At 69.6% G+C, this 213,829-nt stretch carries 193 protein-coding genes, 6 tRNA genes and 1 pseudogene; 127 read left to right on the forward strand and 73 right to left on the reverse strand.

All coding sequences use genetic code 11. The features are described from left to right. Positions 1 to 77: 77 nt before the first annotated feature. Positions 78 to 377 (forward strand): annotated as a pseudogene (locus ABD357_RS26275) (zinc ribbon domain-containing protein); the annotation flags it as partial. A 45-nt stretch (positions 378 to 422) separates the two neighbouring features. On the opposite strand, the gene ABD357_RS26280 reads toward ABD357_RS26275, so the two are convergent. Together ABD357_RS26280 and ABD357_RS26285 are read right to left on the reverse strand one after the other, a co-directional pair. Continuing rightward, the gene (locus ABD357_RS26280; RefSeq protein WP_344393413.1) at positions 423 to 1,223 is read right to left on the reverse strand and encodes an ArsR/SmtB family transcription factor; all 801 of its coding nucleotides are present in this window, start codon (positions 1,221 to 1,223) and stop codon (positions 423 to 425) included. A gap of 59 nt (positions 1,224 to 1,282) precedes the next feature. After that, positions 1,283 to 1,924, reverse strand: coding sequence for a TetR/AcrR family transcriptional regulator (locus ABD357_RS26285; protein WP_344393415.1), 642 nt, complete (start codon positions 1,922 to 1,924; stop codon positions 1,283 to 1,285). Positions 1,925 to 1,978: 54 nt separating this feature from the next. On the opposite strand from ABD357_RS26285, the gene ABD357_RS26290 reads away from it, so the two are divergent. Next, a complete protein-coding gene (locus tag ABD357_RS26290; RefSeq protein WP_344393416.1) occupies positions 1,979 to 2,497 on the forward strand; it encodes a hypothetical protein in 519 nt (172 codons plus the stop codon). An 89-nt stretch (positions 2,498 to 2,586) separates the two neighbouring features. Here the strand turns inward: ABD357_RS26290 and ABD357_RS26295 are convergent, their stop codons facing one another. Beyond that, positions 2,587 to 3,189 (reverse strand): hypothetical protein, encoded by a 603-nt coding sequence (locus ABD357_RS26295; RefSeq protein ID WP_344393418.1) that lies wholly within the window; start codon positions 3,187 to 3,189, stop codon positions 2,587 to 2,589. A 284-nt stretch (positions 3,190 to 3,473) separates the two neighbouring features. Here ABD357_RS26295 and ABD357_RS26300 point away from each other — a divergent pair, with 284 nt between their 5' ends. The 3 genes from ABD357_RS26300 to ABD357_RS26310 all read left to right on the forward strand — a co-directional run bounded on the left by ABD357_RS26300 (position 3,474) and on the right by ABD357_RS26310 (position 8,107). After that, on the forward strand, positions 3,474 to 6,335 hold the full coding sequence (locus ABD357_RS26300; protein ID WP_344393419.1) for a penicillin acylase family protein: 2,862 nt from the start codon (positions 3,474 to 3,476) through the stop codon (positions 6,333 to 6,335). Between the two features lie 196 nt (positions 6,336 to 6,531). After that, positions 6,532 to 7,296, forward strand: coding sequence for an SDR family oxidoreductase (locus ABD357_RS26305; RefSeq protein WP_344393420.1), 765 nt, complete (start codon positions 6,532 to 6,534; stop codon positions 7,294 to 7,296). A 217-nt stretch (positions 7,297 to 7,513) separates the two neighbouring features. Beyond that, the gene (locus ABD357_RS26310; protein WP_344393422.1) at positions 7,514 to 8,107 is read left to right on the forward strand and encodes a TetR/AcrR family transcriptional regulator; all 594 of its coding nucleotides are present in this window, start codon (positions 7,514 to 7,516) and stop codon (positions 8,105 to 8,107) included. A gap of 5 nt (positions 8,108 to 8,112) precedes the next feature. Here the strand turns inward: ABD357_RS26310 and ABD357_RS26315 are convergent, their stop codons facing one another. The 4 genes from ABD357_RS26315 to ABD357_RS26330 all read right to left on the reverse strand — a co-directional run bounded on the left by ABD357_RS26315 (position 8,113) and on the right by ABD357_RS26330 (position 11,275). Then, on the reverse strand, positions 8,113 to 9,327 hold the full coding sequence (locus ABD357_RS26315; RefSeq protein WP_344393423.1) for an acyl-CoA dehydrogenase family protein: 1,215 nt from the start codon (positions 9,325 to 9,327) through the stop codon (positions 8,113 to 8,115). A 6-nt stretch (positions 9,328 to 9,333) separates the two neighbouring features. Beyond that, positions 9,334 to 10,356: a phosphotransferase family protein gene (locus ABD357_RS26320; RefSeq protein ID WP_344393425.1), complete on the reverse strand. Its 1,023-nt coding sequence runs from the start codon at positions 10,354 to 10,356 to the stop codon at positions 9,334 to 9,336. Positions 10,357 to 10,527: 171 nt separating this feature from the next. Next, a complete protein-coding gene (locus ABD357_RS26325) occupies positions 10,528 to 10,875 on the reverse strand; it encodes a DUF202 domain-containing protein (RefSeq protein WP_344393426.1) in 348 nt (115 codons plus the stop codon). A gap of 7 nt (positions 10,876 to 10,882) precedes the next feature. Beyond that, a complete protein-coding gene (locus tag ABD357_RS26330; RefSeq protein ID WP_344393427.1) occupies positions 10,883 to 11,275 on the reverse strand; it encodes a YidH family protein in 393 nt (130 codons plus the stop codon). 351 nt (positions 11,276 to 11,626) lie between these two features. Between ABD357_RS26330 and ABD357_RS26335 the strand changes: the two genes are divergently transcribed. The 5 genes from ABD357_RS26335 (at position 11,627) to ABD357_RS26355 (ending at position 17,596) form a co-directional block, all read left to right on the forward strand. Further along, the gene (locus ABD357_RS26335) at positions 11,627 to 13,282 is read left to right on the forward strand and encodes an FAD-binding dehydrogenase (protein WP_344393429.1); all 1,656 of its coding nucleotides are present in this window, start codon (positions 11,627 to 11,629) and stop codon (positions 13,280 to 13,282) included. A 175-nt stretch (positions 13,283 to 13,457) separates the two neighbouring features. Continuing rightward, positions 13,458 to 14,411, forward strand: coding sequence for a hypothetical protein (locus ABD357_RS26340; protein ID WP_344393430.1), 954 nt, complete (start codon positions 13,458 to 13,460; stop codon positions 14,409 to 14,411). A 116-nt stretch (positions 14,412 to 14,527) separates the two neighbouring features. Continuing rightward, positions 14,528 to 16,093 (forward strand): APC family permease, encoded by a 1,566-nt coding sequence (locus ABD357_RS26345; RefSeq protein WP_344393431.1) that lies wholly within the window; start codon positions 14,528 to 14,530, stop codon positions 16,091 to 16,093. Positions 16,094 to 16,188: 95 nt separating this feature from the next. Beyond that, positions 16,189 to 16,908: a molybdopterin-dependent oxidoreductase gene (locus ABD357_RS26350; RefSeq protein ID WP_344393432.1), complete on the forward strand. Its 720-nt coding sequence runs from the start codon at positions 16,189 to 16,191 to the stop codon at positions 16,906 to 16,908. Beyond that, on the forward strand, positions 16,895 to 17,596 hold the full coding sequence (locus tag ABD357_RS26355) for a cytochrome b/b6 domain-containing protein (protein ID WP_425585013.1): 702 nt from the start codon (positions 16,895 to 16,897) through the stop codon (positions 17,594 to 17,596). The genes ABD357_RS26350 and ABD357_RS26355 overlap by 14 nt, the downstream gene beginning before the upstream one ends. Before the next feature lie 563 nt (positions 17,597 to 18,159). On the opposite strand, the gene ABD357_RS26360 is transcribed toward ABD357_RS26355, so the two are convergent. Together ABD357_RS26360 and ABD357_RS26365 are read right to left on the reverse strand one after the other, a co-directional pair. Next, positions 18,160 to 19,557, reverse strand: coding sequence for a GntT/GntP/DsdX family permease (locus ABD357_RS26360; protein ID WP_344393433.1), 1,398 nt, complete (start codon positions 19,555 to 19,557; stop codon positions 18,160 to 18,162). A gap of 79 nt (positions 19,558 to 19,636) precedes the next feature. Beyond that, positions 19,637 to 20,155, reverse strand: coding sequence for a gluconokinase (locus ABD357_RS26365; RefSeq protein WP_344393434.1), 519 nt, complete (start codon positions 20,153 to 20,155; stop codon positions 19,637 to 19,639). 198 nt (positions 20,156 to 20,353) lie between these two features. Between ABD357_RS26365 and ABD357_RS26370 the strand changes: the two genes are divergently transcribed. Next, positions 20,354 to 21,055 carry a FadR/GntR family transcriptional regulator gene (locus ABD357_RS26370; protein WP_344393436.1) on the forward strand — a complete coding sequence of 234 codons (702 nt, stop codon included), beginning with the start codon at positions 20,354 to 20,356 and terminating at the stop codon, positions 21,053 to 21,055. A gap of 6 nt (positions 21,056 to 21,061) precedes the next feature. Here ABD357_RS26370 and ABD357_RS26375 read toward each other — a convergent pair whose 3' ends face one another. From ABD357_RS26375 to ABD357_RS26385, 3 genes are all read right to left on the reverse strand, one after another. Further along, positions 21,062 to 21,478 (reverse strand): YchJ family protein, encoded by a 417-nt coding sequence (locus ABD357_RS26375; protein WP_344393437.1) that lies wholly within the window; start codon positions 21,476 to 21,478, stop codon positions 21,062 to 21,064. Positions 21,479 to 21,951: 473 nt separating this feature from the next. Next, entirely contained in the window at positions 21,952 to 23,313 is a 1,362-nt protein-coding gene (locus tag ABD357_RS26380) for a M1 family metallopeptidase (RefSeq protein ID WP_344393649.1), read from the reverse strand. Positions 23,314 to 23,402: 89 nt separating this feature from the next. Continuing rightward, a complete protein-coding gene (locus tag ABD357_RS26385) occupies positions 23,403 to 27,278 on the reverse strand; it encodes a Pls/PosA family non-ribosomal peptide synthetase (RefSeq protein WP_344393439.1) in 3,876 nt (1,291 codons plus the stop codon). Positions 27,279 to 27,642: 364 nt separating this feature from the next. Here ABD357_RS26385 and ABD357_RS26390 point away from each other — a divergent pair, with 364 nt between their 5' ends. Beyond that, the gene (locus ABD357_RS26390) at positions 27,643 to 28,338 is read left to right on the forward strand and encodes a DUF2637 domain-containing protein (RefSeq protein ID WP_344393441.1); all 696 of its coding nucleotides are present in this window, start codon (positions 27,643 to 27,645) and stop codon (positions 28,336 to 28,338) included. A 210-nt stretch (positions 28,339 to 28,548) separates the two neighbouring features. Here ABD357_RS26390 and ABD357_RS26395 read toward each other — a convergent pair whose 3' ends face one another. After that, complete coding sequence (locus tag ABD357_RS26395) at positions 28,549 to 28,671, reverse strand: hypothetical protein (RefSeq protein WP_344393442.1); 123 nt, start codon at positions 28,669 to 28,671, stop codon at positions 28,549 to 28,551. 50 nt (positions 28,672 to 28,721) lie between these two features. On the opposite strand from ABD357_RS26395, the gene ABD357_RS26400 reads away from it, so the two are divergent. The 4 genes from ABD357_RS26400 to ABD357_RS26415 all read left to right on the forward strand — a co-directional run bounded on the left by ABD357_RS26400 (position 28,722) and on the right by ABD357_RS26415 (position 35,003). Then, positions 28,722 to 29,684, forward strand: coding sequence for a DUF3500 domain-containing protein (locus ABD357_RS26400; RefSeq protein ID WP_344393650.1), 963 nt, complete (start codon positions 28,722 to 28,724; stop codon positions 29,682 to 29,684). 447 nt (positions 29,685 to 30,131) lie between these two features. Then, the gene (icmF, locus tag ABD357_RS26405) at positions 30,132 to 33,362 is read left to right on the forward strand and encodes a fused isobutyryl-CoA mutase/GTPase IcmF (protein WP_344393443.1); all 3,231 of its coding nucleotides are present in this window, start codon (positions 30,132 to 30,134) and stop codon (positions 33,360 to 33,362) included. A gap of 19 nt (positions 33,363 to 33,381) precedes the next feature. Further along, entirely contained in the window at positions 33,382 to 34,242 is an 861-nt protein-coding gene (locus ABD357_RS26410) for a 3-hydroxybutyryl-CoA dehydrogenase (protein ID WP_344393444.1), read from the forward strand. 101 nt (positions 34,243 to 34,343) lie between these two features. Further along, positions 34,344 to 35,003 carry a TetR/AcrR family transcriptional regulator C-terminal ligand-binding domain-containing protein gene (locus ABD357_RS26415; RefSeq protein WP_344393445.1) on the forward strand — a complete coding sequence of 220 codons (660 nt, stop codon included), beginning with the start codon at positions 34,344 to 34,346 and terminating at the stop codon, positions 35,001 to 35,003. Positions 35,004 to 35,162: 159 nt separating this feature from the next. On the opposite strand, the gene ABD357_RS26420 is transcribed toward ABD357_RS26415, so the two are convergent. Continuing rightward, positions 35,163 to 35,247: transfer RNA gene (locus ABD357_RS26420), tRNA-Leu, on the reverse strand. Positions 35,248 to 35,434: 187 nt separating this feature from the next. On the opposite strand from ABD357_RS26420, the gene ABD357_RS26425 reads away from it, so the two are divergent. The 3 genes from ABD357_RS26425 (at position 35,435) to ABD357_RS26435 (ending at position 38,080) form a co-directional block, all read left to right on the forward strand. Beyond that, entirely contained in the window at positions 35,435 to 36,760 is a 1,326-nt protein-coding gene (locus ABD357_RS26425) for a M20/M25/M40 family metallo-hydrolase (RefSeq protein ID WP_344393447.1), read from the forward strand. 197 nt (positions 36,761 to 36,957) lie between these two features. Then, entirely contained in the window at positions 36,958 to 37,191 is a 234-nt protein-coding gene (gene chpH, locus ABD357_RS26430) for a chaplin ChpH (RefSeq protein WP_344393448.1), read from the forward strand. A gap of 157 nt (positions 37,192 to 37,348) precedes the next feature. Then, positions 37,349 to 38,080, forward strand: coding sequence for a chaplin (locus ABD357_RS26435; protein WP_344393450.1), 732 nt, complete (start codon positions 37,349 to 37,351; stop codon positions 38,078 to 38,080). Positions 38,081 to 38,164: 84 nt separating this feature from the next. On the opposite strand, the gene ABD357_RS26440 is transcribed toward ABD357_RS26435, so the two are convergent. Continuing rightward, positions 38,165 to 38,353, reverse strand: a complete 189-nt coding sequence (locus ABD357_RS26440) for a DUF5703 family protein (protein ID WP_033323315.1) — start codon at positions 38,351 to 38,353, stop codon at positions 38,165 to 38,167. A gap of 47 nt (positions 38,354 to 38,400) precedes the next feature. On the opposite strand from ABD357_RS26440, the gene ABD357_RS26445 reads away from it, so the two are divergent. Next, positions 38,401 to 39,126, forward strand: coding sequence for a hypothetical protein (locus ABD357_RS26445; protein WP_344393452.1), 726 nt, complete (start codon positions 38,401 to 38,403; stop codon positions 39,124 to 39,126). A gap of 406 nt (positions 39,127 to 39,532) precedes the next feature. Here the strand turns inward: ABD357_RS26445 and ABD357_RS26450 are convergent, their stop codons facing one another. Further along, positions 39,533 to 41,545: a helix-hairpin-helix domain-containing protein gene (locus ABD357_RS26450; RefSeq protein ID WP_344393454.1), complete on the reverse strand. Its 2,013-nt coding sequence runs from the start codon at positions 41,543 to 41,545 to the stop codon at positions 39,533 to 39,535. A gap of 96 nt (positions 41,546 to 41,641) precedes the next feature. Here ABD357_RS26450 and ABD357_RS26455 point away from each other — a divergent pair, with 96 nt between their 5' ends. Next, on the forward strand, positions 41,642 to 42,187 hold the full coding sequence (locus ABD357_RS26455; RefSeq protein ID WP_344393455.1) for a hypothetical protein: 546 nt from the start codon (positions 41,642 to 41,644) through the stop codon (positions 42,185 to 42,187). Here the strand turns inward: ABD357_RS26455 and ABD357_RS26460 are convergent. After that, positions 42,166 to 43,149 carry an aldo/keto reductase gene (locus tag ABD357_RS26460; protein WP_344393456.1) on the reverse strand — a complete coding sequence of 328 codons (984 nt, stop codon included), beginning with the start codon at positions 43,147 to 43,149 and terminating at the stop codon, positions 42,166 to 42,168. The two genes, ABD357_RS26455 and ABD357_RS26460, sit on opposite strands and share 22 nt — an antisense overlap. A 186-nt stretch (positions 43,150 to 43,335) precedes the next feature. Between ABD357_RS26460 and ABD357_RS26465 the strand changes: the two genes are divergently transcribed. The 6 genes from ABD357_RS26465 to mshC all read left to right on the forward strand — a co-directional run bounded on the left by ABD357_RS26465 (position 43,336) and on the right by mshC (position 49,027). Next, positions 43,336 to 44,388: an LLM class F420-dependent oxidoreductase gene (locus tag ABD357_RS26465; protein WP_344393458.1), complete on the forward strand. Its 1,053-nt coding sequence runs from the start codon at positions 43,336 to 43,338 to the stop codon at positions 44,386 to 44,388. 223 nt (positions 44,389 to 44,611) lie between these two features. Then, positions 44,612 to 45,400 carry a ferritin-like domain-containing protein gene (locus ABD357_RS26470; protein ID WP_344393459.1) on the forward strand — a complete coding sequence of 263 codons (789 nt, stop codon included), beginning with the start codon at positions 44,612 to 44,614 and terminating at the stop codon, positions 45,398 to 45,400. Positions 45,401 to 45,534: 134 nt separating this feature from the next. Beyond that, positions 45,535 to 46,221 (forward strand): histidine phosphatase family protein, encoded by a 687-nt coding sequence (locus ABD357_RS26475; RefSeq protein WP_344393460.1) that lies wholly within the window; start codon positions 45,535 to 45,537, stop codon positions 46,219 to 46,221. Positions 46,222 to 46,320: 99 nt separating this feature from the next. Beyond that, a complete protein-coding gene (locus ABD357_RS26480; protein ID WP_344393462.1) occupies positions 46,321 to 46,911 on the forward strand; it encodes a DUF3090 domain-containing protein in 591 nt (196 codons plus the stop codon). After that, on the forward strand, positions 46,875 to 47,687 hold the full coding sequence (locus ABD357_RS26485) for an SCO1664 family protein (RefSeq protein WP_344393463.1): 813 nt from the start codon (positions 46,875 to 46,877) through the stop codon (positions 47,685 to 47,687). Before ABD357_RS26480 ends, ABD357_RS26485 begins: the two co-directional genes overlap by 37 nt. Before the next feature lie 110 nt (positions 47,688 to 47,797). Continuing rightward, positions 47,798 to 49,027 carry a cysteine--1-D-myo-inosityl 2-amino-2-deoxy-alpha-D-glucopyranoside ligase gene (gene mshC / locus ABD357_RS26490; protein WP_344393464.1) on the forward strand — a complete coding sequence of 410 codons (1,230 nt, stop codon included), beginning with the start codon at positions 47,798 to 47,800 and terminating at the stop codon, positions 49,025 to 49,027. 77 nt (positions 49,028 to 49,104) lie between these two features. On the opposite strand, the gene ABD357_RS26495 is transcribed toward mshC, so the two are convergent. The 6 genes from ABD357_RS26495 to ABD357_RS26520 all read right to left on the reverse strand — a co-directional run bounded on the left by ABD357_RS26495 (position 49,105) and on the right by ABD357_RS26520 (position 56,315). Next, a complete protein-coding gene (locus tag ABD357_RS26495) occupies positions 49,105 to 50,103 on the reverse strand; it encodes a PAC2 family protein (protein WP_344393465.1) in 999 nt (332 codons plus the stop codon). Between the two features lie 157 nt (positions 50,104 to 50,260). Next, positions 50,261 to 50,932: a FadR/GntR family transcriptional regulator gene (locus tag ABD357_RS26500; RefSeq protein WP_344393466.1), complete on the reverse strand. Its 672-nt coding sequence runs from the start codon at positions 50,930 to 50,932 to the stop codon at positions 50,261 to 50,263. Positions 50,933 to 51,103: 171 nt separating this feature from the next. After that, a complete protein-coding gene (locus ABD357_RS26505) occupies positions 51,104 to 52,738 on the reverse strand; it encodes a glycerol-3-phosphate dehydrogenase/oxidase (RefSeq protein ID WP_344393467.1) in 1,635 nt (544 codons plus the stop codon). A 60-nt stretch (positions 52,739 to 52,798) separates the two neighbouring features. Beyond that, positions 52,799 to 54,337 carry a glycerol kinase GlpK gene (glpK, locus tag ABD357_RS26510; RefSeq protein WP_344393469.1) on the reverse strand — a complete coding sequence of 513 codons (1,539 nt, stop codon included), beginning with the start codon at positions 54,335 to 54,337 and terminating at the stop codon, positions 52,799 to 52,801. A 116-nt stretch (positions 54,338 to 54,453) separates the two neighbouring features. Next, on the reverse strand, positions 54,454 to 55,242 hold the full coding sequence (locus ABD357_RS26515; RefSeq protein ID WP_344393471.1) for an MIP/aquaporin family protein: 789 nt from the start codon (positions 55,240 to 55,242) through the stop codon (positions 54,454 to 54,456). A gap of 308 nt (positions 55,243 to 55,550) precedes the next feature. Then, positions 55,551 to 56,315 carry an IclR family transcriptional regulator gene (locus tag ABD357_RS26520; RefSeq protein ID WP_344393472.1) on the reverse strand — a complete coding sequence of 255 codons (765 nt, stop codon included), beginning with the start codon at positions 56,313 to 56,315 and terminating at the stop codon, positions 55,551 to 55,553. A 282-nt stretch (positions 56,316 to 56,597) separates the two neighbouring features. Here ABD357_RS26520 and metH point away from each other — a divergent pair, with 282 nt between their 5' ends. The 4 genes from metH (at position 56,598) to ABD357_RS26540 (ending at position 64,784) form a co-directional block, all read left to right on the forward strand. Then, positions 56,598 to 60,116, forward strand: a complete 3,519-nt coding sequence (gene metH, locus ABD357_RS26525) for a methionine synthase (protein WP_344393474.1) — start codon at positions 56,598 to 56,600, stop codon at positions 60,114 to 60,116. Positions 60,117 to 60,321: 205 nt separating this feature from the next. After that, positions 60,322 to 61,017, forward strand: a complete 696-nt coding sequence (locus ABD357_RS26530) for an HAD family hydrolase (RefSeq protein ID WP_344393475.1) — start codon at positions 60,322 to 60,324, stop codon at positions 61,015 to 61,017. A 471-nt stretch (positions 61,018 to 61,488) separates the two neighbouring features. Beyond that, entirely contained in the window at positions 61,489 to 63,093 is a 1,605-nt protein-coding gene (locus tag ABD357_RS26535; protein ID WP_344393476.1) for an ABC transporter substrate-binding protein, read from the forward strand. A gap of 107 nt (positions 63,094 to 63,200) precedes the next feature. Further along, a complete protein-coding gene (locus ABD357_RS26540; RefSeq protein ID WP_344393477.1) occupies positions 63,201 to 64,784 on the forward strand; it encodes an ABC transporter substrate-binding protein in 1,584 nt (527 codons plus the stop codon). A gap of 88 nt (positions 64,785 to 64,872) precedes the next feature. Here ABD357_RS26540 and ABD357_RS26545 read toward each other — a convergent pair whose 3' ends face one another. After that, entirely contained in the window at positions 64,873 to 65,544 is a 672-nt protein-coding gene (locus ABD357_RS26545) for a response regulator (RefSeq protein ID WP_016639462.1), read from the reverse strand. Between the two features lie 14 nt (positions 65,545 to 65,558). Next, positions 65,559 to 66,635 (reverse strand): RecB family exonuclease, encoded by a 1,077-nt coding sequence (locus ABD357_RS26550; protein WP_344393478.1) that lies wholly within the window; start codon positions 66,633 to 66,635, stop codon positions 65,559 to 65,561. 184 nt (positions 66,636 to 66,819) lie between these two features. Between ABD357_RS26550 and ABD357_RS26555 the strand changes: the two genes are divergently transcribed. The 3 genes from ABD357_RS26555 to ABD357_RS26565 all read left to right on the forward strand — a co-directional run bounded on the left by ABD357_RS26555 (position 66,820) and on the right by ABD357_RS26565 (position 70,127). Beyond that, positions 66,820 to 68,379 carry a site-2 protease family protein gene (locus ABD357_RS26555; RefSeq protein WP_344393651.1) on the forward strand — a complete coding sequence of 520 codons (1,560 nt, stop codon included), beginning with the start codon at positions 66,820 to 66,822 and terminating at the stop codon, positions 68,377 to 68,379. A 57-nt stretch (positions 68,380 to 68,436) separates the two neighbouring features. Beyond that, positions 68,437 to 69,339, forward strand: a complete 903-nt coding sequence (locus ABD357_RS26560; protein ID WP_344393480.1) for a tRNA (adenine-N1)-methyltransferase — start codon at positions 68,437 to 68,439, stop codon at positions 69,337 to 69,339. A 212-nt stretch (positions 69,340 to 69,551) separates the two neighbouring features. Next, positions 69,552 to 70,127, forward strand: coding sequence for a hypothetical protein (locus ABD357_RS26565; protein WP_344393482.1), 576 nt, complete (start codon positions 69,552 to 69,554; stop codon positions 70,125 to 70,127). Between the two features lie 57 nt (positions 70,128 to 70,184). Here ABD357_RS26565 and ABD357_RS26570 read toward each other — a convergent pair whose 3' ends face one another. Further along, positions 70,185 to 70,490: a ferredoxin gene (locus ABD357_RS26570; protein WP_344393484.1), complete on the reverse strand. Its 306-nt coding sequence runs from the start codon at positions 70,488 to 70,490 to the stop codon at positions 70,185 to 70,187. A gap of 254 nt (positions 70,491 to 70,744) precedes the next feature. Here ABD357_RS26570 and arc point away from each other — a divergent pair, with 254 nt between their 5' ends. The 5 genes from arc to prcA all read left to right on the forward strand — a co-directional run bounded on the left by arc (position 70,745) and on the right by prcA (position 76,783). Beyond that, positions 70,745 to 72,511, forward strand: a complete 1,767-nt coding sequence (arc, locus tag ABD357_RS26575) for a proteasome ATPase (protein ID WP_344393485.1) — start codon at positions 70,745 to 70,747, stop codon at positions 72,509 to 72,511. A gap of 234 nt (positions 72,512 to 72,745) precedes the next feature. Beyond that, on the forward strand, positions 72,746 to 74,257 hold the full coding sequence (gene dop / locus ABD357_RS26580) for a depupylase/deamidase Dop (protein WP_344393486.1): 1,512 nt from the start codon (positions 72,746 to 72,748) through the stop codon (positions 74,255 to 74,257). Between the two features lie 166 nt (positions 74,258 to 74,423). Next, positions 74,424 to 74,642 carry a ubiquitin-like protein Pup gene (locus tag ABD357_RS26585; protein WP_033323361.1) on the forward strand — a complete coding sequence of 73 codons (219 nt, stop codon included), beginning with the start codon at positions 74,424 to 74,426 and terminating at the stop codon, positions 74,640 to 74,642. Between the two features lie 306 nt (positions 74,643 to 74,948). Continuing rightward, positions 74,949 to 75,923, forward strand: a complete 975-nt coding sequence (prcB, locus tag ABD357_RS26590; protein ID WP_344393488.1) for a proteasome subunit beta — start codon at positions 74,949 to 74,951, stop codon at positions 75,921 to 75,923. Positions 75,924 to 76,003: 80 nt separating this feature from the next. Then, entirely contained in the window at positions 76,004 to 76,783 is a 780-nt protein-coding gene (prcA, locus tag ABD357_RS26595; RefSeq protein ID WP_344393490.1) for a proteasome subunit alpha, read from the forward strand. Between the two features lie 65 nt (positions 76,784 to 76,848). Here the strand turns inward: prcA and ABD357_RS26600 are convergent, their stop codons facing one another. After that, positions 76,849 to 77,865 carry a LacI family DNA-binding transcriptional regulator gene (locus ABD357_RS26600; protein WP_344393491.1) on the reverse strand — a complete coding sequence of 339 codons (1,017 nt, stop codon included), beginning with the start codon at positions 77,863 to 77,865 and terminating at the stop codon, positions 76,849 to 76,851. A 108-nt stretch (positions 77,866 to 77,973) separates the two neighbouring features. On the opposite strand from ABD357_RS26600, the gene ABD357_RS26605 reads away from it, so the two are divergent. The 11 genes from ABD357_RS26605 (at position 77,974) to ABD357_RS26655 (ending at position 89,499) form a co-directional block, all read left to right on the forward strand. Then, positions 77,974 to 79,233 (forward strand): MFS transporter, encoded by a 1,260-nt coding sequence (locus ABD357_RS26605; protein WP_344393493.1) that lies wholly within the window; start codon positions 77,974 to 77,976, stop codon positions 79,231 to 79,233. Positions 79,234 to 79,242: 9 nt separating this feature from the next. Further along, the gene (pafA, locus tag ABD357_RS26610) at positions 79,243 to 80,604 is read left to right on the forward strand and encodes a Pup--protein ligase (RefSeq protein WP_030955459.1); all 1,362 of its coding nucleotides are present in this window, start codon (positions 79,243 to 79,245) and stop codon (positions 80,602 to 80,604) included. Between the two features lie 128 nt (positions 80,605 to 80,732). After that, on the forward strand, positions 80,733 to 81,740 hold the full coding sequence (locus tag ABD357_RS26615) for an FKBP-type peptidyl-prolyl cis-trans isomerase (RefSeq protein ID WP_344393494.1): 1,008 nt from the start codon (positions 80,733 to 80,735) through the stop codon (positions 81,738 to 81,740). Between the two features lie 67 nt (positions 81,741 to 81,807). Beyond that, complete coding sequence (locus ABD357_RS26620; protein ID WP_165344548.1) at positions 81,808 to 82,182, forward strand: FKBP-type peptidyl-prolyl cis-trans isomerase; 375 nt, start codon at positions 81,808 to 81,810, stop codon at positions 82,180 to 82,182. A 178-nt stretch (positions 82,183 to 82,360) separates the two neighbouring features. Further along, complete coding sequence (locus tag ABD357_RS26625; protein ID WP_344393496.1) at positions 82,361 to 83,338, forward strand: helix-turn-helix transcriptional regulator; 978 nt, start codon at positions 82,361 to 82,363, stop codon at positions 83,336 to 83,338. Between the two features lie 15 nt (positions 83,339 to 83,353). Further along, a complete protein-coding gene (locus tag ABD357_RS26630; RefSeq protein WP_344393498.1) occupies positions 83,354 to 84,412 on the forward strand; it encodes a helix-turn-helix transcriptional regulator in 1,059 nt (352 codons plus the stop codon). 29 nt (positions 84,413 to 84,441) lie between these two features. Beyond that, positions 84,442 to 84,702 (forward strand): hypothetical protein, encoded by a 261-nt coding sequence (locus ABD357_RS26635; protein WP_344393500.1) that lies wholly within the window; start codon positions 84,442 to 84,444, stop codon positions 84,700 to 84,702. Positions 84,703 to 84,711: 9 nt separating this feature from the next. Further along, positions 84,712 to 84,906, forward strand: coding sequence for a hypothetical protein (locus ABD357_RS26640; RefSeq protein WP_344393502.1), 195 nt, complete (start codon positions 84,712 to 84,714; stop codon positions 84,904 to 84,906). 293 nt (positions 84,907 to 85,199) lie between these two features. Further along, positions 85,200 to 85,478, forward strand: coding sequence for a Sec-independent protein translocase subunit TatA (tatA, locus tag ABD357_RS26645; protein WP_344393503.1), 279 nt, complete (start codon positions 85,200 to 85,202; stop codon positions 85,476 to 85,478). Between the two features lie 71 nt (positions 85,479 to 85,549). Next, the gene (gene tatC, locus ABD357_RS26650; RefSeq protein ID WP_344393504.1) at positions 85,550 to 86,482 is read left to right on the forward strand and encodes a twin-arginine translocase subunit TatC; all 933 of its coding nucleotides are present in this window, start codon (positions 85,550 to 85,552) and stop codon (positions 86,480 to 86,482) included. A 155-nt stretch (positions 86,483 to 86,637) separates the two neighbouring features. Further along, the gene (locus ABD357_RS26655; RefSeq protein ID WP_344393505.1) at positions 86,638 to 89,499 is read left to right on the forward strand and encodes a DEAD/DEAH box helicase; all 2,862 of its coding nucleotides are present in this window, start codon (positions 86,638 to 86,640) and stop codon (positions 89,497 to 89,499) included. Positions 89,500 to 89,535: 36 nt separating this feature from the next. Here ABD357_RS26655 and atzF read toward each other — a convergent pair whose 3' ends face one another. The 4 genes from atzF to ABD357_RS26675 form a co-directional block, all read right to left on the reverse strand. Beyond that, a complete protein-coding gene (gene atzF, locus ABD357_RS26660) occupies positions 89,536 to 91,215 on the reverse strand; it encodes an allophanate hydrolase (RefSeq protein ID WP_344393506.1) in 1,680 nt (559 codons plus the stop codon). Positions 91,216 to 91,331: 116 nt separating this feature from the next. Continuing rightward, entirely contained in the window at positions 91,332 to 94,931 is a 3,600-nt protein-coding gene (gene uca, locus ABD357_RS26665) for an urea carboxylase (RefSeq protein WP_344393507.1), read from the reverse strand. Continuing rightward, positions 94,928 to 95,539, reverse strand: a complete 612-nt coding sequence (locus tag ABD357_RS26670) for an urea amidolyase associated protein UAAP2 (RefSeq protein WP_344393509.1) — start codon at positions 95,537 to 95,539, stop codon at positions 94,928 to 94,930. Before ABD357_RS26670 ends, uca begins: the two co-directional genes overlap by 4 nt. Beyond that, complete coding sequence (locus tag ABD357_RS26675) at positions 95,536 to 96,360, reverse strand: urea amidolyase associated protein UAAP1 (RefSeq protein WP_344393510.1); 825 nt, start codon at positions 96,358 to 96,360, stop codon at positions 95,536 to 95,538. The genes ABD357_RS26670 and ABD357_RS26675 overlap by 4 nt, the downstream gene beginning before the upstream one ends. 191 nt (positions 96,361 to 96,551) lie before the next feature. Here ABD357_RS26675 and ABD357_RS26680 point away from each other — a divergent pair, with 191 nt between their 5' ends. The 6 genes from ABD357_RS26680 to ABD357_RS26705 all read left to right on the forward strand — a co-directional run bounded on the left by ABD357_RS26680 (position 96,552) and on the right by ABD357_RS26705 (position 102,143). Further along, a complete protein-coding gene (locus ABD357_RS26680; RefSeq protein WP_344393512.1) occupies positions 96,552 to 97,175 on the forward strand; it encodes a TetR/AcrR family transcriptional regulator in 624 nt (207 codons plus the stop codon). A 297-nt stretch (positions 97,176 to 97,472) separates the two neighbouring features. Then, complete coding sequence (locus ABD357_RS26685) at positions 97,473 to 99,113, forward strand: sensor histidine kinase (protein WP_344393514.1); 1,641 nt, start codon at positions 97,473 to 97,475, stop codon at positions 99,111 to 99,113. Further along, on the forward strand, positions 99,110 to 99,517 hold the full coding sequence (locus tag ABD357_RS26690; RefSeq protein WP_344393515.1) for a roadblock/LC7 domain-containing protein: 408 nt from the start codon (positions 99,110 to 99,112) through the stop codon (positions 99,515 to 99,517). The genes ABD357_RS26685 and ABD357_RS26690 overlap by 4 nt, the downstream gene beginning before the upstream one ends. Then, positions 99,514 to 99,942 (forward strand): DUF742 domain-containing protein, encoded by a 429-nt coding sequence (locus tag ABD357_RS26695; RefSeq protein WP_344393516.1) that lies wholly within the window; start codon positions 99,514 to 99,516, stop codon positions 99,940 to 99,942. Before ABD357_RS26690 ends, ABD357_RS26695 begins: the two co-directional genes overlap by 4 nt. Next, entirely contained in the window at positions 99,923 to 100,543 is a 621-nt protein-coding gene (locus ABD357_RS26700) for a GTP-binding protein (protein WP_344393517.1), read from the forward strand. Before ABD357_RS26695 ends, ABD357_RS26700 begins: the two co-directional genes overlap by 20 nt. 100 nt (positions 100,544 to 100,643) lie before the next feature. Then, positions 100,644 to 102,143: a cytochrome P450 gene (locus ABD357_RS26705; protein ID WP_425585019.1), complete on the forward strand. Its 1,500-nt coding sequence runs from the start codon at positions 100,644 to 100,646 to the stop codon at positions 102,141 to 102,143. Between the two features lie 21 nt (positions 102,144 to 102,164). Here ABD357_RS26705 and ABD357_RS26710 read toward each other — a convergent pair whose 3' ends face one another. Next, on the reverse strand, positions 102,165 to 103,109 hold the full coding sequence (locus ABD357_RS26710) for an RluA family pseudouridine synthase (RefSeq protein ID WP_344393519.1): 945 nt from the start codon (positions 103,107 to 103,109) through the stop codon (positions 102,165 to 102,167). A 4-nt stretch (positions 103,110 to 103,113) separates the two neighbouring features. Beyond that, on the reverse strand, positions 103,114 to 104,661 hold the full coding sequence (locus ABD357_RS26715; RefSeq protein WP_344393520.1) for an amino acid permease: 1,548 nt from the start codon (positions 104,659 to 104,661) through the stop codon (positions 103,114 to 103,116). A 265-nt stretch (positions 104,662 to 104,926) separates the two neighbouring features. Between ABD357_RS26715 and ABD357_RS26720 the strand changes: the two genes are divergently transcribed. The 3 genes from ABD357_RS26720 (at position 104,927) to ABD357_RS26730 (ending at position 107,616) form a co-directional block, all read left to right on the forward strand. Beyond that, positions 104,927 to 105,622 (forward strand): PadR family transcriptional regulator, encoded by a 696-nt coding sequence (locus ABD357_RS26720; RefSeq protein WP_344393653.1) that lies wholly within the window; start codon positions 104,927 to 104,929, stop codon positions 105,620 to 105,622. 198 nt (positions 105,623 to 105,820) lie between these two features. Then, on the forward strand, positions 105,821 to 106,840 hold the full coding sequence (locus ABD357_RS26725) for an ABC transporter ATP-binding protein (RefSeq protein WP_344393522.1): 1,020 nt from the start codon (positions 105,821 to 105,823) through the stop codon (positions 106,838 to 106,840). Then, on the forward strand, positions 106,837 to 107,616 hold the full coding sequence (locus tag ABD357_RS26730; RefSeq protein ID WP_344393523.1) for an ABC transporter permease: 780 nt from the start codon (positions 106,837 to 106,839) through the stop codon (positions 107,614 to 107,616). The genes ABD357_RS26725 and ABD357_RS26730 overlap by 4 nt, the downstream gene beginning before the upstream one ends. Before the next feature lie 246 nt (positions 107,617 to 107,862). Here the strand turns inward: ABD357_RS26730 and ABD357_RS26735 are convergent, their stop codons facing one another. From ABD357_RS26735 to ABD357_RS26780, 10 genes are all read right to left on the reverse strand, one after another. Next, a complete protein-coding gene (locus ABD357_RS26735) occupies positions 107,863 to 108,711 on the reverse strand; it encodes a siderophore-interacting protein (protein WP_344393524.1) in 849 nt (282 codons plus the stop codon). Positions 108,712 to 108,872: 161 nt separating this feature from the next. Then, a complete protein-coding gene (locus tag ABD357_RS26740) occupies positions 108,873 to 109,802 on the reverse strand; it encodes a 5'-3' exonuclease (RefSeq protein WP_344393526.1) in 930 nt (309 codons plus the stop codon). Between the two features lie 103 nt (positions 109,803 to 109,905). Beyond that, complete coding sequence (locus ABD357_RS26745; RefSeq protein WP_344393528.1) at positions 109,906 to 110,841, reverse strand: LysR family transcriptional regulator; 936 nt, start codon at positions 110,839 to 110,841, stop codon at positions 109,906 to 109,908. Between the two features lie 243 nt (positions 110,842 to 111,084). Further along, positions 111,085 to 111,795 carry a helical backbone metal receptor gene (locus ABD357_RS26750; RefSeq protein WP_344393530.1) on the reverse strand — a complete coding sequence of 237 codons (711 nt, stop codon included), beginning with the start codon at positions 111,793 to 111,795 and terminating at the stop codon, positions 111,085 to 111,087. Then, positions 111,792 to 112,355 (reverse strand): helix-turn-helix domain-containing protein, encoded by a 564-nt coding sequence (locus ABD357_RS26755; protein WP_344393531.1) that lies wholly within the window; start codon positions 112,353 to 112,355, stop codon positions 111,792 to 111,794. The genes ABD357_RS26750 and ABD357_RS26755 overlap by 4 nt, the downstream gene beginning before the upstream one ends. Positions 112,356 to 112,627: 272 nt before the next feature. Then, a complete protein-coding gene (locus ABD357_RS26760) occupies positions 112,628 to 115,240 on the reverse strand; it encodes an ABC transporter permease/substrate binding protein (RefSeq protein ID WP_344393533.1) in 2,613 nt (870 codons plus the stop codon). Next, positions 115,233 to 116,321 carry a quaternary amine ABC transporter ATP-binding protein gene (locus tag ABD357_RS26765; protein ID WP_344393534.1) on the reverse strand — a complete coding sequence of 363 codons (1,089 nt, stop codon included), beginning with the start codon at positions 116,319 to 116,321 and terminating at the stop codon, positions 115,233 to 115,235. Before ABD357_RS26765 ends, ABD357_RS26760 begins: the two co-directional genes overlap by 8 nt. 336 nt (positions 116,322 to 116,657) lie before the next feature. Next, a complete protein-coding gene (locus tag ABD357_RS26770; protein ID WP_344393535.1) occupies positions 116,658 to 117,341 on the reverse strand; it encodes a gamma-glutamyl-gamma-aminobutyrate hydrolase family protein in 684 nt (227 codons plus the stop codon). A 25-nt stretch (positions 117,342 to 117,366) separates the two neighbouring features. Next, positions 117,367 to 118,812: an ethanolamine permease gene (gene eat, locus ABD357_RS26775; protein ID WP_344393536.1), complete on the reverse strand. Its 1,446-nt coding sequence runs from the start codon at positions 118,810 to 118,812 to the stop codon at positions 117,367 to 117,369. A 184-nt stretch (positions 118,813 to 118,996) separates the two neighbouring features. Beyond that, positions 118,997 to 119,743: a FadR/GntR family transcriptional regulator gene (locus ABD357_RS26780; protein ID WP_344393537.1), complete on the reverse strand. Its 747-nt coding sequence runs from the start codon at positions 119,741 to 119,743 to the stop codon at positions 118,997 to 118,999. Positions 119,744 to 119,820: 77 nt separating this feature from the next. Here ABD357_RS26780 and ABD357_RS26785 point away from each other — a divergent pair, with 77 nt between their 5' ends. The 4 genes from ABD357_RS26785 to ABD357_RS26800 are packed head-to-tail and all read left to right on the forward strand — an operon-like array spanning position 119,821 to position 124,399. After that, a complete protein-coding gene (locus tag ABD357_RS26785) occupies positions 119,821 to 121,185 on the forward strand; it encodes a glutamine synthetase family protein (RefSeq protein WP_344393538.1) in 1,365 nt (454 codons plus the stop codon). 11 nt (positions 121,186 to 121,196) lie between these two features. Beyond that, positions 121,197 to 122,576: an aldehyde dehydrogenase family protein gene (locus tag ABD357_RS26790; protein ID WP_344393539.1), complete on the forward strand. Its 1,380-nt coding sequence runs from the start codon at positions 121,197 to 121,199 to the stop codon at positions 122,574 to 122,576. Next, positions 122,573 to 123,355: a 3-oxoacyl-ACP reductase gene (locus ABD357_RS26795; protein ID WP_344393540.1), complete on the forward strand. Its 783-nt coding sequence runs from the start codon at positions 122,573 to 122,575 to the stop codon at positions 123,353 to 123,355. Before ABD357_RS26790 ends, ABD357_RS26795 begins: the two co-directional genes overlap by 4 nt. Positions 123,356 to 123,403: 48 nt before the next feature. Continuing rightward, the gene (locus ABD357_RS26800; RefSeq protein ID WP_344393654.1) at positions 123,404 to 124,399 is read left to right on the forward strand and encodes a DUF2510 domain-containing protein; all 996 of its coding nucleotides are present in this window, start codon (positions 123,404 to 123,406) and stop codon (positions 124,397 to 124,399) included. 41 nt (positions 124,400 to 124,440) lie between these two features. On the opposite strand, the gene ABD357_RS26805 is transcribed toward ABD357_RS26800, so the two are convergent. Further along, positions 124,441 to 125,643 carry an amino acid deaminase/aldolase gene (locus tag ABD357_RS26805; protein ID WP_344393541.1) on the reverse strand — a complete coding sequence of 401 codons (1,203 nt, stop codon included), beginning with the start codon at positions 125,641 to 125,643 and terminating at the stop codon, positions 124,441 to 124,443. Positions 125,644 to 126,581: 938 nt separating this feature from the next. Here ABD357_RS26805 and ABD357_RS26810 point away from each other — a divergent pair. After that, the gene (locus tag ABD357_RS26810; protein ID WP_344393542.1) at positions 126,582 to 128,090 is read left to right on the forward strand and encodes a hypothetical protein; all 1,509 of its coding nucleotides are present in this window, start codon (positions 126,582 to 126,584) and stop codon (positions 128,088 to 128,090) included. Continuing rightward, the gene (gene mycP / locus ABD357_RS26815; RefSeq protein ID WP_344393544.1) at positions 128,087 to 129,295 is read left to right on the forward strand and encodes a type VII secretion-associated serine protease mycosin; all 1,209 of its coding nucleotides are present in this window, start codon (positions 128,087 to 128,089) and stop codon (positions 129,293 to 129,295) included. Before ABD357_RS26810 ends, mycP begins: the two co-directional genes overlap by 4 nt. Here the strand turns inward: mycP and ABD357_RS26820 are convergent. Continuing rightward, positions 129,292 to 130,326, reverse strand: coding sequence for a serine hydrolase (locus ABD357_RS26820; RefSeq protein WP_344393545.1), 1,035 nt, complete (start codon positions 130,324 to 130,326; stop codon positions 129,292 to 129,294). The two genes, mycP and ABD357_RS26820, sit on opposite strands and share 4 nt — an antisense overlap. Before the next feature lie 150 nt (positions 130,327 to 130,476). On the opposite strand from ABD357_RS26820, the gene ABD357_RS26825 reads away from it, so the two are divergent. Then, a complete protein-coding gene (locus tag ABD357_RS26825) occupies positions 130,477 to 131,256 on the forward strand; it encodes an SseB family protein (protein ID WP_344393546.1) in 780 nt (259 codons plus the stop codon). Between the two features lie 49 nt (positions 131,257 to 131,305). On the opposite strand, the gene ABD357_RS26830 is transcribed toward ABD357_RS26825, so the two are convergent. Continuing rightward, entirely contained in the window at positions 131,306 to 131,662 is a 357-nt protein-coding gene (locus ABD357_RS26830) for a DUF1844 domain-containing protein (RefSeq protein ID WP_165345819.1), read from the reverse strand. A 405-nt stretch (positions 131,663 to 132,067) separates the two neighbouring features. Between ABD357_RS26830 and infC the strand changes: the two genes are divergently transcribed. The 10 genes from infC to ABD357_RS26880 all read left to right on the forward strand — a co-directional run bounded on the left by infC (position 132,068) and on the right by ABD357_RS26880 (position 143,811). Beyond that, positions 132,068 to 132,703, forward strand: a complete 636-nt coding sequence (gene infC, locus ABD357_RS26835) for a translation initiation factor IF-3 (RefSeq protein ID WP_344393655.1) — start codon at positions 132,068 to 132,070, stop codon at positions 132,701 to 132,703. A 134-nt stretch (positions 132,704 to 132,837) separates the two neighbouring features. Continuing rightward, positions 132,838 to 133,032 carry a 50S ribosomal protein L35 gene (rpmI, locus tag ABD357_RS26840; protein ID WP_165257477.1) on the forward strand — a complete coding sequence of 65 codons (195 nt, stop codon included), beginning with the start codon at positions 132,838 to 132,840 and terminating at the stop codon, positions 133,030 to 133,032. A gap of 97 nt (positions 133,033 to 133,129) precedes the next feature. After that, positions 133,130 to 133,513 carry a 50S ribosomal protein L20 gene (gene rplT, locus ABD357_RS26845; protein ID WP_033323444.1) on the forward strand — a complete coding sequence of 128 codons (384 nt, stop codon included), beginning with the start codon at positions 133,130 to 133,132 and terminating at the stop codon, positions 133,511 to 133,513. 646 nt (positions 133,514 to 134,159) lie between these two features. Continuing rightward, positions 134,160 to 135,005: a TrmH family RNA methyltransferase gene (locus ABD357_RS26850; RefSeq protein ID WP_344393550.1), complete on the forward strand. Its 846-nt coding sequence runs from the start codon at positions 134,160 to 134,162 to the stop codon at positions 135,003 to 135,005. An 82-nt stretch (positions 135,006 to 135,087) separates the two neighbouring features. Next, positions 135,088 to 136,233 carry a sensor histidine kinase gene (locus ABD357_RS26855; protein WP_344393552.1) on the forward strand — a complete coding sequence of 382 codons (1,146 nt, stop codon included), beginning with the start codon at positions 135,088 to 135,090 and terminating at the stop codon, positions 136,231 to 136,233. Between the two features lie 187 nt (positions 136,234 to 136,420). Beyond that, positions 136,421 to 137,551, forward strand: a complete 1,131-nt coding sequence (gene pheS / locus ABD357_RS26860) for a phenylalanine--tRNA ligase subunit alpha (RefSeq protein WP_344393554.1) — start codon at positions 136,421 to 136,423, stop codon at positions 137,549 to 137,551. Then, on the forward strand, positions 137,551 to 140,064 hold the full coding sequence (gene pheT / locus ABD357_RS26865; RefSeq protein ID WP_344393556.1) for a phenylalanine--tRNA ligase subunit beta: 2,514 nt from the start codon (positions 137,551 to 137,553) through the stop codon (positions 140,062 to 140,064). Before pheS ends, pheT begins: the two co-directional genes overlap by 1 nt. Positions 140,065 to 140,267: 203 nt before the next feature. Continuing rightward, entirely contained in the window at positions 140,268 to 141,521 is a 1,254-nt protein-coding gene (locus ABD357_RS26870; RefSeq protein WP_344393557.1) for a PP2C family protein-serine/threonine phosphatase, read from the forward strand. Positions 141,522 to 141,804: 283 nt separating this feature from the next. Further along, positions 141,805 to 143,145 (forward strand): NsdA family TPR-like regulatory protein, encoded by a 1,341-nt coding sequence (locus tag ABD357_RS26875; protein ID WP_344393559.1) that lies wholly within the window; start codon positions 141,805 to 141,807, stop codon positions 143,143 to 143,145. 120 nt (positions 143,146 to 143,265) lie between these two features. Next, the gene (locus ABD357_RS26880; protein ID WP_344393560.1) at positions 143,266 to 143,811 is read left to right on the forward strand and encodes an NUDIX hydrolase; all 546 of its coding nucleotides are present in this window, start codon (positions 143,266 to 143,268) and stop codon (positions 143,809 to 143,811) included. Positions 143,812 to 143,837: 26 nt separating this feature from the next. Here the strand turns inward: ABD357_RS26880 and ABD357_RS26885 are convergent, their stop codons facing one another. Both ABD357_RS26885 and ABD357_RS26890 read right to left on the reverse strand, forming a co-directional pair. Continuing rightward, positions 143,838 to 144,095: a hypothetical protein gene (locus tag ABD357_RS26885; RefSeq protein ID WP_344393562.1), complete on the reverse strand. Its 258-nt coding sequence runs from the start codon at positions 144,093 to 144,095 to the stop codon at positions 143,838 to 143,840. Positions 144,096 to 144,299: 204 nt separating this feature from the next. Continuing rightward, entirely contained in the window at positions 144,300 to 145,175 is an 876-nt protein-coding gene (locus ABD357_RS26890; protein WP_344393564.1) for a 3-hydroxybutyryl-CoA dehydrogenase, read from the reverse strand. Between the two features lie 165 nt (positions 145,176 to 145,340). On the opposite strand from ABD357_RS26890, the gene ABD357_RS26895 reads away from it, so the two are divergent. Next, complete coding sequence (locus ABD357_RS26895) at positions 145,341 to 146,609, forward strand: glycoside hydrolase family 10-like protein (protein WP_344393565.1); 1,269 nt, start codon at positions 145,341 to 145,343, stop codon at positions 146,607 to 146,609. Between the two features lie 44 nt (positions 146,610 to 146,653). Here ABD357_RS26895 and ABD357_RS26900 read toward each other — a convergent pair whose 3' ends face one another. Together ABD357_RS26900 and ABD357_RS26905 are read right to left on the reverse strand one after the other, a co-directional pair. Then, positions 146,654 to 146,857, reverse strand: coding sequence for a DUF1918 domain-containing protein (locus tag ABD357_RS26900; protein ID WP_328772824.1), 204 nt, complete (start codon positions 146,855 to 146,857; stop codon positions 146,654 to 146,656). A 94-nt stretch (positions 146,858 to 146,951) separates the two neighbouring features. Next, on the reverse strand, positions 146,952 to 147,893 hold the full coding sequence (locus ABD357_RS26905; protein ID WP_344393567.1) for a DMT family transporter: 942 nt from the start codon (positions 147,891 to 147,893) through the stop codon (positions 146,952 to 146,954). On the opposite strand from ABD357_RS26905, the gene ABD357_RS26910 reads away from it, so the two are divergent. Both ABD357_RS26910 and ABD357_RS26915 read left to right on the forward strand, forming a co-directional pair. Next, positions 147,892 to 149,343 (forward strand): aminotransferase-like domain-containing protein, encoded by a 1,452-nt coding sequence (locus ABD357_RS26910; RefSeq protein ID WP_344393569.1) that lies wholly within the window; start codon positions 147,892 to 147,894, stop codon positions 149,341 to 149,343. The genes ABD357_RS26905 and ABD357_RS26910 overlap by 2 nt on opposite strands. Positions 149,344 to 149,388: 45 nt before the next feature. After that, positions 149,389 to 149,973 (forward strand): histidine phosphatase family protein, encoded by a 585-nt coding sequence (locus ABD357_RS26915; protein WP_344393570.1) that lies wholly within the window; start codon positions 149,389 to 149,391, stop codon positions 149,971 to 149,973. Here the strand turns inward: ABD357_RS26915 and ABD357_RS26920 are convergent. After that, complete coding sequence (locus ABD357_RS26920) at positions 149,955 to 150,398, reverse strand: DUF6314 family protein (protein WP_344393572.1); 444 nt, start codon at positions 150,396 to 150,398, stop codon at positions 149,955 to 149,957. The genes ABD357_RS26915 and ABD357_RS26920 overlap by 19 nt on opposite strands. A gap of 158 nt (positions 150,399 to 150,556) precedes the next feature. Between ABD357_RS26920 and ABD357_RS26925 the strand changes: the two genes are divergently transcribed. The 3 genes from ABD357_RS26925 (at position 150,557) to ABD357_RS26935 (ending at position 155,141) form a co-directional block, all read left to right on the forward strand. After that, positions 150,557 to 153,040, forward strand: a complete 2,484-nt coding sequence (locus ABD357_RS26925; protein ID WP_344393573.1) for an alpha-L-arabinofuranosidase C-terminal domain-containing protein — start codon at positions 150,557 to 150,559, stop codon at positions 153,038 to 153,040. 336 nt (positions 153,041 to 153,376) lie between these two features. Then, on the forward strand, positions 153,377 to 154,558 hold the full coding sequence (locus tag ABD357_RS26930; RefSeq protein ID WP_344393574.1) for a DUF6745 domain-containing protein: 1,182 nt from the start codon (positions 153,377 to 153,379) through the stop codon (positions 154,556 to 154,558). A gap of 130 nt (positions 154,559 to 154,688) precedes the next feature. Next, the gene (locus ABD357_RS26935; RefSeq protein WP_344393575.1) at positions 154,689 to 155,141 is read left to right on the forward strand and encodes a hypothetical protein; all 453 of its coding nucleotides are present in this window, start codon (positions 154,689 to 154,691) and stop codon (positions 155,139 to 155,141) included. Positions 155,142 to 155,154: 13 nt separating this feature from the next. Here the strand turns inward: ABD357_RS26935 and ABD357_RS26940 are convergent, their stop codons facing one another. Together ABD357_RS26940 and ABD357_RS26945 are read right to left on the reverse strand one after the other, a co-directional pair. After that, complete coding sequence (locus ABD357_RS26940) at positions 155,155 to 157,923, reverse strand: hypothetical protein (RefSeq protein ID WP_344393576.1); 2,769 nt, start codon at positions 157,921 to 157,923, stop codon at positions 155,155 to 155,157. A gap of 28 nt (positions 157,924 to 157,951) precedes the next feature. Next, positions 157,952 to 158,866: a hypothetical protein gene (locus ABD357_RS26945; protein WP_344393578.1), complete on the reverse strand. Its 915-nt coding sequence runs from the start codon at positions 158,864 to 158,866 to the stop codon at positions 157,952 to 157,954. A 144-nt stretch (positions 158,867 to 159,010) separates the two neighbouring features. On the opposite strand from ABD357_RS26945, the gene argC reads away from it, so the two are divergent. Genes argC through ABD357_RS26970 form a run of 5 tightly spaced genes read left to right on the forward strand, consistent with a single transcriptional unit; the run spans position 159,011 to position 163,874 of the window. Next, positions 159,011 to 160,039, forward strand: coding sequence for an N-acetyl-gamma-glutamyl-phosphate reductase (argC, locus tag ABD357_RS26950; protein ID WP_344393579.1), 1,029 nt, complete (start codon positions 159,011 to 159,013; stop codon positions 160,037 to 160,039). Next, positions 160,036 to 161,187, forward strand: a complete 1,152-nt coding sequence (argJ, locus tag ABD357_RS26955; protein WP_344393580.1) for a bifunctional glutamate N-acetyltransferase/amino-acid acetyltransferase ArgJ — start codon at positions 160,036 to 160,038, stop codon at positions 161,185 to 161,187. The genes argC and argJ overlap by 4 nt, the downstream gene beginning before the upstream one ends. Continuing rightward, entirely contained in the window at positions 161,184 to 162,113 is a 930-nt protein-coding gene (argB, locus tag ABD357_RS26960) for an acetylglutamate kinase (RefSeq protein WP_344393581.1), read from the forward strand. The genes argJ and argB overlap by 4 nt, the downstream gene beginning before the upstream one ends. Further along, the gene (locus ABD357_RS26965) at positions 162,110 to 163,330 is read left to right on the forward strand and encodes an acetylornithine transaminase (RefSeq protein ID WP_344393582.1); all 1,221 of its coding nucleotides are present in this window, start codon (positions 162,110 to 162,112) and stop codon (positions 163,328 to 163,330) included. Before argB ends, ABD357_RS26965 begins: the two co-directional genes overlap by 4 nt. Before the next feature lie 7 nt (positions 163,331 to 163,337). Further along, on the forward strand, positions 163,338 to 163,874 hold the full coding sequence (locus ABD357_RS26970) for an arginine repressor (RefSeq protein ID WP_344393583.1): 537 nt from the start codon (positions 163,338 to 163,340) through the stop codon (positions 163,872 to 163,874). A gap of 51 nt (positions 163,875 to 163,925) precedes the next feature. On the opposite strand, the gene ABD357_RS26975 is transcribed toward ABD357_RS26970, so the two are convergent. The 6 genes from ABD357_RS26975 to ABD357_RS27000 form a co-directional block, all read right to left on the reverse strand. After that, positions 163,926 to 164,663 (reverse strand): FAD:protein FMN transferase, encoded by a 738-nt coding sequence (locus ABD357_RS26975; protein WP_425585023.1) that lies wholly within the window; start codon positions 164,661 to 164,663, stop codon positions 163,926 to 163,928. A 52-nt stretch (positions 164,664 to 164,715) separates the two neighbouring features. Beyond that, positions 164,716 to 165,852 carry an FMN-binding protein gene (locus tag ABD357_RS26980; protein ID WP_344393584.1) on the reverse strand — a complete coding sequence of 379 codons (1,137 nt, stop codon included), beginning with the start codon at positions 165,850 to 165,852 and terminating at the stop codon, positions 164,716 to 164,718. A 19-nt stretch (positions 165,853 to 165,871) separates the two neighbouring features. Continuing rightward, entirely contained in the window at positions 165,872 to 167,251 is a 1,380-nt protein-coding gene (locus tag ABD357_RS26985; RefSeq protein WP_344393585.1) for a ferredoxin reductase family protein, read from the reverse strand. Between the two features lie 174 nt (positions 167,252 to 167,425). After that, positions 167,426 to 168,118 carry a L,D-transpeptidase family protein gene (locus ABD357_RS26990; RefSeq protein ID WP_344393586.1) on the reverse strand — a complete coding sequence of 231 codons (693 nt, stop codon included), beginning with the start codon at positions 168,116 to 168,118 and terminating at the stop codon, positions 167,426 to 167,428. Positions 168,119 to 168,121: 3 nt separating this feature from the next. Next, positions 168,122 to 168,709: a pyridoxamine 5'-phosphate oxidase family protein gene (locus tag ABD357_RS26995; RefSeq protein ID WP_344393587.1), complete on the reverse strand. Its 588-nt coding sequence runs from the start codon at positions 168,707 to 168,709 to the stop codon at positions 168,122 to 168,124. 127 nt (positions 168,710 to 168,836) lie between these two features. Next, positions 168,837 to 169,736 (reverse strand): hypothetical protein, encoded by a 900-nt coding sequence (locus ABD357_RS27000; protein ID WP_344393589.1) that lies wholly within the window; start codon positions 169,734 to 169,736, stop codon positions 168,837 to 168,839. A gap of 239 nt (positions 169,737 to 169,975) precedes the next feature. Between ABD357_RS27000 and ABD357_RS27005 the strand changes: the two genes are divergently transcribed. The 5 genes from ABD357_RS27005 to ABD357_RS27025 all read left to right on the forward strand — a co-directional run bounded on the left by ABD357_RS27005 (position 169,976) and on the right by ABD357_RS27025 (position 176,136). After that, positions 169,976 to 171,169, forward strand: coding sequence for an argininosuccinate synthase (locus ABD357_RS27005; RefSeq protein WP_344393591.1), 1,194 nt, complete (start codon positions 169,976 to 169,978; stop codon positions 171,167 to 171,169). Positions 171,170 to 171,259: 90 nt separating this feature from the next. Continuing rightward, positions 171,260 to 172,693, forward strand: coding sequence for an argininosuccinate lyase (argH, locus tag ABD357_RS27010; RefSeq protein WP_344393593.1), 1,434 nt, complete (start codon positions 171,260 to 171,262; stop codon positions 172,691 to 172,693). A 246-nt stretch (positions 172,694 to 172,939) separates the two neighbouring features. Further along, positions 172,940 to 173,911, forward strand: coding sequence for an aldo/keto reductase (locus ABD357_RS27015; protein WP_344393595.1), 972 nt, complete (start codon positions 172,940 to 172,942; stop codon positions 173,909 to 173,911). A gap of 141 nt (positions 173,912 to 174,052) precedes the next feature. Next, positions 174,053 to 174,601, forward strand: a complete 549-nt coding sequence (locus ABD357_RS27020) for a TetR/AcrR family transcriptional regulator (protein WP_344393597.1) — start codon at positions 174,053 to 174,055, stop codon at positions 174,599 to 174,601. Further along, positions 174,598 to 176,136: an MFS transporter gene (locus ABD357_RS27025; RefSeq protein WP_344393599.1), complete on the forward strand. Its 1,539-nt coding sequence runs from the start codon at positions 174,598 to 174,600 to the stop codon at positions 176,134 to 176,136. The genes ABD357_RS27020 and ABD357_RS27025 overlap by 4 nt, the downstream gene beginning before the upstream one ends. A 216-nt stretch (positions 176,137 to 176,352) precedes the next feature. On the opposite strand, the gene ABD357_RS27030 is transcribed toward ABD357_RS27025, so the two are convergent. Further along, positions 176,353 to 177,024: a lysophospholipid acyltransferase family protein gene (locus ABD357_RS27030; RefSeq protein WP_344393602.1), complete on the reverse strand. Its 672-nt coding sequence runs from the start codon at positions 177,022 to 177,024 to the stop codon at positions 176,353 to 176,355. Positions 177,025 to 177,353: 329 nt separating this feature from the next. On the opposite strand from ABD357_RS27030, the gene ABD357_RS27035 reads away from it, so the two are divergent. The 3 genes from ABD357_RS27035 (at position 177,354) to ABD357_RS27045 (ending at position 179,698) form a co-directional block, all read left to right on the forward strand. Beyond that, positions 177,354 to 178,508: a glycerophosphodiester phosphodiesterase gene (locus ABD357_RS27035; RefSeq protein ID WP_344393604.1), complete on the forward strand. Its 1,155-nt coding sequence runs from the start codon at positions 177,354 to 177,356 to the stop codon at positions 178,506 to 178,508. Positions 178,509 to 178,608: 100 nt separating this feature from the next. Beyond that, the gene (locus ABD357_RS27040; protein WP_344393606.1) at positions 178,609 to 179,136 is read left to right on the forward strand and encodes a sigma-70 family RNA polymerase sigma factor; all 528 of its coding nucleotides are present in this window, start codon (positions 178,609 to 178,611) and stop codon (positions 179,134 to 179,136) included. Between the two features lie 58 nt (positions 179,137 to 179,194). Continuing rightward, positions 179,195 to 179,698 (forward strand): GNAT family N-acetyltransferase, encoded by a 504-nt coding sequence (locus tag ABD357_RS27045; protein WP_344393607.1) that lies wholly within the window; start codon positions 179,195 to 179,197, stop codon positions 179,696 to 179,698. Here the strand turns inward: ABD357_RS27045 and ABD357_RS27050 are convergent. Together ABD357_RS27050 and ABD357_RS27055 are read right to left on the reverse strand one after the other, a co-directional pair. Next, on the reverse strand, positions 179,695 to 180,153 hold the full coding sequence (locus tag ABD357_RS27050; protein ID WP_344393608.1) for a hypothetical protein: 459 nt from the start codon (positions 180,151 to 180,153) through the stop codon (positions 179,695 to 179,697). The two genes, ABD357_RS27045 and ABD357_RS27050, sit on opposite strands and share 4 nt — an antisense overlap. Further along, positions 180,134 to 180,493 carry a hypothetical protein gene (locus ABD357_RS27055; protein ID WP_344393609.1) on the reverse strand — a complete coding sequence of 120 codons (360 nt, stop codon included), beginning with the start codon at positions 180,491 to 180,493 and terminating at the stop codon, positions 180,134 to 180,136. Before ABD357_RS27055 ends, ABD357_RS27050 begins: the two co-directional genes overlap by 20 nt. Before the next feature lie 146 nt (positions 180,494 to 180,639). On the opposite strand from ABD357_RS27055, the gene ABD357_RS27060 reads away from it, so the two are divergent. The 5 genes from ABD357_RS27060 (at position 180,640) to ABD357_RS27080 (ending at position 188,812) form a co-directional block, all read left to right on the forward strand. Next, positions 180,640 to 181,275, forward strand: a complete 636-nt coding sequence (locus ABD357_RS27060) for a GNAT family N-acetyltransferase (RefSeq protein ID WP_344393610.1) — start codon at positions 180,640 to 180,642, stop codon at positions 181,273 to 181,275. A gap of 160 nt (positions 181,276 to 181,435) precedes the next feature. Beyond that, the gene (gene cbiE / locus ABD357_RS27065) at positions 181,436 to 182,647 is read left to right on the forward strand and encodes a precorrin-6y C5,15-methyltransferase (decarboxylating) subunit CbiE (protein ID WP_344393611.1); all 1,212 of its coding nucleotides are present in this window, start codon (positions 181,436 to 181,438) and stop codon (positions 182,645 to 182,647) included. A gap of 333 nt (positions 182,648 to 182,980) precedes the next feature. Then, positions 182,981 to 186,442: a nicotinate-nucleotide--dimethylbenzimidazole phosphoribosyltransferase gene (gene cobT / locus ABD357_RS27070; RefSeq protein ID WP_344393613.1), complete on the forward strand. Its 3,462-nt coding sequence runs from the start codon at positions 182,981 to 182,983 to the stop codon at positions 186,440 to 186,442. A 254-nt stretch (positions 186,443 to 186,696) separates the two neighbouring features. Then, entirely contained in the window at positions 186,697 to 187,929 is a 1,233-nt protein-coding gene (gene cobA, locus ABD357_RS27075; protein WP_344393614.1) for a uroporphyrinogen-III C-methyltransferase, read from the forward strand. Between the two features lie 64 nt (positions 187,930 to 187,993). Next, positions 187,994 to 188,812 carry a TrmH family RNA methyltransferase gene (locus ABD357_RS27080; protein WP_344393615.1) on the forward strand — a complete coding sequence of 273 codons (819 nt, stop codon included), beginning with the start codon at positions 187,994 to 187,996 and terminating at the stop codon, positions 188,810 to 188,812. Here ABD357_RS27080 and ABD357_RS27085 read toward each other — a convergent pair. Then, positions 188,803 to 190,122, reverse strand: a complete 1,320-nt coding sequence (locus ABD357_RS27085) for a serine/threonine-protein kinase (RefSeq protein ID WP_344393657.1) — start codon at positions 190,120 to 190,122, stop codon at positions 188,803 to 188,805. The two genes, ABD357_RS27080 and ABD357_RS27085, sit on opposite strands and share 10 nt — an antisense overlap. A 196-nt stretch (positions 190,123 to 190,318) precedes the next feature. Here ABD357_RS27085 and ABD357_RS27090 point away from each other — a divergent pair, with 196 nt between their 5' ends. The 4 genes from ABD357_RS27090 to ABD357_RS27105 all read left to right on the forward strand — a co-directional run bounded on the left by ABD357_RS27090 (position 190,319) and on the right by ABD357_RS27105 (position 192,651). Continuing rightward, entirely contained in the window at positions 190,319 to 190,594 is a 276-nt protein-coding gene (locus ABD357_RS27090; RefSeq protein WP_033324869.1) for a hypothetical protein, read from the forward strand. 244 nt (positions 190,595 to 190,838) lie between these two features. Then, the gene (locus ABD357_RS27095; RefSeq protein WP_344393616.1) at positions 190,839 to 191,048 is read left to right on the forward strand and encodes a hypothetical protein; all 210 of its coding nucleotides are present in this window, start codon (positions 190,839 to 190,841) and stop codon (positions 191,046 to 191,048) included. 294 nt (positions 191,049 to 191,342) lie between these two features. Beyond that, entirely contained in the window at positions 191,343 to 192,293 is a 951-nt protein-coding gene (locus ABD357_RS27100; RefSeq protein ID WP_344393617.1) for a phosphotransferase family protein, read from the forward strand. A gap of 73 nt (positions 192,294 to 192,366) precedes the next feature. After that, entirely contained in the window at positions 192,367 to 192,651 is a 285-nt protein-coding gene (locus ABD357_RS27105) for a TFIIB-type zinc ribbon-containing protein (protein WP_344393618.1), read from the forward strand. A 63-nt stretch (positions 192,652 to 192,714) separates the two neighbouring features. On the opposite strand, the gene ABD357_RS27110 is transcribed toward ABD357_RS27105, so the two are convergent. The 3 genes from ABD357_RS27110 to ABD357_RS27120 form a co-directional block, all read right to left on the reverse strand. Continuing rightward, positions 192,715 to 192,789 (reverse strand) — tRNA-Val (locus ABD357_RS27110). A 585-nt stretch (positions 192,790 to 193,374) separates the two neighbouring features. Continuing rightward, positions 193,375 to 193,830 (reverse strand): DUF4760 domain-containing protein, encoded by a 456-nt coding sequence (locus ABD357_RS27115; RefSeq protein WP_344393619.1) that lies wholly within the window; start codon positions 193,828 to 193,830, stop codon positions 193,375 to 193,377. Between the two features lie 330 nt (positions 193,831 to 194,160). Then, the gene (locus ABD357_RS27120; RefSeq protein ID WP_344393620.1) at positions 194,161 to 194,754 is read right to left on the reverse strand and encodes a hypothetical protein; all 594 of its coding nucleotides are present in this window, start codon (positions 194,752 to 194,754) and stop codon (positions 194,161 to 194,163) included. A gap of 160 nt (positions 194,755 to 194,914) precedes the next feature. Between ABD357_RS27120 and ABD357_RS27125 the strand changes: the two genes are divergently transcribed. The 3 genes from ABD357_RS27125 (at position 194,915) to ABD357_RS27135 (ending at position 197,668) form a co-directional block, all read left to right on the forward strand. Continuing rightward, complete coding sequence (locus ABD357_RS27125; RefSeq protein ID WP_344393621.1) at positions 194,915 to 195,109, forward strand: hypothetical protein; 195 nt, start codon at positions 194,915 to 194,917, stop codon at positions 195,107 to 195,109. Positions 195,110 to 195,853: 744 nt separating this feature from the next. Then, the gene (locus ABD357_RS27130; RefSeq protein WP_344393623.1) at positions 195,854 to 196,774 is read left to right on the forward strand and encodes a nuclease-related domain-containing protein; all 921 of its coding nucleotides are present in this window, start codon (positions 195,854 to 195,856) and stop codon (positions 196,772 to 196,774) included. A gap of 99 nt (positions 196,775 to 196,873) precedes the next feature. Then, positions 196,874 to 197,668 carry an NUDIX domain-containing protein gene (locus tag ABD357_RS27135; RefSeq protein WP_344393624.1) on the forward strand — a complete coding sequence of 265 codons (795 nt, stop codon included), beginning with the start codon at positions 196,874 to 196,876 and terminating at the stop codon, positions 197,666 to 197,668. Here ABD357_RS27135 and ABD357_RS27140 read toward each other — a convergent pair. Continuing rightward, complete coding sequence (locus ABD357_RS27140; protein WP_486389232.1) at positions 197,652 to 198,782, reverse strand: helix-turn-helix domain-containing protein; 1,131 nt, start codon at positions 198,780 to 198,782, stop codon at positions 197,652 to 197,654. The genes ABD357_RS27135 and ABD357_RS27140 overlap by 17 nt on opposite strands. A gap of 341 nt (positions 198,783 to 199,123) precedes the next feature. Here ABD357_RS27140 and ABD357_RS27145 point away from each other — a divergent pair, with 341 nt between their 5' ends. The 13 genes from ABD357_RS27145 (at position 199,124) to ABD357_RS27205 (ending at position 206,059) form a co-directional block, all read left to right on the forward strand. Beyond that, on the forward strand, positions 199,124 to 199,480 hold the full coding sequence (locus ABD357_RS27145) for an SCO3933 family regulatory protein (protein WP_344393625.1): 357 nt from the start codon (positions 199,124 to 199,126) through the stop codon (positions 199,478 to 199,480). A 2-nt stretch (positions 199,481 to 199,482) separates the two neighbouring features. Beyond that, positions 199,483 to 200,820, forward strand: a complete 1,338-nt coding sequence (locus ABD357_RS27150; protein ID WP_344393626.1) for an FtsK/SpoIIIE domain-containing protein — start codon at positions 199,483 to 199,485, stop codon at positions 200,818 to 200,820. An 84-nt stretch (positions 200,821 to 200,904) separates the two neighbouring features. Then, the gene (locus ABD357_RS27155) at positions 200,905 to 201,105 is read left to right on the forward strand and encodes a hypothetical protein (protein WP_344393627.1); all 201 of its coding nucleotides are present in this window, start codon (positions 200,905 to 200,907) and stop codon (positions 201,103 to 201,105) included. A gap of 2 nt (positions 201,106 to 201,107) precedes the next feature. Further along, entirely contained in the window at positions 201,108 to 201,281 is a 174-nt protein-coding gene (locus tag ABD357_RS27160) for a hypothetical protein (protein ID WP_344393628.1), read from the forward strand. Positions 201,282 to 201,357: 76 nt separating this feature from the next. After that, positions 201,358 to 202,020, forward strand: coding sequence for a DUF2637 domain-containing protein (locus ABD357_RS27165; protein ID WP_344393629.1), 663 nt, complete (start codon positions 201,358 to 201,360; stop codon positions 202,018 to 202,020). Between the two features lie 20 nt (positions 202,021 to 202,040). Beyond that, positions 202,041 to 202,232 (forward strand): mobile element transfer protein, encoded by a 192-nt coding sequence (locus ABD357_RS27170; RefSeq protein WP_344393630.1) that lies wholly within the window; start codon positions 202,041 to 202,043, stop codon positions 202,230 to 202,232. Between the two features lie 14 nt (positions 202,233 to 202,246). Then, positions 202,247 to 202,402 carry a hypothetical protein gene (locus ABD357_RS27175; protein ID WP_344393631.1) on the forward strand — a complete coding sequence of 52 codons (156 nt, stop codon included), beginning with the start codon at positions 202,247 to 202,249 and terminating at the stop codon, positions 202,400 to 202,402. 25 nt (positions 202,403 to 202,427) lie between these two features. After that, positions 202,428 to 202,763 (forward strand): SpdD-like protein, encoded by a 336-nt coding sequence (locus tag ABD357_RS27180; protein ID WP_344393632.1) that lies wholly within the window; start codon positions 202,428 to 202,430, stop codon positions 202,761 to 202,763. Between the two features lie 93 nt (positions 202,764 to 202,856). Continuing rightward, positions 202,857 to 203,054, forward strand: coding sequence for a hypothetical protein (locus ABD357_RS27185; protein WP_344393633.1), 198 nt, complete (start codon positions 202,857 to 202,859; stop codon positions 203,052 to 203,054). Then, positions 203,051 to 203,299 carry a hypothetical protein gene (locus tag ABD357_RS27190; protein ID WP_344393634.1) on the forward strand — a complete coding sequence of 83 codons (249 nt, stop codon included), beginning with the start codon at positions 203,051 to 203,053 and terminating at the stop codon, positions 203,297 to 203,299. Before ABD357_RS27185 ends, ABD357_RS27190 begins: the two co-directional genes overlap by 4 nt. Next, positions 203,296 to 204,675 (forward strand): replication initiator protein RepSA, encoded by a 1,380-nt coding sequence (gene repSA / locus ABD357_RS27195; RefSeq protein ID WP_344393635.1) that lies wholly within the window; start codon positions 203,296 to 203,298, stop codon positions 204,673 to 204,675. The genes ABD357_RS27190 and repSA overlap by 4 nt, the downstream gene beginning before the upstream one ends. 2 nt (positions 204,676 to 204,677) lie before the next feature. Then, positions 204,678 to 204,896, forward strand: a complete 219-nt coding sequence (locus tag ABD357_RS27200; RefSeq protein WP_344393636.1) for a helix-turn-helix domain-containing protein — start codon at positions 204,678 to 204,680, stop codon at positions 204,894 to 204,896. Further along, a complete protein-coding gene (locus ABD357_RS27205; protein ID WP_344393637.1) occupies positions 204,893 to 206,059 on the forward strand; it encodes a site-specific integrase in 1,167 nt (388 codons plus the stop codon). Before ABD357_RS27200 ends, ABD357_RS27205 begins: the two co-directional genes overlap by 4 nt. A gap of 69 nt (positions 206,060 to 206,128) precedes the next feature. On the opposite strand, the gene ABD357_RS27210 is transcribed toward ABD357_RS27205, so the two are convergent. The 3 genes from ABD357_RS27210 to ABD357_RS27220 form a co-directional block, all read right to left on the reverse strand. Further along, a tRNA-Val gene (locus tag ABD357_RS27210) sits at positions 206,129 to 206,200 on the reverse strand. A gap of 1 nt (position 206,201) precedes the next feature. Then, positions 206,202 to 206,275: transfer RNA gene (locus ABD357_RS27215), tRNA-Cys, on the reverse strand. A gap of 38 nt (positions 206,276 to 206,313) precedes the next feature. After that, positions 206,314 to 206,386 (reverse strand) — tRNA-Gly (locus ABD357_RS27220). A 156-nt stretch (positions 206,387 to 206,542) separates the two neighbouring features. On the opposite strand from ABD357_RS27220, the gene ABD357_RS27225 reads away from it, so the two are divergent. The 3 genes from ABD357_RS27225 (at position 206,543) to ABD357_RS27235 (ending at position 209,236) form a co-directional block, all read left to right on the forward strand. Next, positions 206,543 to 207,604 carry a chorismate-binding protein gene (locus ABD357_RS27225; protein WP_344393638.1) on the forward strand — a complete coding sequence of 354 codons (1,062 nt, stop codon included), beginning with the start codon at positions 206,543 to 206,545 and terminating at the stop codon, positions 207,602 to 207,604. After that, the gene (locus ABD357_RS27230; protein WP_344393639.1) at positions 207,601 to 208,422 is read left to right on the forward strand and encodes an aminotransferase class IV; all 822 of its coding nucleotides are present in this window, start codon (positions 207,601 to 207,603) and stop codon (positions 208,420 to 208,422) included. Before ABD357_RS27225 ends, ABD357_RS27230 begins: the two co-directional genes overlap by 4 nt. 64 nt (positions 208,423 to 208,486) lie before the next feature. Beyond that, positions 208,487 to 209,236, forward strand: coding sequence for a GNAT family N-acetyltransferase (locus ABD357_RS27235; protein ID WP_344393640.1), 750 nt, complete (start codon positions 208,487 to 208,489; stop codon positions 209,234 to 209,236). Positions 209,237 to 209,265: 29 nt separating this feature from the next. Here the strand turns inward: ABD357_RS27235 and ABD357_RS27240 are convergent, their stop codons facing one another. Continuing rightward, positions 209,266 to 209,790 (reverse strand): DsbA family protein, encoded by a 525-nt coding sequence (locus ABD357_RS27240; protein WP_344393641.1) that lies wholly within the window; start codon positions 209,788 to 209,790, stop codon positions 209,266 to 209,268. 242 nt (positions 209,791 to 210,032) lie between these two features. Here ABD357_RS27240 and ABD357_RS27245 point away from each other — a divergent pair, with 242 nt between their 5' ends. Together ABD357_RS27245 and ABD357_RS27250 are read left to right on the forward strand one after the other, a co-directional pair. After that, on the forward strand, positions 210,033 to 210,488 hold the full coding sequence (locus ABD357_RS27245) for a hypothetical protein (RefSeq protein WP_344393642.1): 456 nt from the start codon (positions 210,033 to 210,035) through the stop codon (positions 210,486 to 210,488). Between the two features lie 221 nt (positions 210,489 to 210,709). Next, positions 210,710 to 210,862 carry a hypothetical protein gene (locus ABD357_RS27250; protein ID WP_344393644.1) on the forward strand — a complete coding sequence of 51 codons (153 nt, stop codon included), beginning with the start codon at positions 210,710 to 210,712 and terminating at the stop codon, positions 210,860 to 210,862. A 41-nt stretch (positions 210,863 to 210,903) separates the two neighbouring features. Here the strand turns inward: ABD357_RS27250 and ABD357_RS27255 are convergent, their stop codons facing one another. Continuing rightward, a complete protein-coding gene (locus ABD357_RS27255) occupies positions 210,904 to 211,461 on the reverse strand; it encodes a CGNR zinc finger domain-containing protein (protein WP_344393645.1) in 558 nt (185 codons plus the stop codon). A gap of 338 nt (positions 211,462 to 211,799) precedes the next feature. Next, positions 211,800 to 212,213 (reverse strand): SsgA family sporulation/cell division regulator, encoded by a 414-nt coding sequence (locus ABD357_RS27260; protein ID WP_003959770.1) that lies wholly within the window; start codon positions 212,211 to 212,213, stop codon positions 211,800 to 211,802. A gap of 191 nt (positions 212,214 to 212,404) precedes the next feature. Between ABD357_RS27260 and ABD357_RS27265 the strand changes: the two genes are divergently transcribed. Continuing rightward, positions 212,405 to 212,839 carry a TIGR02611 family protein gene (locus ABD357_RS27265; protein WP_344393646.1) on the forward strand — a complete coding sequence of 145 codons (435 nt, stop codon included), beginning with the start codon at positions 212,405 to 212,407 and terminating at the stop codon, positions 212,837 to 212,839. Positions 212,840 to 212,907: 68 nt separating this feature from the next. Beyond that, positions 212,908 to 212,979 (forward strand) — tRNA-Val (locus ABD357_RS27270). The last annotated feature ends 850 nt before the right edge of the window (positions 212,980 to 213,829 follow it).

A 213,829-nucleotide genomic window follows, 5' to 3' on the forward strand; every position in this document is an offset into this window, starting at 1 on the left:
TCTTGGTCGCAGCTCTTAATTAGCAGCGAGGACGAGGTGCAGCGGCGAAGCGCTGCCCACTCCCGATCGGGCTCTCCAGAACGGTACGGGAGTACAAGGCTGCCTGGTACGGGCGGGAAGTGATCGTGGTGGACCGCTTCTTCCCCTCGTCCAAACTGTGCTCCACCTGCGGCACCCTGCAAGGGCAGATGCCGCTCAACGTCCGGAGCTGGACGTGTGACTGCGGGACGACCCATGACCGGGACGCGAACGCGGCGAAGAACCTTCTGGCCGCCGGGCTGGCGGTGTCTGTCTGTGGAGCCGGTGTAAGACCTCAACGGAGAACTCCGGGCGGGCAGTCGGCGACGAAGCAGAAACCCTCACAGCGCGAGCCGTGAGTATCCCCTCGTTAGCGAGGGGGAGAAGTCAACACGCTCCAGAGGCTAGGGGCGGCGGGAGGTAGGAAAGGCTCGCGAATTTCGGACGGGGTACTGGGCGAACAAGGGGGCATGTCGGTGGAGCGTCGTCGGCTCGATTCCCAGCAGCTCCGCGAAGGCCCGCTCGCCCTTCTCCGTGATCTTCACGGCCCGTTCCGAGCCGATGCGTAGACACCAGCCCGCGCCCAGGGCGTGCCGGCACAGGGCGGCGCCGGCGACGCCTGCGAGGTGCGGCCGGCGTTCGGTCCAGTCGAGGCAGGCGCGGGCGAGCGGCCGACGGCCGGTGCGTACGAGAGGGATGCCCTGGTCGTCGAACCAGGCGAGTCCTTCGTCGGTGAGCGCGAAGCCCGTGTCCTGGCGTAGCAGTTGGAGCCCGGTCATGGCATCCGTGACGGCGATGCCGAGGCGTCCGGCAAGGTGGTCGTAGCAGGTGCGGCCACGGGCCATCGCGGACCCGGCGCTCGACTCCCGCAAGCTGCGGGGCCGATCGGCGCCCGGCGTGACCTGCGCGGCGAGGTCCTCGACGAGCTGCGCGACCCGTGCGTCGGCCAGGCGTACGTACCGATGCCGCCCTTGCCGCTCCTCGGCGAGCAGTTCGCCTGCGACGAGCTTGCCCAGATGTTCGCTGGCAGTCGACGCGGCGACGCCCGCGTGGCGCGCGAGCTCGCCGGCGGTCCAGGCCCGGCCGTCGAGCAGAGCCAGCAGAAAGGCGGCTCGCGTCTCGTCGGCGATCAGTCCGGCCAGCGCCGCGAGCCCTGGAGCCCGGGTGGTCCTGGGGCGCGTGCGGTGCGCGTTCCTGATGCTCATGGCATCAGCATGCGACACGGACGGTTCGGTAGCCGCCGAACGATGCGGTCGCCGCCGCGCTACACCGTGCGCCCCAGTTGTTCGTACTGCCGCGTCAGTCCGTCCAGCAGCGCCGAGAGCCCCGTTTCGAAGGCCCGCTCGTCGATCTTCTTCTGCCGCTCGGCGAGGAGATGGGCCTGCCCGAGATGGGGATAGTCGGCGGGGTCGTACGCGGTCTCGTCGTCCACGAAGCCCCCTGCGAAGGAGCCGAGCGCGGAGCCCATGATGAAGTACCGCATCAGCGCTCCGATGGACGTGGCCTGCGCGGGCGGCCAGCCCGCTTCGACCATTGCGCCGAACACCACGTCCGCCAGGCGGAGCCCGGCCGGGCGGCGGCCGGGGCCTCGCGCGAGCACCGGGACGATGTTCGGGTGGTCGCGCAGGGCCTCCCGATAGGAGACAGCCCAGTCATGCAGCGCGGTACGCCAGTCCCGGCCGTCCTCGAACATCGACAGATCGACCTGTGCGCTCACCGAGTCGGCAACCGCCTCCAGAATCTGGTCCTTCGTACGAAAGTGGTTGTAGAGCGAGGGCCCACTCACCCCCAGTTCGGCGGCGAGCCGACGCGTGGAGACGGCGCCCAGCCCCTCGGCGTCCACGAGCGCCCGAGCCGCCGCAACGATGCGGTCGGTACTGAGCAAGGGCTTCCGGGGGCGGGCCATGGCGGACATGGTAGGGCCGGGGCCCCAGGCCCACTCAACAAAAAGGAGAGGCCCATGAGCGTCGCCATCTGTTCCCTGATGTGGCAAGCCGCGCACTCGGGGCCACAGAGGATCACATACGACCAGGACGGCTATCACTTAGTGCGCTTCCCGTACGTGACGGGCGAGGAGCAGCACGACCCGTGGAACATGCACGACTCGGCGCACGGCGGAGATACCGCATCGAAGTTCCCCGACCCGCGCTCCGCGCTGATCTGGCCGAGCCACGACGGCTGGGGCGTGCTCTCCGCGATGGTGTTCTGGGAGGCGGACGCGCGCGCCCATGAGTACCGGGCCCGCTTCGTACGCGACCCGCTGAACGCGACGACGGGCTACAACTCGACTGCCACCACCGACATTCAAGCGACCCGCGGCGGCCAGTACCGCACCTACGTCTGGCAGATGTTCGTCCACCCGGGAACGCCACTCGGCCTGAAGATATCGGCGCGCGGCACCGGCGATAGGAAGATCGCTGTGCCGATGTTCCTCGCCGAGTTCAAGCTGGCCATCCACACGGACGTCGTACGGCCGTAGTGCATGGGCGCCATGCAGCCGCGGCCATGACGCGCCCGAGGGCTCACATGCACGGGGGTGCGGCTCCGACAGGCGCACCCCCGTCGTGCTCACACCGACACCAACAACCGCCCCCGCCTGGACTCCGCCAGGGCCTCAGGCGTCAGAACGGGACGCGGGACCACGATCCCGCAGTCCGTGCAGACCGGGCCCGAGGACGGTTCATGGGCCAGGTCGTACTTCCAGGTGAGGCGGTCGCCCGAGCAAACCGGGCAGACCGCGCCGGGCTCGCGCTCCAGGGCCGCTATGAGCCGGCGCAGTACTTCCGCCAGGGGCTCATGGGGATGGACCCGGTGGTCGTCGCACCATGCGACGCCGCAACCGCCCCAGGTCAGCCGGTGCCAGTCGTCGACACTGCCCGGCCTGCGGAGCCCGTCGTGCTTCTCCTTCCTGCGGCGCTCGGCGAACGCGTCCTCGTAGGCGAGCCACACCGAGCGCGCCTCTTCGAGTTCGTCGAGCGCGGCCACCAGCCGGGCCGGGTCGGGGGAGCGGTCCTCGGGACCGAACCCGGCCCGGGAGCACAAATGGTCCCAGGTGGCCCGATGTCCGTAAGGGGCAAACCTTTCAAGGCACTTGCGCAGTGAATAGCGCCGCAGTGCCAGATCGCACCTCGGATCGCGCACCTGTCTCGCCAGACTCCGGAAACCGGCCATCGCCCTGCACCTCCGTCACACCTGCACCTGAACTTCGGTCACTTCGGCGTCGTCGTACGAACGTTGCCGAATAGACGTATCGACAGCCGATTCGGCTCCATCCGATTTCCGAGGACCGCCATCAACCCTCTGAGGAACGGCATTTCAGCCGCACATCGGACTCCTTTCAGCCAATGCCCCTCAGCCGCCCGGCCGTTGCGATGTCAAAAGGTGACTCCTGCTCATCTTCAACTTCTGGGCTACCGGCGGTAACCTCCAGCGCATCAATGTCGGGAGGAGCACTAATGCGACGGCGCACCCCACGCACCACCCCCCACGGCCTGAGAACTCCCCGCAGATTCGCGGGGTTCCTGAAGGCCGCATCAGTGTTCGTTCTCACTGTCGGCCTGCTGTCACCGCTGCAGCAGTCGGCCGCCGCCGATCCGGAGCCGAAGGCGACCGACCACTGCGAGGGGCAGTGCGCGGACATCCTGCCGCCGGGTGCCAACGGCAGTGCCACGCTCGCCGAGATCCTCGGCAATCAGCTGTTCGGTTCGCAGCCGGCGCACGCGGACGATCAACTCGGCCCGTACGACGCGCTGTCGTCCGGGTACCCGTCCCTGACCAACGACACCCTCAAGAATTTCTACGCCGACGCCTCCTTCGGAGTCGCCTCCGACCAGGTCGCCTCCGTCACCAAACCCCGTGACGACGTGACGATCACACGCGACAAGAAGTACGGCATCCCCCACATCAAGGGCAGTACGCGCTACGGCACCGAATTCGGCGCGGGCTACGCGGCCGGCCAGGACCGGATGTGGCTCATCGACCTCTTCCGGCACATCGGACGTGGCGAGTTGACCCCGTTCGCTGGCGGCGCGGAGTCCAACCAGGGCCTGGAGCAGCAGTTCTGGCCGCAGGCCCCGTACACGGAGGCCGACTTCCAGAAGCAGGTCGACTGGCTGCTCAACAACTCCGGAGAGCGCGGCAAGCAGGCCATGGAGGACGCGCAGGCCTATGTCGACGGCCTCAACGCCTACCGGGTGGCCGCCAAGAACGGCCGCTACTTCCCCGGCGAGTACGTCCTCACCGGCAAGATCGACTCGGTCACCAACGTGGGCGAGATCGAGCCCTTCAAGGTGACCGACATGATCGCGCTCGCCTCCGTCGTGGGCGCCCTCTTCGGCACCGGCGGCGGCGGAGAGGTCGAGTCCGCGATCGCCCTCCTCGAGGCCCAGCAGAAGTACGGCGTCGAGGAAGGCAGCAAGGTCTGGGAGTCGTTCCGCGGACGCAACGACCCCGAGGCCGTACTGACCCTCCACGACGGCAGCAGCTTCCCGTACGGGACGAAGCCCGAGAACCCGAAGGGCACCGCCCTGCCGGATCCGGGCTCCGTCGAGAAGGAGCAGCTGATCTACGACCGCACGGGCGCCGCCCGGTCGGGCGCGCAGGCGACCACCACCTCGGTGAAGACGCCGAGCAAACTGAAGCCCCTGAAGGGAGCCTTCAACGAAGGAGTCCTCCCGGAGGACCTCTTCAGCGGCGGCGCGACCAAGAAGGGCATGTCCAACGCCCTGATGGTCTCCGGGAAGCACACCGCCAGCGGCCATCCGATCGCCGTCTTCGGCCCGCAGACCGGCTATTTCGCCCCGCAGTTGCTGATGATGCAGGAGCTCCAGGGCCCGGGCATCAGCGCACGCGGCGTCTCCTTCGCGGGCGTCGGCATGTATGTACAGCTCGGCCGCGGCCAGGACTACTCCTGGTCGGCCACCTCCTCACACCAGGACATCACCGACTCGTACGCCCTTCAGCTGTGCGAGCCGGGCGGCGGCACGCCCACCAAGCAGTCCACGTCGTACCTCTACCGCGGCGTCTGCACCCCCATGGAGAAGATGGAGAAGACCAACGCCTGGAAGCCGTCGGTCGCCGACTCCACAGCCGCCGGCTCCTACCGGATGCAGGTCTTCAGAACGAACTACGGCGTCGTCACGCACCGCGCGACCATCGACGGCAAGCCCTACGCGTACACCTCGCTGCGCTCCACCTACCGCCACGAGGCCGACTCCGTCATCGGCTTCCAGATGATGAACGACCCCTCGTACGTGAAGGACGCGAAGTCCTTCCAGAAGGCGGCACAGAACATCTCGTACGCCTTCAACTGGTTCTACGCTGACTCCCGTGACACCGCCTACTACATGAGCGGCAGTCACCCGGTGCGCGCGAAGGACGTCGACGGGTCCTTCCCGGTGAAGGCCGAGAAGGCGTACGAGTGGCGGGACTTCGCCCCGGAGCACAACACGGCCGCGCTGGCGCCACCCGCCGAGCATCCGCAGTCGCTCAACCAGGACTACTACATCTCCTGGAACAACAAGCAGGTCAAGGACTTCAGTTCCGCCAACTTCAGCATGGGCGCGGTCCATCGTGGTGATCTCCTCGACGACCGGGTGAAGAAGCTCGTCGACAAGGGGGGTGTCACCAGGGCGTCCCTGACCAAGGCGATGGCCGAGGCCGCGGTCGTCGACCTGCGCGGCGAGCAGGTGCTGCCGGAACTCCTCAAGGTTCTGCGCAGCAAGCCGATCAGTGATCCGGCGCAGGTCAAGGCGGTCGACCAGCTGGAGGCCTGGCTGAAGGCGGGTGCTCAGCGCAAGCAGACGTCCGCGAACTCGAAGAAGTATGCGCACACGGACGCGATCCGGGTCATGGACGCGTGGTGGCCACTGCTCGTCGAGGCCGAGTTCAAGCCGGGGCTCGGACAGGAGCTGTGGGACGCGCTGACCGCGCAGCTCACGGTCGACGAGTCACCGTCCGCCGGCCACGGCGCGACCGGCGCGCACGCGGGCTCGGCCTTCCAGTACGGCTGGTGGGGCTACGTCGACAAGGACCTCCGTACGGTCCTGGGTGACCCGGTGGAGGGCAAACTGGGCCGCACCTACTGCGGCGACGGCGACCTCGACGCCTGCCGGACGGCTCTGCTGACGAGCCTGAGCCAGGCCGCGGCCAAGCCCGCCAACGTCGTCTACCCGGGCGACGACGTCTGCTCGGCCGGCGACCAGTGGTGCTCGGACGCCATCGTCCAGCGAGCGGTGGGTGGCATCAAGCACCGGCCGATCCAGTGGCAGAACCGGCCCACGTACCAGCAGGTCGTGGAGTTCCCCGGGCATCGGTAGGCATCGGTAACGGGTCCCTCCGGGGGCGTGACGGTTCCCTCCGGCGGCGGGGGCGGGGTTTCCTCGCCCCCGCCGCCGCTGTCCGACGCGTCGTCCTGTGCCATCCCTTCCCTCGCTACATACCGACCGGTTAGTCTGTTCGCGTCAGTGTTGATGCTCAGCCGATTCTCGTCGTGTCGTGGTGAGGAGACCGAGGGTGGAAGCCTTGCAGGATGCCGGAGTGGTCGTCACCGGAGCGGGGGGCGGGATCGGGGCGGCGCTGGCCCGGCGGTTCGCTGCTGAGGGGGCTCGGGTTGTCGTCAATGATCTGGACGGGGTGAAGGCCCAGGCCGTTGCCGAGGAGATCGGTGGTATCGCGGTGGCGGGGGATGCCTCCGCGATCGTGGGCGAGGCTCGGGACGCGCTCGGTGGCACGGTCGATGTCTACTGCGCCAACGCGGGGCTCGCTTCCGCGGGTACGGAAGCGGCTGATGAGAAGGTCTGGGCCATGGCCTGGGATGTGAATGTCATGGCGCACGTGCGTGCGGCGCATGAGTTGATCCCCGGGTGGCTGGAGCGCGGCAGTGGTCGGTTCATCTCGACGGTCTCGGCGGCCGGGCTGCTCACCATGGTCGGTGCCGCGCCCTACAGCGTCACCAAGCACGGTGCGTACGCCTTCGCCGAGTGGCTGTCGCTCACGTACCGCCATCGTGGTCTCAAGGTGCACGCGATCTGCCCTCAGGGCGTACGGACGGACATGCTCGCCAACACGGGCAGCGCGGGCGATCTTGTGCTCCAGCCGACCGCTATCGAGCCCGACGAGGTCGCGGACGCGCTCTTCGCGGGCATGGAGGACGACCGTTTCCTGATCCTGCCGCACCCCGAGGTCGCCGGGTACTACCAGGCGCGGGCCGGCGACCCGGATCGCTGGCTGACGAATATGAACCACATTCAGCAGAAATGGGAGGCTGACGGAGTGTGACGACTCGCCTGTACGCGGTCAAGTCGGACCCCGGCGCACTCCCTGCGAAGCGGAGGGAGAGACTTGGCCCCGTACAACGCCCTCGTCAGGTCGTGAACCTGCCCTGCTTGCCGAAATAGGGCAGTGGGAAGATCCTCCGGCGGGAGCTGCTGCCCGTAAGGTCATCGCGGGCAGCACGGACAACGGTTGGTGACCTTCGGAAAGGCAGGTGGCGGCGGTGCCCAAGACGATGGACGGGGACGGTACGCCCGTCCCGAGGCGGCTGTTGGCGGCCGCCACCAGACTCTTCGCCGAGCAGGGATACGACCGCACCTCGGTGCAGGAGATCGTTGAGGCGGCGGGCGTCACCAAAGGCGCGCTGTACCACTACTTCGGCTCCAAGGACGATCTGCTGCACGAGGTGTACGCGCGCGTGCTGCGCCTGCAGCAGGAGCGACTGGACTCCTTCGCGGAGGCCGACGCACCCGTGGAGGAGCGGCTGCGGGGTGCCGCGGCCGACGTGGTCGTCACGACGATCGACAACCTCGACGACGCGTCGATCTTCTGGCGCTCCATGCACCACCTCAGCCCCGAGAAGAACAAACAGGTACGCGCCGAGCGCCGCCGCTACCACGAACGTTTCCGCGCCCTGATCGAGGAGGGCCAGGAATCGGGCGTCTTCTCCAAGGCGACGCCCGCCGACCTGGTGGTGGATTACCACTTCGGCTCCGTCCACCACCTGTCGACGTGGTACCGCCCCGACGGGCCGCTGAGCCCGCAGCAGGTGGCCGACCACCTCGCCGACCTGCTGCTGCGGGCTCTGCGCCCCTGAGGGACTTAGAGGTACTGCTTGATCTCCCGGCGCGCCAGCGACCGCTGGTGCACCTCGTCCGGACCGTCGGCGAGCTTCAGCGTGCGGGCGCTCGCCCACAGTTCGGCCAGCGGGAAGTCCTGGCTGACGCCACCCGCGCCGTGCAGCTGAACGGCCTTGTCGAGGATGTCGACGACCGTCCGCGGAGTCGCGATCTTGATCGCCTGGATCTCGGTGTGCGCACCGCGATTGCCGACGGTGTCCATCATCCAGGCCGTCTTCAGGACCAGCAGCCGCAGCTGCTCGACGGCCACACGCGCGTCCGCGATCCAGTTCTGCACGACGCCCTGCTGGGCGAGCGGCTTGCCGAAGGCGGTCCGTGAGACGGCTCGTCGGCACATCAGCTCGATGGCCCGTTCGGCCATGCCGATCAGCCGCATGCAGTGGTGGATACGGCCCGGACCGAGCCTCGCCTGGGCGATGGCGAAGCCGCCGCCCTCCTCGCCGATCAGATTGCCCACGGGGACCCGTACCTGGTGGAAGACGACCTCCGCGTGCCCGCCGTGTGAGTGGTCCTCGTAGCCGTAGACCTGCATGGCGCGGCGGATCTCGACGCCCGGGGTGTCGCGGGGCACCAGCACCATGGACTGCTGTCGGCGGATGTCGGTCCCGTCCGGGTCCGTCTTGCCCATCACGATGAAGATCCTGCAGTCCGGGTTCATCGCCCCGGAGATGTACCACTTGCGGCCGGTGACGACGTACTCGTCGCCGTCGCGCTCGATATGCGTGGTGATGTTGGTGGCGTCCGAGGAGGCCACCTCCGGCTCGGTCATCGCGAACGCCGAGCGGATCTCGCCGGCCAGCAGCGGCTGAAGCCACTGCTTCTTCTGCTGCTCGTCGCCGAACTGGGCGAGCACCTCCATGTTCCCCGTGTCGGGCGCCGCGCAGTTCGTCGCCGTCGGCGCCAACTGCGGGGAACGGCCGGTGATTTCGGCGAGCGGCGCGTACTGGAGGTTCGTCAGCCCGGCACCGTACTCGGTGTCCGGCAGGAAGAGATTCCACAGCCCCTGCCGTCGCGCCTCGGCCTTCAGCTCCTCTACGACAGCGGGGGTGTCCCACGGTGAGGCGAGCTCCGCCCGCTGTTCATGGGCGACTGTCTCGGCCGGATAGACGTACTCGTCCATGAAGGCGAGCAGCTTGGCGCGCAGCTCCTCGGTGCGCGCGTCGAAAGCGAAGTCCATTGCTGGTCAGCCTTCCTGAAGAGTGGTCAGACCGTGCTCGATGAACACGGGCACCAGCTCGCCGATGCGGTCGAAGCCCGCGCCGACCGTCTGGCCGAGCGTGTAGCGGTAGTGGATGCCTTCAAGGATCACGGCCAGCTTGAACCAGGCGAACGCCGTGTACCAGGCGACGGCGGACACGTCGCGCCCCGAGCGCGCGGCGTACCGTTCGATCAGTTCGGCGGGCTCCGGATGCCCGGCGGCCTCGGCGGTCGTGGACACGGGAGAGTCGGGCGCGCCGAGCGGTTTGCTGTACATCACCAGCAGTCCGAGGTCCGTGAGCGGATCGCCGAGCGTCGACATCTCCCAGTCGAGGATGGCCGTGATCCGGTCGCCTTCCCCGATCAGTACGTTGTCCAGGCGGTAGTCGCCGTGCACGACCGTGGCCGTGAGGGAGTGCGGCAGCTCGCGCCCGAGTGCGGCGTGCAGTTCGTCGATCCCGGCCAGCTCTCGATTGCGGGAGGCGTCCAACTGCTTGCCCCAGCGCCGCAGTTGCCGGTCCAGGAAGCCTTCAGGGCGCCCGAAGTCCGCCAGTCCCGCCTCGGCGGGGTCCACCGCGTGCAGCTCGACCAGCGTGTCGACGAGGCTCAGCACCGCGTCGCGGGTGCGCTCCGGGCCGAGCGGGGCGAGCTGCTCGGCCGTCCGGTACGGCGTGCCCTCCACGAAGTCCATGACGTAGAACGGTGCGCCCAGCACCTCCTCGTCCTCGCACAGCAGCACCGGACGCGGTACCGGGACGTCCGTCGGGTGCAGCGCGCTGATCACCCGGTGCTCGCGCTTCATATCGTGTGCGGTGGCCAGGACATGGCCCAGCGGAGGCCGTCGGACGACCCACTTCGCGCTGCCGTCCGTCACGGCGTACGTGAGGTTCGACCGTCCGCCCTCGATCAGCCGGCCCGTCAGCGGGCCGTGGACCAGACCGGGCCGCTCGGCATCGAGCAGGCCGCGCAATCGGTCAAGATCAAGACCTGGCGGGTGGTCCGGGCTCATCGTGTTCCTCCGTACGCCGGTGTAGGGGTTCTCATCATGATGCCGACCGGTCGGTATGTCGTCCAGTGGGGCGGCGAAACGTGATCGGTCTCTCGTGGGTCTCGATCGCACGGGGTTTGTTGGCTACCCGGCCTGGGCGAATGTACGCGAACGGGTCTGCTCCCCGGCTGTTCACAGGACGAGCGCCACCGCACAGGCGGCCAGGGCCACGGTGTACAGGGCGGCGGCGGTCGCGTGCCTCCGGGTGAGCGCCGCGGGGCCGCTCCGCTCGGTCGTCGTCAGGGTGCGGATGCGGTGATGGGCGACGGTGAGGAAGCCCAGCCAGAGTGCTGCGCACAGGGCGCAGGTGAGGACCCTCGCGGCTGTCGGGCCGCTTTGGAGGGCGGTTCTGGCGGCGAGTACGGCGACGACGGTGCCGGCGAGGGTCGTACGGCGCCATGCCAGCCGCGTGCGTTCCGGTTGCAGGCCGGGGTCCCGGGTGTCCCCGGTCTCCTGGGGGTCCCGGTCGGGTGCGGTCACGTCGCTGTCAGCCTTCCCAGCCGAAGAGCACGACCGCGACCATCGCGACGGCGACGATCGCGATCACGATGCTCAGCAGGGCCGGGAAGCGGGATACCGGCAGGTCCTCGCCCCTGCGCATCGCGCGCTCGCAGCGCACCCAGTGGTTCACCGCGCGCAGCGAGCACAGGACGCCTGCGGCGAGCAGTCCGAGGGCCAGGCCTACGCGCCAGCCCCATCGCAGATCCGGCAGGAACTGATCCACTGCGAAGCCTCCGCCGATCAGGGCGAGGGCGGTGCGTAGCCATGCCAGGAACGTGCGCTCGTTGGCGAGCGAGAACCGGTAGTCCGGCGTGCCGCCGTCCTCCCTGATCCGCTCGGGTGCGAACCACACCCGGACGTTCCGCACGAATTCGATCACGTTGGTGACCCTATATGTGCGGGTGCCTCCGGTGGTTGGGCGGGTTGGGTTCGTTGTCTGCTGCGGGTGGGTGGGCGGTTGCTCGCGCAGTTCCCCGCGCCTCTGAAAAGCCTGCGGCTCCACTCAGCCAAAACCACCACGCGCCCGCAGTCTCCCACCGGTGGGAGGGGGCGTGGCCCAGGGGCGCGGGGCTGTGACATCAGCGGCTCCGCCGCGGGGCGCGACAAGCCACACTCAACCCGCACCCGACAACGAACCCACCCGCCCAACCGCCGGAGGCAACAGGTTGACGCGGTCACGTCCGTGCCCAAAGATCTGACCGACCAGTAACAAGCCGAGGAGGACCTGCTCATGGCGTACGACGCAGATGTGATCGTGATCGGGGCGGGCCTCGCCGGTCTGGCGGCGACCGCGGAGCTCGTCGACGCGGGCCGCAAGGTGATCCTCCTCGACCAGGAGCCGGAGCAGTCGATCGGCGGTCAGGCGCACTGGTCGTTCGGCGGACTGTTCTTCGTGAACTCGCCTGAACAGCGTCGTATGCGGATCAAGGACAGCCATGCGCTGGCGCTCCAGGACTGGATGGGCACCGCCGCATTCGACCGTTCCGAGGACCACTGGCCGCGGAAGTGGGCCGAGGCGTACGTCGACTTCGCGGCTGGTGAGAAGCGGTCCTGGCTGCATGGCCAGGGCGTGCGGTTCTTCCCGGTCGTGGGCTGGGCCGAGCGCGGTGGCTACGACGCGAACGGGCACGGCAACTCCGTGCCGCGCTTCCACATCACGTGGGGAACCGGCCCGGGGCTCGTCGAGCCTTTCGAGCGGCGGGTGCGGGCCGGGGTGGCCCGCGGGCTCGTCCAGCTGAAGTTCCGGCACCGGGTGACGGGACTGTCGCGAAGCGCGGGAACGGTGGACACGGTCACCGGGGAGATTCTCGAGCCCTCGGACATGGAGAGGGGCCAGGAGAGCAGCCGCACGGTCGCCGGTGCCTTCGAGTTGCGGGCCCAGGCGGTGATCGTCACCTCGGGGGGTATCGGCGGCAATCACGATCTCGTACGCGAAAACTGGCCGGAACGGCTGGGCAGTCCGCCGGAGCGGATGATCTCCGGCGTGCCCGCGCACGTCGACGGCAAGATGCTCGCCATCGCCGAGGACGCGGGCGCGCACCTCATCAACCGCGACCGCATGTGGCACTACACCGAGGGCATCCAGAACTGGAACCCCATCTGGGACAACCACGGCATCCGCATCCTGCCCGGCCCGTCGTCGTTGTGGCTGGACGCGCGGGGCAAGCGACTGCCCGTGCCGCTCTTCCCGGGCTTCGACACGCTCGGCACGCTGGAGCACATCATGAAGAGCGGGCACGACTACACGTGGTTCGTGCTCAACCAGCGGATCATCGGCAAGGAGTTCGCGCTCTCGGGTTCCGAGCAGAATCCTGATCTGACCGGGAAGTCCGTCAGAGACGTCTTCGTGCGGGCGCGGGCCGACGTACCCGGTCCGGTGAAGGCCTTCATGGACAACGGAGTCGACTTCGTCGTCGAGAAGGACCTGAGCGCGCTGGTCCGCGGCATGAACGCGCTCACGAAGGAGCCGCTCGTCGACGAGGCCGTCCTGCGCCGCGAGATCACCGCGCGCGACCGGGAGATCGCGAATCCGTTCACCAAGGACCTCCAGGTGACGGCGATCCGAGGGGCCCGGAAGTTCCTCGGGGACAAGCTGATCCGTACGGCCTCCCCGCACCGCATCCTCGATCCCAAGGCCGGACCGCTGATCGCCGTACGCCTCAACATCCTCACCCGCAAGACCCTCGGCGGCCTGGAGACGGACCTCTCCTCACGTGTGCTGACGGAGGGCGGGGATCCGCTGTCCGGCGTGTACGCGGCGGGGGAGGCGGCCGGGTTCGGCGGCGGAGGAGTGCACGGATACCGGTCCCTGGAGGGCACGTTCCTCGGCGGCTGCCTGTTCTCGGGCCGGACGGCGGGCCGCGCGGCGGCGAAGGCGGTGAGCTGAGGCGGGAGTTGAGGGATGAGGTGAGGCCCGGGCTCCCAACTCCGGGCCTCTGATGCCCTGTTCCGGAGGCGATCGACACAAATAAGCAACCTGTCAGGCTTGACGTAAGCGTTGGGTGGAGGTTGGCTGTGCGTGATCAGTCGCGCATGTGACCGCCGTGTGAGGAAGTCGAGCGGTGTCCCCACCCCCACCCCCACCCCTCGGCCGCGGCCGCAAGCGCGCGGCCCATGCCTTCGACGGTGCTCTCGGTGACACCGAACTCATCACAGCCCGGGCCGCGTTGGCGCAGGGCCGATGGACCGCCGTACGCGCGCTGCTCGTGGCGACCGGCGACGACTGGGACCGCCGCGCGCACCGCGTCACCGTGCTCGCGCAGGAGTCCAGTACGCAGGCCTGGGCCCGCGACTGGCTGCTCGCCGAACCGGAGTCCGCCGACGCCGCCGTGCTGCTCGCCGTCGCCTCCGTGCAACGCGCCCTGAACGGCAAGGAGAAGCCGGACCGGGCACGCAAGGCCTGCCACAGCGCGGTGGCGCTCGCGCCCGCCGACCCCACGCCCTGGCTCGGTCTGCTGATGCTGGAGCGCACCCTGGGCAGCGACGAGGACGTGGTCCGGCTCTTCGACGAGGTACGCCACCGCCACCCCGACCACCACCACGCCCACCACCTGATGACCGCCCGGCTCGCCGAGCGCCGGCCCGGAGCGGGCCAGGATCCGCTGCACGAGGTGTACGACTTCGCCAGCTGGTCTGCCGAACAGGCGCCCGCCGACTCTCCGTTGGCGATCCTGCCGGTCGTCGCGCACGCCGAGCGCTATCGCGTGCTGGCCGCCGCCGGCTGGGAACCCGCCGACCCCGTGGCCTCCGGGCACTGGGTCGGCCGCCGGGCCCGCCAGGTGATGAAGGCCGCCTTCGACTGGTGGCTCGAATGGGAGCGCGACGACCATCCGCGCAGCAACGTCGATCTCAACTTCCTTGCCCACGCCAAGTTCTGCGAGGGCCGGGGCGCCGAGGCCGCCGCCCTGTTCCACCGCATCGGACCGCACGCGACCCCGGCCCCCTGGGCGTACCCCGACCGAGATCCGTACACCGCCTTCCGTGCCGCACGCGACAGTGTGCTCGGCACGGCGTGAACACCAGCAGTAAGTGACCAATGACCAGTGACCAGTGATCAGCGGCAGGCGAGCAGTAGCCAGTGAGCAGTAAGCGACCGCACTTGGTCCGAAATATCCGAAAGGACAATCCCGCGATGACGACGGGCAGTTCGAACCCCTCGAGCACTTCGAGCGCGAGCAGAACGGCAGCCGACGGCAGTGGTATCAGCACCTTCAAGGGGCACGAGCGCGCACTGCGCGCCGACCGGCTCGGCACGGCGGGCCTGCTTCTGTCCGTGCTCGCGGCCACCGCTCCGCTCATGGTGGTCGCGGGTGTCATGCCCACGGCATTCGCGGTGATGGGCATCGTCGGCCAGCCGCTGCTCTTCGTCATCCTCGGAGTGGTGCTCGTCCTCTTCAGCGTCGGATACGCGGAGATGAGCCGCCACGTCCACAACGCCGGCGCCTTCTACGCGTACGTCGCCCGCGGCCTCGGCGGCACCGCGGGCTCCGCTGCGGCGGCGGTCGCACTCGTCGCGTACAACGCCCTCCAGGTGGGCATCTACGGCATCTTCGGTTTCGAGGTGTCCGGGCTGTTCGCCACCTACCTCGACCTCGAAATCGCCTGGTGGATACCGGCGTTGGTGGCCGCGCTCGTCGTCGGCGCGCTCGGCTGGCTGAAGATCGACGTCAACGCGCGCGTACTCGGCGTCCTGCTGCTCATCGAGGTGGCGCTCGTCGTCATCTTCGACATCGCGGCCGTCGCCGACCCCGCCGCGGAGGGCCTGTCGCTGCACGCCTTCAACCCGGACACTCTCAGCGGGGCGGGCCTCGGCACCGCCCTGTGCTTCTGCGTCGCCGCCTTCCTCGGCTTCGAACAGGCCCCCGTGTACGCCGAGGAGACCAGCCGTCCGCACATCCTGGTTCCGCGCGTGATGTTCCTCGCGGTCGGCTTCGTCGCCGTCTTCTTCGCCTTCAGTTCCTGGGCGCTGACCGTCGCCGCCGGACCCAAAGCGATTGTGGGCACCGCGCAGGAGCAGAGTGCCGGGCTGCTGTTCTTCCTCACCCAGTCGCGGCTCGGCGAGACGTTCACGGATGTCCTCCATGTCCTGTTCGTGACCGGCATGTTCGCGGCATTGCTCAGCTTCCACAACGTCGTCGCGCGGTACGCCTTCGCCATGGGCCGGGAGGGGCTGTTGCCCTCCTCGTTCGGCCGCACGGCGGGCACGAGCGGTGCCCCCGGCACGGGCTCGCTCTTGCAGACCGTCGTTGCCGTGCTGGTCGTAGCGGGCTTCGCGGTGGCCGACGACAAGCCGACCGGTGACCCGACCGCGCCCGTGCTGCAGCTGTTCACCTGGTTCGGCAACATCGGAGCGCTCGGCGTCATCCTGCTCATGGCGACCGCCTCGCTCTCGGTCATCGTCTTCTTCGTCCGCCGTGGCGCGGCCGGTGCGCAGGCCTGGCGGCTGGCCGCGTCCGCGGTCGCGGGCGTCGCGCTCCTGGTCATCGCGTTCTACAGCGTCACGGACTTCGACGTACTCGTGGGCGCGGGCCCCGGCTCCGCGCTGACCTGGGTGCTGCCGGGCATCATCGTGCTGGCCGCCCTCCTCGGCCTCCTCCAGGGCCTGCTGCTGCGCACACGCAACCCCGCGGCGCACGCCCGTATCGGGCTCGGGAACGAGGCCTTCCAGCTGGACAAGGTGGCGGAGTCCGGCTCCTGAGGCCAGTGGTTACGGATTACTGACGGGCACCCCCTGATCCCTGGCTTTCCGGGGGCCAGGGGTGCTCGAATCAATGCGTGAACTCGGAACAACCGATGGCATCGGAACCAGAGCCGGGCGGCACCCCCATAGGGCGGCGGCTCCTGCTCGGCACCCTCGGACTCGGCGCTCTGGGCGTGGCCGCCGCGCCCACGCTCCAGCGCGGCCTCGAGTCCTTCCTCGGCGGGGCCGCGGACAAGGACCCCACCGGACTGACCGGCCTCCTGCCCAACGGCGGCGGCTTCCGCTACTACTCGGTCACCTCGTCCGTCCCGAAGAAGGGCGAGGACGACTACCGCCTCACCATCGACGGGCTGGTGGACCGTCCCACCACGTACACGCTCGACGAGCTGCGCGCCCTGCCGCAGACCCGGATGGTCCGCGACGTCCAGTGCGTCACGGGCTGGCGAGTGCCGGACACGCCCTTCGAAGGCGTACGGCTGTCGCGGTTGCTGGACGCGGCCGGGGTGCGGTCCTCGGCCGGAGCGGTGCGCTTCACATGCTTCGACGGTGCGTACTCGGAGAGCCTGACACTGTCCCAGGCCCGCCGCGACGACGTCCTCGTCGCCCTCCGTATGCAGGACAAGGGCCTGTCCCACTCCCATGGCGGCCCCGTCCGCCTCTATGTCGCCCCCATGTACTTCTACAAGTCCGCGAAGTGGCTCTCCGGCATCACCCTCACGTCGGACGTCCGTCCTGGCTACTGGGAGAAGCGCGGTTACGACGTGGACGCGTGGGTGGGACGCTCGAACGGACGTGACGATGAAGTCACCTGAGACTCCGTCGGCGGCTGGGTCGGCGGCTGGTTCGGCGCGACCGGCCGATCCGGTTCACCCCGACGAGCCCGCCGTCTCTGCCGTCTCCGGCGGCTCCGCGCGGGTGCGGCGGTTCAGTCGGGGTGAGCGTTGGGTGCACCGAGCGACGGCTGTGTTGATGGGGCTGTGCGTGGTGACTGCCGCCTGCCTGTACGTGCCCCAGCTGGCGGAACTGGTCGGGCGCCGTGCACTGGTGGTCGTGGTGCATGAGTGGTCTGGACTGTTGCTGCCGGTTCCGGTGCTGGTGGGGCTCGCCTCCCGCGCGTTCCGCGCGGACCTGCGGTTGCTGAACCGGTTCGGGGCGCATGACCGCGTGTGGCTGCGGTCGGCTCTGCGGCGTGACGCCCACGGCGCCTCGCGTCCGGCCGGCAAGTTCAACGCGGGTCAGAAGACGTACGCGGCGTGGATCGCCGGGGCGACGCTGGTGATGCTCGGTACGGGGCTGATGATGTGGTTCACGCACCTCACACCACTCGTCTGGCGCACGAGCGCCACGTTCGTCCACGACTGGCTGGCCCTGACGATCGGCATCGTCCTGGCCGGACACATCGGCATGGCACTGGCGGATCCGGAGGCGCGGCGGGGGATGCGGACGGGGTCGGTGAGCAGGGAGTGGGCAAAGCGGGAGCATTCGCTTTGGCGCCCGTAGTGGGGTGCGGTTTGTCGGGTGCGGGTGCGGGTGCGGGTGCGGGTGCGGGTCGGGGCCGTGGGCCGGTGCGTCAGTCCGTCGCAGGCCGGGCATACGGCCCGGTGTCGGTACACGTGCGGGGTGACCTGAGACAGAACCTGAGCGACGGGCATACGACGCACCGCCCCACGTCCCCTCCCGCCGGTTGGAGACTGCGGGCAGTCGCGGGTACCGGCTTTCCCGGGGCACGTGCCCTTCCGGGGCGCGTGCTTTCTCCGGGCGCGGGGGGTCGCAGGCTTTGGTTTTTCAGTAGTCCGGTCGCCTGACGGCGACACCCAGTGATCTTGTAAATCGATGGCGACAGAGCCTTGTTGACCTTGGACGCCATCTATTTACGATTCAGGGGCGCGGGGCTGTGACATCAGCGGCTCCGCCGCGGGGCGCGACCAGCCACAACGCAACCGCAGCCGCGACACGCAGTGTCACCCCACCCCCTGGCGGGGGCTGGGGGCGCAGCCCCCAGTTTCGGGAAGGGGCGGGGCTGGGGAAAGAAAACCCGCCCCCACCCGAGGTGTCGAACCCCGCTAAATAACGAGCGACAACAGCAACACCACACCCCCGGCGACCACCGAGATGATGGTCTCCATCACCGACCACGTTTTGATCGTCTGGCCGACATCGAGGCCGAAGTACTCCTTCACCAGCCAGAACCCGGCATCGTTCACATGGCTGAAGAACAGCGAACCCGCCCCGATCGCCAGCACCAGCAAAGACGCGTGCGCAGTCGACATATCGGCCGCAAGCGGCGCGACAAGCCCGGCGGCCGAGATCGTGGCGACGGTGGCGGACCCGGTCGCCAGCCGGATCGCCACCGCGATCAGCCAGGCGAGGAGCAGCGCGGGTATCGACCAGTCCTCGGATATGTCCAGGATCATCTGACCCACACCGGAGTCGATCAGCGTCTGCTTGAAACCGCCACCCGCGCCGACGATGAGCAGGATGCCCGCGATCGGACCGAGGGACTTCTCGACCGTCGTAGAGATCCGGTCCTTGGTGAAGCCGGCCGCCCGGCCGAGGGTGAAGATGCCGACGACCACGGCCGCGAGCAACGCGATCAGCGGGGAGCCGATCACGTCGAAGACGCGCTGCACCGTGTTCTCGGGATCGTCGATGACGATGTCCACCAGGGCCTTGGCCAGCATCAGCACGACCGGCAGCAGCACGGTGGCGATGGTGACGCCGAAGCCGGGACGCTTCTCCAGATCGTCGGAGGTGCGCTGGGGGATCATCTTCTCGGGGGCGGGGACGTCCACCCAGCGGGCCGCGTACTTCGAGAACATCGGGCCTGCGATGACCACGGTCGGTATGGCGACGAGCAGGCCGAGGGCGAGGGTGACACCGAGGTCCGCCTTCACGGTGTCGATCGCGACCAACGGGCCGGGGTGCGGCGGGATCAGACCGTGCATCACGGACAGCCCCGCGAGGGCAGGGATACCGATCCGCATCAGCGAGTAGTTGCCGCGCTTGGCCACCATCAGGACGACCGGGATCAGCAGCACGATGCCGACCTCGAAGAACAGCGGCAGCCCGATCACCGAGGCGATCAGCACCATCGCCCACGGCATCGAACGTCCGCCCGCCTTCGCGAGGATCGTGTCGACGATCTGGTCCGCGCCGCCGGAGTCCGCGAGCAGCTTGCCGAGGATGGCACCGAGGGCGATGAGGACACCGACGCCGGCGACCGTCGAGCCGAGGCCTGCGCTGAAACTGGTGATGGCCTTGTCGAGCGGCGCCCCGGCGATGGCGCCCAGCGCCAGCGTCCCGATGGTCAGCGCGAGAAAGGCGTGCAGCTTGAACTTGGTGATGAGCAGGACGATGACGGCGATGCCCGCCAGAACGGCGATGCCCAGCTGCGCGTGACCCGCCGAGGTGATCGGCTCGACGGGGTCCGCTGCCAGCATCTCGACACTGAGACTGGTCACGGTGCTCTTCCTTGAATGGCTTGGGGGGAGGGGGAGTTACTGCTCGGGGGAGTTCCCGGAGCGTTACTGGGCGAGGGAGTTACCGGTCGAGGTCCTGAAGAGCGGTCACAGCCCGCTCGGCGATCTCCTCCGGACTGCCGGAGACGTCCACGGCGACACCCGCCTCGTCCGCCTCGAGCGGCTGGAGGGTGGCGAACTGGGAGTCCAGCAGCGCCGTCGGCATGAAGTGCCCCTTACGGTGCGCCATCCGGTCCTCGATGAGTTTGCGGTCACCCGTGAGATGGACGAAGACGACGCCGGGCGCGGAGGCCCGCAAGCGGTCGCGGTAACTCCGTTTCAGCGCCGAGCAGCTGACCACCCCGCCGAGACCGGCCCGCTCGTGCGCCCACCGGCCGATGGCGTCCAGCCAGGGCCTGCGGTCCTCGTCGGTGAGCGGCGTACCGGCCGACATCTTGGCGATGTTGGCCTCGGGGTGGAAGTCGTCGCCCTCGGCGTACGGCACGCCGAGCCGGTCGGCGATGGGGGGCCCGACGGTGGTCTTGCCGGTGCCTGCGACGCCCATGACCACGACGACATGGGGGAACCGCGGTTGATTCATCGTGTTCTCGCTGTCTTCTTCTTTGTCATCGGATGGCTGACATCGAGCAGTCGGCATCGACGGGTGGACATCGAGCGTTCGATGTCGGGTGCCGCATCCGTGCACGACACTGAAACTCATTGGTCATACGAATTCAAGAGTCTGTGGCATAAAAGTCTGACTTTTTCTCCGCGTGGGCCGCCTCGTAGGCTGAACCCCATGAGCACACCGGGCCGGGGGCTGCACGGCCATGTACTGGAGAGCCTCGGTCCTGCCATCACCGCGGGTGAGTACCCGCCGGGCAGCGTGCTGCGCACCGACGAGCTGGCGCAGCGCTTCGAGGTGTCGCGGTCGGTGATGCGGGAGGCCGTACGGGTCCTGGAGTCGATGCACCTGGTCGAGTCCCGTCGCCGGGTCGGCGTGACGGTGCTCCCCACCTCCGAGTGGAACGTCTACGATCCGCAGGTCATCCGGTGGCGTCTCGCGGGCGCCGACCGCCCGCGCCAGCTGCGCTCGCTCACCGTGCTGCGCTCCGCCGTCGAACCGGTCGCCGCGGGCCTGGCCGCCCAGCACGCCACGGCCGAAGAGTGCGCCGAACTCACCGAGTGCGCCCTGGGCATGGTCGCCACCTCACGCGGCCACCAGCTCGAGAAGTACCTCTTCCACGACATCGCCTTCCACCGGGTCATCCTCAACGCGTCCCGCAACGAGATGTTCGCCCGTCTCGGCGACGTCGTCGCAGAGGTCTTGACGGGCCGCACCCACCACCAGGTCATGTTCTGGGACCCCGACCCGGCCGCCGTCACCCTGCACGTCAAGCTCGCCGAGGCGGTACGGGAGCGCGACGCGGCCCGCGCCGAGGAGCTGACCCGCGAGATCGCGGTGGGCGCCCTCCAGGAGCTGGACATACTGGCGCCCTGAGCCCGCCTACTCGAGGAACTCCCCGTCGACGTACACCCACGCCCCGTCGACCCGCTCGAACCGGCTCCGCTCCTGCAGCGAGCCACCAGCGTACGAGGCCCGGAAGGTCACGGTCCCGGCGCTGTGGAACGCCGACCCCTCACCCGTACCGAGAATCTCCAGCCCGGTCCACCGCATCCCAGGGTCGAACTCCACGCGCGCCGGCCGGGTCCGCGGATGCCAGGTCCGCAGCAGGTACGCCTCGTCGCGCCGCACGAACGCGCAGTACCGCGACCGCATCAGCGCCTCGGCAGTCGCCGCCCCTTGAGCACCCGAGTGCAGGCGACCACAACACCTCTCGTACGCCGCGCCGAGGCCGCAGGGGCACGCACCGGCATCCGCCGCAAGACCACGCGACCGCTGCCGAGAACCACGTCGGGACATGGCCCCATTGTGCCCGGGCCCCGCCTGGGGCTGCGCCCCAGGCCCCGCCAAGGGGTGGGTGGTGACACTTCGTGTCGCGGCTGCGGGTGCGTCGTGGCTGGTCGCGCAGTTCCCCGCGCCCCTAAAAGCAAAAGCCTGCGGCTCCCCCGCGACCGGAAGGGGCCAGCGCCCAGAGCAAGCCCGCGTCCCGGAAGGCAGCCGCGGCCCGGAAAAGCCAGTCCCCGGAGGGAGCCCGCACCCCCAACTACCCGCAGCTTCCCTCCGGCGGGAGGGGACGTGGGCCGGTGCGTCGTATGTCCGTCGCTTAGGTTCTGTCTCGGAGAACCAGGGCCTTGTACCAGGCCAGGGTCGTATGCCCCGCCTGCGACGGACTGACGCACCGGCCCGCGGCCCCGCACCCCAACGATCCCAGGGGCGCGGGGAACTGCGCGACCAGCCACAACGGAGCCGCACCCGACAACGAACCCAACTGCTCAACCGCCGGAGGCACCCGGCGGGTACGGCGGACGAGCCGGAATAACCACGCCGGAGGCGGACGGCAGCGGCGGAAGCGCCGTCTCGTGCAGCCACGCCGCGAACAGGTCGTCCAGCGAATCGGACGCATACCGCGCGACGTGCCGCTTGAACGACTCCGTCGTCACCGCCCCACCCCGATGCAGCGCCGCCCAAGCGCGCAGCATCCGGAAGAACGCCTCGTCACCCAATGCACAGCGCACAGCGTGCAGCACCAGCCCGCCACGCTCGTAAAGCCGGTCGTCGAACATCAACTTGCGCCCCGGGTCCGCCAGTTGAAGGTCCTGCGGCATCCCGGCCAGCTTCCGGTGCGCCAAAGCGGCGAGTGCCTGCGCACTGCGCCCGCCCGACCGCTCCGACCAGAGCCACTCCGCGTACTTCGCGAACCCTTCGTTCAGCCAGATGTGCCGCCAGTCGGCGATGCTCACGCTGTTGCCGAACCACTGGTGTGCCAGCTCGTGCGCGACAAGGCGCTCCGAACCCCGCCCCCCGTCCACGTGGTTGGCGCCGAACAGGGACAACCCCTGCGCCTCCACGGGGACGTCCAGCTCCTCCTCGGTGACGACGACCGCGTACTCACCGAACGGATACGGGCCGAAGACCTCCTCGAACAGCTCCATCATCGCGGGCTGCCGCGCGAAGTCCCGGGAGAACGGGGTGAGCAGATGCGCCGGGATGTGCCCGGCCTGCGGCACACCGCCGAGGCCCGGGTCGCCGAGCAGCACCGTCTGGTACTTGCCGATGGACAGCCCGACCAGGTAGCTGGAGGTGGGCGCCGACTGCTCGTAGACCCAGGTGGTCGTCGAGGCCTTCGTCGTCCGGGTCAGCAGCCGGCCGCCCGCCACGACCGAGTACGCGGACGGCGTGGTGATCGACAGCTGGTACGAGGCCTTGTCGGCGGGCCGGTCGTTGCACGGGTACCAGGACGGCGCCCCGACCGGCTGGCTGGCGACCAGCGCCCCGTCCTCCAGCTCCTCCCAGCCGAGCCCGCCCCAGGGGCTGCGTACCGGCTTGGGATTGCCCGACCAGTGCACCTCCACCGTGAAGGCGGCCCCGGCCCGGATCGGCTTCGCCGGGCGGATACGGAGCCGGCCGCCGCGGTGTGTGTAGTGCGACGCCCGGCCGTCGACCCGGACCCGGCCCACCTTGAAGTCGGCGAGGTTCAACAGGAACTCGGCGAGCGGTGCCCGGCCGGCTATGGCGTTGAGCCGGGCGGTGCCGGACAGCCGGTTGGGGCCGGGACGGTAGTCCAGGGCGAGTTCGTACCGGTGCACCCGGTAGCGGGCATCCCCGTTCGCCGGGAAGTACGGGTCCGCTCCCACTGTCCGCTGAACCACTGCTGTGTCCGCTCCCTGCCCTGTGCTCGTACGACATGCCGGTGCCCCCGCCCCGGGCGCCGTACGGGCGGCGCCTAGGAACGCCATGCTTCGATCGGGTTGCCCAGCCAACGGGTGTCGTCGGGAACGGATTCCGCCGCCATGACGAGGGATGCGGGTCCCAGTGTGCTGCGCGCCCCGACGGTGCTGCCGGGCAGAACGATTCCGCCCGGGCCCAGGGTGGCGCCCTCACGGAGGACCACAGTATCCGTCCGCAAGATCCGGTCGTGGAAGAGGTGGGTCTGCAGGACGCAGCCGCGGTTCACGGTGGCGGCGTCCTCAAGGGTCACCAGGTCCGTCTCGGGCAGCCAGTAGCTCTCCACCCACACGCCCTTGCCGATCCGGGCGCCGAGCCCGCGCAGCCACAGCGACATCAGCGGCGTACCGGGCACGGAACCGGCCAGCCACGGCACGGCCACCACCTCGACGAAGGTGTCGGCGAGCTCGTTGCGCCACACGAAGCCGCTCCACAGCGGGTGTTCACCGGTCCGGTGCCGGCCCACGAGCAGCCACTTCGCGACGATCGACAGCACGGCGGCAGCCGCACCGGCAGCCAGCAGCACCACACCGGCGAGAGCCCAGGCCCAAGCCCCCAGCACGCTCAGCGCGGCCACCGTCACCACGGCCAGCGCAGCCGAGCAGAACACCGGGACGATCCGGCACAGCTCGACCAGAGCGCGCGCCCACAGCAGCCGGGCGGGCGGGTCGTACGTACGGCTCTGATCGCCGTCACTCGTCGCCCGCGGCAGCTTCACCGGCGGCAGCCCCAGATACGAGCTGCCCTTCTTCGCCTTCTTCGGCGTCGCGGACAGTACGCCCACCAGACCACCGTCCGGCACGGAGCGGCCCGGCGCGGTCATCCCGGAGTTGCCGAGGAAGGCACGGCGGCCGATCTCCGCCCGCCCGATCTGCATCCAGCCGCCCCCGAGCTCGTACGGAGCGGTCAGTGTGTCGTCCGCGAGGAACGCGCCCTCGCCGACCGTCGTGAGGCTGGGCAGCGCGAGGACGGTGGACACCTCGGCGCCCCGCCCGATCTTCATCCCGAGCAGCCGCAACCACACCGGCGTGACCAGCCCGGCGTACAGCGGGAACAGAGTCTCGCGGGAGCGGTCCATCAGCTGCGTGACCGTCCAGGCCTGCCAGCCGATCCGGCTGTGCGTGGGATGCGTCCCCGGACGCAGGCCCAGACTGAGCAGCCGTACGGAGATCAGCAGGAGCAGCGCATACGTGAAACCGAAGGTCAGCGTCGCCGGCACCAGCGCGAGCGCGGCGCCCCGCAGGGCCCCGCCGAGCCCGGCGTCCGGCGAGACGAAGAGGCTCGCCACGAGGAGGGCGGCAAGGCCCGCGACCAGCGGCAGCGCGTTCAGGGCGAACCCGGTCGCGCCGTACATCACACGCCAGTACGTCCCCTTCCGCGGGCGCTCCTTGGGCCAGTCCCGCTTCGCCTTGCCTAGCTTGACGGCGGGCGCGCCCGCCCAGCGCTGACCGGTGGGGATGTGCCCCGAGACGGCGGAACCGGGGGCCACTTCGGCCCGCTTGCCGACGCGGGCGCCCGGGAAGAGCATGCCGCGGGTGCCGACCACCGCGCCGGCGCCCACCTTGACGGGGCCGATCTCCAGGCGGTCGCCGTCCAGCCAGTGCCCGGACAGGTCCACCTCGGACTCGACGGCGGCACCGCGGCCGAGCTTGAGCATGCCGGTCACCGGCGGCAGCGAGTGCAGATCCACATCGGGGCCGATCTTGCCGCCGAGCGCCCGCGCGTACCGCTCCAGCCAGGACCCGGTCAGCGAGGTCGCACCGCTGAACTCGGCGAGCCGCTCCGCCGTCCACAGCCGCAGATGCACGCTCCCGCCGCGGGGATACCGGCCGGGCTTCACTCCGCGCAGGAGCAGCCGGGCACCGCCCGCGGCGATCGCGAGCCGCCCCGGAGGACTGAAGAGCACGACGGCTCCCGCCGCCACGAGCCACCAGTTGGCGGTCGGCGCCCACGGGTAGGGGCCGAACCAGTGCAGCACGTTGCCGAGCGCGGTCAGCGCCACCGTCCAGCGCAGCCCGAGGATCATGAACAGCGGGACCAGCAGAAGCAGTTGAACGACTTTGGCCCGCAGCGGCACCGGCGCGATCTCGCGGGCGGCGCCGTCGCCCTGCGCGGACTTCTCCAGATGCCGGGCCAGCTTGCGCAGCACGGGGTGCTGATAGAGGTCGACCACGGCGGCGCTGGGGTAGCGGGTGCGCAGCCTGGTGGTGAGCTGGGCGGCGGCCAGGCTGCTGCCACCGATCGCGAAGAAGTCGTCCCGCGCGCCGCCCACCGGGATGCCGAGCACCTCGCTCCACTGCTCGGCGAGCCAGGCCTCGGTGCCGTACAGCTGCTCGGCGGGGCCACCGGTCTCCATGCCTTCGAGCGGCCACGGCAGCGCGTTCCGGTCGACCTTGCCGGACGTACGCGTCGGCAGCTCGTCGACGGGCGCGAGCAACGGCACCAGGGCCGCGGGCAGTTCGGCACGCAGCTTCTCGACGGCCGCCGCGTGGTCCCAGCCGTCCTGCGTCACCACATAGCCGACGAGCAGCTGGTTGCCGCTGCGCGCGCTGCGCACGGCGGCAGCCGCGCCCTGGACACCCGGGAGGGCCTGCAACGCGGCGTCCACCTCGCCCAGCTCGATCCGCCGCCCGCCGAGCTTGATCTGTTCGTCGGCCCGCCCGAGGAAGACCAGCCCCTCCGGCTCGGCCTTGACCAGGTCACCGCTGCGGTACGCACGCTTCCAGCCCAACGACTCCAGCGGGGCGTACTTCTCCGCGTCCTTCTCCGGGTCGAGATAGCGGGCAAGGCCAACCCCGCCGATCACCAGCTCACCGCTGCCGCCCATCGGCACGGGCTCCCCGGCCTCGTCGACGACGGCCAGTTCCCAGCCGTTCAGCGGCAGCCCGATCCGGATCGGCTCCTCGCCGCTCATCAGCGAGGCACAGGCGACGACGGTGGCCTCGGTCGGCCCGTACGTGTTCCAGACCTCGCGTCCCTCGGTCACGAGCCGCTGGACCAGCTCGGGCGGGCAGGCCTCGCCGCCGAAGATCAGCAGCCGGACGTCGTTGAGGGCCTCCGGCTCCCACAGGGCGGCCAGCGTCGGCACCGTGGACACCACGGTGATCTCCTGCTCCACCAGCCAGGGCCCGAGATCGGCACCGCTGCGCACCTGGGAACGCGGCACGGGCACCAGACAGGCCCCGCACCGCCAGGCCAGCCACATCTCCTCGCAGGACGCGTCGAAGGCGACGGACAGCCCGGCCATGACCCGGTCGCCGGGCCCGATCGGCTCCTCGGTGAGGAACAGCCCGGCCTCGGCGTCCACAAAGGCGGCGGCGCTGCGGTGACTGACGGCGACGCCCTTGGGCTTCCCGGTCGAGCCGGAGGTGAAGATGATCCAGGCGTCGTGCTCGGTACCGGGCCGCGCGGCGGGCGTCTCGCTCTTCTCACCGACGGTCAGCTGGTGCCCGGCCCCGACGACCGCCCGCACTCCGGCCTCGCCGAACACCAACTCGGCGCGCTCGTCGGGGTCTTCGGCGTCCACGGGCACATAGGCGGCGCCTGCGGCCAGTACGGCGAGGATGGCGACGTACAGGTCATTGGTCCCGGAGGGGACGCGTACGCCGACCCGGTCGCCGAGGCCGACCCCGGCGGTGCTCAGGCGCCGCCGCAGGTTCTCGACCTCGACGGCCAGCGCCCGGTACGTCAGGGGGCGGGTCCCGTCGTCCAGAGCGAGCTCGTCCGGGTACGAGCGGACGGAGGCCTCGAAGACGTCGACAAGAGTGCGGGGCGAGGTCGCGGGGCCCGCGGAGAAACGTGCCGTATCGCCGAACTGTTCGCGGATCTCTGCGTCGAGCACACCGAGAGCACTGCTCTCGTGTATGGCTGCCATCGCGTCCTCGCCTCTCGTTCCCGGAAACCTCCGGGGCGCTGGCGGGCCCGCAGGTCTGCCTGGGGTTGTCCGGCTCCAGCTCCGTAACAAGCCGGAAATCTTAGTACGACTCTGGACTCACCCCTTACGGGCGGCCATACGGGAGGTCCGTTCGGGGCTGCCCATCGAAGGTCCCCACACGCCGTGACCTCGCGATCTGCCCCTCGGACGAGAGATCGACCACACATCGACCGAGGCCGGAGATCCGATGAGTAACTAAGCACATCAATATGGGTACATTGCTTTTAAATTGGGCGTATCCAGCTAATTTTCCCCTCGTTGGGGAGTGCATGGCGACGATGAGCCCGCAGGGCACGGTGACGGCATGAGCGGTTACTGGCCCCAGCCCGAGGACGGGTTGGACAGCACTGGATATCAGTCGGGCTCCTTCGGAGCGGACGTGCTCGACCCCACGGTCCCCGAAGGCCTGCACACCGAGTGGGACTTCGACCAGGACCTGACCCGGCTGCTCCAGACCGGTGCACCCGTCGCACCCGTCCCCACGGCGCCCCCGATCCCGCGCAAACGCGGTGCCCGTCGGCGGCCCAGCAGGCTGGTGCGGTGCGCCCGTTGGTTCCAGAGGCCGTGGCTGAAGGTGCTGAGCCTGTCCATCGCGGCACTGACCGCGGTGATCGTGGCCATGGTGAGCGTGCTCGGCGCGCTGGTCGCCTACGACCCGCTCCGTCGTGTGGCCTCCCCGGGGGCCCATGGGCTGGCGGCATGGTGGCCGCTGCTGGTCTACGGGCCGTGGCTGGTGGCCTCGTTGTCCATCCTGCGAGCCGCGCTGCACCGCCGCCGCGCCGCGCACTCCTGGGCCGTGGTGCTGCTCTTCTCCGCCGTCGCGATGTGCCTGTGCGTCGCCCACGCCCCCAAGACGCCGATCGCGATGGCGGTGGCGGCCCTACCGCCGGTCACCGCCCTGCTCTCCTTCCAGCAGCTCGTCCGCCAGCTCACGCTCACCACTCCCGCCAAGCCGGTCCTGCCCCGCCAGCGGCGCGCCGGACGGCACGCCACCGACTGAAAGCGGACCAGCGAGATCGAACTGGGCGCTGCTCGAGGGGGTAGAAGGGAGGCAGTACCCGAGGTGAGGATGGACGCGATGTACAGGATTCCTCGCTGGGTCGTCCAGGCGATCGGCCTGCTCGCCGCGCTGGCGATGCTGCTGTGGCTGGCGACCTTGCTGGTGGAGAACTTCTGAGGCGGCGGCCTCGCGCTGGCTCGGCCGTGGCGGTCACGAGAGCTGTGCCCAGTTCAGGTCGGCCAGGGTGAGGCGCGACCCGCCGGGCCGAAACGTGAAGAGAATGTCGAGCAGCCGCGAACTCACGCTGCGGCCGGGCTGACTCGTGCGCGGCATCACTCCCCCGCTCCAGGGTGAGGCCGCCGAAGAGTGATGTCCATTGAACGCTGAATGACGAGGGCCGTGCCAAGCTGCTCCACCCGGTGGACGCGGTGGAGTGGCAGACCTGGGCCAACCCGGAGTTCCTGCAGTTCGACACCGGCCTCCGCCTGGAGTTCCAGCCACCCGATGTCCGAAAGAAGGCCCTCGCACTGGTCGAGGCATCGCTGAGCCCCGACGGCTTCCGTCTGGTGCACGACATGATGCTGATCAACGGCTTCCTCGGCGAGGTCGTGGGGCTGGAGACCATCCTCAACGAGTTCAGCTACAACTTCGCCCTCTACGGCAGCCCCGACGCCGAAGCGCCGTGGGGCTGGCAGCTGTTCGGCCACCACTGCGCCGTCCACTGTCTGGTCGTGGAGGGGCGCATGGTCGTCAGTCCCGTCTTCCTCGGCGCCGAACCCAACGAGATCGACGAGGGCCCTCATGCGGGCAGGCCGGTGTTCACCGATCGGATCCGGCTCGGCACGGACCTGATGGCCGCGCTGCCGTCGGACCTTCGCGCCGCCGCGACCGTGTACCGGCGGATGGTCGACCCCGGGATGCCGCCCGGCCGTATTCACCCCGGCGACGAACGGCATCTCGCCGGCGCCTTCCAGGACAACCGGGTGATCCCCCTCGAGGGCATCCGTGCGGCGGACATGCCCGAGCAGGCCCGGCAGATCCTCCTGCAGATCGCAGAGTCGTTCGTGTCCCTGCTGACCGACGGCCCGCGCGCGGCCCGGATGCGCGAGATCCGCGACCACCTCGACGCGACCTGGTTCAGCTGGATCGGCGGACACGAGGTCGGCGACGTCTTCTACCACCGCCTCCAGTCGCCGGTGCTCATCGCCGAACTCGACCACCACTGCGGCGTCTTCCTCGACTACGACACCCTGCAGCCGTTCCACATCCACACCGTGCTGCGCACTCCGCACGGCAACGACTACGGCCGCGCCCACGTGCGAGCCTGGCAGGCGCGGAACGGCTGAGCAGAGACAGGCGGTGCATCCGCCACAGCGGTTCCTCATCCCTTGCCGTCGCCGATGTCAGTGACCGCCCTGCCGTTCGTGGCGAAGGTGTACGCCTCGGTCACCTCGGCGGCACCCGTCAACGTTCCGTACTCGGCCTGGTACACCTTGCCTTCCTGGCCCTCCTACCTCGGGCACATCGAGCTTCTCGCCGTTGAGGGACAGGCCCGCCCGGCCGCCGCCCAGGTGGTCGCCCGGCGCCGCCCTGCCCCACTACCAGCGTGGGACGTCTGGAATCAACCCGCTGCTCGTCGCGACGTGATGGGCCGGCCGCGCTGACGTCCCCGGGTGAGTCAACTCGCCCACTCCCTGTGCTGCGAGTCATACCTCTATCACCTCCAGCAATTTACTAGGACGTCCTAGTATCTCAATCGTCAGCGTTCACCTGACCTGTTCAGGAAGGCCCTCATGAGCGATCTGCACCGCCCCGTGCATCCCGTCCGCCTGGTCACCGCCTCGGCTCTGTTCGACGGGCACGACGCGTCGATCAACATCATGCGGCGCATTTTCCAGTCCCAGGGCGCCGAAGTGATCCACCTGGGACACAACCGGTCGGTACGCGAGGTCGTGGACGCGGCGTTGGAGGAAGACGCCCACGGCGTGGCGGTCTCGTCGTATCAGGGCGGGCACGTGGAGTACTTCGAGTACCTGGTGGAGTCGCTGCGTCGGCAGGGGGCGGAGCACGTCCGCGTGGTGGGCGGCGGTGGCGGCGTGATCGTCCCCGAGGAGATCGCCCGGCTGCGCAACAGCGGAGTGACCATCTTCTCGCCCGAGGACGGCCAGCGAATGGGCCTCGCCGGAATGGTCAACACGGTCGTGAAGGACTGCGACTTCGACCTCTGGGACGACAAGCCGGCCGCCACGGCCGCGGTCCTGGCCGGCGACCGGTTCGCGATCGCCCGGGCCATCACGGGTGCGGAACTCGGCAAGCTGCCCACGGATCTCCTGGGCCAGTTGCGGGAAGCCGCGGCGGCCCGGGCGACGCCGGTGCTTGGCATCACCGGCACCGGCGGCTCCGGAAAGTCGTCGCTGACCGACGAACTGGTGCGCCGCTTCCGCATGGACCAGCAGGACAAGCTGCGCATCGCGGTGATCGCGGTCGACCCGACCCGCCGCCGCGGTGGCGGTGCCCTGCTCGGTGACCGGATCCGCATGAACTCCCTCGACGGCAACCGGGTGTTCTTCCGAAGCCTGGCCACCCGCGGCAGTCGTGAGCTGCCCGAGCACCTGTCCGACGTGATCGACGTGGTCAAGGCCGCCGGATTCGACCTGGTGATCGTGGAGACGCCGGGCATCGGCCAGGGCGACGCGGCGATCGTGCCGTTCGTCGACACGTCCCTGTACGTGATGACGCCGGAGTTCGGCGCCGCATCGCAGCTGGAGAAGATCGACATGCTCGACTTCGCCGACGTCGTGGCCATCAACAAGTTCGAGCGGCGCGGTGCCAAGGACGCGCTGCGCGACGTGGGCCGCCAACTGGTCCGCAACCGCGAGGCGTTCGGCATGAAGCCCGAGGACATGCCGGTGTACGGCACCTCGGCGGCGACGTTCAACGACGACGGGGTCACCGCGCTCCACCAGCACCTCAAGATCGCTCTGGCCGAGAACGGACTCCCGCTGTCGGACGGCATACTGGCGCCGGTCGACGTACGCCACTCCTCCGGCATCCGGCAGGTGGTCCCCGCCGACCGGGTGCGCTACCTCGCCGAGATCACCGACACGATCCGCACGTACCACACGGAGACCGGGCGGCTGGCCGAGGCGGCCCGCCGGGTACAGCGCCTTGAGCTGGTCAGGGGCGAGCTCGTGCAGGCCGGCTCCGAATCCGGGAACGTGGAGTCGCTGCTCGAGGACGCCCGCAACAAGCTCCCGCACGAGGTCACGGAGCAGATAGAGACCTGGCCCGCCGTCATCGACTCCTACTCCGGCGACGAGCAGGTCGTGAAGGTCCGGGACAAGGAGATCCGCACCAAGCTGACCCGCGAGTCCCTCTCCGGCAACAAGATCCCCCGCGTCGCCCTGCCCCGCTTCACCGACCACGGGGAACTCGTGAGCTTCTGGCGCCGGGAGAACCTGCCCGGCCACTTCCCTTTCACCGCAGGGGTGTTCCCCTTCAAGCGCGACGGTGAGGACCCGGCCCGCATGTTCGCCGGGGAGGGCGACCCGTTCCGTACCAACCGGCGCTTCAAGCTGCTCTCCGAGGGCCAGCCGGCCACCCGGCTGTCCACCGCCTTCGACTCCGTCACCCTCTACGGCCGCGACCCCGACGAACGCCCCGACATCTACGGCAAGGTCGGCACCTCCGGAGTCTCGGTCGCCACCCTGGAGGACATGAAGGCGCTCTACGACGGCTTCGACCTCGTCGCGCCCACGACCTCGGTCTCCATGACGATCAACGGACCCGCGCCGGCCATCCTGGCCTTCTTCCTCAACACCGCCGTCGATCAGCAGATCGACAAGTTCCGGGCCTCCGAGTGCCGCGCCCCCTCGCCCGAGGAGACGGCCGACCTGCGTGCCCACGCCCTCGCCAACGTGCGCGGCACCGTGCAGGCCGACATCCTCAAGGAGGACCAGGGCCAGAACACCTGCCTGTTCTCCACCGAGTTCAGCCTGCGGATGATGGCCGACATCCAGGAGTGGTTCATCGAGAACCAGGTCCGCAACTTCTACTCGGTCTCGATCTCCGGCTACCACATCGCCGAAGCCGGCGCCAACCCCATCAGCCAGCTCGCCTTCACCCTGGCCAACGGCTTCACCTACGTCGAGGCCTACCTCGCCCGAGGCATGCACATCGACGACTTCGCCCCCAACCTGTCGTTCTTCTTCTCCAACGGCATGGACCCCGAGTACTCCGTCCTCGGCCGGGTGGCCCGCCGCATCTGGGCGGTCGCGATGAAGGAGAAGTACGGCGCAGGCGAACGCAGCCAGAAGCTGAAGTACCACGTCCAGACCTCCGGCCGCTCCCTGCACGCCCAGGAGATGGACTTCAACGACATCCGTACGACGCTGCAGGCACTCATCGCCATCTACGACAACTGCAACAGCCTGCACACCAACGCCTACGACGAAGCGGTCACCACCCCCACCGAGGACTCCGTACGCCGGGCCCTGGCCATCCAGCTGATCATCAACCGGGAATGGGGCCTGGCCATGAACGAGAACCCCCTGCAGGGATCGTTCGTCATCGACGAACTCACCGACCTGGTCGAAGAAGCGGTCCTGCTGGAGTTCGAGCGGATCAGCGAGCGCGGCGGCGTCCTCGGCGCCATGGAGACCGGCTACCAACGAGGCCGTATCCAGGACGAGTCGATGCTCTACGAACAGCGCAAGCACGACGGCACCCAGCCCATCATCGGCGTCAACACCTTCCGCAGCCCTCAGGCGGACACCGCCGAACCGGGCGTCGTCGAGCTGGCACGCGCCACCGAGGAGGAGAAGGTGTCCCAGCTGGAGCGCGTGCGTGCGTATCAGGCCCAGCACCGCGACGAGGCCCACGCCCTCCTGGCCGCCCTCAAAGACGTGGCGGTCAGCGAGGACAACGTCTTCGCCATCCTCATGGACGCCGCCCGGGTCTGCTCACTGCAGCAGATCACCGACGCCTTCTTCGAGGTCGGCGGCCAGTACCGCCGCAACGTATGACCCAAGGATTGGACAACTAATGGACCCCGTTACCCGTCTTGGCGTCGTCGGCTGCGGCCTCATGGGCTCCGGAATCGCCGAAGTCGCCGCCCGCGGCGGCCTCGACGTCCGCGTCGCAGAGGCCACCCCCGACGCGCTCGAGGCCGGCCGCCGGCGGCTCACCGCCTCCCTCGACCGAGGCGTACGGCGCGGCAAGCTCAGCGAGGAGCAGCGCGACGAGTGCCTCGCGCGGCTGTCCTTCACCTACGACCTCGGCGACCTGGCCGACCGTCAGTTCGTCATCGAGGCCGTCGCCGAGAACCGCGACATCAAGACCGGCGTCCTCCAGAGCCTCGACAAGGTCCTCGAAGACCCGGCGGCGATACTGGCCACCAACACCTCATCCTTTCCCGTCATCGACCTGGCCGTTGCCACCGAGCGGCCCGCCCAGGTCATCGGCATGCACTTCTTCAACCCCGTGCCCGTGCAGCAACTGGTCGAGGTCATCCCCGCCCTGACCACCAGCCAGGACACCGTGCAACGCACCCGCGACCTCGCCGCCCAGCTCGGCAAGCAGGCCATCCAGGCACCCGACCGTTCCGGCTTCGTCGTCAACGCCCTGCTCGTGCCCTACCTGCTCAGCGCGGTACGCATGGTGGAGTCCGGCGCCGCCCGCCCCGACGACATCGACCAGGGTATGGAACTCGGCTGCGCCCACCCCATGGGCCCCCTGCACCTGCTCGACCTCATCGGCCTCGACACCGCCCAGGCCGTCGCCGAGTCCATGTACGAGGAATTCAAGGAACCGCTGTACGCGCCGCCTGCGCTGCTGCGCCGCATGGTCGCCGCGGGCCACCTCGGCCGCAAGAGCGGCCGAGGCTTCTTCACCTATACCGGATGAAGGAGTTGGACCCATGGGCCGGCCGTACAGGCCCCGCCCAAACGCGTAGGCGTTGACCGGGCAGCGACAGTGACAGCGACAGCGGCGGGGGCGGGCCCGGCTTGGCCCGCCCCCACCATGCGGGGCTGGGGGGTGTTGCCCCGCGTTGGTGGCGCCGGCCAGGCGGCGATCTTCTGCTTCAGCTGCGCGACCCCGTCGTTGATCTTCCGCTCGGTCTCGGTGCGCTTGCGGTCGCGCTTCCTCGTCGAAGGCGGGCCCGCACACGCCACCCACGCGGCGGTCGCCGAGCGGGCCGGGGTGGGGCGAGCCACCGCTACCGGCACTGGCATGACCTGCCGAGCCTCCTCCTCGACACCCTGGCCACCACGGCCCACCACCCGCTGCTCGACGTCGACGACGGCCCGCTCCGCGACCAACTGCTGACCCATCTGGAACGGCAGGCGGCCTGGCTCAACCAGCCGGTCTCCGCGTCCGTCATCGCCACGGTCATCGAACGGGCGGAACGGGACGAGGCCGTGCGGCGTCTGCGGGAAGAGATGTTCGGGCAGGCGGACGAACGCCTGGCCGCGGTGCTGGCCGACGCCGTCGCGCGCGATGAACTGCGCGCCGGTGTCGAGGAGCGCGCCCGGGACCTCATGGCCCGCATCCTCGGACCGCTGCTGTTCCAGCGGTTCATGCTCGGCACGGGCTCGACAAGGACACGGCGGCCGCGGCGGTCGATGCCGCGCTCGCGCCCTGGCAGCCCGAGGGGTGACAGGTGATCAACGTCGGAGGGCCGCGGCAGATGCACAGGGTCTGGCCATTGCGCGGACGAGTGCCCTCGTGTGAGCAGCGTGCGAGCCGCGCTGGTCTTCAGGCCCGAAAACAGCTTGTGCGGGCCGAGGCTCAGCTCGACCCGCACAAGTTGGGGATACGGTCAGTGTCCGAGGGGGGACTTGAACCCCCACGCCCGATAAAGGGCACTAGCACCTCAAGCTAGCGCGTCTGCCATTCCGCCACCCGGACAAGGTGTAGGTCGTGCGGGGATGGCCCCGCGGCGACAGAGGAAACATTACCAGGCTTCCGAAGGCTCCCGATCACAGGCCCGCGGGGTGTGAACCCCGTGTGACAGGCCGGTCCCGGCCTTGGGGCGGGGCGGGTCGGGGAGGGAGGATGAGGGGGAGAGGCAGCAGTGACCGTGGGAGGCAGCAGCGTGAGTGAGTCGGATACGGCCAGGAGCATCACCGGTGAGGACGAGGTCGTCGACCTCTGCCGCGAGCTGATCCAGATCGACACCAGCAATTACGGCGACCACTCGGGCCCGGGTGAGCGCAGGGCCGCCGAGTACGTCGCCGAGAAGCTCGCCGAGGTGGGGCTCGAACCGCAGATCTTCGAGTCGCACAAGGGCCGCGCCTCCACGGTCGTCCGGATCGAGGGAGAGGACCGATCGCGGCCCGGGCTGCTCATCCACGGCCACACCGACGTCGTACCCGCCAACGCCTCGGACTGGACCCACCACCCATTCTCCGGCGAGATCGCGGACGGCTGTGTGTGGGGCCGGGGCGCCGTCGACATGAAGGACATGGACGCGATGACCCTCGCGGTCGTACGCGACCGGCTGCGCAGCGGACGCAAGCCGCCCCGTGACCTCGTGCTGGCCTTCCTGGCGGACGAGGAGGCCGGCGGCAAGTTCGGCGCGAAGCACCTCGTCGCCAAGCACCCGGACCTCTTCGAGGGCGTGACCGAGGGGATCGGCGAGGTCGGCGGATTCTCCTTCACCGTCAACGAGAAGCTGCGGCTGTATCTCGTCGAGACCGCTCAGAAGGGCATGCACTGGATGAAGCTGACCGTGGACGGCACCGCCGGACACGGTTCGATGATCCACCGGGACAACGCCATCACCGAACTCTCCGAAGCCGTCGGGCGGCTCGGCCGGCACAAGTTCCCGGTGCGCGTGACGAAGACACTGCGGCACTTCCTCGACGAGCTGGGCGACGCCCTCGGCACCGAGCTCGACCCGGAGAACATGGACGAGACGCTCGCCAAGCTCGGCGGCATCGCCAAGCTCATCGGCGCCTCGCTGCAGAACACCGCCAACCCGACCCAGCTGGGCGCCGGTTACAAGGTCAACGTGATCCCGGGCCAGGCGACCGCGCACGTCGACGGCCGCTATCTGCCGGGCTACGAGGAGGAGTTCCTCGCCGACCTGGACCGGATCCTCGGCCCGCGGGTGAAGCGGGAGGACGTGCACGCCGACAAGGCGCTGGAGACCACCTTCGACGGGGCCATCGTCGACGCCATGCAGACCGCGCTGTCCGCCGAGGACCCGATCGCGCGCGCGGTGCCGTACATGCTCTCGGCGGGCACGGACGCCAAGTCCTTCGACGACCTCGGCATCCGCTGCTTCGGTTTCGCCCCGCTGAAGCTGCCGCCGGAATTGGACTTCGCGGGCATGTTCCACGGTGTCGACGAGCGGGTGCCGGTCGATGCGCTGAAGTTCGGCGTGCGGGTACTGGACCGCTTCATCGAGGCGTCCTGATCGAGGCGTCCTGAACGAGGCGTGTCCTTCGGTACGTCCCGAATTAACACGCTGAAACGAAGCTCCAATAATCGCCAGCGCGTGCGGAGTTGACTGAGAAGGGTGAATGCGCTCATAGGCTCGTAGCCCTATTACTCCCTCCTCGTTACAGGTGATGCGATCCGTGACCAGGGTCGCATTGCCAACTAGGAGGAATAATGATCAAGAAGGTCGTCGCTGCTGCGGCTGCCACTGGTGGCCTCGTTCTCGCTGGTGCGGGAGTTGCGGCTGCCGACTCGGGTGCCCAGGGTGCTGCCGTGCACTCGCCCGGCGTGCTTTCGGGGAACGTCGTTCAGGCGCCGGTCCACGTGCAGTCGAACGTGTGCGGCAACACGGTCTCCGTGATCGGGCTGCTGAACCCGGCCTTCGGCAACACCTGCATCAACGCGTGACGTTGCGCTTCACCCCATAGGGGTCTGAACCCCATAAGGGTCTGAGTCCGCGGCCCCGGAGTGCGCGCCACGCACTCCGGGGCCGTCGACTTTCCGCATTCCGCGTACGTGCACTGGGCGCGTGCGCATTCCTGAAGCAACAAGGCAGGGGAAAGCTATGCGACAGGTCACCCGCAAGGGCCTGATGACCGTGGCGGCAGCCACCGGCGTCCTGGCCGTCACCGGCGGCTACGCACACGCCGACTCGGCGGCGGACGGCTCCGCCTCCGACTCCTCGGGCGTGCTCTCGGGGAACTCGGTGCAGGCCCCGATCGACGTGCAGGCGAACGTCTGCGGCAACACCGTGAACGTGGTCGGGCTGCTCAACCCGGCGGTCGGCAACAGCTGCGCCAACGAGGGCGGCGGTTCCGGCAACTTCTCCGGCGGAAACTCCTCCGGCGGCGGCTCGCAGGCCGACGGACACACCAGCGACTCATCCGGCATCGGGTCCGGCAACCATGTGCAGGTCCCGGTGGACGTACCGGTCAACGTCTGCGGCAACGGTGTCAACGTCGGCGGTATCGGCAACGAAGCCGCGGGCAACGACTGCGCCAACACCGGGGGCGATCACGAGACGTCGCCTCCCGGCCACGGGGAGCAGACGCCTCCGGGCAACCCCGGCGACCAGGAGCAGCCGGGCACGCCGCAGCAGCCGCCGTCCGCGGACGAGGAGCAGGCGGGCGCCTCGAAGCCGAACAACCCGGACACCCAGGCCGTCGCGCAGCCCAAGGGCTCCGCGCAGCTCGCGGCGACCGGCAGCGACCTGCCGATCGGCCTCGCGCTGCCGGTGGGCGCGGGCGCGCTGCTGATGGGCGCCGTGCTCTACCGCAAGGCTCGGGCCGCGGCGTAATCACGGCACGGAAGGTACCGACCACCTGCTGAAACGGAGCGGGCCCCGCGACCGCGGGGCCCGCTCCGTTTCAGCCACTCAGTGTCACCACGTGGCACGCACCTGGCGGATGATCCGCCGGCGCAACCGCACCCTGCGGCTGCCGTCGGGGTGCAGGCTGAGGCGGTCCAACTCCCAGTGTCCGTACTCCGCATGGTCCGTCAGTAGACGCGTCGTTTCCTTGCGGGAGACCCCGCGCGGCACGTACACGTCGACAAATTCGTATTCCGGCATCGCATCTATTGTGCGTGCAGAGGCCCGGTACGGATAGCGTCTGCACTATGTCTGATGCTGCGCAGCCCACCGCTGCCGAGGTACGCGCCGCCGCCGAGGCGATCAAGGCTGCGCTCGACCGCCACCTTGCGGCGGTCGAGCGCAGGTCGGGGGAGGACGACCCGGCCGTCTACGAGGCGTTCAACGAGCTGGCTTCGGCCGCCGAGGAGTACGACGAGCTCCTCTACGACCTCTATGACGAGGTCACGCCCTTCGAGATCCCCGGTACGGAAGACACCCTGCCGCCGTACACCGGGCCCGAGGAGCCGAACGCGCTGAGCGTGCTGATCCGTCGCGACTACGCCGTCGTGGAGCCGCAGCGGCTGCTGGCGCAGGCCCAGCGGGTGGAGGCCGTGGAGGAGTCGGGGGCGGCGGCCGCGGGCTTCGACGCGGCGGCCGGCACCGTGCACGGTGCGCTGGGCGTGCTGTTCGGCGAGTTCGAGCCGGACGAAATCGCCTCCCGGCACAAGGAGTTCGGCCTGGAGGAGGGTGACTCCACGCTGTGGGTCACCGCCGCGGACGAACCGGCCGAGCCCGGCGAATGGCTGGACGCCCCGTTCGAGGGCGCCGATCCCCAGCGGATCGTCTGCCGCTTCGACGTCAGCGCGGTCTTCGACGAGGAGCCCGAAGACGATCTGGACGACCTCGACGACAGCAGCGCGAACGGCCGCGGTCCGGCTCACGGTGCAGGGCTGGACGACGACGACCTGGAGCCGCTGGACGCGGATCGCTGAGCAGGTTCGCGGGGGGTGCGCACGGATGGCGGCCACAGGCTGTTGGGCCTGTGACCGCCACAGGTGTTTGGTGGCTGAGGTGCGGGTCGGGACGGCATACCCCCGGCACGGCTCGGCCGCTCGGGCTGAGTTCCGGCGTGGTGGTCGGCCGGCTCCCTGACTTTCTCGTCCATCACCGGCACGGACGGCCAGCGGCCGTTGCGCTGCAGGTGAACTCTGTCGGCACCCGTCGACCCCGCACCTTCGGCGCGCCGAGCGCGACGCGACCCACGCCGGTCCCGGCGCCCGTGGGCGCCCGGCCGTCGGCCATTTCGTCGCCCGGCCGGCCCGGGGCGGTGGGCCCCGGCCGGTATCGCGTGCGGTGTCGGCGGGCACTGCGAGCGCCGCGGCCACCAGCCGTGAGGGATCAGCCTGCCATCGGGACCTGCGCCTTGAGCAGGGTGGGCAGCCGGGTCGTGCGGGGCTTGGCCGGGATGTCCGCCACCGCGTGGGGCAGGGCCTGTTCGACGCCGTGGACCACGGAGAGGTGGCGTTCGGCGCGACCGAAGGCCGTGTAGATCCAGGGTCTGGTCAGGGTCTGGGCCGCGTCGCCGGGCAGGACCACGATCACGGCGGGCCAGCGCCGGCCGACCGCTTGGTGGCCGGTGAGCGCCCAGCCGTGGCGTACGGCCTGCTCGACCCGCTCCTTCGGTACGACCACGGGGGCGCCCGCGCACTCCAGGTGCAGGCCCTCGGCGTCGGCCTTCACCACGTGACCCGACACCGTACGACCCGGAACGGGCGTGTAGGCGATCCGGTCGCCGGGGTCGAAGCCGCCGAAGCGGCCCGGGCCCGGGTTGAGCCGCTCCTTCAGCGCGGTGTTCAGCACCCGGCTGCCTGCCGCGCCGCCATGGCCCGGCGTGATCACCTGAGTCTGCTCCGCCGGGATCCCGATCGCCCGTGGCACCGAGTCCGCGACCAACTGCACGGTGCGGTGCACCGCCTCGCCGGCGTCGCGCACCGGGACGATCACCACCTCCTTGCCGGGGGCCTCCACCTGGTTCAGCTCGCCCACGCCGATGCCCGAGACCAGCTCACCGATCGGGCCGGGGTCCGGCGTCCGCGAGGCGACCTGCGGGCACACCCGCGCCGCGAGCAGATCGGCGAAGACCCGCCCGGGCCCCACCGACCACAGGACGCCGGGGTCACCGCTCAGCACAAGCCGTGCCCCGTCGGGCAGCGACTCGGCCAGCATCGCCGCGCTCTCCACGTCCAGCTGGGGCGCGTCGAGTACGACCAGCAGATCGGTCCGCAGCAGGCCGTCCGAGTCCCGGCCCGGTCCCTCGGCCCCGGACAGCAGACCCGCGACCGTGGCCACGGTTTCCTGGGGCTCGGCTGCCGGCTCCCGCTGCTCGGCTCGCGCGAGCAGTGCCGCGAACCGCTGCCGTCCGTCCACGCTGTGCGTGGCCGCGCACACCCGCAGACCCATCGCCCTGGCAGCGGCGACCAGGGCCGCGGGTTCCGCACGCGACGCCTCGCCGCCGGTGTGGAGCACGAGGCCGTGGCCCGCGACGGCACGGATCAGTTCGGCGGCGGAGCCGGTGGCGGCCGACTCCCAGTCGCCGGCCGAACCGTCCTCCTTGGGCGGCGAGTTGACCACGCGCGCGAGTCCGTCGGCGAGGCTCTCCTCGGCGAGCGCGTACCGCTCCAGGCCGATGAGGACGCGTACCGGCCGCCCCTGCTCACCTTCCTCGGCGTCGTCACCGGACTGCCCGGACGCCGCCGGCGCGCCGGGTTCGTCCAGCGCATCCTGGAACACCAGCGCGTCACCCTCGGCGACGGCGCTCTGCACGGCTGCGTCCGGATCCGGCACGGCGCGCTGCGCGAGGGCAGTGCTGAGGGTCGGGGATTCCAGGGCGGTGTGCCCGACGAGGGCGGCCTGTTCCAGGAGCCATACGGTGACCGCTCGGCCCCGTCGCTCGTCTCCGGGCCCGCACTCCGCGCCCAGCAGCGCCCGGGCGAACCCGTCCGCCTGCTCCGGCCGCACCCCCGCCACACGCAGCAACTGCCAGGGATCCTCGCGCAGTTGTCCGTCCGCTCCCTCCCCGAGGGCCGCGGCGACCTGCTGCGCGAGCGCTTCGGGTGCGCCGCCTTCGAGGAGTACGGCCCGTACGGCGTCGACGGCCTCGGTCGGCACCGGTGCGGCGGCGGACGAGGTCATGGGCTGCGGCCGTCGAACCGGCTCGGGCGCGACCCTGCGCGGCGCCGGCTCGGCCTCGCTGAAGACGCTGCCCCCGGGCTTCTCGCCGCTCTCCACCGCACGCACGGCCGCGAGCAGATCGGCTGCCGCCCCGCTCAGCTTCGTCCCGCTCTCGACGGCCCCCTTCTTCTCGGCCTTCCGCCGCTCGATCCGCTCCCGCAACTCCCGCTGAGCGGCCAACTCGGCCTCGGCTTCGGACAGATCACCGTCCGCGGCGCCTCCCCCCGCGGCGCCTGAGGCCCTCTCCTCCGAGCCCTCACTGAGGGCCGCGGCAGCATGGCTGCCGGCCGCCGCGCCGCTTTCAGCAACCCGGCCGTCGGCCCCGGCACCGCCCTCACCGGCCGCACGTTCGGCGGCTGCACTGCCATCGGCGTCCCCGCGCTCGGCCGTGGCGTCGCCCTCACCGGCGGCGCTGTCCGGGACAGCGCTGCCGCGAACGACCCCACGATCCGCCGTCGCGCCGCCCCCGTCGGCCGGGCTTTCAGCGGCAGCGCGGCCCTCAGCGTCTCCGCGCTCGGCCGCGGCTCCGCCTTCACCGGCCGAGCTTTCCAGGGCAGCACTGCCCTCGACGTCGCCTCGATCGTCCCCGGCACTGGCCGGATCGACGGCGCCCGCCGCCCCCTTGCCCGAGGCACCCTTCTCCGCCCCAGGCCCCACAACCTCGGGTCCGGGTCCCTCAACCTCGGGCGCCCCCGCCCCCGCCCCCGCCCCAGCGCCGGACCCGGCCCCCAGGCCGACGTCCGGCGCCCCCGGCTCGGCTTCCTCCGCGGGAGCGGATTGCGCGGCAGCGGGATCCGTGGTCACAGCGTGCTCCAGTCGTGATCGGGATAACGGTGCACGGGCGCCGACACATCGTCGAGCGCTCGGCAGATCTCGTCAGGAAGACTAAGGGCCTCCACTGACAACGCGGCCGTGAGCTGCAGTGCGTTGCGCGCGCCGATGATGGGGGCGGCGACGCCGGGCCGGTCGCGGACCCACGCGAGGGCCACCTGGAGCGGTGTCACCGCGAGCCCGTCCGCGGCGGTCGTCACCGCATCGACGATGCTGCTGGCCGCTTCGTCCAGATACGGCGCGACGAACGGTGCCAGATGCTCCGACGCCCCCCGGGAGTCCGCGGGCGTGCCGCTGCGGTACTTGCCCGTCAGCACGCCCCGGCCCAGGGGTGAAGATGGGAGCAGCCCGATGCCCAGGTCCATGGCCGCGGGCAGCACCTCGCGTTCGACGCCGCGCTGCAGCAGGGAGTACTCCATCTGCGTACTGGACAGCCGGGTCCGTATCCCGGGCGCCGCGAGCTGCCAGGTCGCCGCCTTGGCGAGCTGCCAGCCACAGAAGTTGGATACCCCGGCATACCGTGCGCGACCGCTGCTGACCGCGAGGTCGAGGGCCTGGAGGGTCTCCTCCAGCGGCGTCTCCGGGTCGAAGGCGTGGACCTGCCAAAGATCCACATAGTCCGTGCCGAGCCGTGCCAGCGAGGCGTCGAGCGCGGAGAGCAGATGCCCGCGTGAACCGTCGAAGCGCCGGTCCGGGTCCGGCACGCTCCCCGCCTTCGTCGAGATCACCAGGTCCCGGCGCGGCACCAGCCCCTCCATGAGCTGCCCGAGCAGATACTCGGCCTCCCCGTCGCCGTACACATCCGCCGTGTCGACGAGGGTGCCGCCCGCCTCCCAGAACGCCTTCAACAGGTCCGCGGCGTCGTGCTCGTCGGTGTCCCGGCCCCAGGTGAGGGTGCCGAGTCCGATCCTGGACACACGCAGGCCGGTACGGCCGAGATGCCTCTGCTCCATGTCGGCTGAGATTACTGGCCCGAAGTCAGTGCGGGGGGACCCTGTGGACAACCAGGATCACCCGAGCCCGAAGCCGTCCCTGAACCCGTCCCCGAACCCGTCCTCATCCGTCCTCCCTGCCGTCGGGCCCGAGGGCGCGCTAGGGTGCCGCCCAAGGGACGTTACTGATCAGTAAGGGGATCGGCCATGCAGCTCGGGATCAACCTCGGCTACTGGGGCGCCGGAATGGACGCAGACAATCTCGCCGTGGCCAAGGAGGCCGACCGCCTGGGCTACGCGGTCTGCTGGGCCGCCGAGGCATACGGCTCGGACGCGGCCACCGTGCTCACCTGGGTCGCCGCCAAGACCGAGCGCATCGACGTCGGCTCGGCCATCTTCCAGATCCCGGCCCGTCAGCCCGCGATGACCGCGATGACCGCCGCCACCCTCGACTCGCTCTCCGGCGGCCGCTTCCGCCTCGGCCTCGGCGTCTCCGGACCGCAGGTCTCCGAGGGCTGGTACGGCGTCAAGTTCGACAAGCCGCTCGCCCGCACCCGCGAGTACGTCGAGATCATCCGCAAGGCGATGACCCGCGAGCGTCTGTCGTACGAGGGCGAGCACTGGACGCTGCCGCTGCCGGACGGCCCCGGCAAGCCCATCAAGCTGACCGTGCACCCGCAGCGCGAGCACATCCCGCTCTACATCGCGGCGATCGGCCCCAAGAACCTGGAGCAGACCGGCGAGATCGCCGACGGCGCCCTGCTGATCTTTCCCTCCGCCGAGCACCTGGAGGAGACCGCGCTGCGGCATCTGCGCGCGGGCCGCGAGAAGGCCGGCCTGACGATGGACGGCTTCGACGTCTGCCCGACGCTGCCGATCGCCCTCGGTGACGACAAGGACGTGGCCACGCTCGCCGACACCTTCCGCCCGTACACCGCGCTGTACGTCGGCGGCATGGGCAGCCGCAAGCAGAACTTCTACAACCAGCTCGCCCAGCGCATGGGCTACGAGAAGGAAGCCGCCGAGATCCAGGACAAGTACCTGTCCGGCGACAAGCAGGGCGCCGCCTCCGCCGTTCCGCACGACCTGATCGACAAGACGACCCTGCTGGGCTCGGTCGACAGGATCGCGGACCGGATGAAGTCCTACGCCGAAGCCGGAGTCACCACCCTGACCCTCGCTCCCGCGGGCTTCACGCTCGACGAGCGCCTCGCCTCGCTCCGCGCCGGCACGGAGGCCCTCGAACGCGCCGGACTGTGACACCGGATCGATCGCGGTAGGTTCCCGCGGCCGTGGTGGGGGCTCGGGGGTCGACCCCGCCACGGCCGTCACGGGGAACAACGCGCCGACGGTGCCCGTGGTTACGCGTCGCTAAGGCCCTGGGCGTCCATCGTTCGGCGGATTTGTCCGACACAGGTGTTGCCGCGCCCCTGACAGCGCATTTGACTCGTTCTTTGCGGAGTTCTGCATGGAAGGGGCAGTGATGCTTTCGGCCAAGAGTCTGTTCCAGGAGATCGTCGACAACGACGAGTCGTTCCAGCTCTTCTGTTCCATCGCCGCCAGCGGGGAGTCACAGGGCGGCTGGGAGAACGCGCGCATCGCGGCACTCGTACCGGAGAGCGAGCGCGCGCTCGCACCCAAGATCACCCGCCACGGCGCCGACGAGGACAAGCACGGGCGCATCTTCAACGCCCTCATGAAGAAGCGCGGACTCGAACCCGTCGAGGTCCCGCCCGCCACCGACTACACCATGCTCCTGGAGAACAACGGCATCGGCCTCGCCCACGAGAAGCTCAAAGGCGACCAGGCGCTCACCGTCCAGGACATCGTCACCTACCTCGCGCACAGCAGGGTCACCGAACAGCGCGCCTCCGAGGAGATGGAGCTCCTGCGCAAACACTTCGCCGACCACCCCGGCATCGGTCGGGCGGTCAAGATGATCTCCATCGACGAGGACAACCACCTGGCGTACTGCCACGAGGAACTGCTTCGCCTCGCGGCGGCGGGCCACGGCCGGATGATCCAGCGCACCCTGCGCGAGTGCGCGCTCGTCGAGATCCGCATCTACCGGGACGTCAGCCTCGCCGTGATGGCCAACATGGGGCGCATCCTCGGCTGGTCGAAGGCCAAGTCCGGCGTACTCGCCGCGGGTATCCACGCCGTCTACCTGTACGAGCGGCTCGGCGGCTGGCGCCGCATGGTCTCCCTGAAGATGCCCGAGCGCCGCGACGCCCTGGGCGGGCCGGCATCGGCGGCACCCGAGTTCGCGTAACGGCGTGAGACACGCGCTCGTGCACAACGCGAGTACAGGGCACGCGCGCGTGGAGCCCGACAAGTGAACCCGCGGTACTCCGGGACCGCCTCCCGAACCGGGGCACATCCCGGAGGCGGCTTACGCTGGGCCGCATGCCCACGTTGATCCTTGTCCGGCACGGACGTTCCACCGCCAACACCGAGGGACTGCTCGCCGGGTGGACGCCCGGCGTCTCCCTCGACGAGCGCGGCGCCGAACAGGCCGCCGAGCTGCCCGGGCGGCTCGCCGGGCTGCCGATATCCGAGGTCGTCACCAGCCCCTTGGAGCGCTGCCAGCAGACCCTGCGCCCCCTGCTCGACGCCCGGCCCGAACTGCGCGCGCACACCGACGAACGCATCGGGGAGTGCCACTACGGCGACTGGTCGGGGCGCAAGCTCGCCGAGCTGATGGACGAGCCGCTGATGGAGGTCGTACAGACGCATCCGTCCGCCGCGGCGTTCCCCGGCGGCGAGTCCATGCGGGCGATGCAGACCCGGGCCGCCGAAGCCGTACGCGAGTGGAACGCGCGCGTGGAGCGCGATCACGGCTCCGACGCCGTCTATCTCATGTGCTCCCACGGCGACATCATCAAGTCCCTCGTCGCGGACGCACTGGGGCTTCATCTGGATCTCTTCCAGCGGATTTCCGTAGAACCGTGTTCCATCACCGCGATCCGCTACACACGGCTGCGGCCGTTTCTCGTACGCCTCGGGGACACCGGCGATTTCGCCTCCCTCGCACCGCATGAGGAGCCCCCGGGCGGTGACGCCACGGTCGGTGGCAGTGCGGGCGCACCGTGATCGTCGGCCGCAGTAGGGTGAAGCGGTCGAAGCAGCGCAGCAGTTGCAGGCAGCACACGCAGTCGATGGCAGAAGCACTCGATCCAATGGAGACAGGACGTGTCCCGTCAGGTGTTCCTCTACGACCCACCGGACCGTTTCGTAACCGGTACGGTCGGGCTGCCCGGGCGCCGTACCTTCTTCCTGCAGGCCGTCGCCGGGCCCCGGGTGACCAGCGTGGCTCTGGAGAAGACGCAGGTGGCGGCGCTCGCCGAGCGGATGGACGAGCTTCTCGACGAGGTCGTACGACGTACGGGAGGCAGTGCGGCCGTCCCGGCGGTGGCCCCGACGGAGGTCTCCGACACCGCCCCTCTGGAGACTCCCGTGGAGGAGGAGTTCCGGGTCGGCACCATGGCGCTGGCCTGGGACGGTGACGAACAGCGCATGATCGTCGAGGCGCAGGCCCTCGTCGAGCTGGACGCCGATTCCGAGGAGGACCTCGCCGCCGCCGAGGAGAGGCTCCTGCAGGATGAGGAGAACGGCCCGCCGATGCTCCGGGTCCGCCTCACCGGCGCACAGGCCAGGGCCTTCGCCAAGCGCGCCCTCGACGTCGTCAACGCGGGACGGCCGCCCTGCCCGCTGTGCAGTCTCCCGCTCGATCCGGAAGGACACGTATGTCCGCGCCAGAACGGATACCGCCGCGAGGCGTGAGCACGGCCGAGTTGCTCGCCGAGGGCGAGCTGACGGTGCGCGGCCAGGTGCGTGAAGCCTCCAACGCGGTCCTCCTGTGCGATGTGACGTACGAGGACCGCACCGAGTCCTGCGTCTTCAAGCCGGTCGCCGGTGAGCGTCCGCTGTGGGACTTCCCCGACGGGACCCTCGCCCAGCGGGAGGTCGCCGCGTACGAGGTGTCCGAGGCGACCGGCTGGGGGCTCGTCCCCGCCACCGTGCTGCGCGACGGGCCGTACGGCGAGGGCATGTGCCAGCAGTGGATCGAGCCGGTGCCCGGTGCCGAGCTGCTCGCGCTGGTCGACGGCGAGGAGCCCGGCGAGGGCTGGAAGGCCATCGGGTTCGCCGAGGTCGGTCAGGGGCGTACGGCGCTACTCGTGCACGCCGACGACGAGCGGCTGCGCAGACTCGCCGTGCTCGACGCCGTGATCAACAACGCCGACCGCAAGGGCGGGCATCTGCTGCCCACCGCCGAGGGGCGGCTGTACGGCATCGACCACGGGGTGACCTTCAACACCGAGAACAAGCTGCGCACGCTGCTGTGGGGCTGGGCGGGGGAGAAGCTCACCCCTGAGGCCGTCGACGTTCTCGGGGGACTCAAGGACGCCCTCGAGGGGACGCTGGGCCTGCGGCTGGCCGAGCTCATCACTCCGGCCGAACTGGACGCCACGCGCGCGCGTGTCACCGATCTGCTCACCACGGGACGGCACCCGGAGCCCTCGGGGGAGTGGCCCGCGATCCCGTGGCCGCCCGTGTAGTACGGCCGGCACGGCGACGCACACGGCAGCCGCGTGCGCAAGAGGGCCTTCACGGCCACCGGGCCCGATGCGGTTCGTATACGGATGATGCGTCCGGTTAGGCTCAAGACATGTATGCCTGGCCCGCTTCTGAGGTCCCCGCCCTGCCTGGACAGGGCCGCGACCTCCGGATCCACGACACCCCGACCGGGGGCCTGATCGCCCTCGATCCCGGACCCGTCGCCCGTATCTACGTCTGCGGCATCACTCCGTACGACGCGACCCACCTCGGTCACGCGGCGACCTACAACGCGTTCGACCTCGTTCAGCGCGTGTGGCTCGACACCAAGCGGCAGGTTCACTACGTCCAGAACGTGACGGACATCGACGATCCGCTTCTCGAACGCGCCGCCCGGGACGACGTCGACTGGGCGGCGCTCGCCGAGAAGGAGACCGCCCTCTTCCGCGAGGACATGACCGCCCTGCGGATGCTGCCCCCGAAGCAGTACATCGGCGCCGTCGAGGCGATACCCGGGATCGTCCCGCTCGTCGAGCGGCTGCGCGACGCCGGAGCCGCGTACGAACTCGAGGGCGACGTCTACTTCTCCGTGGAGGCGGACCCGCACTTCGGGAAGGTGTCCGGGCTGGACGCCGCCGCGATGCGGCTGCTGTCCGCCGAGCGCGGCGGTGACCCGGAGCGGGCGGGCAAGAAGAACCCGCTCGACCCGATGCTGTGGATGGCCGCCCGGGAGGGCGAGCCCAGCTGGGACGGCGCCTCGCTCGGCCGGGGCCGGCCCGGCTGGCACATCGAGTGCGTCGCGATCGCCCTCGACCACCTGGGCATGGGCTTCGACGTTCAGGGCGGCGGCTCCGATCTCGCCTTCCCGCACCACGAGATGGGCGCCTCGCACGCACAGGCGCTTACCGGTGAGTTCCCGTTCGCGCAGGCGTATGTGCACGCCGGCATGGTCGCGCTCGACGGCGAGAAGATGTCGAAGTCCAAGGGCAACCTGGTCTTCGTGTCGAAGCTGCGGCGCGACGGAGTCGACCCGGCGGCCATCCGGCTCGCCCTGCTCTCGCACCACTACCGGGCCGACTGGGAGTGGACCGACCAGGTACTCCAGGACGCCCTCGCGCGTCTGGAGCGCTGGCGGGCCGCCGTGTCCCGGCCCGACGGACCGCCCGCCGACGCGCTCGTCGAGGAGATCCGCGAGGCCCTCGCGAACGACCTGGACGCGCCCGCCGCGCTCGCCGCCGTCGACCGCTGGGCGGCCCTCCAGCAGGAACAGGGCGGCAGCGACGAGGGCGCCCCCGGTGTCGTATCGCGTGCCGTGGACGCGCTCCTCGGGGTGGCCTTGTAAGGCTGCCGAGCAGGTTCAGAAGCAACCGAGGGCGGTGCGTCGCGTACGCACCGCCCCCGTGGTTCCGCTCTTTCGGTTCAGTCCTCCGACGAGTCGTCAGCCGAGCCCTCGTCATCGGCCCCCGGTCGCTGCGGCTTCGGCGGCCGGGGACGGCCGCCCGGGTTGTCCCTCAGGAACGGAGCGGGGTCGCCGCTCTCCGTGGCATGACCGCCGGCCTGGCCCGTCGCCGGGCCGTTGCCGTCCCGCCGCCGCAGATAGCGCTCGAACTCGCGGGCGATCGCGTCGCCCGAGGCCTCGGGAAGCTCGGCGGTGTCCCGGGCCTCCTCCAGCGACTGCACGTACTCGGCGACCTCGCTGTCCTCCGCGGCCAGCTGGTCCACGCCCAACTGCCAGGCCCGCGCGTCCTCGGGCAGCTCGCCCAGCGGGATACGCAGGTCGATGAGGTCCTCCAGGCGGTTGAGGAGGGCCAGCGTCGCTTTCGGGTTCGGCGGCTGCGAGACGTAGTGCGGCACGGCCGCCCACAAGGAGACCGCCGGTACGCCCGCGTGCGTGCACGCTTCCTGGAGGATGCCGACGATGCCCGTCGGCCCCTCGTACTTGGTCTCCTCCAGGTCCATGGTGCGGGCCAGGTCCGCGTCGGACGTGACGCCGCTGACCGGGACCGGACGCGTGTGCGGGGTGTCGCCGAGCAGGGCGCCCATGATCACCACCAGCTCCACGCCGAGCTCATGGGCGAAGCCCAGGATCTCGTTGCAGAACGAGCGCCAGCGCATGGACGGTTCGATGCCGCGGACCAGGACCAGGTCTCGCGGCTTCTCGCCGCCGACCCGGACCACGGAGAGCCGGGTCGTCGGCCAGGTGACCTTGCGTACGCCGCCGTCCAGCCACACGGTGGGCCGGTTGACCTGGAAATCGTAGTAGTCCTCGGCGTCGAGCGCCGCGAAGACCTCGCCCTTCCACTCCCTGTCGAGATGCGCGACCGCGGTGGAAGCGGCGTCGCCGGCGTCGTTCCAGCCCTCGAACGCGGCCACCATGACCGGGTCGACCAGCTCGGGAACCCCCTCGAGCTCGATCACCCAGCGCCTCCTTCCGACGTGCCCTCACGTACGCCCCAACCTTACGGCGTGCGCGCGGGGCGCCCGCAGCCCCCTTGCATGGGGGAGTGAACGCATCACTGCCCCGTTCGCCACCCCGGAACACCCCCCAGTCATCCGAGCTGTGATCGCCCGTTCCTCACAGGGTGCTGCGCAGCCACTGCTCCACGCTCGCGATGTGCACCGTCGCCCAGGAGCGGGCCGCCTCCGCGTCGCGGTCGCGCAGGGCCGCGAGGATCGCGCGGTGCTCGTGCAGGGTGCGGCTGACCGCGTCCTCCTGGGTCAGCCCACGCCAGATCCGGGCCCGGGTGGTGGGCCCGGAGAGACCGTCGAGGAGCGAGCAGAGCACGGAGTTGCCGGAGCTCTGCACGATGCCGCGGTGGAACTCCAGGTCGCAGGCGACGAGTTCCTCCACCGAGGGCGCGGCGCCCAGTGCGTCCAGCTGGGCCGTGAGCGCGTCGACTTGCTGCTCGCTGATACGCAGGGCGGCCATCGAGGTCGCGGCCGGCTCCAGGATGCGGCGTACGGCCAGGAACTCCAGGACCGTGTCGTCGCGGTGGAAGTCGACGACGAAGCTCAGCGCCTCCAGCAGAAGTTGCGGGTCCAGGCTGGTGACGTACGTGCCGTCGCCCTGCCGTACGTCCAGGATGCGGATCAGGGAGAGCGCCCGTACGGCCTCCCGCAGGGAGTTGCGGGACAGGCCCAGATCGGCGGCGAGTTCGCTCTCCTTGGGGAGCCGGTCGCCGGGGCGCAGCGCGCCGGAGACGATCATTTCCTTGATCTTTTCGATCGCCTCATCGGTGACTGCCATGGCGGGCCTCCCTGTCGATCAGATATGTCGCTCAGACATCCGATGTCTCATTATGGGGCCTCGACGGCCCTGGTGAGGCCCGTGCGGGACGAGCATCCACGCCATGTACGACACGGGGGAGGGGCGGCTCCATTGAATGGACGCCGCCCCTCGGAAGGAAGTGAGTCTCCCCTACTTCTTGTCGAGAAGCTCCTGCACCTTGCCGCGGACCTCGTCCGTCGCGAGCCCGCGAATCGTCAGCGTCGTACGGCGGCGCAGCACGTCGTCCGCCGTCTCGGCCCACTCGTTGTCCCGGGCGTAGACGACCTGCGCCCAGATCTCCGGGGCGTCCGGGTGGACACGCTCGGCGAGCTCCGGAGCGTCGTTCGCGAGGCGGGCGATGTCGAAGGCCAGCGAGCCGTAGTGCGTGGCCAGGTGCCTGGCGGTGTCCGGTGCCATGCGCGGACCCGGTGCCGGGTGGTCGACGAGCAGGCGGTGCGCGACCGCGCGCGGGTTGGCGACGCCCGGCAGCGGCAGCTTCTTCGGCAGCTCGGAGACCGGCTCGAAGTCCTCGCCGAGCGGACGGCCCGGCAGCGACTCCAGCTTCTTCATGACCGTACGGCCGATGTGGCGGAAGGTCGTCCACTTGCCGCCCGCGACGGACAGCATGCCGCCCGCGCCCTCGGTGACGACCGTCTCCCGCTTGGCCTTCGAGGTGTCGCCGGGCCCGCCGGGCAGGACGCGCAGACCCGCGAAGGAGTACGTGATCAGGTCACGGGACAGCTGCTGGTCACGGATCGAGAAGGCGGCCTCGTCCAGGATCTGCGCGATGTCCTTCTCGGTGACCGCGACGTCCGCGGGGTCGCCCTCATAGGCCTCGTCGGTCGTACCGAGCAGCAGCATGTCCTCCCAGGGGAGGGCGAAGGTGATGCGGTACTTGTCGATCGGGGTGGCCAGCGCCGCCTTCCACGGCGACGTCCTCTTGAGGACGAGGTGTGCGCCCTTCGACAGACGTATGGAAGGCGCCGCGTTCGCGTTCTCCATCCGGCGCAGGTGGTCGACCCACGGCCCTGTCGCGTTGAGCACAAGGCGGGCCGACACCCCGAACTCGCTGCCGTCGAGACGGTCGCGCAGCTCGGCGCCGCTCACCCGGCCCTTGGTGAAGCGCAGCCCGGTGACCTCGGCGTGGTTCAGTACGACGGCGCCCGACTCGACGGCCGCGCGGACCGTCATCAGCGCCATCCGGGAGTCGTTCATCTGGTCGTCGCCGTACACGGCCACGGCCTTGAGGTGGTCCGTACGCAGCTCGGGCACGTCCTGCGCGGCCTTCGACGGCGAGAGCAGGTGCCCGACACCATCACCGAACGCCGACAGCGCGGAGTAGGCGAAGACGCCCGCTCCGAGCTTCGCCGCGCCGTGCGGCCCGCCCTTGTACACGGGGAGGTAGAACGTGAGCGGGTTCGCCAGGTGGGGGGCCACCTGGCGGGAGACCGCACGGCGCTCGAAGTGGTTCTCCGCGACCAGCTTCACCGCGCCGGTCTGCAGATAGCGCAGACCGCCGTGGAGCAGCTTGGAGGACGCGGAGGAGGTGGCACCGGCGAAGTCGCCGGCGTCGACCAGCGCCACCCGCAGCCCGGACTGCGCGGCATGCCAGGCGGTGGAGATGCCCAGGATGCCGCCGCCGATGACGAGAAGGTCGTACGTCGCCTTGGAGAGCCGCTCCCGGGTCTCGGCGCGGCTCACTGCTTTTGAATGCAAGACAGCAGAGCCGGAGGCCGGGCGCGTACCGAGGGCAGGTACGGACTGCAGGGTGGACTGACTGGTCATGCGGATTCTTACTCCTTGTCAGAGCTTCTCGGAGCGCTCGTCAGCTCTCGCAGGCGCTCGTCAGCTCTCGTCCTCGAGCCAGCCCATGGTCCGCTCCACGGCCTTGAGCCAGCTCTTGTACTCGCGGTCGCGGATCTCCGCGGCCATGTTGGGGGTCCACTCGGCGGCCCGGCGCCAGTTGGCGCGCAGGTCGTCGGTGCTGTTCCAGAAGCCGACGGCGAGACCGGCGGCGTAGGCGGCGCCGAGGCAGGTGGTCTCGGCAACCATCGGGCGCACCACGGGGGCGTCCAGGAAGTCCGAGAGGGTCTGCATCAGCAGGTTGTTGGAGGTCATGCCGCCGTCGACCTTGAGGGCGGCGAGTTCGACGCCGGAGTCCTTGGTCATGGCGTCGCTGATCTCACGGGTCTGCCAGGCGGTGGCCTCCAGCACGGCACGGGCGATGTGCGCCTTGGTGACGTACCGGGTCAGGCCGGCGATCACACCGCGGGCGTCGGGGCGCCAGTACGGGGCGAAGAGGCCGGAGAACGCGGGGACGAAGTAGGCGCCGCCGTTGTCCTCCACCGACGAGGCCAGGGTCTCGATCTCTGCGGCCGTGCTGATCAGGCCCATCTGATCGCGCATCCACTGCACCAGCGCGCCGGTGACGGCGATGGAGCCCTCCAGGGCGTAGACCGGCGCCTGGTCGCCGATCCGGTAGCCGACCGTGGTGAGCAGGCCCGAGTAGGAGTTGATGATCTTGTCACCGGTGTTCATCAGCATGAAGGTGCCGGTGCCGTACGTGGACTTGGCCTCGCCCTCGGAGAAGCAGGTCTGGCCGAACAGGGCCGCCTGCTGGTCGCCGAGCGCGGAGGCGACCGGGATGCCGCCGAGCAGGTCGCCCAGCTTGCCGCCGGTGATCTCGCCGTACACCTCGGCGGAGGAGCGGATCTCGGGCAGCATCTGCATCGGAACGCCGATGGATTCGCAGATCTTGTCGTCCCACTGCATCGTGTGCAGGTTCATGAGGAGGGTGCGGGAGGCGTTGGTGACGTCGGTGACGTGGTGTCCGCCGTCGACACCGCCGGTGAGGTTCCAGATGACCCAGGAGTCCATCGTGCCGAAGAGGATGTCGCCGGCCTCGGCGCGCTCCCGCAGGCCCTCGACGTTGTCGAGCAGCCAGCGGGCCTTCGGACCTGCGAAGTACGAGGCGAGCGGCAGGCCCGTCTCGCGGCGGAAACGGTCCTGGCCGACATTGCGGCCGAGCTCCCTGCAGAGGGCGTCGGTACGGGTGTCCTGCCAGACGATGGCGTTGTGGACGGGCTCACCGGTGTTCTTGTCCCACAGCAGCGTGGTCTCGCGCTGGTTGGTGATGCCGATGGCCTTGATGTCGTCGCGGGTGATGCCGGCCTTCTCGATGGCACTGGCCACGACCTCCTGGACGTTGGTCCAGATCTCGGCGGCGTTGTGCTCGACCCAGCCCGGCTTGGGGAAGATCTGCTCGTGCTCCTTCTGGTCGACGGAGACGATCCGGCCGTCCCGGTCGAAGACGATGCAGCGGCTGGAGGTGGTGCCCTGGTCGATGGCGGCGATGAAGGGACCTGCGGTGTGAGCGTCGGTCACGGTGTGCTCCTGAAATTCCGTGGTCAAAGAGGCGGTCTGAGGGGCTGGCTTACTGCGCTGGTTTACGGCTCGCTCGCGGCTACAAGTGAACGTACGGCCCCCGAGGCCGCACGGCTCTAAGCAAAAGCGACGTTGTAGATACCTGCGGCGACAGCTCCGCCGATCAGCGGACCGGCGACCGGGATCCAGGCGTAGCCCCAGTCGGAACCGCCCTTGTTGGGCAGCGGCAGCAGGGCGTGCACGATACGCGGGCCGAGGTCGCGGGCCGGGTTGATGGCATACCCGGTCGGACCGCCCAGCGACAGGCCGATGCCGACGACCACGAGCGCGGTGATCAGCGCGCCGAGGGTGCCGAGGCCCTTGCCGCTGTCGTTAAGGCCCTGGGTGAGGACCGCGAGCACCAGCACGACCGTGCCGATGATCTCCGTGGCGAGGTTCTGCGCGGCGATCCGGATCTCGGGACCGGTGGAGAAGATGCCGAGCACGGGGCCGGCCGCCGCCTCCCGCGCCTCGACGGACTTGGTGTCCTGCGCGCCCGGGCCGCCCACGATCTCGCGGTCGGTGAGGTGGGCGTGGAACTGTCCGTAGTACGCGACCCAGACCAGCGCCGCGCCGATCATGGCGCCTAGGAGCTGTCCCGCCCAGTAGGTGGGGACGTCGCCCCATTCGCCATCCTTGATGGCGATGCCGAGCGTGACGGCGGGGTTCAGGTGGGCACCGGAGAGGGGTGCCGAGGTGTAGACGGCGGTGAGTACCGCGAAGCCCCACCCGAAGGCGATGGCGAGCCATCCGGCGTTACGCGCCTTGGAGGCCTTCAGTGTGACGGCGGCGCAGACCCCGCCGCCGAGGAGGATGAGTATGGCGGTACCGATGGTCTCGCCGATGAAGATGTCGGAGCTGGACACCCGCGACTCCTTTGTCCTTCGTCCAGGGGGAAAGCCGAACCCCGGGTCCCTCCGGTGGTCCGTGCCCTCAAGGATGAGAGCGATGCCGGCCCTTGGCGTTGCCACACTCTAGCGCGTATTGCCGGTAGGTGTTCGACAATGCCGACCGATGGACGCGAGTCTTGCCCCAGGCTCGGCGGCACGTCAAGAGCCCTGTTGCCGAATCTCTCGCAGACCCCGTGATCGTTACTGATCGACAGAGGGCCGGGGCATCGACGAATCCACCGTCGATGCCCCGGCCCTCTGCCCTGCTGGTCTTCTGCGGACGCTCAGAACCGCCCGGCGCCCAGGTCCCGCGACACGGCGCGGGCGCAGTCCCGTACCGCCGCGATCAGCTCGGGACGCAGCTCCCCGTTCGAGCAGAACCGCTCCACGGCCCCGGTGACGCCCACCGCACCGACCGGCATCCGCCGCCGGTCGTGGATGGGTGCGGCGACGGACGCTATGCCTTCCCAGGTCTCCTCCACGTCGGCCGCGAAGCCACGCGCGCGCGTGAGGTCCAGGACCTCCTCCAGGGCGTCCAACTCGCATACGGTCCGCGCCGTGAACTCCTTGCGCTCGGCCTCCAGGACCTCGGTGTGCGCCACCGGGTCGTACGCCGACAGCACCTTGCCCAGGGCCGTGGAGTGCAGCGGCTGCATGGCACCGACCTCCAGGACCTGACGGCTGTCGTCGGGCCTGAAGACGTGGTGCACGATCAGCACTCCGTGCTGGTGCAGGACCCCCAGGTAGACGCTCTCGCCGCTGGAGCGGGCCAGATCGTCGGTCCAGACGAGGGCACGCGCCCGCAGCTCGTGGACGTCCAGATACGTGGTGCCGAGCCGCAGCAGTTCCGCGCCCAGCTGATAGCGCCCGGAGGCGGCGTCCTGCTCGACGAAGCCCTCCTGCTGGAGCGTGCGGAGTATGCCGTGGGCGGTGCCCTTGGCGAGACCGAGCGAGGAGGCGATGTCCGACAGGCCGAGCCGTCGCTCACCGCCCGCGAGGAGCCGCAGCATCGCGGCCGCCCGTTCGAGCGACTGGATGTTCCGTGCCATCGCAGTCCTGCCTCCGTCCCCTTCGACCGTCGACATGCGGGCTCCGGTGCCGCCGTTCGACAATGCTGAACACTATCGGTCGTTGCCGACCTCCCGCTAATGGGTGGCCGTCAGTTGTGGTCATAGGTCCCGGACGGAACCTCACCGGGACCGCGCCCGCAACGCCCGTCCGTCCCGTGGACTCCCCTGACCCTCCGAACCCGCTCCCGGCTACCCTGGCTGGGTGCGTCCTCCGCCGGGAGCCGCATAGCCGACAGCCGTCGCACAACAGGGAGCCCTTTCATGGCCTCGTCGCCAACCCCTTCCTCCGACAGCCGGACCCGCATCGCCGCCCTACGTGAGGCGCTCGCCACCCGTGTGGTGGTGGCCGACGGCGCCATGGGCACGATGCTGCAGGCCCAGGACCCGACGCTCGAGGATTTCGAGAACCTCGAGGGCTGTAACGAGATTCTGAACGTCACGCGCCCCGACATCGTCCGCTCCGTCCACGAGGAGTACTTCTCCGTCGGCGTCGACTGCGTCGAGACGAACACCTTCGGTTCGAACCACTCAGCTGCCGGCGAGTACGAGATCGCCGACCGGATCTTCGAGCTGTCCGAGGCGGGCGCCCGGATCGCCCGCGAGGTCGCCGACGAGTTCGGCGCCAAGGACGGTCGCCAGCGCTGGGTCCTCGGCTCGATCGGCCCGGGCACCAAGCTGCCGTCGCTCGGCCACATCGCGTACGACGTACTGCGTGACGGCTACCAGCAGAACGCCGAGGGCCTGCTCGCCGGTGGCGCGGACGCCCTGATCGTGGAGACCACGCAGGATCTGCTGCAGACCAAGTCAAGTCTGATCGGTGCGCGCCGCGCGATGGATGCCGTGGGCGTGAACGTGCCGCTGATCTGCTCGCTCGCCTTCGAGACCACCGGCGTCATGCTGCTCGGTTCGGAGATCGGTGCGGCGCTGACCGCCCTGGAGCCGCTCGGCATCGACCTGATCGGCCTGAACTGCTCGACCGGCCCGGCCGAGATGAGTGAGCACCTGCGCTATCTGGCCCGCCACTCGCGTACGCCGCTGATGTGCATGCCGAACGCCGGGCTGCCCATCCTCACGAAGGACGGCGCGTACTTCCCGCTGACGGCGCCCGAGATGGCCGACGCCCAGGAGAACTTCGTACGCGATTACGGCCTCTCACTGGTCGGCGGCTGCTGCGGCTCGACGCCCGAGCACCTGCGCCAAGTCGTCGAGCGTGTACGGGATCTGGCCTCGGCCGAGCGCGACCCGCAGCCCGAGCCCGGTGCCGCCTCCCTCTACCAGACCGTGCCGTTCCGTCAGGACACCGCATACATGGCGATCGGTGAGCGCACCAACGCCAACGGCTCGAAGAAGTTCCGCGAGGCCATGCTGGAGGGCCGCTGGGACGACTGCGTGGAGATGGCCCGCGAGCAGATCCGCGAGGGCGCCCACATGCTGGACCTGTGCGTGGACTACGTGGGCCGCGACGGCGTCGCCGACATGGAGGAACTGGCCGGCCGCTTCGCCACCGCCTCCACGCTGCCGATCGTGCTGGACTCCACCGAGGTCGACGTCATCAAGGCCGGCCTGGAGAAGCTGGGCGGCCGGGCGGTCATCAACTCGGTCAACTACGAGGACGGCGACGGCCCCGAGTCCCGGTTCGCGAAGGTCACCAAGCTCGCGCAGGAGCACGGTGCCGCGCTGATCGCGCTGACCATCGACGAGGAGGGGCAGGCCCGTACGCCGGAGCACAAGGTCGCGATCGCCGAGCGGCTGATCGCCGACCTGACCGGCAACTGGGGCATCCACGAGTCGGACATCCTCATCGACACCCTGACCTTCACCATCTGCACCGGCCAGGAGGAGTCCCGCAAGGACGGCATCGCCACCATCGAGGCGATCCGCGAACTCAAGCGCCGCCACCCGGATGTGCAGACCACGCTGGGCCTGTCGAACATCTCCTTCGGCCTGAACCCGGCCGCCCGCGTCCTGCTCAACTCGGTCTTCCTGGACGAGTGCGTCAAGGCGGGCCTGGACTCGGCGATCGTCCATGCGTCGAAGATCCTCCCGATCGCCCGCTTCACCGAGGAAGAGGTCCAGACGGCCCTCGACCTGATCTACGACCGCCGCGCCGAGGGATACGACCCGCTCCAGAAGCTCATGGCCCTGTTCGAGGGCGCCACCACCAAGTCCCTGAAGGCGGGCCGTGCCGAGGAACTGGCCGCACTGCCGCTGGACGAGCGCCTCAAGCGCCGCATCATCGACGGCGAGAAGAACGGCCTCGAACAGGACCTGGATGATGCACTCCAGGAGCGCCCGGCCCTCGACATCGTCAACGAGACGCTCCTTGACGGCATGAAGGTGGTCGGCGAGCTGTTCGGCTCCGGCCAGATGCAGCTGCCGTTCGTGCTCCAGTCCGCCGAGGCGATGAAGACCGCGGTCGCCTACCTCGAACCGCACATGGAGAAGGTCGAGGGCGACGAGGCCGGCAAGGGCACCATCGTGCTCGCCACCGTGCGCGGCGACGTGCACGACATCGGCAAGAACCTGGTCGACATCATCCTGTCCAACAACGGCTACAACGTGGTCAACCTGGGCATCAAGCAGCCCGTCTCCGCGATCCTGGAGGCCGCCGAGGAGCACAAGGCCGATGTCATCGGCATGTCCGGCCTCCTGGTCAAGTCCACGGTGATCATGAAGGAGAACCTGCAGGAGCTCAACCAGCGCAAGATGGCCGCCGACTACCCGGTGATCCTCGGCGGGGCGGCCCTGACCCGGGCGTACGTCGAACAGGACCTGCACGAGATCTACGAGGGCGAAGTCCGCTACGCCCGCGACGCGTTCGAGGGCCTGCGGCTGATGGACGCGCTGATCGGCGTCAAGCGGGGTGTGCCGGGAGCGTCCCTGCCCGAGCTGAAGCAGCGTCGGGTCAGGGCCACCGCCCAGACCGTCGTCGAGGAACGCCCCGAGGAGGGCGCGGTCCGCTCCGACGTGGCCATCGACAACCCCATCCCGGAGCCGCCGTTCTGGGGAACCCGCGTCATCAAGGGCATCCAGCTCAAGGAGTACGCGTCCTGGCTGGACGAGGGCGCGCTGTTCAAGGGCCAGTGGGGCCTCAAGCAGGCGCGTACGGGCGACGGGCCGACGTACGAGGAGCTGGTGGAGACCGAGGGCCGGCCGCGGCTGCGGGGACTGCTGGACCAGCTGCAGACCGGGAACCTGCTGGAAGCGGCCGTGGTCTACGGCTACTTCCCGTGCGTGTCCAAGGACGACGACCTGATCCTGCTGGACGAGGCGGGCAACGAGCGCACACGCTTCACGTTCCCGCGTCAGCGCCGTGGCCGCCGGTTGTGCCTGGCCGACTTCTTCCGCCCCGAGGAGTCCGGCGAGACGGACGTGGTCGGCCTCCAGGTCGTCACCGTCGGTTCCCGGATCGGCGAGGAGACGGCGAAGCTGTTCGCCTCCGACGCCTACCGCGACTACCTCGAACTGCACGGCCTGTCCGTGCAGTTGGCCGAGGCCCTGGCGGAGTACTGGCACGCGCGCGTGCGTTCCGAACTCGGCTTCGCCGGTGAGGACCCGGCCGACATCGAGGACATGTTCGCGCTGAAGTACCGCGGCGCCCGCTTCTCGCTCGGCTACGGCGCCTGCCCGGACCTGGAGGACCGCGCCAAGATCGCCGAACTGCTGGAGCCGGAGCGGATCGGCGTCCAGCTGTCCGAGGAGTTCCAGCTCCACCCGGAGCAGTCCACGGACGCGATCGTCATTCACCACCCCGAGGCGAAGTACTTCAACGCTCGATGAGCTGAGACTGAGGCGAGCTCGCGAGGGCACACGCACCGGCTGCGAGGGCACCCTGAGATGGCCCCACGGCGGGCCTACAGTGTGCCCTCGCACACCTCCGTTAAACGCAGCGTTTCCGCTGCGAGAGTCGTACACTGGTCGGTCCAGCGCAGGCCGGTTCCTCACCAGGAGCCGGCCTTCTCGTCCCTCTCGGAGGTGTGCCCGGATGACCAGTACGGTTCCCGCACTCGGTACCCGTACGGCCGAAGGCTCCGCCTTGCAGGCCGTGCTCCTCGACATGGACGGAACCCTGGTGGACACCGAGGGCTTCTGGTGGGACGCCGAGGTCGAGGTGTTCGCGCGCCTCGGCCACCGGCTCGACGACTCCTGGCGTCATGTCGTGGTCGGCGGTCCCATGACCCGCAGCGCGGGTTTCCTCATCGAGGCCACCGGAGCCGACGTCACCCTCGCCGAGCTCACGGTGCTGCTGAACGACGGGTTCGAGGACCGTATCGGCCGCTCCCTGCCGCTGATGCCGGGCGCCGCGAGGCTGCTCGCCGAACTGGCCGCACATGAAATCCCCACGGCTCTGGTCTCCGCCTCGCACCGCCGCATCATCGACCGCGTACTGACTTCGCTCGGCCCGGGAAACTTCGGGCTGACCGTCGCGGGGGACGAGGTCGAGCGCACCAAGCCGCACCCCGACCCGTATCTGCTCGCGGCAGGCGGCCTCGGCGCGGACCCGGCCAGGTGCGTGGTCATCGAGGACACCGCGACGGGGATCGCGTCCGCCGAGGCCGCGGGCTGCCATGTGGTGGCCGTACCCTCCGTGGCACCGATCACCCCGGCCGCCCGGCGCACCGTCGTGCCCTCGCTGGAAGAAGTCGACCTGTCCTTCCTGCGCGGTCTGCTGACGTTCTGAGCACTGCTTGCGGACTGCTTGTGAACGGGAACGTGCCGACCGCCCACCCTGCGTGAAAAGTTGAATGCGAGATAAAACCGCAATCGACTACGTGTGCAGGCCATCTGGGTAATTCAATATTCGCCGAATGGCTGAATAGCTATGCCACTCAACCCAGTTGATCCTGTGATGTTCACCACCCCTAGCACGGTCGACATAGGGTCCGCGATATGCCGTAAGCCTCTTACCGGCAGTACAGGACGTGACCTTGTGTCCCGTTTGATGGAGCCGTGCGCGAATCTTCCGGTGTCGGGTTTTCGGTGCGTCCACGGCCGGTTTCGCAGCGTGATGGGAAGTCAACTCCGGTAACGGCGAGATGTCCTGCTGGTGCGGACTAATCTCATGGCGAGAACATCGCCGTAACACCCGTGACCCGCCTGCAACACCCCGGCCTGCCGGTTCACGGATCGAAAGCTCTGGAGAACGTCGAGCATGAACCGTAAGACCTTGGTGCTGCCGGCCATGATCGGCCTGCTCGCCCCGGTCCTCACCGCATGTGGCGGGTCCGGCAACGGGGGCGGCAGCGACGACGCCATCGTCGTGGGCACCACCGACCGGTTCGCCGCCTCGAAGGATGCCCCCGCGCCACTGGACCCGGCCTACGCGTACGACGTCAGCACCTGGAACGTGCTGAGGCAGACCCTCCAGACGCTGATGACCCTGCCCGACGGCGGCGGCGACCCCCAGCCCGAGGCCGCCCAGCGCTGTGGCTTCAGCGACTCCGGCAACGAGCGGTACGCGTGCACCCTGCGCGAAGGCCTCAAGTTCGCGAACGGCGAGCCCATCACCGCGGACGATGTGAAGTTCTCCATCGAACGCGCGCTGCGGATCCAGGCCGACAGCGGAGTCTTCGCCCTGCTCTCGAACATCGACACCATCGAGACCAAGGGCGACCGTGAGGTGATCTTCCACCTCAAGACCTCCGACGCCACATTCCCGTTCAAGCTGTCGACGCCGGTCGCGGGCATCGTCAACCCCGACGCCTACGACAAGAACAAGCTGCGCGACGGCTTCGCCGTGGACGGCTCCGGCCCGTACACCCTCAAGGCCGAGGTCAAGAATGACGAACTCGTGAACGCCGTCTTCACCAAGAACCCCGGCTACCAGGGGCAGTTGAAGGTGAAGAACGAAAAGGTCGAGCTGCGCTCCTTCGCCGGCGCCGACGCCATGGGTACCGCGCTCGACAAGGGCGACATCAGCGTGATGACCCGCACCATGACGCCCGCGCAGATCAGAAAGCTCCAGAACGCCAAGTCCACGAGCATCGACCTGATCGAGCAACCCGGCCTGGAAATCCACTACCTGGGCTTCAACACCAACGACCCGTCGGTGAAGTCCAAGGTCGTCCGCCAGGCGATGGCGCAGGTCATCAACCGCGGTGAACTCGTCTCCGATGTGTACGGCACCGGCGCCGAACCGCTGTACTCCATGGTGCCGACCACCGTCACCGGCCATGCCAACTCGTTCTTCAACAAGTACGGCGAGCCCGACACCGCCAAGGCAAAGGCCCTGCTGTCCGAGGCGAACGTCACCACGCCGGTGAAACTGACCCTGCACTACACGGACGACCACTACGGGCCCGCCACCAAAGAGGAGTTCGAGCTGCTGAAGAAGCAGCTGAACGACAGCGGACTGTTCGAGGTCGACATCAAGGGCGAGAAGTGGGCGACGTACCAGCCGAACGAGCGGAAGGGGAAGTACGAGGTCTACGGCATGGGCTGGTTCCCGGACTTCCCCGACGCCGACAACTACCTCGCGCCGTTCCTCGACAAGAACAACACCATCGGCTCGCCCTACGCGAACCCCGAGATCCGTAACACCCTGATCCCGGAGTCCCGTCGGCAGGCCGACCGGCTCACCGCGTCGCGGAGCATCGAGGAGATCCAGACCCTCGTCGCCGAGGACGTCCCCGTGCTCCCGCTGTGGCAGGGCAAGCAGTACATCGCCGCCCGGGACGATGTCACCGGCGCCGAACGGACCCTCAACTCCACCGCATCGCTCCAGCTTTGGGAGCTGGGCCGCGGCGCCGGCAGCTGACCCACCGCGCCGTCAGCAGCCCACCCCGCACGGCGAAAGCGGCTGACCGGACTTCTCCCGATTCCGCAAACCTGGGATTTCTCAGACCGACGACAAGGCACACGTACGTGAAAATGCGCACCACATGGCCGGTTCTGTCCATAGCGACAGCGCTGGCCGGCACTCTGCTGACCGGCTGCGGCTCCCAGTCGGGTGACTCCGGCGGCACCGGCTCGTCCGTCGTCATCGGGATGACCGACGACGTCCTGGCCACCGACCCCGCCTCGGGCTACGACCCGGGTTCCTGGCTGTTGTTCAACAACGTCTTCCAGTCCCTGCTGAGCTTCCCCAAGGGCGGCACGGAACCGGAGCCGGAAGCCGCGAAGTCGTGCTCCTTCACGGACGGGGACACCAGGGTCTACGAGTGCACCCTGCGCGACGGTCTGAAGTTCAGCAACGGTGACGAACTCACCTCCGAGGACGTCAAGTTCTCCTTCGACCGCATGATGAAGATCAACGACGCCGACGGCCCCGCGATCATGTTCCCCATGCTCGACAAGGTCGAGACGCCGGACGAGAAAACGGTCGTCTTCCAGCTGAAGGTCTCCGACGCCACCTTCCCCAGCAAGATCGCCTCCGGCGCCGGCTCGATCGTGAACCACCAGGAGTACGACGCGGACGGGCTGCGCGAGGACGGCGAGGCCATCGGCTCGGGCCCGTACCAACTCGACTCCTTCAGCGAGGACGAGGCCGTGTTCTCGGTCAACGAGAACTACGAAGGCAACGCCGACGTGCGGAACTCCGGCGTGACCCTCAAGTTCTTCCATGGCGACCGCTCACGCCTGCGCAAGGCCCTCACCGACACCAAGGTCGACGTCGCCTACCGCGGTCTCGCCGCCCAGGACGTCGCGGACATCGAGAACGACACGGCCACCAGCCGGGGCATCGACGTCATCGAGGGCTCCAGCGCCGAGGTGCAGCACCTGGTCTTCAACACCCAGGACCCGGTCGCGGGCCAGCTGAGCGTCCGCAAGGCGATCGCCCACCTCCTGGACCGCGAGGCTCTCGTCGAGGAGGTCTACGACTCCACGGCGACACCGCTGTACTCGATCATCCCGGCCGGTGTCACCGGCCACAACACGGCCTTCTTCGACACCTACGGCGCCCGCCCCTCGCGCACCAAGGCCGAGGACGAGCTGCGCGCCGACGGCATCACCGAGAAAGTGAAGCTGACCCTCTGGTCGACACCGACCCGCTACGGCCCGTCCACGGACCAGGAGTTCGAGGCGATCGCCGAACAGCTCAACGCCAGCGGCCTGTTCGACGCGAGCGTGAAGTCGGTCGCCTACGACCAGTACGAGAAGGACATCGAGGCCGGCAAGTACGGCGTGTACGTGAAGGGCTGGGTGCCGGACTACCCCGACCCCGACAACTTCACGGCCCCGTTCTTCGGCGAGGGCAACGTGCTCGGCAACGGCTACACGAACTCCACGGTCACCGGGCAGCTCATCCCCGAGACCGCCGCCCTGAGCGACCGCTCCTCGACCGAGCAGCAGTACGGGCAGCTCCAGGACATCGTCGCCGAGGAAGTCCCGGTCCTCCCGATCTGGCAGGCCAAGCAGTACGCGGTCGTCCGCGACAACGTGTACGGCCTGGAGTACTGCCTCGACGCGTCGACCGTGTTCCGTTTCTGGGAGATCAGCAAGGACTGACGGTCTGACGGTTGTGCGTATACGGCGATGGCCGCCCCTGTTCTTCGGAAAAGAGGGCGGCCATCGCCGTATACGGGTGCGCGGTCGGTCACTGCGCGCCGGGGCGCACCAGTCCGCTCTCGTACGCGTACACCGCCGCCTGTACGCGGTCACGCAGGCCCAGCTTGGTGAGGACGTGGCCCACGTGTGTCTTGACCGTGGTCTCGCTGACGAAGAGGTCCGCGGCGATCTCCGCGTTCGACAGGCCGCGGGCCACCAGCTTCAGCACCTCGACCTCCCGCTCGGTCAGCGTGTGCAGGGTGTCCGGCACCGGCTCGTCGCCCGAGGGCAGATGCCCCGCGTACTTGTCGAGCAGCCGCCGTGTGATGCTCGGCGCGAGCATCGCCTCGCCCGCGGCGACCACGCGGATCGCCTGCACCAGCTCGTTGGCCGGAGCGTCCTTGAGCAGGAAGCCGCTGGCGCCCGCACGCAGTGCTTCCACCACGTACTCGTCGAGGTCGAAGGTGGTCAGCACCAGGACCTTCGCGGGTCCGTCCCGGCCGGGGCCGGTGATCTGCCGGGTCGCCTCGACACCGTCCATCCGCGGCATACGGATGTCCATCAGAACCACATCGGGCTGCAGGGCACGTACCTGGTCGAGTGCCTGGAGCCCGTCTCCGGCCTCGCCGACGACCGCGATGTCCTGCTCCGCCTCCAGGATCATCCGGAAGCCGGTTCGCAGCAGCGGCTGGTCGTCGACCAGTAGGACACGGATGGCCACGTAAGTCTCCTTCGCTAGTCCGGCCCCATTCTGCCCTGTTGGGCTCCGCCCGGGTCGGGCGCCCTGACCGGCAGCGCCTGCGTCTCGCGGGCGGCGCCGCTCGGACCTCCGGTCGAGTCCGGGTCTGGTGCCCTGAGGGGGAGCGGCTGCGTCTCGCGGGCGGCGCCCCTCGGACCTCCGGTCGAGTCCGGGTCTGGTGCCCTGACGGGGAGCGGATACGGCGGGGGAGTGCCGCCGAATTCCGGGCATACCGCCTGGTGGTCGCACCAGCCGCACAGTTTGGTGGGACGCGGTCGCCAGTCGCCGGTCTCGGTGGCCAGCCGGATCGCGTCCCACAGCGCGTGCAGCTTGCGCTCGACCCGCTCCAGGTCGGCGACCACCGGGTCGTACGTCATGACGTCACCGCTGCCGAGATAGACGAGCTGGAGGCGGCGCGGGACGACCTTCTTCAGCCGCCAGACCACCAGGGCGTAGAACTTCATCTGGAACAACGCGCCCTCGGCGTACTCCGGTCTTGGCGCCTTGCCCGTCTTGTAGTCGACGATCCGCACCTCGCCCGTCGGCGCCACATCGACCCGGTCGATGATGCCGCGCAACTTCAGGCCCGACTCGAGCTGGGCCTCCACGAACAGCTCGCGCTCGGCGGGTTCGAGGCGGGTCGGGTCCTCCAGCGTGAACCAGCGTTCGACAAGCTGCTCGGCCTCGGCCAGCCAGCGCGCCAGCCGCTCGCCCGCCGCCTGCTCGTCGGCGTCGGTGAACAGCTCTGCCAGCTCCGGCTTCGCCGTACGCAGCCGGTCCCACTGACCTGGGATCAGCGACTTCGCGCGCGGCACCGTGCGCTCGGTTGCCGGGGCGTCGAAGAGCCGCTCCAGGACCGAGTGCACCAGCGTGCCGCGCGTAGCCGCCTCGCTCGGCTTCTCGGGCAGCTTGTCGATCACCCGGAACCGGTACAGCAGCGGACACTGCATGAAGTCACCCGCACGCGAGGGCGACAACGAGGCCGGGGGCACGGCCGCAGCGGCCTTGGACGAGGTGCCGGAGCCCGTGCCGCTGTCCGGTCGCGCGACACCGTCGTCGGTACTGGTTTCCATGACGACAGACCTTACGGCCCGCCACTGACAACGCCACACACAGTGACCTGCAGGATGTGCACAACGGCCGGGAAACAGTGGGGGTGCCGGGGCGAAACGCACCGCGACGGCCGCATACCATCGACGGCAGAACCTCTCGCCCTGCATGATCGTGAGCGGGAGACGCGTCGGACGAGAGGACATCGTGGACGAGAGCGGCGGGAGCGGGCAGCCGCGATCCGGAACGGACGAAGCGACCGAGCACCCCGCGGTGCCGGACGCCACCACCGCACACCCGCGCCCCGATGGGGCCTCGGCCAACGACGACAGCCGCCCGGACCCCACCGACACCACCGCCCCCAACGGCCCGACGGACACGGTGGCTTGGGACAAGCGGCCCTCATCCACCCGCCGCTCCGGCGGGACAGGGGACGCCGCAGGCCCCTCGGCCGCCGACACCCCGGCCGGAGAGCGGGACGGCTCGACGGAGTCGGCGCTGGCCCGCCGAGATGGCGAGGGCACGGACGGTTCCGGCCCCGACGGCGGCGGCCCGGACACGCGGCCCCCTGCGGGAAGCGGCGGCTCCGGACCCCAGCCCCCACCACGCGGCAGGGGACCCGGTGGCGGGCTGCTCATGGGCCGCCCGTTCGGGGTGCCCGTGTACGTCGCGCCCAGCTGGTTCCTCGTCGCGGCACTCATCACCTGGGTCTTCGGCGGCCAGCTCGAGCGCGTACTGCCCGAACTCGGCGGGGCCCGCTACCTCGTGTCACTCTTCTTCGCGGTCGCCTTCTACGCCTCCGTACTCGTCCACGAACTGGCCCACACGGTCGCCGCCCTGCGCTTCAAACTGCCGGTGCGCCGCATCCAGCTGCAGTTCTTCGGCGGCGTCTCCGAGATCGAGAAGGAGTCCGAGACTCCGGGCCGCGAGTTCATCCTCGCCTTCGTCGGCCCCTTGCTCTCCCTCGTCCTCGCCGGCCTCTTCTACCTCGCCCTGCTGACCGTCGAGCCGGGCACCGTGCCCGGCGTACTGCTGGCCGGCCTGATGATCTCCAACCTGATCGTCGCCGCGTTCAACCTGCTCCCCGGCCTGCCCCTCGACGGCGGCCGTATGCTCCGCGCCGTCGTCTGGAAGATCACCGGCAAGCCGATGAGCGGCACCATCGCCGCCGCCTGGGTCGGCCGCGCCCTCGCGATCTCCGTACTGATCGGACTGCCCCTGCTCACCCAGTCCGGCGCGCTCGGCGCCGAAGCCGAGGACATCGGCGGCATGGACACCGTCATGGACGCCCTGCTCGCCGCGATCCTCGCCGCGATCATCTGGACCGGCGCCGGAAACAGCCTCCGCATGGCCCGCCTCAGGGAACACCTCCCGGAGCTGCGCGCCCGCTCCCTCACCCGCCGCGCCGTCCCCGTGGAGACCGACACCCCGCTCTCCGAAGCGCTGCGCCGCGCCAACAACGCCGGCGCCCGCGCCCTGGTCGTGGTCGACGCCCACGGCGAGCCCCTCTCCCTCGTCCGCGAGGCCGCCATCGTCGGCGTACCCGAGCACCGCCGCCCCTGGGTGGCGGTCAGCGGCCTCGCCCAGGAACTCACCGACGGCATGCGGATCTCCGCCGAGCTCGCGGGCGAAGAACTCCTCGACGTCCTGCGGGCCACCCCCGCCACCGAGTACCTGGTGGTGGAGGAGTCCGGCGAGATCTACGGTGTCCTGTCCGCGGCCGACGTCGAGCGCGCCTTCGTGAAGGCCATGGCCAGGCCCAGCTGAACTCACGCGCAAGCGCGCGTGGTCTGCGGCCTGCGCCCAGGCCGGTAGGCTGGTCACATGTCCGAACCGACCGGTGCCGCCCGCCGACGCGGGCCCTTCAAGGTCGGGGACCAGGTCCAGCTCACTGACCCCAAGGGACGCCACTACACGTTCACGCTCGAAGCCGGGAAGAACTTCCACACCCACAAGGGGTCCTTCCCGCACGACGAGCTGATCGGCGCCCCCGAGGGCAGCGTTGTCCGCACCACGGGGAACGTCGCCTACCTCGCGCTGCGCCCCCTGCTCCCCGACTACGTCCTGTCCATGCCCCGCGGCGCCGCCGTGGTCTACCCCAAGGACGCGGGGCAGATCCTGTCCTTCGCCGACATCTTCCCCGGCGCCCGCGTCGTGGAGGCAGGCGTCGGCTCCGGCTCGCTCAGCAGCTTCCTGCTGCGCGCCATCGGCGACCACGGAATGCTGCACAGCTACGAGCGCCGTGCCGACTTCGCCGAGATCGCCCAAGCCAACGTGGAGCGCTACTTCGGCGGCCCGCACCCCGCCTGGCAGCTCACCGTCGGCGACCTCCAGGACAACCTGTCGGACACCGACGTCGACCGTGTGATCCTCGACATGCTCGCCCCCTGGGAGTGCCTGGAAGCCGTCTCCAAGGCACTCGTCCCCGGCGGCATCCTGTGCAGCTACGTCGCGACCACCACCCAGCTCGCCCGGACCGTCGAGTCCATCCGCGAGATCGGCTGCTTCAACGAGCCGACCGCCTGGGAGTCGATGATCCGCAACTGGCACATCGAGGGCCTCGCCGTCCGACCCGACCACCGCATGATCGGGCACACCGGCTTCCTGCTCACCGCCCGCCGCCTCGCCGACGGCGTCGAAGCTCCCATGCGCCGCCGCCGTCCCGCCAAGGGCGCATACGGCGAGGACTACGCCGGCCCGAACGCTGACGGAGGCACCGGCCGCTGAGGCGGCCCCTTGCCGCATACAACGCGCAAGCGCCGTGGTCGAGTTCCGGAAAACCCTCGGGAACTCGACCACGGGGCTTTTCTCTTGACACCGCGACAGTTTCTGTTGGCACCGCGACGGAACTGCCGACCCCGCCGTTCCCGCTCACTGTGACGTATGGCACCATGCTGGCCACCCTCACCGGCACAGCCCTCACAGGAGACACATCTCTCGTGCAGCAATCCGCCGTCCCGGAACTGGCACACACGCACGCCCGCCCGATCCACTGGGTCGCGACAGCCACAGCCCTGGCCGGAGTCGTCGCAGCCTCCGCATTCCTCCAGCCAGACGAGGCCACCGCCGCCCAGCCCGGCCGCGGCGCACAGTCCGCCCCCGCTGCCACCGCACCCCCCGATCCCACCGGCGTCGACTTCCCCGTGGAGTGCGGCCCCACCAAGGTCATCGTGCAGAAGAAGGCCTCCGGAGATCTCGACGGCGACGGCCGCCCCGAAACAGTCGCCGTGGTCCGCTGCGACGCGCTCGCGGGCGCCCCGCCCAACGGCGTTTACGTACTCACCCAAGCCGCCGACGCCATCGAACCCCGCATCGTCGCCACCCTCATCGATCCGAAAGACCGCCTGACCGTCAAGGACTTCGCCGTAAGTGACGCCTCCGTCACCGCCACGCTGCTCGGCTACTCCTCGCCCGACGTCCCGCGCTGCTGCCCAGACGTGGACGAACGCGCCAAGTGGCAGTGGAAAAACGGCACATTCGTCCGTTCTGTCCCTGCCGGCGCCCAGAGCGTGTGACCAAACAGACATACCGGAACGGCCCGGATTGTAAGGTGACTTGAGGTGACCGCCGAACTACTCCGCGTCCGGACCGTACACCTCGGTCTTGTCCGAAACCCGACGCACATGGATGCACTCGCCCGGACACTCCTTGGCGGAGTCGGCAACATCACGCAGAAGCGTCAGGGGGACGGGCGTTGAAGCCCCCGGGGCCTGCAGCAACTCCTCGTCGGAGCCCTTCACATAGGCCAGTCCGTCGATGTCCAGCTCAAAGACCTCGGGTGCATACTGGGCGCAGATGCCGTCGCCGGTGCAGAGGTCCTGATCGATCCACACCTCCAGGTCCTCGCCGCCGACGCCGGCCTCTTGCTGAACGCTCATGACTCCTGCCGATCCTGTGCCGAGCGAACCGGAATAAAACGCAAGTCGGCCCAGCTCTGACGGGTGTTGAACACTTAGACCCTACCTGTGCCCGCTTTCCCATCCCGTTCAGTGGGTATTTCCCTGGCGTGAGGGAGAGCGCAAGGGTGAAGATCGGACACACCCCGACCGTCTTTGTGATCTAGGGGTTTCAATCGACACCCACCCAGGTAGGGTCTGGAAGCGTCCAGCTCCCCTTGGAGGAGGTGAGGACCGTGGCAGCCCACGACGACGACATGAACCGCGGCATCCGCCCGGGACGAGGGTCCGAGGACCCGGCCGGGCAGATCGCCTATCTTGAGCAGGAGATCGCCGTCCTGCGACGCAAGCTCGCCGACTCTCCGCGACACACGAGAATTCTCGAAGAGCGGATCGTCGAGCTGCAGACCAACCTGGCCGGCGTGTCCGCGCAGAACGAGCGGCTCGCCAACACCCTCCGAGAGGCCCGCGACCAGATCGTGGCACTCAAGGAGGAAGTCGACCGGCTCGCACAGCCGCCGGCCGGCTTCGGTGTCTTCCTCATGGCGAACGAGGACGGCACGGCCGACATCTTCACCGGGGGCCGCAAGCTCCGGGTGAACGTCAGCCCCAGCGTCGAGCTCGAAGAGCTCCGGCGCGGCCAGGAAGTGATGCTCAACGAAGCGCTCAACGTGGTCGAGGCCATGGAGTACGAGCGAGTCGGGGACATCGTCACCCTCAAGGAAATCCTCGAGGACGGCGAGCGCGCCCTGGTACTCGGGCACACCGACGAGGAGCGGGTGGTACGGCTCGCCGAGCCGCTGCTGGACGTCACCATCCGCGCCGGCGACGCCCTCCTGCTCGAACCCCGATCCGGCTACGTCTACGAGGTCGTACCCAAGAGCGAGGTCGAAGAACTCGTCCTCGAAGAGGTCCCCGACATCGGATACGACCAGATCGGCGGTCTGGGCGGCCAGATCGAAGCGATCCGCGACGCGGTTGAGCTCCCGTACCTCTACCCCGACCTCTTCAAGGAGCACGAACTGCGGCCGCCCAAGGGCGTGCTGCTGTACGGGCCTCCCGGATGCGGTAAGACACTCATCGCCAAGGCCGTGGCCAACTCACTGGCCAAGAAAGTCGCCGAAGTGACCGGCCAGGCCGCCGGCAAGAGCTTCTTCCTCAACATCAAGGGCCCCGAGCTCCTCAACAAGTACGTCGGAGAGACCGAGCGGCAGATCCGCCTCGTCTTCCAGCGCGCCCGTGAAAAGGCCAGCGAGGGCACACCCGTCATCGTCTTCTTCGACGAGATGGAATCCCTCTTCCGCACCCGCGGCTCCGGCGTCAGCTCGGACGTGGAAAACACCATCGTCCCGCAGCTGCTCGCCGAGATCGACGGCGTGGAAGGCCTGCAGAACGTGGTCGTGATCGGCGCCTCCAACCGCGAGGACATGATCGACCCCGCCATCCTGCGCCCCGGACGCCTCGACGTGAAGATCAAGATCGAGCGCCCCGACGCCGAGGCGGCGAAGGACATCTTCGGGAAGTACCTCACCGAGCGGCTACCGCTGCACGCCGACGACCTCGGCGAGCACAGCGGCAGCAAGGCAACCACCGTCCAGAGCATGATCCAGACGGCCGTCGAGCACATGTACGCAGAGACCGAAGAGAACCGCTTCCTCGAGGTCACCTACGCCAACGGCGACAAGGAAGTTCTCTACTTCAAGGACTTCAACTCCGGCGCCATGATCGAAAACATCGTCGGCCGCGCCAAGAAAATGGCCATCAAGGACTTCCTGGAACACAACCAGAAGGGCCTCAGGGTCTCCCACCTCCTCCAGGCCTGCGTGGACGAGTTCAAGGAGAACGAAGACCTGCCCAACACCACAAACCCGGACGACTGGGCCCGTATCTCCGGAAAGAAGGGCGAACGGATCGTCTACATCCGTACCCTCATCACCGGAAAGCAGGGTGCAGACACCGGACGCTCCATCGACACGGTGGCGAACACCGGTCAGTACCTGTAAAAGACAGGGCGACTGCGGGTGCCCTCACCGGGTACCCGCAGTCGACTGTTTTTCAGGGCGCAACCGGAGCGGAGCAATGACGCAAATGATCTCCCCACCAGCGCAAAGGCGTTCTAGGCTCTTCCATACCGCCGAGTCGCGCAGTGCGGGGACGGGCACCGCACACGCACCGGAGCGCCAGCGGTACTTGAGCGGCGCCCCCGACCGAGGGCGCCGCCGGGCAAGGAGGGCCGCATGACCGTACGGCGAGTAATGGGCATCGAGACGGAGTACGGGATCTCCGTCCCCGGCCACCCCAACGCCAATGCCATGCTCACCTCGTCCCAGATCGTCAACGCCTACGCGGCGGCGATGCACCGGGCCCGCAGGGCTCGGTGGGACTTCGAGGAGGAGAACCCGCTGCGGGACGCCCGAGGCTTCGACCTCGCCCGCGAGGCCGCCGACGCCAGCCAGCTCACCGACGAGGACATCGGTCTCGCCAATGTCATCCTCACCAACGGGGCAAGGCTCTACGTCGACCACGCACACCCCGAATACAGCTCACCAGAGGTCACCAACCCCAGGGACGCCGTCCTGTGGGACAAGGCCGGCGAACGCATCATGGCCGAAGCCGCCGAACGCGCGGCCCAGCTCCCCGGCGCCCAGCCGATCCACCTCTACAAAAACAACACCGACAACAAAGGTGCCTCCTACGGCACCCACGAGAACTACCTGATGAAGCGGGAAACCCCCTTCTCAGACATCGTGCGCCACCTCACTCCCTTCTTCGTCTCACGCCAGGTCATCACCGGCGCAGGCCGCGTAGGCATCGGCCAGGACGGCCACGAACACGGCTTCCAGCTCAGCCAGCGCGCCGACTACTTCGAAGTCGAAGTGGGCCTCGAGACGACCCTCAAGCGCCCGATCATCAACACGCGTGACGAGCCGCACGCGGACGCCGAGAAATACCGCCGCCTACACGTGATCATCGGCGACGCGAACCTCTCGGAGATCTCCACGTACCTGAAACTGGGCACGACGGCACTCGTCCTGTCCATGATCGAGGACGGCTTCATCGCCGTCGACCTGGCCGTCGACCAGCCCGTACGCACCCTCCACCAGGTCTCTCACGACCCCTCACTGCAACGGCTGATCACCCTCCGCAGCGGCCGGACACTCACCGCAGTCCAACTCCAGATGGAGTACTTCGAACTCGCACGCAAATACGTCGAGGAACGCTACGGCGCCGACGCCGACGAACAGACCAAAGACGTACTCACCCGCTGGGAAGACGTCCTCGGCCGCCTCGAAAGCGACCCCATGAGCCTCGCCGGCGAACTCGACTGGGTCGCCAAGCGGGAACTCATGGAAGGCTACCGACGCCGCGACAACCTCGAATGGGACGCCGCACGACTCCACCTCGTCGACCTCCAGTACGCCGATGTACGCCCCGAAAAGGGCCTCTACAACCGCCTGGCGGCCCGCGGCAAGATGAAGCGCCTCCTGGATGACACAGGCGTGGAACGGGCCCGCACCAAGCCGCCCGAGGACACCCGCGCCTACTTCCGCGGACGCTGTCTCGAGCAGTACGCCGACGACGTCGCAGCCGCATCCTGGGACTCGGTGATCTTCGACCTCCCCGGCCGCGACTCACTCCAACGCGTACCAACCCTCGAGCCGCTTCGCGGAACGCGTAATCACGTCAAGGAGCTCCTTGACCGCTGCCGCACTGCAGAAGACCTGGTCAAGGTCCTCTCCGGCGGCTGAACGAGCCCAACCGGACCCACCAGCAGCAGGTCACAGGCAGGGTGGAAAACAGCGGCGTCCGGGAATCATGAAGGTGGTGCCCGGACGTTGTAGCAACTGCGGGGCCGATGTCGGACCCTGCTTGTAGGGTCTGATCAAGAACGTCGAACCGAGCGGGGTGAGGGTTATGGCGACCAAGGACACCGGCGGCGGACAGCAGAAGGCGACGCGGTCCACCGAAGAGGTCGAGGAAACTGCGCAGGACGCGCAGGCCTCAGAGGACCTCAAGGAACGCCAGGAGAAGCTGAGCGACGACGTGGACTCCGTCCTGGACGAGATCGACGATGTCCTCGAGGAGAATGCCGAGGACTTCGTTCGGTCATTTGTCCAAAAGGGTGGGGAATAGGGGTTAATGTTCGATTCTCTCGGGCGGGAGAAGCGCTCTCGCTGTCAGAGGGTCCAGTCACGGGACGCCTTCGCGTAACAAGGCGTCTCGTGACGGGCTCCAGGCGCACTGCAGAGAGTGCTGGGCGGAGAGAGTCGGCAGAGGCATCAGAACGCACGTGGGAAGAACGTCCGACACCTGGTAAGGCGGCCCAGGGGCGAGGGTCCACCCGAAGCGCCAGTACGGCACGACCGACGCCCAGCGCGCCGAGATGATCGCCTCCCGGACGGGCTCTGCCTGATCAATCCAAAGGCTCCGGTCATTCATGTGGATCACTGCCACGAGACGGGTAGGGTCCGAGGCGTACTGTGCTTCAGCTGCAACGCTGCACTGGGGCAGTTCAAGGATCGGCCCGACGTGATAAGGCGGGCTGCGACACTACGTGGAAGGAAACGCGTGGAAGCCAACACTCGTAGCACCGGGCGTCTACCGGCTGCCTTCCTGACGCCCGGGTCGTCGTCCTTCATGGACTTCCTGTCCGATCACCAGCCTGAAATCCTGCCGGGGAACCGGCAGTTGCCCCCCGTCCAGGGCGTGATCGAGGCGCCGCACGGCACCACGATCGTGGCCACGACCTTCCCCGGTGGCGTGGTGCTGGCCGGTGACCGGCGGGCCACCATGGGTAACGTCATCGCGCAGCGGGACATCGAGAAGGTGTTCCCGGCTGATGAGTACTCGGCGGTAGGGATCGCGGGTACGGCGGGTCTGGCTGTTGAGATGGTGAAGCTCTTCCAGTTGGAGCTGGAGCACTTCGAGAAGGTCGAGGGTGCGCAGCTCTCCTTGGAGGGCAAGGCGAACCGTCTGTCGACGATGATCCGGTCGAACCTCGGCATGGCCATGCAGGGTCTCGCCGTGGTGCCGATCTTCGCGGGGTTTGACGTGGACCGCGGGAAGGGGCGCATCTTCTCGTATGACGTCACGGGTGGTCGTTCCGAGGAGCATGGTTTCGCGGCGACGGGTTCGGGTTCGATCTTCGCGCGTGGTGCCATGAAGAAGCTGTACAGCGAGGATCTGACCGCGGAGCAGGCGACGACGCTTGTCGTGCAGGCCTTGTATGACGCGGCCGACGATGACTCGGCGACGGGTGGCCCCGATGTTGCCCGCCGGATCTATCCGCTCGTCACCGTGATCACCGAGGATGGGTTCCGCCGTCTTACCGACGAGGAGTCCTCCGAGATCGCCCGCTCGATTCTGGAGCGGCGCCTGGAGCAGCCCGACGGCCCGCGTGCGGCGTTGCTCTGACTGCTGCGGCCCTCCTAGAAGGCCAAGGCTCCTGTTTTCCAGGTGATCCAGTGACTTCGACAGAAAGGGACGGATAGCCGGTGTCGACGCCGTTCTATGTCTCACCCCAGCAGCAGATGGCCGACCGGGCGGAGTATGCCCGCAAGGGCATCGCCCGTGGTCGCAGTCTGGTTGTGCTGCAGTTTGCCGACGGCATTGTCTTCGTCGGCGAGAACCCGTCCCGTGCGCTGCACAAGTTCAGCGAGATCTATGACCGGATCGGCTTTGCGGCCGCCGGCAAGTACAACGAGTACGAGAATCTCCGCATCGGTGGTGTCCGCTACGCCGACCTGCGGGGTTATACCTACGACCGTGACGATGTGACCGCTCGCGGTCTTGCCAATGTGTACGCCCAGACGCTCGGCACGATCTTCTCCAGTGCGGCGGAGAAGCCGTATGAGGTGGAGTTGGTGGTTGCGGAGGTCGGAGTGACGCCCGACGGTGACCAGCTCTACCGGTTGCCGCACGATGGATCGATCGTGGACGAGCACGGCTCGGTTGCGGTGGGTGGCAATGCCGAGCAGATCAGCAGCTATCTCGATCAGCGTCACCGGGACGGTATGACGCTGGCCGAGGCGCTGAAGCTGGCCGTTCAGGCCCTGTCCCGCGATACCGATGGCAGTGAGCGGGAGATTCCCGCGGAGCGCCTTGAGGTGGCGGTTCTGGACCGTACGCGTCCGCAGAAGCGCAAGTTCAAGCGCATTGTGGGCCGCCAGCTGTCCCGCCTCCTGGAGGGGGACAGTTCGGACGGGGCGGCGGACGCCGCCGAGTCCGATGGTTCTGATGATGCCGATGGGCCAGATGCGTCCGAGGAGAAGTAAGCCCGCCAGTCATCACCTTGCGCGCCCCGGCCCCGCCTCGCAGCGGGGCCGGGGCGCGTCGGCGTTCAGGACGGGCGTGGTGGCGCTGTGGAGCCCCGTACGACGAGTTCGACGGGGATGTTGCCTTCTGGTGGTGTTTCGCCTTCCAGGACCGCGAGGAGGGCTGTCATGCCGCGTTCGCCGAAGAGTTCGGCGTCGAGGCGGACGGTGGTGAGTTCGGGTTCGATCGCTGTGGCGAGGGCCAGGTCGTCGAAGCCGGTCACCGAAAGGTCTTCGGGGATGCGCAGGCCGAGGCGGCGGGCGGCCTTGTAGGCGCCGACGGCGAGCTTGTCGTCGTCGCAGACCACGGCCGTGGGCCGGGGGTCCGGGCCGCGCAGGGCGTGCTCGGCCGCGGCCAGCGCGCCCTCGATGGTGATCGGGGCCTTTGCCGTGCGTACCTCGGTGTCGGCTGCCTGTCCCACGCGAGCGGCGAGTTCCCGGGCGCGTACGTGGAAGGTCCAGGAGTCGATGTCGGCGGCCAGGTGCAGGAACCGGCGGTGGCCCAGTGCCAGCAGGTGTTCGGTGATCTGGCGCATGCCGTCTGTGATGTCGAGGTTGACGGTCGCGGCGCCGAGGCTGCCGGCCGGGTCGCTGTCCAGCATGACGAGAGGGAGGTCGTCGCCGCGGATTTCCGTGAGGGCTTCGGAGGCCATGGAGGAGGCGATGACGCCGTCCAGGGCGGCTCGTGCGGAGGCGAACGGGTCCGGTGCGGGGCCGATCCCTTCGGGTGAGGGGTACAGGACGACGCCGAAGCCGTGTTTCGCGGCGATGCGGGCGGCTCCTTCGTAGACGGCGGCGAAGAACTCGTTGGTGAGTGCGGGTACTACCAGCAGGGCTGTGCGTGCCTGGCCGAGCCGTAGGTTGCGGGCGGCGAGGTTCGGCCGGTAGCCGAGGTCCTGTGCTGCCTGGCGTACGCGCGCGGCTGTTGCCTCGGAGACTCGTCCGCGCCACTTGTCGCCCAGTACGAGGGAGACGGCGGCCTGGGAGACTCCGGCGGCTCGGGCGACGTCGCGGCTCGTAGGGCGCGTGCTTCCTCGTGCCACCGTCGACCTGCTCTTTCTGCTGGACTCGCGGACTGGGCACATGGTACGTATGACCGAGGACGTTATACGTACAACTTGAGCTGCCACAGGCTACGAGAAGGGCGTGACATGGCCGCGCACTACCTGGAGATCCTCCGAACGAGGCATGCCGCCCGGCTGCTGGCCGGCACTCTTGTGGGGCGGCTGCCGAACGCCGTGGCCGCGATCGCCGTCCTGCTCTTCGTGCGCGCCGAGGGCGGCAGCTACAGCCTCGCCGGTGCGCTGGCCGCCGTGTACGGGGTGTCGAATGCCGTGGGGCAGCCGGTGCTCGGGCGCCTTGTGGACCTCCACGGGCAGCCGCGTGTGCAACTGCCCGCCGCGATCGTCTCCGCCCTCGGCATGGCGGTGTTCGCCTTCACGGGCATAGGGGCGCTTCCGCTGGCGTACGTCCTGATGGTCGTCGCCGGGTTCTTCACGCCGCCTCTCGAGGGCGGTCTGCGTGCGCTGTGGCCCACGGTCCTGCGCAGGGAGGACCAGGTGCACACGGCGTATGCGATGGATGCCGTGGCGCAGGAAGTCATGTTCACCGTGGGACCCCTGCTCATCACGCTGTGCGTGTCGCTGTGGTCGGCGCAGGCCGCCCTCCTCGTGCTGAATGTCATAGGGGTGCTGGGGGCGCTCTCCGTCGTGGTCTCGCAGCCTTCGCGCGCGTGGCGTTCGGCGCCGCGTGAGGCGCACTGGCTCGGTGCCTTGCGTTCGGCCGGTCTGCTGGTCCTGCTCGGCGCGTTCCTTTTCGTGGGGATCGCGCTGGGCTCGATCAACGTCGCGGCGATGTCGTACGCGGATGACAACGGCGGGGACGTGACGTACGGCTGGCTGATGGCGGCCATCGGGCTGGGCGCGCTCGTCGGGGGCACCGTGTACGGGGCGCGGCAGTGGAGCGGTGCGCCGGGGCGGCGGCTGCTTGTGCTTGTCGCGCTTCTGGCGGTGTTCTACGTGCCGCTGATGCTGACGCCGGGCGCGGTCGCCATGACGGCGCTGATTGCGCTCTCGGGGTTGTTTCTCGCGCCCTGTATCGCCTGTGCGTTCGTTCTGGTCGACCATCACGCGCCGAGGGGCACCGTCACCGAGGCGTTCTCCTGGCTTGTGACGACGTTCACGGTGGGGATGTCGGTCGGGACGGGTCTCGCGGGGCCGGTCGTCGAGTGGGGCGGAGCGGTGTGGGGTTTCGCACTGCCGGGTGTCGCGGGGGCCGTGGCGCTGCTGGTTCTGCTGGCCACGGGGCGGGTCCTCGCAGTTGCGGGCAGCGGTGGGGTGGTTGAAGTCGCATCGGAAAATGATCGAAACGGTGCAGGCGAACCTCGTTTCAGCGCAGGGCATCAGGCGTAATGTTCAGTCATGGACCGCCGCATTTTCGGGCTGGAGAACGAGTACGGCGTCACGTGTACGTTCAGGGGACAGCGTCGGCTGTCTCCCGACGAGGTGGCGCGGTACCTCTTCCGCCGTGTCGTGTCATGGGGCCGCAGCAGCAATGTCTTTCTGCGAAACGGCGCCCGCCTCTATCTCGACGTGGGGTCACATCCGGAATACGCCACACCGGAATGTGACAACGTGACAGAACTCGTCACCCACGACAAGGCCGGCGAGCGCATTCTGGAAGGACTCCTGGTAGATGCCGAACGACGCCTGCACGAGGAAGGAATCGCGGGCGACGTCTACCTCTTCAAGAACAACACCGACTCGGCGGGCAACTCCTACGGCTGCCACGAGAACTATCTGGTGGCCCGCCACGGGGAGTTCTCCCGGCTCGCGGACATCCTCATCCCGTTCCTCGTCACCAGGCAGCTTCTCTGCGGTGCCGGCAAGGTGCTGCAGACCCCGCGGGGCGCGGTGTACTGCGTCAGCCAGCGGGCCGAGCACATCTGGGAGGGCGTCTCGTCGGCGACGACCCGTTCCCGGCCGATCATCAACACGCGCGACGAACCCCACGCGGACGCCGAGCGCTACCGTCGCCTGCATGTCATCGTGGGTGACTCGAACATGTCCGAGACGACCATGCTGCTCAAGGTCGGCGCCACCGATCTCGTCCTGCGCATGATCGAGGCGGGCACGGTGATGCGCGATCTGACCCTGGAGAACCCGATCCGGGCGATCCGCGAGGTCAGCCATGACATCACGGGCCGCCGCAAGGTGCGCCTGGCCAGCGGCCGGGAGGCCTCCGCTCTGGAGGTGCAGCGCGAGTACTACGAGAAGGCCGTGGACTTCTGCGAGCGCCGCGGCATCCGCACCGGCACCGTCGAGCAGGTCCTGGAGCTGTGGGGCCGCACGCTGGACTCGATCGAGTCCGAGGACCTCGACCGGATCGGTACCGAGATCGACTGGGTGATGAAGTACAAGCTCATCGAGCGGTACCGCGCCAAGCACAACATGACGATGTCGCATCCGCGGGTTGCGCAGATAGACCTCGCGTATCACGACATCCACCGTCGTCGGGGGCTGTACTACCTGCTGGAGAAGAAGGGGCAGGCCGCCCGGATCTGCAATGACCTGAAGATCTTCGAGGGCAAGTCCGTGCCGCCGCAGACGACCAGGGCGCGGTTGCGCGGCGACTTCATCCGGCGGGCGCAGGAGCAGCGGCGGGACTTCACCGTCGACTGGGTCCATCTCAAGCTGAACGACCAGGCACAACGCACGGTGTTGTGCAAGGACCCGTTCCGTTCCGTCGACGATCGGGTGGAGAAGCTCATCGCCGGAATGTGAGCTGTCGGTTCCGGACGTTTTTGCGGAACGCAACACAGGGCGCCGTACGTTCTTCGTACGGCGCCCGTCTCACGCCGTAGAGTTGCGCGCACGCCAACCGCAAGATCGACCGATACGAGGCCCCCACCGTGCGCCGACGCTCACTTCTGATTGCCGCTCCCGCCGGACTGCTCACGCTCGCCGGCTGCGGTGGCGACGACACGGCCGACAAGGACAAGGCCAGCAGCAGTACGTCCCCCTCGGCGTCCCCGTCGGCCAGTGCGCCCCCACCGCCGAAGCTCGTCGACGGGCCGCTGCCGGCCATCACCGCCGGTGCCAAGTTCGGCGAGAAGCCGACCGTGGCCAAGGGCAGCGGTGATCCTTCGAAGGACCTCGCGGTCAAGACGGTCGTCGCGGGCAACGGCAAGACGCTGGCCGAGGGCGATTTCGTGAAGGTGAACTACCTCGCCCAGGTCTGGACGACGGCGAAGGTCTTCGACAACTCCTACGACCGTAAGACGCCCATCGTCATCCAGCTCGCCCAGGGCCAGGTGATGGACGGCTGGCGCTACGCCCTGATGGGCAAGAAGGCCGGCAGCCGCGTTCTGATGGCCGTACCGCCGGCCTGGGGCTTCGGCGAGCAGGGCAACGCCCAGGCAGGCGTCAAGGGCACCGACACGCTGGTCTGTGTCCTCGACGCCCAGGAAACGTTCAACGCGAAGAGCTCCGCCAAGGGCTCCGAGGTCGCGCAGGACAACATCGATCTGCCCAAGGTCGGCACCAACACCGACGGCAAGGCCCCCTCCATCGAGGTGCCGAAGGGGGACGCGCCGACGAAGCTCGTCGCGAACTACATCCTGGAGGGGGACGGCGAGGAGGTCGCGGCGAGCGACAGCGTCCTCGTGCAGTACAAGGGGGTGCTCTGGGCCGACGGCAAGGAGTTCGACTCCACGTACAGCAGGCAGCAGCTCACCTCGTTCTCGCTGCAGCAGGTCGTCAAGGGCTGGGCGCAGGGCCTGACCGGGAAGAAGGTCGGCAGCCGCGTACTCATCGTCGTCCCGCCGAAGCTCGGATACGGCGACAGCCCGCCGCAGGGCAGCACCATCAAGAAGGACTCGGTGCTGGTCTTCTCGGTCGACATCCTCGCGAAGATGTGAGGCGTGCGGGGATGTAAGACTGTCGGTGTTGCCCCAGTTGCCTTTCGCACACAGCAGGAGCCGAAACGTGAGCATCGAGAAGCCGGAGATCGACTTCCCCGAGGGCCCGCCGCCCGCGGACCTCGAGATCAAGGAGATCTGGGAGGGCGAGGGGCCGGTCGCGAAGGCCGGCGACTTCGTGAAGGTCCACTATGTGGGCGTGGCCTACTCCAGCGGTGAGGAGTTCGACGCCTCCTGGAACCGTGGTACGCCGCTGGAGTTCCAGCTCGGTGTCGGCCAGGTCATCTCCGGCTGGGACCAGGGTGTGCAGGGCATGAAGGTCGGCGGGCGCCGTCAGCTGACGATCCCCGCCCACCTCGCGTACGGCGACCGCGGTGCCGGTGGCGGCCGTATCGCGCCGGGCGAGACGCTGATCTTCGTCTGCGACCTGGTCGCGGTCTGATCTTCACGGGGGCCGTCCGCGGGTGACTCGCGGCCCGGTCTTCGTACGCCGTGTGATCTGGTCCGACCGGACCCGATCAGCTGGGGCCCATGCCTGTCGGGCATGGGCCCTCGGCTTTTGCCACGACACCGCGGAGCGGTACGGTCATCGATCGGAAGCACCATATGGAAGGGCGTCGATGGCCATTGCCAAGGCCGAGCGGCTGATGAACCTGGCGCTGTGTCTGCTCGGGACGCGGCGGCCGCTCAGCAAGCGCGAGCTGCGCGACTCCATCGAGGCTTACGTCGAGGCCTTCAGGCCGGGAAGTGGTGCAGTCGGCTCGGACGACTCCTTCAACCGGATGTTCGAGCGCGACAAGGACGATCTGCGCGAGCTCGGCCTGGTCATCGAGACGGTGGAGAGTCTGGACGGGGAGGTCGGCTATCTCGCCCGCCGGGACAGCAACCGTCTGCCGCCCATCGCGCTCGACGCCGAGGAGGCCGCCGCCCTGGGCCTGGTCGCCAAGGTCTGGCAGCAGGCCCGCCTCGCCGGCGCGGCCAGCGGCGCCCTGCAGAAGCTGCGCGCGGCCGGACTGCCCGAGGACGTCGACCCGTACGAGGCCCATGGCGCCCTGGAGCCGCACATCCCCGTGCACGAGGCGGCCTTCGAACCGCTGATGCTCGCCTGCCGTGACCGCCGCCCCGTCGCCTTCGACTACCGCAAGGCCACCGCCGCCCACCCCGAGCCCCGCATCGTCGAGCCCTGGGCGCTGGAGTGCTGGCGCGGCCACTGGTACCTGGCCGGCTGGGACCGCGACCGGGGCGCCGAGCGGGTCTTCAGGCTGTCGCGGATCACCGGCAAGGTTCGTACCCGCAGCGGGAAGTTCACGGCCGAGGTGCCCGATGTCGTCACCGTGCGGGAGACGGTCGCGAGCTGGGCCGGTGAGACCGCCGACCGCTCCGCGCTGATCCGGCTGCGCACCGGGGCGGGCTATCCGCTGCGCGCCAAGGCCGTGTCCGTACGGGAACTGGGCGACGGCTGGGACGAGTTGGAGATTCCGTACGGACATGGCCTGGACGCCTGGCTCGTCGAGTTCGGGCCCGATGTGGTGGTCCTGGAGCCGGCCGAGCTGCGGGCCGATGTCGTGGACCGGCTGCGCGCCGTGGCCAAGGGCTGAGGGGGCGTAGGAGAAGTGGCGGGAAAACCGGTCAGGTCCGTGAGTGCCATCGACCAGACGCGGCGGATGCTGTCCCTGGTGACGTATCTGCGAGAGCGCCCCGGTGCGCGCGTCAGTGATGTCGCGCGGGCCTTCGGGATCACCGAGGACGAGCTGATCTCCGACCTCGATGTGCTGCCGCTGTGCGGGACCAGTTTCCGCGGCGGCGATCTGCTGGACATCGACACCGACGGCGACCGGATCTGGTGGCGCAACCCGGGCGCCCTGGGTGCGGAGGCGGCCGAGCCGCTGCGGATCGCCGCCGACGAGGCGACCGCTCTGCTGGTGGCAGCCCGGGCCGTGGCGACGCTGCCGGGGCTGCGGGAGGGCGACCGGCAGGCGCTGCTGCGGGCCACCGCCAAGGTGGAGGCCGCGGCGGGCGAGGCGGCGGGCGCCAGTGCCCGGCTGTCGGTGACGTTCGAGTCGGAGGGCGGGGTCTTCGCGGACGTCGACCGGGCGATCTCCGAGCGGCGCCGGCTGTGGATCCGCTACTACTCGCCCGGGCGTGACGAGCTCACCGAGCGCGAGATCGACCCGATCCGCCTGGTCAGCGTCGGCCACACCTACGTGGAGGCCTGGTGCCGCCGCTCCGAGGCGCGGCGCACCTTCCGGCTCGACCGGGTCGCGGAGATCCGGATCCTGGACGAGCCGTCCGCGCCGCCCGAGGTCGAACTGCGGGACCTCTCCGAGGGGCTGGTCCAGCCAGCCGCCGAGGATCCCGAGGTGGTCGTCGAGGTCGCCCCGGGCGGGCGCTGGGTCGCCGAGTACTACCCGCACGACAGCGCCGATGAACTGCCCGACGGCGGGCTGCGTATCACCCTGCGTGCCCCCGATCCCGCCTCGCTGCGCCGCCTCGCGCTGCGGCTCGGGCGGGACGGCCGGATCGTCTCACCGCGGGAGGTCGCGGACAGCGCCCGGCAGGCGGCACGCGAGGCGCTCGCGGCGTACGACAGTCCGGAGGGCGTGGCGAGTGTCCCCGAGGAGCCGCACGGAGCTCAGGACGGGCTGTACGGCAGGCAGGAGCAAGGGCTGTGAGCAGGTCAGTGATGTCTGGTACGCAAGGAATGTCCGTGACGTCCGCGTTCTCGGGCATGGCGAGAGTGGATCCCGTGGTGTTCAAGGCCGCCTGCCCCGACTGCCGTGCCCACTTCGAACTCTCCGCGAACGCCCTGCGCCTGGCGATCGGCGCCACACCGAAGACGACCTTCTACTCCTTCACCTGCCCCGAGTGCGAGGCGGCCGTGCGCAAGCCTGCCGGTGAGCGGATCGTGGAGCTTCTCACCGGCGGGGGAGTGCGGACCCTGCGGCTGCACTCCACCGTCTAGGGGCGGCGCATGTTCTGGCCGATGCTCGCGATCGCTGTGGGTTTCCTGGGAATCGCCGTGCTCGGCCTCCTCGCCGTCAGGGTCTTCCTCGAAGCCGAGCGCCTGGGCAGGCAGGTCACGGACTCCGCACGTCGGATCAGTCGCGCGGCAGAAGACCTGGAACGGGCCTCCGCGGCCGCGGCCCGCTCCGTGGACATGTTGTGAGGACGGCCACGGCTCGTTCTGTGGACGCGCTGTGAGTACGGTCCCGGTGGCCTGTGATTTCCGCGCCGTGTGCGGTTTCGTTCACTTCGCCCTGTCATCCTCACACCATCGGCGGGTACGCTGCTGATCGCGGCCCGGAGAACGAGGCCTGGGATCGCACTCGGAGGATGCAGGGCCATTGCCTGGCGTTTACTCCTCGGAGTTACGATTGCTGCTCACACGGGTCTCGGACAGGGCCCCGACGGGCGCACTACCACACAAGTCGCACGGCTTCGGTGGGAAAGTGGGGAATTATGGGTCAGGTCGGTATCTGGCAGATCGCTATCATTGCCGGGCTGCTTCTGCTGCTGTTCGGTGCGAAGCGGCTTCCGGACATGGCTCGCTCCCTGGGCAAGTCCGCCCGCATCCTCAAGAGCGAGGCAGCGGCCATGAAGAACGAAGGTACGGCCGAGAGCAATGCCGACTCGGGTACGGCGGAGCAGGCTCCGGCGCCCAAGACCATTCAGGCGGCTCCCGGTGACGTCACCACGGCCCGCCCCGTCGAGGAGCCCAAGCGCACGACGCAGGGCTGAGCTCCACAGAACTATCGCTGAGACACGGGCGGCCGGGCCCTACAGGCTGCCCCCCGAGACGAGGATGTGGGTTGCTCAAGTCCGCCCGCAAGAAGCCCAAGGACCCAGAGGGGCGGATGCCCCTGGTGGAGCACCTGCGCGAGCTGCGCAACCGGCTGGTCAAGGCGCTGTTCGCCATTGTGCCGTTGACGGTCCTGGCACTGTTCTTCGCCAAGGACATCGCGGAGTTCATCAGTGCGCCGGTGCCGACATGCAGTGAGGCGGAGGCGGCCGCGCAAGAGGGCCGCTGCGCCGTGCTGTCCCAGATGGGACTCACCTCGCCGTTCACCACGTACATGAAGGTGTCGCTCGTGGCCGCGCTGATCGTGGCGGCGCCGGTGTGGCTCTACCAGTTCTGGGCCTTCGTCGCGCCGGGACTGCACAGGAACGAGAAGAAGTACGCGCTCACCGTGGTGAGCATCGGTACGCCTCTCTTCCTCCTCGGCGCCTATCTCGCGCACTGGATCCTGCCCTACGCCGTGCGGACCCTGCTGGGCTTCAGCATCGGCGGCTCGGTCAACTACATCACCGTCGACGACATGATCGACATCTCGGTCAAGCTGACCCTTGCCTTCGGTCTGGCCTTCCAGCTGCCGATCGTGCTGTCCTTGCTGAACGTCGGCGGCGTTCTCAGCGGGCGGCGGATGCTGGGCTGGTGGCGCTCCATGGTGATGATCATCGCCGTGTTCGCGGCGCTGGTGACGCCCACCGACCCGGTGTCCATGATCGCCCTCGCGGTGCCCATGACCGCGCTCTACTTCGGCGCCGTCGCCTTCTCTCTGTTCAACGATCGTCGTCGGGCCCGTGGCCGGGGCCCCGAGCTGAGCGACGACGAGGCGTCCGACCTCGACCTCACGCCCGAGGCCATCGGCGAGGTCGAGGCGGTCTCGGCCGGACAGGCCGCCCTGCCGCAGCAGGCGGATTCCGACCGTGACCGGATCAACGGCTACGACGACGTGACCTGACGAGCGCGAGAAAGAACACCTCCAAAGGCCATGCGCGGGCCGGTGCGTCCCTGTGACGCACCGGCCGCGTCCGCGTCACAGCCGCACCCCGCGGCCGGCTGCCGGACCGGGCCGCCGAGACGCACGGCCCCCCGGCCCGGGCAGCGATCCGGATATTGATCGTCCTGTTGTCAGTGGCTGACGGTACGCTCGAAAGCACGATGACAGAGGATCTCTCACCGGCCGAGCGGTACGCGGCAGCGCGGCAGCGCGCTGTCGAGCAGGCCACGGCGCTCGCGTCCTTCCGCGATATGTACGACTTCGGCCTCGACCCCTTCCAGATCGAGGCCTGCCAGGCACTCGAAGCGGGCAAGGGTGTGCTGGTGGCCGCGCCCACCGGCTCGGGCAAGACGATCGTGGGCGAGTTCGCCGTCCACCTCGCCCTCCAGCAGGGCAAGAAGTGCTTCTACACCACGCCCATCAAGGCGCTGTCGAACCAGAAGTACACCGATCTGGCACGGCGTTACGGCGCCGAGAAGGTCGGCCTGCTCACCGGCGACAACAGCGTCAACGCCGATGCCCCGGTGGTCGTGATGACCACCGAGGTCCTGCGCAACATGCTTTACGCGGGCTCGCAGACCCTCCTCGGCCTCGGTTACGTCGTCATGGACGAGGTGCACTACCTCTCCGACCGCTTCCGCGGCGCCGTCTGGGAGGAAGTGATCATCCACCTCCCCGAGTCGGTGACCCTGGTGTCGCTCTCGGCGACGGTGTCGAACGCCGAGGAGTTCGGCGACTGGCTCGACACCGTCCGCGGCGACACCGAAGTGATCGTCGCCGAGCACCGGCCTGTCCCGCTGTTCCAGCACGTACTGGCCGGACGCCGCATCTACGACCTCTTCGAGGAGGGCGAGGGGCACAAGAAGGCCGTCAACCCCGACCTCACCCGCCTGGCCCGTATGGAGGCGACCCGGCCCTCGTATCAGGACCGCAGACGGGGCCGCAACATGCGCGAGGCCGACCGCGAGCGCGAGCGGCGGCAGAGATCGCGCGTGTGGACACCGGGCCGTCCCGAAGTCATCGAACGGCTCGACGCCGAGGGACTGCTGCCCGCCATCACGTTCATCTTCAGCCGCGCCGCCTGCGAGGCCGCCGTCCAGCAGTGCCTGTACGCGGGCCTGAGACTGAACGACGACGAGGCACGCCACAAGGTCCGCGCCCTCGTCGAGGGACGTACGTCCTCGATACCGGCCGAGGACCTCCACGTCCTGGGCTACTACGAGTGGCTGGAAGGCCTGGAGCGCGGCATCGCGGCCCACCACGCGGGCATGCTGCCGACGTTCAAGGAGGTCGTCGAGGAGCTGTTCGTACGCGGCCTGGTCAAGGCCGTGTTCGCCACCGAGACCCTCGCCCTCGGCATCAACATGCCCGCCCGCTCGGTGGTGTTGGAGAAGCTCGTCAAGTGGAACGGCGAGCAGCACGCCGACATCACACCCGGCGAGTACACCCAGCTGACCGGCCGTGCGGGGCGCCGTGGCATCGATGTCGAAGGACACGCCGTCGTGCTGTGGCAGCGCGGCATGAGCCCGGAGCACCTCGCCGGCCTCGCGGGCACGCGTACGTACCCGCTGCGCTCCAGCTTCAAGCCGTCGTACAACATGGCGGTGAACCTCGTCGAGCAGTTCGGCCGGCACCGCTCGCGCGAACTCCTGGAGACGTCCTTCGCACAGTTCCAGGCCGACAAGTCGGTCGTCGGGATCTCTCGCCAGGTGCAGCGCAACGAAGAGGGTCTTGAGGGCTACAAGGCCTCCATGACCTGCCACCTGGGCGACTTCGATGAGTACGCGCGACTGCGTCGCGAACTCAAGGACCGCGAGACCGAGTTGGCCAAGCAGGGCGCGGCGCAGCGGCGTGCGGAAGCGGCCGTGGCGCTGGAAAAGCTCAAGCCCGGCGATGTGATCCACGTGCCGACCGGCAAGTTCGCGGGACTCGCGCTGGTGCTGGACCCCGGGCTGCCCGCCGGGCGGTCCAACGGCCACCGCGGCTTCGAGCACCACGACGGGCCGCGGCCCCTCGTCCTCACCGCCGAGCGGCAGGTCAAACGCCTCGCGTCGATCGACTTCCCGGTGCCCGTCGAGGCGCTGGAGCGGATGCGCATCCCGAAGTCGTTCAACCCGCGCTCGCCGCAGTCGCGCCGCGATCTCGCGTCCGCGCTGCGCACGAAGGCCGGGCACATCGTTCCCGACCGGCACCGCAAGCGGCGCTCCGATGCCGTCGACGACCGGGAGATCGCCCGGCTGCGCACCGCACTGCGCGCCCACCCCTGCCACGGGTGCAACGACCGGGAAGACCACGCTCGTTGGGCCGAGCGCTACCACCGGCTGCTGCGCGACACCTCGCAGCTGGAGCGGCGCATCGAGGGGCGGACGAACACCATCGCCCGTACGTTCGACCGCATCGTCGCGCTCCTGACCGAGCTCGACTATCTGCGCGGCGACGAGGTCACCGAGCACGGCAAGCGGCTCGCCCGGCTCTACGGAGAGCTGGACCTGCTCGCCAGCGAATGCCTGCGCGCCGGCGTCTGGGAGGGCCTCGCCCCGGCCGAACTGGCGGCGTGCGTCTCGGCGTTGGTGTACGAGGCCCGGGTGGGCGACGACGCGCTGGCACCGAAGCTGCCGTCCGGAAAGGCCAAGGCCGCGCTTGGTGAGATGGTCCGCATCTGGGGCCGCCTGGACGCCCTGGAGGAGGAGTTCCGGATCAGCCAGACCGAGGGCGTCGGCCAGCGCGAGCCGGACCTGGGCTTCGCCTGGGCCGCGTACGAATGGGCCTCCGGCAAGGGGCTCGACGAAGTGCTCCGCGAGGCCGAGATGCCCGCCGGTGACTTTGTGCGCTGGTGCAAGCAGGTCATCGACGTACTCGGCCAGATCTCGGCGGCGGCGCCGGTGTCCGGCACCAAGGACTCCACCGTGGCGAAGAACGCGCGGAAGGCTGTGGACGGCCTGCTGCGGGGGGTCGTCGCTTACTCGTCGGTGGGGTGAGCGGGCGTTCGTCTGCCGGCACCGGCCTCCCTCGCGTCAGACGCTGAGCGACTCCAGGTACGCGCGCCAGCCCCCGTACTCCGTGATGTCCCGTGCATCGTCGAGCGCGTCCGGCTCGCACAGGAATCCCGGTACGTCACTGCCGTCGGCCAGCGTGACCCGGCCCAGCGTCATCGGCCGGGGCAGCGCGGCGGTGAGGCGGCCGAGACCCTCGGCGGGCAGTCGCCAGACCTCGGCCTCGATCGCGGCTCCGTTCGCGCCGTCGTGGACCAGGCCCGGCTTGGGCGGGTCGGTGGTCAGGGCGTGCAGCCGGTAGACGGGGGCGGTCTTGGTCGTACGTTCCAACTGGCCGCCCAACGCGAGGAGTTGCCCGTTCAGGGGCTGGTCCGACAGGTGCGCGCCGAGCACGGCGAGCCGGACGGGCGGCGCTTCCAGGGTTCGGGCGATGCGGGCGAGACGTTCGTCGGTGAACGCGGGGCCGATCAGCATGACGCCGAAGGGGAGCCCCGCCACCTGGCCCGCAGGGACGGCGACTGCGGCCAGGTCGAAGAGGTTGGTGGAGTTGGTGAAGCGGCCGAGGCGGGCGTTCGTGCCCAGCGGGTCGGCGGCCACCTCGGCGAGGGTGGGATGGCCGGGAGCTGTCGGCAGAAGCAGGGCGTCCGCGTCACCGAGTGACTCCAGAGCGCGGGCGCGCAGGGCTGTCAGGCGGTCCTGGTCGGCGAAGAGCTGGTGCGCCGGGATGTCCCGGGCCCGGGTGATGATTCCGGCGACCGTGGGATCGAGGCCGTCGCCGCCCTCGGAGAGCAACTTGTCGACGAAGCTTCCTACGGCTGTGTAGCGCTCGGCCACGAAGGCGCCTTCGTAGAGCATCGTGGCGGCCTCCGTGAAGGGGGCGAGGTCCATGGTGCGCAACTCGGCGCCTGCGGCACGTAGTTGGGTCACGGCTGCCTCGTATGCACTGGGCCAGCCCTCGTCCATTTCGCCGAGCTGGTCCCGGGGCGGGACGGCTATGCGCCAGGGGCCCGGGGTGCGCTGGCGGAGTGCGGGGAGTTCTCGGGCGGGTGGGGCGGTCATGTGGGCGAGGGCCTGTTCCGCCTCCGGGAGGGTGCGGGCGAAGACCGTTACGCAGTCCAGGGAGGCGCAGGCCGGGACCACGCCTTGCGTGGGGACGAGGCCTCGGGTGGGTTTCAGGCCGACGATTCCGTTGAATGCGGCGGGGACGCGGCCGCTGCCCGCGGTGTCCGTGCCCAGCGCGAAGTCGACGATGCCGAGCGCTACCGCTACGGCTGAGCCGGAGCTGGAGCCGCCGCTGATTCTCTGCGGGGCGATGGCGCCCCGCACCGCGCCGTGGGGGGAGCGGGTGCCTACGAGGCCTGTGGCGAACTGGTCCAGGTTCGTGGTGCCGAGGACTATCGCGCCTGCCGCGCGTAGGCGGGCGACCGCTGGGGCGTCTGCCTCCGGCTGGTACGCGTAGGGAGGGCAGCCGGCGGTTGTGGGCAGTCCGGCTACGTCGATGTTGCCCTTCGCTGCGAACAGTCGCCCTGCGAGGGGGAGGTGTTCGCCTGCGGCGAGGCGGGCGTCTATGGCTCGGGCTTCCTCTTCCACCTCGTTCTGGGGGCGCAGGTCGACCCAGACCTCGGGGCGGTTCGCGGCCCCGATGCGTGCGTATGCCATGCGGACGCGGGTCAGGGTGTGGGCCGAGGTCTGGGGCGACATCTGTGCTCCTTGGTGGGGTTTCGTTGTCGGGTGCGGCCCGGTGGCCGTCTGTGCCCACCCGTTCCGCCCTGCGGAACGCCTGCTCACAGACGGGCGGGGCGCCTGCCCGGGCGGAGTCAGCTCGTGGGCGCCAGCACCAGTAGGGCCGTGCCCGGTTCCACCTGGGCGCCCGGCTTGGTGAGGATCTGTGTCACCATGCCGTCCATCGGTGCGTGCACCCTTGACTCCATCTTCATGGCTTCCAGGGCGAGGAGCGGCTGGCCCATGGTCACCTCGTCGCCCTGGGCGACGTTCAGCTGCCAGACCGACGCGGCGAACTCGGCCTCCACCAGGTGGCCGCCCGGTGGGACCGTCACCTCCGGCCGGGCTGGTGCCGGAGCCGAGGCCGTCTCCGCCCTGGTGAACTCGCCCGATGCCTCCCAGGCGTCCCGTTCCGCCGCGAAGGCTGCGCCCTGGCGGGTCCTGAACTCGGCGATCGAGCCGGCGTTCTCGGTCAGGAACGCCTCGTGCTCGGCGAGTGAGAAGACGCCCTCCTCGATCTGTGGCACGAAGCGGCCCGAGATGATGTCGGCCCGTAGTTCCAGCAGTTCGTCCGGGGTCACCGGGTACCACTTGATGCGGTCGAAGAAGCGCAGCAGCCAGGGGGAGCCGGGTTCGAAGGCGCCGCGTTGCTGCCAGCCGGACCAGACCTGGGTCGTGCGGCCGACGAACTGGTAGCCGCCGGGGCCCTCCATGCCGTAGACGCAGAGGTACGCGCCGCCGATGCCGACCGAGTTCTCGGCGGTCCAGGTGCGGGCCGGGTTGTACTTCGTCGTGACCAGGCGGTGGCGGGGGTCCAGCGGTGTGGCCACCGGAGCGCCCAGGTACACATCGCCCAGGCCGAGGACCAGGTACTCGGCGTCGAAGACAGTCCGGTACACGTCCTCCACCGAGTCCAGGCCGTTGACCCGGCGGATGAACTCGATGTTCCAGGGGCACCAGGGCGCGTCGTCGCGGACACCCGCCATATAGCGGGCGATCGCCTCGCGGGTCGCCGGGTCGTCCCAGGACAGGGGGAGGTGGACGGTGCGGGACGGCACGACCAGTTGATCCGTCGAGGGCAGCGTGGCCACCAACGACCGTACCGCCGTGAGGAGTTGGCGTTGAGGGAGGCGGCGTGGATCCGTCTGGATCTGGAGGGAGCGGATGCCCGGCGTGAGGTCGGTGACTCCGTCGAGGCGGGCCTTTGCCACCGCCTCCATCAGGGCGTGCACCCGCATACGCAGCGCCAGGTCCAGCTGCATGGGACCGAATTCGACCAGCAGATGGTCGTCGCCGCTGCGCCGGTACGTCACGTCGCCGTCCCGCGCCAGCACGCCTCCGTCCACGATCGCGGGCCGCGCCGCACCCTCCCCCGCTCTCGGCTCCTCCCCCACTCTCGGCTTCGCTCGAGCGGGGGGACCCCCATGAGCGGGGGGACCCCCATCGTCCACCGGTACGAAGCGCACGGTGTCCCCGGGACGCAGCTGGCCGAGCTTCCAGCGCTCCGCGCTGAGGACTGTCGCCGGGCACACGAACCCGCCGAGCGAGGGGCCGTCGGGACCGAGCAGGACCGGCATGTCGCCCGTGTAGTCGACGGCGCCGACCGAGTACGGGGTGTCGTGGATGTTGGAGGGGTGCAGGCCCGCCTCGCCGCCGTCGGTGCGGGCCCAGCGGGGCTTCGGACCGACCAGCCGTACACCCGTGCGTGCCGAGTTGAAGTGCACCTTCCAGCCGGCCGCGTAGAAGTCGTGGATGTCCTCCTCGGTGAAGAACTCCGGTGCGGCGTGCGGGCCTTCGAGCGCGCCCACCTGCCATACGGCGCCGAACACGGGCCGCTCGCCCTCCGGCACCACCGTCCCGGAGGACGCGATCGCGCCCCCGTGCAGCACGTCCCCGGTCCGCAGCGCCCGCCCGCCGTGGCCGCCGAACCGGCCCAGCGTGAAGGTCGAGGCGCTCCCCAGGAACGCCGGGACATCCAGGCCGCCCGCGAAGAGTACGTACGTCCGCAGGCCGTGCTCGGCAGGAGTGCCGATCTCCAGCACGGCCCCAGCCGGAACCGTCACCGGCTCCCACTGCGAGACCGCCCCGCCGTCGACCGTCACCGCCGCCGGAGCACCCGTGACACACACCGTCGTCGCGTGCGTGAACCTCAAGGACGGTCCCCGCAAGGTGCATTCGAGGCCGGGCGCCCCCTCGTCGTTGCCCAGCGCCCGGTTGCCGAGCCGGAACGACAGGTCGTCCATCGGCCCGCACGGCGGCACGCCCACCTGCCAGTAGCCGGTACGCCCCGGCCAGTCCTGGACCGTCGTCAGCGTCCCGCCGGAGACGACCTCGATACGCGGCGTGGGGTCGCTCACGCCCGCGAGCGTCGCCGTCGAGTGCGAGGCCGTCCGGAAGTCGTCCGACGCGAGCGCCGCCCGCACCAGCCCCAGGTTCGTCTCGATGCCGTCGACGCGGGTCGCGGCCAGCGCCTCGTCCAGCCGTGCCAGAGCCTGCGCACGGTCGGAGCCGTACGCGACGATCTTCGCGAGCATGGGGTCGTACGACGTGGTGACCTCGGTGCCCGTTTCGACCCAGCCGTCCACGCGTACGCCAGGCGGGAATTCGACCCGGGTCAACAGGCCCGCGCTGGGGCGGTGTTCACGCGAGGGGTCCTCGGCGTACACGCGGGCCTCGACAGCATGACCGCGCGGCGCCCCAGCGTCTCGTACGACATCGAAGTCCCCGCGCGCCAGACGCAGCATCCACGCGACGAGGTCGACGCCATAGATCTCCTCGGTGACCGGATGCTCCACCTGGAGCCGGGTGTTGACCTCCAGGAAGTACGCCTCCTTGTGCACCGCGTCGTACACGAACTCGACGGTTCCGGCGGAGCGGTAGTCGACCGAGGCGCACAAGTCCCGGGCAACGGTTGCCAGTTGCTCGCGTACGTGCGCGGGGAGCCCGGGTGCTGGTGCCTCCTCCACCACCTTCTGGTTGCGGCGCTGGAGCGAGCAGTCGCGGTCGCCGAAGGTGACGACGCGGCCCGCGCCGTCGCCGAAGACCTGCACCTCGACATGACGGGCGTGTTCGACGAGCCGCTCCAGGAACACCCCGGCCGAGGAGAAGGAGGCCGCGGCGACGCGCTGCACCCGGTCCCAGGCCTCGGTCAGCTCATCGGCGGAGCGACATGCCGACATCCCGATACCGCCCCCGCCACCCGTCGCCTTGAGCATCACCGGGTAGCCGATGCGGTCCGCGGCCACCAGAGCCTCGTCCACCGAGGCGAGCAGGCCCGTGCCCGGAGCCAGCGGCACCCCGGCCGCCTCCGCTGCCGCCCGGGCCGTGTGCTTTGCCCCGAACAGCTCCAGCTGCTCCGGCGTCGGGCCCACGAACACGATTCCGGCGTCCTCGCAGCGCCGCGCGAACGCCGCGTCCTCGGAGAGAAAGCCGTAGCCCGGGTGGATCGCTCCGGCACCCGTGTCCTTCGCCGCCTTCAGGACGAGATCGGCGTCGAGATACGACTCCTTGGCGGGCGCCGGGCCCAGCCGGACGGCTGTGTCGGCCAGGCGCACATGGGGTGCCGAGCGGTCGGCGTCGGAGTACACCGCGACCGTACGCAGGCCCAACTCCCGTGCTGTCCGCAGGATCCGGGCCGCGATCTCGCCCCGGTTGGCGACGAGAAGCGTGTCGAAGGCCGTTTCCCCGTCGCTCATCGAGCGCCCGCCTCAGAGATGGTCATCTCCACGGCCGTCGGCTCGAAGCCGTTGCAAGGGTTGTTGATCTGCGGGCAGTTGGAGACCAGGACGAGTACGTCCCGCTCGGCGCGCAGCGTCAGCTTCAGGCCCGGGGCGGAGAGACCGTCGACGATGCCGAGGGTGCCGTCCTTCTCGACCGGCACGTTCATGTACCAGTTGATGTTCGAGACGAGATCGCGCTTCCCGAGGCCGTACTTGGCGCCCTCCGCGAGGAAGTTGTCGACGCACGCGTGCTGCGACCAGGTGTGGTGGCCGTAGCGCAGGGTGTTCGATTCCTTGGAGCAGGCACCGCCCACCGTGTCGTGGCGGCCGACCTCGTCCTCGACCACGGTCATCAGCGGGGTGTGCTCGTTGGACATGAGCACGCTGCCGGTGGTCAGGAAGATGTTGCCCTGGGCGTGGATCGTGTCGGGCGCGCTGTAGCGGACGGCCGTGTCATGGGCGTCGTACGCGAGGAAGTCGACGGCCTGGTTGCCGTGCAGGTCGGTGATGGTGAGCGTCTCGCCGCTCCGCACGATGGCGGACCAGGCGGAGCGGGCCGGGACGACGGTTGTGGTGACGGTCATGCGAGCCCCCTCGCGGCAAGGAATTCGGCGGTGTTGAGGAAGGCACGGCGGCCCTCGGGGGAGGCCTCCCACAGCGGGTCGCCGGGTGGGGTGGCCTCGGCGCGCCAGGCCAGCACCTCCAGCGGGGTGCTGGTGTAGTCGGCGCGCGGGTCGGCCGGGTGGGGCACATTGGCGAGCAGCACCGTGACGTCCTGCTCGGCCCGGAGCGTCACGCTCGCGCCCGGTCCGGCCGAGCCGGTGAAGTCGAGGGCGCCGTCGTCGCGTACCTCCACGCCCTGGAAGAAGGACAGGGACGGAGGGAGATCCCGGGGTGCGAGACCGTTCTTCGCGGCGGCCAGCTTGAACAGCTCACGCCCGGCCGGGGACGCGGACTGCGGCGTTCCGTCCCCGTACCGCTGCGTGTTCCGTACGAGGGTGGAGGTGCCGCACAGCGCGTCGTGCCGACCGGATGTGTCGGCGATCACCGAGGCGAGGACCCGGCCCTGGTCGGAGAGGAGCAGCCGGTTCTCGCCGACGTAGGCGTTCCACTGGATCTTGACCGTGTCCGCCACGTTCAGGCGCTCCCAGGGCCGGTCGGCGGCGAAAAGGAGCAGATGCGCACAGGCTTCGCCTCTGAGGTCGGTCAGCCGCAGTTCCGTGCCGCGGGCCAGCACCCTGTGCGTGTAGTTGCCGCCAGCCACCGTTTCCGCCCACACCAGATGGCCCGCCTCGCAGGGCGGTGCGGGCCAGGCGCTCGCCGGGACGACCGGCATCGCCTCGGCGCGGGTGCCTTCTTGTGCGCGGGCGTGCGCCCGGGCTCCGTACGTGGTCGCTGTCGCCATCGCGGGACCTCCGGCTCGGCAGGGGCGGTCGTGTCGGTACGTCATGTCGGTACGTCTTGTCGGTACGTCATTTCTGTCGCCCGACAGAAATTAGGAGCCGGGCGGGTCGGCGCCGTTGCCCGGGCGTTGCCGCCCGGTTACCGATGTCTCACCGAGATCGCCGTATGGGCCCGTGTGCGACGATCGAAGGCATGGGTACCAGCGGACGACGAGTGGGCAGGCCACGGGCCGAGCGGCGACCGGACAGCGGTCTCTCGGCGCGTGACGAACTGCTTGCCGCCGCCGCGGAGTTGTTCACGACGCGCGGGTACGCGGCCACGACCACCCGGGCCGTCGCCGAGCGGGCGGGCATGCGCCAGGCGTCCATGTACCACTACGTCTCCGGCAAGGAGGAACTGCTCGCCGAGCTCCTGGAGTCCACCGTCACGCCGTCGCTGGCCTTCGCCCGGGAGCTCCTCGCCGAGGACCGGACCCCGGCCGAGGACCGGCTGTGGGACCTGTGCCGCACGGATGTCCAGCTGCTCTGCGGCGGTCCGCACAATCTCGGTGGGCTCTATCTGCTGCCCGAGGTGCGCGCCGAACGCTTTGCCGGCTTCCATGCCGTACGGGCCGAACTCAAGGATGCCTACCGGCAGTTGATCGCCGCGACCGAGGCGGGCGGCGCGCTCGCCAAGAGTGAGCTGGATCTGCGGACGGATCTGGTGTTCGGACTGATCGAAGGCGTCATTCTGGTCCACCGCTCCGACCCCGAGCGGCCCGCCTCGGCCTTCGCCGAAGCCACCGCGGATGCGGCGCTGCGGATCGCGGGAATCTGAGCCGGAATTCGCCTCGGCGGGCCGGGTCTCACCCCTTCTGATGAGGGTTTTCGTGCACCCGTACGCGGTGACGCACGGTGTTCGAAACGTGCCCGAGCGTATAAATGGGGCCGAGCGTACTCCTGTCGCGCGGGCGATTTCAGGTGCTTGCCGAATATGACTTGGCGATGATCCGGTCGGACTAAGCTCGCCCGCGGCGCACCGAGTTGCGGTGTATTCGTGCGCTTGTTCCCCAATGTTCTGAAAGTCATGAGAACTCCCCCCAGATCCCCAGCCGATTTGTCTTAGAGGGCACACATGGTGAGTGTTCAATCGCCTCCCGTTGGCCGTGAACTTCCTTACGCCCGAGTGCTGTTGTTGCCGGCCATACTGATGGCCGCGGCATCCGGAGCCGCCGTCGCCGTTGTCACGGAACCGGCCCGGGTCGCCGTCGGCTGGTGCGGAGGCATCGCGACACTCCTGGTGATCGCGACCGTCGCCGAAGCCGTCCGCCGCGGCAGACTCGTCCGAGCCGTCCGCGCCGAACTCGCGTGCCGGACGGCCTACTTGGAACAGCGCATCGCCGCCCAGGACGACGAGATCTTCCACCTCGGCAAGGAGCTGCTGCCCGCCGCGCTGTACCGGCTTCGCAGTGGAGATTCCCCCGATGTGGCGATCCGCAAAACCGCCGATGCGGACCCGGCCGTCCGGGAACTCCCCGAATCCCAGCGCGAGTTGCTGCGCATCCTGCTGCGCATCGTGGACCACGAGGAAGCGATGCGCGACTCCTCGCAGCGCGCATTCGTCAATATCGCCCGGCGCGTCCAGGCGATTGTCCACCAGCAGAACAAGGAACTGCGCGAGATGGAGGAGGACCACGGGCGCAACCCCGAGGTCTTCGACGACCTGCTGCGCATCGACCACGGCACTGCGCTGATCGGCCGCCTCGCCGACTCCATCGCCGTACTCGGCGGCTCCCGCCCGGGCCGCGTATGGCCTAAGCCCGTACCGCTCTACAGCGTGCTGCGCGGTGCCATGTCCCGGATCCTGGAGTACCGGCGCATCGAGCTGCACTCCATCGCCAAGGTCAACGTCAACGGCCCGTCGGTCGAACCGGTCATCCACGCCGCCGCGGAACTCCTGGACAACGCCACGCGCTACTCGCCGCCGCAGACCAAGGTGCACGTCACGGCCGTCGAGGTGCAGACCGGTGTCGCCATCGAGATCGAGGACGCCGGCGTCAGCCTCAGCGAGGAGGCGCGCCGCCGGGCCGAGGGCATGCTCGAGAAGGCCCAGGTCGGCATCGACCTCAACGACCTCGGCGACAGCCCGCGGCTCGGCATGGCTGTCGTGGGCCGCCTCACGCAGATGTACAAGATGCAGGTCTCGCTGCGGCAGTCCGCGTACGGCGGTGTCCGTGCCGTGATCGTCGTGCCCCGCGACATGCTCACCGAGGAAACCGCCCCCGCCCCCGGCCTCGCGCACGGCATCGGCGCCTCCTCCGTGCCCAAGGTGGACTTCGGCGGTGTCGAGGGACCGGAGCGCAAGCCCAAGCGGCGCCGTCCCACCACCGGCCCCCGCATCCCCGACTCCGTCGCCGAGATGGAGGACGACGTCCCCGAGGTCACTGAGTGGACGGCGAACGGTCTGCCGCAGCGCCGCAGCCGCGTCAAGATCCCGTACAGCCAGCGGATCGCCGAGGCCCGGGCGGCCGAGGCGGAGGCGGAGGCCGCGCGCAAGGAAGGCCGTCCCGTCATCGACTGGTCCCGTTCCTCCACCGCGGCGCAGCCCGAGCCGAAGAAGGACGAACCCGAACCCGGCCTGTGGGTCGAGGCGTTCATGGCCGGACTCAAGGGCGGGCCCGCCGACCAGGCTGACCAGGACGGCCAGGACAAGACACCGGGCGCGACGAACACTCCGGCCACTGCCGAGGCCGACGACGAGGGGGACCACAAGTGATCCAGCAGCGAGCCAACTTCGACTGGATGCTCAAGGAGCTGTCCGACGGGGTGCACGGGACCCGGCAGGTCGTCGTGCTCTCTGCCGACGGCCTGCGCATCGCCCGGTACGGCGGTGACCCCGACGCCGCCGACCGCATCGCCGCGGCCTGCGCCGGACTGCAGAGCCTCGCCGCGGCCGTCGCCACCGAGATCCCCGACACCGACGGACGGATGCGGATGGTGATCATTGAGATCCACGGCGGCTACTTCTACATGATGGCCGCGGGCCCGGGCGCCTATCTCGCCGTCCTCGCCGACGAGACCGTCGACGCCGGGCTCATGAGCAACCGCATGCGCGACCTCGTCGTACGGATCGGTGCCCACCTGACGAGTCCGCCCCGGCGGAACGGGACGGCCGTATGACTCCTCCGCAACGACGACGGCGCTTCCCCAAGGAACCGCCGGAGCACAGTCCCGAGAAGATGCCGGAGCCGGCAGCAGGAGACGGGCAGGGCGAGGCGAACCCGGGGAGGCTGTACATCCTCACCGGCCAGGTCGAGGAAGGCGATCGCGCCCAGCTCGACCTGGTGACCCTGATCGTGGCGAGTGACGACGCGCCGCCGCCCACCGCCCAGCCGGAGCAGTCGGCCCTGCTGCGGCTCTGCAGGACCCCTCTGTCCGTGGCCGAGATATCGGCCTATCTCAATCTGCCGTTCAGCGTGGTGACCGTACTGCTGACCGAGTTGCTGACGGCAGAACTGGTACAGGCGCGCGCCCCGATCGTCCGCTCGGAGCTGCCCGACCGTTCCCTCCTCGAAGCGGTGATGCATGGACTTCAAAAGCTCTGACACCATCACGGGCCCTCGCGCCGAGGACCATCTTCCACACACGGCGCAGGCCGCCGTGAAGATCGTGATCGTGGGTGGTTTCGGCGTCGGCAAGACGACCATGGTGGGTTCCGTCAGCGAGATCAGGCCGCTGACCACGGAAGAGACCATGACGCAGGCAGGCGTCGGAGTCGACGACAACTATGGCTCGGACAGCAAGACGGCCACCACCGTGGCCATGGACTTCGGCCGCATCAGCATCACCGAACAGCTGGTGCTGTACCTGTTCGGCACCCCCGGCCAGGAGCGCTTCTGGTTCCTGTGGAACGGGCTGTTCGAGGGCGCCCTGGGCGCGGTCGTACTGATCGACACCCGGCGCCTGGAAGTCAGCTTCGACGTCATCGGCCGCCTGGAGGAGCGCGGGGTCCCGTTCGTCGTCGCCGTCAACGACTTCCCGGACGCGCCCCGTTACCCCATGGAGGACCTGCGCGCCGCGCTCGACCTTCCCGAGGAGATCCCCATCGTGAAGTGCGACGCGCGCCGCAGGGCGTCCAGCCGTGACGTGCTGATGACCCTGATGCGCTTCCTGCACTCGATCGCCATGGCCTCCGCGTCCGCCTGACCGCCCGCCAACTGCCCGGACAACGGCCCCACTTCAGCTTCAACCACAGCTTCGAATCGACCCCGCCTCGAATTCGACCCCAGCTTCGAAAGCGACCACCGTGACGCCTGAATTCCACTCCCGAACCGGTATGGACGACCCCGGTATGTACGACCCCACGCCCGGCCCGCCGCCGGGCTGCCCGGCCCACGGCACGGGCCCCGGCGGACTGCGCCGCCTGTACGGCCCCGAGGCGGAGGACCTGGGAGCCCTGTACGAGAAACTCCGCGCCGAACACGGCAACGTCGCCCCCGCGCTGCTCCACAACGACGTGCCGATCTGGGTGGTGCTCGGCCACACCGAGAACCTGCACATGGTCCGCACCCCCTCGCAGTACACCCGGGACAGCCGCATCTGGAACCCCGTCCGGGACGGCACAGCGGGCCCGGACCACCCGCTCATGCCCCTCTTCGCCTGGCAGCCCATCTGCGCCATGGCCGAGGGCGACGAGCATCTGCGGCTGCGCGGGGCGGTCGTGGGCGCCATGTCGACGATCGACCACCGCGGCATCCGCCGCTACATCAACCGCGCGACACAGCGCCTGGTCAACCGCTTCTGCGAGGAGGGCAGCGCCGACCTGGTCAGCCAGTTCGCCGAGCACCTCCCGATGGCCGTGCTGTGCGAGATCCTCGGCATGCCCGAGGAGTACAACGACCGCATGGTGCACGCCGCCCGCGACATGATCAGGGGCACCGAGACCGCGATCGCCAGCAACGAGTACGTGATGGGCGCCCTGAACCGGCTCACCATCCGCCGTCGTGCCCAGCCCCAGGAAGACTTCACCAGCCACCTCGTCAGGCACCCGGCAGGGCTCACCGACGACGAGGTGGCTCAGCACCTGCGCCTCGTACTGATCGCCGCGTACGAGGCCACAGCCAACCTCATCGCCAACGTGCTGCGCATGGTGCTCACCGACCCCCGTTTCCGCGCCCAGCTCAACGGCGGCCAGATGACGGTGCCCGAGGCGGTCGAGCAGTCCCTGTGGGACGAGCCGCCGTTCAGCGCCGTCCTGGGCTACTTCGCCAAGCAGGAAACCGAGTTGGGCGGTCAGCGCATCCGCAAGGGCGACGGGCTGCTGCTCGGGATGGCACCGGGCAACGTCGACCCGCGCGTCCGCCCGGACCTCACTGCGAACATGCAGGGCAACCGCTCGCACCTCGCCTTCGGCGGCGGTCCGCACGAATGCCCGGGCCAGGACATCGGCCGTGCCATCGCCGACGTCGGCGTCGACAGGCTCCTGATGCGGCTGCCGGATGTCCAACTCGCCTGCGAGGAACACGAGTTGCGCTGGACCGCGTCCATCTCCTCCCGGCACCTCGTGGAGCTGCCGGTGACATTCATGGCGAAGCCGCCGCAGGACGACATGCAACAGCCCGGCGTACATCCCGCCGAGCAGCAGCCGCGTACGGACTGGCAGGTCACCACGCCCGCCCCGACGCCCGAACCCGTCACGGCACCGCAGCCCGCGACTCCCCAGCCCGAGTCCGCGGCTCCGCCCGCAGGACCGGAGCGCCGCCTCGGCGCCTGGCAGCGTTTCGTGCGCTGGTGGCGCGGCTACTGACGGGGCGCTGCTGACGGGGCGTCACTGACGGTCCCAGTTCTCGTACGCGGACCACGCCCCCAGCGTCCGGCCGCTCACGAACGAGTGGCTGTGTCCGGTGACCGGATCGGTGAAGTCCAGCGCCCGCGCCAGCAGTTGGAGCGGACGCCGGAAATCACCGGCCGGCACCGGTCCGGTCACCACCGGGTAGAGCGGGTCGCCGAGGATCGGCACACCCAGTGCGTTCATGTGCACCCGCAGCTGGTGGGTCTGCCCGGTGCGGGGCAGTAGCCGGTAGCGTGCGCGTCCGTCCCGGTGCTCGACCAGCTCGACCCGGGTCTCGGCGTTCGGCTCGCCCGGCACCTCGCGGGCGGCCATCACCCCGCGCTCCTTCTCGATCCGGCTGCGCACGGTCAGGGGCAGCACCAGGGACTCCCGGTACGGCGCCACCGCCTCGTACTCCTTGCGTACGAGGCGGTCGCGGAACAGCGACTGATACGCGCCGCGTTCCTCGGGCCGCACCGTGAACAGCACAAGGCCGGCCGTGAGCCGGTCGAGCCGGTGCGCCGCCGTGAGCGTCGCCATGCCCAGCTCCCGCCTCAGCCGCGCGAGGGCCGTCTCGGCGACATGACTGCCGCGCGGCGTCGTGGCCAGGAAGTGCGGCTTGTCGGCCACGACGATGTGCTCGTCGCGATACACCACCTCGAGGTCGAACGGCACCGGCACCTCGTCGGGCAGCTCCCGGTGGAACCACACGAACATCCCCGGCTCATACGCCGCGTCCGACGACACCGGCCGCCCGTCCGCCCCGATGATCAGCCCCGCGTCGAGCATCCCGTCGATCACCCCGGCCCCCGCCGCGAGCCGCTCCACCAGATGCTCCCGCACGGTGCCCCACGCCCCGTCGACCGGCAACCGCACCCGCACCGGATCCACCCCTTCGCGCTGCGGCAGGGGAGCGGGCGGAATGCGGTTTCTGCGTCTCACCTGGTCAAGCGTACGCAGCGGTCTCCGCGACCGTCGTACGCGCCTTGTACACCCGGTACGCGCCCCCGAGGACGAGTGTCACGCCGAGGAACAGCACGGTGAACCACTGGAAGTACCAGTGCCCGCCCGCCGGGTCGTACACCTCCGCGCGGGGCCAGGCGAGGTTGACCGTCATGAACAGGCCGTAGAACAGGGCGAGCGCGTTGACGGGGGCGCCCCAGCGGCCGAGGGAGAAGTACGGGCGGCCGGTCTCGTCGGTGCCTGCGGCTCCTTCGGCGGCGAAGTTGCCACGCAAGCGTTGCCAGAGCAGCGGTCCGGTCACCATCGCGTACGCGAGGTAGAGCATCACGATGCAGGTGGTGCCGATGGCCAGGAACGCCTCAGGCGAGGCGAAGTTGAGGAGCAGAAGGGCCGCGGCGAGGACACCGACGACCAGGGCGGGCGCGCTCGGCATTCCGGTGCGCGGGTTGACCTTCGCGAGCCGTCGGGAGAACGGCAGCTGGCCGTCGCGGGCCATCGAGAAGAGCATGCGGGAGGCCGCCGTCTGGATCGCGAGGGTCGCCACCGCGATGGCCACCACCACGTCGGCGAGCAGCAGCCGGCCCACCCCGTCGCCGAGGCTGCTGGTCAGGACGTAACTCAGGCCTTCGACGCCGAGCCGGCCGTCGGTCAGGCTGGGCGCGGCCAGCAGACCGCCGAGGATGATCAGGCCGCCGAGCAGGCCCGCCGCACCGAGCGCGGTGAGGATCGTACGGGGCGCGGTACGTCGCGGATGATGCGTCTCCTCGCTCATCTCACCCGCGCTGTCGAAGCCGATCATCACGTACGCCGCCGCGAACGAACCCACCAGAAGCGCCCCGAACAGGCCCGACTGGGCGGCCGTTCCGGTGTGGAAGGTGATGCCGGGAGAGCGCTCGGAGTGGGTGAGCAGGAGCACGATGATCAGGACGGCACCGATGATCTCGGCGGTGACGCCTACGCGGTTGATCAGGGACATCACGCGGATGTCGATGACGTTCACGAAGGTCGTCAGGACCAGCAGGAGCACCCCGAACACCGCCGCGTTGGCCGCGCCGCTCGCCGACGTCGGCGCCGGGTCGTCGCCGATCAGCTGGAAGCCGGACCAGATCGCGGGCAGCACCATCTGCAGGGCGAGCGCCGCGGCGGCGACCACCACGATCTGCCCGATCACCATGATCCAGCCGGCGAACCAGCCGAAGGTGAGGTTGGAGAGGCGGGACGACCACTGATAGATGGCGCCGGAGATCGGATAGCGCGCGGCGAGTTCCGCGAAGCAGGCGGCGACCAGCAACTGGCCGATCAGCACGGCCGGCCAGGTCCAGAAGAACACCGGGCCGCCGAAGGTGTAGCCGAACGCGAAGAACTGGAAGACGGTCGTCAGCACCGAGATGAAGGAGAACCCGGCGGCGAACGAGGCATAGCGGCCCAGGCTGCGATGCAGTTCCTGGCGGTAGCCGAACTCGGCGAGAGAGCCGTCGTCGGGGGAGCCCGGTGGCTCGGAGTGGACGTCGGACGGGGCGGTTGTCGTCACGGTGGCACCTGCCTTCGGCACAGGGGAGCGAAATGGGGACGGAAGGGGCGGACGGAACGGGGGCTGCGGAATTCCTGTCGGGCGACAGAAATTAGGGAGCGGCTGTTTCGCTCGCATAACGCGGTCATGTCTGCCGCGGGCCGAAGTCCTCACGCCCTTGCGAAGGTTGTCGAATCGCGATACATCGTGTGTGTTGACGTTCGAGGTTTACTCGCGATATGTTCGGCTACGGATATTCGGTGGCGAGGTGAGTGAGGTGGGCCGGGTGGCGGCCAAGCGCAGGAAGCTCGGCAATCCGCTGGCGCTCGCCGTGCTGGCGACGCTCTGGCAGAAGCCGATGCATCCGTACGAGATCGCCCAGACCCTGCGCCGCCAGGGCAAGGACACCAGTACGAAGATCAACTACGGTTCGCTCTACACGGTCGTGCAGAACCTGCAGAAGCACGGCTTCGTCGAGGTCACCGATGTGCAGCGGCAGGGCAACCGCCCCGAGCGCACCATCTACGGGCTCACCTCGGCCGGCCGCGAGGAGATGACCGAGTGGATGTCGGACCTGGTGGCGGTCCCGGCGCGGGAGTACCCGATCTTCGAAACCGCGCTCTCACTGATGGGGGTGCTGCACCCCGACGAAGTGACGCGGCTGCTGGAGGAGCGGCTCAAGTCGCTCGAGGTGCAGGCAGCAAGCGGTCGGGGAGCGCTGGAGAAGCTCTACGAGTCCCTGCCGCGGATCTTCCTGGTGGAGACCGAGTACCAACTGCACATGGTCGAGGCGCAGGCCGAGTGGGTCCGTGGCCTCCTCTTGGAGCTGAAGGACGGCTCTCTGCCCGGGGTGAAGGAGTGGCGGACCCTCCACGAGACGGGGGAGATACCGCCGGAGTTCCAGGACTTTCCGCAGGACATGGATGACCGCGCGGACCTGGCCGACCGCGTCGACTTGGAGGGCCGCGACACCGAGAAGTGATCGAGACGTGAACAGACCCCGGCAGGACTGTTGCAGCAGCCCCACCAGGGTCTCCAACCCCGAACTGACTCCGCCGTGAGGCACGCCAGGTGATCGAGGTGCGGCACACCCAGGATAGCCCGGCGCTCTTCACGCGGATCAGTCGTCATCCGCTCATGCGGATCCGTCCGCATCCGCTCATTCAGGAGAGCAGCCGTCATGAACACGCATGCGCCCGCAGTGGAGGCGCGCCAACTCATCAAGAACTACCCCGGTGAGGTCACCGCCCTCAGTGGCATGGACATCACCGTCGAGCCGGGCACGGTCTTCGGCCTCCTCGGCCCGAACGGCGCCGGCAAGTCGACCACCGTCAAGATCCTCACCACGCTGGCCCGCCCCGACTCGGGCACCGCCACCGTCGCCGGCCACGACGTGCTGCGCCACCCGGACCGGGTGCGCCGCGCGATCGGTGTGGTCGCGCAGAAGTCCGGCGCCGACCCGGTGGCCACCGGCCGCGAGAACCTCCAACTCCAGGGCAGGCTCTACGGATTGCGGGGCCGTCCGCTGAAGAACCGCGTCGACGAACTGCTGGCCCGCTTCCACCTTGCGGATGCGGCGGGCCGCCGGGTCAAGGGCTACTCCGGAGGTATGCAGCGCCGGCTCGACGTGGCGCTCGGTCTGGTCCACCGGCCCGAGGTGCTGTTCCTCGACGAGCCGACGACCGGCCTCGACCCCGAGGCACGTACGGCGATGTGGGACGAGATCGCCCGCCTCGCCGGTGACGAGGGCCTGACCATCCTGCTCACCACGCACTACCTCGAAGAGGCCGACCGGCTCGCCGAGCGCATCGCCATCGTCGACCGCGGCCGTGTCGTCGTCGAGGGCACCCCGGACGTCCTCAAGGGCGAACTCCGCGGCGACGCCGTCCATTTGGAGGTGCGCGAAGCGGTCGGCGAAGCCGGTCGTACGCTCCTGACGGACGCCCTGACCGCACTGCCCGGTGTGCACGAGGTGCTGTTCGACGGCCGACGGATCAGCGTCCGCGCAGCCGACGGGGCGGCCGCCGTACCTGCCCTGCTCGCCACCCTGGAGCGCGCCGGAGTCGGCGTCGCCGCCGCCACCGTGGCCCGCCCCTCGCTCGACGACGTCTACCTGCGCTACGCGGGCCGTCGTTACGCGGAGGCCGAAGCCGCCGCGGACACCACCGACCGCCTCGTACTCACCGGAGGTGCCCGATGAGCACCGAAACCCTCACTCAGACGTGGTACATGACACAGCGTCAGCTGATGTCGGTGCTGCGCCAGCCCGCGTACGTCGTCTTCATGCTGATTCAGCCGGCGATCTGGCTGTTCCTGTTCGGCAACCTCTTCAAGAAGGTCGTCGAACTCGGCGGCTTCGGCACGACCACGTATCTGGACTATCTGGTGCCGGGCATCGTCGTGATGAGCGCGCTCAGCTCCAACATGTGGGCGGGCATGGGCACTTTGGAGGAGATCGAGCGCGGCACGCTCAACCGGTTCCTGACCACTCCGGTGAGCCGCGGCGCCCTGATGAACGCCAACGTCGTACAGCAGGGGTTGACCACGGCGGTGCAGTCCGCGCTGATCATCCTCCTCGGGAAACTCGGCGGCGCGGACTATCCGGGCGGCGCCGCGGGCCTGGTCGTGCTCGTGGTCGCTGCCTCGCTGCTGGGCACGGTCTTCGGCGCGCTCTCCAACGCTGTGGGCATGCTGGTGCGCGAGCGGGAGTCGATCATCGGCATCAACACGTTCCTGCTGCTGCCGCTGACGTTCCTTTCCTCGGCCTTCATGGCGCCCTCACAGATGCCCGGCTGGATGCGACGCATCGCAGACTTCAATCCGCTCGACTGGGCGATGGTGGCGGGCCGTTCGGCCATGGCGGAGAACCCGGACTGGGGCGACGTACTCACCCGGGGCGGGGCGCTCCTCGCACTGGCGGTGGCGGCGGTGTGGCTGTCGACCCGCACGTTCCGGGCGTATCAGCGCTCGGTCTAGGAACGTTGTGCTGCGTCGGTGTGCGCGATCGTGCCCCAGCAAAGGGCACGGTCGTGCCCCGTCAGGGGCGCGGGGTTGTATCAATTTGCGGGCTCCGCCGCGATGGGGGTCCTCCCCGCTCATGGGGGTCCCCCCGCTCGAGCGAAGCCGAGAGTGGGGGAGAAGTCGAGAGTGGGGGAGCGACCAGCTACGACGAACCCGCACTCGCCTGTGAACCGATCCAGCCCGCCCGGTAGGCGCCCCCGCTCAACCGCCGGAGGCAGACGTGGCCTCCTGTTCGGCCTCCACCCGTGCGTTCCAGTCCTTCTTCGCCGCCTGCCAGCCGTCCTCGTTGTGGCCGAGGCGCCAGTAGCCGGAGATCGACAGGTGCTCGCGCGGGATCTGGTGCTCGACGCGCAGCAGCCGGCGCAGTTCCTTCACGAAGCCGGCCTCGCCGTGCACGAACGCGCACACCCGGCCCTCCGGGAACTCCAGCGCCTGTACGGCTTCGACGAGCGCCTCGCCGATCGGCCGGTCGCCGCGGTGCAGCCAGACGACCTCCACGTCGGAGGCGATCTTCTGCTCCTCGTCCCGGCCCTCGACCTCGACGAAGGCGTACACCTTGGCGCCGTCGGGCATCCCCTCCAGGGAGGCGGCGATCGCGGGCAGCGCGCTCTCGTCCCCGGCCAGCAGATGCCAGTCGGCCTCGGCATCGGGCGCGTACGCCCCGCCGGGGCCCAGGAACCGTACGATCTCGCCCTGCTGGACCCGAGTGGCCCACGGCCCGGCCAGGCCCTCGTCGCCATGGATGACGAAGTCGAGCGTCAGCTCGCGCAGTTCGGGGTCCCAGGCGCGCACCGTGTACGTACGCGTCACGGGCCACTGCTCGCGCGGGAACTCCTCGCGGATCCGGGCGATGTCGAAGGGCTCCGGATAGGTCACGCCCTCCGCTCCGAACAGCAGCTTGACGTAATGGTCGGTGCTGCTGCCCGCGGAGAATTCGGCGAGGCCTTCACCGCCGAGAACCACGCGCTGCATGTGCGGGGTGAGCCGCTCCGTGCGGATCACCCGCGCGGAGTGGGGCTTCGGAGCCCTGCGTGCCGGACGCTCTGCCATGACGGCCTCCCGAAATGTTACTAAGGCTTACCTAAGTTAGCACCTCTCTCTAGTTAACACCTCTCGCTCGATAAGTCGATGGCCACGCTTGGGGTGTTGATGACCACATCTTTGATCAGACGTAAGACTCGGCCGGAGGGTGAAGTGCAGGGTGTTACGGATCAGGATCCGAGTGTCACCAACAGCCGCTGCAGTGAGCCGCCCAGACCCCAGCGCGCCGCCAGCTCCTCCAGTGCCGCCGGGTCGCGCGGCGCGCTCGGCAGCGCCTTGTCCACCACCGGCAGTGGCACGTCGTCGGCCACCTTGATGACCTTGGGCGCGACAGCCACGTACGGCCGGGCCTCGTCGAGGCGCCTGCGCTGCGAGGGCGTGAGCTTCGCCTTCGGGTCGTCGACCGCCGCCATGATCCCGGCCAGGTCGCCGAACTCGGCCAGCAGTTTGGCGGCCGTCTTCTCGCCGATGCCGGGAACCCCCGGGAGCCCGTCGCTCGGGTCGCCGCGCAGCAGTGCCAGGTCCGCGTACCCCGGACCGTCCACCCCGTACTTCTCGCGCAGCAGCGCCTCGTCCGTGAGCTGCATGCTGCCCACGCCCTTGAGCGGATACAGCACCCGCACCTGCCGCTTGTCGTCGACCAGTTGGAACAGGTCGCGGTCGCCGGTGACGATGTCGACAGGGCCGGTGGCGCGGGCCGTGAACGTGCCGATCACATCGTCCGCCTCATATCCCTCCACCCCCACGCGTGCGATGCCCAGCGCGTCCAGGACGTCCTCGATGACCGGCACCTGGGGCGAAAGGTTGTCGGGCACTTCCTCCTCGTCCGGGCCGGTCTCGTGCTCCTCCGCGACGCGGTGCGCCTTGTAGGAGGGGATCAGGTCGACGCGCCACTGGGGCCGCCAGTCCGCGTCCATGCACGCGACGAGATCGTCCGGGTGGCGGTCCCGCACGAGGCGGTCGATGAATTCGAGCAGTCCCCGCACCGCGTTCACCGGTGTGCCGTCCGGAGCCTTCACGGAATCCGGGACTCCGAAATAAGCGCGGAAGTACAGCGAGGCGGTGTCAAGCAACAGAAGATTTCTTGGGCGGGTCGGCATGCGCACAGCATGCCACTGAGGGGCCCGACGCCCCAGCTCGACGGTGCCCCCGTGGGCACAAACGGGAACGGCGCGACCAGCTCCAACGAACCCGCACACCTCCTCAACGGCCGGAGGCAACCGTCAGCGACAAAAGGTCCCGCGCCGGTCCCGCAGGCCGATGCCCCACCGGCCACACCGCGCGGAGCGCCCGGCTGAGGCGTACGTCCGCCACAGGGATCGAGACGAGGCGGCGAGCCGACAACTCCTCGCCGAGAGCGAGCTCGCTCAGAACCGCCGGCCCCGCTCCACTGACCACAGAGGCCTTCACCGCCGTCGTGGACGACAGTTCGATCAACGGCCTGGCCAGGCCGCCGAGGGCCGCGTCCAGGACCTGACGCGTACCGGAACCCTTCTCCCGAAGGATCAGCGGCGTCGCCGCGAGCTCCGTCGCCTCGAGCGGCCGACGCCGTCGCGCCCACGGATGCCCGGGCGCCGTCACAACGATCAGCCGGTCGTGGGCGATGACCGCCGAGTCGAGCCCGGTCGGCACGGACAGCCCCTCCACGAAGCCGAGGTCGGCCTCGTCGGCGAGGAGCCGCTCGGCCACGGCAGCGGAGTTCCCGGCGAGCAGCGACACGGCCGTGTCCGGACGCTGGGCGCGCAGCGCGATCAGCCACCCCGGCAGCAGATACTCGGCGATCGTCATGCTCGCGGCGACCCGCAACCTCGAGTCACGCCGGTCGCGCAAGGCCTGCGCCCCGGCATCGAAGGCCTCCGCCGCCTCCACGATCCGCTGCGCCCAGTCCGTCACCAGCGCACCGGCGTCCGTGAGCCGTGACCCGGTGGGTGAACGGTCCACCAGAGCCACCCCCAACTGCCGCTCCATCGACCGGATCCGGCTGCTGGCCGCCGGCTGCGTGATCCCCAATTCCCGGGCCGCCCGCCCCAGACTCCCCAGCCGCGCCACAGCAAGCAGCAACTCCAAGGCCCCAAGCTCGGGCACTCGTCGGCCAAGCCCTCCGGAGGAGTCGGGAAACTCCTGTTCAGCCACGCTCATAAGCCCACTCTATGTGGGAGCGCCAAGCCCCTCGGGGCTCGCACCCGGCCTCCGGCGGTTGGGCAGGGTTCGTAGGGGTTTGGGGTTCGCTGCCGGGTGCGGGTTCGTTGTGGTTGCTCGCGCCCACGCGGCGGAGCCGCAGATTGACACAGCCCCGCGCCCCTGGGTGGTTGGTGGGTGCGGGGCCGTGGGCCGGCGGGCAAGTTCAGGGTTCGTCGGGGTGCGGATTCTTCGGGAACCCAGTCAACCGCCAGGGGCGATTGCCCTGCCCAGGACCCGCGGCGCTTCCGCCAACGAAGGGCCGTACCAAGTGAGATGCCGGCCGCTGACCAATGCGCAGGGTCGGCCCTCGAAGGCCTCGGGGCCGTCCTCGGCCGTAAAACGGTACGGCTCGTCCGGAAGTACGACGTACTCCGCGGACCTCAACTCCTCGATGGGCACACGCGGATAGCGCTCCGTATGCGTCGCGTACACGTTGTCCACGCCCAGCCGCGCCAGTACGTCACCCGCGAAGGTGTCCCGGCCGAGTACCATCCACGGCCGTCGCCAGATCGGCACGACGGCACGGCGGCGACGTGACGGCACCGGCAGGTCCGCCCACATCGTCTCCGCCTCGTCGAGCCACCGTGGCCGGCCCCGAACCCCACAGGCCCCGAGTACCCGCTCCAGCTCCCGGAACGCCTGTGGCACCTCCCGCACCTCGGTCACCAGTACCTCGAGCCCCGCTTCCCGCAGGGCGGCCAGATCCGGCTCCCGGTTCTCTTCCTCGTTGGCGATCACCAGGTCGGGTGCGAGCCGCACGATCCGCTCGACGTCCGGGTTCTTCGTGCCCCCGATCCGTACGACATCGAGATCGACGGGATGGCTGCACCAGTCCGTCGCCCCGGCCAGCGCGCCCGGCGCCGAGGCGGCCACCGCCTCCGTGAGGGACGGAACCAGGGACACCACCCTCACCGCTGTGCGTCCTCCGCCGCCTCGATGTGGTCCGCGACCGCCACGACCAGTACGCGGGTGTCCGGCACGGTCGCCCGCCAGCGGTGCCGTACGCCACCAGTCATGTACAGCGTGTCGCCGCGGCCCAGCCGGTACGCGCGGCCTTCCGCCTCGACCTCGACGGCGCCGTCCGCGACGTACATCAACTCGTCGTTGCGGTGCTGGAATTCGCGGCCCGCGTCGTGGTCCCCGCTGAACTCCATGGCGTGCAGCTGGTGGTGACCGCGCACCAGGGGGCGCACGAGGGGCTCGTGGGTGAATTCGGAGTCGTCGGAGCGCACGACGTCGACGCTGCGCGCCGGGTCGGCGGCGGCGAGGAGTTCGACGCAGGTCGTGCCCAGGGCGTCGGCGACGCGCTGGAGGGAGCGCATGCTGGGCCGGGCCCGCTCGTTCTCGACCTGGCTCAGGAAGGGCACCGACAGTCCGCTGCGCTCGGCGACGACGGCGAGGGTGAGCTCCAGTGCCCGGCGCCGCCGCCGGACGGCCGCGCCCACCCGAAGGGCATCTTTGCTGTCGTCCATCGCTTCGGCTCCCTCCTGTGCGTCGTCGGTGCGGGGTCGGTGCGGGCGGCTCGGTGACGGCCCGGTCTTCGTACGTACGGGGTACTACATACGAGGGACGTACGAGCCAATGTCTCCCGATGTTTTGTTTGCACCCTACGCAGGTTCGGCAAACCGTTTCATGCGCCCATCACAACGCCGTTAACAAAGGGGCAGGCTCCGCCCCACGGAACCGCACGGTCCTCGCGGGCGAAGCCCACCCCTCGGTGGACTGACGCCGTACCGGCGCGCTGCTAGGGAGTCATCCGGCTCACCATGTCCGGGTGCTCCTTGAGCCAGGCTTCGACGGCCTCCTCCTCGTTGCCCTGGCCGCGGTCCTTGATCTCCGCCTCCAGGGTGCCGAGTTCCTCCTCGCTCATCTTGAAGTTCTTGATCCACTTCGTGAGCTGCGGGTACTGACCCGGGAACGCCTTGTTGGTGATCGTGCGGATCGTGTTCCCCTCGCCGAACAGCTTCTTCTCGTCCGACAGCTTGGTGAGCTCGTACTCGCTGTAGGCCCAGTGCGGGGACCACAGGACGGCGACGATCGGCTCCTTCTTGGCGTACGCGCGCTTCAGCTCGGCCAGCATCGCGGGCGTGGAGCCGTCGACGACCTCGTACTCCTTGTCCAGGCCGTAGCCGGGCAGGACGTCCTTCTTGAGCAGGTTCATCTCGCCGGTGCCCGGCTCGATGCCGATGATCTTGCCGCCGAAGGTGTCCGCCTTGCCCTTGAGGTCCGCGAGGGACTTGACGTCCTTCACGTACGAAGGCACGGCGAGCTCAAGCGAGGTCGGCTGGTACCAAGTGCCCAGGTCTCTCAGGTTGGCCTTGTTCTTCTCCCAGTAGTTGGACTGGGCGTACGGCAGCCAGGCGTCGAAGTTGACGTCGATGTCGCCGGTCGCCAGGCCCGTGTAGACAGGGCCGACGTCCATCTGCTTGAGGTTCAGCGTGTAGCCGCGGCGGGCCAGGACGTTCTTCCACAAGTAGGTGACGGCGACGTTCTCGTCCCAGGGGAAGAAGGCGACGTCCACCGGACGCTTCACCTCCGCCAGGTCTGCGCCCGTGGACTTCTCGACCGGGGCCAGCTTGTCGACGACACCGGGGTTCGACTTCAGCCAGGCCTTCACGGCCTGCGGCTGCTTGCCGTCGCCCGCCTTGTTGATCTCCGCCTCGAGGCTGGTGAGCTGCTTCTCGGTCATCTTGAAGTTCTTCAGCCACTGGCCGACGACCGGGTTGTCCTCGGCGAAGCCCTTGCGGGAGACCGTGTGGACGTCGTCGCCCTTGCCCCAGGCACCCTTCGGGTCCTCGAGCTTGGTCAGTTTGTAGTCGTTGTACGCCCAGTGCGGAGACCACAGCGTGACGACGATGGGCTCCTGCTTGGCGTACGCGCGCTTCAGCTCGGCCAGCATGGCGGGCGTGGAGCTGTCGACGACCTTGTACTCCTTGTCGAGGCCGTACTCCGCCAGGACCTTGTCCTTGAGCAGGCTCATCATGCCGGCGCTCGACTCGATGCCGGTGACCTTGCCGCCGAACTCCGAGGCCTTGCCCTTGAGGTCCTCCAGGGAGTCGATGCCCTTCATGTAGGAGGGCACGCTCAGCTCCAGGGACGTCGGTCCGTACCAGGAGCCCAGGTCCTCGAGCTGCTTGCCGTACTTCTTCCAGTACTGCTCGTGGGTGGTCGGCAGCCAGGCGTCCGTCTGGAAGTCGATGTCGCCGGCGGCGAGAGAGGTGTACATCGGGCCGGCCTCGAGCTGCTTCGTCTCGACCTCGTAGCCGCGCTCCTGAAGGATCTCCTTCCACAGGAAGGTGGAGGCGACGCCCTCGTCCCACGGGATGTAGCCGATGGTGATCTTCTTGCCCTGGCCGACGTTCGTCGAGTCGGCGGCGGTGGTCTCGGAGTTCGTACCGCCGAAGACGCCCATGCCGCCCGCGACCAGTGCGAGCACGACGACACCGATCACGGCCACGGCGGGCCGGGGACGGTAGGACCAGATGTTCAGGCCCTGCGCGGCGCGGAGCCTGGCGAGGGCGCGGCGGCCGAGCGGCGAGACCTGGGTGCCGAGCGAGCTGGTCATACGGTCCAGGTAGATCGCCAGGATGACGATGGCGACGCCGGCCTCGGAGCCCAGGCCCACGTTCAGCTGGCCGAGGGCCTCGTTCACGTCGCCGCCGAGTCCGCCGGCGCCGACCATGCCCGCGATGGCGGCCATGGACAGGCCCAGCATGATGACCTGGTTGACGCCGGCCATGACCGTGGGCAGCGCCAGCGGCAGCTGGATGCGCAGCAGGGTGTTCCCGGGGGTGGTGCCGAACGCGTCGGCGGCCTCGACCAGTTCCTTGTCGACCTGGCGGATGCCCAGTTCCGTCATGCGGACACCGGGTGCCAGCGCGAAGATCATGGTGGCCACGATGCCGGCGGGGGCGCCGGTGCCGAAGAACAGGATCGCCGGGATGAGGTAGATCATCGCGGGCAGCGTCTGCATGAAGTCGAGCACCGGCCGGACCGTGTTGCTCACCCGGTCGGAGCGCGCCGCCCAGATGCCCACGGGCACCGCGATGGCGAGGGCGATGATCGTCGCCACCAGGACGAGCGACAGGGTCACCATCGCGTCTTCCCACAGTTCGACGGAGTCGATGAAGGCGAACCCGAGGAAGGTGAAGACACCGGCGGACGTGCCGCGCAGCCAGAACGCGATCACCGCGAAGATGCCCGCGAGGAGGAGCGGCTCCGGGGCCTGGAGGACGGCGTTGATCCCGTCGTACGTGCCCTCGAAGATCGCCTTGAAGAAGTCGAAGAGCCACGCCATGTGCTCGAGCAGCCAGTCGACCGTGTCGTTGACCCAGTCGCCGAAGGGGATCCTAGGCATCGGCCTTCACCGCCTTGACAACCTTGTCGCGCGGTGCGTCGCAGGGCCTGGGCTCGCCCTGTTCGTCCCCGAGGAAGCCGATCAGGCGCTGCCGCGGTACGACTCCGACGAGTTTCTGCGCCTTGTCGAGTACCGCGACCGAGTGCGGTACGCGGGCGCTGATGGCGCAGAGGTCCACGAAGGAACTGTCGGGCCGCGCGGTCTCGCAGCCGCAGTCCGCCTCGTCGCCCCGTACGTCCGTGTCCATGACCGCGTCGGCCGTGAGCACCCGGGAGCGGTCGACGTCCTTGGTGAAGGAGGCCACGTAATCGTTTGCGGGGCGGATCAGGATGTCCTCGGCGGTACCGATCTGGACGATGCGGCCGTCGCGCATCACGGCGATTCGGTCGCCCAGGCGCATGGCCTCGTTGAGGTCGTGCGTGATGAAGACGATGGTCTTCTGGAGCTTCTTCTGGAGCTCGATCAGCTGGTCCTGCATGTCGCGGCGGATCAGCGGGTCGAGTGCGCTGAACGACTCGTCCATCAGGAGCAGGTCGGCGTCGGTGGCCAGTGCCCGGGCCAGGCCCACGCGCTGCTGCATACCGCCGGACAGCTCGTCCGGCCAGGACTTCTCCCAGCCGGCCAGACCGCACATCGCGAGGGCGTCGGTGGCGCGGGACTCGCGCTCGGCGCGCGGCACGCCCTGCACCTCCAGGCCGTACGCGGCGTTCTCGAGGACGCTGCGGTGCGGGAAGAGCGCGAAGTGCTGGAAGACCATGCTGATCTTCTTCGAGCGGACCTGGCGCAGCTCGTGGTCGCTCAGCGCGGTCAGGTCCTGGCCGTCGAAGAGCACCTGTCCCGCGGTGGGCTCCAGCAGTCCGTTGAGCATGCGCAGCAGCGTGGACTTGCCGGATCCGGACAGGCCCATGACCACGAAGGTCTGGCCCGGTTCGACCGTGAAGGACGCGTCGATCACCGCGGCGGTGGAGCCGTCGGCCCGCAGCGCCTCACGGTCACTTCCTTCACGGAGTTGCTCCACCGCTTTCTCGGGTCGTCTGCCGAACACCTTGTAAAGGTGCTCGGCTTGCAGCCTGGATGACACTTGTACCTCTCAGGTCGAACGAAGACGGCCCGCCTCCCCCGCCGACGGGCCGTGGAGCGACGCGGGGTCCGCCCGCACGTCCGGTCTCCGTTCACTCCCGATTTGTCAGGTGCAGTTGAAAACAGGACCGGCTTCACTCCAGATCCGCGCCTGCCCTCACTTGTCTGGACCAAACGCAAGAGTGCCCCAGTTCACAGGCTGTTTACGTTTAGCGAGTAGCGCCGTTCCGTTTCGCCGACTGCGCGCTCATGCGGGCGCCCCTGGGCCCATTGCTGCCAGGGGCGCCCGTTCGGCCGTGCTTGGGGATTCGGCCGTGCTCGGGGAAAGGAACCCCGGTCAGACGCAGGCGTGGACAAGGCCGCTCATCACCCGCACGTCGTCCCCCATCTCCGGATGCCACTGAACGCCCAACACCCATCCCGGACCCGAGAGTTCCAGCGCCTCCACCGTCCCGTCCGCCGCGTGGGCCGAAGCCGTGAGGCCGGAGCCGAGGTGGTCAACGGACTGGTGGTGGTAGGTGGGGACCGAGGTCTCCTCGGGCACCAGGGCGGCGTACAGGGAGCCGGGAACCGGCTTCACGGTGTGGTGGCCGAAGACGCCCACGACCTCGGCATGTCCCTCGATGTGCTGCACGAGCGTTCCCCCGAGGGCGACGTTCAGGAGCTGCATGCCCCGGCAGATCCCCAGCAGCGGAGTGCCGGAGGCCAATGCGGCGTCGATCAGGGCGAGTTCCCAGCTGTCCCGCTCACGGGCCTCGGGCCCCGTACGGGGCTCACGCTCGGCCCCGTACCGTGCCGGATCCACATCCGGCCCCCCCGCGATCACCAGCCCGTCGAGCCGGGCCACGACCGCCGCGGCGTGCGCGGGATCGTCGGGCGGCAGCATCGCGGCAAGCCCGCCGGCGTCCCGCACCAGCCGCGGATACCCGACGGGCAGCAGCGCCGCCTCCAGCTCCCACACGCCCCAGCGCGCGGACTCCAGATACGTACTGACTCCGATCAGCGGCCTGCCGCCCACCATGAACCCCTTTTCGTCGTCTCCTGGATCAGTTCCGCTCCAACTCTGCCTCGGCGGCCGCCAGCGCCGCGAATTCCTCCTCCGGTGCCTTCGCCACCAGGTGCTTGCGGCTGTAGAGGCCGAAGTAGGCGACCGCCACCACGTAGACCGCGAGCGCGATGACCGCCGCCGCCACGTCCACCAGGAACGTCGCCACCAGCGCGGAACATGCCAGCACCAGCGCCACCGAGGACGTCAGCACACCGCCCGGCGTACGGTACGGCCGCTCGAGGCCCGGCTCGCGGCGGCGCAGCACGATGTGCGAGAGCGACATCAACGCGTACGAGATGGTGGCGCCGAAGACCGCCACGTTCAGCATGCGCGCGCCGTTGCCCGTGGCCGCGGCCAGTGCGAAGCCGATCGCGCCCGGCACCAGCAGGCCCAGGTAGGGGGCCTTACGGCTGCTCGTCAGGGACAGGAAACGGGGCAGGTAGCCGGCCCGTGAGAGCGCGAAGAGCTGACGCGAGCCGGCGTAGATCAGGGAGAAGAACGACGCGATCAGGCCCGCGAGACCCGCGTAGTTGACGATCCGGCTCAGCGTGGTCGCCTCGCCGTCGGGCTGGAGCGCCTCGACGAGTGGGTTGCCCGCTCCTTGGATCGCGTTCGACCCGCGCGCCCCGGCGGCGGCGAAGAAGGTGAGCAGGGCCAGGAACACCAGGATGCCCATCGACCACCGGATCGCCTTCGGCAGCGTACGGGCCGGATCCTTGGTTTCTTCGGCCGCGAGCGGCACGCCCTCGACCCCCAGGAAGAACCACATGCCGAACGGGAAGGCGGCCCAGATGCCCAGCAGGCCCAGGGGAAGCCAGGAACTGGAGCCGAAGGCGCTCGCGTCCACCGGGATGTCGTCGAGGTTCGAGGCGTCGAAGTCGGGGAACGCGCCGACCGCGAACACCAGGAGCGCCAGCACCGCGATCCCGGTGACGACGAAGCTGAAGCGCAGCGCCTCACCGACGCCCCACAGGTGGATGCCGATGAAGATCACGAAGCAGGCCAGGTACACCGGCCAGCCGGAGGTGAGCCCGAACAGGCCCAGCGACTCGACGTAGTCGCCGATGAAGATGGAGATGGCGGCGGGCGCGAGGACGTACTCGATGAGGATCGCCGTGCCGGTCAGGAAGCCGCCCCAGGGTCCGAGCGCCCGGCGCGCGAAGCCGTAGCCGCCGCCCGCCGTCGGCAGGATGGAGGACAGCTCGGCGAGTGCGAAGACCATGCAGATGTACATCAGGCCCATGAGGACCATGGCGATCGCGAGGCCGCCGAAGCCCCCCTCGGCGAGCCCGAAGTTCCAGCCGGAATAGTCGCCGGAAACGACGTACGCGACACCGAGTCCGGTGAGCAGCAGCCAGCCGGCGCTGCCCCGGCGCAGGCTCCTGCGCTCCAGATAGTCGTCCGCCTCCGGGGCGGCGGGTGGCTTGGTGGAATCGATGGGCATGGGCGGACTCCCCAAAGGGCGGTGGACGCTCGGGTGAAAGGGGCCCCGAGGCACATGAGGGCCCCCGGCGGCGCGGCGAAGCGCAATGGAACGGATCCATACCTTTGCGGGACACGTGGCCAGAAAGCAAGAGGCGTGCGTTACGTGCCCGTTAATCGGGTCTCGCGTGGGAAGCCGCGGCACGTCACGTGAGGAAGCCGCGCAGCAGGGCGGCGGTTCCCGCGCAGTGCTCGCGCATCATCTCCCGCGCCCCGTCGGCGTCCCCGTCGAGCACGGCCTCCACCAGGGCGGTGTGCTGCTGCTGTGAGTGCTCCAGGTTCCGGACCAGCAGGGGAATGCAGTCCAGCAGGTCGTTCACGGTTGCCCGTACGGCCGCGTACTGGGCGGTCAGGGTCGGCGAACCGCACAGTTCGGCCAGCGTGAGGTGCAGCAGCGTATCCAGGCGGCGGTAGTCGGTGAGCGGAGCGTCGTGGGTGCGTGCGAGCGCGTCCCGCAGTCGTGCCGCCTGCTCCTCGTCCAGCCCGTGCTGGGCGCACAGGCCGGCCGCGCCCACCTCCAGGATTTCACGGAAGCGCAGGACGTCCTCGATGTCGGTCCCCTCGGTCCGGCGGCGCAGCTCGGCCTCGCCGGGCGCATCGGTCCTGGGCCGGACGAACGTGCCGCCGTACCGCCCGCGCCGCGACTCGACCAGCCCCTGGTCCTGGAGCACCTTCAGCACCTCGCGCAGCGTCACCCGGCTGATCCCGAGCCGGTCCGCCAACTCCCGCTCGGCGGGCAGCCGTTCACCACCGGACACCAGGCCGAGCCGTACCACCTGGAGGATCTGCTCCAGTGCCTCCTCGAAGCCGTTGCCCGCGCGGACCGGTCGCAGGACGGGTGCCAGCTGATCGCCCGGCCGCTCGTTCACGCCGTGCGCATCCGGCTGCGTCATATGGCCGTGCCCCCTTCCCAAACAATGGTTCTCAGCAATACCTTATGGCTCTCGGCTGACCGAAGGAGGCCTTTCCCGTGGCCCAGCGCACATCACCGCTCAGTGTGGAGGAGCTGCACGCTCTCGTCGCGAGCGGCGAGATCGACACTGTCGTCCTGGCCTTCCCGGACATGCAGGGGCGACTCCAGGGCAAGCGGTTCGCCGCGCGCTTCTTCCTGGACGAGGTCCTCCACCACGGCACGGAGGGCTGCAACTACCTCCTCGCGGTCGACACCGAAATGAACACCGTCGACGGCTACGACATGTCCTCCTGGGACACCGGCTACGGCGACTTCGCCATGCGTCCGGACCTCAGCACCCTCCGCAAGGTCCCCTGGAACGCCGGTACGGCGATGCTCATCGCCGACCTGGCCTGGAACAACGACGCGCCCGTCGTCGCCGCGCCCCGCCAGATCCTCCGCCGCCAGCTGGAGCGCCTCGCCGAGTACGGCTACACCGCGCAGGTCGGCACCGAGCTGGAGTTCATCGTCTTCAAGGACACGTACGAGCAGGCCTGGGACGCCAACTACCGGGGGCTGACCCCGGCGAACCAGTACAACATCGACTACTCGGTGCTGGGCACGGGCCGCATCGAGCCCCTGCTGCGGCGCATCCGCAACGAGATGCAGGCCGCCGGGCTGACCGTCGAGTCCGCCAAGGGCGAGTGCAATCCCGGGCAGCACGAGATCGCGTTCAAGTACGACGAGGCCCTGGTCACCTGTGATCAGCACGCCATCTACAAGACCGGCGCCAAGGAGATCGCCTCCCAGGAGGGCGTCTCGCTCACCTTCATGGCGAAGTACAACGAGCGCGAGGGCAACTCCTGTCACATCCACCTCTCGCTCGCCGACAAGGACGGCCGGAACGCCATGGCCGGGGACGGACCCGGCGGCATGTCCGACGTCATGCGGCACTTCCTCGCCGGACAGCTCGCCGCACTCAGGGACTTCTCCCTGCTGTACGCACCCAACATCAACTCGTACAAGAGATTCCAGCCCGGCTCCTTCGCACCGACCGCCGTCGCCTGGGGCTACGACAACCGCACCTGCTCCCTGCGCGTGGTCGGCCACGGCCGCTCGATGCGCTTCGAGAACCGGCTGCCCGGTGGCGACGTCAATCCGTACCTGGCCGTCGCGGGACTCGTCGCGGCCGGTCTGTACGGCATCGAGCAGAAACTGGAGCTGCCGGAGGCGTGCGCCGGGAACGCGTACACCGCCGAGTACGAGCACGTCCCCACCACCCTGCGCGAGGCCGCCGAGCTCTGGGAGACCAGTCCCCTGGCCAAGGCCGCCTTCGGGGACGAGGTCGTCGCCCACTACCGCAACATGGCGCGCGTCGAACTCCAGGCCTTCGACGCCGCAGTGACCGACTGGGAGCTGCGCCGCTCCTTCGAACGCATGTGAAAGGTCCGTCCGTGTCGTACGAGCATCAGCTCCGAGTCCTCAATCCGGCGACGGAGGAGGTCATCACCACCGTTGCGGCCGCCGGCGCCGAGGACGTCGACTCCGCCGTCGTACGAGCGGTGAAGGCACAGTCCCGGTGGGCCGCCCTGGCCCCCGGCGAACGGGCCCGGCTGCTGCGCCGCTTCGCCGTCGTCGTCGACGAACACCTCGAGGAACTGGCCCAGTTGGAGGTGCGGGAGGCCGGGCACACCATCGGCAACGCCCGCTGGGAAGCCGGCAACGTACGCGATCTGCTCGACTACGCAGCCGGGGGAGTGGAGCGGCTGACCGGGCGGCAGATCCCGGTGCCGGGCGGTCTCGACGTGACGATCCTCGAACCGGTCGGTGTCGTGGGCGTGATCGCGCCCTGGAACTTCCCGATGCCCATCGCCGCCTGGGGCACCGCTCCGGCACTCGCGGCCGGCAACGCCGTCATCCTCAAGCCCGCCGAGACGACACCCCTGACGGCGCTGCGGCTGGCCGAACTCGCCCTGGAGTCCGGGCTGCCGGAAGGGCTGTTCCAGGTGCTGCCGGGCGAAGGGCCCGTCGCGGGCAACGCACTCGTCGAGCACCCCGGCGTCGCGAAGATCGTGTTCACCGGGTCGACGACCGTGGGCAAACAGGTGCTGGCGAAAGGCTCGGCTCTCCTCAAGCCCGTCACCCTCGAACTCGGCGGCAAGAGCCCGAACATCGTCTTCGCCGACGCCGACATCGAAGCCGCCGCCGCGGCCGCCCCCATGTCCTTCCTCGACAACTCCGGCCAGGACTGCTGCGCCCGCACCCGCATCCTCGTCCAGCGCACGGCGTACGACCGCTTCCTCGAACTCCTCGCCCCCGCCGTCGAGTCCGTCCTCGTCGGCGACCCGGCCGACGAGAAGACCGCGATGGGCCCGCTGATCTCCAAGGCCCAGCTGGAGCGCGTACGTTCGTACGTCACCGACGATCTGCGAGGCATCCGCGGCACCGCCCCCGAAGGCCCCGGCTTCTGGTTCCCGCCCACCGTCCTGACCGGAATCGAGCCCCACGCGCGCGCGGCCGTCGAGGAGATCTTCGGACCGGTCGCCGTCGTGCTGCCCTTCGAGGACGAGGCCGACGCGATCCGGCTCGCCAACGCCACCGAGTACGGACTGTCCGGCTCCATCTGGACCCGCGACGTCGGCCGGGCGCTGCGCGTGTCCCAGGCCGTACGCGCCGGGAACCTGTCCGTCAACTCCCATGCCAGCGTCCGCTATTGGACCCCGTTCGGCGGCTACAAGCAGTCCGGACTCGGCCGGGAACTCGGCCCGGACGCGCTCACCGCTTTCACCGAGACCAAGAACGTCTTCATCAGCACGGAGGGCCCCGCACAGTGACCGACGAAACCATCTGCCGCCGCCTCGTCGGCCGCACCGCCGTCATCACCGGTGCCGGCAGCGGCATCGGCCTCGCCACCGCTCGCCGCCTCGCCTCCGAGGGCGCCCATGTCGTCTGCGGCGACGTGGACGAACAGCGCGGCAAGGGAGCCGCCGAAGAGGTGGGCGGGATCTTCGTGAAGGTCGACGTCACCGACGCCGAGCAGGTCGAGGCGCTGTTCCAGACGGCGTACGACACCTACGGCTCGGTCGACATCGCCTTCAACAACGCGGGCATCTCGCCGCCCGACGACGACTCCATCCTGGAGACGGGCCTCGAGGCATGGAAGCGGGTCCAGGAGGTCAACCTCACCTCCGTGTACCTGTGCTGCAAGGCGGCGATTCCCTACATGCGGCGCCAGGGCAAGGGTTCCATCATCAACACCGCGTCGTTCGTGGCCCGGATGGGCGCGGCGACCTCCCAGATCTCGTACACCGCCTCCAAGGGCGGCGTCCTCGCCATGTCCCGCGAACTGGGTGTGCAGTTCGCCCGCGAGGGCATCCGCGTCAACGCCCTGTGCCCCGGCCCGGTCAACACCCCGCTCCTCCAGGAGCTGTTCGCGAAGGACCCGGAGCGGGCCGCGCGCCGTCTCGTGCACATCCCGGTCGGGCGGTTCGCGGAGGCCGAGGAGATGGCCGCGGCGGTCGCCTTCCTCGCCAGCGACGACTCGTCCTTCGTGAACGCCACCGACTTCCTCGTGGACGGCGGCATTTCGGGCGCATATGTCACACCTCTGTAGACCGCCGTGTACTGACGGTTCAGGCGCGCTTACAGTGCCCGAATGAGCATGACGCCCTCGCCCGGCTGGTACCGCGACCCCTCGGCGCCGCATGTCGAACGCTGGTGGGATGGGACCAGGTGGACCGAGCACATGCGCGCCCCCGAGGTGCCCCAACAGCCCACGGCACAGCCCACGGCACAGCCCGGAGTGCAGCCAGGGATGCAGCCCGGGGTGCCCCAACAGCCCTTGGCGCAGCCCGGGTTCGCCCCCGCGCCCGGTGGCCCCGGCGGCGGCTCCGGCCGTGCGAAGGTCATCGCCCTGGTGGCCGCGGCAGCCGTCCTGGTCGCCGCCATCGTCACCGGAGCCGTCGTCCTGAACCGGGACGACGGCTCCGCAGAGGCGAACACCCCGGCGCCCGAATCCTCCGCGCCGGCGAGCGACCCGCCCTCGCCCACGCCCTCGGAATCCACCTCCGAACCGTCGGCCGACGACCCCTCCGTGGTCGTGGACGAGCTCAACGGCATCACCTTTCCGCTCCTCGACGGCTGGGTCAGACCCCAGTACGTCGCCGAGGACTACGTCGTGATGACCACGCCCGACACCTACACCTGCCCGGGCGACGACGGACTGTGCCGCCGCGGCAGGGTCATCTCGCGCACGGTGACCGCGAACGACGAGAAGTCCCCCGAGGCGCTCGCCAAGGCCGACATCTCGGAGGCGGCGGACCAGGCCTACGACGTCGACCGGCTCGACCGCCGCCCCTACGGCGGCATCACGTCCAAGAAGCTGGTCAAGCAGGGGCCGGTCGCGGTCGCGGGCCGCACCGGATACTTCGTGCGCTGGCAGGTCAAGACCGAGAAAGGGCCAGGGGGTTACGTCCAGTCGCTTGCGTTCCCGTCCAGCGTCGGGTCCGGGGCCCCGGTCATGGTGCGGTTCGTGTTCGACGCCGGTCAGGACGGGCCGCCGCTGACCGACATGGACGAGATCACCAAGGGGATCCGGCCGGTGGGGGACGCGGACACGGGCGGAGGGGTGGGCAGCAGCGTCGGTCCCACGCAGTAGCGCGTACGGCACATGGCGCATACGGCACATGGCGCATACGGCTACAGGAAGGTGTGGCCTTCCCCTCGATATGTCGGGACCGTCGCCGTGACCGTCTCGCCCTCCACGAGGTGCAGGACGTCGAACCGCTCGCACAGTTCACCTGCCTTGGCGTGCCGGAACCACACCTTGTCGCCGATCAGCAGATCGTCGGCGGGGGAGCCGAGCAGCGGTGTCTGTACCTCGCCGGCCCCCTCCTGGGGGTCGTACCGCAATCCCTCGGGGAGGTACGGCTCGGGCAACCGGTCGACTCCCGCCGCACCCGAGGCCGGGTAGCCGCCGCCGAGCACGGTCACGACGCCCAGGCCCGGCCTGCGGACGACGGGCTGGGCGAAGAGCGCGGCCGGACACCCGCTGAACGAGGTGTAGTTGTCGAAGAGGCGCGGGACGTAGAGCCCCGATCCGGCCGCGATCTCGGTGACGCAGTCCTCGGCGGCGGTGTGCTGGACGCTGCCCGTGCCGCCGCCGTTGACGAACTCCAGGTCCGGCGCCACGGCCCGTACCCCACGCACGACCTCGGCACGCCGCTGGGCCAGCTCCCTGCGGGCGGCGGCCTGCATCAGCCGGATGGCACGCGACCGCAGCGGCCGTCCGCGCAACGCGTCGCCGACACCGGCGATATGCCCCTCGTATGCCATGATCCCCACCAGCCGGAAGCCGGGCCGCCGGGCCACCGCGCGGGCCATCTCGGCGACCTGGGCGGGGGAGTGCAGCGGCGAACGGCGGGCGCCGACGCGCACCCGCCCGCCGAGCAGCTTGAGCGAGGTGTCCAACTCCAGGCATACGCGCACCACTTCGCGTCCGCCGTCCCGGGCGTCGTCGATCAGCTTCAGCTGGGCCGGGTCGTCGACCATGACGGTGACGGAGGCCGCGAGTTTGGGGTCGCTCGCCAGTTCCGCGTACGCCCTGCGGTCGGCGGACGGGTAGGCAAGCAGTACGTCCTCGAATCCTGAGCGGGCCAGCCACAGCGACTCGTCCAGCGTGAACGACATGATCCCGGCGAAGCCGTCCCGGGCCAGGACGCGTTCGAGAAGGGCACGGCAGCGTACGGATTTGCTCGCGACGCGTACGGGCTTGCCGGCCGCCCTTCGCATCAGGTCCTCGGCGTTGGCGTCGAAGGCCTCCAGGTCCACGATCGCGACGGGGGCGTCGAGGTCGGCGGTGGCCCGGTCGTAGCGGGCCCGGTCTGCGGCGCGGCCAGTCATGCCACGAAGACTGCCAGACGTGATTACCGCAGGGTAGGGGGACGTTCCGGGCAGATGCCGCGGGGCCGCGTACTGGTTCCCACTCGCACAGTGTCAGCCCGTAGAGTGACGCGCACGCAGGAAGGGAACGGTCCGGAGGAGTTCCTTTGGCGGGCCGGTTGCCCGAGCACGAGGAAACGGGGGGTGCATTGAGCACGGAAGCGCGTCGTACCCCCGTCCCCCCACGCCCGCCGACTCCGCCGGGCGGGGCGCCGAGCGCACCGGAGGACCAGCCCTCCGAGACCGCCCCTCAGGGCGCCGAAACGACGGGTCCGCTGCCGAGACGCGATCCCGACACCACGCTGCGAAGGACCGGCATCGCGGGTGCACTGTCCGGGACTGCCGGTGTGGGCGGATCGGCCCCGGCGCGAGGCTTCGACGTGGACGACCCCCGGGCCTTCGAGGGGGACGACGGTGGCGAGCCCCCACCGGTCGGACCACTCCGTTTCCCCGACCTCCGCCCCACGGGCGGCCACGCGCGCCCACCCGTGACCCCACCACCTCCGCCCGCCTCGGCCCGCTTCCCGGACACACCACCTCCGGCGACGGGGGCCCTGCCGCGCTTCGAGACCACGGGCATCGCGCCGCGCGCGACGACCGAGCGGCGCCCAGCCACACGAAGCGCCGACAGCTCGGCACCCGAGAGGCGCCCGGCTTCGAGGAACGCTGACGGTTCAGTCGTACCGCCGCGCGCGGCGGCTGAGCGGGGTCCGGCCGCGCGGAGCGCCGACGGCTCGGCACCCGAGGAGCGCCCGGCTTCGAGGAACGCCAACGGTCCGGCGACCGGGTCGCCCTCGGCTTCGGGGGGCGTTGAGGGTTCAGTTGTTCCGCCGCGTCCGGCCACGGAGCCGGGGGGAGCGGCTGAGCGGGGTCCGGCCGCGGGGAGCGTTGACGGTCCGGTGGCCGAGCTGCGCTCCACCACGAGCTACGCCGAGGGCTCCGTCGTGTTGCCGCGTCCGGCGGCTGAGCAGGGGACGGCTGCTGGGGGCAGCGAGCGCTCGGGCGTCCCGTCGGATGCGTGGGGTCCGGCCGCGCGGAGCGCCGACGGCTCGGCACCCGAGGGACGCCCGGCTTCGAGTAGCGCCGAGGGGTCAGTGGTACCGCCGCGTCCGGCTACCGAGCCGCGTGCGGTGGACGAGTGGCGTCCGGCCGCGCGGAGCACCGATGGCCCGGAGGCCGGGCCGCGCTCGGCCACGAGCCGCGCCGACGGCTCACTCGTGCCGCCGCGTCAGGCCACCGAGCCCAGGACGACTGCGGGGGACCGTGGGCCCCAAGATGCCCCGCCGCGCCCCACGGCCGAGCCGCGTTCGGCCGCCGACCGCTCACCCGTCCCCCCGCCCCCCGCCACCGAGCCGAAGGCCAAAGCCGCCCCCCAGCGGGAGCCCCTCCACTTTCCCCAGCGGCCCTTCGCGCCGCCGAGGCCGAGTGCCTCGGCGCCGCCGGTCGTCCCGCCCCCGCGTGCGCACGCGCCGGAGGAAACCTTCAGCGAGACCACGCGACGGCTCCGGCCCATTCCCGCCGACCCGCCCGTCGAGCCCCCGGCGAACCCGGACCCGGCGCCGGCCGGCGTTCCCGCCGGGCGCCCCTTCATCTCGCTGGCGCCCCCGGACACATACGACGACGACACCGCGCGGCTGCGGCCCGTGGGGCCCCGGATTCGGCCCCGGGTCGCGGCTGCGGCGGCCTGCGTCGTGCTGGGGCTCGGGCTCATCGGCGGTGCGGTGACCGGGAGTTGGCTGACCGGCGACAGCGGAGGGGACGCAACGTCGCGGGACGCGTTCACGGCGGCCGGGGATCTCTGGCACAGCGTCCCCGTGGACGAGCTCTTTCCGCCGACCGTGGAGGGAGAGGGTGCGGGGCCCGGCGGAGCCGACCGTACCTGGACCCGTATCGCCGTCGCCCCGGACAGCGGCTGCGCGGACGCCTTCGACCCGCTCCTGCGCAAGGCCCTCGCCCCGGCCGGCTGCCTGCGCCTCCTTCGCGCGACGTACACGGATGCGACCCGTAGTCATGTCACCACCGTCGGGCTGCTGTTCACCAAGGCGGACTCCGCGGCCATGGCCGCGCTGAGCAGCCAGTTCGAGGACGAAGGGCTCGATGGGCGGCGTGACCTGATGCCACGCCCGTACGCCGCGAAGGGCACCGTCGCAGCCGGCTTCGGTGACGACCAGCGCGCGTCCTGGACGGTGTCGGTGCTGACCGACGCCCCCGTGGTCGTCTACGCCGTCTCCGGCTTCGCCGACGGCCGCGCCGTCACCGAGCCGCAGTCCGCCGAGGACGCCATGAAGACCGACGCCACCACACCGCCCGCCCAGGCGGGCCTCGGCCACGACGCACAAGGCCTCGCCGACCGCATCGAGCGCGGCCTCCGCAAAACCGTCAACTCGGCCACGGAGAAGCCGTCATGACCCGCAAGACCATATGCACGGGAGGTGCCCGCAGGACCGGAGTCCTCGCCACCCTCCTCGCCGCCTCGCTCGCGCTCATCCCGCCCACCACCGCCCACGCCGACGGGATACGCGCCCAGCAGTGGCCTCTGGAAGCGATGCGCGCCAAGGAGGCCTGGCAGACGACCAAGGGCGAGGGCATCACCGTCGCCGTCCTCGACACGGGCGTCGACGCCCAGCACCCGGACCTCGCCGGCAACGTCCTCACCGGCAAGGACATGGTCGGCTTCGGCGCCGACCGGGGCGACCGCGCCTGGGCCCGCCACGGCACCGCGATGGCCGGCATCATCGCCGGCCACGGACACGGCCCCGGCAACGCCGACGGAGTCATGGGCATCGCCCCCGAGGCCAAGATCCTCCCCGTCCGCGTCATCCTCGAAGACGGCGACTCGGCCCGCGGCAAGGCCCGCAACACCCGCGGCAACGCCCTCGCCGAAGGCATCCGCTGGGCCGCCGACCACGGCGCCGACGTCATCAACCTCTCCCTGGGCGACGACTCCAAGTCAGCCCACCCCGAGGCCACCGAGGACGCCGCCGTGCAGTACGCCCTGAAGAAGGGTGCCGTCGTCGTCGCCTCGGCCGGCAACGGTGGCGAGAAGGGCGACCACATCTCGTACCCGGCCGCCTATCCGGGCGTCATCGCCGTCACCGCCGTCGACCGCTACGGCACCCGCGCCTCGTTCTCCACCCGCCGCTGGTACGCCACCGTCAGCGCACCCGGCGTCGACGTCGTCATCGCCGACCCGGACCGCAAATACTACGAGGGCTGGGGCACCAGTGCCGCCTCGGCCTTCGTCTCCGGCGCCGTCGCCCTCGTCCGCGCCGCCCACCCGAACCTGGTCCCGGCGCAGATCAAGGAGCTCCTGGAGGACACGGCCCGCAACGCCCCCAGCGGCGGCCGGGACGACTCCCGCGGCTTCGGCTTCGTCGACCCCGCGGCCGCCATCAAGCAGGGCGGCAAGCTCAGGCCGGCAGGGCTGCGCTCGGCCGCGTACGGCGAAAAGTACTTCGGCTCGGGCCCGGACACGGCGGACGACGACTCCTCGAACGGCTGGGCGGGGCCCATCGCGGGCGGCCTCGGCGGCGTACTCCTGATCGGAGCGGTCGTGCTCTGGCGCGGTCGCCGCGAACCACACCAAACGCCTGCCGGCGACCCCGACTACTAGACGTCCGCATCCCGCAGCGACGACACCGCTGCCCTCGCCGCAGCCTCCACCAGCGAAATCCCCTTCGCCTTCGTGGAGTTGCCCTGCGACAGCGCCGCGACGAGATACACGTGCCCGTCCACGGTCACCCGCCCGATGCTGTTGATGACCCACAGCCCGGTCTGACTGCGCGGCAACCACCCGTTTTTCAGGGCGAATTGGGACCCGGCGGACCGGGCGGACCCGTCAGCCGCGTCTTCGGCTTGTTCGGATCCGACGGCCGACACTCCCCAGTCCTGGCCGAGCGCGATGTCCGCCATGAGCCCCCGCAGATACGACCGCGACGCCTCACTCAACTCCGACTCGTCCCCGAACACCTGCTCAAGCAGGGTGAGTTGATCGACCGCAGTGGTCTGCGTCAGCCCCCACAACGCCCCGTTCCCGCCCTCGGTACCGCCGAGCCCGAACCGTTCGTTCGCCGCCGCCAGACCCCCCGCCCGCCCGATCGCGTCCCACAGCTCGCTCGCCGACACATTGTCGCTGCTCTTGATCATCGCGGTGGCGTACGACTTCTCCGACGCCGTCAACTCCCGCCCCGCATCCTGCGCCTGGAGCAACAGCGCCGCCAGGATGTCGACCTTGACGATGCTCGCGGTGTCGAACGACTCCTCCCCGTACACCGCGCTCTGCCCGGACTCCGGATCAAGCACCGCCACCGACACCCGTGCGCCGTCCTCCACGGCCACGGACTCCATCGCCTCGGCGAGCAGCACGTCCCGGTCCACCGCGGGAACCGCAGGAGTCGGGCTCGCGGTCGCCGCCACGGATTCCACTGTCGCCTCCGGGCTCTGAGACACGTCCGCTGCCTGCGCGCCCGCGGTGGGCGCTGCCGAGGACGATACGAGACCTGTGCCGCCGCGCGCCTGCGCCTTCACGTTCGTGGTCCCGGAAGCCGTGACGCCGACGAGCACGACGGAGGCCACCGCGGTGTAGAGGAGAGGCCCGCACCAGGACGGGCGGGCGCCGGGCCGACGAGCTCTCTGCGGGTCCATCCCGTGATGCTGGGGCCCGGCGCTGTGTCTACGGTTAGCCGCACGTCAGAAACGTGTAAGCGTTCGCTGAGAAAACCCGGAACCACGTGAACACCATGTTTCCGGGGCCGCGAGAAGCATGCGAGCGAGACCCGCATAGAGTCGGTGACCGTGGCGAACAAGAACATTCCCGACTCCGGCTTCTCCGACGACGACGGCTCCGCCGACCCCCGGCTGAGCGCCGCGCTCGCGGCCTGGGCCGAGGACCGGTCCGCACACGCACCGGTCCTGGAGGCGCTCAAGGGCGCTCGGCTCCTCGTACCCGTCGTGGCCGTCCTCGGGGAGACGGAGGAGGGCGATCAGGAGGGGCGCGAAGCTCCCAAGAAGGGCGGTGGTGGGAGACGGGAGGGCGGGTTGCGCCGCGAGAAGACCAGCGACATGGCCGTCCCCACGCTGAAGGCCGGCACCCGGACCGCCCTGCCCGCCTTCACGTCCACCGAGTCTCTCGCCCGCTGGGACCCGGCGGCCCGCCCTGTCGCCGTACCCCTGCGCCAGGCCCTGCAGGCCGCCGCCCACGAGAAGGCCGACACGATCGTGCTCGACCTCGCAGGACCCGTGCCGTACGAGCTCACCGGCCCCGCCCTGCTCGCCCTCGCCGAGGGCCGCACCAGCACGGACCCGCTCACCGACCCCGCCGTGACCGACGCCGTACGCGCCGCCGTCGCCGCCGAGCCCGCCGTGCTCCGCGCCCACCTCGGCCCGGGCCAGGCCGACGGCACCCTCGCCCTCGTACTGGACCCCTCCGCCACCCCCGCCGAGACCGCCCGCTCGGTCGCCCGCCGCCTGGCAGCCGACGACACACTGAGGGCCCGCCTGGTGCACGGCCTCGACCTGGCACTCCTGCCGACCGAGGCGACACCACCGGGCGAGCCCCTTTACGTACGGACCTGAAGCCTCGTACGACGCTCGTACCGTCTTCGGTACGTCTCCGGAGTCGGCCTCAGCCGAAGACCGGACCCGTGTACTTCTCGCCCGGCCCCTGGCCCGGCTCGTCCGGGACGGACGACGCCTCGCGGAACGCCAGCTGGAGCGACTTCAGGCCGTCGCGCAGCGGTGCCGCGTGGAAGGAGCTGATCTCGGTCGCGCTCGCGTCCAGCAGCCCGGCCAGCGCGTGCACCAGCTTGCGCGCCTCGTCCAGGTCCTTGTGCTTCTCGCCCTCCTCCGTCAGACCGAGCTTCACGGCGGCGGCGCTCATCAGGTTGACGGCGACCGTAACGATCACCTCGACCGCCGGGACCTCGGCGATGTCGCGGGTCATGGCGTCGAAGTCGGGGGTCTCAGGAGGGGTGTCACTCATGCCCCACACGATAGGGCCAGGTGCGTGCCCACTTGACAGCAGGAGGCACCGGAGACCTGGTTAGCGCACGCCTTCAGGAGCTGCTAACCTTGTGTAACGACCGGTCGGGCATGCCAAGACACATGTCAGCGTGTTCGACCCGCAAGTGGAGGCTCCGATCTCCCACCTGGCTGTCCTTCGGGACGGCGGGTCACCCGGTCAGGCGGCCACCATCGTTCCGTACGGACGATGGAGCCGCAGGATATGCGCCCCGCGGGCCTCCGCGGCGGTGCTCCGGTAGTCATTGGAGCCCCGCCTGCGTCCCGTCCGGGGCATTTTTCGTGGCTCCCGGTGGTTGGTCCCAGTTGAAGAGACGTACGCGAGCTGTCTGCCAGACAGCCGTGTGGTGCTAACCGAGGAGGATCCATCAGCGCCGAGCCCCGCATCAACGACCGGATTCGCGTTCCCGAGGTGCGACTTGTCGGTCCCAGCGGCGAGCAGGTCGGGATTGTTCCGCTTGCCAAGGCCCTGGAGCTTGCGCAGGAGTACGACCTCGACCTGGTCGAGGTGGCTGCGAACGCACGTCCGCCGGTCTGCAAGCTCATGGACTACGGGAAGTTCAAGTACGAGTCGGCCATGAAGGCCCGTGAGGCGCGCAAGAACCAGGCGCACACGGTCATCAAGGAGATGAAGCTCCGGCCGAAGATCGACCCGCACGACTATGACACCAAGAAGGGTCACGTCGTCCGGTTCCTCAAGCAGGGCGACAAGGTCAAGATCACGATCATGTTCCGTGGTCGCGAGCAGTCCCGGCCGGAGCTCGGCTACCGACTGCTGCAGCGTCTCGCGGAGGACGTCCAGGACCTCGGCTTCGTGGAGTCGAACCCGAAGCAGGACGGCCGGAACATGATCATGGTTCTCGGTCCGCACAAGAAGAAGACCGAGGCGATGGCCGAGGCCCGCCAGGCGCAGGAAGCCCGGAAGGCGGAAGCGAAGGCCAACCCTGGCAAGTCGCAGAACGTCGCCGAGGAAGCTCCGGCCGAGGCTTCCGCCGACGCCTGATTCCAGGACGCAGGTCCTGGGGTCCAGGTCCCTGGACGAGAGTCCGGGGATGCCAACCGATACATCTGACGTTCCGCCGTGCCCGGTTTCACGACCGGGCATCGGAACGCCACTGACGAGGAGAGAACGGCGCTATGCCGAAGAACAAGTCGCACAGCGGTGCCCGCAAGCGCTTCAAGGTCACCGGCTCCGGCAAGGTGCTCCGTGAGCGCGCCGGCAAGCGCCACCTGCTCGAGCACAAGTCGTCCCGTCTGACGCGTCGCCTCACCGGTAACGCCGAGATGGCCCCGGGCGACGCCAAGAAGATCAAGAAGCTTCTCGGCAAGTGACGTCGGGAACGCATCGCGTACCTGATCTCTGACCGGGACCCAATCGATTTCGGGTCGTGTGAGTCCAACCACGGCCCCGCTACAAGGAGTTAATCAAGTGGCACGCGTCAAGCGGGCAGTCAACGCCCACAAGAAGCGCCGGGCGATCCTCGAGCAGGCCTCCGGCTACCGCGGTCAGCGTTCGCGCCTGTACCGCAAGGCCAAGGAGCAGGTCACCCACTCGCTGGTCTACAACTACAACGACCGCAAGAAGCGCAAGGGCGACTTCCGTCAGCTGTGGATCCAGCGGATCAACGCCGCTGCCCGCGCCAACGGCATCACCTACAACCGCTTCATCCAGGGCCTGAAGGCCGCGAACGTCGAGGTCGACCGCAAGATCCTCGCGGACCTCGCCGTCAACGACGCCAACGCGTTCGCCGCGCTCGTCGAGGTAGCGCAGAAGGCGCTGCCGTCGGACGTGAACGCGCCGAAGGCGGCGTGACGCCGGCGCCGGCTTCAGCCGCGTCGTCCCTGACGTGAACCGGACCCGCAGGCTGTGCGCTGCCTGCGGGTCCGAGTGCGTCCGGGGGGCGGCGGGTTTTTTTCGCCCCCGCCGCCCCTACCCGTCCCATCCCCGGGGCGCTGCCCCGGAACCCCACTGGGGACTTGCGCCCCCAGACCCCCCGTCAGGGGCTGCGCCCCTGGACCCCGTTTCGGGGGCCAGCCCCCGGACCCCCGCTCCTCAAACGCCGGAGGGGCTGATTTTGAACGGCCGGGCTGATGTTGAACGGCCGGGCTGATGTGGCGCGGCCGGGCTGATGTTGAGCGGCCTGGCTGGCTCTCGCAGCGGGGCGAGTCTTTGCTGCGGGGCTGGTTTTCGCAGCGGGACTGAGTCTTTGCGGCGGGGCTGTCTCTCTGCAGCGGGGCTGAGTCTTTGCAGCCGAGGCCGGCATCAAGTAGGCCGTCCGGCGATTGAGGACGAGGCCGTTCAGGCCGATGGGGGTCTGGGGGCGCAGCCCCCAGCGGGGTCCAGGGGCGGAGCCCCTGGTGGGATCAAAGGGGCGAAGCCCCTGCGATGGGACGGGTAGGGGCGGCGGGGGCGAGCAACCGCACGTACCCCCTCCGTCATCCCACCGAAGGTGAACCCCATGCCACCCGCCCCCGAGTTGATCTCCCCCCGCTCGCCCCGCGTCACCGCCGCCCGGCGGCTCACCAAGCGGAACTTCCGGGCCAAGGAACGGCTGTTCCTTGCCGAGGGGCCGCAGGCCGTGCGGGAGGCGGCCGGGCACCGGGGCAGCGGGGACGGCCCCACGCTCGTCGAGCTGTTCGCGACGCTCGACGCCGCGGAGCGGTACCCCGACATCGTGGGCGAGGCCCGGGCGACGGGCGCACGCGTGCACCTCGCCGCCGAGGACGTGATCGCCGGCATCTCGACGACCGTCACCCCGCAGGGCCTCGTCGGGATCTGCCGGTTCCTGGACACGCCGTTCGAGGAGATCATCGAGGCCGGGCCCAGGCTGGTCGCCGTACTGGCGCATGTGCGGGACCCCGGGAACGCCGGCACAGTGCTGCGATGCGCGGACGCCGCGGGAGCGGACTCCGTCGTCCTCACCGACGCTTCCGTGGACGTCTACAACACCAAGACGGTGCGGGCGTCGGTCGGTTCGCTGTTCCATCTGCCGGTCGCCGTGGGGGTGCCCGTGGCGGACGCCGTCGCGGGGCTCAAGGGCGCCGGTGTACGCGTACTGGCCGCCGACGGGGCCGGTGAGCACGACCTGGACGACGAACTCGACCGCGGCACCATGGGCGGGCCCACCGCCTGGGTGTTCGGGAACGAGGCGTGGGGACTGCCGGAGGATACGCGGGCACTGGCGGACGCCGTGGTGCGCGTACCCATTCACGGAAAGGCCGAGAGCCTGAACCTCGCGACCGCCGCCGCCGTATGTCTCTACGCGTCCGCCCGTGCACAACGCACCCGCGGTGCACGTCCCTGAGGGGGTCCGTTCCGTCACTGACAGCTAGTAGGGTGACGGACTCGGGGGCCCACTCGCCAGGTCCGAGAGGTGGGGTGCGGGGATGAGTGTCGGAACGAGCGGTGCGAAAAGGGCACTGCGCGCACGGGACGTGCACAGCGCAGCCGCGTCCCTGCGCGGTGATCTCGCCGACCTCGGCATCGACTCCGACGACCTGCCCGACGGACTGGTGATCGCCGACGAGTACGGCCGCGTGATCTGCTTCAACGCCGCCGCGGCCCGGATCACCGCCGTCCCCGCCGCCGACGCGCTCGGCCGGCAGCTGGAGTGGGCGCTCCCGTTAGAAGACCTGGAAGGCCGCCGCTGGTGGCAGCTGACCGACCCGTACGGCGGTCTCGCGATCCGTGTCGGGCAGCCCGAGCGCAACCTGCTCCTTCCCGGAGGCCGGGAGGTCCTGGTCTCCGCGCGCTACGTACGCACCGCACCCACTGGTCCCGTCCGCCGCGTCGTCGTCTCGCTGCGCGACACCGAGGCCCGCCGCCGCACCGAGCGGAGCCACGCCGAGTTGATCGCCACGGTCGCCCATGAACTCCGTTCGCCGCTCACCTCCGTGAAGGGCTTCACGGCGACGCTGCTCGCCAAGTGGGAACGGTTCACCGACGACCAGAAGAAGCTCATGCTGGAGACGGTCGACGCCGACGCGAACCGCGTCACGCGTCTGATCGCCGAACTCCTCGACATATCCCGCATCGACTCCGGCCGCCTCGAACTGCGCCGCCAGCCCGTCGACCTGGGCGTCGCCGTCGGCCGGCACATCCAGGCGTACGTCGCCTCCGGCCAGTCCGCCGACCGCTTCCTGCTGCGCATCGGCCAGCCGCTGCCCGACCTGTGGGCCGACCCCGACAAGGTCGACCAGGTGCTCAGCAACCTGCTGGAAAATGCCGTGCGGCACGGCGAGGGAACCGTCACCATCGACGTAGAGCCCGCGCCGTCGCCCCGCGAACGGGAATGCGCCGGTACGTCGGTCACGGTGAGCGACGAGGGCCCCGGCATCCCGGAGGAGTCCATGAACCGCGTCTTCACCCGCTTCTGGCGGGGCAGCAAGCGCGGTGGCACCGGCCTCGGGCTGTACATCGTCAAGGGCATCGTCGAAGCCCACGGCGGCACCATCACGGTCGGCCGCGCCCCCGGCGGCGGCGCACAGTTCCGATTTACGTTGCCCGTGGGCACCCCGGCGTATCTGCTGTAACGCCGACCGAGGCCCCACGGGCGCATTCGCACACCTGCGGGTCCCTCTCGGACGCCCGGTCCGAGAGGGACCCCACCCCCGTTAGACTCGGCCTTTGGCACCTTGCGTCCCCGTTTCGTTTCAGGGACGACGCGTCCCCCGAGTCATGACGGGACCCTCAGCCAGCCAACCGGAAGCACGGGAAGAGATGTCGGCACCGAACAAGTCGTACGACCCTGTAGAGGTCGAGGCACTGAAACCGGAACAGATCGAGCGCATGCGGGACGAGGCGCTCGCCGCCTTCGCCGCCGCGGACTCGCTCGACGCGCTCCACGAGGCCAAGGTCGCCCACACCGGCCCCGCCTCGCCGCTGGCGCTCGCCAACCGCGAGATCGGCGCCCTGCCCCCGCACGCCAAGGCCGACGCCGGCAAGCGGGTCGGCCAGGCCCGCGGCGCCGTGAACAAGGGGCTCGCCGCTCGCCAGGCCGAGCTGGAGGCCGAGCGCGACGCCCGGGTGCTGGTCGAGGAGGCCGTGGACGTCACGCTGCCGTACGACCGCGTCCCGGCCGGCGCCCGGCACCCGCTGACCACGATGATGGAGCGGGTCGCGGACGTCTTCGTGTCCATGGGATACGAGATCGCGGAGGGCCCCGAGGTCGAGGCCGAGTGGTTCAACTTCGACGCCCTGAACTTCGGCCCGGACCACCCGGCCCGGCAGATGCAGGACACCTTCTTCGTCCAGGGCCCCAAGGGTGCTGACAGCGACGGCGAGTCCGGGGTCGTACTCCGCACCCACACCTCGCCCGTGCAGGCCCGCGCCATGCTGGATCGCGAGCCGCCGGTCTACGTCGTCTGCCCCGGCCGGGTGTTCCGCACGGACGAGCTGGACGCCACGCACACCCCGGTCTTCCACCAGATCGAGCTGCTGGCCGTCGACGAGGGCCTGACCATGGCCGACCTCAAGGGCACCCTCGACCACATGGTCCAGTCGCTCTTCGGCGCCGACATGAAGACGCGGCTGCGCCCGAACTACTTCCCGTTCACCGAGCCGTCCGCCGAGATGGACATGCTCTGCTACGTCTGCAAGGGCGAGTCCGTCGGCAACCCCGACCGCCCCTGCCGCACCTGCTCCAGCGAGGGCTGGATCGAGCTCGGCGGCTGCGGCATGGTCAACCCGCGGGTGCTGACCGCCTGCGGTGTGGACCCGGAGAAGTACAGCGGATTCGCCTTCGGGTTCGGGATCGAGCGGATGCTGATGTTCCGCCACAACGTCGAAGACATGCGAGACATGGTCGAGGGTGACGTCCGGTTCACCCGGCCGTTCGGGATGGAGATCTGATGCGGGTCCCGCTTTCTTGGCTGCGGGAGTACGTCGACCTGCCGGCAACGGAGACCGGGCGCGACGTCCAGGCCAAGCTCATCGCTGCCGGTCTCGAGGTCGAGACCGTCGAGCAGCTCGGCGACGGCCTCAAGGGGCCGCTCGTCGTCGGCAAGGTGCTGACCATCGAGGAGCTGACGGAGTTCAAGAAGCCGATCCGCTTCTGCACCGTCGACGTCGGCCAGGCCAACGGTACGGGTGAGCCCCAGGAGATCGTCTGCGGAGCCCGCAACTTCGCCGTCGGCGACAAGGTCGTCGTGGTCCTGCCGGGCGCCGTGCTGCCCGGCGGCTTCGAGATCTCCGCGCGCAAGACGTACGGCAGGACATCGCACGGCATGATCTGCTCCAGCGACGAGCTGGGCATGGGCGACGACGGCAGCAAGGGCATCATCGTGCTGCCGCCGCAGCACGAGGTCGGCACCGACGCGATCGAGCTGCTCGAACTCGTCGACGAGGTCCTGGACATCGCGGTCACCCCCGACCGCGGCTACTGCCTCTCGCTGCGCGGTGTCGCCCGCGAGGCCGCCATCGCGTACGGGGTGCCGCTGCGTGACCCGGCCCTTCTCGACGTACCGGCGCCGAACGAATTCGGCTACCCGGTCGAGGTGTCCGACCCGCTCGGCTGCGACCGCTTCACCGCACGTACGGTCACCGGCCTCGACCCGGAGGCGCGCTCCCCGATCTGGCTGCGGCGCCGTCTGCAGAAGGCCGGGATGCGCCCCGTCTCCCTCGCCGTCGACATCACCAACTACGTGATGCTGGAGCTGGGCCAGCCCCTGCACGCCTACGACCGCACCCGCGTCCAGGGCGCGATCGGTGTGCGCCGGGCCGAACCGGGCGAGAAGCTCACCACCCTCGACGGCGTCGTGCGCACACTGGACGCCGAGGACCTGCTGATCACCGACGACCGCGGGGCGATCGGCCTCGCGGGCGTCATGGGCGGTGCCAACACGGAGATCGCGGATCACGAGGACGAGGCCGGTGTCACCACCGAAGTCGTCATCGAGGCCGCGCACTTCGACCCGGTCTCCATCGCGCGTACGGCCCGCCGTCACAAGCTGGCCTCCGAGGCGTCCAAGCGCTTCGAGCGCGGCGTCGACCCGCTGGCCGCGTCCGCGGCGGCCCAGCGGACCGTCGACCTGCTCATGCTCCTCGCGGGTGGCACCGCCGAGGCCGGCGTCACCGAGGTCATCGCGCCCTCGGCGCCGCGCACCATCACCATCCCGGCCGACCACCCGGACAAGGTCGCGGGTGTCGCGTACGGCCGCGAGACCGTCGTACGTCGTCTCCAGCAGGTCGGCTGCGACGTCTACGGACAAGACCGGCTTACCGTCACCGTGCCCTCCTGGCGGCCCGACCTGACCGACCCGAACGACCTGGCCGAAGAGGTCATCCGGCTCGAGGGCTACGAGAACCTGCCCTCGACCCTGCCCAAGCCCCCCGCGGGCCTGGGCCTGACCGACCGGCAGCGGCTGCACCGCCGGGTCGGCCGCGCGCTGGCCGGTGCGGGATACGTCGAGGCGCTGAACTACCCGTTCATCGGGACCGAGGTGCTCGACCAGCTCGGTCTGGAAGCCGACGACCCGCGTCGCACCTTGGTCAAGCTGGTCAATCCGCTCTCCGACCAAGAGCCGGCGATGCGCACCACCCTGCTTCCGGGGCTGCTCGGCGCGCTTCGGCGCAACGACGGCCGCGGCTCGCACGACCTGGCGCTCTTCGAGACCGGCCTGGTCTTCCGGCCGACCGGTCAGGAGCACACGGCCGAGCGCCTGCCCGTCGAGCGTCGTCCCACCGACGAGGAGATCGCCGGGATCAACTCCGCGCTGCCGCGCCAGCCTCGCCGCGTCGCCGTCGTCCTCGCGGGCGCCCGCGAGCAGGCCGGCTGGTGGGGCAAGGGCCGTCCGGCGGACTGGGCGGACGCCGTCGAGGCAGCTCGAACCGTCGCCCGCGAAGCAGGTGTCGAGCTGACCGTGCGCGGTGACCAGCACGCTCCCTGGCATCCGGGCCGCTGTGCCGCGCTGTACGTCACGGTGAACGGCGAGGAGACGCTCGTCGGTCACGCCGGTGAGCTGCACCCGCGCGTCATCAAGGCGCTGCACCTGCCGGAGCGCAGCTGCGCCATGGAGGTCGAGCTCGACCTCCTGGAGGAGGCGGGCACCGGCGCCCTTCAGGCGCCGCGCATCTCCGCCTTCCCGGTCGCCACGCAGGACGTCGCGCTGGTCGTCTCGCGGGACGTTCCGGCGGCCGACGTGGAGACCGCGCTGCGCGAGGGCGCCGGTGAACTCCTCGAGTCCATCCGGCTGTTCGACGTCTACGAGAGCGAGCAGCTCGGCGAGGGCCGGAAGTCCCTGGCGTACGCGCTGCGCTTCCGCGCCGACGACCGCACGCTCACCGTCGAGGAGGCCTCTGCCGCCCGCGACGCGGCGATCACCTTGGCGGGCGAGCGGACGGGGGCGGTGCTGCGCGGGGTGTGACCCCGGCACATGCCTGCTGACCTGCGATGAGGGACACCTCCGGAGCCACGGAGGTGTCCCTCACCCATTCGGGTGAGAATTCGGTGCCAACGGGTCATTCGGGTATGGACACCGACAGAATCGATCCGGTCGATCGGCCGTCCAAAAAAGCCGACCAGGGAAGGCCCCGCGACCGCCGTACCGCAGCCTGGGGGTCCGTCGGCATGATCCGTACCATCGCCCGGGGCGGCACGCGGATCGGCGCTTCCCGTGCGTGGCGGACACTCGTTCTCGTCCTGCCGGGCCTCTGGGTCGCCACCGTCGTCCTGTGGGAGATCCTCTTCCCTGCCGAGGCCCAGCTCATCCAGCTCCTGGCCGCGGCCCCCGCCATCGCCTGCGCCGGCACTGGCCGCCGCTCATGCGTAGTGCTGGGCGGCATGTGCGCGGTCTTCGCGCTCGTCCCGATCGGCTCGGCGGGCCGGGACGAGAGCATCGGCACCAGGTGCGGCACGTTCGCGGCCATCCTCACCGTCGTCATCGCCAGCTATCTCACGGCCGGGCGCCGCGTCCGGCTGCAGCGCGAACTCGACAGCGCCCGCGCCGTCGCCGACGCCGCCCAGGCCGTGGTGCTCCGCCCGCTGCCGCCGAGACTGGACGGACTCGCCCTGGCCGCCGGGCAGTTGTCCGCGAGCCGGGGCGCGGCCGTGGGCGGCGATCTGTACGAGGTGATGGCCACGGCACACGGGGTGCGGGCGGTCATGGGAGACGTACGGGGCCATGGCCTGGCCGCGATCGGAACGGTCGCGGCGCTGCTGGGCAGCTTCCGCGACGCGGCCCACGACGAGGCCGAGTTCGCCGATGTACTGCGCCGTCTGGAGCGCGCTCTGGACCGCCATCTTCGGGAACGCTCCCGCCACGAACACCCGGCGGCCTCCGACACGGATCCGCAGAGCCCGGTCGCCGAGGACTTCGTCACCGTACTGCTGCTGGAAATCCGCCACAACGGCGAGGTGCAAGCCCTCAACTGCGGTCACCCATGGCCCTATCTGCTGAGCACAGGCCGAGCGGAACCGTTCGCGCAAGCCGAACCCCTGCCCCCGCTGGGCCTGTTCCCGCTGCCCGCCAAACTCCCGGCTACGGACTGCGGCCAACTCCTGCCAGGCGAGGCCCTGTTCCTCTACACGGACGGCGCAGAGGACGCCCGTGATGGCACGGGCCGCTTCTTCCCGCTGCCGACGGTGCTGACCGAGGCAGCCAAGACGCAGCCGGTCTCCCCGGGGGACGTACTGCGCGACGTTTTCACCGCCCTCCAGAGCCACACAGCCGGAAGCACGACGGACGACATCGCGATACTGGTACTACGCAACGATCGTCCCGCACGAGCAGCCCCTTTAGGGGCGCGGGGCTGTGACATAGGCGGCTCCGCCGCCGGGGCGCGACAAGCCACGACGCACCCGCAGCCGACAAACAACTTGTAGCCCCCGCTGCTCAGTCGCCCTGCTCATCCCAAGCGGAGCGGCACCGTCCGCCCAAGCCACGGAGTGTCGGGCAGGCAGCCGGGCGGACGGCGCGAAGACGGGCCACCGCACTGTACGAGGGGGAGCCGGCGGCCCGGCGGGCCTCTTTACGAGGCATTTCAGTCAACCGGCCGGAAACTCTCCGCAACAGCGCGCGCACAGCGCGGATTCGAGCACTCCGTTCACACCCCGTGTGAAGACGTTCCCATTACTCTGTCCGCACCGAGCCACCCGGAGGGCATCCATGCAGCCCAACACCCTGCTCGACGCGATTCTCGACGAGGCCGGGATATCCCACGCGGGACTCGCCGCCCATGTGAACCAGGCGGGACGCAGCCGTGGCCTGGCACTCCGTTACGAACACACCGCCGTGGCCCGGTGGTTGAAGGGCCAGCGCCCGCGCGGCCAGGTGCCCGACCTGATCTGCGAGGTGCTCGCCACGCGCTTGCAGCGACCCGTCACACTCGACGACATAGGCCTCGGCGTACCCGGCGAGTCGGCCTCGCCGCACGGCACGACCCTCTCCGGATTCGTCGAGCGGGCCACCGCCCTGTGGCGCTCCGACGAACAGCAGCGCCCGCACATCCTCGGCGCCCCCGCCGTCACCGGAACTCCCGCCGTGATGCCCGTATGGGAATGGGAGAACCCTCCCGAGGACACGGACGTCTCGCGCGGCGGCCGACAGCGCGTGAGCATGGCCGACATCGAGATGCTGCGCGCCGCGCGCGCCCACTACGAGCAGATGTACCGCAAGGCCGGCGGCGTCGCGACCCGCAGCCGTATCGTCGGGTTCCTCAACTCCGAGACCGCGCCCCTCCTCAGAGGCAGCTACACCGACGCCACCGGCCGCCAACTCCACCGCGCGACAGGGGGGTTGGTGGCGATCGCGGGCATCTGCGCGTACGACTCCGATGCGCACGGCCTCGCCCAGCGCTACTTCCATCAGGCGCTCCGGCTCGCAAAGGCCAGCGGTGACAGGGGACTTGGCGCGTATGTCATCGCCCTGCTGGTCAACCAGTCGTTGTTCATGCGCGAGTACCGGCAGGCGGTCGCCTTCGCCGAGGCCGCGCTGCGCGCCGCGGGGCGGCACATCACACCGGCGCTCGCCTCCGACCTCTACGCGATGCAGGCCAAGGCGTACGCGCACCTCGGCGATGGCAGCAGCGCCCTGTCCTGCATCCGGCGTGCGGAGTCGGCCGCCGAACGCATCCGGCGCGGTTACGAGCCGGACGAGACCGGCTATGTCCAGCCGGGCCTGGTCAACGTACAGGTGGCGGAGGCGCTGCTCAGCCTCGGTGATCTGACCGCCGCTCAGGAGCACGCCGCGGCTGCCGTGGACACTCCGGCGCACGACCGGGGGCGGGTGCACCGGCTCGCCATGCTCAGTCAGGTCGAGCTGCGCCAGGGCAATGCGGACAAGGCGGTGGTCACCGCGGTCGAAATGGCCGAGCAGGCGCGGGGGATGGAGTCCCAGCGGCTGCGCGACAGACTGCGGGCGGTACGCGAGCACCTGGTGGCCAGTGACTGCGCGGGAACGTCCGAGGCCGCCGAACTCATCGACGGGGCACTGCGCGTACCGCTGTAGGGAGACCCCCGGGCACTGCGCCTACCGCAGCGAGCGGACCACCGGCTGACCATCATGGGTCTGCTGGTGAGACGCTCCTGCTGCGATATTGCCATCTACTCGGCGGAAGGTGGCAGAACCGTGCAGTGGACGAAGCAGAAAGAACAAACTGTGTACGCAAACCGCTGGTTCAGCGTCAATCTCGCGGATGTGGAGCTGCCGGACGGTCAGCACCTCGATCACTTCCTGATACGGCTGCGGCCCGTCGCCGTGGCCACCGTGGTGAACGAGGCCAACGAGGTGCTGCTGCTGTGGCGGCACCGCTTCATCACCGACAGCTGGGGGTGGGAGCTCGCGGCGGGCGTCGTCGACGACGGCGAGGACATCGCCGACGCGGCCGCCCGCGAACTCGAGGAGGAGACCGGCTGGCGGGCGGGACCGCTGCGGCATCTGATGACCGTCGAGCCCTCCAACGGACTCACCGACGCCCGGCACCACATCTTCTGGGCCGACGAGGGCGCGTACATCGGACACCCCGTCGACGACTTCGAGTCGGACCGCAGGGAGTGGGTCCCGCTCAAGCTCGTCCCCGACATGGTCGCCCGCGGCGAGGTCCCGGCCGCCAACATGGCAGCCGCGCTGCTACTCCTGCACCACTTGAGGCTCGGGCAGGACGCCTTGCCCTGATCCCCCCACCGCGTCCCGGACCGACCTCAGCGGCCCATGGCCTGCCAGACCGTTACGGCCAGTGAGCCCACGGCCGTGAGGGCGGCAAGCGCCGGAAGCGGCCATCGGTGGTGTTCCAGGGCGACGACCCGTGTGCTCAGGTCGTCCACATGCTTGGCGGTCTGTTCGTCGCGCTGCGTGAGCAACGCCTGTCCGCCCTCGATGCGGGCAAGGCCCACTTCGAGGGACCGACGTAACTCGGCGAGTTCACCATGAACCACGGGATGCTCTGGTTCGGTGGTCACTGGTCAGCTCCTTTGCGTAGTCGTCACATCCCTTACTTGCGCACGGAAAGTCAACTCGCCTGGTGGACAAGTGGGGAGCGTGTGCGAGGGGCATATGCGTGCCCGGTGCGCACACGGGGTGCGAATTGCGCGGGCCCGGCCCTCCGTGGGAGTGCCGGGCCCGCTTCGGTCCGAAATGTACGGAACGTAGTCAGTATGCGGAGGTCACGGGGCGTAGGTGTAGAAGCCGGAGCCCGACTTCCGGCCCAGGCGGCCCGCGTCGACCATGCGCTGGAGCAGCGGGGGAGCGGCGTACAGGGGCTCCTTGTACTCCTCGTACATCGAGAACGCGACCGACGCGACCGTGTCCAGGCCGATCAGGTCGGTCAGCTTCAGCGGGCCCATCGGGTGGGCGCAGCCCATCTCCATGCCGTTGTCGATGTCCTCGCGGCTCGCGATGCCGGACTCGAACATCCTTATGGCGGACAGCAGATACGGGATAAGCAGGGCGTTGACCACGAAACCCGAGCGGTCCTGGGCCCGGATCGAGTGCTTCCCCAGGATCTTCTCGACCAGCGCCTGCGCCCGGCTGATCGTGCCCTCGGAGGTGGTGAGCGCCGGGATCAGCTCGACCAGCTTCTGCACGGGGGCCGGGTTGAAGAAGTGGATGCCGATGACCTGGTCGGGACGCGAGGTGGCGACTGCGAGCTTCACCAGCGGGATGGAGGAGGTGTTGGAGGCGAGGATCGCGTCCTGACGGGTCACCACCTGGTCGAGCACCTGGAAGATCTCCGTCTTCACCATCTCGTTCTCGACGACGGCCTCGATCACCAGGTCGCGGTCGGCGAACTCGCCCAGATCGGTGGTGAAGGTGAGCCGCGCCTGCGTGGCGGCCAGCTCCTCCTCGGAGATCTTGCCGCGCTCGGCGGCCTTGGAGAGCGAGTTGTAGAGCCGGGTCCGGCCGATCTCGAGGGCCTCGCCGGTGGTCTCGGCGACCATCACATCGAGCCCGGCACGGGCGCACACCTCGGCGATGCCCGCTCCCATCTGGCCGCAGCCCACCACTCCGACACGTGAGATGTCTCCGAAGGTGTCCGTCACATCGTCCCTTTCGCTGTTCCATGGGGGTCGCAGGACCCCGGGGGCGCCTGCTCCATTCGTGAACGTTACTCTCGGGGTCCCGATGATCGATCGTGCGGGTGCGGCATGCTGTCTGCCCGGAAGCGATATGTGAGCAGGCCGATCCGGTGCGTATGGGGGGAACCCATGGGGCGAGTGACACGCAGGGCGTTCGCGGGAGCGATGCTGGCCGGGCTCACCGCCGCGGGTGGCGCGGTGGCCTGGGGCGCGACGACCGGCGGCGACACGGACGAGGACGAGAAGGCCGGGGCCCGGCGCCGCGCCGGCTCCGGTGAGCTGCGCGGCATGTGGCTGTCGACCGTCACCAACCGCGACTGGCCGTCCCGGACCGGGCTGACCGCCGCCGAGCAGCGCTCCGAACTGCTCGCGCACCTCGACACGGCCGTACGCTGCCGCCTGAACGCGGTGATCTTTCAGGTGCGACCCACCGCCGACGCCCTGTGGCCCTCGCCGTACGAGCCCTGGTCGCAGTACCTCACCGGCGTCCAGGGTGAGGACCCCGGCTGGGACCCGCTCGGTACCGCCGTGGAGGAGGCGCACGCGCGCGGCCTGGAACTGCACGCCTGGTTCAACCCGTACCGGATCGCCAACCACGCCGACCCCACCAAGCTGGTCCCCTCGCACCCGGCCCGCGAGCACCCCGACTGGGTCGTGCCGTATGGCGGGAAGCTCTATTACAACCCGGGGCTGCCCGAGGTCCGCGCCTTCGTCCAGGACGCGATGCTAGACGCGCTGAAGAAGTACGCCATCGATGCCGTGCACTGGGACGACTACTTCTACCCATACCCCGTCGCGGGGGAGGTCTTCGACGACGACGCGACGTACGCGCGGTACGGCGGCGGCTTCGAGGACCGGGCATCCTGGCGGCGGGACAACATAGACAAACTGGTGCGTGAGACGGCGGCCCGCGTCAAGAAGATCCGGCCGGGCACGCAGTTCGGGATCAGCCCGTTCGGGGTGTGGCGCAACGCCTCGACGGACTCGCTGGGCTCGGACACCCAGGCGGGTGTGCAGACGTACGACGACCTGTATGCGGACACCAGGAAATGGGTGCGCGAGGGCTGGATGGACTACATCTGTCCGCAGATCTACTGGAGCATCGGCTTCGCCGCCGCCGACTACGCGAAGCTGCTGCCCTGGTGGGCGGAGGTCGCCGAGGGCAGCAGTACGCGGCTGTATGTGGGGGAGGCGCTGTACAAGGCCGGCGATCCCGCGCAGCCCGAGGCATGGCAGGACCCGGCCGAGCTGTCCCGGCACCTGACCTTCGCCCGCGATCACCCGCGGGCGAGAGGGCATGTCTTCTTCGCGGCCAGGGAGGTCGGTGCCGACCCGATCGGCGCCATGGCACGCGTCGTCGCCGACCACTATCAGCAGTCGGCGAAGCCGCCGCGTTGATCTGAATCCGACCTGCTGGGTCCGGGACCTATTTGGTCTGGGACCTACTGGGTCTTGGTCTCGCTGACGTGATGCTGGACTGTGGTGTCAGGACCGGGGGACATCACGGTCTCGTGGCCGTCCTCGAAGCGGACGCGGAACGGCGGGTTGCCGTCCGGCCCCAGTACTTCGACGACTTCCCCGACCCGGTCGTGCTGTCCGACGATCCTGCCGTGCACCAGCAGGTGATCGCCTTTGCTTGCACGCATCTGGAGGGCCTCCTCGTCTCGCACGGGAGTAGCGGTCCGTGGGTCTCAGTCTAGGGCGGGTGGAGCCGGTTGCCACCGGCGCGGTGTGTGCCGGTCAGGCGCGTGCTCGCTGTGCGACCGCGATGCAGACCAGTACGGCCGCGGCGGCCAGGGGTGCGGCGGGTGTGAGCTGCTCGCCGAGGAGCAGCACCGACCACACCAGTGTGAGCAGGGGCTGAGCGAGCTGCAACTGGCTGGCCTTCGGGATGCCGATCGTCGCCATGCCTCGGTACCACACCACCAGGCCCAGGAACTGCGAGCCGACAGCGACCCAGAGCAGCCCGGTCACGCTGTGCGCCGTCAGCTGTACGGGCTCGTACGACAGCGCCATCGCGGCCGCCGGAATCGTGAGCGGCAGGCACAACACCAGAGCCCAGCCGATGACATGCCAGCCGGGCATCACACGGGCCAGTCGGCCGCCCTCCGTGTAACCGGCCGCGCAGACCAGCAGCGCCCCGAAGAGGTACGCGTCAGCGCTGGTCAGCGCGCCGCCGCTCTGCGTCACGGTGAATGCGATCACCACGGCGGAGCCCGCGAGTGCCGCGGTCCAGAAGGCACGGGAGGGGCGGGAGCCGACGCGCAGCGCCGAGAACAGCGCGGTGGTCACGGGGAGCAGGCCGACCACGACGGCGGCGTGGGCCGTGGTCGAGGTCTCCAGGGCGAGGGTGGTGAGCATCGGGAAGCCGAGTACGACTCCGGCGGCCACGACGGAAAGGCCCGGCCAGTGATGGCGGGCCGGCAGCGGTACGCGCAGGGCGAGCAGGCAGGCGCCGGCGATGAGCGCGGCGAGGACGCTGCGTACGGCCACGAGTGACCAGGGGCCGAAGCCTTCCAGGCCCCAGGCGGTGGCGGGGAAGGTGAGGGAGAAGGCGGTGACCCCGAGGGCGGCCTGGAGCAGGCCGCGGGGTGACAGCTGTGGACTTTCGGCGGCTCGTCGCGCCCGGTCGGCGGGGACCGCTACTGAAGTAGACGTAGTAGCGCTACTCTGTTCTCTCATGCAAGAGCGTAGCAGTGTGGCGGAGCTGGCGAATCGGCTGCGGAATGAGCTGGATCGCTACTCACCTGGTGGAAAGCTGCCGTCCAGCCGTGTACTCGTCGAGCGGTTCCGGGTGAGCCCGGTGACCGTGTCCCGGGCCTTGGCACAGCTGGCCGCCGAGGGGCTGGTGGTGACCCGGCCCGGAGCGGGTGCGTTCCGGGCCCGGCCGCGGGGCGACGGGCCTGCCGCGGGGGACACCTCCTGGCAGGAGCTCGCGCTCACCGCTGACGCCTCCTCCGAACTCGTGCCGCGTACCGTCGACGCCTCCGGGGTGCTGATCACGCTGGCCGCCCCGCCGCCCGGAGTCATCGAGTTCAACGGCGGCTATCTGCACCCTTCGTTGCAGCCGGAGCGAGCGATGGCCGCGGCGCTGGCCCGGGCCGGCCGCCGGCCCGGTGCCTGGGGGCGCCCGCATGTGGACGGGTTGCCGGAGCTGCGTGAGTGGTTCGCGCGGGGCATCGGCGGCGCGATCACCGCCGCCGAGGTGCTGATCACGGCGGGCGGCCAGTCCGCGCTGACCACCGCTCTGCGCGCCCTCGCTCCGCCCGGCGCGCCGGTGCTCGTCGAATCGCCCACGTATCCCGGCATGCTGGCGATCGCCCGGGCGGCCGGGCTTCGCCCCGTACCCGTACCGGTCGACGCCGACGGAGTGCGTCCCCACCTGCTCGCCGACGCGTTCCGGGCGACCGGCGCCCGCGTCTTCGTCTGCCAGCCGCTGTTCCAGAACCCGACCGGTGCCGTGCTCGGGCCCGAGCGGCGCGGTGAGGTGCTGCGGATCGTGCGCGAGGCCGGTGCGTTCGTCGTGGAGGACGATTTCGTACGGCGTCTCGTGCACGAGGACGCGGGGCCGTTGCCGCGTCCCCTGGCCTCGGACGATCCCGAAGGAGTCGTCGTGCATGTGTGCTCCTTGACCAAGGCGACCTCGCCGAGCTTCCGGGTGAGTGCACTCGCCGCCCGCGGGCCCGTACTGGAACGGTTGCGGGCCATCCAGGTCGTCGACACCTTCTTCGTGCCGCGCCCGCTCCAGGAGGCGGCCCTTGAACTCGTCGGCTCGCCCGCCTGGCCCCGTCATCTGCGGGCGGTCGCCGCGGAGCTGAAGAACCGCCGCGACACGATGACGGCCGCGCTGCGGCTGCACCTGCCCGAGTTCGCCCTGCCGCACATCCCCGCCGGCGGCTACCACCTGTGGCTGCGCCTCCCCGACGGCACGGACGAGCCGACCCTGGCCGCCACCGCCCTGCGCGCGGGCGTGGCCGTCACCCCCGGCCGCCCCTACTTCAGCGCCGAGCCGGCCGCCGCACACCTGAGGCTGAGCTTCGCGGCGGTGGCGAGCACGGCAGAGATCGACGAGGGCGTACGCAGACTGCGCACCGCCTTCGAGCAGGTGTCATGGACCCCGGGTAACTCCTGAGTAACGTCTCTTGCCATTGGCATTTTTTCGGCCCACCATCGCCGCATGCAGCTTCGGGTCACGTTCGTCGCCGCCGCGCGCAGCTCGCCGTTGCTCGCCGAGCGGTTCGGGGACGATCGGCCGCTCGACCAGGAGGGGTGGGACGAGGTGCAGCGCGCGGCGCCGGCGCTGCTGCCGTTGGCGGCGGCCGAGTTGCGGTACTGCTCGCCGACGCCGCGCAGCCGGGCCACCGGGGACGCCCTCGGTTACACCCCGCTCGTCCAACCCGCCTTGCGGGACTGCGACATGGGCCGCTGGCGGGGGTTCACGCTCGGCGAGGCGATGGCCCGCGAGCCCGAGTCCGTGGACGCCTGGCTCGCCGATCCGCGCTCCGCGCCGCACGGCGGCGAGTCACTGCTGGCCTTCATCCAGCGGGTGGGCGGCTGGCTCGACACCCGGCCCGCCGACGACAGCTGCAAGATCGTCGCGGTGGCCGAGCCGGCGGTCGTACGCGCCGCGCTCGTCTACGCGCTGAACGCGCCCCCGTCGACGTACTGGAACATCGACGTCCGCCCGTTGTCGACGGCCACGCTCATGGGCCGGGCCGGACGCTGGAACCTGCGGCTCGACGGTCAGCCCACGCGCGTGTAGTCCGTCGTCAGCGTCAAGTCCTTGGCCGGGCCGCCGACTCGCCACACCGTTCGCCAGTGGTTTGCGTCGTACACGCTGAACTCGCCCCGGTAGAGGTCCGCGGCGCACGGGTGGTCGGCCGTGTGCCGGCCGGTGGTCAGGTCCAGGTCGTGGAAGGGGCGGCCGTCGGCGAACCGTACGTCGGCGCGGCCCGGCGTAGTGCCCGGCAGGAACCGCAGCGTTCGCTCGGCGGGGCGGGCTTCACCCTGCCAGACGAAGGTGCCGGACTCGTGGTGGAGCAGACCGCCCTCTTCGAGCGGCTCGAACTCCGTCCTGCCGCTGAACGTCCCCTCCTCCCCGCTCGCAAGATCCCGTACGGAACGCTCCACGCCCCAACTCCCCGCCAGATACGCCAACACGTCGGCAACCGGCCAGAAATCGTCCACGTCGTTCCGCCTCCCTGACGTGTCCTGCGCAAACCATTGACTCACTCCAACCCCATCCCTATCTTGCCGTTCGAAGTATTGATCATTGTCCGGTATTTCGAACCATCTGTGCCGCTGAGAACAGCCGAGAAACCCGACACCAGAGCCGCGGAGTATCCATGTCACGCACCCGCACCCGCTGGAGACTCGCCCTGACGGCCACCGGCATCATGGCCGCCTCGCTCCTCGTCCCGGCCGCCCCGGGGAACGCCGCCGCCGAGGACACCACCGACTACGCGATCACCGTCGACCCGAAGACCAAGGGCGCGAAGATCGACGACACGATGTACGGCGTCTTCTTCGAGGACATCAACCGGGCCGCGGACGGCGGCCTTTATGCAGAGCTCGTGCAGAACCGGTCGTTCGAGTACTCGACGGCCGACCACGCCTCGTACACGCCCCTCACCTCCTGGGCCACCACGGGCACCGCGAAGGCCGTGAACGACGACGGCCGCCTCAACGAACGCAACCGCACCTACCTCACCCTGGACGGCGGTTCGTCCGTCACCAACTCCGGGTACAACACCGGGATTTCCGTCGAGAAGGGCAAGGTCTACAACTTCTCGGTCTGGGCCCGCGCCGACCAGGCCTCCGCCCTCACCGTGACCCTGGCGGACGCCGATGGAGCGCTCGCCGAGGCTCGGCGAGTCACCGCGCGCGGCGGCTGGGCGAAGTACACGGCAAAGTTCACCGCGACCCGTACGAGCGCGACGGGCCGCCTTGCCGTCGCCACCGCCGGCCCCGTCGCGCTGGACATGATCTCGCTTCTGCCGCGCGACACATACAAGGGTCACGGCCTGCGCAAGGACCTCGCCGAGAAGATCGCCGCCCTTGATCCGTCCTTCGTGCGCTTCCCGGGCGGCTGTCTGGTCAACACCGGCAGCATGGCGGGATACGACGAGGCGTCCGGCTGGCAGCGCAAGCGCTCGTACCAGTGGAAGGACACCATCGGGCCCGTCGAGCAGCGCGCGACCAACGCCAACTTCTGGGGCTACAACCAGAGTTACGGCCTCGGCTACTACGAGTACTTCCAGTTCTCCGAGGACATCGGCGCCATGCCGCTGCCCGTCGTGCCCGCCCTCGTCACCGGCTGCGGCCAGAACAAGGCCACCGACGACGACGCGCTGCTCAAGCGCCACATCCAGGACACCCTGGACCTGATCGAGTTCGCCAACGGTCCCGTGACCAGCGAGTGGGGCAAGAAGCGGGCGAAGATGGGGCACCCGAAGCCCTTCAACCTCACCCACCTCGGCGTCGGCAACGAGGAGAACCTGCCCAACGAGTTCTTCGCCCGCTTCAAGCAGTTCCGCGCGGCCATCGAGGCGAAGTACCCGGACATCACCGTCATCTCCAACTCCGGCCCGGACGACACCGGTTCGACCTTCGACACGGCCTGGAAGCTCAACCGCGAGGCCAACGTCGACATGGTCGACGAGCACTACTACAACAGCCCGCAGTGGTTCCTGCAGAACAACGACCGCTACGACTCGTACGACAGGAACGGCCCCAAGGTCTTCCTCGGCGAGTACGCCTCCCAGGGCAACGCCTTCAAGAACGCCCTCTCCGAAGCCGCGTTCATGACCGGCCTGGAGCGCAACGCGGACATCGTGAAGCTCGCCTCGTACGCTCCGTTGCTCGCCAACGAGGACTACGTGCAGTGGCGACCCGACATGATCTGGTTCAACAACCACGCCTCCTGGAACTCGGCCAGCTACGAGGTCCAGAAGCTGTTCATGCGCAACGTCGGCGACCGGGTCGTGCCCTCCAAGGCGACCGGTACGCCCTCGGCGAGCGGCCCGATCTCGGGTGCGGTCGGACTGTCGACCTGGGCGACGAGTGCCGCGTACGACGATGTGAAGGTGACCGCTGCGGACGGGTCGACGCTGCTCAGCGACGACTTCTCCGGTGACGCCTCGAAGTGGACGCACACGGGCGGCGGCAGCTGGAGCATCCAGGACGGGCAGTACGTGCAGAGTGACGAGGCCGCCGAGAACACCATGGTGTCGGCGGGCGACCCGGCCTGGCACGACTACGACCTGCATGTGAAGGCCACCAAGAAGTCCGGCAAGGAGGGCTTCCTCGTCGCCTTCGGCGTCAAGGACACCGGGAACTACTACTGGTGGAACCTGGGCGGCTGGAACAACACCCAGTCCGCCGTCGAACAGGCCACGGACGGCGGCAAGTCGACGCTCATCTCCAAGGCCGGATCGATCGAGACGGGCCGCGCGTACGACGTCGACATCAAGGTCCGCGGCCGTCAGGTGACCCTCTACCTCGACGGCAAGGAGTGGGGCAGCTTCACCGACGACAAGCCGGCCGAGCCGTTCCGCCAGGTCGTCACGCGCGACGCGAAGACCGGCGATGTGATCGTCAAGGTGGTCAACGCCCAGGCGGCGGACGCCCGTACGGCTATCGACCTCGGCGGTCTGAAGACGTCGAAGAAGGCCGCTGTGACGACGCTGAAGGCGGCGCCCGACGCGGTCAACTCCGAGACGGAGACGCCTGTTGCCCCGGTGAGGTCCACCTTCGAGGGGGTGAGCAGCAAGTTCACGTACACCTTCCCGGCGAACTCGGTCACCTTCCTCAGGATCAAGGAGAGGTGATCCGAAGGGCCGGATGAAGGACTGGGTGATCCGGCGGGCGGCTCAGGCGTGCTTCGGTGCCTGGGCCGCCCGTACGTCCTCAAGTGCACAAATCAGGTGCGGAGAAAAGGCGTTGCGGATCACGCCCACCCCTGTCACGCTCCTTCGCATGATGATTCGAGAGGCGGACACCGCCACCCTCTGGTGAGCGTCGTGTCGGATCCCCGAGCGGGATCACTCCGAGGCGCGCGTAATGCGTGCAGTTCCTTGTCCCGGCCCTCCTTGTCCCGGCCCTCCTTTTCCCGGCCTTCCTTCTCCTGGCCCGAATCCGATGCTGAACGCGTCGCACTGGCACGCTTGTTGGGCGCGGACTGGCTCAAGTACGGCTTGTCCACGCTTCCGGCCGACCGGCCGAGGGCGGAGGCTGCCGTCACCGGTCTGTATCGCCTGATCGGCGAACCTCCGCCGGAGTTCGTCTGGGCACCGTCCCCGGCGGCGGCGCGGAAGGTCATGCTCGACCACCACGACAGGTTTCGGCCCGTGCGGCTGGATGCGGCCGCCGCGCCCGCGCGCGGATCCGACTGGCCGCTGGCCGCGCGGCTTGCCACGCTGGCGTCCGAACTGCGGGAACGCATGGACGACCGGATCGGGCATCGGTCCTCGTCACTGATCTCATGGACATGGGGAATGTCCGGAGCGGGTTCGGTACGCACCATGGCTCCCGAGGAGGCGCTCGCGGCGGGCGTCCCGGTGAGGCGCGTGGTCGAAGCCCTCGTGTACGACGCGCTGACCGAAACCCTGCGTGACTCGGTATGCGCTCCGGTGCGTACGGAGCTGCTGCCTCCAGACGTGGACTCGCCGGGGCTCGCCTGGTACGGCCAGCACGACGCCGCCTGGGTCGCCCACTACGACGTGATGGCACGTGTGGGGCTGACCACCTACCTGGGCTGCGACCAGGACCAGCTCGGCCTGTGGGTCGACTTGGCCCGGTCGACCGGCTGGTGGTGGCCCGGCGAGGGCATGTGTGTCATGGCCGAGCGGCCCATCGAGATCCATACTGAGTCTCAACCCAACGGTTTCCACGGCGAGTTGAGGCTGCACCGCGACGACGGACCGGCTGTCCGGTTCGCGGACGGGGCGCAGGTCCATGTCCTGCATGGCACCCATGTCCCGGAGTGGGTGATCAACGGCCCGACCGTCGATCGCATACACGCCGAGCGGAACGTCGAAGTACGCCGCAGCGCCATCGAACGCATCGGCTGGGGCACCTACATCGAACAGGCCCGCCTCCGGCTCGTCGGCGTGACAGGCGACCCCGGCAACCCCGGCTCCGACCTCCACCTCTACGACGTGCCCCGCGAACTCTGGGGCCGCCCCGCGCGCCTGCTGCTCGCCGTCAACGGCTCGGTCGAGCCGGACGGCGGCCGCCGCCGCTACGGGCTGAGCGTGCCCGACCACCTCGAGGACCCGCTCTCGGCGGCCGGCTGGACGTATGGGCTGTCCGGCGAGCAGTACGCCCGACTCGTGCGCCGTACGTGAGGCCTCGGGGCGGTCGTACGCCCCGAAGCCCGGCCCTCGGCTCCGGGCCCTCGCGGTAATCAACTCCCTTATCCGACAAGCACGTTCACGCAGCCTTCGCGGGCTGCCCTCACACCCGAAGGTGATGCACATGACCATGACTCTCGCTGAACTCACCGACCTCACCGGTCTCGACGTCCTCGATCACCTGGAACGCCAGGTCACCATCCCCGTCGTCGACGGCCTCCAGGCCCAGGGCGACCTGATCGTCATCCCGTACGCGTTTGTCGAGCGCAGCGTCTCCACACACGAGTACACGCGCTGGCAGGACGTCCCCGCCGCGGGCATCGAACTGCTGCGCAGCGCCGCGGGCGGCAATCCGCACTCCCTCGTCGCCGACCCGGGCACCTGCCGCTTCGCCGGCGGCCTCCACGACCCGACCGGCCTCGCCCTCGGCATGATCGACGCCTCGGCGGTCGCGTATCTCATTCACCCCGAGCACGGAGGCACCGGCATCGCGCCCGGCCGCTATGTCGTACGCCGTCAGCGGGAGCGCAACACCGAGCCCAGGGGGTGGTTCGGCAATCGGATGATCGCGGACTGAGCAGCCCGGCCGGTTACGGGCTCACGGTCACCGTCGCCGACGCCTGGGCCGGGGCGTGTGCCCTGTTGTACGCCCGGACCCAGATCTCGTGGCGACCCGGCTGAAGGCGCAGAGTGGCCGTCAGCCGTCCGGTAGCCGGGTCGTAGTGGCAGGGCGCGCGTCGGTCGTCGACCTCGACATCGACGCGCGCCGCGTCCACGCCCGAGAGCGCGTCGGTGATCCGGGCCTGCAGACGGACGTCGGGTCCATCGACCGTGGCCCCGCCAGCGGGTGTCAGCCGGTCGACGGAGGGCGCGAGCGGGATCGGCGTTCCGCGCCTGCGGGACCTGCGCTGGATGCGCGAGACGGAGGGCGGGACGGTGCGGTCGCCGTCCGCGGTGGGGATCGTTGCCTCGAAGACCAGCGGATAGTCCACGCCCCTGCGCACTCCTTTCCCGGCGACGACCGCGAACTCCACACTCGTACGGCCCTTGGGCGGCACGGTGATCCGGTCCTGCGGCCGGGTCGGCCGTACCGTCCAGCCGCCGAAGGCGCGGCCGGTCAGCTCGACGGTCTGGGGTGTGGCGTTGAAGTTGTAGACGTCGACGGCCATCCGGGTCGTGGTGGACAGCCGGTAGCCGAGGGGCGGTTGGGCGTCGCCGTCGGCCTTGTTCGGCGCGGCGTCGGCGAGGTCGAACCGCTGGCTGAGCACGATGTGCTCGGCGGTGGACAGGTTCCGCGTGGCGTGGCGGTAGCCGGGGTCCTGCTCAGGCACGGCGTCCCGCACGCCTTCCTGCACGACATAGACCGGGTCCTCCGAGACCTTTACCCGGCCCTCGGGCCCGACCGTCTCCACGCGCCGGCCCATGATGTCGTACACCTCGGCCGTCCCCCCGGAGACCACCGGAACCTCCACCTCCGACACCGCCTCCGCCGCCGGTCCCCAGGTCACCGTGACGCGCTGCCCCGACCCCGCCGCGAACACGTAACACGTGTCCGACAGCCGCTCCACGAAACGTGCCTCGCCGAGCAGCGAGGTGAGCGCGGCGTGGGCGCTGTAGGCGGGCCAGGGCTGGAACTCGCGGCTGAGCAGCCCGAAGTACACGCCCTCGTCATGGATGGGCGGTGCGCCGAACCAGAACTGCTTCCCCGTACCGGCTGCCAGGCTCCGCACGGTCGCGCGGACGAGAAAGCGGGCCTGGACGGCCTGTTGCGCGGGTGTGAGATCGCTGCCGGGCCGCGCATCGAGGAAGACCCCGCACTCGGTCATCCACATCGGCAGCCGCGAGGCCCCGTAGAGACGGCGCAACTCCCTTTGTACGTCGGCCGATTCGGGGACCTCGGGTTCGTCCTGGTCGCTCGGGTCCGGGTAGCCGTGGAAGCCCCACGCGTCGGCGTACCGGGCCACGTCGTTCTGCAGCATGAGGATCTGGAAGTGGCTGCCCGCGTCGGCGATGCCGGGCAGCACGGTGACCGTGGTGGACGGACCCGCGTCCGCGATCCCCAGCGCGGCCGCCTTGACGAAGGCCGCGTGCTGGTCGCCGGTGGAGCTGGTCGTGTCGACGTCGGGCTCGTTCGACAGCTGGATCGCGTCGGGCGAGGCGGCGGCCAGATGAGCGGCGTAGCGGTACGCGTCCCGAAGGTCGGCGACCAGCGGCAGCGAGGCCTCCGTCATCGCCCACTCCGGGGCGGTGGTCAGTACGTCGAGCGTGGCGAGCCCTTGGCGACGGAAGGCCCGCCGCACGTCGTCGTACAGCTGCGTGTCGTACGTGCCACGGCGCGGTTCGGCGGCGGGCCAGGCCATTCCGTCGCGTGCGTGGCCGGCGCCCATGTCCTTCATCGCGGCGGCGAAGGCGTCGAGACGGGAGGGCGGGACGAGGGAGAAGACGTAGGTGTTGACGCCGAAACGGTTGCCAGGGCCGGTGACGGGCCGCCGCTCGGGCAGCCGGGCGAAGCAGCCGGTGACGCCGGTGGCTGTCACCCGGTAATGGCCCGGGGGCAGTTGGCGCAATCGCGGGAGCGTGATCGATGTCTGCGCCTGGCCGGCCGGGACGGTCGCCTGCCCTCGTGCGACCTCGTTGCCGAAGTAGTCGGTGACGGTGAAAGGCAGTGTGTGGGGCCGTTGCGTGCGCGCTTCCAGGGCGAAGGTCAGTTGCGGGAGTCGGGGCTCGTCGCCCCGGTACGTACCCAGGTTGCGGGCCGGGTCCCCGAGGTGGATGCCGAGCGGCGCGACGCGGGCCACGGGCGTCAGCGTGAACCGGTCGAGCAGGAAGCGGTAACCGGTGGAGTCGGACAGCACGGTCGGTTCGTCGACGACGAAGGTGATCGTGTTCCGGCCGCGATGCAACTCCGTGACCCCCAGGGCGAGTTCGGAGAGGTCGCCCCACGCTGGCACGGATTCGTACCAGTACGGCTGCGAGCGGGTGACCGGCACGAGGGGCCCGTCGCCCACCCCGAGCTTGAAGTAGCAGCCGAGCTCCTCGATGTGCGGCTGCTCGACCGGCACCGTGGTCACCGCGGTCAGCCGGTACGGCCCTTCGGCCGGGACCTCGACCTCGTACGTCGCGTACCAGCCCTGTTCCGGGGGAGGCTGAGGGGTCGCCAGTGCCAGTAACGCGCCGCCCGAGGCCCGGCGGTCCCGGGCCGTCGGGATGTTGGTACGAGCGGCCGACTCGCCCTGCACCGTGATTGCTGCACCGCTCGTCTTCGGGGCGCTTCTGAACGCCGGCGAACCGAGCCCCAAGGAGCTGATCAACGAACCGATCCCCAACGCCTTCACCGCCGTACGCCTGTCCACCGCCATGCGATCCAGCGGACCATGCGGCCGGGCCTCAGTCGTCATGCGAACGAAGGGGCCGATCCCTGGGGCTGTTTCGGGGAACGTCTCCTTCTGCGGACGGAGCGCAACCCTGAGAGGCGGGCCGCACGACCTGGTGGCCCAGTGCCAGGACCGGCGGGGAGCCCTCATCGGGGAGCCGGGGAAAGTCTGCGACGGCCAGCTCCACGTCCGCCGTGCACGCCTCGTGCCCGCATTCGCACGCGAACCCGTACACCGTGCTCAGCGCACCCTCGGGAGCCCAGGGCCGGGCGTCGAACTGCTGGTGTTGGGAGACGACGGCTCTGTTGGCGTAGCGCAGCAGTCGTCGGCGCTCGACCGCCGTCGTCGCCACGGGGCCTTCGGCCAGGGCGTCGGCGAACAGTGCCTCGACCTCCGCGACGGTGTCCGCCACGCTCTGACGCCCGTCGACGACCAGCTTGCGCCCGCCGTACTCCTCCACCTGCGCCTCGATCTCCTGCCGCAACGCCTGATACAGCCGGAACGCGCCCACGCCCGGCGTCATACCCCGTTCGACGAGCCGGGCTTGCTGGATCTCGGCGCTCGTCACCAGCCACACCGCCCGACCGTCCGGACCGGAGACGGACGGTGTGACGGGCGTGCCCTCCGCGATGACGAGGGGTGAGTGGGGGAGCGCGCGTACGTCGGTGATCATCCGGCCCCGCTCGTGATGAAGCGACATGGCGACCATGTCCTCGACCGGCACCGTCCAGCGCTCGGCGCGCGACATCCGCTCCCATGTGATCGCGGCGGCATACCCGGCGGCGATCGCGCGATCCCGGTGCTCCCAGGTATGGGCGTCCGTGGTGTACCACCGCAGTCCGTGCCGCCGCGCGAGCAGCCGGGCCACGGTCGTCTTGCCGGCCTCGGGCGATCCGCCCACCCACAACACCGGAGGCGCCTCGTCCATCCGTCTCCTTCCCGCGGTCAGCGAGCGACTCCGGGGGAGTCTCTCGCGGAAGCGGGTTGGTTCCCTGGCGGCCCGCGCACATCGCCACAGATTGCATAAACGTGCAGGGAAACGTATAGTCATGCCATCAAGGAGGAGGCTTCCATGGTGGTACGCGCGGCGGTGGCCGGAGCGAGTGGGTACGCGGGCGGGGAACTGCTGCGGCTGCTCCTGGTGCACCCCGAGGTCGAGATCGGTGCTCTGACCGGCAACTCCAACGCGGGGCAGCGCCTCGGTGCGCTGCAGCCGCATCTGCTGCCGCTCGCCGACCGTGTGCTCCAGGAGACCAGCCCTGACGTCCTCGCCGGGCACGATGTCGTCTTCCTCGCCCTGCCGCATGGGCAGTCCGCCGCCGTTGCCGAGCAACTCGGTCCGGACGTTCTCGTCGTGGACATGGGCGCCGACTTCCGGCTCAAGGACGCGGGCGACTGGGAGAGGTTCTACGGTTCCGCGCATGCCGGGACCTGGCCCTACGGGCTCCCCGAACTGCCGGGTGGCCGCGCCGCGCTGGAGGGGTCCAAGCGCATCGCGGTACCCGGCTGCTACCCGACCGCCGCCTCGCTCGCGCTCGTTCCCGCGTACGCGGCCGGGCTCGCCGAACCCGAGGCCGTGATCGTCGCCGCCTCCGGGACCTCGGGCGCCGGCAAGTCGCCCAAGCCGCATCTGCTGGGCAGCGAAGTCATGGGGTCCATGTCGCCGTACGGCGTCGGCGGCGTCCACCGGCACACCCCCGAGATGATCCAGAACCTCGGCGCGGCAGCCGGCGAGCCCGTCACCGTCTCCTTCACGCCGACCCTCGCCCCGATGCCGCGCGGCATCCTCGCCACGTGCACCGCCAAGGCCCGCAGCGGCGTCACCGCCGAGTCCGTGCGCGCCGCGTACGAGAAGGCGTACGGCGACGAGCCCTTTGTGCATCTGCTGCCGGAAGGGCAGTGGCCGGCGACCGCGTCCGTCTACGGTTCCAACGCCGTTCAGATCCAGGTCGCATACGACGCGGCCGCGCACCGCATCATCGCGATCAGCGCCATCGACAACCTCACCAAGGGCACCGCGGGCGGCGCGGTGCAGAGCATGAACATCGCCCTCGGGCTGCCCGAGGACACGGGTCTTTCCACGATCGGAGTCGCACCGTGAGCGTCACCGCTGCCAAGGGCTTCACCGCCTCCGGCATCGCAGCAGGCATCAAGGAGAACGGCAACCCGGACCTCGCCCTCGTGGTCAACAACGGGCCCCGTCTGGCCGCCGCGGGCGTCTTCACCTCCAACCGTGTGAAGGCCGCGCCGGTGCTGTGGTCCGAGCAGGTACTCAAGGGCGGCCTCGTCTCCGCCGTGATCCTCAACTCCGGTGGCGCCAACGCCTGTACGGGCCCCAAGGGCTTCCAGGACACGCACGCCACCGCCGAGAAGGTCGCCGAAGTACTCGGTCACAACGCCGGTGAAATCGCCGTCGCGTCGACCGGGCTCATCGGCCTGCTGCTCCCGATGGACAAGCTGCTCAAGGGAGTTGAGACGGCCGCCGCGTCCCTGAACGAGCACGGCGGTGAGAAGGCCGCCATCGCCATCAAGACCACCGACTCCGTCCACAAGACGTCGGTCGTCGAGGGGAACGGCTGGACCGTCGGCGGGATGGCCAAGGGCGCCGGGATGCTCGCTCCCGGCCTCGCCACCATGCTCGTCGTCCTCACGACGGATGCCGACGTCGAGAGCGACGTACTGGACAAGGCGCTGCGTGCGGCCACCAAGGTCACCTTCGACCGCGTCGACTCCGACGGCTGCATGTCCACCAACGACACCGTGCTGCTGCTCGCCTCCGGGGCCTCCCAAGTCACCCCGGAATACCCCGAGTTCGCCGAGGCCGTACGGAAGGTGTGCGACGACCTCGGGCAGCAGCTCATCCGGGACGCCGAGGGCGCCAGCAAGGACATCAAGGTCGAGGTGATCAACGCCGCGAGCGAGGACGACGCCGTCGAGGTGGGCCGCTCCATCGCCCGCAACAACCTCCTCAAGTGCGCGATCCACGGCGAGGACCCCAACTGGGGCCGCGTCCTCTCGGCGATCGGTACCACCCGAGCGGCCTTCGAGCCGGACCAGTTGAACGTCGCCATCAACGGCGTATGGGTCTGCAAGCACGGCGGCGTCGGCGACGACCGCGACAAGGTCGACATGCGCTACCGCGAGGTCCACATCATCGCGGACCTCGCCGCGGGCAGCGAGACGGCCACGATCTGGACCAACGACCTCACCGCGGACTACGTCCACGAGAACAGCGCGTATTCGTCATGAGCACTACTCGCAAGCACACCGCCCTGCCCAAGGCGCAGATCCTCATCGAGGCGCTGCCCTGGCTGGTGCGGCACAACGGCAAGACCGTCGTCATCAAGTTCGGCGGCAACGCCATGATCGACGAAGATCTGAAGGCCGCGTTCGCGCAGGACGTCGTGTTCCTGCACCACGCCGGCCTCAAGCCCGTCGTCGTGCACGGCGGCGGGCCGCAGATCAGCGCGGCCCTGGACCAGCACGGCATCGTCAGCGAGTTCAAGGCGGGCCTCAGGGTCACCACCGAGGACGCCATGGACGTCGTACGCATGGTCCTGGCCGGACACGTGCAGCGCGAGCTGGTCGGGCTGCTCAACCAGCACGGGCCGCTCGCCATCGGAATGACCGGCGAGGACGCGCACACCATCACCGCCACCAAGCACCAGCCCGAGATCGACGGGGAGTTGGTCGACATCGGGCGGGTCGGCGAGATCACCGCAATCGACACAGGCGCGATCGAGGCACTGCTCGAGGACGGCAGGATCCCGGTCATCTCCTCGATCGCCCGTTCCCAGGACGACGGACATGTCTACAACGTCAATGCTGATACGGCGGCTGCGGCACTCGCTGCGGCACTTGGCGCCGAAACCCTCATGGTCCTCACGGACGTCGAGGGCCTTTACGAGGACTGGCCGAACTCAGACGAGGTGATCAGCCGCCTCACCGCCAAGCAGCTGGAGAAGCTGCTGCCCGAGCTGGCCAGCGGCATGGTCCCGAAGATGGAGGGCTGTCTGCACGCCGTGCGCAATGGCGTGAACACCGCCCGCGTGATCGACGGGCGCGTCCAGCACTCGATCCTGCTGGAGATCTTCACCGACGAGGGCATCGGCACGATGGTCGTGCCGGACGAGGACGACAAGAAAGACGACGAGAAAGAGGGGGACGCGGCGTGAGGGGCAATGAGGAACTGACCACGCGCTGGCAGGGCGCGCTCATGGACAACTACGGCACTCCACGGCTGCCCCTCGTCCGCGGTGAGGGCACCAGGCTCTGGGACGCCGACGGCAAGGAGTACCTCGACTTCGTCGGCGGGATCGCGGTGAACGCGCTCGGCCACGCCCATCCAGCGATCGTCGAGGCCGTCAGCAAGCAGATCGCCTCCCTCGGCCATGTCTCCAACCTCTTCGTCGCCGAACCGCCCGTCGCGCTCGCCGAACGGCTGCTCCAGCTCTTCGGGCGTGACGGCCGCGTCTACTTCTGTAATTCCGGTGCGGAGGCCAACGAGGGCGCCTTCAAGATCGGGCGGCTGACCGGGCGTTCGCACATGGTCGCCACGCAGGGCGGCTTCCACGGCCGGACCATGGGCGCGCTCGCGCTCACCGGTCAGCCGGGCAAGCAGGAGCCGTTCATGCCGCTGCCGGGCGATGTCACGCATGTTCCGTACGGGGACGCGAAGGCGCTGGCCGCCGCGGTCACCGAGGACACGGCACTGGTGATCGTCGAGCCGATCCAGGGCGAGAACGGCGTGGTCGTACCGCCCCCCGGCTACCTCAAGGCGGTTCGCGCCATCACCGCGGCCACCGGCACCCTCCTCGTCCTCGACGAGGTGCAGACGGGCGTCGGACGGACCGGGCACTGGTTCGAGTACCAGGCCCACGAGGGCGTCCTGCCCGACATCGTCACGCTGGCGAAGGGACTCGGCGGCGGACTGCCCCTCGGCGCGACCGTCGCCTTCGGCCGCGCCGCCCAGCTGCTGAAGCCCGGTCACCACGGCACGACCTTCGGCGGGAACCCGGTCGCCTGTGCCGCCGGGCTCGCCGTCCTCGACACCATCGGGGCCGAGGGGCTGCTGGAGAACGTGAAGCGGACGAGCGAGAAGCTGCGGGGCGGGATGGAGGCGCTGGGCCACCCAATGATCGACTATGTCCGTGGCTCGGGCCTGCTCCTGGGTATCGTGCTCACCGAGCCGCTCGCGCCCCAGGTGCAGCAGACGGCTCAGGACGCCGGCCTTCTGGTGAACGCGCCCGCCCCCGATGTCGTACGGCTGATGCCGCCGCTGAACATCGGCGATGACGAGGTGGACGTCTTTCTCCGGGCACTGCCCGGCGTCCTCGACGCAGCGGCTGACGCGGCCGCGTCAGCCAACGGGGATGGACGAGCCGGAGAATGAGACGACGATGAGTCAGGCGCAGGATCACGAGCACGCCGGGCCTGCCGTACCGCAGACCCGCACCGCACGCCACCGCCGGATCGTGGACATCCTCAACCGGCAACCGGTGCGCTCCCAGAGCCAGTTGGCAAAGCTCCTCGCCGACGACGGGCTGACCGTCACGCAGGCGACGCTCTCCCGGGACCTGGACGAGCTGAACGCGGTGAAAATCCGCAACACCGACGGCGACCTCATCTACGCGGTCCCGAGCGAGGGCGGCTTCCGCACCCCGCGCGCACCGCTGGGCGGGTCGGCGAAGGAGGAGCGGATGCGGCGCCTGTCCGCGGAGCTGCTGATCTCCGCGGAGGCCTCCGCCAACCTCGTGGTCCTGCGTACGCCGCCCGGCGCGGCGCAGTTCCTCGCCTCGGCCATCGACCAGGCCGAACTGCACGACATCCTCGGGACGATCGCGGGTGACGACACGCTGCTGCTGATCAGCCGTGACCCGACCGGTGGGCAGGCGCTGGCTGATCATCTGCTGCGGCTGGCGCAGAACCACCACTGAGAGCCACTGACGCGTACGGTGAGCACGCGCTCGCTCGTACGGGGTTGAAGCTCACCCCAGGCGTGCGCCCAGCCCACCGGTGCAGCGGACCTCGTCGCCCGCCGTGATGAGCAGCGCCTCGACGTCCGGGAGGGACTCCAGCCAGCTGAGGGCCTGCCTGGAACCCATCGCGAAGGCCGCCGTCGCCCAGGCGTCCGCCCAGGTCAGCCGGGGGGTCACCACGGTCACGGCCACCAGGTCGGTGACCGCGGACCGGCTGGTGCCGGGGTCCACGATGTGGACGCCGCGCTCGGCGGAACCCGAGGTGGCGACGGCCAGCTCGTCGGCGCCCGCCGCGGAGACGACCGCCGCGAGGGAGCCGGGGCGCAGCGGGTCCGAGACACCGACCCGCCAGGGCCGCTCGGGCCCCGGTGTGCCGAGCAACTGGACGTCGCCACCGCCGTTCACGCTGACGCCGCTCGCCCCGGCAGCCATCAGATGCCGGGCCGCGCGCTCGACCGACCAGCCCTTCACCAGACCGGTCGGGTCGACGACACCCCCGTACCTCGTGCTGAACCAGCCGTCGCTCAACCGCTCGGCCTCGGCGCACAGTTCGAGGACCTCGGCGACCTCCGGGTCGCACTCCTCGACGGTCAGCTCCTCCCGGCCGAGCCGGGAGATCTGGCTGTCCTCTTTGTAGGTGCTGAACACCGCGTCCACCACATGGAGTTGGGCGATCGCCTCCTCCAGCGCGGTCTGCACGGCCGCCGCTTCGCCCCCGCGCACGTCGAACGAGACGACCGTGCCCATCACCTCCTCCGCGTGACGCACCACGGAGGGCGCCTGCGCGGGATCCGCCACCTCAGCCACCGACCTGGTCCAGTGCGTTCTGGAGGGACTGCTTGTAGCCGGCGCTGGTGTAGGAGGCTCCGGAGACGGCGTCGATGTCGGCGCTGCTCGCGGCGACGGCGGCCTGGTTGAGCTTGGGGATCGAGTTGGCGCTGACCTGGTCGCTGCGTCCGCCCTTCGGCTTCTGTACCGCCTCGGCCTTGGTGATCTTGCCGCCGTTGTAGGTGATACGGACCTGGACGGGGCCGTACTGTGTGTCGGCCACGCTGCCGGTCACGATGCGGGCATCGGCTGCCACGTCGGTGGACCCGCCGCCCCCGTTGCCGTTGCCAGAGCCTGCGGACCCGCTGCCGCTACCGCCGCTGCCCGAACCGGCCTGGCCGGATCCGGCAGCGGACCCGCCACCGGACTTGGGAGCCTTGTCGATGGCGGACTGGAGGGACTTCTTGTAGCCGGCGCTGGTGTAGGTGGCGCCGGAGACGGCGTCGATGTCGGCGCTGCCCGCGGTGACGGCGGCCTGGTTGAGTTTGGGGATCGAGTTGCCGCTGATCTGGTCGCTGCGTCCGCCTTTGGGCTGCTGGACGGCTTCGGACTTGGTGATCTTGCCGCCGCTCATGGTGACGCGGACCTGGACCGGACCGTACTGCGTGTCGACCGCGTCCCCGGTGACCGTCTGAGCCTGCGCCGAGCCGGACGACGAGCCGCCGCCACCCGACTGGGCGGTCTTGTCCATGGCGGACTGGAGGGACTTCTTGTAGCCGGCGCTGGTGTAGGTGGCGCCGGAGACGGCGTCGATGTCGGCGCTGCCCGCGGTGACGGCGGCCTGGTTGAGTTTGGGGATCGCGTCGGCGCTGATCTGGTCGCTGCGTCCGCCTTTGGGCTGCTGGACTGCCTCGGCCTTGGTGATCTTGCCGCCGCTCATGGTGACGCGGACCTGGACGGGGCCGTACTGGGTCGTGGCCGCGGTGCCGGTGACCGTGCCGTCCTGGACGGCCGACTGCTGCGCGCCACCCTGTGGCGACGCTCCGCCCTGCGCGGATGCGGACGATGACGGGTCCGACGCCGGCTTCAGCGAGAGGACCAGGACGATCCCGGACACGGTGGCGGCGGTGGCGAGCACGGCACGCCGAATAGGGTGACTCTTCTTCATCGCTCCTGACTCCCGTCGCTCACATCTCGAACGACTCGTGATGGATGCGGCGGGCCGGTACGCCCGCGCCGCGGAGTGCTTCGTAGACCTGCTGTGCGAAGCCGGGCGGCCCGCACAGGAAAACGTCATGGCGGTCGACGTCCGGCAGCTTTCTGCGCAGGGTCTCCGCCGAGATGTCGGGTCGCTCCCCGTCCGGGCTGTTGACCGCATACATGAGCCGGGCGCCGCGCTCGTCGGCGATGGCGGCGAGCTCGTCCCAAAGGGCCAGGTCCTGGGTGCTGTTGGCCCGGTACAGCAGCGTCAGATCGCCGGGCGAGCCGGGCAGAGTCTCGAACAGTGCCCGCATCGGGGTGATCCCGACACCGCCCGCGATCAGCAGCACCTTGCCGCTCCTGCGCCGGGAGGCGGTCATCGCGCCGTACGGGCCCTCGGCCCATACGCGGGTACCGGGCTCCAGTTCGCGCAGCCGGGAGCTGTGGTCGCCGATCGCCTTCACCGTGATGCGCAGCATGTTGGGGCGGGGCGCCGCCGACAGGGAGTACGGGTGCGAGCTGAGCCGCATGCCCGGTGACAGGAACCGCCACCGGAAGAACTGCCCGGCCTCGGCGCCGATGCGGTGCAGCCGTCGTCCCGAGATCAGCACCGAGACGACTCCGGGTGCCTCCTCGACGACATCGGCGACCCGCATACGGTGCCGCATGTTCAGCCGGATCGGTACGAGCACCCGGTACCAGAGCGCGAGCGCGGTCACGGTCCCGTACAGCGCGTACCAGGCCGTGGTCGCGGCGGGCTGGACGGCGAAGTCGTTGCCCGTGGACAGCTGGTGCCAGAAGGACAGGTACACGGCCGCATATGTGAGCAGATGGACGTGGTACCAGGTGTCGTACGGGATCCTGCGCCGGATGCCGCCGATGGAGATCAGGCCGATGAACAGCAGCAGACCCGTGCCGATCGCGGCCTTGCCCATGTCCGGCAGCGTGTTCACCGAGTCGATGGTCTGCTGGACGATCCCCGAGAATCCGAGCCCGGCCTGCAGCGCGTAGCCGTACATGGTCAGGATGAGATGAGCGAGGACAAGGCAGAGCGTGTAACGCCCGCTCATCGCGTGCCAGCGGGCGACTCGGTCCGAGCCGACGCGGCGCTCCAGCGCGGGCACCCGGGCCATCTGCAACACCACGAGGGCCATCAGATAGCCGGCCAGCAGACCGGTGATCCGGCCGGCGTTGAGTATCCGGTCCGTGTTGTTGGCGATGGCCGGAGTGTTGCTCCACCACAGCCAGACCACCCCCACCGCACCCGCCCAGACAGCGAGCAGCAGCGGGACTGCGGGATTGCGGCGAGGGCGGATACGGCGCAACGTCTGGCGCCGCGCAGCGCGACCGCCGGCGATCGTACTCACGGTTCCTCCGTGGGACTGGCGAGAGGGGGAGTGGCCCTTGGCCCAGAGGTACGTCCCGGGACGGCAGCTTGTTCAATGCACCAGGGAGCAAGGGGTTAACTGCTGCGACTCGCGGTAACCCGGCGGCGGCGCGAAGGGCTGAGCGATCTCGGCAATCGACCTCAGCAATCGACCTCAGTAGCGGATGATCGAGGTCGGACCGCTCTCCGTCCCGATCGCGATGTGCGGCCTGCGCGCCGGATCCCCCCAGTCCAGGATCCGCCGCATCGCGTCCCGCGGTACGGACACACAACCGGCAGTCGCCCCACGCCCGTTGACATGCAGGAAGATCCCGGCGCCCCGCCCGCGCACGGGCCGCTCGTAGTTGAAGCCGATGACGAGCGCGTACGCGTACTGCGTTCCGTACGAGATCAGGTGCTCGGACTCGGCGGCCCGGCAGTCGGCCGGGCGCGGCTCGGTCCAGCGGTTGTAGGAGCGCGAGTCGTTGTCCTGGCACCACCAGGAGTTCTGGTGCACGCGGCGGTACGTGGCGGTCGTCCCCTTCGGCGCCGGCTCGATCCCGAAGGCGTACGGCAGGTCGTACAGGCCGGTGGGTGTGGTGTTCGTGCCCTGCTTGCGCGAGCCGCCCTCGACGAGCCCTCTCGCACCGAAACGGGCCGGCGCGGAGCCGGCCCTCACCCAGCGGCCGTCGCGCCGGTCCCACCAGGTGACCGTTCCGGTCGTCGAGGACGTCCGGGAGGCCCGGACGGTGATCAGCTGGCGGCCGCCGCCCGTGTCCGCCATCCGCTCGGGCAGCGGTGGTTGACCGCCGCCGGGAGCGGCGACGAGGAGGGACGCGGACGCGAGGACGGCGGCTCCGAGGCGCATGCCTCAGACGCTATGGGGCGGCAGGGGCAACGGCAGCCCGGGTAGCCCATCCAGGCTGGTCGCCACGTGCTCCTTCTTCTGGAAGTACGTGTCCAGTGACACGTCGTCCTCCCGCGCAAAGCGCTTGGCGTGCAGTTCGCGGTCTTCCTCGTACGCCATGAAGGGCACCGCGTAGCCGCAGGTGTCGCGGATGAGTCCGGCCGTCACGACGATGATCGCGCGCAGGCCGTGCGGGGTCGGGTCGATGTCCGGGAAGTGGGCGAGCAGTTCCTTGAAGCGCGGATCGTCGCGGAAGACCGGCTCGCCGCGGCCGTGTACGCGGACGATGTTCGGCGGGCCCTGGAAGGCGCACCACATGAGGGTGATCCGGCCGTTCTCCCGCAGGTGGGCGATCGTCTCGGCGTTGCTTCCGGCGAAGTCCAGGTAGGCGACGGTGAGTTCGTCGAGGACCGCGAAGGAGCCCTTGAGGCCCTTGGGGGAGAGGTTGACCGTGCCGTCGCCGGACAGGGGTGCGGTCGCGGTGAAGAAGAGGGGCTGCGCCTCGATGAACGTACGCAGTCGGCCGTCAATGCGCTCGTAGGTCTTTCCCATACCTAAAGATTATCGGCGTAACTCCTTTGGTTGTCTGAGGAGTTGCGCCCTGTGGGTCCTGCGGGCTCCGTGGCCGCCCCGGCCCAGCGCTCGGGGCGGCCACGGAGGGCTTACTCGGTGGCGTCGGTTACTGGTTGAGCTCGCAGGCCGCGAGGGCTTCGAGGCCCTCGGGCTTCTCGGCTGCGCGGCCGATCGCGGTCTCGATGCGGTTCAGTGCGGCGACGCGCTTGTCCTCGAGCGGGCCGAGGATGGCGTTCTGGACGAAGTTGGGGCCGCCCTGGCCGACCGTGTCCACGAGGCGCTGGTTGGCCTCGGCGAGCTGGGTGTCGAGCTGGGCGAGGTTGCTGTCCACCTCGGCCTGTGCGGAAGCGGGGATCTCGGCGGGGAGGCTCGGCTCGACATCGGGGCAGCTGATCGCGCCCGCGGCGCCGGCGTTGCCCGCGTTCTCGGCTCCGGCCCCGTTCTCTGCGTTCTCCGCGTTGCCGGCGTCTCCGGCTCCCGCTCCGTCCGCGTTGTCGCCCGCCGCGCCGGTCGCCGCCTCGGTCGGCTCCTCCTCGGCCTCGCCGCCCGCTTCAGCCGCGCCACCGGCGTTGAGCTCGCAGGCCGCGAGGGCTTCGAGGCCCTCGGGCTTCTCGGCTGCGCGGCCGATCGCGGTCTCGATGCGGTTCAGTGCGGCGACGCGCTTGTCTTCCAGCGGGCCGAGGATGGCGTTCTGGACGAAGTTGGGGCCGCCCTGGCCGACCGTGTCGACCAGTCTCTGGTTGGCCTCGGAGATCTGGGTGTCGAGGAGCGTGAGGTTGCGCTCCACCTCGGCCTGCGCGGAGGCCGGGATCTCGGGGAGACTGCCCTCCACGGCCGGACAGTTCACCGTGCCGGGCGATGCGTTCGTCGCGGCCTGGTCGCCGTTGTTCGAAGTCTCTCCGGCCAAGGCCGATCCTGCGATCACGGCACCGGACAACACCACCGCGGCGGCGCCGCCGATCATCGCCACGCGGCGCTTGTGGTACTTCGGGAGAGCCCTGGACATGCGGAAGCCTCGCTCTGGTCGGGGGTTGGGCCGCCCGTGGTCGATCGGGCGGCGTACTCCAGCTGTCGTTTACAAACGCGGCGCCTGCGTCCAGCGGGAGATACGGGAAAGCGATTTCACCCGTTCAAACGAAACCTGAGATTTGTTCGCCACCTTCTCCGCCAGACCCCGCGATTGACGAACCATGCGGACTACTGCATACTCATGCATGTCAGCGAATGCACTGTGAGGAGAAACCCGTGACCGAGCGCGTCGTACTCGCCTACTCGGGCGGCCTGGACACCTCCGTCGCCATCGGCTGGATCGCCGAGGAGACGGGCGCCGAGGTCATCGCCGTTGCCGTGGACGTCGGCCAGGGCGGCGAGGACCTGGACGTCATCCGCAAGCGTGCGCTCTCCTGCGGTGCCGTGGAGGCCGAGGTCGCGGACGCCAGGGATGAGTTCGCCGAGGAGTACTGCCTCCCGGCGATCAAGGCCAACGCCCTCTACATGGACCGCTATCCGCTGGTCTCCGCCCTCTCCCGTCCGACGATCGTCAAGCACCTCGTAGCCGCCGCCCAGAAGCACGGTGCCACCACGGTCGCCCACGGCTGCACCGGCAAGGGCAACGACCAGGTCCGCTTCGAGGCCGGCATCGTCGCCCTCGCCCCCGACCTCAAGTGCATCGCCCCGGTCCGCGACTACGCGATGACCCGGGACAAGGCGATCGCCTTCTGCGAGGAGAAGGGCCTGCCGATCGCCACCACCAAGAAGTCGCCGTACTCCATCGACCAGAACGTCTTCGGGCGCGCCGTCGAGACCGGCTTCCTGGAGGACATCTGGAACGCCCCGATCGAGGACGTCTACGAGTACACGCAGAACCCCGCGCTGCTGCGTGAGCCCGACGAGGTCGTCATCACCTTCAAGGCGGGCGTCCCGGTCGCCATCGACGGCAAGCCCGTCACCGTCCTGCAGGCCATCCAGCAGCTCAACGAGCGTGCCGGCGCCCAGGGCATCGGCCGGATCGACATGGTCGAGGACCGCCTGGTCGGCATCAAGTCCCGTGAGGTGTACGAGGCTCCCGGCGCCATCGCGCTGATCACGGCCCACCAGGAGCTGGAGAACGTCACCGTCGAGCGCGAACTCGCCCGCTACAAGCGGCAGGTCGAGCAGCGCTGGGGCGAGCTGGTCTACGACGGTCTGTGGTTCTCCCCGCTCAAGCGCGCCCTGGACGGCTTCATCAACGAGGCCAACCAGCACGTCTCCGGCGACATCCGGATGACCCTGCACGGCGGTCGCGCCGTCGTCACCGGCCGCCGCTCCGAGTCGTCGCTGTACGACTTCAACCTCGCGACGTACGACACGGGCGACTCCTTCGACCAGTCCGCGGCGAAGGGCTTCATCGACATCTACAGCCTGTCGTCGAAGATCGCGGCGAAGCGGGACCTGGCGTAAGCCTCGCCCGTACCGACCTGACAGCCGCCTCCTCACCTGCAAGGGTGGGGAGGCGGTCGCACATTCACCATTCTCCGAGGAGCAGAGCAAGTGAGCAGCAACAGCGGTGACGTACGGCTCTGGGGCGGCCGTTTCGCCGACGGTCCCGCCGAGGCCCTGGCCAAGCTGTCCGCGTCCGTCCACTTCGACTGGCGGCTCGCGCCCTACGACATCGCCGGTTCGCGTGCCCACGCGCGCGTGCTGCACAAGGCGGGGCTGCTCACCGACGACGAGCTGACGCGGATGCTCGCAGGGCTCGACCAGCTGGAAGCGGATGTCGCGGACGGCTCCCTCGTCGGCACGATCGCCGACGAGGACGTCCACACCGCCCTGGAGCGCGGTCTGCTGGAGCGGCTCGGCCCCGACCTCGGCGGCAAGCTGCGCGCGGGCCGCTCGCGCAACGACCAGGTCGCCACGCTCTTCCGGATGTACCTGCGCGACCACGCCCGCATCATCGGCGGCCTGATCGCCGACCTCCAGGACGCCCTGATCGGCCTGGCCGAGGCCCACCCGGACGTCGCCATGCCGGGCCGTACGCACCTTCAGCACGCCCAGCCGGTGCTGTTCGCGCATCACGTACTGGCCCACGCGCAGGCCCTCTCCCGGGACGCCGAGCGCCTGCGCCAGTGGGACGAGCGGACGGCGGTGTCGCCGTACGGGTCGGGGGCACTGGCCGGCAGCAGCCTCGGCCTGGACCCGGAGGCGGTCGCGAAGGACCTGGGCTTCGAGCACGGCAGCTCGGGCAATTCCATCGACGGCACGGCTTCCCGCGACTTCGCCGCCGAGTTCGCCTTCATCACCGCGATGATCGGCGTCAACCTCTCCCGGATCGCCGAGGAAATCATCCTCTGGAACACGAAGGAGTTCTCCTTCGTCACCCTCCACGATGCCTTCTCCACCGGCTCGTCGATCATGCCGCAGAAGAAGAACCCGGACATCGCGGAGCTGGCGCGCGGCAAGTCGGGCCGCCTCATCGGCAACCTGACCGGCCTGATGGCGACGCTCAAGGCCCTGCCGCTCGCGTACAACCGCGACCTTCAGGAGGACAAGGAGCCGGTCTTCGACTCCTGCGACCAACTGGAGGTCCTGCTCCCCGCGTTCACCGGCATGACGGCCACCCTGACCGTCAACCGCGAACGCATGGAGGAACTGGCTCCCGCCGGTTTCTCGCTCGCCACCGACATCGCCGAGTGGCTGGTCAAGCAGGGTGTCCCGTTCCGCGTCGCGCACGAGGTAGCGGGCGAGTGCGTCAAGGTGGCCGAGTCCGAGAACAAGGAACTGGACCAGCTGACCGACGACCAGTTCGCCAAGATCTCCGCACACCTGACCCCCGAGGTCCGCTCGGTACTGAACGTCCCCGGCGCCCTGGCCTCCCGCAACGGGAGAGGCGGCACGGCTCCCAGCGCGGTAGCGGTACAGCTGGCAGAGGTGAAGGCAGACGTGGCAGCACAACACGAATGGGCAACGGCGAAAGAGAAGCGGTAGACGCCCCGTTAAGCGGCGCAGCCGCTTTGAGGGGCGCGGGGAACTGCGCGCCAATCCGCAACGAACCCGCACCCGCCCAAATCACCCCCAACCACCCGAGCTCTCATGTGGGGGGCGTGGGGCGCAGCCCCAGGGATGGGATGGGGCGGGTAGGGGCGGCGGGGGCGAGAAACACACGGGGCGAAACCCACCGCGGGTTACGTTTGGTCGAGCACCCGTCCCGGAGCCGACCGAACGGAGCCCGCGATGCCCTTCGCCCGCCTCGCGACCGCCACGACCCCCACCTGCCACATCGGCCTGGGCCTTGCCGCCGTAGGCCGCCCGGGCTACATCAACCTGGGCCGCGAGCGCGACCTGCCGGAGGCACGCAGCGTCGAGGCGCTACGCAACCGCACCCACGAACTCCTGGATGCCGCCTACGCCCAAGGCGTCCGCTACTTCGACGCAGCCCGCTCATACGGCCTCTCCGAGGAATTCCTGGCCGACTGGCTGCGCACCCGCCCCGACATCGACGACGTAGTCATCGGCAGCAAGTGGGGCTACACCTACACCGCAGACTGGCGCACGGACGCCGAGGAACACGAGGTCAAGGACCACAGCGTCACCACGTACGAGCGCCAGCGCGCCGAGACCGCCGACCTGCTCGGCGACCGCCTCGACCTCTACCAGATCCACTCCGTGACCCCGGACAGCCCGGCCCTCAGCGACAAGGAACTCCACGCCAAGCTGGCGGAAGCCGCCGCCAAGGGGCTCACGATCGGCTTCTCCACCAGCGGACCGGCCCAGGCCGACGCCATCCGGGCCGCGCTCGCCGTGACCGTCGACGGCGAGCCCCTCTTCCGTACCGTCCAGGCCACCTACAACGCCCTGGAGACCTCCGCCGCGCCCGCACTCGCCGAGGCCCACGACGCCGGCCTCACCGTGATCGTCAAGGAGGCCATGGCCAACGGCCGCCTCGCCGGTCCGCAAGCCCCCGAAGCGGTACGCGCCATCGCCGAGGCGGCGGAACTCGGTGCCGACGCGGTCTCCCTCGCCCTGATCCTCCGGCAGCCCTGGGCCGGCGTCGTCCTCTCCGGCGCAGCCACCGTCAACCAGCTCGTCTCGAACCTGCACGCCGCCGTCGTCGACCTCGACGACGAACAGGTGGCCCGGCTGTCCGCGCTCGCCGAGGAGCCGGGCGCGTACTGGGAGCGACGCGGGCAGCTGCCCTGGCACTGAACATCCGCTCGTGGCGCTGAGCACCCACTCCTGGCACTGAGCACCCCCACGGATCGCCGGAGTGCATCACGAGGTACGCATGGATGAGCCACGTACGCCTTGAATGAGACGTTGATGTCTCACATGGGCTATTGTTGTCTCATGGCTGTCGATCGCGCACATGTACTCCGCAGCGCCGCCGAGCTCCTCACCCGCAAGTCCACCGCCACCATGGACGAGGTCGCCAAGGCGGCCGGGATCAGCCGGGCCACTCTGCACCGCCAGTTCGCCGGGCGGGACGCGCTCGTCCGGGCTCTCGAAGCACTCGGCATCGAGGAGTGCGAGGCCGCGCTGGACGCGGCGCGACCCGCCGAAGGGCCCGCGAGCGAGGCCGTACGCCGGCTGGTGCGCGAGATCGAGCCCGTCGCCGGACTGCTCTCCTTCCTCTACACGGAGAACCAGCTCTTCGAGGGCGAGCAGCAGAACGAGGGCTGGGAGCGGCTCGACGCCCGGATCGCCGCCCTGTTCCGGCGTGGCCAGGAGAGCGGCGAGTTCCGTATCGATCTCACGCCTGCCTGGCTCACCGAGGCGCTGTTCGGACTGATCGCGTCCGGCGCCTGGGTCGTCCTGAGCGGCAAGGTCGCCGCCAAGGACTTCCACCACATGATCGTCGAGCTGTTGCTCGGCGGCGCACTACGGAAGGAATCATGACCAGCACTCAGCAGTGGACGGCGGCGACGGAGGTGGAGAAGCGCCCCGGGCGCTGGCTCGCCTTGGCCGTGCTGGTCCTCGCCGTGCTCCTTGTGGCCGTCGACGCGACCGTGCTGGGGCTCGCCACCCCGTACATCAGCGAGGACCTGAAGCCGTCCGGCACGCAGTTGCTGTGGATCGGGGACGTCTACTCGTTCGTCATCGCCGGCCTGCTTGTCTCGATGGGCAGCCTCGGTGACCGTATCGGCCGTAAGAAGCTGCTGCTCATCGGTTCGGTCGCGTTCGGTCTGATCTCCCTGCTCAACGCCTATGCGAGCACTCCTGAGTTGATGATCGTGGCGCGGGCGCTGCTCGGCGTCGCGGGCGCGACGCTGATGCCCGCCACGCTCGCGATCATCCGCAACCTCTTTCACGATCCGCGTGAACGCAGCCTCGCCATCGGCATCTGGGGTGCGACCTCCTCCGCGGGCGTGGCGGTCGGCCCGATCGGCGGCGGATTCCTGCTCGAGCACTTCTGGTGGGGCTCCGTCTTCCTCATCAACCTCCCCGTGATGGCGGTCCTCGTCCTCGTCGGGATGAAGCTGCTGCCCGAGTCCCGCAATCCCGAGCCCGGCCCATGGGACCTCAGCAGCGTCGCCCTGTCCCTCGTCGGCATGGTCGGCATCGTGTACGGGGTCAAGGAGGCCGCCGCGCACGGGGTGAGCGGACAGGCGGCTGCCGCGGGCCTGCTCGGCGGCGTCGCGCTCTTCGGCTTCGTGCGCCGTCAACTCGGTCTGGCTTCACCGCTGCTGGACATGCGGCTGTTCCGTAACCGTGGCTTCTCGGCGGCCGTGCTTGCCGATCTGCTGACCATTCTCGGTCTGTCCGGGCTGGTCTTCTTCCTCTCGCAGTATCTGCAACTCGTCCAGGGCATGCGGCCGTTGATGGCGGGTCTTGCCGAACTGCCCGCCGCGGTGGGCGCGGTGGCGGCCGGACTGATCGCGGGCACGGTGGCGCGCCGGTACTCGGTGCGTGCCGTCGTCGCGGGCGGGCTTGCCGCGATCGGCCTCGCGCTGGCCACGCTCACGTTGCTCGGCCAGTCCACCGGCTACCCGCTGCTGGGCGGCGCGCTGTTGTTCGTGGGCGTCGGCGCGGGCTTCTCGTTCACCGTGACCGCCGACGTGATCCTCTCCGGCGTGCCCAAGGAGCAGGCGGGCGCCGCGTCCGCTGTCTCCGAGACGGCGTACGAACTCGGCGCCGCCCTCGGTATCGCACTCCTCGGCTCCATCGTCACCGGTGTCTACGGCAGCTTCACGGCTCCGGCCGGTACACCCCCGGAGGTGGCCGCCGCGGCACACGAGTCCCTGGGCGGTGCGGTGGAGGCGACGGCGGGCCTGCCGAACGCGGAGGCGCTGCTGAACGCCGCCCGTGCGGCCTTCGTCGACGGGCTCACCCTCGCGGCGGGCGCCGGCGCGGTGGTGCTGCTCGGCGCGGCGGTCGCGGCGTGGTTCCTGCTGCGGGGGCAGCGGCTGGAGGGCGGGGCGGAGCACCCCTAGCCTCCGTGCGCCGTTCCGGCGTACGGCTCAAATCCCCTGGTCAGGGGTTCCTTGCGGGTGCTGCCCAGTGTCGTGTCGATCCAGACGGACGACGGGCAGCTGACGAAGCGCCCCTCAGGGGCGCGGGGAACTGCGCGACCAGCCGACGAACCCGCAGTGGACAAACAACTTGTAGTGCCCGGTGCTTGGTCGCCCCTGCTCAACCCAGCGGAGCGCCTACGCCGCTTTGGCCTTGGTGGCGTACATGTCGACGTACTCCTGCCCCGACAAACGCATGACCTCCGCCATCACCGAGTCGGTGACGGCACGCAGTACGTACCGGTCGCGATCCATGCCCTCGTACCGCGAGAACTCCATCGCCTCACCGAAGCGAACCGTGACGCGCCCGGGGCGCGGAATGCCCGCGCCGCCCGGCTGGAGCTTGTCGGTGCCGATCATCGCGAACGGGACGACCGGCGCGCCGGTCATCAGGGTCAGGCGAGCGATGCCCGTACGACCGCGGTAGAGGCGGCCGTCGGGGGAGCGGGTGCCCTCCGGGTAGATGCCGAAGATCCGGCCCTCCTCCAGGATCCGGCGGCCGGTCATCAGCGCCGCGACCCCGCCGTTCGCACCGTCCCGGTCCACCGGGATCATGCCGACACCGGTGAAGAACCAGGCCATCAGGCGGCCCTTCAGCCCCTTACCTGTGACGTACTCGTCCTTGCCGATGAAGAAGACCTGACGGTTGCAGACCAGCGGCAGCACGATCGAGTCGATGAACGTGAGGTGGTTGCCGGCCAGGATGACCGGTCCGGAGCCCGGGATCTGCTCCGCGCCTTCCACTCGTGGGCGGAACATCAGGCGCATGATCGGTCCGAGCACTGCCTTGATGAGCGCGAAGCGGGACAACGGGCCCTCCGGTGTCAAGGGAAAGTGAAGAGTCTCTGCAGGTGAGGACGATACTCGCGGTACCCGGGGTATTGCACACCGGGTTCACGCAGTGGATACGCAGTGTCGCTACTTGTTTACCTGGGGTGGCGCGCTGTTGCACGCCCGACACCTGGACGAGATGTGTGACAAATGCCGCATCCATCAAGCCCGGGTACCCCAACTCCCGCACCTCATACGACACTCAGCATCATCCGCGTGTTCCGTCCCAGGTCTCCCACCCGTCACCCAAGGGCACCTACGATCGTCCGGATTTGGCAGGTGCAGGGCAGCTATCGGGAGGAGCGCTCATGGGGACGCAGGGGTCGGACGAGCAGGGTCGGGGCACGAGACGGCGGGCGCTGCTGGGGGCCGCGGTGCTGGGTGCGGGCGGAGCGGCCCTCGCTCTGCCCGGCACGGCCGCAGCCGCCGAACTGGGCGGCGGCTACAAGAGCCTGCCGGTGCCGACGATCATCGGGCACCGCGGGGCCAGCGGCTACCGGCCGGAGCACACTCTGGGCGCGTACCAACTGGCACTCGACATGGGTGCGCACGTCATCGAGCAGGACCTCGTCCCCACCAAGGACGGCCACCTCGTGTGCCGCCACGAGAACGACATCACCGGCACCACCGACGTCGCGGACCACCCCGAGTTCGCCGGACGCAAGACGACGAAGAGCGTCGACGGCGTGTCCTTCACGGGCTGGTTCACCGAGGACTTCACGCTCGCCGAGCTCAAGACGCTGCGCGCCAAGGAGCGCATCCCGGGCAACCGCTCGCGCAACACGCTGTACGACGGCCGCTGGGGCGTCCCCACCTTCGAGGAAGTCCTGCGCTGGGCCGAGCGGGAGAGCCGTAAGCGGGGCAAGGAGGTGTGGCTGCACGTCGAGACCAAGCACCCCACCTACTTCCGCGGCCTCGGCCTCGGCCTGGAGGAGCGGCTCGCCAGGCTGCTGCGCAAGTACGGCAAGCACAAGAAGAACTCGCCCGTCTTCCTCCAGTCCTTCGAGCCGAGCAGCATCCAGCGGCTGAACAAGCTGGTCGACAACCCGCTCGTCGTGCTGCTGTCCTCCGCGAACAGCCGCCCCTGGGACTTCGTCCAGGCGGGCGACCCGCGCACCGTCGCCGACCTCGTCAAGCCCGAGGGCCTGAAGTGGATCGCCTCGTACGCGCAGGGCATCGGCCCCACCCTCGACCTGATCATCCCGAGGGACGCGAGCGGCAGGCTCACCAGGCCGACCACCGTCGTCGACGACGCGCACGACGCGGGCCTGATCCTGCACCCGTACACGATGCGCAACGAGAACACCTTCCTGCCCGCGGACTTCAGGAAGGGCACGGATCCGAACGCCTACGGCGACGTCTTCGGCGCCTTCCAGGTCTACTTCGCGACCGGCATCGACGGCGTCTTCACCGACAACCCGGACACCGGCCTCCTCGCCCGCGAGGACTTCGTCAACGGCTGAGGTCAACGGCTGAGCCCCGATGCACCGGTTGGGGTGATAAACGGTCGCTCCGGGCAACCTCTCCCGGGGCGACCGTGTCCTGCCGCATATGACGTATGACATGTCTGTCACGGATGTGGCCGCCGCGGACGGGCCCGCCACGGGCATGGTCGCCGCGCTGAGCCCACTGCTCGCCGCCGAGGCCTCCGCGGAGGCGCATGCCTCCGGGGCCGAGCCCGGCGACCTCGAACAGGCCGTCTGGCTGCGGCTCCTGGAACGCCTCGACGAGGACGGTCCGCCCTCCGACCCTGCCGACTGGCTGCGCGTCGCCGTCCGCACCGAGGCCCGCCGCACCCGTCGCGCCGCCGGCATCGAGCTGCCCTACGTCACCGAGCCCGCCGACGACAGCGGCCCTGACCCGGAGCAGCTCGCGCTCACCGCGGCCCGGCGCCGCGCCCTGCACTCCGCCGTACGCCGGCTCCCCGGCCGCTGCCCGCGTCTGATGGCCGCGCTCTTGTCCCCGCAAGACCTGACATACCGGGAGATCGCGGGGGAGTTGGGTATCTCACAGGGCAGTCTTGGCCCGGAACGTTCCAGATGCCTGGGATGTCTGCGTCGAATGCTCACAGGGGAGGTTGCGCCCTGGTGAGCGCGGGGATAGGAGTGAGGGACAACCGGCGGAACAGGTGAGCGGGAGGCATGCACACATGGGCATGAGCGTGACCATCTCGGGGGCGACCGAGCAGGACGCCGAACAGATCCTCAAACTGCAGTTCCTCTGCTACCAGAGCGAGGCCGAGCTGTACGGCGACTACAGCATCGAGCCCCTGACCCAGAGCCTCGCCTCCCTCAAGGCGGAACTGGCGAGCGGCACGGTGCTGGTGGCCCGGCTCGGCGACGAGGTGGTGGCCTCGGTGCGCGGCTCCGTGGACGCGGACGGGACGGCGCGCATCGACAAGCTGATCGTTCACCCCCGTATGCAGCGGCACGGCCTGGGCGGACGGCTGCTCGACGCCATCGAGGCGAAGCTCTCCGAGAGCGGCGCGGTCAAGAGCTTCCAGCTGTTCACCGGGCACCGCAGCGAGCACAACCTCCAGCTGTACCGGAGGCACGGCTACGAGGCCGTGGCCAGGAGGCGCGTCCACGAGCGCCTCACGCTCGTGACGCTGGCCAAGCCGGTGGCGGCGGGCGTGTTCGTCGCGAGTGCCTAGCTCCGCTCCGCGCCAGGCGCCCTCGTACGCGCCTTGCGCAGCCAGAACATCGCCGTGACCGGGAGCAGCACCGGGATGAACAAGTACCCCATGCCGTAGTCCGACCACACCGTGGCGTCCGGGAAGGCGGAGGGGTCCGCGAGGGTCCAGGTGCCCACGGTCAGTACGCCCGCGAGCTCGGCGGCGCAGCACACCAGCGCCGCCTTGCGGGCCGTTTCGCCGCCGCGGACCAGGGAGTACGTGATGAAGCCGTACACGAGTCCGGCGACCGCGGACAGCGAGTAGGCGAGCGGCGCCTTGTCGAACTCCGTCGCGATCTGCACGACGGAGCGCGAGACGGCGCCGACGACCATCACGCCGTACAACCAGACCAGCAGCATGCCCGGACCGCTGATGAGCCGCGTCCGCGCCGGCTTCTCCTCGGCCACAGGCACCTCAGCCTCCCCAGATGTCATAGAGCCGCACCTGCAGCACGGCCAGCACCACACCGCCGGCCGCGACCGTCACCGAGCCCCAACGGGTGCGCTCCGCCAGCGACATGAAGCCCGCCGCCGGGATGCAGGCGAACGCGCCGATCAGGTACGCCACGAAGATCGTCGTGCCCTCCTCCGGCTTCTCACCGCGTGCCAGCTGGACGATCCCGACCACCATCTGCACCAGGGCGAGCAGTGACACCACCGCCATACCGATGAAGTGCCAGTCCTTCGTCGGCTGGTCGCGATAGGCGGCCCAGCCGCACCACGCGGCGAGCACGAGCGCGGCGACGGCGGTCGCCCACGTCAGGGCATCAAGCATGCTCAGACCCTATTACGGGCCAAAAGACGCGACGCCCGCGCCCCGGCCCGTGCTCCTGACCGCCTCGTGGTGCAGTTCGGTGCTCTCATGCTGCATGCTGGGCAGTTCAGCAGGCCCGACGGTCCCTGAAGGTTACGGAGCGGCGCATGACGAACACCTTCCCCGACATCTCCCTCAGCACGGAGCGGTTGGTGCTGCGCCCTCTCGAGGACGACGATGTTCCCGCCCTCACGGAGATGATGAACGACGAGCTGGTCGTCGCCTGGACGCCGGTCCCCCAGCCCTTCACCGAGGGCGCGGCCCGTACCTGGGTCACCGAAGAGACGCCCGCCGAGCGCACCGAGGGCCGGGGTCTCGCCCTCGCCGTCACCGAGTTCCTCACCCAGCGTCTGGTCGGCGTCATCCAGCTGAGCAAGGCCGACTGGCACGTACGCGCCACCGAGATGTCGTACATCATCGCGCCCTGGGCACGCGGCGAGGGCTACGCCTCCGAGGCCGCACTCGCCACCGCCCAATGGCTGCTGCGCGACCAGAAGTTCGAGCGCCTGGAGCTGCGTACGGCGGCCGACAACACCGCCTCCCAGCAGGTCGCCCAGAAGATCGGCTGTATCAGCGAGGGCGTCCTGCGCGGCGCCTGTATAGCCAGGACCCGCACGGAGGACGGCGGCTGGGCCGACCTGCGTACGGACTACATAGTGTGGAGCCTGCTCCCCGAAGACCTCGACGGCGTCGGTGAGGAGTCCGCCGACTCGGGCGGTTTCACGTACTCCGACTGGAACTGACCGGAACCAAACGGAGGGACGGCCGCCGCGACCCCCACCCACATCACCACAAGTCACCAGGTACGCTCACGGGGCTCCGCACTCCCCCACTCTCGCCTTCGCTCGAGCGGGGGACCCCCATCACCACACGACCTGCGAAGACTTCAGGAGACTGACGACGATGGCCGACCGGGTCACGGTGATCGGCTGGGACGGCTCGCCACTGACCGACGCGGCGCGCTCCGCACTCGGCGCCGCCACACTGGTGGCCGGCGCGGCCCATCATCTGGCGCTGCCCGAAGTGCCCCTGGCCGCCGAACGCATCCGGCTCGGCAGCGTCGGCCTCGCCGCCCGCCGTATCGCCGGACACCGCGGCAGCGCCGTGGTCCTCGCCGACGGCGACCCGGGCTTCTTCGGAGTCGTACGCACCCTGCGCGCCCCCGAGTTCGGCCTCGAGGTCGAAGTGGTGCCCGCCGTCTCCTCGGTCGCCACCGCCTTCGCCCGTGCCGGAATGCCCTGGGACGATGCCCAGGTGGTCGTCGCCCACCGTCGCACCCTGCGACGCGCCGTGAACGTCTGCCGCGCCCACACCAAGGTCGCCGTCCTCACCTCGCCCGGCGCCGGACCGGCCGAACTCGGCCTGCTCCTCGAGGGAGTCCACCGCACCTTCGTCATCTGCGAGGAACTCGGCACCGACCGCGAACAGGTCACCATCCTCACCTCCGACAAGGCCGCCGATCACACCTGGCGCGACCCGAACGTGGTCATCGTCATGGGCGGACCCGTCGCCCCGGCCGAACGCGGCGGCTGGATCGCCGGGCGCGACCCGGGCGCCGGCCCGCGCGGCTGGGCCCTGCCCGCCGAGGCGTACGGCGGCGCGGTCGGCGAGGGCGAGAACGAGCCGCTGCGCGCCGCTCAACTCGCCCATCTGGGGCCGCGCGTGGGCGACCTCGTATGGGACATCGGCTCCGGCAGCGGTGCCTTCGCCACGGAGGCCGCGCGCTGCGGTGCCGGGGTCATCGCCGTGGACCGCGACCGGGACGCCTGCGCCCGCACCATGGACGCCGCCCGCCGCTTCGGCGTACAGCTCCAGATCGTGCAGGGCACCGCGCCGCACATCCTGGAGAACCTGCCCGAACCCGATGTCGTACGCGTCGGGGGTGGGGGTGCCGCGGTGGTCTCCGCCGTCGCCGACCGGCGTCCCCAGCGGATCGTCACGCACGCCGCGACACGGGACGCGGCCGAACTCATCGGCAGGGACCTGACGGAGCACGGCTATCAGGTCGAGTGCGCGCTTCTGCAGTCCGTCGAACTGGACACCCGCGCCTGGACGGAGAAGGAACGCAGCGTTGCGTTCCTTCTCACCGGCGTGCTTGCCGATCGCGCCCCGTGATCCTGTTGTCGTACCGCTCGCGGTAGGCTGGCCGACCGTTGTACTGCGTCGGCTTGTCCGAAATTTCGTCGGTCAATGTCCGGAAAACGGGCCCGATTTGGGGTGCGTGTGGTACGGCGAACCGGAGGGCGCGCAACGTGGCGCAGTCCACAGCGGGCCATGGCGGATCACCCTGCCATGGTGACCGGCCGACCGCGACAATGCCTGTTAATGGCTTTGTCGACTGGCCGTTCGTGCCGCCCGGCACGCATGCTCGTTCTCCACTGCGGGCGGTCGACGCACCGCTCCGGACGAGCAGGTCGTAGAGCACAAACCGATGGGCGAGGGGTACGCATGACCGACACCGGCCAGGTCCCGGGCGAAGGACTGCCGGAGAGCGCAGGCGTGGTGGAGCAGCCGGGCGCCCAGGCGCCGGGTGCGTACCTCTACCTCTCCGAGACGCCCGCCGAGGACCACGAAGACCTGTTGCTGCTGCCGGGCGCCCAGGGCGCCTGGGGCAACGAGGTCCCTCCGCCGCCACCGGCTCCCGTCCCCGAGGTTGTGCACGAGCCCGGGCCGCACGAGATGTCGGGCCGGGACAGCGGATCGGTCGACTTGGGAGGGGTCCGGCTGTCGGAGCCCGAGCGCGCTCCTGAGCCCGCGCCGCAGCCGCCCGCAGCCCGTCGTCCGCTGCACCTCGGTCCGCCGACACCGGACAGCGCCGGGAGCCCGGTGCGCTCGCTGGCCGACCGAGGTCCGGCCGGGGCGACGCCTTGGGGAGTCCAGGCCCAGGCGGGCCCTGAGGCGGGTGTTGCAGAAACGGTCGTCCGGGGTGTTGAGGAGAGCGACGGAGCGGGGCAGGGCTCCGAAGGCGTGGGAGTCGGTGAGGTTCCTCGGGTTGGGGTGGGCCAGGAGGCTGCCGGTTCGCAGGCCGTCGAGGAGGGGGCTGGTGAGGGGGCTGCTGGTCCCGATGCCGCCCAGAGTTCCGAAGCCATGCAGGCTTCCGCCGATGTGCAGGTTTCCGAAGATGTGCCGGTGACGGAGTCCGTACAGACCTCCGAGGTCCCCGGCCCGGCCGAAGTCCCGGACGCCGCGGAGGAGTTCGCGGTTGCGGCTGCGCAGATCCCGCAGGCCGAGCGGTTCCCGCAGGAGCCCGCTCCGGAGGCTGTTCAGGTCCCGGATGACGCGATCCGGGCATCGGAACCCGCACAGTACGAGGAACCGGCACAGCACGCGGAACCCGCATACCTCGACGCTCCCGGGCAGGCGCCGCACACGCCCGAAAACGCTGACGCCGCGCACTTCCAGCCCGCACCGGCGGTCTCGCACTTCCCGCAGGCGCCCGAGCCCCAACAGCCCCCGCACGCGGCCGCTGAACCGCAACTCCCGGACCACGCCGAGCAGTTCTCGGAAGCCGACCCGCAAGGCCCGGTCCCCGGCGCGGACGAGGTGGCACAGCCCGTGGTCGCCGAGGAAGCCGCGCAGTTCACGGATCATGCGGAGGCGCCGGCTCTGTCCGACGCCCCGACCCCGGGTCCCGCCGAGCCGCAGATGGTCACGCCCGCAGACGCCGCGGTACCCGCGCAGGCCCCTGAGCAAGCCCAACCGGACCAGCCCGTCGGCCAGTTCGTACCCGTCGAAGGCACCATCCCGACGACGCCCCACCTCGCCCCGACACCCCCGCACGCCATGACCTTCCCGCCCCTCCCGGAGGCGGAGCACCCCGCTCAGGCGGAACCGGCACCGGCCGCCGAGGAGGAGCCCGCACCCGCCGCCGCGGAGACCGCCGAACCCCCGGCCCCCGAGAACCCCGTGGTCATGCTCCCGGGTCCCCGCGGGGCCGAACAGACCGACCAGACTGAACCTGCCGTCGCCGGGCCGGAGGCAACTCCCGTGCCCGAGCCATCCGTTGAGGACGCTGAGGATGCCGAGGCCCCGGCGCAGCAGCAGCCCGTAGCAGCTCAGCGGGCGGAGGACCTGGACACCCTGGTCGCCGCCGACCAGGCCGATGAGGCCGAGCAGGCAGAGCAGAGCGAGCAGGAGGAGAGCCCGGCCCCCGTGGCGGATGTACGCGAGTCCCCCGGCCCCGCCGCGCCCGGCTACGACGACGCCGAGCGCGAGGCCGTCCTGCGCGTCATGCGCGAGCGCCGCGACATCCGCAACGGCTTCCGCAGTGATCCCATTCCGCACGAGGTACTGCTCCGCGTACTGGAGGCGGCGCACACCGCGCCGTCCGTCGGCCACTCCCAGCCCTGGGACTTCGTCGTCATCCGCTCCGCCGACACCCGGCGCACGATGCACGAACTGGCCATGAGACAGCGCGACGCGTACGCGAAGTCGTTGCCCAAGGGCCGCGCGAAGCAGTTCAAGGAACTGAAGATCGAGGCGATCCTCGACACCCCGGTGAACATCGTCGTCACCGCCGACCCGACCCGCGGCGGCCGTCACACCCTGGGCCGCCACACACAGCCGCAGATGGCCCCGTACTCCTCCGCTCTCGCGGTCGAGAACCTGTGGCTGGCCGCCCGCGCCGAGGGTCTCGGCGTCGGCTGGGTCAGCTTCTTCGACGAGCGCGAGATGGTCCGCACCCTCGGCCTGCCCGAGCACCTGGAGGTCGTGGCGTACCTCTGTGTGGGCTACGTGGACGAATTCCCGGAGGAGCCGGAGCTGCTGCAGGCCGGCTGGTCCAAGCGCCGCCCGCTGTCCTGGGTCGTCCACGAGGAGACGTACGGCCGCCGCGCCCTGCCCGGCGAGGAGCCGCACGACCTGCTCGCCGAGACCGTCTCCAACATCCGCCCGCTGGACGCGAAGGCGCTCGGCGAGGCGTGGGAGCGCCAGAAGCGCATGACGAAGCCCGCGGGCGCCCTCGGCATGCTGGAGATCATCTCCGCACAGCTGAGCGGCCTGTCCCGGATGTGCCCGCCCCCGATCCCGGAACCGGCCGCCGTAGCGATCTTCGCGGGCGACCACGGCGTGCACGCCCAGGGCGTCACCCCGTGGCCGCAGGAGGTCACCGGCCAGATGGTGGCCAACATCCTGGGCGGGGGAGCGGTCGTCAACGCCTTCGCCAGTCAGGTGGGCACCGAGGTCTGCGTCGTCGACGTGGGCGTCGCCTCCGACCTGCCCGCGACCCCCGGCCTCCTGCCGCGCAAGGTCCGGGCCGGCACCGCCGACATGACGACCGGCCCCGCGCTGACCCGCGAGGAGGTCAAGCAGGCAATCGAGGTGGGCATCGACACGGCCCGCGACCTGGTGGCCGCCGGCAACAAGGCCTTGGTCACGGGCGAGATGGGCATCGCGAACACCACCGCGTCCGCGGCCCTGATCGCGGTCTTCACGGACACCGACCCCTCCGAGGTCACCGGCCGCGGCACCGGCATCAACGACGAGACGCTGGCCCGCAAGACCGAGGTCGTACGCCGCGCCATCCAACTCCACCAGCCCGACCCCGCCGACCCCATCGGCGTCCTCGCCGCGGTCGGCGGCCTCGAACACGCCGCGATGGTCGGCCTGCTGCTGGGCGGCGCGTCCCTGCGTACGCCGGTGATCCTGGACGGTGTAAGCGCCGGCGCCGCCGCCCTGGTGGCCCGCGCCATCGCCCCCGAGGTCCTGGCGGCCTGCATCGCAGGCCACCGCAGCGCCGAGCCGGGCCACGTGGCCGCCCTCAACAAACTGGGCCTCCGCCCCCTGGTGGACCTGGACCTCCGGCTGGGCGAAGGCACCGGCGCCCTACTGGCCCTCCCCATGGTCCAGAGCGCAGCAAGAGCAATGCACGAGGTGGCAACGTTCGACTCAGCAGGGGTAACCGAGAAGTAGCCGCGGGCACGTCTGTGGGCAGTCGTTCCGCAGGCGGAACGGGTGGGCACAGACCAACAGCGCACTCGCACCTGTCCACCCACCCCAGGGGGCCCGGGGGCAGAGCCCCTGGTTTCGGGAAGGGGCGGGCCTGGGGAAAGAAACCCCACCCACCCCAGCCACCCACCACCCCGCACCTTAAAATCCGCATGTCAGGGGCGCTCCAGAGCCGCAGGGCCCCGCCCCCGCACCGCCGCATGAGGAGCCGCACCTCCATGGCCGAACACCCCGCCTACCCCGTAGGCCTCCGCCTCACCGGCCGCCGAGTAGTAGTCCTCGGCGGCGGCCAGGTGGCCCAGCGCCGGCTCCCGGCCCTGATCGCAGCAGGCGCGGACATCCGCCTCGTATCCCCAACTGCCACCCCCTCCGTAGAGGCGATGGCGGACGCAGGCGAACTCACCTGGGAGAGGCGCCCCTACGAGGAGGGCGACCTGGCCCAGGCCTGGTACGCCCTCATCGCCACCAGCGACACAGAAGCGAACACAAGGGCCTCGGGAGAGGCGGAAGCCCACCGCGTCTGGTGCGTACGCTCCGACGACGCGGACGCCGCCACAGCCTGGACCCCCGCGACCGGCCACAGCGAAGGCGTCACGGTGGCCGTACTCACGACGAACGCCCGAGGCCGCGACCCCCGCCACACGGCCGCCATCCGCGACGCGGTGGTCGAAGGCCTCCGCGACGGCACCCTCGTGGCCCCGCACCACCGCACCCGCACCCCCGGCGTCGCCCTGGTCGGCGGCGGCCCCGGCGACCCGGACCTGATCACGGTCCGCGGCCGTCGCCTTCTCGCCGAGGCGGACGTCGTCATCGCGGACCGCCTGGGCCCCCGCGACCTGCTCGCCGAACTCCCGCCGCACGTCGAGGTGATCGATGCGGCGAAGATCCCGTACGGCCGTTTCATGGCCCAGGAAGCGATCAACAACGCGCTCATCGAGCACGCGAAGCAGGGCAAGTCCGTGGTCCGTCTCAAGGGCGGCGACCCCTTCGTCTTCGGCCGTGGCATGGAGGAGGCCCAGGCGCTGGCCGAGGCGGGTATCGCCTGCACGGTCGTCCCCGGCATCTCCAGCTCCATCTCGGTGCCGGGCGCCGCGGGCATCCCGGTCACGCACCGAGGGGTGGCCCACGAGTTCACGGTCGTCAGCGGTCATGTCGCCCCCGACGACGAGCGCTCCCTGGTCGACTGGCCGGCCCTGGCCAAGCTCCGCGGCACCCTGGTCGTCCTGATGGGCGTCGACAAGATCGGTGCCATCGCACGCACGCTGATCGGCAACGGCAAGCCGGCCGACACCCCCGTGGCCCTCGTCCAGGAGGGCACGACGGCCGCCCAGCGCCGCGTCGACGCGACCCTCGAAACGGTGGCAGAGACCGCACGCGCCCAGGACGTGAAACCCCCGGCGGTCATCGTCATCGGCGACGTGGTGAACGTGGGCCCGGAGAGCTCCGCGTAACCCGGGGTAACCCAACCCTGTCCGAGCCGTTGGCACCGCACCCAGGACAAGGCAGTATCACCCTGTGGCCGATCTCATCACCGTTGAGGAACCCGACGACCCGCGCCTGCGCGACTACACGGGCCTGACCGACGTCGAGCTGCGCCGCAAGCGCGAGCCCGCCGAGGGCCTGTTCATCGCCGAGGGCGAGAAGGTCATCAGACGGGCCAAGGACGCCGGTTACGAGATGCGCTCGATGCTGCTCTCCGCCAAGTGGGTCGACGTCATGCGCGACGTCATCGACGAGCTCCCCGCCCCGGTGTACGCGGTGAGCCCCGAACTCGCCGAGCAGGTCACCGGCTACCACGTGCACCGCGGCGCCCTCGCCTCCATGCAGCGCAAACCGCTGCCGACCCCCGACGAGCTGCTTCAGACGGCCCGCAGGGTGGTCGTCATGGAGTCGGTCAACGACCACACCAACATCGGCGCGATCTTCCGCTCCGCCGCCGCCCTGGGCATGGACGCGGTCCTCCTCTCACCGGACTGCGCGGACCCGCTCTACCGCCGCAGCGTGAAGGTCTCCATGGGCGCGGTCTTCTCCGTCCCGTACGCGCGTCTCGACACCTGGCCCAAGGGCCTGGAGACGGTCCGCGAGCCGGGTTTCGCCCTCCTCGCGCTCACTCCGGACGAGAAGGCCAAGAGCCTCGACGAGGTGGCCCCGCACCGGATGGACCGGGTCGCCCTGATGCTGGGCGCGGAGGGCGACGGCCTGTCCACCCAGGCCCTGGTGGCGGCGGACGAATGGGTCCGCATCCCGATGGCACACGGGGTGGATTCGCTGAATGTGGGGGCTGCCGCCGCGGTCGCGTTCTACGCGGTCGCGACGGGGCGCCCTCAGTCCTGAGGCCGCATCTCGATCGTCGACTCGTACCGCTCGGACATCAGCCTGTCCGGCGAGGTGAACTCCGGCTGTACGGGCTGTAGTTGCCGCTGCTCACCGCCGAGCCCCCGCTCCGGTCCCTGGCAACCTTGCGCCGCCGCGATCCCGAGCGCCACCAGCAGCGTCACCACGACGAACACGAACAGCCGCTGCCGCAGCAACCTCGGATTGGCGGGCCGCCGCCCCGCCCCGGTGGTCCGCGGCCCCGGACGCCCGGAGCCACTGCGCGGCGCCGCGGACCGACTGCCGGAGCCGGAGCGCGTCGAGTTGCCCCGCGACGGCACCGGCCGCGCCCCGGACCGCGACGGCGTACCGTTCCGCGGTGGCGGGGGAGTGCCCTGCGTACGCCGCTGGGTGCGCTGGTCCGGGTGGTTCTCGGTGAGCCGCCCCGTCGGCCGCTCGGCCTCGCTCACGCGCGGCGCGGGCGGCCGGGCGGCACTCAGCCCCTGTGCCTCGCGGGCCGCGATCTCCTTGAGCCGCAACGACAGTTGAAGCGTGCTGGGCCGCTCCTCCGGATCCTTCGCCAGACACGCCCGTACGAGAGGAGCCAGCGCGTCCGGCACGCCCTTCAGCTGCGCCTCCTCGTGCACCACCCTGTAGAGCATCACTTCGGAACTGCCGTGCCCGAAGGGCGAGTCGGTGGTCGCCGCATACGCCAGCGTGGCCCCAAGCGCGAACACGTCCGTGGCCGGCGTGACGGTGGCACCCCGCACCTGCTCGGGCGCGAGGAAGCCGGGCGACCCCACTGCCGTACCGACGTGCGTGAGCGTGCTCGCCCCCGTTGCCCAAGCGATGCCGAAGTCGATGATGCGTGGCCCCTTCGGGGACAGCAGGATGTTCGACGGCTTGAGATCCCGGTGCACGACACCGGCCTCGTGCACGGCTACGAGCCCCTCGGAGAGGGCGGCGCCTACGGCCGCGATCTCGGCCGCGGTGAGCGGCCCCTCCTCGGCGACCTTGTCGTGCAGCGAGGGCCCGGGGACGTACTGCGTCGCGAACCACGGACGGTCCGCATCCAGATCCGCGGCGACGAGTCGGGCCGTACACCCGCCCCGGATCCGCCGCGCCGCCGACACCTCGCGCGCGAACCGAGAGCGGAACTCCTGGTCCTCCGCCAGATCCGGCCGGATCACCTTCAGTGCGACTCGCTGGCCACGCCGGTCGGAGCCCAGATAGACAACGCCCATCCCACCCGCGCCGAGCCGTCGGTGGATCTTGAACGAGCCGACGACACGCGGGTCCTCGCGCCTCAGGCGCATCATCGCCATGTCCATCCCCGCTGCCCGGTCCGTTTGACGTGGCACAGCTTACGTTTCCGTGGCCGGGCGCGCGCAGAGGCCGCGCCCTCGCGGCCCGGCCGATTGTCAGTGCCGGGTGCGAAACTTGAAAGGTGGTCAGGGGACGGGCGAATTCAGCGGCTTTGGGCTGCCGGGATCCCCAACCATCGGTCGCAGAAGGGGGATTGGGCCCGTGAAGGGTGATCGAGTGGAGATAGTCGTGGACGCCGGCGACACGACACGCACATACGAGGTGGTGGCGAGCCGCGCGGGGCGCCGGGTGGAGACGGCGGTCCGCCGAGGAGTCGTGGAAGTGAGCGAAGTCACCCGCAGTGGAGGGGTGGTCCGCACGGCCCGGTTCATGGCCAACAGGGTGCTGGCCCTGGTCGAACAGCCCGTGCCCAGGGAGGACAGCTCGGAACAGACGGGGCAGACCGGACGTCCCCTCCGGGAAGACCCCGAGACCTAGGACCTCGTCTCCACCCAGGGGAGTACTCCGCAGGTGATCGGTCATCCTCCGGGAGGCCCGGCAATCGATACGACGGCATGACGCCCCACGGGCCCCGTCCACCTAGATTTGAAGTCAAGCGGCGGGTGCAGCACTCGTCCCCCGAGGTCAGCCACCCGCCGCTGCCAGACAGCAGGAGATCAATCAGCAACAAGGGCTTCATCAACAGCAAGAGCTTCATCAACAGAAGGTCAGGAGAGGGACCATGGCGGACACGGCATCGCGGACGGTGATCCGCACGCGGGGACGCAGGGCGAACAGCGCCGCGTTCGGTACCCGCCGGTCCGGCCAGCGTCACCCCTTGGTGGCGACGGCCATGGTCCTCCCCCTGGCGACCCTGCTCGTGGTCGTCTTCGGCGGCTGGGAAGCAGTGGTCACACAAGCGTCGTCCGTGGGCGTGATGCTAGGGCGCTGAGCGGCGCCCCAGGCCCGGAAGAGCGGTCCGGGCGGGGACATCCGGCCATGAAACCCCGTGGGGACGGGGGTGCGGCGGACGGCACAGACGCCCGCGCAGCTGGGGAGCTGCGCGGGCGCCTTTGTGTGCCTGAACCGGCACCGCTCTCGCGTACCTGGTTGCTCGCCGTTGTGGTTGCTCAATTGATGGTTGCGGTTCGAGGGCCGTCGTGGGTGGTTGCGGTTCGATGTCCTGGGCTGGCTGCGTACGCTCACGGGGTTGACCCGGCTTCGTACGACCTCAGGGGGGACCCGAGTGACCGCAGACGTGCTGCCCACCCTCACCGTGAAGGTGCGCGCCGCGGTGCACCCGGGTGCGAGTGTCTGTGCCTGCGGCACCGACGCCTCCTCCGTGCTGGCCGATCGGCCCGACGGCATTGTGGTCCGGCATGCGGACACCGTGGCGAAGGCGCACGCCCCCGGCACCGACCCCGGTGAGCTCGCGGCGCGTATGGCCGTCGCCGCGCACCCGGCCCTCGACGGTGTCCTCCTGGCGCCGCTCGCTGCGAGCGCTGCCGAACTGCACGGCCGGCTGGTCACGTTCTGGCCGTACGGCACCCCCGTGGACCCCGAAACCCCCGAAGCCGCCCCCTGGGAGGAAGCCGCCACCCTCCTCGCCCGTCTCCACCGGACGCCTCGAGCCGTACTGCCGCCCCGGCTCCCGCCGATGCGCGGTCCGGCGAAGGTGGCCCGGGCCGTCGAGCGGCTCCGGTCGGCGGGCCCGCACCCCGCCGCCGGACCGGTTCTGCGCGCCTGGTCCGTACTCCCCGCCTGGGCGAAGAACGAGGCCCCGATGGCGTACGCGCACACGCTCTGCCACGGTGACCTCCACCTGGGCCAGCTCGTCCGCGACCGGGACGGCGTCTGGCTGCTGATCGACATCGACGACCTTGGACTGGGCGAGCCCGCGTGGGATCTGGCCCGCCCAGCCGCCTGGTTCGCCTGTGGACTCCTCCCGCCCGACGAATGGACCCGCTTCCTGACGGCGTACCAGAAGGCCGAGGGCCCCGCGCTCCCTGCGGACACCGATCCCTGGCCCGCCCTGGACGTCCCGGCCCGCGCCCTCACCGTCCAGACCGGAGCTCTGGCGATTGTGAAGGCGATGGCAGCCGGCCGTGCGCTCGACGAGGTGGAGGTGGCCGTGATCGACGCCTGTGACCGAATGGCAGCTCACCCGCCGGAGTTGGCTCCGGGTTTCCCGACGTAGGGTGCAACCGACCGAAGCCGGGCAGTGTCTGTCCTGGTGAAGCAGTACCGACCGGCGAGGAGTTGAGCCGACCATGCAGTGTCCGAAGTGCCGTGCGCCGATGCACACGTACAACCGCAATGGCGTCCAGATCGAGCAGTGCAGCGGCTGCCGCGGGATCTTTCTCGACTACGGGGAGCTGGAGTCACTGACCCGCCTGGAGTCCCAGTGGCAGCAGCCCGCACCGCCGCCCCCGGCGGCCCCGCAGGCCTACCCGGCCGCTCCCGCACCCGCCTGGGGCGCACCGCACGGCGGCCATGGCGGTCACTACGGCCACAAGCGCCAGAAGAGCTTCGGCCGCATGCTCTTCTCCTCCTGACCAGGTCCGAGGAGAGCGCCACGACGAAGCCCCCGGCCGTACGAGACGGCCGGGGGCTTCGGCTGGTGCGCGATACTGGGATTGAACCAGTGACCTCTTCCGTGTCAGGGAAGCGCTCTCCCGCTGAGCTAATCGCGCGGGCGGCCTGTCCGGCCGGTGGAGAGATACTGACACGCCTCTGGCCTGCACCGCAAATCCGTTGACGTCCGTGGACGTTCGCCGCTGTGCGCGCCGGTTGTCACGCAGTTAGTCACTCAGCCCGCGCGGTTAGTCACTCACTCCGGCGGGTCTGGGCTGAGGTCGCTCAACCTGGTCAACAGGGTGCTGCTGGCTCGGGACGGTCGTCTGTGGTTGCCGCGGTTGCTGTACTTCCGTGCTGTACCGCAGTCGAACTTCGTCACGTATTCGACTGCGGTGGTCGACCTGCATCCTCTTCACTGGGGGCATGGAGCTAGTAGAGCCGCCGATCAGATGGACACCGGACAGGCACCAGGCAGGCACGAGGTCCCACCTCGGGAAGTGTGCCTGGAACGCGCCATGCCCCACGGACGCCGCGTGGAGCGTGCACGTTGAGGACAAGGGTGGCGACAGCTGGTGGGCCGTATGCGAGGAACACCGTGCCGCCTCTTCGGTCTTGAGTGCTGAGCTGCGCATAGTTGCCCGCACAGCGTGATGCGAGCGCAGTCCCGCTGTCACTTGCTAGCAGCCGGGGAACTAGGCAGCCTAATGCCCTTTACCCTTCGCTCTCGCATTCTCTGCAAGAGTCTTGAAATGGGGATATGGAGGCCATCCAAGAGAAATTTCTCGCGCTTCGATAAAAGATTCTCCGTGTTTCTCATAGACTAGAGTTAGCGTCTTTCCCCACTCCGCCATCACCAGATCCTCATCTACGTAATCGCGCTTCACGTACAGACCCAGCAAGTCGAACATGGCAACGGCTTGCGAGATGTCCCAGTATTCAGCCTGCCGCCGGTCGAAGAGATCCTTTGCGTCCTGAGTGTCATTGATCAGGTCCCGCAGCAGGGTACGCCCCCGCTGCAGGTCCGGATGCATCAGTTGCTCGTTCAAGGAGAGGAAGAGATTGCGTCTTTCCTGCTTTCGCTGAGAACGCGAGATGGCAACGGAATACATGACTGCCACCACTGCGACCAACATCGACGCAAATGCAATCCAGTCCATTTTTTGAGTAGAACACGGCCAGCATGTGATCGCTCGCCCCAAGCAGCCAGACGGGTCTCCTCGACGCCAGGTCGGTAGAATCTCAATGACCGAGTCGTGCCGGGTGGGGGCGCCGCCCATCGGTTGGGGACGGCGTCGGCGCGGTATCAGGCTTTGAGGTCTGGCCTCATCCCTATCAGGTCGATCATGGTGCTTGATGACGTCGGTCAACCCGCTCTGAATGTCGCCAGGCTGGCCGTTGAGGTTCGGCGCTGTCCGGCGTCGTTCGCGCCTGTTCGTGTCAGGCGTTGATGTCAGCAGTCGGGGACGCTCTTGACAACTCTGCTCAACTTACTTCGACTGATCCTGACCTCGACGCGACGTCACAACCTTGTGGAACCGGTCCAGCGGGTTGATCACGTGACCTCTGCGACGACGAATGCAGCGACTGCGGGTCTCACGGGCTTCCTGGATGACGCGAGCCATGTATTCGTCTTCGTTCATATCTGGGTTTAGCTCGGCACCCTTCAGAAAGTGCCCCATCCTGACGTACTGATCTTCCAGCGTCCGGGCTCGCTCCGGGCTCGGCCACCTGCCAAACCGCTTCTGCACTGCCGTCCTGCCGACTCCAAACTGTGCCGCGATACGCCCCCACGAGTACCGCTGGGTGCGGGCTTCAGCTACCACGTCGGCTGCGACGCGCTTAGCCGCGTCTTCCACCAGAGCTGCCGCCTCACACACAGACATGCCCTCTGTTGAACCGCTGAGTAGACGGATGGCAAAGCGAACTGTGGCGTCCGCAAGATCCTCGTGATCCATCACGTCCCAGGGTTCGAGAGGCCACGCGGGATCCTCGTACGACACCCACGGCCACGGGCGAGCAGGGTCGAAGGTGTACTTGGGCGGTTGGCTGACCGAAGAATTTTCCGCAGCTTCTGGGCTCACCCGTCCACTCTACGTGGACGCCTAACCCGATAGAAAGCGCTTACCTGTCAGTGCTGTGCCTGAGTATGGACTTCGACGGCGGAGCTGGCCACACGAGTGACGGCTCCCTGCGCCAACAGGAAGCCGTCAGTGGTGAAAGAGCTCAGACCAAGGAGGTCCTATGCCCGTACTCAGCATACGGCGAAGGTGCGCCGCGCTCGTTGATCAGTTCAAGAGCTTCGTCCGACGAAACAGGAAGCATCTTCTGCTCGGCGGAGCTGCACTACTGGTCTTCGTCCTCGTGCTCCTCCGACCCGTGCTGGGCACCCCGATCGCGCTTGCCTTGGCGGTGGTCACTCTCCGGCGTAAGCCCTGACAACCGGTCGGCGGAACGGCTTTGGACTGGAGCTGCTTTGGGGCGAGTGATCATGGCCCCGTAAGCTTCCGGCGAGTCGGGCAGTCTGTGGACCTGCCCGTTAAAGCACGACGTTGGGGCCATGATCTTCGAGGCTCGCCCCAAAGTGGCTGTCTAAAGCCGTGGAGCCGACCGCCTCAGCCACGGGGCAACGACCATGGAGGCGGGAGAGACCGCAGTGCACCGCCGCCACGATCCGGCCTCGTTCGGTAGCACAAAGCGTCTGTGACCTGCTGTGCGGCAGTCTCCTCAGCTCACCATGCCCAGTGCTGTATTTGGCCGCTGCGAGTGGCGACGGGCGGACGGCGGTGCCCAGCCGGTGGCGGAGACATGGAGGCGGGGCGGCGCCGGCCGACCGGCGCCGCCGCGCGTGCGCGGCCCTCGATCAATGATCGACCTGACCCTGTCAGGCGGTGCGGGTGTGGGTGTGGCTGGTGGGATCGGCCCGCAGTTGCGAGGCAACAGGTACTGAAGTGTTCCCCCTCCAGAGGTCGGATCGTGGCGGCGGTGCACTGCGGTCTCTCCCGCGTGACCGTGGGATGTTGCTCCGTGTCTGAGGTGGTCAGCGCTCGCGGCTGTAGCAGCAGCCGCGAGCGAAGCGAGCCTTGATGAAGTAGGGAAAGTTTGGCCGCAAGGCGCTCTTGCTGGGCCTACGGTCGGCTGCTGCCATGTGTCTGCGGACGGCACACACTTGGGGGCGGGCCAATGAGCGATCTCACGGTGAATCCGTGGAAGCGACACGGTAAGGATCGGCTCTATGTGAACCTCCCGGATGGGACTGCCGTGGCGTGGGCGGACCGGTCGACAAAGGTGATCACGATCAAGGTGCGGCAGTACCAGAGTGAGGCCGTGGCTCTCTTGCGCGAGCATCTCGGCGACTCAGCGACCGTGCGTCCTGGCCCGTCACAGTCCGCCATGGCTTCCGGAACGGCGTCTGTGAAGACTCCTCGGCACCCCGAGCCGTTGAGTCCGCCTCGCCGTGATCAGCCCGCGAAGTTGCCGGACTTGACTGTCGCCGATGACTTGGCGGAGAACCGCCCGGGCGCAGCGGTGCTGGAGGCGATCGCTGCTCGGGGCCCGTCGTCCGTTCAGCGGTTCTGGGCGAAGATGCTGCGGCGTTCCTCGGAGTGGGATAGCTGGTATGCCGGGCTCGAAGGTGAGCAGCGCGTGGGACGAGAGCTGCAACGCCTCTCTGCCCAAGGCTGGCGGGTTCTGCACGGCGTACCCAAGGGCAACGGTGGGGACATTGATCACTTGCTGATCGGTCCGGGTGGTGTGTTCAGCATCAACACCAAGCATCATCAAGGTGCTTCGGTCTGGGTCGGCGACGATATGGCCAAGGTCAACGGTGGCCAACCGGTCCCGTACGCGGTCGCCAGTAAGGCGGAAGCCGCTTACGCCCAACGAGTGTTGGAGCGGTACTGCGGATTCACCGTCCCTGTAGAGCCGGTCCTCGTCTTCGTCGGCATCGCCTCCATGCACCGCGCTGCCACGCAGTACACCGTCCGGATCTACCAAGAGCGTGAGGTGTCGGCGCTTGGCCCCCTCTCGGGAAAGCTCACCCTGGACCAGATCGAGCAGGTCTATGCCGTCGCACGGCACCGGCGCGCCTGGCTGCGAGCCTGAGTGATCAGCGTCGGTTGACTGATCGTCCCTGCCCTCTGACAGATCCGGCGGCTACGCTGGTGCAGGCCAGATGATGACATCGGGGAGTGTGCTCAACGGATGGAAACGAAGTCGGCGCGGGTTGACCGCACGATTCGCGAATGGATCTCAACGGGCAAGTACCCGCCTGGGTCCAAGCTCCCCTCCGAGCGCAAGCTGATCGAAGACCTCGATATCGGACGCACTCAACTGCGCGTCGTCCTGGGGCGCCTCGCGCTCGAAGGTGTCGTGGAAGTACACGGGCGAAGCTCGTACCGGGTGCCCGGACATGCCGTTTCGGTGGAGACACCGACAGGCTTGGAGCCGTGGCAGATCCATGGCGAACGGACCCTCTATGACAACCGGTGGGTGAAGCTCGGGCTGGTCGATGTCGAGCCGCCCGGCGTGGAACGGTTCGAGCATCACGTAGTACGGCTACACCATGTGGCGATCGCCGCGGTTCTCGATGATCAGGATCGAGTCCTGATGCTCTGGCGCTACCGCTTCGTGCCCGACTCCTTCGGCTGGGAGTTGCCCGGTGGCATCGTCGACGAGGGTGAAGCTCCCGCCGCGGCTGCAGCCCGTGAGGTCGAGGAAGAGACCGGCTGGCGCCCCGACGATTTGAATCACGTGGTCACCTATCAGCCCATGGTCGGCATGGTCGACTCGCCGCACGAAATCTACGTAGGCCGTGGTGCTAAGCACGTCGGGGACCCAACGGACCTCGAAGAGGCCGGACAGGTGGCGTGGGTGCCGATCGCCGACATCCCTGGGCTCATGGCGCGCGGGGACCTGATGGGCTCTGGGACCCTCGTTGCGCTTCTTCACGTGCTCGCCTCACGAGCTGCTGGGAAGTCCCCTACAACCGCTGCGTGAGCTGCTCGATCCGGCGCCGGTGACGGACTGAACCAGTGCGGTTCGCGAGAAGTCGCGCTTGCCTCAGATGCTCGGTCGCCTGGTCGTACTCACCACGGGCCAGATGAGCTTGGGCAAGATCGCACCGAAGCCCGGCTGTTGCTCGGATGAACGTCGGGTCTACGGCGTCAAGGGCTACGTACAGGTTGTCCACCGCGTCGTCGTCGCCAAGCAGCGCAAGGGCATTGCCCCGCCACCGGCTCAGGTGACCTCCATTCAGGAAGATGCTCAACATGTCCGGGTCGCGAGCCTCCTCACCTGGCGGCAGGCATTGCAACGCTCGATCCAGCGCTCGGCGGCAGTCGTCGGGAAGGCCAGCCTTGGCACAGATCTCGGCCTCGGCCGCGTACAGCCATGCCCGGAGCCGGGGAGACATCGCCTTCCCGCCGGCCGTTTGGGCCTCCCTGATCAGCTCGACCGCTACGGCCGGGCGACCCGCGTCGCAGAGCACGTATGCCTGCTCAGCCGTGGCGTGCGCGAGGTACATGGGAGCTTCGGCTTCCTTGGCCGCACGCTTGCCTAACTCGTAGTGCCGCCACGCTCGTTCAACGGCTCCGACATCGAGGGCCTGCCATGCGGCGAGCGTCGCAGCTCCGGCGAGCGCCTGAGCTACGGGCCGTCGCGTGTCGGGGAGCACCGCAAAGGTCAACGCATCTTCGAGCGTCGACAGATGCCCGGTCATCTGGTCCACGAGACCGGCCGCCCCCATCTGGCGATCGACGGTACGCAGTAGCTCGGTCTGGTCCATGAACGTGTTCACCATGGTGAGACTGACGCTCCGGGCTGCGTCGATCCGGCTCACCAACTCGTCGTACCCGTCAGCCTCGGGGAGCGCGGGTGCAGTGTGACTGCCATACAGCTCGTCGTCGGTGATGCCGAGCAATGCCCGGAGGATCTTTGCGTACCGCTCTGTGATGGGGCGCCTGCCGTTCTCCCACTCCGAGACGTAGACGCGAAGGCTGGCCGTGGACGCGATCGTGAGCATGTGTTGCCGCGCGTACCGCTCGATCTCTCGGATCAGCCGCTCTTGCGACCACTCGCGCGCGTTCCTCGCCGCCCGTAGTCCGTTCGTCACGTGCAACCGCCCTGCATGTGAGTCCTGAGCTGTAACAGCAGCATGCCTCACATCGGCGCAGGTCGTCAGGGGTTAACCCAAACCGCGTTAACCCCTGTTGGCTACCGGATCGTTGGCACACGCGGTTGCCTAGAAGGGTCGCAGGAAGGCGAGTTGAGAAGCCGGATCGCGACAGGGCTTGACATCTGGTGCGCACCAGATGGACTCTATTGGTGCGCACCAGTTAGAAGCGCGAGCGTCCGTGGCTGTCTGTCTACGGACCAAGACCGACAACACACGGGAGCGGCGACCCACCGCCAAGTAGTCCGCCGCTCCCGCCCCTCGGAAAAGGGAGTTCCATCATGCGTCAGATTCCCGTTGACACCTCCACCGCCGCTGTGATGGTGGCCCAGCCTCCGCAGAAGAAGATCGCGAACCGGCAGACCGGTGAGGTCGCCACCGACCGCGAGACCGGCGCGACCCTGTGGACGGTCGACGTCATGTTCGTCATGGACGGCAACGCCGAGATCCTGAGCGTGGCGGTCCCCGAGACCGGCATTTCCGGTGAACTGGTCATGGGTACCCCGGTCGCGCTGACCGGCCTGATCGCCCGGCCGTGGGAGAACGAGTTCAACGGCCAGAAGCGGCACGGCATCAGCTTCCGTGCGGTCGCGGTCACCTCGCTGGTGGAGACCGCGTCGAAGTCCAAGGCGGCCTGATCATGACGCGGGTACTGATCGCCGTCGCGGTCGTGGCCGGGTTGGCGCTGCTGCTGAAGTGGCGCCGCCCCGCCTGGTACTGGCTGACCTTCGGCATCGCGTTCAGCGTGCTGCGCATACGGCTGCGGTATGCGGCTGTGATGGACGCCTGTCACCTGACCGTTCCGGCCTCCCGGTGGCGGCTGGCGCTGGCCCGCTGGTCCAAGCGGCCGGTCCCGCAGCAGCGGGTGCCCCGCCTGCTGTGGATCAAGCCGACACGGACCGGTGTCCGGCTGCGGATCAAGATGTGGCCCGGCCAGGACGCGTTCGAGTTCTCCGCCGCCGCTGACCGGCTGCGGCACTCCTTCGGCGTCCACCAGGTCACCTCACGCGAGATCAAGCCGGGCGTCGTCGAGATCACGCTGACCGGCTATGACGTGCTCAAGCGAGTGCAGATGCCCGCCAAGACCGGCCGTGGCCTGCTGAAGATCCCGGTGGCGTTGGTGGAGGACGGCAGCGTCCACTACCGCGATTACCGGGAGGTGCCGCACTCGGTGACGGTCGGCGCCACGCAGTCCGGCAAGTCCGTCTTCCAGCGCACCGTGATCAAAGAACTCGCTGCGCAGCCGGTGGCGCTGGTCGGTATCGACTGCAAGAAGATCGAACTGAGCCCGTTCGCCCGGCGCCTGTCGGCACTGGCCGACAACCCCGACGATGCGGCCGATCTCCTTGAAGCGCTCGTGGCGCGGATGGAAGGCACCTACGACGTGATCCGCCGAGAGCAGCGCATCAGCGCGGATACCCCGGATGCGGAGATCGCCGCGAACATCTGGGACCTGCCCGAGGTGCTGCGGCCGGTGCCGATCGTGGTGACGATCGATGAGATCGCCGAACTCGCCTTGAGCACCAAGAAGAACGACCGGCGCCGGGACCGGATCATCACCGCCCTGGTCCGCCTCGCTCAGCTCGGCCGGGCTGCCGGGATCTTCCTGGACATCTACGGGCAACGCTTCGGCTCCGAACTCGGCGACGGCATCACCATGCTGCGCGCCCAGTTGACCGGCCGGACCGTGCACCGCGTCAACGACGAATCCACCGCCAAGATGGCCTTCGGGGACATCTCCCCGCACGCGGTGTTCGCCGCCACGCAGATCCCCAACACGCGCCGGGGCATGGCCGTGGTCGGCTACTCCACCGGCGAATGGACCCGCATCCGCAGCCCGCACACCTCGATGCGGCAAGCCGTGTCCGCATGTAACCGGCACGCCGATCTGACCCCGGAGCTGCCGGAGTTGGCCCGCTTCCGGCCCGTGCTGGATGACGCGCCCATCGAGGCGCCTGCGGTGGCCGAAGCCGCCTGAACCCCACCTCGATCGACCGGTCGGCGTGACCGTCTCGCGCCAGATCCCTACCCGAGCCATGCCCGAAGAAGGAGAACGCCTCTCATGTGCGAGCACTGCGAGGACTTCCACCGCACCGTGCTGATGCTCGGCGCGCTGGCCCTGTACGCCGAATGCCCTGGCGCCGATTGGGACTTCGCGGACGTGGTCGGCGGTGCGCTGGCCACCTCGCTGCCGGAGCCGCCGCCCGGCCTCATCCCGCCCGGCACCGACGAGGGCCCCGAGTACCCCGGCCAGGGGTGGTGACCGTGGCCACGCGCAAGCGTCCCGCCCGCAAGCCCCCGCCGTCGAAGAAGTGCCAGCCGTGCGACGGCACCGGCGAAGTCACCCGCTCGGTCCGGGTCGGCCGCAAGCAACGCGTCGTCGGCCAGCAGACCGGCATCTGCCTGGCCTGCTTCGGCTCCGGCGAAGCCACCGACTGAACCCCGCCAGGGACGGGGCGGCCGGACACCGCTCCCCGCCCCGCTCCTGGCCCAACTCCCTGAAGGAGGTGAAGAGATGAGCCGCCCGTTCCGCCCGGACGCCGTGCTCGTGCAGGCCGTGATTGCCGGGGCCTTGTCCTTCGCCCACCTGCACGACCTGGCGGCAGCCGCCGGGCAAGACGGCTGGAAGGCCTGGGCCTACCCGATCAGCGTGGACCTGCTGCTGGTGGCCGCGTGGCGACGGCTGCGTACCGATGGCCGGTCGCGGCTGGCCTGGAGCTGGTTTTTGATCGCCCTGGTGGCCTCGCTCGGCGCGAACGTCGCCACCGCCGGACTCCTCAATCTGAACGAGGTACCGGACTGGCTGCGCATCCTGGTTGCCGGGTGGCCCGCGCTGGCCTTCCTCGGCGGCACGCTCCTGGCGCACTCACCGAAGTCGGCCGGGGACCGGGTGCCGGTTCCGCCGGCGCCCGCAGCCCCGGCCCCCGCACCTGAAGTCGAGCGCATCGAACCGGACGCCACCCCGCAGCCCTCACCGGTCGCTGAAGAGGCTCCGGCTCTGCCTGCCGCTACTCCCGATCCGGCTCCGCCGGTTCCGGCCGCGCTGGTCGCGCATGCCCGCAAGGTCGCCGACGACCACCAGGCGCGGACCGGATCCCGGATCGACACCGACACCCTGCGCGCTCGTCTCGGCGTCCCTGCGCCGATGGCGGACGCGATCGCATCCCAACTCACCTGATTCCGAAAGGAGCACCACTCATGGGCCTCTACCAGATATGGCGCGAGCTGCACCGCGTCGGCAAGGTCACCGTCGGCACTGCCCACGGACGCCAGGGACAGATCAAGTACGTCGCCGCCTGCGCGGCTGAGAACTGCGGCTGGGGCGTCGAGTACGACGACGTCAGCCCCGCCATGATCGCCGCCCAGGGCCACCGCTGCCCGGTCCGCTGATGGGAGATCAAGTCATGTCCGTGCCGCTGTGGTTCTTCATCGCCTGCGTCGGCCTGGTCGGCATCAAGCTGGTCCGCCCGCCGCTCTGGCTCGTGATCGTCCTGCTGATCGGCGGCTACCTGCTGGCCGACAGCTTCCTTGCCCCGGCCATCGACACCGCCACCAAGTAACCCCACACAGAAGGGAGTTCACCCCATGTTCCAGCCCCGCATCCCGGTCAACCCCACCCCGACCGGTGACCTCGTGCCGGTGGTCACCCCGACCGCCATCGAGCACCACACGGCCGCGTCGGCCCCCTGCGGCTGCTCGCACCACACCCCCGCGCCTGTGGCCCCGGAGCCGTCCCGGCCCGCCGTTCAGCTCACGCCCGGCGGCGTCGCGGCGGTGGCCGGTGCCGGTGTCGCCGTGGTTCTGGTCGTCGGCGCGGTCCTGGTCTCCATGCTGCTGGCCGTGGCCATCACCGGCGCCTCGCTCGCCATCTGCGCCCTGGTCATCCGCTCCCTGATCACCAGCGACGCCACCCGACGCTGACCGGCCCCCGGGGCGGTCTCGAAACCGCCAAGCATCGCGCCGCCCCGGAAGCCGTGCCCCTATCCGATCTCTCAACCGGAAGGAACCTTCATCATGACTGACCGCGCCCCTGCCCCGGCCCGTATCTGCCCGGACTGCGACGGCTTCGCCTCTGCCGCCGTTTCTCTCGGCGGACGGGACCGCAACGGCCACCTGCGCACGATCACCGTGCACTGCTGGAAGTGCCACGGCCTGGGCACCATGCCCCGGCGCCCCCGCCGCAGCACCGCGGAGTGGGAGGTGGCCGCGTGAACACGCTCACCACCACGGCCCACCTTCAGCCGGGCACCGAGACCGTGATCCGCATCTTTGACGGCGTCAATCACACCTCCCCGGCCCCGTTCGTCAGCCTCCGAGTTGGCGACGGCGACGTGGATGTGGTCTTCATCGCCGATCTCGGTACCGCCGATGCCCTGCGCACTCTGGCCACGGCCGCCGAGAAAGCCGCCAACGTCCTGGATGAGCTGGCCGCGCGTACCACGGAGGGTGCCGCATGACCGATGCCGCGACCATCGCGGGCCTGGACCCGACCACCCTCGCCGACGCGCTGAAGGTGGCCGGGTCGCCGGGCTTCGACCGCTGGCAAGAGCAGATCAAGCGCACCGGCGGCTGCGCCGACCCGATCCACCTGACCGGCTGGACCCTGACCAAGGACAAGGCGACGGGTGAGACGCTGCACCGCTACAGCACCGAGCATGAGCCGGGCGGACGCCTGCGCATCGCGTGTGGCAACCGCCGCGCCTCTCGCTGCCTGTCTTGCGCCTGGACGTACGCCGGGGACACCTACCACCTCATACGGGCCGGGCTCGCGGGAGACGACCGTTACGAAATCTCTGCCACGGTGCGCGAGCGTCCCCGCGTTTTCGCCACCTTCACCGCTCCCTCGTTCGGCCCGGTCCACAACCGGCCCGGCAACCGCCCCTGCCGCTGCGGCATCCGGCACACCGAGGACGATCCCGCCCTCGGCACCGCCCTCGACCCGGCCACCTACGACTACGCGGGCGCGGTGCTGTTCAACAACCACGCCGGGGACCTGTGGCACCGCTTCGTCAAGCGGCTGCGCCGGGAGATCGCCGCCCGCGCCGGGATCACCCAACGCGAACTCGCCGACACCGCACGGGTCTCGTACGGCAAGGTCGCCGAGTTCCAAAAGCGCGGCGCCGTCCACTTCCACGCCGTGATCCGCCTCGACGGACCGGACGGCCCCGACGATCCGCCGCCGTCCTGGGCCACCGTGGAACTGCTCGACGCAGCGATCCGAGCTGCTGCCGTCCATCGGTACGCCTCGGTCACTGTGCCCGCCGCCGGGGATCAACCGGCCCGTACCCTCCAGTGGGGCACCCAGCTCGACATCCGGCCGGTGAAGGCGTTCGGCGACGGCTCCGACCTCACGGAGCAGGCGGTGGCCTCCTACGTCGCCAAGTACGCCACCAAAGCGGCCGAGAACACCGGCACTCTGGACCGGCCGATCGGCAACCGGGAGGCGCCCGTACTGCTCGGCGTGCCTGACCATGCCCGCCGCCTCATAGACGCCTGCTTTGACCTCGAACCGCTCTACCCGGACCGGCGGCTGCGCGCCTGGGCCCACATGCTCGGCTTCCGCGGGCACTTCTCCTCCAAGTCCCGTCGCTACTCCACCACCCTCGGCACGCTCCGGCAGACCCGAGCCGACTACCGCGCCACGCAAGAACGCGAAGCGCTCGGCCTCGACGACACCGAGCCGGACACCGTGCTCGTACTCGCCTCCTGGGAGTACGCCGGACACGGCCACACCCCCGGAGAATCCGCCCTCGCCGCGACCATCGCCCGCGATCTCCAGCTCAACCGCGAAACCGCCCGCGAAGCCCTGCACGACGGCACGGGGGAGTGGTGAGCATGGCTACCGCCGTTGAGCATGGTCTCGCTGGCGAGCCTGTCCTCTACCGGGTCGAAGACGCCATGAAGGCGCTCAGCCTCAGCCGCACCGTGATCTATGAACAGATCCGCGCCGGGCGCCTTCGCGCCGTGAGGCAAGGGCGTGCCCGCCGTATCCCTGCCTCGGCGATCCGCGAGTACGTCGCACTCCTCGAACGCGAAGCGGGGGGCGACCAGTGACGAAGCGGCGTAGCAGGGGAGACGGCGGCCTTCACTGGGACGACAAGCGCCAACGCTGGATTGCAACGGTCAGCCTAGGCTATGACGGGCGAGGAAAGCGGATCGTCAAGCGGGGCAGTGGCCGGACCAAGACTGAGGCCAAAGCCAAGTTGAAGGAGGTGATCCGGGACTACGAAGACGGCCTCGCCATCGCGCCCTCCGGCTACACGGTCAAGCACGCTGTTGATGACTGGCTCGCCTACGGCTTGGCGGGATTGGACCGGGCGACCGTGGCCAAGTACACAACCCTCTGTCGGCGGCACATCATTCCGGCGCTTGGAGCCCGGAAGCTCCGCGACTTGACCGCCGACGAGGTGGACAAGTGGCTGGCTGACAAGGCCAAGGCGCTCAGTACGAGCACGCTGCAAGTGATTCGCTCGTGCCTGAACCGCGCGGTCAAACGGGCCATGGTGCGGGACAAGGTGAAGCGCAACGTCGTTGAGCTGTGCTCCGTCCCGACCGGCCAGGAGGGGCGTCCGTCCAAAGCGCTCACTCTCGCGCAGGCTGAGGCGGTGCTGGACGCTGCCGCTGACACGCCGCTGCACGCCTACATCGTGTTGTCTCTCCTCACCGGAGGTCGGACGGAGGAACTGCGCCCACTCACGTGGGATCACGTGGACCTCGAAGGAACCCCGGACGCGGATCCCCCGATCCCGCCGCACATCGCCGTCTGGCGCTCGGTCCGTGCCAGCGGGGACACCAAGACCAGGAAGTCACGGCGCACGCTCGCGCTGCCTGCTCGCTGTGTGGAGGCGCTGACCGAGCAGCAGAAAACGCAGGATCGGCAGCGTGAGAAGGCGGGGGAGCAGTGGAACGAGAAGGGCCTCGTCTTCACGTCCGCAGTTGGCACAGAGCTCGATGCGGCCAATGTCCGGCGGACCTATCGACGTGTCCTTGCTGCGGTGGATGGTCTCGACCCGGCGCACTGGACGCCTCGCGAGCTCCGGCACAGTTTCGTGTCCTTGCTCTCCGACAACGGCGTACCACTGGAGGAGATCTCTCGGCTCGTGGGCCACTCCAGTACGGCGGTCACAGAGAAGGTCTACCGGAAGCAGATCCGCCCGGTGATCCAGACGGGAGCGGTGACCATGGACCGCATCTTTGAGGGCGGCGAGGATCGGTAGTCACGCAGACAGTCACTCGCTACGCGCCAGAGGCCGTCTCCCATATCGGGAAACGGCCTCTGGCCTGTGTGGACGATACTGGGATTGAACCAGTGACCTCTTCCGTGTCAGGGAAGCGCTCTCCCGCTGAGCTAATCGTCCTTGGAGGTGGAGACGGGATTTGAACCCGTGTAGACGGCTTTGCAGGCCGTTGCCTCGCCTCTCGGCCACTCCACCAGGGGCGTGGGGTAAGGGAAGATCCCCCACTTCCTGCGAGCGGACGACCAGGTTCGAACTGGCGACCTCAACCTTGGCAAGGTTGCGCTCTACCAACTGAGCTACGTCCGCTTGTCTTTTCCGCCTCGCTCGCGCGGGTCGGTGACGTGTTGAACTCTAGCGGATTCCGGGGCCAGTACAAAAACGCGTTTGTGCAGCGTGCTGCGGTGCGCCCGCCGGACGACACGGCCGGAGCACCCGCTCAGCGCCCGCCATAGACTCGCACCTGTGCACGACCTCCCAGCTCTCGCCCGCTTCGGCCCTCTCGTCGCGACCGGCCTCCGTGACGTCACGAGTGACCCCGCGGCCCTGGAATCGAGTGGCTTCTGGGCCGTCACGGCGGACTTCGAGGGGCGCCTGGTGTGCGCCCGCTTCCGTGACGTACGCCATCAGCCGGTGCCCGCGCCGGTGCCGGGGGAGTGGCGGGGGCCCGCGAGCGATGACTGGACGTCGTCGCTCGACCGCGCCGCGTACACGGCGGGCGTGCGCCGCATCCGCGAGCACATAGCGGCCGGCGAGGTCTACCAGGCGAACCTCTGCCGGATCCTGTCCGCACCGGTCGCTCCGGACGCCGACGTGGACGCGCTCACCGCGCTGCTCGCCCGCGGCAACCCGGCACCGTATGCCGGAACGATCCGCCTCCGCGACCACGGCGTCGAACTGGCCACCGCGTCCCCCGAACTCTTTCTGCGCCGCGGCGGGCGGTTCGTCGAGTCGGGCCCGATCAAGGGCACCGGACGCACCGAGGCCGACCTTCTGGAGAAGGACTACGCCGAGAACGTGATGATCGTGGACCTGGTCCGCAACGACTTCGGGCGCGTCTGCGCCACCGGGTCGGTGACCGTGCCCGACCTGTGCGTCGTCGAGAAGCACCCGGGCCTCGTCCACCTCGTCTCGACCGTGTGCGGCGAACTGCGCGACGACGCGGGCTGGCCGGAGCTGCTGGAGGCGACGTTTCCGCCCGGCTCCGTCACCGGCGCCCCCAAATCCAGTGCCCTGCGGATCATCGACGACCTGGAGACCGCGCCCCGGGGCCCGTACTGCGGCGGCATCGGCTGGGTGGACGCCGACCGCGGGACCGGAGAACTGGCCGTCGGTATCCGTACGTTCTGGATGGACCGGTCCGCCGAGCACGGAAGGGCCGCGGCAGTGCTGCGCTTCGGCTCCGGCGCGGGTATCACCTGGGGGTCCGACCCCGAGCTCGAGTGGCGGGAGACCGAGCTGAAAGCCGCCCGACTGCTGGCTGTAGCGTCAGGGGCGTACGACTCAAGTGGAGGGACCCTCACGTGAAGCTCTGGCTCGACGGTGGGCTGCGGGACATCGAGTCGGCCCGTGTCTCCGTCCTCGATCACGGACTGACCGTGGGCGACGGCATCTTCGAGACCGTCAAGGCGATCGACGGCCGGCCGTTCGCGCTCACCCGCCATCTCGAGCGGCTGGCCCGCTCGGCGCGCGGCCTCGGGCTGCCAGAGCCCGACCTGGACGAGGTGCGCCGGGCCTGCGCTGCCGTCCTGGACGCCAACCCGATGCCGCTGGGCCGCCTGCGGATCACATACACCGGGGGTCTTTCCCCGCTCGGTTCAGATCGCGGCGAGCACGGTCCGACCCTCGTCGTCGCCGTGGGCGAGACCAGTCGGCGCGCCGACTCCACCGCCGCGATCACCGTGCCGTGGACCCGCAACGAACGCGGCGCGCTCACAGGCCTCAAGACCACGTCGTACGCCGAGAACGTCGTCGCCCTCGCCCGCGCGCGCGAACAGGGCGCGACCGAGGCGCTGTTCGCGAACACCGTGGGGCAGCTGTGCGAGGGCACCGGGTCCAATGTCTTCGTGGTCCTCGACGGCGAGATCCACACCCCGCCGATCGCCTCCGGCTGCCTCGCGGGCATCACACGCGCGCTCACCGTCGAGTGGACCGGCGCCAAGGAGACCGACCTGGCGCTGGACGTCCTGGAGCGGGCGGAGGAGATCTTCCTGACCTCGACCCTGCGCGACGTACAGGCCGTGAACCGGGTCGACGCACGCGAGCTCCCGGGCACGCCCGGGCCGGTGACCGCCAAGGCCATGCGGACCTTCGACGAGCGGGCGGGCGACGACCTCGATCCGTGAATGCCGCCCATGGCCGAGCACATTCGGCTGACGCCGGTATTCCACGGTGGGTACAACATCCCTGATGACCACCACCCTGCGGCCGACCGAGCCGCTTCAGCACGAAGCCGACGGGGCGCTGTCACGCCACTACAGGGTCTGCGTGAACAGCCGGCCCGTCGGTGCGATACACCTTGCGACCCACCCCCTCTCCGGGCCGTCGGTCGCGCAGATCCGGGAGCTGGGGATCGACGAGCCGGACCGCCGGCGGGGGCGCGGCACAGTGGCCGCGCTCGCTGCCGAAGAGGTGGCGCGCGGCTGGGGCTGCCGGCGGATCGAGGTGCCGGTGCCTGGTACCGCCGAGCCTGCGCTGCGGCTGGCCACGGCGCTCGGTTACGTGCCGCGCGACCGCACCATGGAGAAGCGGCTCGGCGGCGCTCCTCCCGCACTGCCCGCAGGCAGCCGGGGCCGGCCGATGGCAGAGGCCGAGGCACGCGCCAAGTACGGGCAGGACCATGCCACTTCGCTGCCGGCTGGGCTCGCCCCCGAGGCCATGACGTCCAGCGTCCTGGAACACGAGGGGACACCGGTGGGCATGCTGTGTCTGGGGGCGCGGGAGGGGATGGCGTTCGTCCTCGACGTGGAGACCGACGAGCGGTACCGCCGCCGAGGACACGGCCGTACGTTGATGCTGCTGGCGGAGGCGCAGGCGATCGCCGCCGGACGGACCGGGATCCGTATGAACGTCCCCGCGGGGAACACCCCGGCCGAGCGGCTCTGTGAGTCACTCGGCTACGAGACGATCACCTACCTCCTCAGCAAAGACCTGCTGTAGAGGCCCATGGCAGGAACCTGCCGTGGGGGTCAGTCCCGCTGTCCGGCCAGCAGCCGGTCCACGATCTCCTCGATGCGCTCGCGCAGCCCCTTCTGGCTCTTGCCGCCGTCGAGGCGCTCGCCGTCGATGACGTACGTCGGCGTGCCGGTCACGCCGATGGCCTTGCCCTCGGCCTGGTCGGCGTCGACGATCAGGATGTGGCGGCCGTCGATCAGGGCCGTGTCGAACTCCTCGGCGTCCAGACCGAGTTCACGGGCCACCTCGACCAGGAAGGGTTCTCCCTTACGGTTCAGCTCCTCGACCCGGCCCAGCACCGCCTCGACGTACGGCCAGGCCTGGCCCTGTTCCGCGGCCTCCTCGGCGGCCTGCGCGGCCGCGAAGGCGTGCTTGTGCTTCTCCAGCGGGAAGTGCCGCAGCCGCAGCTCCAGCCGGTCGCCGTAGCGGGCGCGCAGCGCGCGCAGGTCGTCGAGGGCGCTACGGCAGTCGGGGCACTGGAGTTCGCACCAGACGTCCAGGACGGGGACGGCGGGCTGCGGCGGGGTGGAGTCGCTCATGCACACCAGTCTCCCAGCCGTGGCCGAGGAGGCCCAAACCGTGGCTGAGGAGGCCCAAACCGCGGCCGGGGCGAGACCCTACGGGGGACCGTCCAGCGTACGGAGGTACCGGGCCCTGAGGAGGACCCGACCCGGAGATGTCCCTGAGGTCTGCCCGGACCATGGCATACCGGGCACGATGCGGTGCAGGATGGAAGGGACGAAGCGACCCTGCCCGTGCGAGCTCTGCCCTGGAGGACCGGATGATTGCCGAGACCGTCTGTTCCGCCGTCGCCGCGGCAGGCCTGGGTATCGCCGCGGTCACCGCGTATCGCAAGCGTTTCCTCGCGGCGGCTCGCCTTGCGGCGTACTCGTTGGTGCCCCTCGGCTTGGTGATGACCGGGGCCGTCGAATGGGCGGCCGACACCGCCTTCAGCCCGGTGGCCTGGGCGGGCTTCGGCGTGCTCGGCGCCTCGTGGCTGCTGTTCACGACCACGCGGGCCGTGGAGCGGCGCGGCGGTGGGACCCGCAAGGAGCGCAGGGCGGCCCGTGCCGCGAAGCGTGACGCGATGGCGCCTTCGGCCTCGGCGCCCTCCCTGGGTCCGTCGACGAGCCCGGCGACCCGTCCCGAGTCCAAGAGCAAGGCCAAGCCCCGCGGCGCCGAGTCCGGGGACGACTTCAGCGACATCGAAGCCATCCTGAAGAAGCACGGCATATGACGCCGTGAGCACGGCGTATGCCGCTCTGAAACGACACAGTGAGCCGACTGCGAGCCGTGCGGTGCGCGGAGGAATCCACTCCGGGACGCACGCCGGAATCGGCGTTGAGGCGGTCTATCCCAGATACTGGACCGTCACATCACGGATTTCGGCTAACTCCCCCATTTTTCGGGCGTGTTGATCGCGTCGCGGGCCTCAGCTGCGTCATCATCGCCCGCGAGATGCTGGACACAACACAGAGCGACACCGCCGCGCCCGAAGGGGAGCGGCGAGGTTGTCTCTTCGCACTTTCCCAGCCACCGCTGATGATCTTCCTTGCGGTGATCGGCTGTCTGCTGCTCATGGCTTCGCTGCACGATCTGCTGCTGCTCTGAGCCGTACGCGGAGTCCCTGGCGCCACCCGCCGAGGACTCCGTCAGCCCGCCGCTTCCTTGCGTCGCGCCCTGTAGGCGGCCACATGCAGACGGTTTCCGCAGGTCCGGCTGTCGCAGTAGCGGCGGGAGCGGTTGCGGGAGAGGTCCACGAAGGCGTGCCGGCAGTCGGGCGCCTCGCAGCGTCGCAGCCGGTCCTGTTCGCCGGCCACCACGAAGAACGCCAGCGCCATCCCGCAGTCGGCGGCGAGGTGATCAGCGACGGACGCACCAGGCGCGAAGTAGTGCACATGCCAGTCGTAGCCGTCGTGATCGGTGAGCCGTGGCGTGGTGCCGGCCGCGGCGACCAGCTCGTTGATCAGCACGGCGGCGGCCCGGGCATCGGGTGCCGCGAAGATCCCGCAGAACCGGCCGCGGATCTTCCGTACAGCCGTGAGATCGAGCTCGGACAGTGACCCGACTTCGCTGATGTCGTGCTTGCGTACGAACTCGTCCAGATCCGCGACGCTCGCGAGCCCGTCCGCCGTGTCGTCCTCCGGTGCGGTGTTCACCAGATCGACCACGATGTCGAGGGCGCACCGGGTGTCGTGGGTGATCAGCACGTTTCGCTCCCTGGCCTGGGGTCGGGCGGGCGCCCGCCGATGCTGGCCGATGCTAGCGGCTCCGTGAATCGGGGGATTCGGCGCCATCCATGCCGAACGGTCGGTGGGCAAGCTGGTCCGCGTCCTGGTGTAGAGCGTACGTTCGGCCGTGGCCGGGGGCACGTAGGCGTCGTGTCGCACTTGGGGTGGGCATGCGTTGTCCATGTCGGGAGCACGCACGTAGACGCCGCCTCCGCGGAGTCCGCGGCGACGGCGCCGGTGTATACCGTATGGGGCGGCTCGAGCCCGTGCCGTCTCCCCGAGTGGACGGCGCCGGGCGGCTTGTGCGGAGCCTCGGCCTAGCTCTCGGCCAGGATGTGGGAGAGCTCCGTGTCGAGATCGAAATGGCGGTGCTCCGTGCCCGGGGGAACGGCAGCGTCCGTTCGCTTCAGGAACGACTCCAGGGCCCGCGCCGGGGCCTCGAGCAGAGCCTCGCCCTCGGGGGAGCTCAGGGCGATGCATACGACGCCCTGACCGTGACTGCGGGACGGCCAGACACGGACGTCGCCCGTGCCGGTGGGCCGGTGCAGTCCCTCGGCGAGGAGATCGCGGGCGAACACCCACTCGACGGTTTCCTCGGCTCCGGTGTGGAAGGTGGCGTGCACGGCGTAGGGATCGGCCGTGTCATACCGCAGTCCTGCGGGAACAGGCAGTGAGGACTCGCTCGACACAACGAGGCGCAGGTGCAGCTCGCAGCTGACCGTGGTGTTCATAAGCGCCAGGGCCTTTCGCTCAGTGTGCGCTCGGGGATTCGCACGTCGGCGAAATCGACATGCCACCTACGGTGCCGTTGTAAACCCCTCTGAGTGTTTTGCGTGTCTTTAGGTAGCTCATCCGGCCGAGTGTGCGTTCGTCGACTACGACCATTCCAGTGACTGGTTTCTGTCCGGTAGGGTTTGGCCGTATGAATACGGGGAGTGACGAAACGGGGGAGGCCGTCGTGGCGGCCGATGAGACGAAAGGCGAGTCGGCGCTTGGTTCTCGTGCGCCGGAATTCATCAAAGCGCGACGCATGTTGCACCTGAGCTGGCAGGTGGGCGTGTTCGTGGTGGGCCTCGCGGTCGTGGTGGCCGGCGTGATCATGCTGCCACTGCCCGGGCCGGGCTGGCTGGTGATCTTCGGCGGCATGGCGATCTGGGCCACCGAGTTCGTCTGGGCGCAGCTGGTGCTCCGCTGGACGAAGCGCAAGGTCACCGAAGCGACACAGCGTGCACTCGATCCCAAAGTGCGCAGACGCAACATCATCCTGACGACGATCGGTCTGGTGATCATCGGGGTGCTGGCCGGGATCTACCTCTATCGGTTCGGCTTCGTGATGCCGTGGAAGATCAAGGAGTAGCGGGGCTCCGCGTGCTCGGCGGGCGGTCGGAAGCACGCCCTGACATGGGGTAATGTTTTCCTACGTCCGGGCGATTAGCTCAGCGGGAGAGCGCTTCGTTCACACCGAAGAGGTCACTGGTTCGATCCCAGTATCGCCCACGAGTGCGAGGGCGACCCATGTCCGCGGAAGGCGCGGAACGGGTCGCCCTCGTCGTTTTTGTGCGGCTTCGCCGCGCGCGGCGGGGGCTTCGCCACCCGCGTCCCCAAGGCTCCGCCGAGGTGAGCGCCTTCGTTCACGTAGCGTCCCAAGGTCGACCAGGTCGAGCCCTCACCGGACGGGGCGGGGCGCGCAGAGGCGTACGTTCCTCCGGGCGCCGGGAGGGGCCCCGCTCACGGGGTCACCCGCTCGAGCGAAGCCGAGCGTGGGGGAGTGGCCAGCCGCGATACGGACCCGCGGCTGCGAGCCGCATTTCCAGTGGAGCGTTCAGCAGCCACAGTCCAGCTCGTACGGCCCTGACGTCGCCCGAGGCGGCGAACGCGGCGGACGCTCCCGGGCCGCGCCGTCCCGCAAGGCTCTGACCAGGTCCTACGGCTCCCGCCCGTGATGCGCCCGAGCAGCACTTGGACGTGCGCCGTGGGCTCCGTCGCGCGGAGCCACGGCATGGCCCGCGTCGGCCCTCATCGCTTCCAGGGTCCGCTGTGCGGCCCGGACCCCCGCCTTGGCCCCGGCCGTGGCGTACGGGCTCCCCGTCCCGCGGACAGCCGGCCCAATGCGGCGCGCAGACCCCTCCGCCAGGGCACCGAGTGCTTGCCCGCCCACGCGTGCTCGCCTGCCCGTCATCCTCCTCGCCCCTTCTCGACGACCCGTCACCTCCCTCGACACATCTCGACCAACCGTCAACTCCCCGTCCGCGCCCAGAACCTCCCTCCCCATGGACCCCAACTTCCGCAAGTCACCCGTCGTTCGGCCGGTCGACCCCACCCCACCCCACCCCACCCCACCCCACCC

The sequence above is a fragment of the Streptomyces vastus genome, from assembly GCF_039532825.1.
In the GTDB taxonomy this organism is placed as follows: Bacteria; Actinomycetota; Actinomycetes; order Streptomycetales; family Streptomycetaceae; genus Streptomyces; species Streptomyces vastus.

Coding starts and splice junctions, on each gene's coding strand:
- ABD357_RS26280 (WP_344393413.1), bottom strand. CDS start 1,223: ATGAGCATCAGGAACGCGCACCGCACGCGCCCCAGGACCACCCGGGCT.
- ABD357_RS26285 (WP_344393415.1), bottom strand. CDS start 1,924: ATGGCCCGCCCCCGGAAGCCCTTGCTCAGTACCGACCGCATCGTTGCG.
- ABD357_RS26290 (WP_344393416.1), top strand. CDS start 1,979: ATGAGCGTCGCCATCTGTTCCCTGATGTGGCAAGCCGCGCACTCGGGG.
- ABD357_RS26295 (WP_344393418.1), bottom strand. CDS start 3,189: ATGGCCGGTTTCCGGAGTCTGGCGAGACAGGTGCGCGATCCGAGGTGC.
- ABD357_RS26300 (WP_344393419.1), top strand. CDS start 3,474: ATGCGACGGCGCACCCCACGCACCACCCCCCACGGCCTGAGAACTCCC.
- ABD357_RS26315 (WP_344393423.1), bottom strand. CDS start 9,327: ATGGACTTCGCTTTCGACGCGCGCACCGAGGAGCTGCGCGCCAAGCTG.
- ABD357_RS26320 (WP_344393425.1), bottom strand. CDS start 10,356: ATGAGCCCGGACCACCCGCCAGGTCTTGATCTTGACCGATTGCGCGGC.
- ABD357_RS26335 (WP_344393429.1), top strand. CDS start 11,627: ATGGCGTACGACGCAGATGTGATCGTGATCGGGGCGGGCCTCGCCGGT.
- ABD357_RS26345 (WP_344393431.1), top strand. CDS start 14,528: ATGACGACGGGCAGTTCGAACCCCTCGAGCACTTCGAGCGCGAGCAGA.
- ABD357_RS26350 (WP_344393432.1), top strand. CDS start 16,189: ATGGCATCGGAACCAGAGCCGGGCGGCACCCCCATAGGGCGGCGGCTC.
- ABD357_RS26355 (WP_425585013.1), top strand. CDS start 16,895: ATGAAGTCACCTGAGACTCCGTCGGCGGCTGGGTCGGCGGCTGGTTCG.
- ABD357_RS26365 (WP_344393434.1), bottom strand. CDS start 20,155: ATGAATCAACCGCGGTTCCCCCATGTCGTCGTGGTCATGGGCGTCGCA.
- ABD357_RS26370 (WP_344393436.1), top strand. CDS start 20,354: ATGAGCACACCGGGCCGGGGGCTGCACGGCCATGTACTGGAGAGCCTC.
- ABD357_RS26375 (WP_344393437.1), bottom strand. CDS start 21,478: ATGTCCCGACGTGGTTCTCGGCAGCGGTCGCGTGGTCTTGCGGCGGAT.
- ABD357_RS26385 (WP_344393439.1), bottom strand. CDS start 27,278: ATGGCAGCCATACACGAGAGCAGTGCTCTCGGTGTGCTCGACGCAGAG.
- ABD357_RS26390 (WP_344393441.1), top strand. CDS start 27,643: ATGAGCGGTTACTGGCCCCAGCCCGAGGACGGGTTGGACAGCACTGGA.
- ABD357_RS26395 (WP_344393442.1), bottom strand. CDS start 28,671: ATGCCGCGCACGAGTCAGCCCGGCCGCAGCGTGAGTTCGCGGCTGCTC.
- icmF (WP_344393443.1), top strand. CDS start 30,132: ATGAGCGATCTGCACCGCCCCGTGCATCCCGTCCGCCTGGTCACCGCC.
- ABD357_RS26410 (WP_344393444.1), top strand. CDS start 33,382: ATGGACCCCGTTACCCGTCTTGGCGTCGTCGGCTGCGGCCTCATGGGC.
- chpH (WP_344393448.1), top strand. CDS start 36,958: ATGATCAAGAAGGTCGTCGCTGCTGCGGCTGCCACTGGTGGCCTCGTT.
- ABD357_RS26435 (WP_344393450.1), top strand. CDS start 37,349: ATGCGACAGGTCACCCGCAAGGGCCTGATGACCGTGGCGGCAGCCACC.
- ABD357_RS26440 (WP_033323315.1), bottom strand. CDS start 38,353: ATGCCGGAATACGAATTTGTCGACGTGTACGTGCCGCGCGGGGTCTCC.
- ABD357_RS26445 (WP_344393452.1), top strand. CDS start 38,401: ATGTCTGATGCTGCGCAGCCCACCGCTGCCGAGGTACGCGCCGCCGCC.
- ABD357_RS26455 (WP_344393455.1), top strand. CDS start 41,642: ATGGCTGCCGGCCGCCGCGCCGCTTTCAGCAACCCGGCCGTCGGCCCC.
- ABD357_RS26460 (WP_344393456.1), bottom strand. CDS start 43,149: ATGGAGCAGAGGCATCTCGGCCGTACCGGCCTGCGTGTGTCCAGGATC.
- ABD357_RS26465 (WP_344393458.1), top strand. CDS start 43,336: ATGCAGCTCGGGATCAACCTCGGCTACTGGGGCGCCGGAATGGACGCA.
- ABD357_RS26470 (WP_344393459.1), top strand. CDS start 44,612: ATGCTTTCGGCCAAGAGTCTGTTCCAGGAGATCGTCGACAACGACGAG.
- ABD357_RS26475 (WP_344393460.1), top strand. CDS start 45,535: ATGCCCACGTTGATCCTTGTCCGGCACGGACGTTCCACCGCCAACACC.
- ABD357_RS26485 (WP_344393463.1), top strand. CDS start 46,875: ATGTCCGCGCCAGAACGGATACCGCCGCGAGGCGTGAGCACGGCCGAG.
- mshC (WP_344393464.1), top strand. CDS start 47,798: ATGTATGCCTGGCCCGCTTCTGAGGTCCCCGCCCTGCCTGGACAGGGC.
- ABD357_RS26500 (WP_344393466.1), bottom strand. CDS start 50,932: ATGGCAGTCACCGATGAGGCGATCGAAAAGATCAAGGAAATGATCGTC.
- ABD357_RS26505 (WP_344393467.1), bottom strand. CDS start 52,738: ATGACCAGTCAGTCCACCCTGCAGTCCGTACCTGCCCTCGGTACGCGC.
- ABD357_RS26520 (WP_344393472.1), bottom strand. CDS start 56,315: ATGGCACGGAACATCCAGTCGCTCGAACGGGCGGCCGCGATGCTGCGG.
- metH (WP_344393474.1), top strand. CDS start 56,598: ATGGCCTCGTCGCCAACCCCTTCCTCCGACAGCCGGACCCGCATCGCC.
- ABD357_RS26530 (WP_344393475.1), top strand. CDS start 60,322: ATGACCAGTACGGTTCCCGCACTCGGTACCCGTACGGCCGAAGGCTCC.
- ABD357_RS26535 (WP_344393476.1), top strand. CDS start 61,489: ATGAACCGTAAGACCTTGGTGCTGCCGGCCATGATCGGCCTGCTCGCC.
- ABD357_RS26550 (WP_344393478.1), bottom strand. CDS start 66,635: ATGGAAACCAGTACCGACGACGGTGTCGCGCGACCGGACAGCGGCACG.
- ABD357_RS26560 (WP_344393480.1), top strand. CDS start 68,437: ATGTCCGAACCGACCGGTGCCGCCCGCCGACGCGGGCCCTTCAAGGTC.
- ABD357_RS26570 (WP_344393484.1), bottom strand. CDS start 70,490: ATGAGCGTTCAGCAAGAGGCCGGCGTCGGCGGCGAGGACCTGGAGGTG.
- dop (WP_344393486.1), top strand. CDS start 72,746: ATGACCGTACGGCGAGTAATGGGCATCGAGACGGAGTACGGGATCTCC.
- ABD357_RS26585 (WP_033323361.1), top strand. CDS start 74,424: ATGGCGACCAAGGACACCGGCGGCGGACAGCAGAAGGCGACGCGGTCC.
- ABD357_RS26605 (WP_344393493.1), top strand. CDS start 77,974: ATGGCCGCGCACTACCTGGAGATCCTCCGAACGAGGCATGCCGCCCGG.
- pafA (WP_030955459.1), top strand. CDS start 79,243: ATGGACCGCCGCATTTTCGGGCTGGAGAACGAGTACGGCGTCACGTGT.
- ABD357_RS26625 (WP_344393496.1), top strand. CDS start 82,361: ATGGCCATTGCCAAGGCCGAGCGGCTGATGAACCTGGCGCTGTGTCTG.
- ABD357_RS26635 (WP_344393500.1), top strand. CDS start 84,442: ATGTCCGTGACGTCCGCGTTCTCGGGCATGGCGAGAGTGGATCCCGTG.
- ABD357_RS26640 (WP_344393502.1), top strand. CDS start 84,712: ATGTTCTGGCCGATGCTCGCGATCGCTGTGGGTTTCCTGGGAATCGCC.
- tatA (WP_344393503.1), top strand. CDS start 85,200: ATGGGTCAGGTCGGTATCTGGCAGATCGCTATCATTGCCGGGCTGCTT.
- atzF (WP_344393506.1), bottom strand. CDS start 91,215: ATGTCGCCCCAGACCTCGGCCCACACCCTGACCCGCGTCCGCATGGCA.
- uca (WP_344393507.1), bottom strand. CDS start 94,931: ATGAGCGACGGGGAAACGGCCTTCGACACGCTTCTCGTCGCCAACCGG.
- ABD357_RS26670 (WP_344393509.1), bottom strand. CDS start 95,539: ATGACCGTCACCACAACCGTCGTCCCGGCCCGCTCCGCCTGGTCCGCC.
- ABD357_RS26675 (WP_344393510.1), bottom strand. CDS start 96,360: ATGGCGACAGCGACCACGTACGGAGCCCGGGCGCACGCCCGCGCACAA.
- ABD357_RS26680 (WP_344393512.1), top strand. CDS start 96,552: ATGGGTACCAGCGGACGACGAGTGGGCAGGCCACGGGCCGAGCGGCGA.
- ABD357_RS26685 (WP_344393514.1), top strand. CDS start 97,473: ATGGTGAGTGTTCAATCGCCTCCCGTTGGCCGTGAACTTCCTTACGCC.
- ABD357_RS26695 (WP_344393516.1), top strand. CDS start 99,514: ATGACTCCTCCGCAACGACGACGGCGCTTCCCCAAGGAACCGCCGGAG.
- ABD357_RS26700 (WP_344393517.1), top strand. CDS start 99,923: ATGGACTTCAAAAGCTCTGACACCATCACGGGCCCTCGCGCCGAGGAC.
- ABD357_RS26725 (WP_344393522.1), top strand. CDS start 105,821: ATGAACACGCATGCGCCCGCAGTGGAGGCGCGCCAACTCATCAAGAAC.
- ABD357_RS26730 (WP_344393523.1), top strand. CDS start 106,837: ATGAGCACCGAAACCCTCACTCAGACGTGGTACATGACACAGCGTCAG.
- ABD357_RS26735 (WP_344393524.1), bottom strand. CDS start 108,711: ATGGCAGAGCGTCCGGCACGCAGGGCTCCGAAGCCCCACTCCGCGCGG.
- ABD357_RS26740 (WP_344393526.1), bottom strand. CDS start 109,802: ATGCCGACCCGCCCAAGAAATCTTCTGTTGCTTGACACCGCCTCGCTG.
- ABD357_RS26745 (WP_344393528.1), bottom strand. CDS start 110,841: ATGAGCGTGGCTGAACAGGAGTTTCCCGACTCCTCCGGAGGGCTTGGC.
- ABD357_RS26755 (WP_344393531.1), bottom strand. CDS start 112,355: ATGGACGACAGCAAAGATGCCCTTCGGGTGGGCGCGGCCGTCCGGCGG.
- ABD357_RS26760 (WP_344393533.1), bottom strand. CDS start 115,240: ATGCCTAGGATCCCCTTCGGCGACTGGGTCAACGACACGGTCGACTGG.
- ABD357_RS26770 (WP_344393535.1), bottom strand. CDS start 117,341: ATGGTGGGCGGCAGGCCGCTGATCGGAGTCAGTACGTATCTGGAGTCC.
- eat (WP_344393536.1), bottom strand. CDS start 118,812: ATGCCCATCGATTCCACCAAGCCACCCGCCGCCCCGGAGGCGGACGAC.
- ABD357_RS26780 (WP_344393537.1), bottom strand. CDS start 119,743: ATGACGCAGCCGGATGCGCACGGCGTGAACGAGCGGCCGGGCGATCAG.
- ABD357_RS26800 (WP_344393654.1), top strand. CDS start 123,404: ATGACGCCCTCGCCCGGCTGGTACCGCGACCCCTCGGCGCCGCATGTC.
- ABD357_RS26805 (WP_344393541.1), bottom strand. CDS start 125,643: ATGACTGGCCGCGCCGCAGACCGGGCCCGCTACGACCGGGCCACCGCC.
- mycP (WP_344393544.1), top strand. CDS start 128,087: ATGACCCGCAAGACCATATGCACGGGAGGTGCCCGCAGGACCGGAGTC.
- ABD357_RS26820 (WP_344393545.1), bottom strand. CDS start 130,326: ATGGACCCGCAGAGAGCTCGTCGGCCCGGCGCCCGCCCGTCCTGGTGC.
- ABD357_RS26830 (WP_165345819.1), bottom strand. CDS start 131,662: ATGAGTGACACCCCTCCTGAGACCCCCGACTTCGACGCCATGACCCGC.
- rpmI (WP_165257477.1), top strand. CDS start 132,838: ATGCCGAAGAACAAGTCGCACAGCGGTGCCCGCAAGCGCTTCAAGGTC.
- ABD357_RS26850 (WP_344393550.1), top strand. CDS start 134,160: ATGCCACCCGCCCCCGAGTTGATCTCCCCCCGCTCGCCCCGCGTCACC.
- ABD357_RS26855 (WP_344393552.1), top strand. CDS start 135,088: ATGAGTGTCGGAACGAGCGGTGCGAAAAGGGCACTGCGCGCACGGGAC.
- pheS (WP_344393554.1), top strand. CDS start 136,421: ATGTCGGCACCGAACAAGTCGTACGACCCTGTAGAGGTCGAGGCACTG.
- pheT (WP_344393556.1), top strand. CDS start 137,551: ATGCGGGTCCCGCTTTCTTGGCTGCGGGAGTACGTCGACCTGCCGGCA.
- ABD357_RS26870 (WP_344393557.1), top strand. CDS start 140,268: ATGATCCGTACCATCGCCCGGGGCGGCACGCGGATCGGCGCTTCCCGT.
- ABD357_RS26875 (WP_344393559.1), top strand. CDS start 141,805: ATGCAGCCCAACACCCTGCTCGACGCGATTCTCGACGAGGCCGGGATA.
- ABD357_RS26895 (WP_344393565.1), top strand. CDS start 145,341: ATGGGGCGAGTGACACGCAGGGCGTTCGCGGGAGCGATGCTGGCCGGG.
- ABD357_RS26900 (WP_328772824.1), bottom strand. CDS start 146,857: ATGCGTGCAAGCAAAGGCGATCACCTGCTGGTGCACGGCAGGATCGTC.
- ABD357_RS26910 (WP_344393569.1), top strand. CDS start 147,892: ATGCAAGAGCGTAGCAGTGTGGCGGAGCTGGCGAATCGGCTGCGGAAT.
- ABD357_RS26905 (WP_344393567.1), bottom strand. CDS start 147,893: ATGAGAGAACAGAGTAGCGCTACTACGTCTACTTCAGTAGCGGTCCCC.
- ABD357_RS26915 (WP_344393570.1), top strand. CDS start 149,389: ATGCAGCTTCGGGTCACGTTCGTCGCCGCCGCGCGCAGCTCGCCGTTG.
- ABD357_RS26925 (WP_344393573.1), top strand. CDS start 150,557: ATGTCACGCACCCGCACCCGCTGGAGACTCGCCCTGACGGCCACCGGC.
- ABD357_RS26935 (WP_344393575.1), top strand. CDS start 154,689: ATGACCATGACTCTCGCTGAACTCACCGACCTCACCGGTCTCGACGTC.
- ABD357_RS26940 (WP_344393576.1), bottom strand. CDS start 157,923: ATGGCGGTGGACAGGCGTACGGCGGTGAAGGCGTTGGGGATCGGTTCG.
- ABD357_RS26945 (WP_344393578.1), bottom strand. CDS start 158,866: ATGGACGAGGCGCCTCCGGTGTTGTGGGTGGGCGGATCGCCCGAGGCC.
- argC (WP_344393579.1), top strand. CDS start 159,011: ATGGTGGTACGCGCGGCGGTGGCCGGAGCGAGTGGGTACGCGGGCGGG.
- argB (WP_344393581.1), top strand. CDS start 161,184: ATGAGCACTACTCGCAAGCACACCGCCCTGCCCAAGGCGCAGATCCTC.
- ABD357_RS26970 (WP_344393583.1), top strand. CDS start 163,338: ATGAGTCAGGCGCAGGATCACGAGCACGCCGGGCCTGCCGTACCGCAG.
- ABD357_RS26975 (WP_425585023.1), bottom strand. CDS start 164,663: ATGGGCACGGTCGTCTCGTTCGACGTGCGCGGGGGCGAAGCGGCGGCC.
- ABD357_RS26980 (WP_344393584.1), bottom strand. CDS start 165,852: ATGAAGAAGAGTCACCCTATTCGGCGTGCCGTGCTCGCCACCGCCGCC.
- ABD357_RS26990 (WP_344393586.1), bottom strand. CDS start 168,118: ATGCGCCTCGGAGCCGCCGTCCTCGCGTCCGCGTCCCTCCTCGTCGCC.
- ABD357_RS26995 (WP_344393587.1), bottom strand. CDS start 168,709: ATGGGAAAGACCTACGAGCGCATTGACGGCCGACTGCGTACGTTCATC.
- ABD357_RS27000 (WP_344393589.1), bottom strand. CDS start 169,736: ATGTCCAGGGCTCTCCCGAAGTACCACAAGCGCCGCGTGGCGATGATC.
- ABD357_RS27015 (WP_344393595.1), top strand. CDS start 172,940: ATGCCCTTCGCCCGCCTCGCGACCGCCACGACCCCCACCTGCCACATC.
- ABD357_RS27020 (WP_344393597.1), top strand. CDS start 174,053: ATGGCTGTCGATCGCGCACATGTACTCCGCAGCGCCGCCGAGCTCCTC.
- ABD357_RS27025 (WP_344393599.1), top strand. CDS start 174,598: ATGACCAGCACTCAGCAGTGGACGGCGGCGACGGAGGTGGAGAAGCGC.
- ABD357_RS27035 (WP_344393604.1), top strand. CDS start 177,354: ATGGGGACGCAGGGGTCGGACGAGCAGGGTCGGGGCACGAGACGGCGG.
- ABD357_RS27040 (WP_344393606.1), top strand. CDS start 178,609: ATGTCTGTCACGGATGTGGCCGCCGCGGACGGGCCCGCCACGGGCATG.
- ABD357_RS27045 (WP_344393607.1), top strand. CDS start 179,195: ATGGGCATGAGCGTGACCATCTCGGGGGCGACCGAGCAGGACGCCGAA.
- ABD357_RS27050 (WP_344393608.1), bottom strand. CDS start 180,153: ATGACATCTGGGGAGGCTGAGGTGCCTGTGGCCGAGGAGAAGCCGGCG.
- ABD357_RS27055 (WP_344393609.1), bottom strand. CDS start 180,493: ATGCTTGATGCCCTGACGTGGGCGACCGCCGTCGCCGCGCTCGTGCTC.
- ABD357_RS27060 (WP_344393610.1), top strand. CDS start 180,640: ATGACGAACACCTTCCCCGACATCTCCCTCAGCACGGAGCGGTTGGTG.
- cbiE (WP_344393611.1), top strand. CDS start 181,436: ATGGCCGACCGGGTCACGGTGATCGGCTGGGACGGCTCGCCACTGACC.
- cobT (WP_344393613.1), top strand. CDS start 182,981: ATGACCGACACCGGCCAGGTCCCGGGCGAAGGACTGCCGGAGAGCGCA.
- cobA (WP_344393614.1), top strand. CDS start 186,697: ATGGCCGAACACCCCGCCTACCCCGTAGGCCTCCGCCTCACCGGCCGC.
- ABD357_RS27085 (WP_344393657.1), bottom strand. CDS start 190,122: ATGGACATGGCGATGATGCGCCTGAGGCGCGAGGACCCGCGTGTCGTC.
- ABD357_RS27095 (WP_344393616.1), top strand. CDS start 190,839: ATGGCGGACACGGCATCGCGGACGGTGATCCGCACGCGGGGACGCAGG.
- ABD357_RS27105 (WP_344393618.1), top strand. CDS start 192,367: ATGCAGTGTCCGAAGTGCCGTGCGCCGATGCACACGTACAACCGCAAT.
- ABD357_RS27115 (WP_344393619.1), bottom strand. CDS start 193,830: ATGGACTGGATTGCATTTGCGTCGATGTTGGTCGCAGTGGTGGCAGTC.
- ABD357_RS27125 (WP_344393621.1), top strand. CDS start 194,915: ATGCCCGTACTCAGCATACGGCGAAGGTGCGCCGCGCTCGTTGATCAG.
- ABD357_RS27130 (WP_344393623.1), top strand. CDS start 195,854: ATGAGCGATCTCACGGTGAATCCGTGGAAGCGACACGGTAAGGATCGG.
- ABD357_RS27135 (WP_344393624.1), top strand. CDS start 196,874: ATGGAAACGAAGTCGGCGCGGGTTGACCGCACGATTCGCGAATGGATC.
- ABD357_RS27145 (WP_344393625.1), top strand. CDS start 199,124: ATGCGTCAGATTCCCGTTGACACCTCCACCGCCGCTGTGATGGTGGCC.
- ABD357_RS27150 (WP_344393626.1), top strand. CDS start 199,483: ATGACGCGGGTACTGATCGCCGTCGCGGTCGTGGCCGGGTTGGCGCTG.
- ABD357_RS27155 (WP_344393627.1), top strand. CDS start 200,905: ATGTGCGAGCACTGCGAGGACTTCCACCGCACCGTGCTGATGCTCGGC.
- ABD357_RS27165 (WP_344393629.1), top strand. CDS start 201,358: ATGAGCCGCCCGTTCCGCCCGGACGCCGTGCTCGTGCAGGCCGTGATT.
- ABD357_RS27170 (WP_344393630.1), top strand. CDS start 202,041: ATGGGCCTCTACCAGATATGGCGCGAGCTGCACCGCGTCGGCAAGGTC.
- ABD357_RS27175 (WP_344393631.1), top strand. CDS start 202,247: ATGTCCGTGCCGCTGTGGTTCTTCATCGCCTGCGTCGGCCTGGTCGGC.
- ABD357_RS27180 (WP_344393632.1), top strand. CDS start 202,428: ATGTTCCAGCCCCGCATCCCGGTCAACCCCACCCCGACCGGTGACCTC.
- ABD357_RS27185 (WP_344393633.1), top strand. CDS start 202,857: ATGACTGACCGCGCCCCTGCCCCGGCCCGTATCTGCCCGGACTGCGAC.
- repSA (WP_344393635.1), top strand. CDS start 203,296: ATGACCGATGCCGCGACCATCGCGGGCCTGGACCCGACCACCCTCGCC.
- ABD357_RS27200 (WP_344393636.1), top strand. CDS start 204,678: ATGGCTACCGCCGTTGAGCATGGTCTCGCTGGCGAGCCTGTCCTCTAC.
- ABD357_RS27235 (WP_344393640.1), top strand. CDS start 208,487: ATGACCACCACCCTGCGGCCGACCGAGCCGCTTCAGCACGAAGCCGAC.
- ABD357_RS27240 (WP_344393641.1), bottom strand. CDS start 209,790: ATGAGCGACTCCACCCCGCCGCAGCCCGCCGTCCCCGTCCTGGACGTC.
- ABD357_RS27245 (WP_344393642.1), top strand. CDS start 210,033: ATGATTGCCGAGACCGTCTGTTCCGCCGTCGCCGCGGCAGGCCTGGGT.
- ABD357_RS27250 (WP_344393644.1), top strand. CDS start 210,710: ATGCTGGACACAACACAGAGCGACACCGCCGCGCCCGAAGGGGAGCGG.
- ABD357_RS27260 (WP_003959770.1), bottom strand. CDS start 212,213: ATGAACACCACGGTCAGCTGCGAGCTGCACCTGCGCCTCGTTGTGTCG.
- ABD357_RS27265 (WP_344393646.1), top strand. CDS start 212,405: ATGAATACGGGGAGTGACGAAACGGGGGAGGCCGTCGTGGCGGCCGAT.